The organism is Methylobacterium sp. OAE515, assembly GCF_041806315.1.
Taxonomy (GTDB): domain Bacteria; phylum Pseudomonadota; class Alphaproteobacteria; order Rhizobiales; family Beijerinckiaceae; genus Methylobacterium; species Methylobacterium tardum.
The window spans coordinates 4129864-4357784 of record NZ_JBGMUV010000001.1 but is presented as its reverse complement, the minus strand read 5'-3'; the positions used below and the strand labels follow the sequence as shown (position 1 = coordinate 4357784).

The following is a 227921-nucleotide window of genomic DNA, read 5'->3' as shown; positions in this document are numbered from 1 at the left end:
CCGGACGGGCTTCACCGGCTTGGTCCACCTCAACCTCATCGAGGCGAAAACGATCGAGATCGGGACGAACTGCTCGATCGCTTCCGGCGTGTGGATGACGACGAGCGACTTCCACTCCGTCGTCGGGCTGGATACCGGCGCGCGGCTGAACCCCGCCAAGCCTGTCCGCGTCGGCCATCACGTCTGGATCGCCAACCAGGCCACGCTCCTCAAGGGCTCCGTCATCGGCGACAACGCGATCGTCGGCGCCCATGCGGTCGTGACGGGAATCGTGCCGCCCCATTGCGTGGCCGCAGGAAATCCCGCGCGTATCGTGCGGGAGAACGTGACTTGGCGCTCGGACCTCATCTGAGCACGTCCCCGCGCGCGGAACTCCGTGCTCCCGGTCGGCGAAACCAGCGTTGTTTACCCCGCGCGCGCGTTCCGATAGGGCGGTGGGCCGCCGCTGCGCCTCCCGGGCCGACGCGGCGCCCGGCCTTCAATCCAGCCTGCGCGAACACATGCTCATCCGAGCTTCAGGTCCCGATCGATCCGCCAGCGCGAGCCGCGCGTCGGCACGGACCGATCGTGCGGCATCGGTCGATGGCGGCACGATGATCGACGGAGCGCCGTGGATCCCGATGCCGGGCGCATCGGCCGATGAGCCGAGAGCGGTGCTTTGAGGACGCTCTACGGACTGTACCTCCGCTGGGCCGGCATGGGCTCCGTCCGCGCGAGCAGCAACCCGCTGGTCCGGCTCGCAGCGCGCGGCGGCCTCCCGGCCGCGAACGACCTCGCCACCGCGGAGGCGCAGATCGCGGCGCTGGCACCGTCTTTCGATGCGGGCTTCTACGCGAGCTGGTACGGGATCACGGCCGATCCGGTGCGCGACTACCTCGTCCAAGGCTGGCGCGAGGGCCGCGACCCGCGGCCCGACTTCTCCTCCGCCGCCTACCTCGCCGCCCGGCCCCATCTCGCCAAAGCCGGCATCAACCCGTTCCTGCACGCCCTCTCGACGCACAGGCGCCGGTCCGGACGGACGGGCGGCGCCGACACGGGCGCGGCCCTGCCGAAGCCCGACACCGCCCGGGCCGAGCGCCTCGCCCGCCGCCTCGTCGACGGGCCGTTCTACCTCGCCGGCAACCCCGACCTCGCGGCCGCCGGCGTCGATCCGGTCGACCACTACATGGCCTCGGGCTGGCGCGAGGGCCGCGAGCCGTCGCCGCGCTTCGACACCCTGGCCTACTGCCTGACCCGCGGGATCACCTACGCCACCCAGAACCCGCTGGTGCACTACGTCCTGCACGGCGGAGCCGCCCGGCCGGAGCCGGCCGAGGCGCTGGCGCTGCGGGTCGCGACGCTCGCGCCCTACTTCGACGCCGCCCACTACCGGCGGCGGCTGAGCGCCGCGCAGGCGGAGGCCTGGGCCGGCGCCACGGACGCGGAGCTGCTGCGCGCCTATGTCGAGGGCGGCTGGCGGGCGCTCGTCAGCCCGCGTCCGGACTTCGACCCGGCCGGCTTCGTGCAGGCGCGCGCCGGCAGCCGGGCGGTCGCGGACGACCCGTTCTTCCGCTACGTGGCCGAGACGCGTCTGTCCGGGCGCGCGCCGTTTGCCGAGCCGGAGCGGCTGAACGTGCCGGCGGTGGATGAGGCCTGGTACCGGGCGACCTACCCGGATGTGGGCGGGCGTGAGCCGTACCTGCACTTTGCCGGTCTGGGCTGGCGGGAGCTGCGCGATCCGGGGCCGGGGCGCTCGACGCTGGCGGCGCTGCTGCGGGTGTGCGGGTTGCGTCCGGCCGCGGGCGCCCGTCGAGGACACCGGCTGGCTGGGGGCGATCGGGGCCGAGCCGGTGGCGCGTGGGGCGCTGCTGGAGCTGCAGGCGCGGCTGGTGGCGGGGCATTTCGACCACGGCTTCTACCGAGCGCGCTACGGGCTGCCCGCGGAGGCCGACGCGGTGCGCGACTACTGCGACACCGGCTGGCGCAGGGGCCGAAACCCACGGCCCGACTTCAACGGCTGGGCCTACCGGGCGCATCACCCCCACGTCGAGGCGACGGGTCTCGCCCCCTTTGTCCACTTCCTCGCCACGGCGCTGCTTCGCGGCGTCGACCTCACGGATCCCGCCTTTGATCCGCGCTACGGCAGCCCGCCGCCTGAAGAAGATGCGGAGCTGATGGAGCAGGCGCGGCTGATCGAGCCCTATTTCGACGCCCCCTGGTACCTGAAGCGCTACCCCGACACGCGCGGGTTCGAGAACGGTCCCGCCATGCACTTCCTGTCGCACGGACAGGAAGAGGATCGCGATCCCAGCAAGGCCTTCGTGACCCGGTTCTACCGCCGGGCCTACGGGCACCTGTTTGGCCCGGGGGAGTCGCCGTTCCTGCACTACATCCGGACCGGGCGGGCGGCCGGGCTGCTGGCCGCGCCCGAGGATCTGGGCACCGCCCCGCCCATGACCGCCCCCGCAGCCCAGGACTGGGACGGCCTGCCGCAAGCCCTGCCCATCGCTCAGGCCCGCGTCGTCGTCATCGTCCCCGTCTACAAGGGACGCGGCGAGACCCTGCGCGCCATCCACGCCTGCCTGTCGGCCCCGCAGACAACCCCCTTCACCCTGCTGGCCGTCAACGACCGCTCCCCCGACCCGCAGCTCACCGCCGAGCTGGCCGACCTCGCCCGCAGGGGCCTGTTCCACCTCGTCGAGAACGAGCAGAACCTCGGCTTCGTCCGCTCGGTCAACCGCGCCCTCAGCCTCCGCCAGGGCCGCGCCGTCGTCCTGCTCAACTCCGACGCCCAGGTCTTCGGCGACTGGCTCGACCGCCTCGTCGCCCATGCCGAACCCGAGGCCGAGCCCGATGCGGAACCCGCAGGCGCCGCCCGCCCGCGCGTGGGCAGCGTCACGCCGCTGTCCAACAACGCCACGATCTGCTCCTACCCGCGCTTCAGCGCCAACAACACCATGCCGCTGGAGATCGACCGGCCCGATCTCGACCGCTTGGCCGCCCGGATCAATCGCGGCCGCGCCGTGCCCGTGCCCACCGGCGTCGGCTTCTGCATGTACATGACCGCCGAAGCGCTCGACGCCGTCGGCCCCCTCGACGCCGAGGCCTTCGGCAAGGGCTACGGCGAGGAGAACGACTGGTGCCTGCGCGCCACCAAGGCCGGCTTCGTCAATCTGCTCGCCGAGGACGTCTACGTCTACCATGCCGGCCAGATCTCGTTCGGGCTGGATGAGGGCGGCGAGTACGACCAGGGCCAGGCGGCGCTGCTGTCCAAGCACCCCGACTACCCGGCGCGCGTCGGGCAGTTCGTCCAGGCCGATCCGGGCCGGGGCGGGCGGGCGCGCCTCGACCTGGCCCGGCTGGCCCGGCACTGCGCCGGCCGGGCGCTGCTGTACGTGACCCACAGCTGGGGCGGGGGCATCCAGCGGCACATCGACGACATGATCGCAAAGGCCCGGGCCGAGGGCCTGTCGGTGGTGCTGCTGCAGATCGACCGGACCCGCAACCTCGAGGTCCAGGTCGCCTACCGGGGCGCCGAGTTCCTGTACCTGCCCAACCTCGGCAGCCTGTACCTGCCGCGCGACGCCGAGACGCTGTCGGGCTTCATCGCGGCGCTGGCGCCGGTCCTGATCCACGTGCACTCGCTGGCGGGGCTGCGCTGGGCGGCGGCGGGCGCGCTGATGGAGCTGGTGGCGAGCTCGGGGCGTCCCTATGCCTGGACGCTGCACGACTACTCGCCGGTCTGCCACCGCAACCACCTGGTGCAGCCGGACGGGCGCTATTGCGGCCTGGCGCCGGTCGCCGAATGCCGGGCGTGCCTGGCGGCGGATGCGGAGGGGTTCGAGGAGCCGGATCCGGGTGAGCGGCGGGCGGCGTTCGGGGCGTTCCTGGCCGGGGCGGCGCGGGTGTTTGCGCCGTCCGCCGACACGGCGGCGCGGATCCGGGGGGTGTACCCGGACCTGGCGATCACGGTGCGGCCGCATCTGGAGCCGGAGCGCGCCGTGCGCGACACTACCCTGCAGCGGCCCGGGCGCGTCCGGCGGGTCGCGGTGCTGGGGGCGATCAGCCTGCCCGAAGGCGGGCTCCTGCTGCAGGCACTGGCAACGGATGCGCGCAAGCGGGATCTGCCGCTGCGGTTCTCGATCGTGGGCTTCTCCGACCCGGCGCTCACGGGCGGCCTGGAACGCGCGGGCGTCACCGAGACGGGATGCTACTCCACCGACGACACGACCCTCGACCGGCCGGCACGCGCGGCCCTCCAGATCGCCCAGACCGACCGCCACTGGGACGACGACGAGTTCCTCGACCTCGTGAACCAGATTTCAGCCGACCTGATCCTGCTTCCGTCGATCTGGCCGGAGACGTACGCGTACACGCTGACGCTGGCTCTGCGCACTGGCCTGCCGGTGGTGGCCTTCGACCTCGGCGCCCAGGGCGAGCGGCTCTCCCTCTACCCGAACGGCCACCGCCTGCCCTACGCTCTGGTCACCGATCCGGCCGCCTGCAACGACCGGCTGCTGGCCATCGACATCTCGGAAACCGGGCGGCTCTCCGGCCCGATCCAGGCCGCCGCCTACCGGAGCCTCATGCGCGACTATTACGGTCTCAGGCCCTGATTCCGCTCTCCGGCGGCACATTGGGCCGCCACGCTTCGGTTCGTTCCCGGCTGCAGGCCGTGCCTCACGATATGGCGGCGGATCGTGCACCCTGTCCGGGCCGGACGCGCTCTTGCCGGCGCGTCCAAGTCCTCGGCGCAAGTCATCCGAAGTTTCGTCTCGCCAGCTGATCCCTGGACCATCCGTCTGAGCCAGGGCCCCGGGTGCTCAGCCCCGCCTTGGTGTGATACGCCGCGTGGCCCATGGACGCGGGGTGACGTCGAGTGGATGAACCGCACCATCAAGGACGCTGCGGACGAGGGCTTCCGTCACGCCCGTCACGGGGCGTTGCCGCGGGGCATGCCGCTGCTCGTCGTCGACAATCGTCGGCCAGAACGGGGCCCAAGAGACCGAACCCTTCAGGCTCGCACCCCCACATCACAACAGGCCAGGACCGAACGGCCAGACGCCGCACATCCGCGCAGCGCGAGCGTTCGCATCCAGGGTTCCCGACCGGTTGCGAGGGCTCTGCGCAAAACAGCGCGCCTTGCCACCACGGATGGCGTAAACCCGATGCGCTATCGCCTTCGGCTTGACCAGAAACCTTGCGCGTCCACCATTCCGCGATCTTCAATCATGAATGACTGCCCGCTCAAAGTGACCATCGCGATCCCGGTCTATAACGGAGCGGATTTCCTCCGGGACGCCATCGAGAGCGCGCTCAATCAAACCTACAAAAACATCGAGATCATTGTCCTTGATGATGGCTCGACGGATGGCGGACGCACGCGCGACATAGCCGCCTCTTTCGGCTCAGCAATCCGCTACATTCACCAGGAGAACGCCGGCGTTGCCGGCGCCATGAACCACATCATACAAGTCATGTCCGGTGATATTTTCGCCTGGCTCAGCCATGACGACCTTTATTTTCCGCAAAAGATCGAGACGCAGGTCGAATACTTCACCGCAATCGGCCGACGCGATGCCATCATATTTTCCGGCGTCCATTATATTGACCAAACCGGCAGGAAGATTGACGAGAGCCGAGTCGATCACGACGGACTCATCGCAAGCCCGAAGAAGGCTCTGCTCAACAGTGCCATCAACGGATGCACGCTGTTTATTCCCGTCCACATCTTGCGGGAATTCAGCCCGTTCGACCTGACCCTGAAATACACCCAGGATTACGATCTTTGGAATAAAATTCTGACCAAATATGATTTTTACTATCTTCCGCTGCCGCTGATAAAGTACCGGATTCACCCAAATCAAGGAACCCACCGTCCGGCAGCAGTCGTCGAAGGCGACACTTTGTGGGTCAGCATTGCGGAACGAAGAACCGAAGCGGAGCGGGCGCTGATCGCGGGCAGCACGCAATGCTATTTCGAGCAGCTAGCCGCGTTTCTAGCGAAGACCCCGTACAAGCATGCGGCCGTCCACGTCGCCGACGAAGCGTCTACGGCGAGGCAGCGCGCGCGGGCAACCGTTCTTCTCCTCGTGGACGAGGATGTCGATTCCTGTCTCCTCGCGGCCGCAAGCGTGTTGCGGCAAACGCACCCGAATTTCGAGCTTCTCCTGATCAGCCACACGGAGCGAAGCAACGATCAGCTGTCGCGATGGGCTGCCCGGGACGAGCGTGTGAAGCTTCTGTCGTTCCCGAAGGTGGACGCGAGAGACGCGCTTGTACGCGCCAGTCTCTATGCGCGGGGCGATTACATCACCTTCATCACCGAGGGGGCGCTCTATCTCGACGGAAAGCTCGAGAAGCAGATCGCCCATATGCAGCGAAATGGCCTCCTGCTGTCGTGGTGTGCGTGGGTTTCGTTGGGCCCCGACCAGGATGACCAGCCCAGGACAAGCGCGCGCGGATGCAAGGTGGCCTCTGACGACGGCTCACCGAGCCGGAGCAACCTTTCAACCCTGATGGTCCATCGAAACCTCGTCTGCGCCGGAGACTTGGAGCGCATGTTGCCCGGCTCCCCTGACGCGAGAGAGTGTGGCGCGGCCGCACGCCCCTCACGGCAAGACCTTCCCGACGCTCTGGTTCTCTTCTCCGAGACCTGCCAGACAGAGCCGGAGCTGCACGGACCGGATCGCGCCGGCTCCTTCGATCCGCACCGATTGAGCAACACGCCGCTCATCGATGAAGTGCACGCGCGGCGGTAGCGCCGACTCGGCGGAGGCCACCGGCGGCACGCCCTCCTCGCTTGAGGCACGAGGCCGTGATCGGGGACAATCCCAGGCCGGGAGACTTGCTGCCGGCGGGTCGGCGCGCGATCGAGAAGCGCCTATTCGCCCGCTCGCTTCGACCAGACCACGTCATTAACGTAGTCGATGTTGGACAGAACGATGCGAACGACCTTCGTCGAGACATCATTGGCGGCATAATCGTCGACCACGCCGCTGAAGCGCCGTTCGCCGGTAAAACCGTCCCGCACCGCGTTCACGGCCTCCACGAACCCGACCTTGCCGAGCGGCGCGACGATGAGCGTGCCCGCATCCATCCCCTCGGGGCGCTCATGTGCGTCGCGGAACGTCACGGCCGGCAGGTCGAGGAGGGAGGCCTCTTCCGTGATGGTTCCGCTGTCCGAGAGGACGCAATAGGCACAGGTCTGCAGCTTCACATAGTCGGTAAAGCCGAACGGGCGCAGAAACCGGACGGAGGCCGGGAGATTTGCGTCGCCCATCGCGTCGAGACGCGCACGGGTCCGCGGATGCACGGAGACGATGATGGGCAGACCGAAGGCCTCATCGAGCCGTCGCAGCTCTTTGATGAAAGCACTCAGACGCACAGGTGAGTCGACGTTCTCCTCGCGGTGCGCAGAGACGATGAAGTACCGGTCCTTCTCGAGACCGAGTTCGGACAGGATTTGCGAGGCCGCGATCTTGGGCCCGAATTCCGCGAGCACTTCCGTGAGATGCGAACCGACTTTGAAAACGCGTTCGCTGGGCAGGCCTTCGGCCAGAAGGTAGCGACGCGCGTGTTCGGTCAAGACCATATTGACGTCGCTCAGATGGTCTATGATCTTGCGGTTGACTTCTTCGGGCACGCGCTGGTCGAAGCAGCGATTGCCGGCTTCCATGTGGAAAATCGGAATCTTATGTCGCTTGGCGGCGATCACCGAGAGGCCTGAATTGGTGTCGCCGTAGATCAGAACGGCTTCCGGCTTCTCGCGCGCGAAGACCTCGTCGGAACGTTCGATGACGCGAGAGATCGTCGAGATGGCGGAAGAACCTGCTGCCTCGAGGAAATGGTCCGGCTTTCGAATCGAGAGATCGTCAAAGAAAATCTGGTTCAGCTCATAATCGTAGTTCTGGCCGGTATGCACGAGGACGTGATCCGTCAAGCGGTCAAGCTTGCGGATTACCATCGACATCTTGATCAGCTCGGGCCGGGTGCCGACCACGGTCAGAATTTTACGCATGGCCTTCGCACGCTCGCTCTGCACTGTGGATTCTGGGCCGAGGCAACGCCCCGCTCGATCGGACGAAGGCGCGTCGGCGAGGATGGATTAGCCGCGCTGAGTCCGAAGTTCCTGCTGGATGTAGTCGAGGCGGAGCAGGAGATCGACGACCTGCTCCCGGTTCAGGCGGGTGGTGTTGTGCGACGTGTAATCCTCGGCAACCGAGATCGCGACTTCGCCGGAGGTAAAGAACTTGGAGTAGTTGAGATCACGGTCATCCGCCGGAATCCGGTAGAACCCGACCATATCCTCGGCACGCGCCATCTCCTCACGCGAGACGAGCGACTCGAAGAGTTTCTCGCCGTGCCGCGTGCCGATGATCTTGATCTCGTTCCGGGCCTTGAACACGGTTCGGACAGCCTCGGCGAGATCCCCAACGGTGCAGGCTGGGGCCTTCTGCACGAAGATGTCACCCTGCCGGCCATGCTGATAGGCGAAAAGGACGAGATCGACGGAATCCTCGAGCGACATCAGAAAACGGGTCATCTCGGGATCCGTGATGGTGATGTCCCGCCCTTCCTTGATTTGGTTTACGAAGAGCGGGATGACCGACCCCCGCGAAGCCATGACGTTGCCGTAACGGGTGGCGCACAGGATCGTGTCGGTCGGCGCGAGCATCCGCGACTTCGCGATGGTGAGCTTCTCCATCATGGCCTTGCTCAGGCCCATCGCGTTGATCGGGTACACCGCTTTGTCGGTCGAGAGGACCACGAGTCGCTCGACGCCGTGCTCGACCGCGGCGTTCAGCACGTTCTCGGCCCCGAGAATGTTCGTCCGCACCGCCTCCATCGGATAGAACTCGCAGGAAGGAACCTGCTTCAGCGCGGCGGCATGGAAGATGTAGTCGACACCTTTGACCGCTTGAGCGATCGAACTGTATTCGCGCACGTCGCCGATGAAGAACCGGACCCGCGGATCGCGCAGGAGGAGACGCATATCCTCCTGCTTTTTCTCGTCCCGACTGAAGATACGGATCTGACTGATCTCGGTGCTCAGGAAGCGCTGAACGACGGCATTGCCGAACGAGCCGGTGCCGCCCGTGATCAGAAGTGTCTTGCCAGCAAACATCACCGTACCTGCGAGAAGCGTGTGTCTTCGAGGGCGCGCATGCGCTGGATCAAGTCGGGCCAGGAAGGTGGCACGTACCCGACCGCGCTGCGGAACCGATCGGAATTCAGGGATCGATCGATTGCGACCCGGTCATCCGGATCGATCTCGACGGGATGTCGATAGACGTCCTTGATGAGCGACAGCAGATCGAGCTTACTGATCGGGTCGACGCTGACGTGGTAGACGCCGCGCAAGTCTGCATTCGGCAGCACGTGATCAATGATCACGCGGCTCAGCTCATTCGTTGTGAGACCTGAAAAGATCGCGCGGCGGTAGCCCTGCACCCGCCCTTGCTGCGACAGAAACCAGTCCACGAGCCCGTTGCGGCTGCCGACTTCGCGCCCGATGATCGAGGTCCGAAGCGTGACCGCGTTGTCGTAATCGACCTCGCCGAGAAGCTTCGAGCGCCCGTACAGGTCCTCCGCATCCGGGCTATCCGCTTCGACATAGTCGCCTTTGCGCCCCGAGAAGACGCAGTCGGTGCTCACGTGAATGAGCCGCGCACCGACGAGGTCCGCCAGCCGCGCGAGCCTGTGCGGCAGGAGCGCGTTGATCGGAATGACCGTCAGCGGATCATTGGCAGAAGCGAGCTGCTTCACCACGCCGATGCAATTGAGGATGACCGCGGGCCGCGCTTCCCGCAGGAATCCGGCCAGCGCATCGAAATCCTGCACATCCAGGCCGGTGGCGATATGCGCCGCAGCCTCCGGCGCGAACATGGTGCGCGCGGCGTGAGACCGAGCCGTCCCGCTGATTTCGCCGGGAAAACGCTCTGAGAGGGTTCGGAATGCCGTATGCCCCAGCATTCCGGACACGCCTAGAACTGCAACTTTCACAGATCCTGCCCTCGTGCAGCGGCGGTCACGTCCCGATCCGTGCCGTCAGTGGTCATGCCTTGCTCAGAGAGGCGCGCCGGAGGACGGCGAAAAGGGCTCTTGATCGATCGTGCGGAAGTGTCCGGGGACAAGCGACCCAGCGATCTGCAGCGAAAGGCGGTTACGGAAATCATAAAACCACTGCGTAAGCAAGGGCCGACCCTGGTGCCACGTCAGCTCGGGCGAACGGCCGCCGAGGTAGTCGATGGCACATGCGAGCGCTATGTGACCGATATCAACCGGCTGGTCCATCCAGGCGGATGCCTGCTCGAAGCGGTTCAGAGCTGCGTCGATCGCCTGTTTTTGCCGTCGGACATTTCGGGACACGCGCTCGTTCTCCGGCCCGAGACGGTCGACAAACCGCCGGATCACCGCATCGGCGATGCCGTCGGCGAGTGACTCGCGGCACAGCGCGTCCCAGCGAGCGTTCCCCTGCGGGATAAGCTCTACGGCAGACTGGGCTTGTAGATATTGGGTGATGACGCGGGAGTCGAACAGGGCTGTTCCGTCGGGCAGCAACAGCGAGGGGACCTTGCAGAGTGCATTGACGGCCCGCAGCCCCTCGCAGGTCCAGGGATCGACAATCTTCAGGTCGACCCGGTGCTCGAGCCCGAGCTCGACCACGGCGGCCAGGATCTTGCGGCAGAACGGCGAGCGGGGAGCGATAAAGAGCAGCCAACCGTTCTCGTCAGTCACAGCAATAGCCTTCTTCCCAGACGGTTGCTCGGCGCACCCGCATTCCGGATGCCTGTCGCCCCGCTTGATCAGCACGGCCGTTCGGTCGGGCGCGTCGCCGGCCAGCAGGGATGCGCATCAGGCGCGAGGTCGATCAACGGAGGTCGATCAACGTCTGAGACTGAGACGCGGCAGCCCCCTCGGCCGGCCCGGACAGGCGTATCGACAGACCGTTGGGACGCGGCTATAGGGCCGCCGCATCTGCCGGAGCAAGCACCCGATGACAGACCAGGGCTTGGTGTGTCTTCCAGTGCCTCCGGCTCGATCAGGCCCAGACACGGTGCGCCCCTGCCGCCGGGACCGGAGCCACGCCTCGGCCCCGCTGGTCCATAACCGCGGGGTGCTGGAGGCCGGGGCGACGCCCGACCGGCTCAAGGGCGTGATCCACGACATCTCGGTGCGCTCGCCAGGCGACCAGCTCGACAAGCTCAACCGCTACTCGGACCAGCAAGCCGATGACCTCGAGGCCCGGGGCGGGGTGATCCCGAGCGGGCGAACGACCTGTCCATCGCGACAGTTGGCGCGCTGAGGTACAGACCGCTTGACAGCCCCGATCTCGAGTTCAGCAACCCTGCAATTATAAAAGAAATATTCGAGGAAATGCCCGCACTCTTCAATGAAAAGCACTCCCACCTGCTCTGGCAGGCTTGGCAAGCGGAAGTTTTGTCGACCACGCGCGAACCCTTGGATCTCAGGCGCGACGCCCCGGCGATCGGGAAAACGCGGATTCGAGACCGTCTCCGGAACATCGGCGCTCCCAGCAGATTCGAGACGCTCGATGGCGAGATTGTCGACTGCCTTCTTCTCCTCGCCTCAGGCTTATTTGATACCGCGTACTATGTGCGGAACAATCCGGACGTTCCCGGATCCGGCTCGGGCCCCGTCAGACACTACCGCGCCCATGGCGGCGCAGAGGGGCGTGCGCCCAGCCCAGGCTTCGACGGCAAACTGTACCTGTCAGTCTACCCGGACATTCGCGACGCGGGCTTAAACCCGCTGCTGCATTTCATAAAGTGGGGTGTCCAAGAAGGGCGGATGGACGCCGTGCAGCTTGATCGTCCGCCGACGGGAGCAAATCGCCTGAACAACCCCGGCGACGCGGTCGACGAGACGTCGGCCGTGTGGGCGCAGCTGACGGCGACACTGCAGGGCCGCGCGCTATCGCGGTCGGACCCGTCGCTCGCCGAACTTCGGGACTGCTCGCAGATCGCTTGGCGGAGCTTGCACGAAGCACTCGAAAAATCGTTGCGCGAGCTGGAGCAGATCCAGGTCAGTCTCTACACCAAGACCGCGGATTATGAGCGGAGCATCTCGTCAAACGATAAGATCATGAATGAACTGGCCACCGTTCATGATGCCCTGATCGCGATGGAACGGCGGGCTTCGAACTTCGAGACGACAACCGAAACCCTGCGACAGACCTTAGAGACGCTTACCGAAGATCTCAGCGATGCGAATCGCGAGGTTGCGTATTGGCGTCGAAGAGCGCTGGGGCAGGCGTAAATGGTTGTCGGTCAAACAAGTTTCAGATCGGTGCCGTCACCAGAATCCGCCCGGCTCAAGAGCGGTTTCAGTCCCATTCGCCCGCGCTGGAAGGATGGGTCCCGCCCAGACCGAGAACGCTCCGGATCCGCTACACGTCGGGCAGGCGCCGTCCCTTCACGACGACCCGCGGCCAGCGGTCGAGGCCGATCGGCATCAGGACCGCGATCTGGTGCGGGATCTCGGCATCGCCCAGGAGGCTCTCGAGGGAGATCCGGCAGGCCGCCTCGAGTTCAGCCCGGGTGCGCGCACCCGAGGTCTTGATATCGGCGATCAGAAGCGCCGCGATTTCATGAGCGAAGGCATCGCCATCCGACATGCCGGCCTCCCGAAGCGAATCAGATCAGAATAATCTTCTTCGCAAACTTTCAACATCAGGACAGAACTACGTATCCACGCCTCGTTTGTTGATATTTATCCTCCAGCTGCCTCCGTCCCCGGCAATGGCGGTTCGGGACGGCATCGCGAGAACCCTGCCGGACATGCGCCCGGCTCGGCTCAGGCGTCGAGGCTTCCGCGATGCCGCGCCCTGACCGTCTCGCCCGTCCCGTCGGAGGCGGGTAGGGACCGGCGGTCGAAGGGCAGGCGCAGGCCGGCGACGACCGGATAGACCGCCGGCAGCACGACGAGGGTGAGCAGCGTCGCGGAGACCAGGCCGCCGATCACCACGGTCGCCAGCGGTCGCTGCACCTCCGCCCCGGCGCTCGTGGAGAGGGCCATGGGCAGGAAGCCGAGGGCGGCCACCAGCGCGGTCATGATCACCGGCCGCAGCCGCATCGCGGCGGCGCGCGTCGCGGCCTCCAGAGGCGCCAGGCCGGTCGCCTCCAGGTCGCGGATGTAGCTCGTCAGCACGACGCCGTTGAGCATCGCGATGCCGAAGGTCGCGCTGAAGCCGATCGCCGCCGAGATCGAGAACGGCATGTCGCGCAGGGTGAGCGCCGAGATCCGCCGCGATGGTGACGGAGACGAACATGTTGGCGCGCAGGAGATCGCCCGGATTGTCGAGCTCGATCCGCGCGGGCGCCGTGCTGGTCGCCGGATCGAGGGCGGCGTTCACCGAGCGGACACGTCCCTCGAAGGGGGGACGGCCCGGGATCGGGCTCTCCACCGCGGCGGTATCGCCGGCCTTCACCCGCGCGGTATCCGGCCCGTAGAGATTCGCCAGCACCAGGATGCGGGTCGGGTCGGCGACCGTGACGGCGTCGCGCCCGGTATCGACCATCTCGCCGAGGGTGACGCCGACACTGGTCACGATGCCGGAAATCGGGGTGACCACGGCGCTGGTGCCGGGCGCGGCCCCCTCGGCGGGGGCGAGGCGCCGGTACTGCGCCCGGTACAGCTCGACATTGGCCTCGGCCGATTGGATGGCGGCCCGGGCCTTGGCGAGGTCCACCTGACGCCGCTCGACCTCCGCCTGGGCGACACCGCCGAACTTGAGCTGCTCCTGGCCGCGCTTGAGCTGCAGCGCCGCCACCGCCTCGGAGGCCTGCGCCTCGCCGAGGGCCGCCTGCGCGGCCGTGAGGCCGTTGCGCGCGTCGAGGAGGCCGGCGGCGTCGAGGGTCGCCAGTACCTGGCCGGCCTCGACCCGGTCGCCCGGCTGGACCGCGAGGCTCAGGACGGCCCCGGGGTCCGCGGCTTCAGATGCGTCACCCGCCGCTCGTCGAACGCGACGGTGCCGGGGGCGCGCACCGGCAGCACGATCCGGCGGGTCTCGGCCTGCCCGACGGCGAGGCCGATCCGCGTCTGGCCGGCCGCGTCGAGGGTGACGCTGTCCGGATCAGCCGGGGCCTCGCCGCCCTTCGGGTCGGACGCCCCCGTCAAGGGCGCATCGAGTATCAGACCCAGCCGGTCGCCGATCGGCGCCCGGCCGAACCAGCCCGCGACGGCGAGCGCCGCGGTCAGCAGGGCGAGGCGCGGGAGGACGCGCCCAGAGCGCCGGGTCGGCGGTCGGGCCGATTCACGGTTCTCCGCGTGCGCCGACGCGGCGGGCGCGACGCGATCGTCCGCCCCGGAATCCCGGGCGGCCGATCGCGTCTCGGCGTTCAGCGACATGCGCGACGCCGCAACCGGCCGGGCAGGGCGGCGGCCAAGCCCCGGAACTTGCGCTGCCTCATGCGTCGAGGCCCGGCGGCAGGACATCCTCGGTGACGAACCGGCCGGTCTCGACCTCGCGGATTACGACCTCGTAGCCTTCGCAGCGCAACTCCTTGAGCCGCACGAGGGAGACGTAGGTCCCGGTCTCGACGTCGTACAGGCGGCTCTGTGCGTAGCGGTTGATCACGCGCCGCGGGCGTTGCTTCCTAGGCATGGCTCATCGGCCTCCCGCCGAACGGGACGGCGTGGATCGGGCAGGGGCATCGGGACCGGGGCCGCATCGCTGGAATCCGAAGAGCGCGCCGTCCGGCGTGGCGCGCGGGAACGGGCTAGAGTCATTCCAACAAAGGGGCCAACGTGATGCGGTGCCATTAAATTCGGGTTCACAGTGGCGGCCGCGGGGCGATTTGTGCCGCGAAGTCCGCCACAAGGGAGTCGAGCCGGTTCGCGCGCCGACGCGTGGACCGGAGGCGGGGGCGGGGCGTGGCGAGGCTGCTGCTCATCGAGGATGATTCCGAGACGGCGGCGGACGTGCGCGACGATCTGCGCGGGCGCGGCCACGACGTCGCCTGGGCCGCGACCGGACCCGAGGGCGCGCGGGCGGCACGGGAGGGCGGCTGGGGGGCGATCATCCTCGACCGGATGCTGCCCGGCCGCGACGGCCTCAGCGTGCTCCAGGATCTCCGCCTGGAGGGGAACCGCACCCCGGCGCTGGTCCTGAGCGCGCTGGGCGACGTCGACGAGCGGATCCGCGGCCTCCGGTCGGGCGGCGACGACTACCTCGCCAAACCCTTCGCGCTGGGCGAACTCGCTGCGCGCATCGAGGCGCTGCTGCGGCGGCCGGTCGACAGCCCCGAGACGGTCCTGCGCGTCGGCAGCCTGGAGATCGACCTGATCGCCGGCACCGGCCGGCGCGGGGCGCGCGACCTCGAGCTGCTGCCGCGCGAACTCAAGCTCCTCGCCTACCTCATGCGCCGCCCCGGCCAGATCGTGACCCGGGCAATGCTGTTCGAGGAGGTCTGGAACTACCGCTTCACGCCGAAATCCAACCTGATCGACGTCCATGTCGGGCGCCTGCGCCGGAAGCTCGAAGCGGGCGGCGAGGCGCCGCTGATCCACAGCGTGCGCGGCACCGGGTTCACGCTCGCGCCCGATGGCTGACCTGCTGCACTCCACCGCCCTCCGGTGGGCACTCGGCATCGCCCTGTGGTCCGCCCTGCTCGCCCTGGCGATGTTCGCCTTCGTCTACTGGCAGACGGCCGACTATCTCCGCGAGGAACTCGCCGAGACGCTGCGGCTGGAGGTCCGGGCGGCGGCGGCCGACGACGCGGCCGCCGCGAACCGCGTGGACACGTGGATCGCGATGGATCCCCACGCCACCCATTACGGCGGCCTGTTCGGCCCGGACGGGACGCGCCGGGCGGGCAATCTCGGCGCGGTGCCGGACCATCTGGCCCGCGACGGCGACGCCTACCGGGTGAGCGCGACGGTCGACCTCGCGGGACGCACGCTTCAGGACGAGATCTGGGCGGCCGCGCTGACCCTCGCCGACGGCCGCATCGTGGTGATCGCGCACGACACCGACGAGATCGACCGGGTGAAGGCCACGACCCTGCGGGCCCTCGGGCTCGGGCTGGTGCCGACGCTGGCGCTCTCCGTCCTCGGCGGCCTGCTGCTCACGAGCCGCGCGCGCCGGCGCCTCGCTGCCACCGAGGCCGCCGTGGCCGAGGTCATGCGCGGCGACCTGCGCCGGCGCCTGCCGGTCGGCGGTCACGACGACGAGTTCGACCGGCTGACCCGGACGGTCAACCGGATGCTCGACGAGATCGAGCACCTGATGGGCGAGGTCCGCAGCGTCGGCGACGCGGTGGCGCACGACCTGCGCACGCCGCTCACCCGCCTGCGCGCCCGGCTGGAGCGCACGCGCTCGCAGGCCCGGAGCGTCGCGGAGTTCCACGAGGCGATCGACCAGGGCCTCATCTGGATCGACCAGACGCTCGCCATGGTCACCGCCGTGCTGCGGATCGGCGAGATGGAGGACGGGCGCCGCCGCGGGGCGTTCGCCCGGGTCGACCTCGGCGAGGTCGCGGCGGTCGCGGTCGAGTTTTTCGCGCCGTTCGCCGAGGAGAAGGACATCGACCTCGCGCTCTCGGTCCCGCCCGGTGCGCACGTCATCGACGGCGACCGCGACCTGTGCTTCGAGGCGGTCTCGAACCTGCTCGACAACGCGCTGAAGTTCACGCCCCTCGGCGGCCGCGTACGCGCCGGTCTGGAGCGCGCCGACGACGCGGTCGTCGTGACGATCAGCGATACCGGGCCCGGCCTGCCACCGGGGGAGCGCACCACCGTGTTCCACCGCTTCTACCGCGCCGAAGCGGCGCGCCACAGGCCGGGTCACGGCCTGGGCTTGAGCCTCGTGGCGGCGATCGTGAAGCTCCACGGCGCGGGCGTGACGATCCGGGACGCGCCGGGCGGCGGCTGCCATGTCGCGCTGCGCTTCCCGATGGCCCAAGCAGCCGAGGCCCAGGCCGATACGGGTCGGTCCGGCCACAATCCGGCACGATAGCCTCGGATCCGAGCACCTGTCTCACCTTCGCGCTCGAATACCAGTCCTCCACAGGATGAACTCGGGTCTAACCCCGAGCGAAAGCGGTGGTTAAGGCTCGCCATGCCAATCCGTCGGACCCGACCGGGGCCTGGCGTGGATGTGCCGATGATTCTGTTGCGGCACTTGAACGCGTGCCTCAGGTCGGCCCGGACCTGGATCGCGCTCGGCGTCCTCGCGCCGGTCGGCATGCTGGCGGCGTCCAGCCTGATGCTGCTCGATCTGCGTCAGGATGCCTGGGACAAGGCCGAGCAGACCTCGCGGAACCTCCTGCAGGTGCTGGAGCGCGACATCGCGCGCAATGTCGAGATGTATGATCTCTCGATCCGGGCCGCCGTCGAGAACCTGCGGGCGCCGGGCCTGGGGCAGGCCAGCGCGCAGATGCGCCAGCTCATCCTGTTCGATCGCGCGGCCACCGCCCGCGACATGGGCGTGATGCTCATCCTGGATGAGCGCGGCGAGATCGTCGACGATATCGATGCCGTGCCGGCCCGCAAGGGCAATTACGCGGACCGGGAGTACTTCCAGGTTCACAAGGCGCGCGCCGGGCTGGGCCTTCATGTCGGAACGCCGATCGTCTCGCGCCTGACCGGCGAGCCCATGCTCCCGTTCAGCCGGCGCGTCGACAAGCCGGACGGCAGCTTCGGCGGCGTGGTCCTGGGCAGCCTGAAGCTGTCGTACTTCGCGCACCTGTTCGGCGAGATTGATCTCGGCCGCGGCGGCGCGATCAACCTCTACCTGAACGACGGCACCCGCCTGATGCGCTACCCGTCCGAGCGGGCCGATATCGGGGCGAACATCGCGCAGGCGCCCACATTCCGGAGATTCATGCGGGAGGGACGCGGCAGCTTCGTCGCCACCTCCGTGCGCGACGGGATCGAGCGCTACTACACCTTCACGCGCATCGGCGCCCTCCCGCTGATCCTGAACGTCGCCCTGTCCACGCGGGACGTCGAGGCCGACTGGTACGCGCGGGCGATCGTGATCGGCAGCGTCCTGCTGGTGCTCTGCGGGCTCACGATCGCGCTCTCCCTGCTGTTCGGGCGCGAGCTGCGCCGGCGGGAGGCGATGCGGGCCGAGCTGGCCACGCTGTCGCGCACGGACGCCCTGACGGGCCTGCCGAACCGCCGCTGCTTCGAGGACAGGTTCGCGCTGGCGCGCGCGGCGGCCTGCGACGCGGGCCGACCACTGGCGCTGCTCATCGTCGATGCCGACCATTTCAAGCGCTACAACGACCGGTATGGGCACCCGGTGGGCGACGAGGTGCTGAAGGGGCTTGCACGCCGCCTGTCCGCGAGCGTCCACCGCCCGGAGGATCTCGTCAGCCGCATCGGCGGCGAGGAATTCGCGATCCTGCTGCCGGACACCGACGAGGCCGGCGCCCTGCGCATCGCCGACAGGGTCCATGCAGAAATCCGCGCGCTCACGGTGGCATCCGCGGGGATCGGTGCAGGCGCCGTCACGGTGAGCATCGGGCTCGCCTGCGCGGTGCCGAGCCATGGCCGGGGCCCGTCCGTGCCGGACCTGTACCGGCTGGCCGACGGCGCGCTCTACGAGGCCAAGGCGGGCGGCCGCAATCAGACCCGCTGCGCCGCGCCGCAGGGCGTGCCGGCGACGCCCCCGCGGGGAACCCTGCAGCTGGTGAGCGCCTCCTGAGCGCATGAGGATACGCTTCGGAACCGTCGCATCCGCCGGTCCGGAGACTCGACGCGGCCCCCTCGACCCGATTCATCGCACTCGGACGGTCGCGACCCGCGCGTCCGGACGCGGCCTGGCGTGCGCGCGTTGTACCCGCAGCCTCGTCAGCGTGTCAGGATGCCGAGGGAATCCCGGGCCTGGCTCTCGACGCCAGTACCGTCGGAGCGCGCATCCGCCTGCGTCAGCGCAAGGGACCGGCAGCCCCGAGGGTGTCGGCGCGGGTCCTAGGCCGCGGCCCTGTGGCCCCGTGTCCGCCGGTCGAGCCCCGCCACGGTCGCGTCGAGCAGCCGCTCCAGCGCGTCGCACGTGGACGGCGCTTCGGCGCAGGCCGAATCCCGGGCCGCCAGCTCGATGGCCCGCAGCGGCTCGACCAAGGCACGCGCGCCGATGTTGGCGCTCATGGATTTCAGGCTGTGCGCGGCCCTGGCGATAGCCGGCTGGTCCGAGGCGGTGAGAGCGGCGCGCAGAGCGGACAGCGCCTGGGGGGCCTGCGCCCGGTACAGGTCGAGAATGCGGTCCAGGAAGGCGCCGTCCCCGAGGCCGAGAAGGCCGTCCAGCACCTCGGCGTCGAGCAGATCGTCGGGCGCCGGTACGGCCGCCGACAATCCTTCCGGTTGCGCCGGGGTAATGGCGTCCGGTGCCCCGTCCCGGAGCTCAGGCGCGTGCGCCTGCAGGAGCTCGGCCAGCTGCCGCAGGGTGAAGGGCTTCGCCAGCGTCCCGTCCATGCCGGCCGCCGCCGCCGCCTCGGCCGCCTCGGCCAGGACATGGGCGGTGAGCGCGATGATCGGGGTGCGGCGGCCTCCGGCGGACGCCTCGCGCCGACGGATCGCCCGGGCGGCGGCGAAACCGTCGAGCACCGGCATGCTGCCGTCCATCAGGATCAGGTCGAACGGCCGCGCGTCGGCCTCCTGCACGGCCGCGGCCCCATCCTCCACCGCCACGACGTCCGTGACGCCGCAGCGTGCCAGGGCCTCCAGGGCGACCTCGCGGTTGACCGCGCTGTCGTCGGCCACGAGCACGCGCAAGCCGGGGAAGCGCGGCAAAGCCTCGGTCGGCACGGCGCGCGCGGTGGGGGCGGCGAGGGCGCCACCCTCCGCGAGCGCCGCGAGGACGGGCTGCCACTCCGCCTGGACCACGGGCCAGCGCAGGACCTCGTCGGCGAGCCCGGCCCGGAGCACCCGGTCGGCGGCCTCGTCCCCCGGCGGCCCGAGGGCGAGGACGCGCGCCGCGCCCTCCGGCCGGCGGCCCGCCGCCGCGAGGGCGGCGGCGTCGAGGATCCAGTGGGCCGTCACACCGCCGGCCGCCTCGACGGCCTCGAACCCGGACGCCGCGAGGCTGGACGCGAAGGCGTCCCGAGTGGCGGGACCGGCCGTGCGCAGGACGACCGGAGCCGGCACGCCCGGTTGCCGCCGGATCGGCCGGGCGGCCTCGACAATCTCCACGGGGATGCGCGCCGAGAAGGTCGATCCCACGCCGACGCGGCTCGCGACCGCCACGGTGCCGCCCATCGCCTCGACGATCCGCTGGGCGATCGAGAGCCCGAGCCCGGTGCCGCCGAAGCGCCGGGTGGTAGATTGGTCGGCCTGCGCGAAGGCGGAGAAGATCGTAGCGAGCTTGTCCTGCGGGATGCCGATGCCGGTATCGGTCACGGCGACGAGCAGGCATCCGTCGGCCTCGATCGCCAGACGGACGGAAACGTGCCCGGCCTCGGTGAACTTCAGGGCGTTCGACACGAAGTTGCTCACCACCTGCCCGAGGCGGACCGGATCGCCGAGGATCGCCCGCGGCACGTCCGGCGCCACCGAGGCCGCGAGGTCGAGCCCGGCCGACCGGGCCCGCTCGGCGAACAGGGTGATGGCCGTGTCGACGATCTCGGCGGGATTCACGGCCACGCGCTCGAGGTCGAGCTTGCCGGCCTCGACCTTCGCGAAGTCGAGGATGTCGTTGATGATCGCCATCAGCGACTGGCCGGACCGGGCGATCACCTCGGCGTAGCGGCGCTGGCGCACCGGCAGGTCGGAACTCGCCAGCAGCTCGGCCATCACCAGCACGCCGTTCATCGGCGTCCGGATCTCGTGGCTCATCGTGGCGAGGAAGCTCGACTTGGCGGCGTTGGCGCTCTCGGCGACCTGCTTGGCCTCGCTCAGGTCCGCCGTCCGGGCGCGGACCTCCTCTTCGAGGTGGGCACTGTGGGCGGCGAGCTGGTGGTCGCGCGCGTTCACGGCCGAGAGCAGGTCGTTGAAGGTGCGCGCCAGCGCGCCGACCTCGTCGTCGCTCTCCACCGGGGCGCGCTGCGCGTAATCGTGGCGCAGGCGCGCCGCGTCCATGGTGCGGGCGAGCGCCGCCAGCGGGCGCGTGACGCTGCGCTGCAGGTACAGCGAGACGCCGAGGCCGATGGCGATGGCGAGGAGCGCGGCCAGCGCGGCGTTCTCGCCGGCGGCCCGGACGTGGTCGAGGATGTCGTCGGTCTCGCCGATCAGGACGACGCGGCCGACCGGGCGGCCATTCTCCTTGATCGTTGCAGCCGCCCGCAGGGTCCGGGTGGCGAGCATGCGCAGGAGGGACAGGTCCTCGCCGTCCTGGGCGGCGTCCTGAATCAGGCGCAGGCCGAGTCCCTGCTCGGCGAGCACGGACCCGTCGAGCCGCTCGATCGCGCCGTAGACGATGGACGGCACCTGGCCGATCGCCCGCAGGGACGCGGCCGCCGCATCGGCGTCGTTCTCCGCCGTCGCCCGGGCGCCCCCATGGGCGAAGACCTGGGCGACCGCCTCGAGCGCGGCGTGCTTGTCGGCGGCGTAGCGGGACACCTCGCGCCAGACCGACAGGGCGGCGGCCAGGATGAGCGCCGCCGTGACGGCGCCGGTGACGGCCAGGGCGAGCCGGCCGGCCAGGGAGCGTTTCGGCCTGAGCCACGCGAGGTGCACGGTACGCTCCTGTACGGGGCCCGGACGGGCCTGATCGGGGGGAGGGCGGGAGGCGGTGGGTCGGATCAGGCGGCGGCCCGGATCCAGGTCTGCTCCACCTCGTTCCAGCCGGAGAGGAAGGCCTCGACGCAGCGCGGATCGAAATGGAGGCCGGCCTGATCGGCCACGAAGGCCCGCGCGCGATCGAGGGGCCACGCGGTCTTGTAGGGGCGCTCCGTCACCAGGGCGTCGAACACGTCGGCCACCGCCACGATGCGGCCGGAGAGCGGGATCGCCTCGCCCTTGAGGCCCTTCGGATAGCCCGTGCCGTCCCAGCGCTCGTGGTGGCTCTCGGCGATCTCGGCGGCGAGCCGCACGACGTCGGAGCTGCTGCCCTCCAGGATCCGGCGCCCGCGCTCGGCGTGCTTCTCCATCTCGGCGCGCTCGACGACGGAGAGTGGCCCGCGCTTCAGCAGGATCGAGTCGGGGACCCCGATCTTGCCGACATCGTGCATCGTGGAGGCGAGCTTCAGGGTCTGGATCGCGGCGGGCTCGAAGCCGAGGCTCCGGGCGATCACGCCCACATAGCCCGCCACCCGGGCGATGTGATCGCCGGTATCGGTGTCGCGGTGCTCGGCGGCGCGCATCAGCAGGGCGATGATCTCGTGCTCGCGCGCCTCGATCACCGAGACCGCGGCCGCGACCTCGCGGGCGAGCCAGGCGGTGCGGTCCTGTTCCTGCCGGTGCGCCGTGCTGATCCGCATCAGGTTGGTGATGCGCGCCTGGATCTCGACCGGATCGCAGGGCTTGCCGAGAAAGTCGGTGGCGCCGGCGCGCAGGGCCTCGTGACGCAGGCTGCGCTGATCGAGGCTCGTCACCATGACGATCGGCACATGCGCGAAGCCCGGCACCGCCCGGGCGGCCGCGATGACCTCGAGACCGGTCAGGCCGGGCATGTCGTAATCGGTGACGACGACGCCGATCCGGTCGACATGCGCCCGCAGGAAGTCGAGCGCTGCCCGAGGGCAGGTGAAGGCCACGGGCTCGCAGTCGGCCACGGGCTTCAGCGCCTGCAGCATCAGCAGGTTGTTCATCTCGGAATCGTCGAGGATCAGAGCGAGCATCGCGTCACTCCCCGGCGACTGTCCATCGGTGCGGGCCCGGCATCGTCACTCCACTCACTGCGTGATCAGCAGCTTGCCGCTGATCGGTCCCACGCCCTTGGGCACCGGAACGCTCGTCGCGTCGTAATTGGCGTTGAGGTAGAGGTTCGGCCCCTCGTAGAGATTGACCTGCTGCGCCACCACGACGGTGTAGGCGGACTGATCCGCCACCGGCTTGTCGGCATCGATGACGAGGCGTCCGGCCGGCAGGTAGATGGTGCCCAGCATCGTGCGGGCGTTGTTGCTGATGATCCGGTAGATCCGCATCGGCTTCGTCTGGCCGAGCGGCGGCGGCGTCGGCGGCAGCAGCAGGCCGGTGACATCGTCGATGAGGCCCAGGGCCGGATCGATCGGGTTGGAGACGGTCGTCTGCTCGGCCATCAGCAAGCCCGCCATGTCGCCGGTGGTCGGCGCCGTCAGGCTGACGGTCGTCTTCTTGTCGAAGAGCAGGCCTGCTTTGTCGCCCACGAAGTAGAAGCCGACATCCGTGCCGGTGAGCGTGGCATTGTCCTTCACGATCAGAGGCCCGTCCTTGAACACGTAGATGCCGGGCCGCAACGTCACCACGGCCTTCTTCTTGATCTGGAGGCCGAAGCAGTAGGTCCCGGGATCGAGCGTGACGTCCTTGTCGATCGTCTGCATCTGGGTGAGCGGCAGCAGGTTGAACGGGAAGGGCAGGCTCGCGCAGGCGCCGACCGGCGGGTTGGCTCGGCCCAGCAGCGGATCCGCGATCACCGGGCATCCGGTCTGCGGCGGCGGCGCGAAGTTCGCGCGAACCCCGAGATAACCGCCGGCCGAGCAGATGGTGTCGGCCCGCGCCAGCGAGCTGTCGCCGCCGACCATGCCGGTCGGGTTGGTCGAGTTGGAGTAGAGCGAGCAGCCGTTGGCGGTGACTTGCGCGTTCTTCTGCAGATTGAAGGCGCCCGGTGCCGACGGGTCGAGGGTAAGCATGCACAGCCGCATCTTGCCGACGACGCTGGCCTTGGCGCGGACCGAGATGGTCTGTGAACGGATGCCGAGGAAGGGGCCGAAGGCGAGCTTCACCGTGTCCTGGACCTGCGCTGCCACGCTGGTCTTGTCGCTCGCCACCGCCACGGTCACCGTGAACGGCTGGTCGGGCGACGACGGCGCATTGGTGCGGATGGCCTGCTCGGTCACGCCCTGCACGGCGGCGATGCTGGACGCGGCAAGCTTCATGGTGTTTCCACCGGACAGTACGCCCACGTCGGCAGCGTTCTGCAGCTGCGCACGGCGCGACGCGACGCGCGCGTAGTCGATGCCGCCGCCGACAAGGCCGAGCAGGACAACCGCGCTCAGGCCGAAGGTCACCGCCACGCTGCCGGACCGGTTCGGCAGGGCGCTCACCAAGCCCAGGAGCATGCGCCGCAGGTAGGAAATGATCGTGTCCTCGGGACGGGCTGACGCTCTGCATTATCAGGTGGCCCCTTAAAGAATTCGTCGCGCCGGGCCACAGTGCGTGCAGGCAAGTTCCGATCGGCGGGGATCCCCGCCACGCCCGTGGGGATATGGTCAACGCCGCGCTAAGCAACCTTAAATTGCTGCGAGTGTTGATGCATGTTATTCTGTCTTGTCCTTGTGGGCGGCGGAGTTAATGCTGCTGCTTGTGGGCAAAGCGAAGTTTTACCACGCGCCTCTCTGAAAGCCGGACGATTATTGGCTGTCTGGAACGCTTTCTAAACGGGCAGCCGGCAAACTCGCCCGAGATCGTGCCCTGCGAAGAGACGGCGCCGGCGCACGACCTGCAGAGTTCCCGCGTATGACAGGCATCCTCAGGCGTCTCGCGATCCCGGCTCTTGGCCCCGGACGAGGCATTCCGGTCGCTTCCTCTGACGCGCGGCTTGCGCGGGTGCATCCGCGGTTTCGCGTCGGGCGTTTCGCCCGCCACCGGGGCGGCGCCTCTGCGGTGGAGTTCGCGCTTCTCGCGGCCCCGTTCCTGGCCCTGCTGGGCGTCGTCGCGGAATCCGGTCTCGTCGCCCTGGAGCAGCAGACGCTGGACATGGCGGTGGACCGGGGTGTCCGTCAATTGCGGACGGGGATCTTCCAGGATGCCGCCGACGGCAGCGATCCGAGCCAGCGCTTCCGCAAGATCGTCTGCAGCGGGCCCTCGGTCCTGTTCCCCTGCACGGATCTGCGCCTCGACGTCTCGCGGGCAGCCTCGTTCGCCGCGACCAAGCCCACGGAGCCGTTCGACCGGACCAAGAAGACCTGGACGGTTGGGTTCGGCACGCGTTTCGACTGCCCTCAGGGCGGCGACACCGTGACGGTGCGCGTCGCGGTCCCGGTGATGCGCCTGTTTCAGGTGATGGACTTCACGGGCCGGATCATGTCGGACAAGTCGCAGATGCTGGTCACGACGGAGATCTTCCGGGCCGAGGATTACGAGCCGAAACCGTGCTGAGCGGTGGTCTGCGCACCGGCCTGATCGACTTCACCGCCAGCCGGAACGGGGTCAGCGCCGTCGAGTTCAGCCTGATCGCGCCGATCCTGCTCCTGATGTTCATGGCCTCGATCGAGTTGCCGCGCGCCTACATGATCGGCAAGCGCCTCGACAACGCGACGGCCACGATGGCCGACCTGATCTCCCGCGGCAACTACACGGACCTGTCACCGGTCTTCGCGGCCCTGGAGGCGATCGCCAACCCGTACGATGTATCCCGCGCGAGCATCGTCCTGACGGCGGGGGGCACGTACCAGACCCAGACCGGCGCCGCGGCCACGACGCAGGTCTGTTCGAGCGCCCAATCCAACGGGCAGGCCCGTCTGGCCGGATCGTCCCTCGGCCTTCCGCCGGCCGGCCTGGACCGGGCCGGCGACCGCTTCGTGATGTCGGAGGTGACGATGCCGTATCGCCCGATCTTCCCGGTCTTCTCGTCGCTCGTCGGATGGACGTTCCGGTACAAGAGGACGTGGCCCGTACGGGGCGGCGACATCTACAACGGGCAGAGCGAGATCGTTCTGCCCAGTGGAAAGCCCTGTCCCAAGTAAAGCCCTGTCCCAAGTGACGCGTCGCGGGAATCGCCATGCCCGGTCCGGAACCCAGACCTTCGGCAGAGGCGGACGGTCTCGACCCGCGGGCTGACGTCCTGTGAGCGCGCGGGCCCGCGCCGGGCGCGCCGTCACGCCGGGGCGAGAGCCGACCCCGATCACGCTGGCGCGCCCGCGCGATCCCTCGTAAACGCCTGGATTGCCGCAGCCCGAGCCCGTGAACACCGCATTGGCCGATCTTCCGCCCTCCGGAGGCCATCCGGAACTCAGTTTCCTCGCGGGGGGAGGCGAGCTCGGGGCCCTCATCCGCGGCCATGATTGGGCCGCCACACCGCTCGGCCCGGCGCCCGCGTGGCCCCAAAGCCTCAAGACCGCGGTGCGCATCATGCTCACCTCGCGGCAGCCGATCTGGATCGGCTGGGGGCCCGGCCTGACCTTCCTGTACAACGACGCCTACAAGTCCATCATCGGCGGGAAGCATCCGAACGCCCTGGGGCGGCCGACCGCGGATGTCTGGCGCGAGATCTGGGCCGATATCGGCCCCCTGCTGGCGACCGCCATGGGCGGCGTCGAGGGGACCTATGTCGAGGAGCAGCTCCTGATCATGGAGCGCAACGGCTATCCGGAAGAGACCTACTACACCTTCTCGTACAGCCCGATCCCCGGCGACGACGGCCAGCCGGGCGGGATCATCTGCGCCAACAGCGAGGACACCCACAGGGTCGTGGGCGACCGACAGCTCGCCTTGTTGCGGGAGCTGGCCGCCGAGACCGTGCAGGCCCGGTCCTGGCGGGCCGCCTGCGAGCGCAGCGCGACCGCCCTGGCGCGCGATCCGCACGACATCACCTTCGCGCTGCTCTACGTCATCGAGCCCGGGCAGGACGTGGCCGAACTCGCCGCCAAGGTCGGTCTGGCCCCAGGAGCGGCCGGCCCCGGCGACCGGATCGCCCTCGATGCGGCCGGCCCCTGGCCGATCGGGTCCGTGGCGCGAACCCACACGGTGTCGGTCGTCGCAGATCTGGAGGCGGCCGGCCTCGGCGGCGCGACCGGAATTTGGAATCGCCCGTCCGAGCGGGCAGCCCTCCTGCCCGTCCCCGCCAGCAGCGACACCGGACGCGGCGGCGTCCTGATCGTGGGCCTCAATCCCTACCGGCTGTTCGACGCGGATTACAGCGCGTTCCTCAGCCTCGTGGCGGGCCAGATCTCGGCCGCCATTGCCAGCGCCGACGCCTACGAGGAAGAGCGCCGGCGCGCCGAGGCCTTGGCCGAGCTCGACCGGGCCAAAACCGCGTTCTTCTCCAATGTCAGCCATGAGTTCCGTACGCCGCTCACCCTGATGCTCGGCCCCCTCGAGGAGGTGCTGGCGAGCGGCACGGCCGGCGCGGCCGTGCGCGCCCAGGTCGAGCTCGCGCACCGGAACGGCACGCGCCTGCTCCGGCTGGTCAACAGCCTGCTCGACTTCTCGCGGATCGAGGCGGGCCGCGTGCGCGCCGCCTTCGAGCCAGTGGATCTGGGCGCGATCACCGCCGAGATCGCCTCCGGTTTCCGCTCGGCCGTGGAGCGGGCCGGTCTCGAGCTGGACGTCCGCAGGCAGCCGCTGCCGCTGACGTCCTACGTCGACCGGGAGATGTGGGAGAAGATCGTCCTCAATCTCCTCTCCAACGCGTTCAAGTTCACGCTCAGCGGCGGCATCCGGGTGACGACCGAACCCGCGGCAGACGGGCGATCGGCCCGCGTCTCGGTCGCCGATACGGGCATCGGCATCCCGGCCGGCGAGATCCCCCGCCTGTTCGAGCGCTTCTACCGGGTCGAAGGCGCGCACGGGCGCAGCTTCGAGGGCAGCGGGATCGGGCTCGCGCTGGTGGCGGAACTCGTCCGGCTCCACGGCGGCGAGATCACGGTCGAGAGCATCGTCGGCCAGGGGACGACCTTCACGGTCGTTCTTCCCCTGGGACGCGCCCACCTCCCGGCCGCTCAGGTCCGCGACCGCGCGGATGCGGCCACCGCCGTCGTGCGCGCGCACGAGTACCTGGATGAGGCGCTGCGGTGGCTGCCGGAGGCCGCGCCGATGGAGACCGCCGGTGCGCTGTCGACGGCCGGGCTCGGCGCGATCACCCCCGACGGGGCCCTCCGGGTCGGCGCCGGGAAGGACGTGCTGCTCGCCGACGACAATGCCGACATGCGCAGCTACGTGGCGCGGCTGCTCGAAAGCCAGGGCTACCGGGTGACGGCCGTGGGCGACGGGGCGGAGGCCTTCGCCGCCGCCGCAGCGGCGCCGCCCGACCTGATCCTGACGGATGTGATGATGCCGAAGCTCGACGGCTTCGGATTGCTGCGGGCGGTCCGCCAGGAGCCTCGCACGGCCGGAATTCCGGTGATCATGCTCTCGGCGCGCGCCGGCGAGGAGGCCAAGATCGAGGGTCTCGATGCCGGGGCCGACGATTACCTCGTGAAGCCCTTCGCGGCCCGCGAACTCCTCGCCCGGGTCAACGCGAACATCCAGATGGCCGAGATGCGCCGCGAGGCCAGCCGGGCGATCTGGGCCAGTGAGCAGCGTTTCCGCATCAGCCAGGACCGGCTCTCCATGGCGCTCTCGACCGGGGGCGTCGGCATCTTCGAATGGGAGATCGACACCGACACCGTGGCCGTGCTCGGGCCGATCGCGGAGCTGTTCGGGGTGAACCGCGCGGAGGCCGAAGCCGCCGGGCTGCCGCTCGCCTCCTTCGTGGCGGGCATCCACCCGCAGGATCGGTCCCGCGTGCAGGAGGCGATCGCCGGGGCCATCGCGACCTCGACCCCCTACCAGGCCGAGTACCGCGTCACCGGCAGCGACCGGGAGCGCATCGTGCTGGCCATGGGAAGGCTCTCGTCAGAGCCCGAGCGGGGCCGGCGGCTGGCGGGCGTGATCATCGACGTCACCGAGCAGCGGCACGTCGAGCAGGCCCTGCAGGCGCTGAACGAGCGCCTGGAGCAGCGCATCACCGAGGAGGTGGGCGAGCGGCTGAAGGCTGAGGATGCCCTGCGCCAGGCCCAGAAGATGGAGGCCGTCGGCCAGCTCACCGGCGGCCTGGCCCATGACTTCAACAATCTGCTGGCCGGCATCTCCGGCTCGCTTGAGCTGATGCAGACCCGCATCGGCCAGGGCCGGCTCGACGATATCGGCCGCTACATGGCGGCCGCGCAGGGCGCCGCCAAGCGGGCCGCCGCCCTGACCCACCGGCTGCTCGCCTTCTCGCGCCGCCAGACGCTCGATCCCAAGCCGACGAACGTCCATGACCGCATCACCGGTATGGAGGACCTGATCCGGCGCACGGTCGGACCCGGCATCGCCGTCGCGGTGACGGAGGCGGCCGACCTCTGGGCCGCGCTCGTCGACCCCAACCAGCTGGAGAACGCGCTCCTCAACCTCTGCATCAACGCCCGCGACGCGATGCCGGACGGCGGCCGCATCACCATCGCGACCGCTAACCGCTGGCTCGATCCCGGCCCGGCCCGGGAACGCGACCTGGCACCCGGCCCGTATGTCAGCCTGTGCGTGACCGATACCGGCACCGGCATGGCGCCGGACGTGATGGCCAAGGCCTTCGAGCCGTTCTTCACCACCAAGCCGATCGGCCAGGGCACAGGCCTCGGCCTCTCGATGATCTACGGCTTCGCCCAGCAATCCGGCGGGCAGGTCCGCATCACCTCGGAGATCGGGCAAGGCACGACGGTATGCCTTTACCTGCCGCGCCATGATGGGCGCGCGGACGCTGAGGCAGCGCCCTCAAGCGTCACGCAGGCGCCGCGCGCCGAGCAGGGGGAGACGGTTCTCGTCGTCGACGACGAGCCGACGGTGCGCATGCTCGTGACCGAGGTGCTGGACGAGCTGGGTTACACGGCGATCGAGGCCACCGACAGCGCGTCAGGCCTGCAGGTGCTACAATCGGACGTCCGGATCGACCTTCTGATCACGGATATCGGCCTGCCGGGGGGGATGAACGGCCGCCAGATGGCCGATGCCGCGCGCGCGCGGCGGCCTGGTCTGAAGGTTCTGTTCATCACCGGCTACGCGGAGACCTCGGCCCTCGGCAGCGGCCAGCTGGCGGCGGGCATGGCCGTGCTCACCAAGCCGTTCGTGATCGAGACGCTGGGGGCGCGGATCCGCGAGATTATCGCGGGTCCGTGAGTCGCGGCGCCGGGCTTCGGCCGCCTGGCTGCAGCCGCACGGCCGGCGAAGCGGCCGCCCGTTTGCCGGACGCCCACAGCGCTTGGCCGCGGCTCAATGCGCCAGCAACTTCCGGGCAAACATCGCCGCGGCGAAGACCATCGCTGCAGCGGCGGTAATCAGGCTGGTCATCAGGATCCGTCGCGGCTCGGTGGCGGATTGGGCCCTGATCGCCGGGACGATGGGCACGAAGGCCTCGGCCTTCTGGGCCGCGAGGATGCGCGCGCGCTCGAACGCCAAGCGCACCTGCTCACGATACTTCTCTTCGTAGGTGCGCTTGCTTTCGAGGGCTTCGGACTGCGTCAGCGCGTTCGAGAGCCGCCGCTTCTGATCCGGATCGACGGTCGCCAGCTCCCGCTGGATGCGCGCGATGTTGTTGTCGAGATCCTTGATCTGCTGCTTCAGATCGACGATGGGCCGCGCCTCGGGGTTGAGGTCGCGCTGAAGGACGGCGAGCTGGATGGACAGCTTGGCGCGGGACAGCTGAAGCTCGGAGACGGTCTTGAGCGTGACTTCGTTCGATTTCACCGCGTCCAGCACACCCTCGCGATTGCGCAGCGCGTTCAGGGCTGCGCGCGCCGCCGCCACGCGCTCGTCGGCGAGCTTCAGCTCGCGCGCGCTCTCGTCCACCGCATCCTGGCGCGGCTTGATGCTCAGCTCGTTCACCATCCGCTCGGCTTCCGCCATCACGGCTTGTGTGATCGCGAGCGACTCGTCCGGATCGAAGGCTTCGACGGACAGCGTCATGATGCCGGTGCCGGACTCGATGTCGACGCTGACGCGCCGCTTCCAGTAACGGAGGAGCTTCTCGATCGGCTTGTCGGGGTTGAGACGGGACGGATAGTCGATGCTGTCGCTGCTGAACCACCTGCGGATCGGCAGCTGCGCCTCGATCGCCTCCAGCATCGGCCGGCTCAGGATGTATTCCTGCGCGATCAGCGTATCCTGGGCGATCATCTCCTTCGGAACGCCGGCATTGGTGCCGACCGCGTCGGGCGTGGCCTTGTCGGCTGTCCCGAACATGGGTCGGATCGCGAACTGTGCCTCCGTGACGTAGCGGTCGGAGGCCAGGAGGCCATAATACAGACCGCCGGCCAGCGTCGGCAGCACGAAGCAGAGGACGAACAGGATCGGAAGCCAGGGATCGCTCTTGATGTGGCTCTGGTAGGATCGGACGCCCTTCTTGCGTTCCGCGAGTCCGGGCACCCGCGCGATCTGCCGCAGCGACTGCGAAATCCCATTCTGCCGATCGGCAGCCTTGAGAAGCCGCCCCTCGGCTCTCCGAGCCTGCATGTTCATCGCCTGCTTCTCGACTGTGGAGCTGTCCTGCCCGCGATCCCCGGACGCGTCCGGGACGTCGCCGGGGTCAGTGGCACGGACAGGCGGCGAAAGCATGTCCGTGACACGCCCGCAACTCCGGCCTCGCGCCCGCCCCGGCGCGGGTCGATCCACCCTTGGGAATCTCCAGCCTGTCTCAGGGCGACCGCCCGCCTGTGACATGGTCTGGTGAGGTCGGGCTATCGGCCCGCATCCGGCCCTACGACAGTCAGTCCGTCAGGGCGCGCCGGAATGCCTCCTCCTCGATCGCGGCCGCGAGCCGGCTCACGCCGCCCGCGGATGACGCGATCAGCAGGCCCCCGGCCAGGATGCCCGTGCCCGAAAGGCCGTAGCGCAGGACCGGTCCGGCTGGCGCCCCGTGATTCCCCCGCGGGCCGAACGAGGCCCGGCTCAAGGCCAAGTCGTCGAGTCGGCCGCTGATCGCATGGGGCACGATCTGCAGACGCCTCTCATCGCGCAGGCCGAAGATCCGCCGGGACGGGTCGAGGGCGACCGTGACCCCGGCGTCGAGGTGCAGGAAGCCTTCCGCTGTGAGCGGGCGATGTCCCGCCCGGAAGCGATCGAACACGGCGAGACCCGAGAGATCGTCCAGCAGCACGAAGGCCCGGACATGCCGGTAATCGGGCCCGTGCACCTGCGTCTCGATGCAGTGCACGACAGCATCGCCCAAGCGGAAGGCCGCCCGCGCGAAGCCCGCCCCCGCACCCGGTTCGCGGCCGTCCGGGATGGCGACATTGTGCGCCCGCGCCGTCGCCAGGTGCTGGCCCGCGCTCTCGGTGATCCAGCGCAGGCCGCCGGTGGCGAAGGTGAAGGAGGTGCAGTCCCGGTGATCCTGTGGGTCGACCTGCTCGGAGAAATCGGCCGTGAAGGCGGACCAGCCCGCCCCGTCCCCCGACCGGCGCACGATGAGGGTTCCGGGCCGGCTCGCTCCGGCGGCGCGGGGCCATCCGTCGCCCGCCCGCCCGAAGTCGGGCGCCGCCATCCCGGGCCGGTCATGCGCGGCGGCCACCCGCTCCAGCCAGCGATACCGGTCGGGGTGGCCGGGCGTGTCGCCGAAGGGGGGCAGGGCACCGTCCGGCTCGAACAGGGCGACCATCCCGGCCCAGGCCTTCGGCACGCGCGCGTCGAGGATCCCGGCCAGCGGCGTCAGATCCGGCCGGGCCTTCAGGATCGGGATGAGGACCAGAGCGAGGGTGAGGATCTCGAGGCTCCGGTGATACGAGGCCTCCGCGACGGCGCCGTCGGGGTCGATCATCGCCTCGAAGCCGCGCTGCAGGGCGAGCACCGCGAGGGCCGTCCAGTGCCGCGCCATCGGGAAGGCGGGGAGGGCCAGACCGGCCGCCAGCAGAGCGGCTGCGACCTGAAGCTCCAGAAGCGAGCCTGCCACCGTGTGCTGCGCCAGGATCTCCGCCAGAGCCACGGCGTGACGCACGACCTCACCGCCCAGGATATCGATCGCGCGCGCCCATTCGCGCCGGCCGCGTCACGCGCCGCCGCCTGCAGGAGGCTCAGCAGCGCCTCCAGGCGCCGCGCCGTGCAGGCGGGATGCTGGCTCAGAGAATCCGCCGGTTGACCCCAAGGGTTCGCGCGGGACCAGGACACGGCGATGGCGACCGCGCGCTCCCGAACCGCGCGCTCCGGACTCTCGGCAGCGCCCCAGGTCCAGTCCAGGGACTGGTACGCCAGGCGCCACGCCTGCGACCGGAACGGGTCGGCCGCCCAGTCCGGGACGTCCGGAAGCGGCCAGGCCGGCCGGGATGCGAGGCGGATGGCTCCCTCCGCCCAGACGCAGGCCTCGGCCCCGTCCCGCAGGCGCGCGAAGCTGCGCAGCGGCGACGGCCGCTCAGCCAGGAGGGCGGCATCGAGGTAGGGCCGGATCGATCCCGCCCCGGCACCGCCGTCGTGAAGAGGGCCGAGGCGGCCGAGCAGCCGTGCCAGGACCGCCTCGGCACCCGGATCCGCGTCGTCCGTCAGATTCGCCAGGCGCAGGTCGTCGTCGAGAAGCGCGTCGGGCGCGGCCGCCAGCGCGAGACCCGGATCCGCCTCCCAGGTCCCGAAGCCGATCTCCAGGGTTGCAGCCTGCAGCGGCGGAGAGACCTTCAGGGTGAAGCGGTAGGCCTGTCGGTGGACCGGGATGTCCAGGAAGGCCGGAACCGACAGCGTGGATAGGGTGTCGGGGTAGGGGGGCGGGATCGGGCTGCCGCCGGCATCGCGGAAGCAGATCTGGGCCAGGGCGCCCTCCGTCCGCCCCTGCGCGATCACCTGCCCCCGGAAGACGAGCGGGCGCCCCGGGACGAGGCCATGCCGGAACCAGACAGGATGGGGACCGAGGTCGATCCGTCCGTCCTGGGCCAGCCGGCCCCGCGGTGGAGCGGCCCCGTCCTCTGCGGAGGACGCGCTCGCGCCGGCCGGCCGGATCTCGGGACCAATGATTCGGAAGGGGTGCGCGTTGCGCCAGCTCCGGATGACCACGGCCACCCCGGCGGCGGGAGCCGGCAGGTAGAAGCAGCGGCGCACGGAGACGGCGCGGGCACCCGCGCCGCCCTCCCAGGCCGGCCCGGCGAGCCAGTCGCCATGCGCATCCATCGAGGTCCGGGCCAGCCCGGGCACCCGCGCGAAATCAATCTCCGATCCGTCCTGCGACAGGAACACGACGCCGAGCATCGCGAAGTCCCTGGCATCCGGGACCGACTCGGCACCGTCGCAAACCACATATGCGCTAAACTCATACCATTGACCGGCGGTCAGGCGCTCAAAGCTTAACATGACGCGCGACCAGCGATTCCTGCTGCCCACGACGTAATCGGCGCCGATCGTGCTCACCGAGCCCGCATCGTGTCTCACTGCGGCCGGCATGGAGGCGGAACGATCGTTCATGAGGCCTGAGAGGATGTTGCAGCATCAGGGCGGAAGAGCTGGGAAAAGATCACCTTGGATCCTCCGAATTGCGGCCCACCATCGTCTCCAGGCCTCCGAATTTTGAAAACAATTTCTGTAAAAATGAGATCAATCCCGCCACGAAGTTTGAGTTTTTGACGCGCCTGTCAGAAAAAATCACATCGTTGAGACTCGTACCGAACCGTTGACCCAATCTCCTGCTTACGGCATGTGAGGAAAGCCGAGCAAACAACTTTCATCGCGGCTGCATAAGACAGCTCGCGGAACTTTAATATCGACGGAGTCTTGTGACAATGTATGTCATTGTCGATGAGCGACCGATAGTAACAGATGGATACGTTGCCAACTTCAGCAGAGAAGGCATCACGTCCGTCGGTTTACTGGGCAGCGATTTCGAAGACTGGCTGCAGACGGCGCCTGCGACCGATCTGGATGCGGTTCAGGGATTCCTGCTGGGCGATTGCGAGCAGCGGCCGGACTTGCCGGAGTTGATCCACAAGCGGTCCCGCGCACCCATCATCGCGATGATCGAGACGCGCTGCCTGACCGAGACGCTGAATCTCTTCGGCGCCGGCATCGACGACGTCGTCCGCAAGCCGGTTCACGTCCGAGAAATTCTCGCCCGAACCGAAGCGGTGTGGCGCCGATCGCAGCGCGAGGCCGCGAAGGACACGACGGTGATCGACCGGTCCGCACGGCTGAAGGTGTACTTCGATGGGCGCGACCCCGACATCGACGGGGAGAAGATGACACTGCCCCGTCGCGAACGTCAGATCCTCGAGTTCCTGGTCCGCAACCGCGGACGCCGGATGACGAAGGAACAGGTGTTCAACGCGGTCTACGGCGCGTTTACGAGCGACGTTGATGAGAGCGTGATCGAGGGCCACATCAGCAAGCTGCGGAAGAAGCTCCGACAGAAGCTGAGCTTCGATCCGATCGAGGTCCGGCGCTATCTCGGATACGCCTTCGTCAACTGACCGTTCGGGGCCGGCCGTCGGGCTCGCCTGAGTGCTCGGCACGATCGACCGGCCGGATCAGGCGCCCCCCGGCTGCGGGTGCTCCCAGGGATGCGCCCCCCGTCGGAGCCACGTCCTGCGCCACCGCTGCGACGCGCCAGCGACCGCGTCCGTCGGCGATGCTCGCCAGTGATGTCGGCGGGCGCCACAGCCGCAAGGTACGAGGCGCCCGGAAGACCGCTCGCGCAAGCTTCGGACAAGACAGGGCGCGCAAAGATCCGCCGACAGGAAACTGTTGCCACGGACTCGACGGTGAAACCAACGCGTCGATCAGGAGCATGTTCCAACCGAACGGGACGGCTTCTGCCGCAGACTTTGCCAAGACGGGAAACCGACAGGTCATGAACCCAGTCTTTCTGTTCAATCTCGCATCCCGACAGCTGCAGCACTTGACCGCGCGTCAGGCCGTGATCTCGGGCAACATCGCGAACGCCAACACGCCCGGGTATGCGGGCAATTTTCGGCAGCGCCTCGCCTATCAGTTGACCCAGTTCGATGTCGGGCGGGATGAGGAGCGCTTCGCGGTCCTCAACAAGATCCTGAACGAGCTCGGTCCGGAGAGCCGGCGGGACCTCTACCTGCTGATTGCCCGGACGGCGATCCAAGAGGGTAAGACGGCTTCGGCTCTCCTGGCTGCCGACAAGGCCCTGGCGCTCTGCGCGCCCGGAAGTCCGGGGGCGATGCAGGGCCGGCTCTATCGAGCCGCCGCCGAGATCGTGAATCTCACGACGTTTCAATCCGGGCTCCAGACTCTGAGGAGCCTCGACAGGGCCAAGCTGACGGCCCGCGACGTCATCCTCCTCGATACGGCCCTGTCGACGGCCGAGGAGATCGGACGCGGGCTGACCGGACGGCCCGGTCTGCCGGAGGCCGACCTCGCCACCGCTAAGCCGGCGCAGGCCGTTGCGGAATCTGCTGGCGAGCCCGCGAGCCTGATCCCGAAAGCGCAAGCCACGATCGACCGGATTGATCTGCTCCTCAGTAAGGCAAGCCCGTGACCACGATCACCGCCGCGGTTCAGAAACCCAGCCCCAAACACGAGCGGGAGGTCGCGCCGTCCCATGCGGAGGACGATGTCCAGAAGCCGCCGGCCGCCGAACCGAATAGCCGCTTCGGAGCCGTGATGCGTGCGGTCTCGAAACCGGCTGCCGCGCCTCGGTCCGGGACCGACGCGCCCGAGGCGGACGATCCGGATCGTGCGCCCGGCGACAGGGACGGGTCGGACGCCGCTTCCGAGGCAGGCCTTCTCGTTCCGCCTGCTCCAAGCGATGCCACTGCGCTTCTCGCCACGATCCTGAGCGCAGCCCTCGCGACGGCCTCGCCGGGATCCGGCACGGCAAACGGAACGAGTACTGCGGTCTCGATTCCCGACACATCGCGTTCCGGGGCACAGGGCGTCCCGATGGCGACCGGCACAGGCGCAACAGCCACGCCCGCGGGTTCTTCGGCGGAATCCGGACCCGGTCCGGACTTCGGGGTGGGGGTGGGTGGCAACGTGGCCGCGGGCGTGGCCCCGCCCACCGGATCCGGTCTGGGCGGCCCGCCGAACATTTCGGTGCTGGACCGTGCGGTTCACTTCAAGCCGGTCCGATCCGTCACGGCGCAACGCGTTCCCACGCTGCCGGCCTCCCCAGCGCCGGCCCTCTCAGGCACCGCCGACACCGCAACGCAATCCGACCAGACAGGATTGTCGAAGCTGATCGTCCCTCGGCTTCAGCCTGCCCACCCCGGAGGGGCGGACGGCGTCGCCGACACGTCTCAGCCGGGTCTGGCCGGCTTGCCGGACCAACACGTCGCAGCGGCGGCGATCGGCGCGCCCCGCCTCCAAACTGAGCCGGAGACCCGCACCGCCGACGAGGCGGCTCGGACCGCTGTCGCGGGGCTCGACAAGGGGGACATCGCGGCGCGCGAGGACAGCCGTGCGCTCTTCGGGATCGCCAAGACGATCCTTGAAGCCACCGACCGACGCACGCGGGACGGCAGTCCCATTGCGGGGACGCAGGACCGATCTGGAACCGGCCCAGGCCTGCCCGCGGCTTCGCTGCCGACGATCGCGGCGGCGATCAAAGACGAGATCGACCGTGCGGCCTCTGGGGCTTCGACGGGATCGGAGATGCGGGTCGCCGGCGACCCTGCCGTCAAGGCAACACCGGATGGGCCGCTGCGGACGCTGAGGATCCAGCTCAGGCCCGAGGACCTCGGGACCGTCACGGTGGAGTTGCGGCTCGCGAACGGACAGCTCGAGACGCATCTGCGTGCGTCGCGGCCCGAGACGGCGGCGCTGCTGCACCGGGACTCGGCCATCCTGACCGACCTGCTCAAGCAGGCCCACTATCAAGCGGCAGTCACGGTCAGTCAGAGCCGCCCGGCCGAATCTGGGAACTGGGCCGGAGGCGCGCCGTCACAGGGGCAACCCTCCTTCGCCGACGGCGGTGCCCGGCCGGGCCAAGGAGGGGACAGGCAGCGGCAGGCGGAGCAGCCCCTGCCCGCCGACAGACGGGAAGGAGAGCGGACGGATGAAACGGTACGTCCTCGCGACGGCGGCGTTTATCTGTAGCCCAGTCCCGGTGGCGGCGAATGTCTGCGAGGCCGAGATGGGCCGCGCCTCTGTGCAGTACGGCGTTCCGCTCGGCGTGCTCTACGCTGTCGGCCTGACGGAAACGGGCAAGCGCGGCTCGCTCCAACCCTACGCCATGAACATTGAAGGGGCAGCCTACTTCGCGACCGGGCCGAGGGACGTGATCGCCCACTTCACCGAGGCCCGCCGCAGGGGCGTGCGCCTGATCGACCTCGGCTGCATGCAGATCAACCACCACTATCATGGTGCAAAGTTCGGATCGATCGAGGCCATGATCGATCCACGCGCGAATGTCGATTATGCCACGCAATTCCTACGCGAGTTGAAGAAGCGGGAGGGCAGCTGGACGTTGGCGGTGGCGCGCTACCATGCCGGCCCGCACAACAACGCCGCCCAGAAGCTCTACATCTGCCGGGTGATGGCCAACATGGTTGCCACGGGTTTCGGCCAGTGGACCCCGGCCGCCACGCAGTTCTGCCGGTAACGGTGCGCGTCAGGGGCTGCTTTCGTTATCCGCGGGCGGTGAACCCCCACGCCTCAGCAATGGCGAAAGGAAGCTGAAGGTTGGCCTCGCAGACGATGTCGAACGTCGCGCGATATACATTCATGAGAGACCAGACATCGAGACGGTGATACGCATCGAAAGACACTGAGAACCGCTCCTGTTCGTCACCCCGTCAGAACCGGGTGAAACGACAACACGCGCGGGCGCACAGGGTTCTGCGGCCGGGAGCCGATGCGGCGAACGGACCGCTTGGTCCCCGATGTGGTCCAACGAAACGTGTGGAGGACGCCCCACCGGCGAAGGCATCTCCGGCCGTCTCAGGTCGCTCCCGTCCGCCAACGTCCCGATCCAGATCCCCGGCGGCCAGCGGCAGTCATAAACCGCGGCACGTGCCGTAGCTGACCTTGACCTCGTTGCGATCCTCTGGGTTCAGCTGCGCCTCGACGAAACTCAACTTGCTCAGATCAATCAACAAGAAGTAAACACCGTTCTGGCACTTGATTGCATTGCGTGGCGTGCGCTCATTCAACCGCGGGGATGCGGGTTGGCACTCGTAATAATCGGAGCGGCCAGCGGAGATCACGGTCAGCAGTCCGCCACTGGAGACGAGCGAGAACGTTCGGGGCTTGCGCGGCGCCTTCGCGCCCTCCGCCGCGCCTGCCATATCCAGGCCGACCGACACGTCCTCCGTGCAGGTCAGCGGGCGGCGCAACTGAGAGGCCGACGGCGCGATGCTCAGCAGGAGGAGCGCGCCAGCGAGCGCTACCCGTTTGGCGATCATCGGTGGGGTGCCCATGATTCGTGGGTAGTTTCTACCGACAAGCTAGGCTGCTGTACGCGGGTGTAAATGCCGCAGGCCCAAGTAGAATCCTTGATCAACAGATATGGCGCTGCATTCGATCTCTTCCCGTCGGTGATTTCCGATCGAACGAGGCGCCGGAGCGGAATTCGGCCCTACAGTGCTGCGGCTGGCCGCAGATCATGGATCTGATATGCCTCTACGCGGCGGAAGACGTCGCGATTCAGGCGTCTCGGTCGTCGTGAGACGGCCCAGGGGCCGGACCGCTTCCGAGCCGTCAGTCGTCGGCCGCGTCATCGGACGTTTCCGGATTGTCATTGGCGGCGCCCGCCTCGCGTTTCGCCGCAATCTCCCGGCCGATCTCCAGCAGCAGCAAGCGCGACAGGTGCTGCATCATCGGCGTGCCGTGCAGGGCCATCAGCCGATGTGCTCGGATGGCCGCGCGCGCCATGCGGTCGAAACCATCCTCGTTGGACATGGCGGCGGGGTCGCTCAGTTGAATGCGAGCATACAACCTAAAGGCTAGGCTTGAGTTCGATCGCGGCCTCGGAAAGTGCTCGGCCTCGCGCGTCGATCCGGATCTCCTCGGCGGACGCCGCTCGTGTCCGGCCGCAGGCTTCGATGGGCCCGCGCCGGACGTCCCGGAGACGCCGGACCGGAGAGATGCTGTCGACCCGCGCGCACGATGTCTCGCTACCGCGCGCTCGGCTTTACGGCGTGGGCGCTCCCGGTGCGGCCGCATAGGTCGAGACAGAGGCCGGCAATTGCGCCTTCTCGCGCTGGGCCGATCGTGAATCGCGCTTCTCATAGAAGGCGTTGCCGCCGGCGACAGCCACGTAATGCATGTTGTTGTAGGGGAAGTGCCGGCCCGCGGTGTGGAAGTACATCGCCTTCCCGACCTTCGGGTGCCGCTCGCCTGCCAGGACGGCGTCGGCCGCATCGGCGACCTTCTGGAGGTCCTTGTCCTGCATCGGCTTGGTCAGGACGCCCGGAGCGAACTGTCCCGGCTGGCCCACCACGGCGCAGATGCCGCCCGGGAAGATCGCGTTCTCCAGCCGGTTCATGACAACGGTGCCGACGGCGATCAGCCCATCCCCATCGCTGCGGTTCGACTCGAAATACATGGCCCGACCGAGACAATCGCGCTCGGCATCGCTGACGACCATCGGCGGCTTGTGACCCGGAATCGACCCTGTCGTGAGCACCGGCGCGCCAGTATTGCAGGCGCCCAGGGTGCAGGTCATCGCGATGACACCCAGGACAGGAGCAATCTTCGTCCTCTCGCTACCCTGCATGCATCTGCGCTCCGTGCTCCTTCAGCCGCGTTCCGCCACGCGGCGGCCACCCTGTTCGGGCCGGCGCCTCTCACCGACCTGGCGTTGGCCAAGCTTGACTGCACGTTCACGGCGATGATGTGGCGACGGCCACCTGCACGGCTCAGGTCTCCGGCCTGGTCGGGCAGCCGAGGCGCGGGCACGGCGGTGTCGTGCGCAGGCCACAGCGCGCGTGAACCCGGGCCGGCCCGTTGACCTGCTCCGGGCGCACGACCCATGGTGCCCGCGACGGTTCCCCTCGGGGATCAAAAGGGAATGCGGTGCGGGTTCGACCCAAAGCCGCGGCTGCCCCCGCAACTGTAAGCGGTGAGCCTTCGCGTCACCACGTCACTGGGCGACCTCGCCCGGGAAGACGACGCGAGGGCGGCGACCCGCGAGCCAGGAGACCTGCCGTCTGCCGTGGTCACACGCGAGGTCCGCCGGGCGGGGTGTCCCGGGGGATGCCGGAGACGGTCGCGGGAGCGGCCGGCACGGCCTCGTTCGCGGTGACGTGCCACTGCCGCCGCCCGAGGTCCCATGTCCCGTCCGTCCGTGCGCTCCGCGCTCCCAGCCCTTGCCGCCTTGGCAGCCTTGGCAGCCCTGACGTCCGCCGCCTCAGCCCAGGACCGGTCCGGCCCCGTCTCCGGCGCCGAGACGCAGCTCGACGAAATCTCGGTGACCGCCGAGCCGACGGTCCCCGCACGGATCGGCTTGTCGGCGAGCGCCGGGTATGTCGGCGGCACGACCGGGATCGGCGGTCCGCTGCTCACCGTGGACTCGGCCAGCGCCGGCGTGATCACGAGCGCGCAGCTCAACAGCCGGCCGGTGACGCGCCCCGGCGAGGTGCTGGAGGCGGTGCCGGGTCTGATCGTCACCCAGCATTCCGGGGAGGGGAAGGCCAACCAGTACTTCCTGCGCGGCTTCAACCTCGACCACGGCACCGATATCGCCATCAGCGTCGACGGCATGCCGGTGAACATGCGCACCCACGCCCACGGGCAGGGCTACGCCGACCTCAACTTCCTGATCCCGGAGCTTGTCGGCGCAGTCGCGTTCCACAAGGGGCCGTACTTCGTGCGCGACGGCGACTTCGCCTCGGCGGGCTCGGTGCGGATCGACTATCTCGACACGACCGCCAAGAACCTCGCCCTGACCTCGATCGGCTCGTTCGGCTACAAGCGGGCCCTGTCGATCACGACCGTGCCGCTCGGGGAGGGCAACCTCCTCCTGGCAGGCGAAGCTCAGGTCTACGATGGCCCTTGGGTGGTCGCGGACGCGCTGCGCAAGATCAACGGGGTGGCCCGCTACAGCCAGGGCACGGCGCTGGACGGGTTCTCGATCACCGGCATGGCCTACGCGGCCCGCTGGACCGCCACCAACCAAATCCCGGAGCGCGCCGTGGGGGAAGGGCTGATCGGCCGCTACGGCACGCTCAATCCCACGGATGGCGGCGACAGCGGACGCTTCTCGCTCTCGGGACGGTTCAGCGCGACGGACGAGACCGGCGTGACGTGGGCCTCGGCCTACGTGATCCGCTATCAGATGAACCTGTTCAACGACTTCACCTATTTCCTCAACGATCCCGTCAGCGGCGACCAGTTCCACCAGCGCGACCAGCGCATCCTCGGCGGCGGCGAGGTGCTGCACATCTTCCAGGGGGACCTGTTCGGCCGACCGCTGGAGGTCGAGATCGGCGCGCAGACCCGCACCGACTCGATCCGGGTCGGCCTGTTCAACACCGCCTCCCGCCAGTACCGCGCGACCGTGCTCGACGACCGGGTGCTGGAGTCGAGCGGTGCCCTCTACCTGGACACGCGGGTGCGCTGGACCGAGTGGCTGCGCACGAGCGTGGGCGTGCGCGCCGACGGCTACTTCGCCGATGTCCGTTCGGACACGCCGGCCAACTCGGGCAAGGCGACCGACGGGATCGTCAACCCGAAGCTCGGGCTCGTGCTCGGTCCCTGGTTCGCCACCGAATTCTACGTGAATTACGGCGGCGGCTTCCACTCGAACGACGCGCGCGGCGTCACCGCCACGGTGGATCCCGCGAGCCCCCTGTTCAACATCACCCGCTCGCCGTTCCTGGTGCCCTCCACGGGCTACGAGGTGGGTCTGCGCAACCGCTCGCTCCCTGGGCTTGAGACGAGCCTCGCCCTGTTCCGGCTCGACTTCGCGTCCGAGAACATCTTCCAGGGCGATACCGGCACCACGGAGCCGAGCCGTCCGACCCGGCGCTTCGGGGTCGAGTGGACGAACCGCTACGCGGTGACGCCCTGGCTCTCGCTGGAGGGCGATCTGACGATCACCAATGCCCGGTTCTCCAGTTACGACCCGGTGGGCAACCGGGTCCCGGAGACGCCCACCACCATCGCGTCGGCCGGCGTCACCTTCGGCGAGCCGCTCGGCTGGTTCGGATCGTTGCGGTTCTGCTATTTCGGGGGCCGGCCGCTGATCGAGGACGATGCGATCCGCTCACGGGCGACCGCGCTCTTCAACGGCCGGATCGGCTACGCCTTCGACAACGGCGTCAGCGTCTCGCTGGACGTGCTGAACCTGACCAACAGCAAGTCCGACCAGATCACCTACGCGTATGTCTCGCGGCTGCCCGGCGAGCCCGCCGAGGGGCTGATCGACCGGGTGTTCCACCCGGTGGAGCCCACGGCCGTGCGCCTGACCATCGCGGGCCGCTTCTGAGGCCTGTCTGGCCGCGACGAGCCCAGTCGCAGGGGCTCTGACGAGGCGCGCGGCTTCAGTGCTGGCCCTGGCCGGCGGCCAGGATGGTGACGCCCACGGCGATCACCGCGATGCCCGCCAGCATCGTCGGGCTGATCGCCTCGCCATAGAGCCACGCGCCGCCGAGCGCCGCACCGATCATGCCGACGCCGGACCAGATCGCGTAGACAACGCCGATCGGCAGCATGTCCATGCTGGTCGACATCAGCCACAGGGCGGTGCCGTACCCGACCGCCACGATCAGCGTCGGCCCCGGCCGCGTCAGGCCGTCGGCCGCCTTCAGCGCCAAGGTGGCGGTGACCTCCGCGCCGATGGCGAGCCCGAGGATCAGGTACGGATTCATGGGACGAAGAACTTTCGGGCTGGGCGGGCTTCGCGGACCGGGCGGTCGGGGCGTGTCGGGACCGGGTTCGAAACGGATGCCCAAGCAGACGATGCGTCGCGACCGCGGTCCGAGCCTGCGCCGGATCGGTCGCAGACCATCGAGAGTCGCCGCCGATCATATCGCCACAGAATCCATGAACATTTCAGAACCGGCGCCGCTCCCTATCTCTCCGGGTGACCGGGGACTGACGGAGGCTTCCCGCCGCGCCCGCAGCCCCGGCCGACCCAGGGCCAGTTTGAGGCTTTCGTTAAGGCCTCCTGATCATCGTGCTGATCATCTTGGCCGCGCGCTGCCGCCTGGGCGGCCCCACGACAGCGACGTTTCAGAGCAGCACAGATCGAGCATGACCGCGTCCCCGGCGATCCCGGATTCTCCGGCCCCCACACGCCGGGGCCGACGCTGGGGCGTGACCGTGGCCGTCGGCGCCGCCGCCGTGGCGGGCAGCGCCTGGACGGCTGCCGCGCTGATCAACGTCCCCGATCCCGTCACCCTCGCGGCGCTCGCCGTCATCGAGCCTTCGGCGGTTGGCCCGTGGTTCCCGAGCCGGGTCATCCAGGCCCCCGCGCGGGCGCGCGACCTGCCGTCCCGGCCGCGCCCGATCCTGGACCGCGTCGCCTGGAAGGGCCAGACGGTCCCGCTCATGGACATGCTGGCGGCGACCCATACCAACGCCTTCCTGGTGGTGCAGAACGGGAACCTGGTCCACGAGTGGCAGCGCCCCGGCACCGGGCAGGCGACGCTGTTCCCGTCCTGGTCGGTGGCGAAGTCGATCGTCTCGCTGCTGGTCGGCGACGCGGTGGCGCGGGGCCAACTCGCGGAGACCGACCGCGTCTCTACCCTGCTGCCCGACCTGAAGAACGGCGCGGTCTTCGGCCAGATCACCGTGCGCAACCTCCTCGACATGGCGAGCGGGATCGCCGTGCCGGAGAACTACGATCCCCGCCACCCCCTGACCGGGACGGCCGGAATGTACCTGACCCGGGACATCGCGGGCTTCGTGCGGGACAACGCGCATCTGGCGTTCAAGCCCGGCAGCCAGGGCCGCTACCGCAGCATCGACACCGAATTGCTCGGCCTGATCCTGGCCCGGGTCGAGGGCAAGCCGCTGGCCGACATCCTCTCCGAGCGGATCTGGAAGCCGATGGGTGCACAGGCCGACGCCACCTGGAATCTCGATCGGCCCGGCGGCCTCGAGAAGGCGTTCTGCTGCATCAACGCGACCGCCCGCGACTTCGCCCGCCTCGGCCTGCTGGTGGCCGACCAGGGCCGGGCGGGCGGAAACCGCATCATCCCGGCCCGCTGGATCGACCGGATCCTGACGCCGGCCCGGCGCGCGGTCGATGGCTGGCAGTACTCGGCCCAGTGGTGGCACGCCCCCGGCGGCAGCGACAGCGACATCTCGGCGATCGGCGTCTACGGCCAGTACGTCTACGTCAACCAAGACACCGGCACGGTGATCGTGAAGCTCAGCGACCATGGCGCCGAGCAGGACGAGGTCGACACGCTGTCGGTGATGCAGGCGATCGCGGCCGACCTCGCGGCCACGGCCCGACAGGATCCGTGACGCGGATCCCTGCCGCGGGGAGACCGCCGCCGCCGGGACGGTCAGGCCTCGGTCGGGCCGGGCTGCGGCTCAGGGGCGCGGCCGGTGATCCGGTGCAGCCGGGCCAGGGAGCGCGCCCGCCAGTTGCGCACGAGCCGCCATCCGACGCGCTTCCAGGCGATGGACGGCACCGATGAGACGGGATCGATCAGGGCGCTGAGCGCCCGCGTGTAATCGAGCACCAGCCCCGGGGTCCAAGTCATGGACCGGGCCCCGTTGCGCAGGAACGCCGCCGCCCAGAATTCCGGGGTGGTCAGCGCCTTAGCGAGCGTCCGCCAGGGATGGCCGCCGCGGCTGAAGGCGCCCTCGGCCGCGACATCGAGGGCCCGGGCCGCCGTCGTCGAGCAGTTGCGGCTGATGAAATTGTAGGTGGTGTTCTGGCGGTAAGCCTCCCAGAACGCCCGCAGCCGGGCGGCGTCGATGCCGTTGAGCGTCACCGCGACGGTGGCCGGGCACCAATCGGCGACCTCCGCCGCGTGGGAGGGCAGGAAGCGGCCGGGCACGTCGTTCTCGGGGCCGGCGCGCAGGCTGGAGCGCAGGTTGACGGGCGAGCGGTCGATCTCCACGGCCGGATAGTGGCTGATGTAAAGGTCGTCGCCCTGCCCGAGGGCGGCGTGGCCCGTGGAGAACCGCCCCGCCTTGTCGACGGAGGCCACGTAGCGCCGGATCAGCCGCTGGCCGGCGGGGGTCGTCGCCTGCCCGGTCGGAGTCCAGACATAGACCGTCAGGCTGCCGGGCTCGGCGGCGGGGGCGGGCGGCCCGGCCTCCTCGGCGCCCAGCCGCCGCGTGCGCAGGCCAACCAGCGCGAGGTTGGCGCCGTTCAGGATCAGGAACATCCCGATGCAGTAGCCCACCGTGCCGGCGTACCATGTCGGCCATGGCTGGAGGTGGAACAGGCCGAAGGCGACGCTGAGAGCGCCCAGCGCCACCGAGATCCGCCAGCCCGTGAATTTCAGCAGGCTCGCGATCGTGATCCGGACCACGCCGTCGACCGTGAAGGCGAGGCCGAAGATCATGGCGAGCAGGAAGGTGCTGTGCCGCGTCGCCATCATGATCAGGACGGCCATGATCGACAGCAGCACCCCCTTGAACAGGCGCAGCCGGCGGGCGGCCCCCAGGGCGGAGACGCCGACGGCCAGCGAACTGACGCCCTCAGCGAGCAGGATCAGGCCGAACCACCGATCCGGGACATGGAGGGCGCCGTCGAGGGAGTCGATGACGACAAGGATGCCCAGCAGCGACCACAGCAGGCCGGTCGCCAGGATGAGGTACCAATGCCGCCGCACGGCCGCGCGGCCCACGAGCAGCATCCAGAGGGGCGCCATCCGGCCGCCATCCGCATCCGCGCGGCTCGGCCCGGATGCGGCCACCGACGCCAGGGCGCGCGGGAGGGGGGTCGAACACAGGCCGGACATGAGCGGTCGCCCTCGAAAGCGCGTATGGGACAGCGTCCCCGCAAGGTTCGCCGCTCCCGTCCGACAGGAGAGAACCTCCGGTGCGCGGACGCTCTGCGGAGCGCTCCGGGTGCAAGATCCCTGACTTGCCTGATGACTTTGTTAATCGAGGCCCGGAGCGCCGGCCAGCGAATGCCGACGGCGCGCGGATAACCTTAACGAAAGCCGATAACGCGTCGGATCACCGTGCCCGTGTGGCCGGAACGGATTCGGTGCCGTCCGACGCTTGGGTCTTCCGCATCCGCCAGCGCAGGCGATCCGGCGGTTGCGCCACGGCCGGCGTGACGCGCCTGTATTCGAAATAGGGAATTATCAAAGCAATCCAGCACGCTGGTTGCGCATATTGCTTCGGTATATTCCGATTAACGCTGAGTTACCTCCCCGTCAGAAAACGTAACCACTCCGAATAGCGAACACCATGATCAGACTAGATGGATCGACTGATCATTGGGTGCCACACGAAGTCCAGACGAAACGAGATCGCTTGGAGCGCGGGCCACGCGGCCCCGCGTACCTACAGGACGCGGCAACCGCATGCCGAGGCTCCGATTTCGGCCGCCGATTCGGATTCTCAGGGCTGATTCGCGGTCCTTAAGCGTGTCATGGCCGCTCTGTTCGCAATCATCACCGCCATGAGGCGGATCGATCTCGGAAGGTGCGCAATATTTGCTGCGGCGACGAACTCGATAAACCTCACGTTGCCGAGCAAGAACACATTGTGCTCAAAGCTTATCCTAAGATAAACACTAGACAAATTGCCTGAGTTTTGTATTGTTAGGTGCCAATTTTGGCAGATCCGAAGCACTCAGACAGAGATCGTAGCGATAAAAACCGATCACCGTTCCGGTCCATCGCCGATCTCTTCGATACGCTTCGCTTCTCTGTTGTGGGGGGTTTATGGACACTATCAATTTGCATGAAAAATCTGCCGATCCGAACACGGATCTGATCAAATGCACGACATCCCTGGTCGCCGCCTACGTGTCGCGGAACGCGGTGGGTGTTGGCGACCTTTCGGGACTGATCGATCAGGTTCATACGGCGATTTCGGTTCTGCAGGGCGGCGGGTCGGGCGCCGGCTGGACCGGACCGACCGCCGCGCAGATCGAGGCCTCGATCCAGCATGACGGCCTGATCAGCTTCATCGACGGCCGGTCGTACAAGACCCTGAAGCGCCACCTCACCGCGCACGGGCTCACCCCGGAGCGCTACCGGGCGAAGTACGGGCTGCCGGCCGATTATCCGATGGTCGCCCCCGGCTACGCCGCCAAGCGTTCGCAGATCGCCAAGGCCATCCAGCTCGGCCACAAGGCGGCCTGACGAACACACGATCCGCTTCGCTGTCCGCCGACGGCCCGACCGGGCTGCCGGCGGAGCGCCGCGCTCGGACGCTCCGGAGCGCGCCCTGCAGGATGAGCGTCCGGCTCAGCAGGCTGCGCACACGGAGGTTCGTCCATCGGGATCGGCTGGGGGGCCGAGCCCGACAGGCGCTGCGCAGGGCGAAGCGGGTCGTGTGACCGGCAGCGCACAGGCCCGCGGCCCGCCTCAAGCCCCGGCGGGATGCCGGGCGCATCCGCATCCTGCGCCACGCTCGAAGACCCCAATCGTCCGGCAGCCGCGTTCAGGCCTTGGCGACCGCCAAGGTTCCATCATCCATGGCGACAAACCGGATCCCAGCGCGGCGCAGCGCCTCGACGGCGTGGAGCCGGGAGCGGCTTCCCCTGTGCTCGCTGCCTTCCTCCAGGCGCCGAACCGTGGAGTGCGAGAGGCCGCTCGCCTGAGCCAGGTCCATCATCGACCAGTCGAGCAGCGCCCGCGCGGCGCGCAGGTGATGGCCGGTCACCGATTGCTCGAGACCCTCGCGCAGGACCGCCGGCACGCGCGAACTGGCGCCGGCGGGATATTTGAGGCCGCACCGGCCGAGATACGTCCCGTCCGGGTCCCAGACCGGCATGGTGAGGATCCGGAAATGCCAGAGCTCGCCATTGGCGAGGCGCTCATGCGCCGTGCTCTGGAAGAAGCTGCGCCGCGCGATCTGCTCGCCGGCGAGAACTTGGAACGCCTTCCGCTCCTCGGGAACGATCATGAGATAGGGATCGGCGCAGATCTCCTCGAGCGGAAGGCCGTGGACCTGCGAGACTTCGAAGGGCATTTCCCGGACGAGGTCGAGGCCCACCGAGAAGGTGGTGATGTGCTCGGTGAGGTAGAGCGCGCCCCGCCGCCGCCGCTCCTCATGCCGCAGATGGGCCAGTTGCTCGCGGTCACTCACGTCGAGCGCCGTGCCGTTGACGGCCACGGGCCGCCCTTCGGCCGAGAAGCGCATCTCCATCGTCAGCGAGAGGGTGCGTATCGTGCCGTTGGGTCGAATCACCCGGGCTATCGTCTCCCGCGGGACATGGCCCTGCCGGACATCGGCGATGGAGGGCAGCAGGCGCCGGTCTTCCGGGTGGATCAGGGTGAGCAAGAGTTCGTAGCTCGCCTTCGCAGCATTCGGGACAAGGCCGAGCAGGCGGTAGAAGCCGGGGGACCAGAGCTGCTCGCCGCCTGCGAAAACCCAGCTCCACGCGCCGCTGACACCGCGACTTTCGGTGATCGTGAGGAATTCTCCTGACGAGAATGTCAGAGCGCTTAAGGCAGAATGGAACATAATCGACTACCTGGATCGTACCGTTGATCAAGCTTCTCGGCCTAGATTGGCCCGCAGTTGGAATGATATTGCTCGAATATTTCTGCGAGGCCTAAGCCATCGGTTAAAATCGACATTGTGTATCATTTCATAGCTTCGATTTCTCGGCAACAGGGAGATGTCTCATGATGATTGTCGCTGTCATCCCCGAGAAAGCTCGACATTGCTTTCAGACCAGAGTTGCAACTGGAAAATGTTCATCTATGTGCTTCATTCACTTATACGCGACCACGCCGTTGTCGAACGAGAGACCCACAGGGATATCAATCGCGAACCGCACAATGTTCCCTGCCAGATCAGGGCTAATTCATAATTAAGTCCGGAGCGATTCTGTGTATAATTCGAATCGATCACACAGCGGCATACGATGTATGCAGAATTATCATAAGAGATGCTGCCGGAAATTGGCGGCGATGAATCGATTATCGGCGATAATTAGTCCAATAATTTACAACTCAATATGGTATGGCGCATAACAACTCACGTCGAACAGACGTATTCCGGATTTGAATAATGATCTCATCTTCGGCTAGCGGCAGCCTCCGACGCCGGACAGGTAGCCGCGGCCCACGCGACGGGGCCCAATCAGGTCGCGAGCGTCCGGCGCGCGATTGACAGGCCGGGCCGCACGGTGCGGAAAAGCGTCGGCCTGTCGGGAGGAGCCGTATGAAGGTTGCCTGCATCGGCGAGTGCATGGTCGAGCTGTCGGAGCGTCCGGACGGGAGTCTCGTCCGCGGCTTCGGCGGCGACACCCTGAACACCGCCCTCTACCTCGCGCGCCTGGGCGTCGCGGTCGACTACGTGACGGCTCTGGGTGACGACATCTGGAGCGACGAGATGGCGGCGGCCTGGAGCCGCGAGGGGATCGGCCTCGATCAGGTCCGACGGATGCCGGGCCGGATGCCGGGCCTCTACATCATCCGCACCGATGCCGACGGTGAGCGCAGCTTCCATTACTGGCGCGAGCGCGCGGCGGCCCGGGACCTGTTCACCGGGCCGGGCGCCGCCGAGACACGGGCCGCCCTCGAGACCTATGATCTCGTCCACTTCTCCGGGATCAGCCTGTCGCTCTACGGCGAGACCGGGCGCGCGGCCCTGTTCCAGACCCTGGCGGACCTGCGGGCCCGGGGCGGGCAGGTGGCCTTCGATACCAACTACCGTCCCCGCGGCTGGCCCGACCGGGACGAGGCCTGGGCGGCCTTCCGCACAGCCCTGGCGCTGGCCGACCTGATCTTCGCTTCGGCGGAGGATCTGGACTGGCTGTTCGGCGAGACGGGCGAGGACGAGGTGCTGCGCCACCGCGGACGCGCCGAGATCGTGCTCAAGGCGTCGAGCGGATCCGCACCGGTTGCCCGGGTGCTGCACGGGGCGAGCGACGTCTCCGTGCCGGCGGGGCCGGCGACCCGGGTCGTCGACACGACGGCCGCGGGGGACAGCTTCGCGGCGGGCTACCTCGCCGCGCGCATCGCTGGGCTGGCCCCAGAGGCGGCCGCCGCCGAGGCACATCGCCTCGCCGGGGCGGTGATCGGACACCGCGGCGCCGTGATTCCCCGGGAGGCGATGCCAGCCCTCGCCCTGCCTCCCACTCTTCGGCAGCCCGCTCCGGAGACCTGAGGGCCGCCGGGTCCGGGGCGGCCCATGCCCTTGAGGCGGGCCAGCGCAACCGCTACCTCTGCCGTCCGGGGGGATGGCCCTCCGCAGCAGGATCGCCGCACCTGGCGCGGCCGAGAGGGCACCCGTGGCGCCGAGTCCCCCGCCGATTCAGGTTCCCGAGCCCGACGCCTCCGCGCCCGGCACCACCCCGAAGACGCGGGTCAGCGCGCGGGGGAGGCTGCGGACCTACTTCCTCACCGGCATCATCGTGGCCGGGCCGCTGGCCATCACCGCCTACATCACGTGGTGGTTCATCGCGCTGATCGATTCGTTCGTGAAGCCGCTGGTGCCGGCGAGCTACCTGCCGGACCATTACCTGCCGTTCTCGATTCCCGGCCTCGGACTCGTCATCGCGTTCCTCGCGGTGACGCTGCTCGGCTTCCTCACGGCCAACCTCGTCGGCCGCTCGGTCATCGAGTTCGGTGAGGTGCTGCTGGCCCGGACCCCGGTGATCTCGGGCCTCTACAAGGGCCTGCGCCAGATCTTCGAGACGCTGTTCTCGGCCAACGGCACCTCCTTCCGCACGGTGGGGCTGGTGGAGTTCCCCGTGAAGGGCACGTGGTCGGTGGTGTTCCTGTCGGCCCCGGCGGCGCCCGAGGTCGAGGGCGCATTGCGGGAGCGGGGCGCCGCGGCGGACGAACTCGTGGGCGTGTTCCTGCCCTGCGCGCCCAACCCGACCACGGGCTTCTTCTTCTACCTGCCGCGCGCCGAGGTGGTGGAGCTCCACATCAGCGTCGACGACGCGGCCAAGCTGGTGATGTCGGCTGGGGTAATCCAGCCGGAGGATCCGCAAGGGCGCCTCAACGCCATGGCGGCCTCACTACGGGCGGCCCATCAGGCGGGCGGCCCGGCGCCGCAGCGGGAGCCTCAGGACGCGTGACGGCCCGAACCCGAACGCACCGTCTGTGATCGAAATGCCGCGCCCGTCATCGCGGGCGCCGCGAAGCGACCCAGCTCAGCGGAACATCCCGGATAGGGCGCCGCCGGCATGGACCGGGCGCCCGTCTCGGCGTCGGCTACGAAAAAGGCCGCCCCGCATGGGACGGCCCTGAACTCCAGATTGTCAGGAGCGGCTCAGCGCTGAAGCGAAGCCGTCTGCGGCGCGAGGGTCGGCGGGGTCGCCTGCGCCACCGTCACGGCGCTGCGGGGCGCGGCCGGCGTCCAGCCGGTGGCGCATTGCAGGGCCAGGGCGAGGCCCAGCGCGACGCAGAGACCGTTGGCGAACAGCCAGAAGGGGCGGGCGGCCTGCCGTACGGCAGCCTGCAATTCGTCCGCAGACTTGCCCACCGCCGCGGCGGCGCGATCCGAGATCGGCAACAGCCAGGGCTCGTTCGGCAGGGCTTGAACACCGGCCATCTCGTGGGAGCCCGGCAGGTTTTGGAACAGTCCGTTCGACATGTCCGTCCTCCAGATTCGTCCGTGATGTCCCGGCTTACCGGGCCATTCGTTCATCTCCAGTTAAGGGAAGATTGTGGCTGATGCAAGGTCACGAGGCCTGCCTGCAGCCCGCCACGCCGCCATCCGGCCGCCGCCAAGCTTCCGACTCGCCCCGTCAAGCTTCTGAAATCATTACCTTTTATCGAGCGTCTGTGACATCGCCGCATCGTACGACCGATCCGACGATTGGCTTCGATGGGGGAGCTGGCCGTTCATGAACGCCGGACTTTCCTGAACGACACCGTTCATCCGGCCCCGATCAGCCGGATCGCGGCCTCGCGCTCGAACAGGTAGAGGAGCGCCCGCAGCGCCTGCCCGCGGGGGCTCCTGAGGCCGGGATCACGCTCGACGATCATGCGGGCGTCGTCCCGGGCCGCCTCCAGCAGGGCACCGTCGCTCTCCAGCCGCGCCAGCCGGAAGGCCGCGAGGCCCGATTGGCGGGTGCCGAGCACCTCGCCCTCGCCGCGCAGCTTCAGGTCGGCCTCGGCGATGCGGAAGCCGTCCTCGCTCTCGCGCATCATCTCGAGCCGCGCCCGCGAGACCTGCCCGAGGGGGCCCCGGTAGAGCAGCAGGCAGGACGAGGCCTTGGAGCCGCGGCCGACCCGGCCGCGGAGCTGGTGCAGTTGCGCCAGCCCGAACCGTTCCGCGTGCTCGATCACCATGATGGTCGCCTCGGGCACGTCGACCCCGACCTCGACCACCGTGGTCGAGACCAGGAGCTTGGTCTCGCCGGCGGCGAACCGGGCCATGGCGGCATCCTTCTCGGGGCCCGGCATCTTGCCGTGGATCAGCCCGACGGCGTCGCCGAAATGCTGTTTCAGGTCGTCAAAGCGCTCCGCGGCGGCGGCGAGGTCGATGAATTCGGATTCTTCCACCAGCGGGCAGATCCAGTAGACCCGCTCGCCCCCGGCGATCGCCCGGGCGAGGCCAGCCACCACCTCGTCGATCCGCTCGGTCGGCAGCGTGATCGTGCGGATCGGCTGCCGGCCGGCCGGCTTCTCGTCGAGGATCGAGACGTCCATGTCGCCGAAGAAGGTCAGCGCCAGGGTGCGGGGAATCGGCGTCGCGGTCATCACCAGGAAGTCGACCGCCTCGCCCTTGGCGCCGAGCGCCAGGCGCTGGTGCACGCCGAACCGGTGCTGCTCGTCGACCACGGCCAAGCCGAGGTCGCGAAACGTCACCGCCTCCTGGAACAGGGCGTGGGTGCCGACCAGGATGTCGATCTCGCCAGCGGCGAGGGCGGCGAGCGTGCTCTTGCGCTCCGCGGCCCGGTCGCGGCCGGTCATCAGGCGCAGGCGCAGAGTCCCGGCCAGTGGCTGGAGCCGATCGAAATGCTGGCGGGCCAGGATCTCGGTGGGCGCCATCAGCGCCGCCTGACGCCCGGCCTCGACCGCCGAGGCCATGGCGAGCAAGGCCACCGCGGTCTTGCCCGAGCCGACGTCGCCCTGGAGCAGGCGCAGCATCCGGCGCGGCGCCGCGAGGTCGGCGCGGATCTCCGCCACCGCCCGGGCCTGGGCGCCGGTCAGCGCGAAGGGGAGGGCGCTCTCGATGCGGGCGCTCAGGGCCCCGTCGCCGGCATTGACCCGGCCGGCCTTGCGCCGCTGGCGGGCGCGCAAGAGGGCCAGCGCCAGCTGCGAGGCGAGGAGCTCGTCATAGGCCAGCCGCTTCCGGGACGGCGTCGCGGGCGGCGGCTGGAGCGGATCCTCGGCCTTCGGGGGCGCCTCCTCCGGGCGGTGCTCGAGGCGCAGCGCGTCCGCGAAGGCCGGCAACCGGTTCCGCTCCAGCCAGGCCGGGTCCTGCCATTCGGGCAGGACCGGCAGGCGGTCGAGGGCCGCGACCGCGAGCTTGTTGATCGCCCGGGAGGTCAGCCCCTCGGTGGCGCCGTAGACCGGCTCGACCGCGGGCAGCTCGGCCAAGCCCGCCTCGTCCACGATCCGGGACGGGTGGACCATCTGGCGGGTGCCGTCCCAGAGATCGATCCGGCCGGTGATGTAGCGGTGGGCCCCGAGCGGCAGCATCTTCTCCACGCGGGCTCGGGGCATGCCGAAGAACACCAGCGAGATGTCGCCGGAGGCATCCTCCACCAGCACCCGGTGCGGGCGCTTGCCCGATCCGATCTGGGCCGGGCGGTGCGCCACCACGGTGACGCCGATTGTCACCGGCTCGCCGGTCGGCGCCTCGCTGATCGAACCCATCAGCTTGCGGGCCACGCCGCCCTGGGGGAGGTGGAACAGCAGGTCCACCACCCGGGCCTCGCGCTCGGGGGTGCCGAGCAGCTTCTCGATGAGCGGCGCCATTTTCGGGCCGATCCCCGGCAGGGCGCGGGCCGGCGCGAAGAGCGGATCGAGGATGCTCGGGCGCAGGGCCGGTGCGGCGGGCGCACGGCCAGCTTCCTCCTCCGGTGCCTCGGCGGCTTCGGAATCCTTCAAGGCCGGGTCCTGAGTCGCGCGTGCATCTGTCATGGCGGTTCGGCGGACATGGTGCCGGAGGCGCCTTATCATCCGGTGCATCCTGCCGCGCCAGTGCGGCGCGAGGGAGACCGACACCCATGGCCAGCGACTTCCTGCCGGGCTTCGCGCGGCACCGGATCGAGACCGAACCGGGCGTGACGATCAACGCCCGCTCGGCCGGCTCCGGCCCCCCGGTCCTGCTGCTGCACGGCCATCCGCAGACCCTGTCGACGTGGCTCCACGTGGCGCCACGCCTCGCGGAGCACCGCAGCGTCGTGGCCATGGACCTGCGCGGCTACGGCGATTCGTCGAAACCTCCGGGCGGCGAGCGGCACGCCCATTACGCCAAGCGCGTCATGGCGGCCGACGCGGTCGCGGTTATGCGGGCGCTCGGCCACGACCGATTCGCCGTGGTCGGCCACGACCGGGGCGCGCGCGTCGCCCACCGCCTCGCCCTGGACCATCCCCGAGCCGTGGAGCGGCTTGCCCTGTTCGACATCGCGCCGACCGCGACCATGTACGCGCGCACCGACAAGGCCTTCGCCACCCGCTACTTCTGGTGGTTCTTCTTCATCCAGCCCCACCCCCTGCCAGAGACGCTGATCGGCGCCGATCCGGAATACTTCCTGCGCCACCACGTCGAGGGCCAGTCGAAGACCCCGGGCTCGACCCCGCCGGAGCTGTTCGCCGAGTACCTGCGCTGCTATGCCGACCCCGCCTGCCGCCACGCGATCTGCGAGGATTACAGGGCGGCGGCCGGGATCGACCTGGAGCACGACGCCGCCGATTCGGAGGCGCGCGTCAGGGCGCCGCTGCTGGCGCTCTGGGGCGCGAAGGGCACGGTGGGCCAGACCTACGACGTCCTGGAGACGTGGCGCGAGAAGGCCACCGACGTGTCCGGCCGGGCGCTCGATTGCGGTCATACTCTCCAGGAGGAGCGCCCGGACGAGGTCTTTTCGGAGTTGGCGGCGTTCCTGGGCTGACCGGCTGCGGCGCCGTGGCGCCCGGCCGCCGGACTTGGCACTCTTGGCAAAAGCCGCAGATACGGCAGCGCGCCGGGCTCGCCACAGCGGCTTCGGTCGCTTCGGCGCCGCCGTCCTTGCGAGCGGAGCGAAGCAATTCAGGAAGCGCCACGATCTGAGAGGTCGCGCTACCCTGGGTCACTTCGCTGCGCGCGTGATGACGACGGAGAGCCCCCGCGCCAAATTCTTTCGAAGGGGACGCCTCAATCGTGCAGGAGATCATGCCGGAGGACGCCAACACGATCTTCGACGTCGCTGTGGTCGGCGCCGGGGCCGCGGGCCTCGCCGCCGCGCTGGCGATCGCCCGGGAGGGCATCCCGACGGCCCTGGTCGGCCGCCACGCCCCCGTGGCGGACGGGCGCACCGTGGCGCTGCTCGACGGGTCGGTGCGGTTCCTGGAGGCCCTCGGCGCCTGGGAGGCGGTGGCGCCGCACGCGAGCCCGCTCTGCACCCTGCAGATCGTCGACGATACCGGCAGCCTGTTCCGGCCGCCGCCGGTGCGGTTCCAGGCCGCCGAGATCGGCCTGGACGCCTTCGGCTGGAACGTCGAGAGCGCGCGCCTGGTCGAGAGCCTGCGCGCCCGCGCCCGGACCCAGGACAATCTCACCCTGATCGAGGCGGATGCCTCCGGCGCCACGCCCGGAGAGGCGGCCGCGCGGATCGCCCTAGCGGGGGGCGGCGCGGTCGAGGCGCGGCTGGTGGTGGGCGCGGACGGCGCACGCTCGCCGCTCCGGGTGGCCAGCGGCCTGCCCGTCCGCGACTGGACCTATCCGCAGAGCGCCATCACGACGATCCTGGCGCATGATCGCCCGCACCGGGACGTCTCCACCGAGTTCCACACGCGCTCCGGCCCCTTCACCCTGGTGCCGCTGCCGGGCGGGCATCGCTCCAGCCTGGTCTGGGTGACCGGGGAGGGCGCGGCCCGCCGGCTGGCCGCCCTCGACGACGCGGCCCTGGGCCAAGCGGTGGAGCGGCAAGCCCGGGCGATGCTCGGCGCCATGCGGGTCGACGGCCCCCGCGGCCTCGTGCCGATGCGCGGGCTCGCGGTGGCGCGCCCGGTGGCGCAGCGGCTGGCGCTGATCGGCGAGGCCGCCCACGTCTTCCCGCCGATCGGCGCGCAGGGGCTGAATCTCGGCCTGCGCGATGCCGCCACCCTGCGGGACGTGGTGCTCGGCACCGCCCGGGACGGGCGCGATCCGGGGAGCCGTCCGGCGCTCGACGCCTATGCCCGGGCCCGCCGGATCGACACGGCCGCGCGCACCGCCGCGGTGGACCTGCTCAACCGGAGCCTGCTTACTGACCTGCTGCCGGTGGACGCGCTCCGCGGCGTCGGCCTGCTGGCGATGGCGCAGCTCGGCCCTCTGCGTCGGCTGGTGATGCGGGAGGGCGTCCTGCCGCGGCTCGGGGCACCGCAACTGATGCGCCCGGCGCGCTAGCGGGCGGAAGCGGATTGCGCGATTCGAGCGGATTGCGCGATTCGATGGTGAGGGTGCAGCGGTGCGCTTCGCAACGCGCCCTGCGCCCTGAGGGATGCCGCACCGGCCCGGAAGGGGGCCACAGGTGCGACGGGGTCTTCAGAGATCCGGCTGCGCGGCCACGTAGGCGCCGAGGCGGGTCGCGAGATCGACCGGACCGCCGGCCCGGGCCTCGCCCGAATCGCCGATGAGGATGACCGGAATGCCGCGGTCGCGCAGATGGCCGCGCAGGCGGGCGGCGCGCCGAGCATAGCCGGGATCGCGGCGGGTCGGGGCCTGGAGCAGGACGGCGGCCGGGCGGGCGATCACGGCGAGAACGTCGTCCGCCGCCTCCATGGAGGCGGTGACGCTCGCGTAGCCGAGGCTGGCCAGCTCGCCCGAAAGGGACCGGTCCACGGCGCGAACGCCGTCGTCGACCACGAGCACTTGTTGCAGCGCACCCATAAGCTTGAGCGGTACTCCATCCCGGACGGCTTGGAAAGATAGCCGTCACGACAATCCGATGCAGAACCCACGAACAGGCGGATCGGATCCGTCGGTTCGTGTGCAGATGCGAGATTATCTGTGGCGCCTGAGCGCGGGATGAACCGTCGATCGTCCGCCGTTCAGGCGCGCTCGACGCCGAGCGCGATTCCGCCGGATAGGACCGGACGATAGCCCGCCCCCTGCCACGCCTGCGCGTCGGTGTCGGGGATCTCGCCGCGGGGCAGGGGCGCCACCGCGCAGGCCGGTCCGCGATAGGACAAGCTGCCATCGGCCCCGCGGGCGAGGGCCAGCAGGGTGCGGGGCAGGGGCGCCCGCTCGGGATAGGCCAGGGTCGCGGCCAGGTCGCGCAGGCCCGGGCGCGTCAGCACCGCGTCCTCGCCGAAGACCAAGGAGTCCAGCCTCTGCGGGCCCGTGGTTCCGGACGTGGACCGCGGGGTCAGCGGCGTCGGTGCCCGATGCACGACGTGGAGGGCGCGCACGGTCCAGGGCAGGGGCAGGGCGGCGAGCGCCGGCTCGATCAGGGCCGGGACGACGAGCCGGGTCGGCACCGGCCGCAGCAGGGCGCTTCGGAATCCCGTCTCGTCGAAGGGCAGCACGGTTTCCAGTCCGGCCCCGGCCGCCAGGGCCGCGCCGAGACCGGTGACGAGGCCGCGCAGGTCATGGGCCGGCAGGAGCGTCAGGATCCGCTCATCCGCGCCCACGGGGAGCGCGTCGAGATGCGCCTCGACCGCTGCGGCGAGCGCGGCGGCCGTGCGGTAGACGGGCCGGGTCGGATCGCCGTCCGAGAAGGTCACGAGACCCAGGCTCGCGGCCGGTTCGATGATCCCGCGCTCCAGCGCCATCGCGTCGAGGCTGATCACGCCGTCCGGCACCCCCGGCCCGAACGCCGCGAGGTAGCGCAGGCCGAAATGGCGCATGGCCGCGTTGGCGAGGTCTTCGGCCGGCCGCCGCTCCCCGCGCCGGCCCTCCGTCAGCACCGCGACCAGGCCGGCCGCCTCGATTCCCGCGGAGAGCTGCTCGGCATCCCAGACGGCGGGCATCGCGCAGGGCAGGTGTCCGGACGCCTCCACGGCGAGGTGAGCCAACGCCGATTCGGCGCCCCCGGAGAACCACAAGCCGATCCGGCTGCCGGCCGGGAGCCGCCACGCACCGATCCCGCGGGCGAGCCGGCCGACGATCTCGGCGGCGGCCGCGTAGGTCCAGGTGATCGCGGGGCGGGCGCACCAGGCGACGCGGTCGCCCGAATCACGCAGGACCGTGCGCTGCGGGCCGGCGAGCGCCCCCGCGAACAGGCAGGCGGACAGGCCACCGGACCGCGCGGACGCGTCCGGTGCGGCATCGGCCGCCCTCTCCGCCACCGCGAACGCGCTCAACCCGCCGCCCCCACCGCTTCTGCAGACCCGACGGCATGGTCGGCCGGTTACGGTTAACCGACCGCTAAGATTGCCGGAAGCCGGCTTCGCGCCCGGCCCGTCGCCGGGATGGGCCGGGCCGCCGGACCGGGTCGATCACGCGCTCGTGCAACGCCGCGCTTGCGGCCGGGCAGGCGCGGGCCTATCGGGGGCCGGCCGCGGCCCGATGGGCGATGACGCACCCGCCAGGCCGCGGTGTCATGCCTTCGCCTCATTCGAGGGGAAAGGCAGGCCGCCCGGTCGCCAGGGTGGGAGATGCGCGCATCCGTGCGCCCGTCCCGTCCGATGGCCGGACCGATTCATCCGGAGCTCCGGGAGGCACGCCACACTGGCGCGCGACCGGGCGGTCCGGCGGACCTGCCGCCAGGCCGGCTTCGCATCCAGCAAGCCACACCACGTCTCTTCCAAGGGGTCAGAGCCGATGTCCTTCACCCGCACCGCGACGCTCGCGCGCGCCGCCCTCCTCGGCCTCGCGGGCCTCGGCCTCGCAGCCGCTCCGGCGCTGGCGCAGCCGAAGAAGCCCGCGGCCCCGGCGCCGACCGCGCCCGCGCCGGCCGCTCCGGGCGGCACCCCGGCGGCCAACACGCCGGCCGCGCAGACCGGCCCGCAGATCGTGACCGTGAAGTCCGAGCCGAGCCAGGCCGACTGGACGAAGGTCTGCGGCAAGGACCAGGGCTCGGGCACCGACATCTGCTACACCACCCGCGACTTCGTGTCCGACCAGGGCCAGCCCGTCCTGGCGGTGGCCGTCTACGAGATGAAGAACGCCGCCCAGAAGCAGGAGGTGCGCGTGGTGCGCTACCTGCTGCCGCTCGGCCTGCTGCTGCAGCCGGGGATCCGGTTCAACGTCGACAGCCAGAGCCCGACGGCCGGCCGCTTCGCGGTCTGCTTCCCGAACGGCTGCTTCGCCGAGGCCGGCGGCGTCGATGCCGGCGTGATCGCCGCGATGAAGAAGGGCACGACCCTCAACGTCTCGGTCCAGAACCAGACCCAGCGCGAGGTCACCTTCGCTGTGCCGCTGGCCGGCTTCGGCAAGGCCTTCGACGGCCCGGCCATCGACCCGAAGGTCCTCGAGGAGCAGCAGAAGAAGCTCCAGTCCGAGCTGGAGAAGCGCTCCGAGGACATGCGCAAGAAGCTCGAGCAGCAGGGTGGCGCCGCCGGCGCGGCTCCGGCCGCCGGCGGCGCGGCCCCGGCCGCCAAGTAAGCGATCCCGCAACCGTTCGGTATCGGCCCGCCGCCTGCGCGGCGGGCTCGTCGAGGGCCAGGCCGCAAGGTCTGGCCCTTCGTGTTTTCGAGATCCGGCCTGGGAGCCGTGCCCGATCGCACGGCGCCGGCGTTCACGATTCGGCAAGAGACAGCGCGATCCCGGGCTCGCGCCGGAGCACCAGCCCGCCGGCATCGAGCTCGGCGGCACTGTCGTTGGCGCGGTCCGGGGCGCGGAAGAGGCCGGCGGTCAGCAGCGCCGCGGCGGCGAGTCGGATCATGGCGGCGGACTTAAGCGACGGCACCGGCCGTCGCGGGAGGCTATCGCGGCGGTCTTGCCAGGGTCTTGCCAGGATCTTGACGACCCCGTCCCGCTCAGTTCGTGGCGCGGTCGCGCATCCGGTAGCCGCCGGCGGCGTCGCGTTCGAACATCTCGGCGATGCCGGCATGGCGCAGGGCCTCGCCCGACGTGTCGGGCAGGAGGTTCTGCTCCGACACGTAGGCGACGTACTCGGTCTCGGCGTTCTCGGCGAGGAGATGATAGAACGGCTGGTCCTTGCGCGGCCGGACCTCCTCGGGGATCGACAGCCACCATTCCTCGGTGTTGTCGAAGACCGGATCAACGTCGAACACGACGCCCCGGAACGGGTAGATCCGGTGGCGCACCACGGCCCCGATCGCAAATTTCGCGGTTCTCAGAGTTACGTCCGTCATGGTTCAACCCGTCCAGATCGGACAGATAGGTCCGAAGACGGATTGTGTCACCCGGCCGCCGCGGATGCCTGCGTTTCCGCAATGCGGACCAGACGATCGCGGACGGCGATCGCTTCCGGCAGCGGCCGCCACAGGACGGTCATCTCGGCGATGCGGCCGGCCGCGTCGAGGCGCCAGTAATCCATGCCGTCGAGCCGGCTCGGACCGGCCGCAGCCCCGAAGAACGCGGCGGCATGCCCGGGTCCCTCCAGGATCTCGCGGATCTCGAAGGCGTCGATCACCTCCAGAAGCGCGTCGACCACCGGCCGGATCGCCGCCTTCCCGCGCACGGGCTCGGCGGCCAGCGGCGTGTTGAGCACCACTTCCTCGGCCATCTGCGCCAGCATGGCGTCCCGGTCCTTGGCCTGCAGGGCGGCCGCGAAGGCGTGAACGTGGGTGAGATCCATCGGAGATCTCCTAGAGCTAGAGGGTGTGGATGCCGAGTTCGGCGGCGATCGCCCGGGCGGTGGCCTCGCGCCGGGCGGTGATGTCGGCGGCGGCCGAGCGCGCCCGCGCCACGATGGCCGGCGGAGCCGTGCGGGGTGTGCCGCTGTCGAACGGCGGCTCGGGGGCGTACTGCATGCCGAGCTGGATCGCCTGGGCGGCCTCGTCGCCGCGCAGTTCGGCGGCGAGCCGCAGCGCCCCGTCGATCCCGGCCGTGACGCCGGCCGCGAACACCCAGGTGCGGCCGTCCGCATCGCGGTCGATCACGACCCGTTCGTCCACCGGCATGGCCCCGAACAAGGGGAGCAGGTGGAAGGCGTTCCAGAAGGTCGTGGCCCGTCGCCCGACTAGGAGGCCGGCCGCGCCGAGGACCAGCGCGCCGGTGCAGACCGAGAGGACGTGGCCGGCGCCTGCCGCCTGGTCGCGGATCCAGCCGAGCACGGCGGCATCACGCATCAGCGCCTCCTGGCCCTGGCCGCCCGGGACGTGCAGCACGTCGAGACGCGGCGCCGCCGCCAGGGTGGCGTCCGGTAGGATCCGGAGGCCGCGGACGTCGCGGACGGGTTCGAGGCGCGGTGCGTAGACCCGGTAGGTGCTGTTGGGCACCCGCGACAGGACCTCGAACGGGCCGGTGAGGTCGATCTGGTCGAGCCCCTCGAACAGGAGCGAGCCGATCTGCAGGTGGGTGTCGGGCGGGATCATGCGGAGCCTCCGTGGTGGACAGGGGCACCTTACCGCGCCAGGATCTGGCCGAGATGCCAAAGATCCCTCGTTTCTCGCCAGATGCGCCGCGACCCGTGGAGGTGCTGGCCTTCCCGGCGGTGCAGCTCCTCGACGTGGCCGGGCCGCTCCAAGTCTTCGCCACCGCCAACGAGCAGGGCGGCGTCGGGCTGCCCTACGCGCCGCGGGTGATCGCGGCCGGCGACGTGGCGCTCACCGCCTCGGCGGGCCTGCGGCTGGTGGCCGACCCGCTGCCGGAACGCGACGCGCCGGTCGACACGCTGGTGATCGCGGGCGGACCGGGCGTCCTGGCGGCCTGCGCCGATCCGGCGCTTTCGGCCTGGGTGCGGGCGCGGGCGGGCCAAGCCCGCCGGGTCGCCTCGGTCTGCACCGGGGCGTTCCTGCTCGGAGCGGCGGGGCTCCTCGACGGGCGGCGGGCCGTGACCCACTGGAAGCATTGCGGCGCGCTGGCCGCACGCTACCCGCAGGCCCGGATCGAGCCCGACCCGATCTTCGTGCGCGACGGCCCGGTCTGGTCCTCGGCAGGGGTCACGGCGGGCATCGATCTCACCCTCGCCCTGGTCGAGGAGGATCTCGGCCGCGCCGTCGCCCTGGCGGTGGCGCGCCACCTCGTGATGTTCCTGAAGCGCCCTGGCGGGCAGGCGCAGTTCAGCGCGACGCTCGCTCTGCAGGCAGGAGAGGAGCGGTTCGGGCGGCTCCACGCCTTCATCGCCGACAATCTGTCCGGCGACCTGTCGCTGCCGGCGCTCGCCGCGGCGGCCGGGATGAGCGCGCGCAGCCTGAGCCGGCACTATCTGGAGGCGACCGGCCTCACGCCCGCCAGGGCCGTGGAGCGCCTGCGGGTCGAGGCCGCCCGGCGCGCGCTCGCCGAGACGGCGCAGCCGGTGAAGCGCGTCGCCCGGATCTGCGGCTTCGGCTCCGAGGAGACGATGCGGCGCAGCTTCCTGCGGCACGTCGCGGCGACGCCGCAGGAGTACCGGGCGCGGTTCGGGGCGTGAGAGGGGCTCAGACCGTCGTGCGGCATTCGAGGGCCGCGCATCGGGACTTTTCCCATGCACTTCCTCTTCCTGAGGTGCGGCGAAGCCGCCTCGAAGGAGAGCTCCAGGGACCACAATGGCTTCTGGAGCCCTCCTTCAGGCCCGCTCGCGCGGGCACCTCAGGATGAGGGGGGTGGATGGGAGGAGGCCGGTTCGAACCCGCGACGCGCCACCTCTCCCGCACGGGAGAGGGGACCCGCGCTTCGTCCAGTCAACGCGGCGCCGCACACGACGCCCGAGTCCGGGAGCCCGCTCAGCCCAGCTTGTAGACCGCCGCAAGCTCCGGGTCCTTGGCCGCCACGAGCTTCGCCAGATCCACGATGACCTTGGCCTGCTTCCAGGTGGCGTCGTCCTGCATCTTGCCGTCGAGCATCACCGCGCCGGTTCCGTCCGGCATGGCCTCGACGATCCGGGCCGCGAAGGCCACTTCGGCCGGATCCGGCGCGAAGACCCGCTTGGCAATCGCCACCTGGCTCGGATGCAGCGTCCAGGCGCCGGCGCAGCCCATCAGGAAGGCGTTGCGGAACTGCGCCTCGCAGGCGTCGCCGTCGGAGAAATCGCCGAACGGGCCGTAGAATGCCTTGATGCCGTTGGCCATGCAGGCATCGACCATCCTGGCGATCGTGTAGTGCCAGAGATCCTGCTGGGCCGTGGCGCGGGGGGCATCGCCGGAGGGATCGCTGAGCACCCGGTAATCCGGATGGCCGCCGCCGACCCGGGTGGTCTTCATGCCGCGGGACGCCGCGAGATCCGCCGGCCCGAGGCTCATGCCGTGCATCCGCGGCGAGGCCGACGCGATGGCGTCGACATTGGCCACGCCCTCGGCGGTCTCCAGGATCGCGTGGACCAGGATCGGCTTCGTGACGCCGTGGCGCGCCTCGAGCTGGGCGAGCAGCTGGTCGATGTAGTGGATGTCCCAGGGCCCCTCGACTTTGGGCACCATCACGATGTCGAGCTTGTTGCCGACCTCGGCCACGATCGTGAACAGGTCGTCCAAGATCCAGGGCGAGTTGAGGGCGTTGATCCGGGTCCAGAGGCCGGTGCCGGTGGAGGCGAAGTCGGTGGCCTGAGCCATCGCCACGAAGCCCTTGCGCGCGGCCTCCTTCTGGTCGGCCGGGACCGCGTCCTCCAGATTGCCCAGCACCACGTCGACGGTCCCGGCGAGATCCGGTACCCGGGCGCGGACCTTGTCGTTGTGGGGCGGCACGAAGTGGATCATCCGCTCCAGCCGCACCGGCAGCTCGCGGAACGGGGCCGGCGCGCCGGTGGCGAGGGGCTGGAAGAAGCGGCGGGGCAGTTTCATCGGGTGCCTCTTGTCAGGGCTGGCGTCTGGCCCCGTTAAGGCAGGCTTGGGCGGGCGCGTAAAGCCGCGCCGCGCACACGTGATCTCGGACTTTCGGTGCAGACCGGCTTCAGCCCCGCCGGCCGCCGCGCTCGCTCATCCCGATCCGGCCGAAGAAGTCGCCGGTGCTGCCGGCCACCACCACGAGGCGCCGGACCTCGCCCCGCAGGAACGCCTGCAGGAAGCGGTTGTAGTCGCGGAATGAGACGCAGCCGTTCGAGGCACCCGGCTGGCGCAGCATGTAGGTGTGGGCGAGCAGGCCGTCGCGGCCGTGGATCGCGGCGCTGCCGCCGACCGGGTTGAGGCGGATCGCCCGGACCCCGTGGAACAGGCGCTCGCGCTCGGTCAGGTCGTAGGTGCCGGGCGGCGTCGAGCCGCGCATGCGCACGTGGACGAAGCGCGGGTTGTCCATGGCCTCGCCGAGGCCGGAATGCGCCTCCAGCACCTCGCCGGAGGGCAGCGTCACGGTGCGGGCGCTAATGTCGTAGACGGCCGTTCCGGCGACGGATTCGGGGGCGGGGCTGACCCGGGTGCGCGGCGCCTCCCGCGGCAGGGCGTCCGGGCTGGCATAGGCCAGCGCCTGGCGCGGCTCCTGACGGTTGTCCTGAGACGGCGCGGCGCCGCCGACCCCGAACAGCTTTTCGAAGAAGGACGGCTCCTCGGCCATCGCGGCGCGGAACACGTCGCGGGTGCGGGGCAGGGCACGAGCGGCGACGCGAGTGGGCGGAACGGCGGCCTGGCGCCGCAGCTCGGCCGGACGCGCCACCGGCAGCGGGACCAGGACGGAGGCGGGCACGAGGGCGGCGGGCGTGGTCTCGGCGGCGGCGACCCGGACCGGCGCCTCGGCGACCTTCTCGGCAGCTTTAGCCTGCGCGACCCGGATCTGGGCCGCCCGGGCCTGATCAACCTTGATCTGCTCGGCCCTGGCGACCTGCCGGGCGATCTCCCGGACCGCCGGGGACGGCTCGGCGACGGCGACCTGGAAGGCGGGGGTGGGCGGAGCCTCGCTGCCGAAGGCGGTCGCGGTGCTGGAGCCCAGGGCCGGGCTCGGGTCGAGCATCCAGGCGATGCTCGGCTTCGACGCGGCGCTGCGGGCGACCGGCCGGACCGGAGCGTCCGGCGAGAGCGCGGGCGCCGCCTCGGCGGCAGCGGCAGTCTGCTCGTCGTACGGGGCCGGCCCCTGCGGGTGGCTGAGCACGGCCCAGCCGGCCAGGGTCATGGCCGTCAGGGAGATGAGCGCGGTCAGCCGGGCGCGGCGGCGGGCACGACGCATGGCGCTCGGATAGGGCGCCCGGGTCCGGATGACGGGATCGTAGGCGGTCTCGACGTAAGTGATGCGCGGCGGCGCCCGGCGCAGGGGCCCCGCGCTCAAATACGCGGTCTGGAACGCGGCTTGGGACAACGCAGCCTGGGCCATTCGGGAAACTCGCGTACGCGCTTCCCCGTGGGCAGCCGCCGCCGTTCGCCCGCGAGAGCCTGTCTCGCGTACGTGGCTTGGGTCGCCCGTCTGGGGAGGACATCAACCGTCCGCCCCATTAAGCCGCAGCGTGGTTAATCCCCGCTAAAGAGACAGTTTCCGCGCGCGCTCCCGAGTTGGGACACAGCCTCAGGTCGTTGATCCGGGCGTTTCGCCAGGCGCGTCCATCGGCCCGTGCCGGCGCGCGACCAGCAGGCAGAGCAGGGCCACCGGCACGCCGATCAGCGACGTGCCGACGAAGAACCACGCGAAGCCCGTCCATTCGATCACGAAGCCCGAGAACCCGGCGAGCAGGCTGCCGGGCAGGGCGCAGAGGGAGGTCAGCAGGGCGTACTGGCTCGCCGCATGCGCGGTGGCCGAGAGCCGGGACATGTAGGTGATCAGCACGATCGACGCGAAGGCGTAGGCGAAGCCGTCGATCCCCACGGTCAGCGCGAAGGTCCAGAACGCCGCCCCGCCGTGGCCGCCGTGCCAGGCGAGATAGGCGAGGGCCAGGTGCGAGGCCGAGGCCGTGACGGTGCCGATCAGCAGGCTCACCATCATGCCAATCCGCGGGATGATGGCGCTCGCCAGGAACGTCCCGCCCAGCGCGATCCAGAAGCCGAACAGCTTGGTCACGGTGGCGATGTCGGTGTTGGAATAGCCCAGCGTCTTGAACAGCGGGATCGCCATGGCGTTCGAGACGTAGCCGGGCATCCGGAAGCCCGCGACCAGTGCCAGCACCGGGATGGCCAGCGGCCCGAGCCGGGCGAGGAGGTCGCGGATCGGCGCCCAGACGGTCTCGACAAAGCCGCCGGTGGCAGGCGTCTCGGGGGCGGGGGGCTCGGGGGCGAGGAGCGCCGCGATGGTGCCCGGGGCCATGAGCGCGGCCATGCACAGGTAGGCGGCGCGCCAGCCATACGCATCGGACAGGTAGAGGGCGCCCGCCCCTGCCGCGAGATTGCCGACCCGGTAGCCGATCTCCGACCAGGACGACATCAGCGCCTGCTGCTCGGGCGGCGCGGCGGTGATGCGCCAGCCGTCGATCACCACGTCCTGGGTGGCGCCCGCGACGCCGAGCGCCAGCGAGAACGCCACCGTCCAGGCGAGCCAGTGGGCCGGATCGCCGAAGGCGACGCCGGCGAGCGCCAGCGCCACCAGGATCTGCGTGGCGACGATCCAGCCGCGGCGGCGCCCGAGCCAGCGGCCCAGCAGCGGCGCATCGTGGCGGTCGAGGAACGGCGCCCAGAGGAACTTGAGCTTGTAGGCGATTGTCAGCTCACTCATCAGCCCGATTGTGGCGAGCGGCACCTTCGCCTGGACGAGCCACGCCGACTGGGTCGCGTAGACGAGCAGGAATGGGATGCCCTGCGCGAAGCCGAGGCCCAGCACCGCGGCGACGCGCCGGTCGGTGAACAGGGGCGTAAGGAAGGCGCCTGTGGCGGCCTTCACCGGCTCGGGCGCGCCGGTGACCTGCGCCGGGTTTGCCATCCACGCGTCTCCTGACCGCCGCCCCTCAGGATGAGGGGTCATGCCCGGGCGCGAGGCGCCCCTCACCCTCACGCCGCCTTCTTCCCCCGTTCGGCGATCTTCACGAGGCTGCGCAGCACCTCGGTGGCGGTCTTGAGCCGCGCCGGGACCGTATTCAGCTCGCGCACGAACACGACGCTCATGTCGGGCCGCACCTTCGCGAACGAGGCCTGCTCGGCGACGTAGGCCACGAGCCCCTGCGGGTTGGCGTAGGAGCGGTCGCGGAAATGGACCACCACGCCCTTCGGCCCGGCCTCGACCTTCTCGACGTTCGCCTTGAGGCAGAGGATCTTGATCGTGCCGATCTTGAGGAGCTGCTCCACCTCCGGCGGCAGCGGCCCGAACCGGTCGATCATCTCGGCCCCGAAGCTCTCCATCTCGGCATCGTCCTGGAGGGTGGCGAGCCGCCGGTAGAGCGCCAGCCGCACCCCGAGATCCTCGACGTAATCCTCCGGGATCGTCACCGGCGCGCCCAGCGCGATGGTCGGCGACCACGCCTCCTCGGGCACGTCCTCGATGCCGGCCTTGAGCGCCGTCACCGCGTCCTCCAGCATCTGCTGGTAGAGCTCGTAGCCGACCTCCTTGATGTGGCCCGACTGGGCGTCGCCGAGGAGGTTGCCGGCGCCGCGGATGTCGAGGTCGTGGGAGGCGAGCTGGAAGCCCGCGCCCAGCGTGTCGAGGCTCTGGAGCACCTTGAGGCGCTGCTCGGCCTGGGCGGTGAGCTGGCGGTTCGCCGGCGTCGTGAACAGCGCGTAGGCGCGCGCCTTCGAGCGCCCGACGCGGCCGCGCAGCTGGTAGAGCTGGGCCAGACCGAACATGTCGGCCCGGTGCACGATCAGCGTGTTGGCGGTGGGGATGTCGAGGCCCGATTCCACGATCGTGGTCGAGAGCAGGACGTCGAACTTGCCCTCGTAGAAGGCGGTCATCACGTCCTCGAGCTGGCCCGCCGCCATCTGGCCGTGGGCCACCGCGACCTTGATCTCGGGCATCTCGGCGTCGAGGAATTTCTTGACCTCGGCGAGATCCTCGATCCGCGGCACCACGTAGAAGGCCTGGCCGCCGCGGTAGCGCTCGCGCAGCAGCGCCTCCCGGATGGTCAGCGGGTCGAACGGCGTCACGAAGGTGCGCACCACCAGCCGGTCCACCGGCGGCGTCGCGATGATCGAGAGCTCGCGCACCCCGGTCATGGCGAGCTGGAGCGTGCGCGGGATCGGCGTCGCCGACAGCGTCAGCACGTGCACGTCCGCCTGGAGCGCCTTCAGCCGCTCCTTGTGGGCGACGCCGAAATGCTGCTCCTCGTCCACGATGATCAGGCCGAGATCCTTGAAGGCGATGTTCTTCGCCAATAGAGCGTGGGTGCCGACCACGATGTCGACCGTGCCGGCGATGAGCCCCGCCCGCGTCTGCTTCATCTCCGCCGCGGAGGCGAAGCGCGAGAGCTGCGCCACCTGGACCGGCAGGCCCTTGAAGCGCTCCGCGAAGGTCCGGAAATGCTGGCGGGCCAGCAGCGTCGTGGGGACGATCACCGCCACCTGCTTGCCGGAGATCGCCGCCGCGAAGGCGGCGCGGAGCGCCACCTCGGTCTTGCCGAAGCCGACATCGCCGCAGACCAGCCGGTCCATCGGCCGGCCGGCATTGAGGTCGTCCAGCACCGCGTCGATGGCGTTGGCCTGGTCCTCGGTCTCCTCGAACGGGAAGCGGGCGGCGAATTCCCCGTAGAGCCCCTCGGGCGCCTGCAGCGCGGGGGCCTTCCGGACGAAGCGCTGGGCCGCGACCTTGATCAGCTCGCCCGCCATCTCGAGGATGCGGCGCTTCATCTTGGCCTTGCGGGCCTGCCACGCGCCGCCGCCGAGGCGGTCGAGGGCGACCTCGGAATCCTCCGAGCCGTAGCGGGTCAGGAGCTCGATGTTCTCCACCGGCAGCAGCAGCAGGCCGCCGGTGTATTGCAGCTCCAGGCAATCGTGCGGGGCGCCCGCGGCGTGGATCGTCTTGAGGCCGACGAAGCGGCCGATGCCGTGGTCGGCGTGGACCACGAGGTCCCCGGGCTGGAGCGCCTGCACCTCCAGGATCACGTCCTGGGGCCGCTTGGCCTTGCGCTTCTGGCGGACCAGCCGGTCGCCCAGGATGTCGCCCTCGGAGACGACGGCCAGCTCGCCCGCGGTGAAGCCCGCCTCCAGGCCCCAGACCGCAACCGCCGCGTCGGTGCCGCGCTTCAGCGCGTAGACGTCGGTGAGCCGGGTGATCGCTACGGGCTTCTTGAGGCCGTGGTCGGTGAGCACGCCGCAGAGCCGGTCGCGGGAGCCGTCGGACCACGCGCCCAGGATCACGTGATGACCGGATCCCTGGAGGTCGCGGATATGCGCCACCGCGGCGTCGAACACGCTGGTGTTCTCGTCGGCGCGCTCGGGGGCGAAGCTTCGTCCGGCCTTGGCGCCGCAATCGATGACGGCGCGTTCGGACGATTCGGGCTGCGCGAACGGGGTCAGCCGCGCCACCGTGGCGGTGGCGATCCGCTCCTTCAGCTCGTTCGGCGTCAGATAGAGGGCGCGGGGCGGCAGCGGCTTGTAGGGGGCGACGCCGGCCTGCGGCGTCTTCATCGCGCCCTCGCGGGCCTGGTAATAATCCTGGACGAGGCTGATCCGCTCGGCGGCGGCATCCTCCACCTGCGGGTCGAAGACCAGCGGCACGCCGCCGAGATAGTCGAACAGCGTGTCGAGGTGGTCGTAGAACAGCGGCATCCAGTGCTCGAGGCCGGCGTAGCGCCGCCCCTCGCTCACGGTCTCGTAGAGCCGGTCGTCCCGGGTCGCAGCGCCGAAGCTCTGGATGTAGCCCTGGCGGAAACGCCGGATCGTCTCGGTGGTGAGCTGGACCTCGCTCATCGGCATCAGGTCCAGCGAGCGGAGCTGACCGGTGGTGCGCTGCGTCTCCGGGTCGAAGGCGCGGATCGATTCCAGCGTGTCGCCGAAGAAGTCGAGGCGGATCGGCGCCGGCAGGCCGGGGGGCGACAGGTCGAGGATGCCGCCGCGAACCGCGTACTCGCCGGTGTCGCGCACCGTCCCGGTGCGCAGGAAGCCGTTGGCCTCGACCCAGGCCACCACGTCGTCCATCGCCACGACGTTGCCGATCGCCGCCGAGAACGCCTCCTTGGCGATGTGGGTGCGGGGCGGGACCCGCTGCACGAGGGCGTTGACGGTGGTGCAGAGGATCCGCGGCCGGTCCTCGGCGGAGCGGGTGCGGGCGAGGCGGGCCAGCGCCGTCATTCGGGCGGCGGCGACCGCGGTGGTCGGCGAGACGCGATCGTAGGGCTGGCAGTCCCAGGCCGGAAGGCTCATCACGTCCATCTCGGGCGCGACGAAGCCGAGGGCCGCCTGGAACGAGGCCGAGCGCCCGGAATCCCGCGCCACGTGGACCAGCACCGCCGGCGCATCGACGGTTGGCGCCAGGGCGCGGGCGAGGTCGGCGAGCGCCAGAGCGTCGAAGCCCTCCGGGGCGTTCGCCAGAACCGGGCTGTCGCCGCGCTTCAGGGCGTCGATCGCCCGGGCGAGCGCGGAGGATTTCGGCAGCGCAAAGCGCGCGACCGGCGGCTTGGCAGCGGGGGCGGGGGGCTTCGGCTGAGGCTTGGCCATCGGGTCTTTCGCGGGAAATCCCGCCGGGCGCGTCAGGGGTGGTGATCAGGTGGCGTTAGCCGATCGGGCCGCCGCGATAAAGCACGGCGCCGGCGGCCGGGTGGCGGGACAGAGCCTATATGGAAGCTCCGTCGCGGCAGGGAACGGCCCTGCGCCGATGTGCGGCCGATCGTCGGTCAGGGCGTCGGTCAAGGAACGCGGATCCCCTCTCCCGTGCGCGAGAGAGACAGGGTGAGGGGCGTGCCCGATCCGGAGATGGCGGATCCCTCACCCCAACCCTCTCCCGCACGGGAGAGGGGCGTGTCGCGCCGCGTCGGAGGCCGGAGCATGAGGATCTCCGGGCCCGCGCCCCTCAGGCGTCCGGCCCGACGATCTCCGCCAGTGCCGCCTCGACCCGGCCGCGGAAGAAATCCGCGTTGGGCATGGGCTCGGTCATCGCGGCGGCCCGGGCCGTGGCCTGCCGCAGGATCTCGGCGCGCAGAGCCGGATCGGAGCGCTCCATCATCTCCAGCATGATCCGCACCACCAGCTCGGTGGCGATCGACCGGGCCGGATGATCGTAATTGGGCTTCGGCTCGTCCATCGGGGGCTCTCTCAGGCGGGCTCTCTCAGGAATGGATCGGCGCGTCGTGCCGGTGGAACGCGCGCACGCGCTGCCAGACCGACGTGTCGTAGTTCGAGGGCGTCTCGACCTCGCCGGTGAGCCACTTGAACAGGTCGCGGTCGGGGACCTCGATCAGCGCCTCGAACTGGTCGAGCTCCGCCTCCGACAGCTCGCCGATCGCGGCGTCGGCGAAGCGGCCCATGATCAGGTCCATCTCGCGGATGCCCCGGTGCCAGGCGCGGTAGAGGAGGCGACGGCGGCGCGGATCGAGGTCGGCGCTCGTGCGGGTGGTGCCGGACATGGATCTCGGACCTCGGCTCGAACAAGGGGTAGGCGCTAGATAGGCCCCCGCGGCGACGGATCCAGAACGGGGCCGCGACCGGGCGAGTTACAACTGGAGGGCGAGACGGCAAAAAGAAATTGCCTCCGCCGAGCGCTCCGTTATCTCGGGCTGCAACGCCCCCGGACGGGGCGGCGAGCGGGAGTCCAACGATGCCGAAGGCGATCCGGGTCTACGAGTATGGCGGCCCCGAGGTAATGCGCTTCGAGGACGTGCCCCTGGCCGAGCCCGGCCCCGGGCAGATCCGGGTCAAGCAGGCGGCCATCGGCGTCAACTTCATCGACATCTACTTCCGCACCGGCGCCTACAAGTCCCCGCACATGCCCTACACCCCCGGCAAGGAGGGCGCCGGCACCGTCACGGCGGTGGGCGAGGGCGTCAGCCAGTTCAAGCCCGGCGACCGGGTCGCCTACGGCTCGGTGGCGGATGGCTGCTACGCCGAGGAGCCGGTGATCCCGGCCTCCGCGGCCGTGCCGATCCCCGACGGCGTCGACGAGACGACCGCCGCCGCCATGATGCTCAAGGGCCTGACCGTCGAGTACCTGCTGCACCGGACCTACGCGGTGAAGCCCGGCGACACGATCCTGTGGCAGGCGGCCGCCGGCGGCGTCGGCCTGATCGCCTGCCAGTGGGCCAAGCACCTCGGCGCCACGGTGATCGGCACCGCCGGCAGCCCCGAGAAGGCAGAACTCGCCAAGCAGAACGGCTGCGACCACGTCATCCTCTACCGCGAGGAGGATGTCGCCAAGCGCGTGCGCGAGATCACCGGCGGCAAGGGCGTCCCGGTGGTCTATGACGGCGTCGGCCAGGCGACTCTGATGGGCTCGCTGGACAGCCTCGCACCGCTCGGCCTGCTGGCGAGCTTCGGCTCGGCCTCCGGGGCGATCACCGGGCTCGACCTCGGCCTGCTGGCCCCGCGCGGCTCGCTCTACGTGACCCGCCCGACGCTCGCGACCTTCTCGTCGAACCGCGCCACGCTGGAAGAGGCGGCCGCCCGCCTGTTCAAGGTGGTCCGCGACGGCGCGGTGAAGATCGCCGTCAACGCCACCTACCCGCTGGCCGAGGCGCAGCAGGTCCACCGCGACCTCGCGGGCCGGGAGACCACCGGCTCGATCGTGATGCTGCCCTGAGGCCCGCAACCGTGATGCCCGGCAACGCCGACCTGCTCCTCGTCGTCGACGTGCAGGTCGACTTCCTGCCGGGCGGGGCGCTCCCCGTGCCGGAGGGCGACGCGGTGATCGGCCCGATCAACGCGCTCCAGCACCGCTTCCGGCACGTGGTGCTGATGCAGGACTGGCATCCCCCGGACCACGTCTCCTTCGCCGAGACCCATCCGGGGCGGGCCCCGTTCGAGACGGTGATGCTGCCCTACGGACCGCAGGTGCTGTGGCCGCGCCACTGCGTCCAGGGCAGCCCGGGCGCCGCCTTCGCGCCGGGTCTCGCCACCGACCGGGCGAGTCTGGTGGTGCGCAAGGGGCTCGATCCCCGGGTCGACAGCTACTCGGCCTTCCTGGAGGCCGACCGGTCGACCCGCACCGGGCTCGCCGGGGCGCTTAGGGAGCGCGGCATCACCCGCATCGCCGTGTGCGGCCTCGCCACCGATTTCTGCGTCGCCTGGAGCGCGCTCGATGCCCGCGACGCGGGCTTCGACGTCCTCGTGGTGGAGGATGCCGTGCGCGGGATCGACGTGGACGGATCCCTCGCGCAGGCCTGGGCGCGGATGGAGGCGGCGGGCGTGCGCCGCATCGGGACGGCCGCGATCGGCTGAGGACGTGCGGGGACCGGGAGGCGAACCGCCGCACGGGGCGCGGGTGACCGTCTCCGCCCCGGTGCGTTGGCCCGACATCAGCATCCGACAGGAGCCTGCATGTCGTCCAAGCATCTGAAGACCGAGACCCCGACCGACGCCGACCTCAAGGGCAATCCCGGGATCGGCACCTCGAAGGGCATGAGCGGCGCCGATCCTGCCGATCTGCAGGCGGATTCGACCTTCGAGGGCGACGTGGACAACGAGACCAAGGTCGATGGCGGCATCGACCCCGACCACCGGCCGCGCAAGAACGCGTGACTAAGAACGTGTGACCAAGAACGCGTGATGGGATCCCCGGGCCCGTGCGGCCCGGGTCGATCTCAGCGGCTGCGCGCCGGCGCCTTCGGCCGCTGCGGCGCGGGAGCTGCGGGCCTGGCACTCGGGCCGCCGGCCGGGACGAAGATCTGGGCCGGGCTCGCGGTGTAGCCGCGCAGCTGAGCCGCGTTGGCGGCTCCGAAAGCGGATGTGCCGTCCGCGTGGGCGGCGCCCGCCGCGCAGACCGGGAGAAGCACGGCGGCCAGGGCCAGAAGGGCGTGCTTCGACATCGGCAGGGTCCTTGTGTTCGCACGGGCCCGGACAACCCCGATCCGTGCCGGATCGCTCCGCTCTGGGACAGATCTCGCCTGCCCGACGTGCGGAACCGCACAGGCGCAGTGCCGCGCATGACGGAGCGGCCGCTTGCGCCGGAGGCCGTGTCAGACCGCCAGCCCGAGTTGCTGCGGCCCGTCGGGCTCGTCCTGAGCGAAGCCCGACAGCGATACCCCAATCAGCCGCGCGCTGCGCCGCAGGGGGAACAGGCCGGCGAGTAGGTCGAGGCCGATCCGCTCCAGATTGGTCCGGTCGGCCACGGGAACGGTGAGCGATTTCGCCCGGGTGACCTGGGCGAAATCCGAAAATTTCAGCTTCAGGGTCACGGTCCGGGCGCGCATGCCCTTGGCGTCGGCCCCGGTCCAGACCTTGTCGAACAGCGGCGCCAGCCGGGCGGCCAGAACCTCGAAGGCGGCTGTGTCCTCCGAGAAGGTGGTCTCCGCGCCGATCGACTTGCGCACCCGGTGGGCGCGGACCGGCCGCGCGTCGATCCCGCGGGCGACGGCGTAATAGTAGGCGCCCGCCGATCCGAAGGTCTCGAGCAGGCGCTCTGGCGACCAAGCGCGGAGATCGGCCCCGGTCTCGATCCCGAGCCGCTTCATCTTCGCCTCGGTGACCGGGCCGACCCCGTGGAACCGGCCGATCGGCAGTTCCGCCACGAAATCCGGTCCCATGGCGGGGGTGATGACGAACAGGGCGTTCGGCTTCCGGTGGTCGGACGCCACCTTGGCGAGGAACTTGTTGTACGAGACCCCCGCCGAGGCGATGAGCCCGGTGCGTTCCAGGATCTCGGCCCGGATCGCCTTCGCCACGGCCGTGGCGGTCGGGAGCCCCAGAAGGTTTTCGGTGACGTCGAGATAGGCCTCGTCCAGGGCCACCGGCTCGATGATTGGCGTGTGCCGGGCGAAGACCGCCCGGATCTCCTCAGAGATCGCCCGGTAGACTTCGAAGCGCGGTTTCACGAACAGCAGATCCGGGCAGAGCCGGCGGGCGGTGGCCGACGGCATGGCCGAGCGGACGCCGAACTTCCGGGCCTCGTAGCTCGCCGCCGCTACCACGCCGCGCTCCCGCGAGCCGCCCACGGCCAGCGGCAGGCCGCGCAAGGACGGGTCGTCGCGCTGCTCCACGGAGGCGTAGAACGCGTCCATGTCGATGTGGATGATTTTTCGGAGCGCGACCTCCGGATCCATCGCCGCCTCGGAGATACGCCGTGGGTTCCTGCTCTGTTCCGAGAAAGCGCGGTGGGCCGGCGGGGTCAAGCCGCGCTGGACGTGGCGTCAACAGAGATATCCCACCCGCGCCCTCATCCTGAGGTGCCCGCGTCAGCGGGCCTCGAAGGAGGGCTCCAGGAATCGCCGTGCCTTCTGGAGACCTCCTTCGAGGCCTCCGCTGCGCTCCGGCACCTCAGGATGAGGGCGCGGCTTGAAAAGTCGCTACGGCGCGCCGCCTCAGGCCACGCTGCCGTAGAGGTCGTAGGCCTCGGCCCGGTCGATCTTCACCGTGACGATGTCGCCGACCCGCACCGGGCGCCGGAAGGCGGCGTGGACAGTGCCGTCGATCTCCGGCGCGTCGGCCTTGGACCGGCCCCGCGCAACCCCGCCCTCGACGGAATCGACGATGATGGGCAGCCGCTTGCCGACCTTGGCCCGCTGGAGCCGCAGCGCGATCCCGTTCTGCGTCTCCATGAACCGGCGCTTGCGCTCGGCCTTGACCTCCGGCGGCACGTGGTCGCCCAGCACGTTGGCGGTGGCGCCCGCCACCGGCTCGTACTCGAAGCAGCCGACCCGATCGAGCTTGGCCTCCTGCAGCCAGGCCAGCAATTCCTCGAACTCGGCCTCGGTCTCGCCGGGGAAGCCGACGATGAAGGTCGAGCGGATCGCGAGGTCCGGGCAGATCTGCCGCCAGCTCCGGATCCGGTCGAGCTGGCGTTCCTGGTTGCCGGGGCGGCGCATGCGCTTGAGCACCGAGGGGCTCGCGTGCTGGAGCGGCATGTCGAGGTAGGGGAGCACCTTGCCCTCGGCCATCAGCGGGATGACCTCGTCCACGTGCGGATAGGGGTAGACGTAGTGCAGCCGCACCCAGGCCCCGAGCTCGCCGAGCTCCTTGGTGAGGTCGTAGAACTTCGCCCGGACCTGACGGTCCTGCCACGGGCTCTCACTGTAGCGGATATCGACGCCGTAGGCGCTAGTGTCCTGGCTGACCACCAGCAGCTCCTTCACGCCGGCTTTGACCAGTTTTTCCGCCTCGCGCAGCACGTCGGCGGCGGGGCGGCTGACGAGGTTCCCGCGTAGGGACGGGATGATGCAGAAGCTGCAGCGGTTGCTGCACCCCTCCGAGATCTTCAGGTAGGCGTAGTGGCGCGGGGTGAGCTTGATTCCCTGCGGCGGCACGAGGTCGAGGAACGGGTCGTGGGCCGGCGGCACCGCCTCGTGGACGGCCGCCACCACCGACTCGTAGGCCTGGGGGCCAGTCACCGCCAGGAGGTCGGGATACTTCTCGCGGATCTCCTCCGGCTGCGCGCCCATGCAGCCGGTGACGATGACCCGGCCGTTCTCCGCCATGGCCTCGCCGATCGCCGAGAGCGATTCCGCCTTGGCCGAATCGAGGAAGCCGCAGGTGTTGACGATCACCACGTCGGCGCCGTCGTGCCGGCGGGCCAGCTCGTAACCCTCGGCGCGCAGATGGGTCAGGATCCGCTCGGAATCGACCAGCGCCTTCGGGCAGCCCAGCGAGACGAAGGAGATCTTGGGGGCCGAGGCCTTGGGGGCAGGTATGGCGGTGGCGGTCATGGGCGCATTCGACGGGTCGGACACCGCCCGCGCGCGTGGCCTGTGGGACAGTCACACGGAACGCGAGGACGAGAATTCGGGATGGGTCTCCTATAGCGATTCCCGCCGGCCTGCGCGAGACCGGCCGCCGCAGGGGTGCCCGGCCCCGCGCGCGAGGCTGACTGTCGCCGGCAAACTTGGCTGTTGGGCAAGTCTTTACCGGCCGATCCTGACACCACACATCAAGAAGCGGCGGCGCCGGCCGGCGCCGAGGACCGAGGCCGTGCGCGCCGCGCGGCGGTGCCTGCGTGGAACTGCCGCTTCCCCCGCGGCATCGCCTGTGCGACGGCAGCGTGCGCGCGGCCTCCAAGGACATCAGCCCCGAACCCGGTCATGTGGACCCGAGAGATCCCCCTTATCGATCCCGTCGCGGCGGCGGCCCGGCTGCGGGCCCTGCCGGGGCTCGCCTTCCTCGACAGCGCCATGCGGCACGATCCGCTCGGGCGCCATTCGATCGTCGCCGCCGAGCCGTTCGCGCGCTTCCGGTTCCGCGACGGACGCGCGACCCTGGATGGCCGCCCGGTGCCGGGCGGGCCCTTCGCGGCCCTGCGGGCCTGCCTCGCGCCCTACCGGATCGCGCCCGGTCCTGACGAACCGTTCCCGGGCGGCGCTATCGGCTATCTCGCCTACGATCTCGGCGCGCAGCTGGAGCGGGTCACGGTGCCGGCCCGACGGGCAGGGCTCACCGACGACATCGCCTTCAATCTCTACGACACGGCCCTGGTCATCGACCACGCCGCCGGCACCGCCCGGCTGGTCGCCACCGGCTTCCCCGAGCGCGAGCCCGCCGCCCGGCAGGCCCGCGCCGAGGCGCAGCTCGCCCGCTTCGCCGACCTGCTCGGCGCCGCGGCGGCCCCGGCCCCGCGGTCCGAACCCGCCGAAAAGCTCACGTGGCGTTCCAATTTCGACCGTCAAACCTATGAAAACGCTGTCGAAAAGGTGCGCGCCTATATCCGGGCCGGCGACATCTACCAGGCCAACATCGCCCAGCGTTTCTCGGCGGACCTACCGGCCGGCTTCGACCCATTCGCGCTCTATCGCCGCCTGCGCGAGACCAATCCCGCGACCTTCGGTGCCTATCTAGAGCTGGAGGGACTGACGGTGGCGTCCTCCTCGCCCGAGCGCTTCATCCGGCTGGATGGCCGGCACGTGGAGACGCGCCCGATCAAGGGCACCGCCCGCCGCCTCGACGATCCCGCGGCCGACCGGGCGGCGGCCGAGGCGCTGCTGGCCTCCGTCAAGGAGCGGGCCGAGAACGTCATGATCGTCGACCTGCTGCGCAACGACCTGTCCCGGGTCTGCGCGCCGGGCAGCGTCGCCGTGCCCACCCTGTGCGGCCTGGAGACCTACGCGGGCGTCCACCATCTGGTGTCGGTGGTGACCGGAGACCTCCGCGACGGGCTCGACGCTCTCGACCTCCTGGAAGGGACCTTCCCCGGGGGCTCGATCACCGGCGCCCCGAAGATCCGCGCCATGGACATCATCACGGAGATCGAGGGCGACGCCCGGGAGCTTTATTGCGGCGCCATCGGCCGGATCGGCTTCGACGGGGCGCTCGACACCTCGATCGCGATCCGGACGGTGTTCATGGACGATCACCAGGCCGTCCTGCAGGCCGGCGGCGGCGTGACCCTGCTGTCGGAGCCCGGCCCGGAATACGACGAGACCCTGGCCAAGGCCGAGCGCGTGTTCGAGGCCTTCGCATGATCCTCGTCCTCGACAACTACGACTCGTTCGTCTTCAACGTCGTCCGCTACCTGGAGGAGCTGGGGGAAGAGGTCCGGGTCGTGCGCAACGACGCCCTCGACGTCGCCGGCATCCGGGCGCTGGCGCCTGAGGCCCTGGTGGTCTCGCCCGGCCCCTGCACCCCCGCGGAGGCCGGGATCTCGCTCCCGGCGATCCGCGACCTGTCGGGGGCGGTGCCGATCCTCGGGGTCTGCCTCGGCCATCAGGCGATCGGCGCGGCCTTCGGCGGCACGGTCGCGCGGGCGCAGCGCCCGCTTCACGGACAGATGACGCCGATCGCCCACCAGGGCGAGCGGCTGTTCGCCGGGCTGCCGGCACCGATGCCGGTGGGGCGCTACCACTCGCTGGTGGTGAATCCCGGCCCCGACATGGCGCAGCATCTCTCGGTCGACGCGGTCTCGCAGGAGGGCGAGGTGATGGCGCTCTCGCACCGGACCCACCCGACCTACGGCATCCAGTTCCATCCGGAATCGGTGCTGACCGAGGGCGGCCACGCCCTGTTCGGCAATTTCCTGGGACTGGCCCGCGCGTGGCGGGCGAGCCGCGACCGACAGGCGGGGCCGAGCGATGCTGTGGCGTGACGGCGCGATCGTCGCCGGGACGACCGCTGCGCTCGACCTCACCGATCGCGGCCTGACGCTGGGCGACGGCCTGTTCGACACGGCGCTCGCCCTCGGCGGCCGCGTCGCCTTCGAGGCGGCGCATATCGACCGGCTCGTGGCCTCCGCCGGCAGGCTCGGGATCCCCGCCGAGCCGGAGCGGATCCGCGAGGCTCTCCGGGCACTCGCCGGGCAGGAGGAGCGGCTGGCGATCCGCACCACCCTCACCCGCGGCTCCGGTCCGCGCGGCCTCAAGCCGCCGGACGATCCGCGCCCGACGCTGTTCGCCACCGCGGCGCCGAGCGCCCGGAGCGCGGCCTTCGCGCCCCTGCGCTTGTGGCCGACGCCGGTCGCCCGCAACGAGACCTCGCCCGCCGCCCGGCTGAAGACGCTCGGCTACCTCGACGCGGTGCTGGCCGCCCGGGAGGCCGCCGCGGCGGGCTTCGACGAGGCTTTGTTCTGCAACACGCGGGGGCACGTTGCCTGTGCGGGCACCGGCAACCTGTTCGCGCTGTTCGGGCAGAGTCTGGTGACGCCGCCGCTCACCGACGGCGTGCTGGCCGGCATCGTCCGGGCGGAGATCCTCGGCCTCGCCGCCGGATGCGGGCTGCGGGCCGAGGAACGGTCGCTGAGCCTGCCGGAATGGCGCGCGGCCGAGGCCGTGGTCCTGACCAACTCGCTGCGGCTCCTGGCCCCCGTGACGGCGATCGGCGACACCGCCTTCGCCAGCGCCCGGCACCCGGCGGTGGCCCAACTGAGCGCGGCGCTCACGGCCTCGGTGGCCGAGGCCTGCGGCGTGGCGTCGGACGTCGTCGCGTGACCGATCCGGCGCTCGCGACGGGCCGTCGGCGGCTCCGCTACGGGCTTGCGGCCCTCTACGCTTTCATCGGGATCGTGCATCTCGCGGCGACCGACGCGATGCTGCCGCTGATGCCCGGCTGGGTGCCGGCGCCGCGGCTGGTCATCCTGGCCACCGGCCTGTGCGAGATCGCCGGCGCCATCGGGCTTCTAACCCGGCAGTTCCGGCGCGCGGCCGCGATCGGCCTCGCGCTCTACGCGGTCTGCGTCTACCCGGCGAACCTCAAGCACGCCTTCGCGCACGTCCACATCGACGGCATCCCGGATTCCTGGTGGTACCACGGCCCGCGCCTGGCGTTTCAGCCGGTCTTCCTCTGGGCGGCGCTCTGGGCCGGCGGGCTGATCGACTGGCCGTTCCGCCGGCGCGGGCGGTCGTTCGGGGCCGGCGCCAAGACATCCGGGGATGCCCCGCCACCCGGTGGGGTCGTCCCGCGCGACCGGCCAGCAACGATCCAGGAACCTTGATCACAGGATCCTGGGATCCCGGGATCACGGCAGGCTTTGATCCTGTGATCCGGGCGATAGACTGCCCGCCAGCTGCCGCGCGCGCCGGAATACCGGGCCGCGTGGTCCCGATACGGGCGGATTCCATGACGAGGCGCCGCGATCCGGGCCGAACGCGCCCGCCGCTTCCGGACACCCTGCCGGATCGCGACGCGGTCGAGCGCGCCCTCGAGATCGCTCTGGACCGCCTGCAGCCCAAACCGTCGGGGGCCAAGGCAGCGAGACCTAAGCCACCGGGGATCAAGCCGGCCGGATCCGACCCGGCGGGTGTCGGCCCAGGCCGCAAGACGCGCCCGGACGGGGCGGGCACCTGAGCCGCGAAAGGTTCCTCCACAGGGCGAAGATATCGTCCGGATACGACCGGCGGGACCCGCGTTCCCCGTCCGGAAGCCGCGCTACCCGCCAGCGGCCCCCGATGGAGACAGACCGCCATGGCCAAGCAGAAGACGCTGCACGACGCCTTCTACGAGACCCTGAAGGACGTCTATTACGCCGAGAAGCAGTCGGTGAAGGCCCTCAAGAAGTCCGCCAAGTCCGCGGAGCACGCGGAGCTGCGCCAAGCCTTCGAGACCCATGCCGAGGAGAGCGCCCAGCAGGTGGAGCGCCTGACGCAGGTCTTCGAGATCATCGGGAAGCCCGCCCGCGCCAAGACCTGCGAGGCGATGCAGGGCATCGTCTCCGAGATGGAGGAGGATCTCGAGGATTTCGAGGGCAGCCCGGCCGCCGACGCGGTGCTGGCCGCCTGCGCCCAGGCGGTGGAGCATTACGAGATCAGCCGCTACGGCACCCTGAAGACCTGGGCCGGCCAGCTCGGCTACGGCGAGGCCGCCAGGCTCTTGGACGAGACCCTGCAGGAGGAGAAGAAGACCGACGCCCTGCTCTCGAAGATCGCCGAGTCGATCAACGCCGCCGGCGATGCCGAGGACGGCGAGGCTCCGAAGGCCAAGGGCTCGAAGAAGGCCGCCTGAGCGCACCTGCATCCGGCACCGCCGCGGCGGTGCCGGACCGCGCCGATCCCGGCACCGGCCGCCCGGCGGAACGCGAAGGGCTCAGCCCGCTTTCTCGATCGCGCTGAGCGGGGTCCAGTAGCAGCGATCCTGATTGTTCGTCAGGGCGAGGCAGCCGTAGCTCATCGTCCGGGATTCGAGCCGGACCTCCTCGCCGAGCTTCCAGGACCGGCATTCGCCGCTGGCGAGACTGCCGCGCAGCAGCCGACCGAACCCCTCCTCGTCGCCGGCCATGACCAGCTTGAACAGGCGGTCCGTGACCTCCTGGGTGTGGCAGCCGAAGCGTTCCTGGACGATCGTCTCGGCAGCGGCGGGCCGGGACAGCGACGCCAGGGTGGCGAGGGCGGCGAGCGTCGTGAGGATGGGCAGGGTCGGGCGCATGCGCGGAACATATCCGCCGAACGCCGCCTGTCGAGCCCTGGAGTGCAGGCCCCCGCGCGGGCGATCGCCGCGCCCGCTCACGCGCCGCCGGCCGCCTCGTCGCGCTTGGCCGCCTGCCAGGCCGCCTCCATGGCGGCGAGGTCCGAGCGGCCGAGTTCGCCGCCCGCCGCCCGCAGGTGCTCCGCCATCGCGGCGAAGCGGCGCTCGAACTTGGCGGTGCCGTCGCGCAGGGCCGTCTCCGCGTCGATCCCGGCATGCCGCGCGAGGTTGGCCACCGAGAACAGGAGGTCGCCGATCTCCTCCGAGAGCGCCTGCGGGTCGCGCGCCTCCAGGGCTTCGGCGACCTCGTCGGTCTCCTCGCGGACCTTGTCGATGACCTGCGCGGCGTTGCCCCAGTCGAAGCCGTATGCCGCCGCCCGCCGGGAGATCTTCTCCGCCCGGGCAAGGGCCGGGAGCGCGCGGGCGACGCCGCCGAGCGGGTCGGGCGCGGCCTCCGCGGCGCCGGAGGCCGCGGACCGGTGCGCCCGCTCCTGCGCCTTGATCGCCGCCCATTGCGCCTCGACCTGCGCCGGATCGCGCAGCGGCGAGCCTGCGGGCAGGGGCTGCCCGTCCCGGTCGAAGACATGCGGATGGCGGCGGACCAGCTTGTCGCCGATCGCCCGCGCCACGTCGTCGAACGCGAAGGCGCCGGCCTCCTCGGCCATCTGCGCCTGGAACACCACCTGGAGCAGCAGGTCGCCGAGCTCGTCGCGCAGGTCGTCGCGATCGCCGCGCGCCACCGCGTCGGCGACCTCGTAGGCCTCCTCGATCGTGTAGGGCACGATGGTCGCAGGTGTCTGCGCCACGTCCCAGGGACAGCCGCGGACAGGGTCGCGCAGGGTCGCCATCAGGCGCAGGAGCCTGTGCAGCGGTGCCTCCCCGGGCAGCTCCCGGGACAGCTCCTGGGACATCGCCCCGGCGGTCGCCTCGCTCATGCCGGATCGTCCCTCGTCGCGCAGGTCACTCACGCTCCGGGCGTTAGACCATGGCGGGTGAAAGGGGAATCCGCGCGGGCGGGAGCCCGGTCAGACCCGGGCGTCGCGCTCGCGCACCTGCTCGTCCTGCAGGCCGTTGAGATAGGCGGTGAGCCGTCCGCTGACCGCCGGGTCGGCGCACTGGACCCAGAGCGGGGCCGGAAGGGTCCGGACAGGCAGGCGTAGCAAGAAAGCCTCGGCCGAGAGGGCCGCCTCCCGCTCCGAGGCGGCGGCCAGCAGCCGGGCGCCGGCCTGCGTGCCGATCAGGATCGCGATCGTTGCCATCAGGGATACGCCATGGACCGACAACGGCGCGCGGGTCCCATGCGTTGCGTCCGGGCTCAGCTCGTGGGCCGGACGCAGAGCGGCTCCCGGGCCAGCGCCAGGCTGAACGACCACAGGATCCGCCCGACCGGATCCATCAGCACCGCCCCGGTCAGCAGCATGCCGGCGGCCTTGCGGCAGAGTTCCCGGGCCTTGAGGATCGCGGCGTCGGCATCGGCCGCCTCCAGGCTGTCGGAGGCGAAGGCGAGGCCCGAGCGGCCGTCCGCGTGCTCCAGGATCCGTCGGAGAAAGGCCGGCATCGCTCGCTCCACCCTGTGGAGAATGACCGGCCACCGCAGCGCCGGCGACGTCCGAGGCTCGAGGCTCGAGGCTAGCGGCAGCGCCGACCGATCGGGCTGATTCAGATCAGGAGAAACCGCATTCCCCGGCCTCGCGCCCGCCGCAGGCCGGCTCCACATGTCGCAGGGCGCCTGGCTCGCCTGCGGGCCGATGCGCCCCGCCCCTGCGCGAGGTCCGCGCCAGGCCGTGCCGGGTCTTGTTCCAGCGCTCCGGGGCGCGGAGCAGTTCGGCCAGCGCAAGCCAGGCGGCCAGGCTGATCAGGAGGAAGTAGAGCGGCATCCAGACGGCCGACCGGGCGAGGTCGCTCCAGCCGCGCCGGGCGCAGCCGAGCAGGGCCGGCAGGATCAGCGACGCGAGCCCCGTCCCGAACAGCGTGATCGCGAGCCCAGTAGGGAGGTTGTCGAGGAAGGCGGGCGCCGCCGCGATGTCCAGGACCAGGAAGTCCCAGGCCGCCGCGGCGAGGCAGACCGGATAGGCGAGCGCCGACGCGACCGTGCCCGGCACCAGCGCGGCGGCGCAGAGCGTCTCCAGCACGCCGAGGCTGCGCGCGTTGGCGAGCGGCCGGCGCCCATGGGTGAGGCTGGTCTGGATCAGGCCCTTCAGCCAGCGGGTGCGCTGGGCGAGCCACGGGGCGAGCCGGGCCGGCGCCTCCTCGAAGGTGGGGCTCGGCAAGTCGCCGACGGTATAGCCCGCCAGCGCCAGGCGAATCCCGAGATCGGCATCCTCGGTGACGTTGAACGGATCCCACCCGTTCAGCGCCCGCAGCACGTCGGTGCGCAGGTGCATGGAGGTGCCGCCAAGCGGCACCGGCAGGCCGCACCGTGCCAGCGCCGGGTTCAGCACGTCGAACAGGCCCGCATATTCGAGGGCGAAGGCGCGGGCGAGCCGGGAATCGCCGGCATTGTCGATCACCAGCCGCCCCTGGAGACAGGCGACGCGGTCGGGCAGGCGCGCGAACAGGGTAGCCGCCAGCCGCAATTGCCCGGGATCGGGCACGTCCTCGGCGTCGTAGACGGTCAGCAGGGCGCCGCGGGCGAGCGGCAGCGCCGCGTTGAGGGCCCGCGGCTTGGTGCGGGGGCCGCCGGGCGGCACCGTAATCACCTCGAACCGCGCCGGCAGCGGGATCCGGGCGAGGGCCGGGCCGGTCTCCGGGTCGTCCGCCTCCAGCAGCAGCTTGATGTCGAGCTTGGCCGCCGGATAATCGAGGGCGGCCAGTGCCTTGAGCAGGTGCGGCACCACCGCCGCCTCGCGGCGGAGCGGGACCAGCACCGTGTAGACTGGCAGATCCGCATCGGCGAGCGGCACCGTCGCGTCCGCAGACACCGGGGCCGTGATGGCCAGGGCGGCGAGCCGGAAGCTCGCCATGGACAGGAACAGGCCCTGCGCGGCCAGCATCGCCGTCTGGGCGAGCCACGCCGGGAGCGCCGCGCACAGGCAGAGCGCTGCGGTGAGCCCCAGTCCGAGGACCAGCAGCCACCAGACGGCCGGCTCGCGCGCGGTGGCCCGCTCGGGCGTGCGCCGCCGCAGCTCGTGCGACGCGTAATCCGCCACCTGCTCGGGGATCGCGGCGAACACGGCCTCGCGCAGGCGTGTCGGGCTGGTGATCGCCGGCCTGGACGCCCGGCGCGGGCCGTCGAGGAGGTCCGCGATCATCCGGCCGCGGGGCGCCAGCACGCAGGGCGCCACCGCCCCGGGTGCCAGCGGCGCGAGACCGGCCGCCACGCTGTCGGGGAAGCGCAGGCCCAGGCCGAACGGGATCGGCCCGTCGAGGTAGGGGGCGCCGAGCGCCCGGGCCAGGGCCCGGTAATAGGCGGCCTCCGCCATCAGGCCGGCCTGGAGCAGGGCGGTCGCCGCGTCGGTCCCGGCCTCGGCCGCGGCGGCGGCAGCCCGGATCAGCAGCTGGCCGTCGACGCCCTCGGCTTGCAGGAAGGCGATCTCCGGCGGCAGGGCTGCCTGCCCCGCGGGCGGGCGCTGGAACGACACGCCGTGCGCTCCCCCGGTGGCCCCAGGTCGTGGTAGAGGAGGGAGGTGAGCCAGTCCCCGCCCCCACGCTCCGAGAGGAGCACCACCCCCTCCCGATCGTCAAGAGGCGATAGGACAGGCATCCCATTCCGGTTCGCGGCGGCCGCGCTCGCCGCCGTGCTCCTCTGGCCGCCACCCGCCGGTGCCGCGGCGCCGACGGAGCCCCAGGCCGCGCCCGCCGCCCCTCCCGCCGTCACGGTGCCGGATTTCTGGAACCCGCGCAGCCGGGGCGAGCGGATCGAGGCGCCTCAGACCGGCCGGGCGGTTCGCTTCCTCACGGACGACGAATTCCCGCCGCTGCACTTCGCCGGCCCCGACGGCAACCCGACGGGCTTCGTGGTCGAACTCGCCCGGGCCGTCTGCGAGAAGCTGACGATCACCTGCACGGTGCAAGCGCGCCGCTTCGACACCCTGCTGGACGCCCTCGACGGCAAGCAGGGCGACGTGGTCGCGGCGGCCATCCCCCTCACGGCGACGCTGCGGGAGAAGTTCCTGGCGACGCGGCCGTATTTCCGCTGGCCAGCGCGCTTCGCGGCGCGGACCGACAAGGGCCTGCCCGTCCCCTCGGCGGCGGCGCTCGCCGGGCGCAGCGTCGGCGTGATCGCCGGCAGCGCGCACGCGGCCTACCTCAAGGCGTTCTTCCCGAAGGCCGTCCCGAAGGACTTCACCGACCTCGCGGCGGCCGAGGGCGCGCTCAAGCGTGGCGAGATCGACTACCTGTTCGCCGACGGCCTGAACCTCGCCCTCTATGTCGGCGGCCAGGACGCGGAGGCTTGCTGCGCGCTGACCGGCGGCGACTACCTGGAGAACCGCTACTTCGGGGAGGGCATCGGCCTGATCACCCGCCAGGAGGACGCGGCCCTCTCCCGGGCGCTGGACGACGCGCTCCAGCGGGTCTGGGACGACGGCAAGTACACCGAGCTGTACCTGCGGTTCTTCCCGGTGAGCCCGTTCTGAGGGCTTTCATCGCCAGCGGGAACCGGGAATCCTGACCGCCGGGCTTCGGCTGTCGGATGGCACCCTGACGGATCTGTTCGAGACGGCCGTGGCCAAGGCACGCGGCCTGTCCCCTGACCTTCAGGACGAGATCGCCCGGCTCATGCTGGCCTTCGCGGGCGCTGGGGGGCTCGGTCTACCGGTTCACTCCGGAGGAGGCAGCGGAACTCGACGCGTCCGAGGCCGCCGAGGCGCGGGGCGACTTCGCGACAGAGGCGGAGATCCGCGCCATCTGGGCCAAGGATCGGCTCCAAGAGCCTGTTTGACCCGGGATTTCCCCTCCTCGCCCTCATCCTGAGGTGCCGCGCAGCGGCCTCGAAGGAGAGCTCCAGCCAGCGCGGCGGTCTCCGGAGGGTTCCGTCGAGGCCTCCGCTGCGCTGCGGCACCTCAGGATGAGGGCGAGATTTCGGAGATCCGGAATTCGCGACTCGGCTTGGCACGCTCAGGAAGCCGAGCGGATCAGGCGTGCGTCTGCCAAGCCGAAACCGAGATGCGCTGTCATAGGCCTCACGCGCGGGCCCGCGATGGAACCCCACAATGCACCGTCGGGCGTTCCGCTCCGATGCGAACCGCTCTAGGGTGCGCGCTCCCCATTCGCTTTCAGCCCTGAAGATCATCCCCGACGACATGCCAGCCGCTCCGCCAGCCCTGATCCTCGATCCCGATATCATCGAGGCCGCCGCCAACGCCGCCGCCTGGCCCTTCGAGGAGGCACGCAAGCTCGTGGCGCGGCTGGAGAAATCCGGCAAGAAAGAGGTGCTGTTCGAGACCGGCTACGGCCCCTCGGGCCTGCCGCATATCGGCACGTTCGGCGAGGTCGCCCGCACCTCCATGGTGCGGCACGCCTTCCGGGTGCTCACCCGCGACGCGGTGCCGACCCGGCTGATCGCCTTCTCGGACGACATGGACGGGCTGCGCAAGGTGCCCGACAACGTGCCGAACCGGGAGATGCTGGCCGACCATCTCAACCAGCCGCTCACCCGCGTGCCGGACCCGTTCGGCACCCATGACAGCTTCGGGGCGCACAACAACGCCGAGCTGCGCCGCTTCCTCGACGCCTTCGGGTTCGCTTACGAGTTCCGCTCGGCGACCGAGTGCTACCGCGCGGGCGTGTTCGACGCGACGCTGCTGCGCGTGCTGGAGCGCTACGATTCCGTGATGGAGATCATGCTGCCGTCGCTGCGCGCGGAGCGCTCGGCGAGCTACTCGCCGTTCCTGCCGCTCCACCCGGTCACCGGCCACGTGATGCAGGTGCCGATCGATGAGGTGAGGGCGGAGAGCGGCACGATCGTGTGGCGCGATCCCGCCACGGGCGAGCGCTACGAGACCCCGGTGACCGGCGGCCACGCCAAGCTGCAGTGGAAGCCCGACTGGGCGATGCGCTGGGTGGCGCTCGGCGTCGATTACGAGATGGCCGGCAAGGACCTGATCGACTCGGTCAAGCTCTCGGCCAAGATCGCCCGGGCGCTCGGCGGCGAGCCGCCGGAGGGCTTCAACTACGAGCTGTTCCTCGACGAGAAGGGCCAGAAGATCTCGAAGTCGAAGGGCAACGGCCTGACCATCGACGCGTGGCTCACGTACGGCACGCCGGAATCGCTCGCCCTGTTCATGTACAACAAGCCGCGCGAGGCCAAGCGCCTGTTCTTCGACGTGATTCCCCGGCACGTCGACGAGTATATCGGCTTCCTCGACCGCTATGCCGGCCAGGACGCGAAGCTGCGGCTGGGCAACCCGGTCTGGCACCTCCACGCCGGCAACCCGCCGGAGCCCGAGCGGGTCGAGGGCGCCAGCCTGACCTTCGCGATGCTGCTCAACCTCGCGGCGGTCGCGAACACCGAGGATCCGGCGGTGCTGTGGGGCTTCATCCGCCGCTACGCGCCGCAGACCGGGCCGGAGTCCCATCCGGGCCTCGACCGGCTGGTCAGGCACGCGCTGAAGTACTTTTCGGATTTCGTGCGGCCGGCCAAGACCTACCGGGCGCCCACGCCCGAGGAGCGGGCCGCCCTGGAGGATCTCTCGGAGACCCTCAAGGAGCACACCGGCTCCACCGATCCGGAGGCCCTGCAGGCCGCAGTCTACGAGGTCGGCCGGCGCCACTTCCCCGACATGTCCGGCAAGGCCAAGAGCCCGGACGGGCGGCCCGGCGTGTCGCAGGCGTGGTTCACGAGCCTCTACAACGTGCTGTTCGGCGAGGCGCGCGGACCCCGGTTCGGCTCCTTCGTGGCTCTCTACGGGGTCGACGAGACCCGGGGCCTGATCGCCGCTTCCCTGTCGGGGGCGTTGGTGGCGGAGCACGAAGCCTTCGCGGCCGGCAAGGCTCCGGTCGCGTGAGCGCGCGATGATCGTCGACAGCCTCGCCGCGCTGGAGGCGATCTACCACGCGCCCCTGGCGCCCGCCTCCACGGTGAAGGTGGCGGGCGCGATCACGCCGGACTACGCGGCGCTGATTGCGGCCTCGCCCTTCGCGGTGCTGGCGACCGCCGGCCCGGAGGGCCTCGATTGCAGCCCCCGCGGAGACCAGCCGGGCTTCGTGCGGGTCGCCGATCCGCGCACGCTGATCCTGCCGGACCGGCGCGGCAACAACCGGATCGACTCGCTGCGCAACATCGTGCGCGATCCCCGCGTCGCGCTGCTGTTCCTGATCCCCGGCTCGGGCACGACGCTGCGGGTGAACGGGCGGGCGGTGATCTCGGCGGATCCGGACCTGCTCGCGACGTTCCAGGTCGAGGGTCACGCGCCGCGCACCGCGATCGTGATCACCGTCGCGGAGATCTACTTCCAGTGCGCGCGGGCGATCATCCGGGCCAGGCTGTGGGATCCGGAAGCCCGCGTCGACGCGGCGAGCCTGCCGACCCCCGGCGCGATCCTGGCAGCCCTGACCGCGGGCGAAGTCGGCGGCCAGCGTTACGACGCGGAATGGCCGGAGCGGGCGGCCAAGACGATGTGGTGAGGGCGGGCGCCGGGCGCCGACACTATGTGAGGCCGAGGAACAGCGCGAGGGAGCGGGTCACCGCCAGCAGGGTCGCGTCATCGAGGCGGCCGATCGGCGGTCCGACCTTCTCACGCCTGACCGACATGGCTTTGTCGATCTGGACTTGAGACGGCTTGCTCAAGCCGTTCCGAGGGGTCGGCTGGACGGTCAGCCGGATCAGCGGTGCGTCCACCAGTGTCGACGAGAGCAGCAGGACCGTCACCGTGCCGGTCTGCGCGAAGGCGTCTGACTGGATCACCAGCGCCGGACGCGGCCTGCCGAAATCGCCCGCCATGGCGACGGTGACGAGATCGCCGCGCGTCACGGCTTAATCGGATCATCGAGATCGGTGAGCGCGGCGTCGAGGAAGGCGTTCAGCTCACGGTCGGTCGCATCGGCCTCCGCCACGAGCAGCGACTGGCGCCGGCACTCGTCGGCGAAGCCCGGCCGGCTCGTGTCCGGAACCCAGATCTGCACCGGCCGGAGCCCAGCGGCGCGCAACGCCTCCCGACGCTTCCGAACTCTCTGGGCGACCGGCGTGACCATCGCTGCCTCGGAGTTAGTTACATGTAACAGATAGGAAGCCCGATCCCCGGGCGTCAAGGCGACGTGAGGACCCTGACGCCGTCGTCCTCACGAGCGCGGCGGCCGACGGACCTCAGCCCACCAGCGCCAGATCCTGCAGCTCGGTATCGGGGATCACGTCGACCTCGACCTTGAGGCGCTGCTTGCCCGAACCGCTGACGATGCCGTCGATCGGCGCCACGTCGCCGTAGTCCCGGCCGCGGGCCACCACGATGTGGTCGTCCCGCACCGCCACGGCGTTGGTGGGATCGAGGCCGAGCCAGCCGTCGCCGCACCAGACCGCGACCCAGGCGTGGCTCGCATCCGCCCCGCGCAGGCGCGGGCGGCCCGGCGGCGGCACGGTCCGCAGATAGCCGCTGACATAGGCCGCCGGCAGGCCCATGCCGCGTAAGGCCGCGATCATCACGTGGGCGAAGTCCTGGCAGACCCCCGCCCGCAGCGCGAAGGACTCTCGGCGAGCGGCGTGTAGACATGGGTGGCCTTGGCATCGAAGCGGAAATCCCGGCCGATGCGCAGCATCAGGTCGTGCGCCGCCCCGTAGGCGCTGCGGCCAAGCGAGAAGCTCGGCCGCGCGTAGTCGGTGACCTCGGAGAGCAGCGGGACCCGGCCGCTCGGGAACAGGAAGTGCACCGGCGCGCGGCCGCCGAGGTCCCGCCCGGCCACCACGGCGTCGCGAACCCGCTCCCAGGGCATCCCGGCTTCCGGCGGCGGCGGGGCGGGGCGCTCGACCCGCACGGTGGAGAGCGCCTCGACGCTGAAGGTGGTGTGGGGCGTCTCCAGCGTGACCGCCACCGCGTCGATGCCGAAATAGTCGCGCCGCATCACCGCGCGGGCGGGGCTCGGGTCGATCGTGACGGCGCTCGCCAGCACGCTCTGGCCCTCGCAATCCTGCGGCTTGAGCCGCAGGGTGCAGCGGGCGAAGTGCACCGGCTTGCCGTAGCGGTAGGTGGTGCGGTGGCGCAGTGTGTAGATCACGCCAGCCCCGTCAGCTTCTCGGGGCGCAGCGCGTTCGGCCCGGTGGGGAAGTAGCGGGCCGCGATCCCGTCCGCGAGCCGCTCCAGGTCGGTCGCCAGCGCGGTGAGGCGCACGGCGTCGAAATCGGCGGCCTCGCCGCTGCGCAGATCCGACAGGATCCGGGCGGCGAGGCGGCAATGCGGCTCGGGGAGGCCATCGGCGGCCAGCGCCGGCAGGTCAGCGAGGTGGCGGGTGATCGCCTCCGCCTGGAAGGCGATCGAGCGCGGATTGTAGGGGTCGAGCAGCACCATGTCGCGGACCGGGTCGAGAGCCGCGCCCTGCAGATAGCGCCGTCCGTAGCTGATCTGCGAATCGCAGAGCGACAGCATCACCCCGAGGCAGCCCGGGGTCGCCTCGTCGTTGGCGAAGGCCAGCGCGAAGGTGCAGGTGTTGATCGCCCGCTCGATCCGCCGGCCGAGCTCGACGAAGTGCCAGCCCTCCGCCCGGCTCATGTTCTCGTGGGTCAGGCCGGACAAGGCCGCGAGATGGCTCAGCGCCCGCTCGGCGCGACCCGCGAGCTGCGACTCGGTGAAGGTGCGTTCATCGTTGAGGGACAGGAACTCGTTCAGGTCTGCGAGCACCCGCCAGGCCTCGCCGGACAGGCGCGCGCGCAGGGCTGCGGCGTTGCGGCGGGCCGAGACGATATGGGCGCGGGCCGAGCCCGGCCGGTCGTGCCCGGCCAGCGCCTCCTGGGCGAGGCGGGCGGTGGGCAGGCCGGCCGCGCCGATGCTGCCCCACTCGTGCAGCAGGGCGCGGAGCGCCAGGGCCGCCGGGGTGTCGAGGGCGCCCGAGATATCGGCCCCGACCGCGTCGCCGACGCTGCGCAGATGGGCGAGGACGAGCCGGATCACCGCCTCGGCGCGTTCGAGATAGCGGCCGAACCAGAACAGGCCGTCCGCCGCCCGGGACGGCAGGTGGCCGCCGACCCGCCGCACCCGCGGGGCCGCCTGCGCGCCGATCAGGGGCGCGGCGACGGGCTTCTCCGACAAGACCCAGACATCGGCCGAGCGGATGCCGAGCCGCAGCTCGATCGGATCGACGTCCTCGCGCTCCGAGACCCGGCAGAAGCCGCCCGGCATGACCTGCCAGCCGAGCGGCGTCCGGGTGGCGAAGACCCGGACCACGAACGGGCGGGGCACCAGGGCGAGGCCGTCCGGGCCGCGCTCCCAGCCCGGCATGGTCGAGAGCGGCGCCGCCTCCTGGGCGACGTAGTCGAAGGGCCGGTCGCGCAGGGCCGCCACGACCCGCTCCCGCTCGGCCGCCAGGACCGGGCCCGCCAGGATCGCGTCGCGCCCCGCCCCGCGCTGGGGCGTGGCGGCCGGGCGCAGGGTCAGGCTGTCGAGGTTGGCCCGCGCGTGTGCCAGGCCCTCGAGATCGCCGCACCACCACGTGCGCGGATGGCCGAGCCGCAGGGGTTCGCCCAGCACCCGGCGGGCGATGCCGTCGAGATAGGGCGCGAGCGCGGCCGACTCGACGAGCCCCGAGCCCGGCATGTTGGCCATCACCAGGGAGCCATTGCGCAGGGCGTCGAGGATGCCGGGCACGCCGAGCCGCGAGGCCGGGTTCAGCTCCAGCGGGTCGAGGAAGTCGGCGTCGATCCGCCGCCACAGGGCGTCGGCGCGCTTCAGGCCGGAGACGGTGCGCACGTGCAGGCGCCCGTCCTGCATGACGAGGTCGTCGCCCTCCACCAGCATCAGGCCGAGATAGCGGGCGAGCGCCGCCTGCTCGACATAGGTGCTGCTGTAGGGGCCGGAGGTCAGCAAGCAGATCCGCGGGTCGGACCGCTCGGCGCCCAGCGCCAGCCCGTCGCGGAACGCCTGGAAGAAGGCCGGCAGGCGCTCGACATGGAGGTCTTGGAAGAAATCCGGGAAGGTCCGGGCCAGGACCATGCGGTTCTCCAGCGCCCAGCCGAGGCCCGAGGGCGCCTGCGTCCGGTCGGCCAGCACCTGCCAGCGCCCGTCCGGACCCCGGCCGAGATCGGCGGCGTAGAGCTTCAGGTAATGGCCGCCGGGGGGCGTGACGCCCTGGAGCGGGTGCAGGAACTCGGGCGTGCCGGCCACGATCGCGGCGGGCAGCAGACCCTCCTGGACCAGCCGGCCCTCGCCGTAGGTGTCGGCGAGGATCGCCTCCATCAGTTCCGCGCGCTGGACGATCCCGGCGCTGAGCGCCGCCCACTCCGCCCCCTCGATCACCAGGGGCAGGCAGCCGAGCGGCCAGGGATGCTCGCGCTGATCGCCGGCGATGCGGAACGAGATGCCCGCGTCCCGGATATGCCGCTCCGCCGCGACGAAGCGGGCCATGATCTCCGGCTCGGTGAGGCCGCCGAGATGGTCGAGCAGGCGCGGCCACGCCCCGCGGGGCTGGCCGTCGGGACCCAGGAACTCGTCTGGCCGACCGGGCGCGGGGCGATAGCCCGCGACCCAGCGGGCGACGCGCGCCCGCTGGGTCTCGACCGGCTCGGCCCGGGCAGTGCTGTCCGCGAGCGCCGCCTGCATCATGGCACCCCGGTCATTGCGGGACCGGCGTCCGCAGGTCGAGGGTCAGCGGGAACTCCGCGCTCGATTCCGGACGGGGCATCTCGAGCCGGCCCGGCGTGTGGCCGTGCGGCTGGAACCGGGCGAGCCGGCGCCCCTCCGCCTCGTAGGCATTGACCGGATGGGTCTCGTAGTTGCGGCCGCCCGGATGGGCGACGTGATAGCGGCAGCCGCCGAGGGAGCGCCCGCTCCAGGCATCGAGGATGTCGAAGGTCAGCGGCGAGTGGGCCGGAATGGTCGGGTGCAGCGAGGAGGCCGGCTGCCACGCCTTGAAGCGCAGCCCCGCCACGGCCTCGCCGCCGCGGCCGGTGGAGGTCATGGGCAGGCGTCGGCCGTTGCAGGCGATGACATGCCGCTCGGACACGAAGCCCTCGACCTTGACCTGCAGCCGCTCGACCGAGCTGTCGACGAAGCGCACGGTGCCCCCGCTGGTCCCTTCCTCGCCCATCACGTGCCAGGGCTCCAGCGCCTGGCGCAGCTCCATCCGGACCCCGCCCTGCTCGACCGTGCCGAAGACGGGGAAGCGGAACAGCGCCTGCGCCTCGAAGGCGACCGGATCGAAAGCGTACCCCGCCGCCCGCAGATCCTCCAGCACCGAGAGGAAGTCGGACCAGAGGAAATGCGGCAGCATGAACCGATCGTGGAGGTTCGTGCCCCAGCGGACACAACTTCCGGTCTGCGGCTCGCGCCACAGCCAGGCCACGAGGGCGCGGAGCAGCAATTGCTGGGCGAGGCTCATCCGCGCGTCCGGCGGCATCTCGAAGGCGCGGAATTCCAAGAGGCCGAGGCGCCCGGTCGGTCCGTCCGGTGAGTACAGCTTGTCGATGCAGATCTCGGCCCGGTGGGTGTTGCCGGTGACGTCGACCAGGATGTTGCGGAAGATCCGGTCGACGAGCCAGCGCGGGATGTTGGGCGCGTCCGGGGCCGGCACCTGGGCGAGCGCGATCTCCAGCTCGTAGAGCCCGTCGTGGCGGGCCTCGTCCATGCGCGGCGCCTGGCTCGTGGGCCCGATATAGAGGCCCGAGAACAGGTACGAGAGCGCCGGGTGGCGCTGCCAGTACAGAACGAGGCTCTTCAGCAGGTCGGGCCGGCGCAGGAACGGGGAATCGTCCGGCGTCACACCGCCCATGACCACGTGGTTGCCGCCGCCGGTGCCAGTATGGCGCCCGTCGACCATGAACTTCTCCGCGCCGAGCCGGGTCTGGCGGGCCTCGGCGTAGAGGTCGGTGGTGATGGCGACCGCCTCCCGCCAGGAGGCGGCCGGGTGGACGTTCACCTCGATCACGCCCGGATCGGGGGTGACCTTGATCACGCCGATCCGCGGGTCGTAGGGCGGCTCGTAGCCCTCGAGGTGGATCGGCAGGTTCAGCGCGGCGGCGGCGGCCTCGAGGTGGCCGGCGAGTTCGAGATACTCGTCGGCGCGCTGCACCGGCGGCATGAACACCCGCACCACCCCGTCGCGGGGCTCGATCGACAGGGCCGTGCGCACTGCGACGCCGGTGATGCCGGAACCGTTGACCACAGACGCGCCGGGATGGCCGTCGGGGAGGGGCGGGCGCGGCTCCAGAGGGTCCTGCGGCTGGTAGTAGGGATAGTGCTCCGGCGGCACGTAGGGCAGCGACGACAGGGGCAGGCGGAAGCCCACGGGCGAATCGCCCGGCACCAGGAAGGCGGCGCCGCGCCGGAAATCCCACTTTTCCGAGATCCAGACCCTTTCGGCCTCGCCGTCCTTGCCGGTGGGCAGGCTCGCCAGCGGCAGGACGTAGCCCGCGGCCTCCCCGAGGCCTCGCGCGTAGACCCGCTTGATCCGGGCATCGAACTCCACCGAGCCCGACTTGGCGTCGGCCGGCGTGACGTTGACCGGCAGCGCCGCGGTCTTCTTCTCCCAGAGCTCGCCGTCCTCGAAAGCCGGGAAGACATAGTCGGCGAGGCCGAGGCGGCGGGCCAGCGCGTCGGCGAACGCCTTGGCCTGCGCGATGGTGGCCGTGCCCGCCTCCCCGGGGGCGGCTTCCGGGGCGATCAGATCCGGGTTCCGCCAGATCGGCTGGCCGTCCTTGCGCCAGTAGAGCGCGAAGGCCCAACGGGGCAGGCTCTCGCCGGGGTACCACTTGCCCTGGCCGTAATGGAGCAGGCCGCCGGGCCCGAACCGGTCGCGCAGGCGCCGGATCAGCTGGTCGGCGCGGCCGCGCTTGGTCGGGCCGACCGCGGCGATGTTCCATTCGGGCGATTCGAAATCGTCCACCGAAACGAAGGTCGGCTCGCCACCCATGGTCAGGCGGACATCCTGCGTGGCCAGATCGGCATCGACCCGCTCGCCCAGCGCGTCCATCGACGCCCAGACTTCCTCCGAGAACGGTTTGGTGATCCGCGGCGTCTCGGCGACGCGGGTGATGCTCATTCCGAAGTCGAAGGTCGTCTCGGCGGGCTCCATCGCCCCCGAGATCGGCGCGGCCGAATGGTAGTGCGGCGTCGCGGCCAGCGGGATGTGGCCCTCGCCGGTGAGCAGGCCCGAGGTCGCGTCCATGCCGACCCAGCCGGCGCCCGGCAGGTAGACCTCGGCCCAGGCGTGCAGGTCGGTGAAGTCCGCCGCGGCGCCGGTCGGCCCGTCGACCGCGGTCGTGTCGGGCACGAGCTGGATCAGGTAGCCGGACACGAATCGGGCGGCGAGCCCGATCCGGCGCAGCACCTGCACGAGCAGCCACGCCGAGTCGCGGCAGGAACCGCTCTTGAGCCTCAGGGTCTCGGCGGGCGTCTGGACGCCCGGCTCCATGCGGACGCCGTAGGCCGTCTCGCGGGCGATCTGGCCGTTGAGCGCCACGAGGAACTGGACGGTGCTGGGCTCCTCAGGGAGCTGGGCCAGCAGCGCCTCCATCTCGGGACAATCCGCGTCGACGGGCGCGAGATACGGGGCCAGCTCCTCGGCGAGGGCGGGATCGTACGCGAAGGGCCGGACCTGCGCGTAATCCTCCACGAAGAAGTCGAACGGGTTGATCACCGCCATGTCGGCGGTGAGGTCGACCTCGATCTTCAACTCGTCGGTCTTCTCCGGGAAGACGATGCGGGCGAGCCAGTTGCCGCTCGGATCCTGCTGCCAGTTCAGGAAGTGGTTGGCGGGCGTCACCTTCAGCGCGTAGGCCGGGACCTTGGTGCGCGCGTGCGGGGCCGGGCGCAGGCGGATCACCTGAGGGCCGAGGCTGATCGGCCGGTCGTAGCGGTAATGCGTGACGTGGTGCAGGGCGGCTTTGATCGACACGATGGCTCCGTCGAAAGGATCGAACGCGGTTCTCGATGCCGGTCCCGGGCGCCGGACCCCACCGCGCGGTTATGCGATACAGACGGCGTCACAAGCAATTTCCGTGCGGCGGGCGGCGCGGGCACGGATGCGTGCGGGCGGCGGCACGCCCTGACACCTCGGCATTGTTCCAGGCCATCGCCAGGCCCGGCGACATCGGGGATCCGGAACGCGGGCCCGGCGGTCCGAGCCGCTGGCAGGAACTTTGCCGCCCGGCCCTGCTTGACCGGCAGATGGGCCGGAGGCCGGCCCGGGACCGCACGATGAAGATCTTCCAGTGCCAGGCCTGCGACCAGCCGGTCACCTTCGAGGCGACCGGCTGCGAGAGCTGCGCGCGGCCGCTGGGCTACGTCTGCACGGTCCACGAGGTCTCGGCCCTGGAACCCCAGGGGCTCTCGGCCCATCCGCTGATGGGCGGCGCCCAGGTCTTCCACGCCTACGCGGATCCCGGCCGGCGCTACCGCCTGTGCAACAACGCGGTCTCGGCGGCCTGCAACTGGCTGGTTCCGGAGGACAGCCCCGACATCCACTGCACCGCCTGCCGCCACAACCGCGTGGTGCCGGACCTGTCGCAGAGCTGGAACCTCACCCGCTGGCGCCAGATCGAGGCGGCCAAGCACCGGCTGTTCTACTCGCTGCTGCGCCTGGAGCTGCCGCTCGCCACCCGCGCCCAGTACACGGACGGGCTGGCCTTCGACTTCCTGGTCGACCCCTCCGAGAGCTTCTCCGGCGGGACGCCGGTTCTGACGGGCCATATCAACGGCCTGATCACCATGAACATCGCGGAGGCCGACGACGTCGAGCGGGAGCGCCGCCGGATCCTGTTCGGCGAGCATTACCGCACCCTGCTCGGCCATTTCCGGCACGAGATCGGGCATTACTTCTGGTACCTGCTGGTGCTGAACAGCCCCTCTTGGGAGCCCTTCCGGGCACTGTTCGGCGACGAGCGCCTCAACTACGTCCAGGCCCTGCAGGACCATTACGCGAAGGGCGCGCCGGCCGATTGGGACGAATCCTACGTCTCGGCCTACGCCACCGCCCATCCCTGGGAGGACTTCGCCGAGACCTTCGCGCATTACCTGCACATCGTCGATACGGTGGAGACCGCCTCGACCTTCGAGCTGCACGTCCGTCCGCGCCTGCGCCATGGGCAGGCGGCGCCGACGGTGATCGACTTCGATCCCTACAACACGCTGGATCTCGACCGGCTGATCGCCGCGTGGCTGCCGCTGACCTACGCGATCAACTCGCTGTCCCACAGCATGGGTCAGCCGGCGCTCTACCCGTTCAAGCTGACGCCCACGGTGATCGCCAAGCTCGCCTTCGTCCACGAGCGGATCTACGCCTCGCGCACCGGCACCCTGCCGGATGCCGGCGAGGCCGGGGCCGAGATGCTCCGGGCGGTGATCATGGGCCTGCGCCAGAAGGTGGCGGCGCCGACGGTGTGAGGGTAGGACGGCACGCCGTCCTTGCACGCGCAGCGAGGTAATCCGGTCGGCGGTCGGAGCGGCGCCTCACGTCCCCCCGCGCCGCTCCGCGAAGGCGCGGAACGCCTCGAGCGTCTCGGCGCTGACGTGGTGCTCGATCCCTTCGGCGTCCCGGCGGGCCGTCTCGGGGCTCACCCCCAGCGCGCGCAGGAAGCGCTCGACGATGCGGTGGCGCTCCCGGGCCTGGGCGGCCAGCCGGCGGCCGGCCTCGGTCAGGAACACGCCGCGATAGGGCCGCTGCTGGACGAACCCCTCCTCGCACAGGCGCTTCAGCATCTTGGCGACGGTCGGCTGGGCCACGCCGAGACGGGCGGCGATGTCCACCTGGCGCGCCTCGCCGCCGTCGCCGATCAGGTCGTCGATCAGCTCGACGTAATCCTCCACGAGTTCCGAGCGCCGTGCCTCGCGGGCCTGGCGGAAACTCTCCACGTGCCGCTCCGGATCGACCAGCACGGTCTCGGGCGAGCCCGGGTCGGACGGTTCCTGCATCGGCTTCCCCCTCTCGGCTCGCATGCGCCGCCCCGGCCCTGTCTAGCAAACACCGGTACCGGCAGGGGAGTCCCGTCAGACTCGCACAGACCCGCACGGAGACCTCTTGCATCCGGCGGCGACAGCCCCGAGTATAGCTCACGCTATATTTTTGAGGAGAGGGTGAGCATGGTGGCGCCGAACGCCGCGACGGCCTCCGGTGGTCCGGCGCCCGAAGGAGCCGCCCGCGGGGCGATGAGCCGGCGCACCGAGGGCGCCATCCGGGACGTCCTCGACGGCCGCCCCGGCGGCCGGGCCCGGTTCCTGCTGTTCGCCGGCCCCGCCGTGACGGCGTCGATCGCCTACATGGACCCCGGCAACTTCGCCACCAACATCCAGGCCGGGGCCCGCTACGGCTACGGCCTGCTCTGGGTGGTTCTGCTCGCCAATCTGACGGCGATGCTGTTCCAGGCGCTCTCGGCCAAGCTCGGCATCGTGACGGGCAAGAATCTCGCCGAGCATTGCCGGGACGCGACGACGCGCCCGGTGCGCCTCGCGCTCTGGGGCATCAGCGAGGTCGCCGCCATGGCCACCGACCTCGCGGAGTTCTTGGGCGGCGCCATCGGCCTGTCGCTGCTCACCGGCATGCCGCTGATGGCCGGCATGGCGATCACCGCGGTGGTCACCTACGCGATCCTGCTCCTGGAGCACGAGGGTTTCAGGCCGCTGGAGATCGCCATCGGCGCGATGGTCGGCACGATCGGCCTCTGCTACGCGGTCGAGCTCCTGGTCGCGCCGGTGGCCTGGGGCGCGGCCGCCAAAGGGCTCGTCACACCGAGGATTCCCGACGCGCAGGCGCTGACCATCGCGGTCGGGATCATCGGCGCCACCGTGATGCCGCACGCGCTGTTCCTGCATTCGGGCCTGACCCAGGGCCGGGGCAACCCCCGCACCGAGGCCGACCGGCGCCTGCTGGTGCGCTACTCGAACCGCGAGGTCGTGGTGGCTCTGCTGCTCGCGGGCCTCGTCAACATGGCGATGGTGATCATGGCGGCGGCGGCCTTCCATGTCGGCCACAGCGAGGTCGCCGAGATCGGCGAGGCCTACCGCACCCTGACGCCGCTGCTCGGGCCCGCCGCGGGGGCGGCCTTCCTGGTGTCGCTGCTCGCGTCCGGCATCTCCTCCTCGGTGGTCGGCACGCTGGCCGGGCAGTTGGTGATGCAGGGCTTCACCGGCTGGCGGATCCCGCTCCTCGTCCGCCGGCTCGTGACCATGCTGCCGGCCTTCGTGGTGGTGGCGATCGGGGTCAACCCGACGCAGGCCCTGGTCCTGTCGCAGGTGGTTCTGTCGCTGGCCCTGCCGGTGCCGATGGTGGCCCTGGTGGTGTTCACCCGCCGCCGGAGCGTGATGGGTCCCTTCGCCAACGGACCGCTCACCCAGGCGGCCGCCCTGGCCGGGGCGGCGGTGGTGCTCGGCCTCAACATGGTGCTGCTGGCGGCGGCCTTCGGGGTGCCGGTGCCGGGGCTGGAGTGACCGCTCCCCTCACGTCGCCCGCACCACCACCTCCACGAGGTTGGCGCCGCCCGACCGGATCCCGGCCTCGATCGCCGGGGCGATGTCGGCGGCCCGGGTCACCCGGCGGGCCGGTACGCCCATCGAGGCGGCGAGCGCCGGGAAATCGATCCGCGGATCGGTGAGGTCCATGGCGATGAAGCGGTTGGCGCGCACCGAGGCGTAGTGCGCCTGGCCCTTCATGAAGGTCTTGAGGATGTTGTACTCGGCGTTGTTGATCACCACGAAGGTGACCGGCAGCTTTTCGTGCGCGGCCGTCCAGAGGGCCTGCGGCGAGTACATCGCGGCGCCGTCGCCCACGACGCAGACCACGGGCGCGCGGTCGAGGCCCAGCGAAAACCCCACCGCGGCGGGCATGCCCCAGCCCAGCACGCCGCCGCGCATCGCCGCGTACTGGTGCGCCGAGGGGCTGTCGAGGAAGGTGCGCAGGTGGGTGAGCGTCGCGGGTGCCTCGTCCACGATGGTGGTCTCGGCCCCGACCGCGCGGGCCACCTCCCGGGCGGCGACCAGCGGGGCGATCACCGGATCCTCGAAGGCCGCATCCGCGGCGGCCGCGAGCGTCGCCCGCCGCTCAACCCGGGCGGTCACGGCTCTGGCGCGCAGGTCCGCGAAATCCTCGGCCCGGTCGGCGAGGCGGGGACCGAGCAGCGGCAGCAGGGCGTCCAGCGAGGCGCGGATATCGCCCACCGTCGACAGGGAAGTGGCGTAGGTGCGCCCGAGATCGCGCACGTCGGCCGAGAGTTGAAAGACCTGCACCCCCGGCGGCACCGCCGAGACTTCCGAGTAGAGCACGGTGATCAGCGACTTGCCGCCCAGCGCGAACACCGCGTCGTAGCGTCCGAGGATGTCGGCAATGGCGTCGGCCCGGGTCGGCAGGTTGCCGGCCCAGAGGGGATGCGCGGTGGGGAAGGGGATGTGGGCCGGCCAGGACGAGCCGTAGACCGGCGCCGCCAGCAGGTCGGCCAGCGCCACCATCTGCGCGGACGCGTCCGAAGCGTCGATCTCGTCGCCGGCGATCAGGGCGAGGCGCCCCGGCGCGATCACGGCGAGCTTCTCGGCCAGCCGGTCGAGGGAGCCCGCCACCGCCCGCTGGTCGATAGTCGAGGTCTCGCCGGCCGGGACCGCGCTCATCGCCTCCATCACGTCCATGGGCAGGGACAAGAAGACCGGGCCGGAGGGGGCGGCCCCCGCATCGTGGAAGGCGCGGCGCAGCAGGATCGGGATCTGGTCCGGGCTGGTCACCTCCCGGGCCCACTTCATCACCGGGTCGGCGATGGCGACGAGGTCGCCCATCAGCAGCGGGTCGGTGAGCGCGTGGCGGAGATCCTGCTGCCCGGCGGTGACCACCAGCGGCGTGCCGGAGACCTGGGAATTCACCAGCCCGCCCATGGCGTGGCCGAGGCCGCCCGCCGTGTGCAGGTTGAGGAAGGCGGGGCGCCGCGCGCCCTGCGCGTAGCCATCCGCCATGGCGACCGCGGTCGCCTCCTGCAGGGCGAGGATGTAGGCGATGTCGGGCGCCTCGGTGAGCGCGTCGATGAGCGGCAATTCGGTGGTGCCGGGATTGCCGAAGATGTAGCGTACCCCTTCCGAGCGCAGCACCTCCACCAGGAGGTCGGCGCCCCGGCGGCGGCCGGCGGTCTCCACGGTCTCGATCGGCATCGCCTCAGGTCCCTCCGGCGGAATCAGCCGGGGAGGCTAAACCATGGGCGGACCGGGGCAATGCCGGCGCCCCCGCCGGCTGCGGCCCCGAGACGATCGGGTCGAGCGATCCGGCTCACCGGCCGGGCTGGGCTTCCGTGCAGGCGACAGGGGGCTTGCCCGCCTCCGTCCAGGTCACCGCGCGTCCCCGGCCGCGCAATTCGTGGTCGGCATCCCCATACCGGATCCCATCCGCGTGCGGCAGGACGGGCAAGGTCAGCGCCGGCCCGCCGGGCGGGTCGACGACGGCCGGCGCGCTCGGATCGGCGGTGTCGAACGCGACCACAAGGACCTGCCCGCCGGGGCACGCGAAGGCGACCCGGCGAAGGGCAGGGGCTGCGGCACCCGCCTGTGCCGCCGGGACGGCGAGTCCCGCGACGAGAAAGACGGCCATACCACCCCGTGCGAGCAAGGAACTCACCTGTCCTCCTGCGGTGCTGGTTCTGGCGGCTGTCCGGCACGCGGGAAGCGCCTCTCACGCAACGCCCGATATCGGGGAACGCGTCCTTGGGGCACCCCGGTGCCGCGCGTCTCGTGAGCCCCCCTGAGTTTGGGCCTGCCCGTCCGGGAAGGCAATTCGCCCCGATACCGGAACCACCCCGTTTCGGCAGCCTGCTCAGCTCCTGAGCTGCGCCACGAAGGCCTGAATGAACGCCGGCAGCCCGTCGAAGTCGCGCAGGCACAGGGTCAGGTCGCGCCGCGCCCAGGGATCGGCGAGGGGCACAACCGCGAGGGCGAGTCCCTGCGCGGCCCGGGCGGCCGCGCTCTCGGGCAGGATCGCCAGGCCGACGCGGGCCTCGACCAGCCGGCACACGGCCTCGAAGTCGCGCAGCTGCACCCGCAGGCGCATCGGCCGTCCCGCCCGCACCGCCTGAGCGACGAGGAACCGGCTGATGGCGCTGCGCCGGTCGAGGCCGACGAGATCGTGGTCGAGCACCTCGGCGAAGGGAATCGTCGCGCGGGCCGTCAGGGGATGGTCCCGGGCCGCCACCAGCACGAACCGGTCCTCCCGGAACGGGAAGGTCTGGAGCGAACCGGTATCGACCGTGCCGGACAGGATGCCGAGATCGGCCGCCCCCTCGGCCACCAGCCCGACGATCTCCTCCGAGGTGCGCTCGTCGATCTCGACGCCGATCCCGGGATGGGTGGCCAGGAAGGCCGAGAGCGCCTCCGGGAGGAATTCGGTGAGCGCATTGGTGTTGGCCAGGACCCGGATCTGGCCGAAGGCACCGCCCGAGAAGGCCGACATCTCCTCGCGCAGGCGCTCCACCCCGGCCATGACGTCCCGGGCATGGACTAGGAGCGCGCGCCCGGCCGGGGTCGGGCTGACACCCTGCCGTCCGCGCGTCAGGAGCGCGGCCCCGAGTGACTCCTCCATCAGCCGGATCCGCGTCGAGGCCGCCGCCAGGGCGAGGTTCGCCCGCGCCGCCCCGTGGGTGATGGAGCCGGCCTCGACCACGTGCCGGAACAGGCCGAGATCGGTGAGATCGAACCGCATCATCGCCGTGGCACCTTCCTGGCCTTCGGACCCGTCCCGCAGCCCCCGCGCCGCCGGACGGCCGCGCAGGCAAGCTCACCCATCGCGGATCCCGGAGCACGACGCCAGGGTCAGGCGCCTGCATCGATCCTGTTGATACCGTCCGGACAAACATCTACTATTTCTGCGCATGTTTATCTTCTATCCGATATTAAAGTCACAATAAGTCTGCGTATATTCATTTCAAGACGGCTATTAAAACGGTTAATATCGGAACATCTGAAAATCCATTCGAGCGCACACGATTTATAGTTTTACGACGTGTTAAGACGGAGTCCTGCAACACTTACGTCCGGCCCCTGAAACCTACGATTCGATGACGGAACCGCCGATCCTCTGCGTCACCGCGCCAGATCACGCACATCCGCGGCGGCTCGGCGTCGAACCCGGTCGCCTGGCCAGTCCATCGGACGGCCGGTACGGCCGCGTCGGGTGCCTCGCAGGCAGGATTTCACCGCGGACCTCCGCCCTAATCCCTCTCATGCCGGCGCCTGGCGCGCCGGAGAAACGGCACGAGACCCCATGATAGACGCGCTCCTCGTCGACGACAGCGCGACCATGCGCCTGCGGATGCGCCGGCTGCTGGAGACCAAGCCCGGCGTCACCGTGACCGACCATGCCGATCCGGAGGCCGCGCTGGTCGAGGCGCAGATGCGGGCCTTCGACCTCGTGCTGGTCGATTGCCACATGCCCGCCATGGACGGAATCACCTTCATCCGGCGCATGCGGACCATCCCGCACTACGCACAGGTGCCCGTGGTGATGGTCACCAACGACATCTCGGACGCGGTGCGGCTCGCCGCCCTGGAGGCGGGGGCGACCGACTTCCTCGACAAGTCTATGCAGGGCGTCGAGCTGACGGTGCGGCTGCGCAACATGATCCGGCTCGCCAAGGCGGTGCGGCGGCTGGCCGAGCAGGCGGCCTGGCTCGACGGCGAGGTCGAGGCTGCCCTGCGCCACATGCGCGAGCGCGAGGAAGAGATCATCTTCCGCCTGGCTCTGGCCGTCGAGTATCGCGACAACGACACCGGGGACCACACCTGGCGGGTGGCCCGTTACAGCCAGATCGTCGCCGAGGGGCTCGGCCTCGCCCCGGATTTCTGCCGCAACCTGTATCTCGCGGCTCCGCTGCACGATGTCGGCAAGGTGGGCATCCCGGACGGCGTCCTGCTGAAGCCCGGCCGGCTCGATCCGGACGAATTCGCCCTGGTCAAGACGCATGCGGCCATCGGCAAGCGCATCCTGGGCGGCAGCGCCTCCGAGCTGATCCGCCTCGCCGCCGAGATCGCCGAATCGCACCACGAGAAATGGGACGGCAGCGGCTACCCGCAGGGGCTCGCCGGGACCGCGATCCCGCTCGCCGCCCGGATCGTCGCGGTGGCGGACGTGTTCGATGCGCTCACCACATCGCGGCCCTACAAGGAGGCGATGTCCTTTGAGGCGGCCATGGCCTGCATCCGCGCCGAGAGCGGCCGCCACTTCGACCCGGCCTGTGTCGAGGCCTTCTGCGCGCGCTGGCCGGATATCCGCATCACCGGCGGACAAGATCAGGCCGCGATCCGGCCGAGCGCCCGAGCGATCACCGAGCCCTGGGCGAGGGTCCCCACCCTGCTCCGCGAGATCGCCGCCGAGCCACCGAGCCCGTGCGGATGGCGCGTCCAGGAATGGCTCGTCCAAGAACGGCACGGGCCCGTCGAATCGCACGCGCGCGTCGGCCGGGAGAACGGGCCGGTGAACCATCTCCCGGTTCCGTCGTTGATTCCTGAGCCTCCGGAATCACCCGTGGAGCCCCGGCATGGACGCACGATGGATGACGCTGCCGGAGATCGCGCAGGCGCGCCGCATCTCTCTGGAAGCCGCACAACGCCTGGTGGACGCGACAGACTGCCCGAAAGTCTTCCGCAACGACGGCACCGTCTACCTCATCTGACTGCGTCGCGGACGGATGACGCGCGTCTCCGGGAGGCTTAACCTCCCGAGATGCGCATCTTCCATACGCCGGATTCCGCCCGTCATGACCCGGAGCGCTACTGGCGGCGCGGCACGCCGATCCCGCATCCCGAGCAGGCCTCCCGCTACGCGATCCTGCAGGAGGCGGCGCAGGCGGCCGGGCACGGCCTCGCGGCGCCCGGCGATCACGGCCTCGACCCGATCCGGGCTGTCCACGATGCCGATTACGTGACGTTCCTGGCCGAGGCCTGGACCCGGCGGGCGGAGATCCCGGGACTCGCCGACGAGATCCTCACCGGCGCCTTCGCCCGGCCGCAGATGCACCGGAAGCCCGCGGGCCTGCTCGGGCGCGTCGGCCTCTACATGGCCGATACCTCGACGCCGATCCGGGCCGGTACATGGGCGGCGGTGTACGGCTCGGCGCAATGCGCGGTGTCGGCCGCGGATGCGGCGCTGGAGACGGGCCATGCCTACGCCCTGTGCCGCCCGCCGGGCCACCACGCCTACGCGGATTCCGCGGGCGGCTTCTGCTTCCTCAACAACAGCGCGATCGCGGCCGCCCGGATGCTGGCCGCGACCGGCGGCCCGGTGGCGATCCTGGACATCGACGTCCACCACGGCAACGGCACGCAGGGGATCTTCTACGCGCGCCGCGACGTCCTCACGGTCTCGGTGCACGCGGATCCATCAGACTACTTCCCGTTCTATGCCGGCTACGCCGACGAGACCGGAGCCGACGCCGGTGCCGGCTTCAACCGCAACCTGCCGCTGCCGCCGGGATCGGGCGACCGTCCCTGGCTCGAGGCCGTTGAGGCGGGCCTCGCGGCGGTCGCCGCCCAGGAGCCGCGGGGGCTGGTGGTGGCCCTGGGCCTCGACGCCTCGGAGGACGACCCGATCGGCGCCCTGCGGGTAACCCGGGCGGGTTTCGCGGGGGCCGCGGAGCGGATCGCCCGGGCCGGGCTGCCCACCGCCCTCGTCCAAGAGGGCGGCTACCTGTGCGCGGCACTTCCCGAGAACCTCACGGCCTTCCTGGCGGCCTTCGACGCCGCGCGCTGAGCCCGGTCGAGCGCGACAGCGCGACGGAAATGTGACCCCGGAATCGCCCGAACCCGCGCCGACACGGCGTGGCCGACCTGTATACCAGGCCGGGGCGGGCGCCGGGGAGGCGCCCCGGGAGGAAGGAACGAGCCATGGTCGCGGGTGACGTCCGGCTGCGCGAGACCGCCAGCGCGCCCTGGCACGCGGGTCTCACCCGGCGCCATTGGCGCATCCTCTGGGGCAGCTATCTCGGCTGGATCTTCGACGGCTACGAGGCCGTGGCCCTGATCTACGCCCTGCGCCCCGCGCTGGCCTCGATCCTGACCCCCGAGCAGGCGCAGGCGCCGGCCTTCTACGTGGGGCTCGCCATCGGCATCACGCTGCTCGGCTGGGGGATCGGCGGCCTGATGGGCGGGATCGCCGCCGACTATATCGGCCGCAAGCGCATGATGATGGTGTCCATCCTGGGCTACGCCATCTTCACCGGGCTCACCGCCTTCGCGGAGAGCTTCACGCAGCTCGCGCTCCTGCGCTTCATCACCGGGCTCGCCATCGGCTCGGAATGGTCCACCGGCATCGCCCTCGTGGCCGAGACCTGGCCGAACCGGGCACGGCCGAAGGGCTGCGGCTTCCTGCAATCGGGCTTCGGCGGCGGCGCGGTGCTCGCCGCCATCGTGTGGGCGGTGCTGGCCGCTACCAACCCGATGGGCGACCAGTCCTGGCGGATCATGTTCGCGCTGGGGGCGCTCCCGGCCTTCGTCTGCCTGTACCTGCGGCGGGCGCTCGAGGAATCCGAGCAGTGGATGCAGGCGCTCAAGGCGCAGCGCTGGGCGGCCACCACGGAGGATGCGGCCCACGCCCCGCGGAGCGCGCAGCGCCCGTTCTCCCTCACGGAGATCTTCCGCGAGCCCGAGAGCCGCCGGCGGGTGCTGCTCGCCACGCTGCTGTCCTTCGCCACGACGGTCGGCTGGTGGGCGGTCTCGTCCTGGCTGCCGGCCTACACGGAGGGGCTCGCCAAGGCCGCGGGCGAGCCGGCCAATCTCTGGGGCCCGCGCATGGGCATCATCTACAATATCGGGGCGATCTCGGCCTACGTGATCTCCGGCTTCGTGGCCGACGCCATCGGCCGCCGCGCCTTCCTGCTGGTCACCTATGTCGGCTGCATCGCCACATCGCTCGCCTGCTATCTCTGGACCGGCGGGCTGATGCCGTTCATGGGGCTCGCCTTCCTGAACGGGTTCTTCACCCTGGGCTTCGCCTTCTCGTGGATGGCGATCTACCTCGCGGAGCTGTTCACCCCGGCGGTCCGGGCGACGGCGGCGAGCGTCGTGTTCAACGGCGCGCGGCTGATCGCCTGGATCTTCCCGATCATCGCCGGGCAGATTGTGACCGCCTTCGGAGGCGTAGCCGCAGCGGCACTGACGCTGTCCGGCGTCTACGTGATCGGCCTGGTCGTGCCGTGGTTCATGCCGGAGACACGGGGCCAGCCGCTGCCGGAATAGGTCGATCCCGTTTCTGCCCCGCTGGCAGGCGCTCTCAGGTCCGGCCGGACGCGAAGCGGCCCCCGACTCCGATGGAGCGGGGGCCGCATCCTGCATGGGCCGTCCTGGGGGCCACCCGGCCGAAGGCCGGGGGCGTCGGCGGGTCCTACTCCTCGTCGTCCTCGTCCTGATGCCGGCCCTTGAGCTTGGCGAAGACCGAATCGGCGTCGATCCGCTCCTCGCGGCCGCCATGGGCGTCCTCGTGCTCGTGATCCGGCTCGTCGCGGGCCGTGGAGACCTCGGTCGGCAGCAGCGAGGCGCCGGACTCGGCCGCGATCGCCGCCGGGCGGTCGGCCGCCGCGCGCTGGACCTCGAAGTCGAGGTTGATCTGGGTGGTCAGGCCGAGAGTCACCGGATCCATCGGCTGGAGCGAGCCCGAGTTCCAGTGGGTGCGCTCGCGGATCTGCTGGATCGTCGACTTGGTGGTGCCGACCAGCCGGATGATCTGCGAATCCTTCAACTCCGGGTGGTTGCGGAGCAGCCACAGGATGGCGTTCGGCCGGTCCTGACGGCGCGACAGCGGGGTGTAGCGCGGCCCCTTGGTGGTGCGCTTCACCTCCGGCAGCTTCACCTTCGAGACGGCGGGCTTGAGCTTGTAGTGCGGCGCCTTCTGGGCCTTCTCGATCTCGTCCCGGGTGAGCTGGCCGGTGGAGACCGGGTCGAGCCCCTTGATGCCGGCCGCGACCTCGCCGTCGGCGATGCCCTTCACCTCCAGCGGGTGCAGCTTGCAGAAATCGGCGATCTGCTCGAAGGCGAGCGAGGTGTTCTCGACCAGCCAGACGGCGGTCGCCTTGGGCATCAGCGGACCCTGGGACATGTCTTCTCGTGCTCCGGCCTGGCGGGACGGGGGCCGGGCATCGGGCCGCGGGCTCCGGATGACCGATCCGGAAGTCCCGTCTCACGCTGTCGAATGGGGATGACGCACTATAGGCCCGAGCGGGGAGGGGCGCAATCGCGGGTTGGGCCCGTTCGGAGCCCGGCGTGCCGATTCACCGGCGCCGCTGGGGCCGCGCCCAGCCCGCGCGGGGGCCGGGCGCCTCTCAGCGCGGGCGCACCCCGTCGAGGAACAGCCGCACCGCCGCCTGCCGCCGCCGCTCCTGCGCCTCCGGGTCGGTGGCGATGCCGTAGAGGGTCGCCTGGGACGACCGGCCGAGGACGAGGCTGAGGAACAGGTCGGCCGCGATCTCGGGCTCGGCCACCGCGATCCGGCCGCGCCGGGCGAAGGCGTCGAGCAATTGCGCCACGGCGCGTACGCCGCGCAGCCAGCCCTCCTCGTGGGCGAGGCGGGCCAGTTCGGGGAATTGCAGCGCCTGGGCCACGAGGTTGCGCTTGAGCATCGCCGCGCCCGGCGACTGTCCGTGGGCCAGCAGGGTCCGGCTCAACGCGTGCAGGGCGGCCTCGACATCGTCGGTCCCGGCCTGCGCGGCCTGCGCCTCGGCAGCCGCCGCCAGTGGCGCCAGCCACGCGGCGATCCGCTCGCGCAGGACCGCCTCGAACAGCGCCCGCTTGTCGCGGTAGCGGGCATAGACCGTCGGCTTGCTCATCCCGGCGGCCTCGGCCACCGCGTCGATGGAGGTGGCGTCGAAGCCGCGCTCCATGAACAGGGTGGTCGCCACGGCGATCAGATGCGCCTCACGCCGGGCCGCCTCCGCGCGGGTCGGCCGGCCGCCCCGCCGCGGCGTCACCTCCGGCGGTTCGATGTCCGTCACCGTCACCCACAATCCTCCTTGCTCACGATCGCCGCCCGCATTATTAAAACGATACCGTACCGTTTTGATTGTGACCAGACCCGATGGACGCACGTCGCAGCGACAGCTTCAAGAGCGCCGGCCCGGTCGCGGGGGGCGTCGCGGCCCCCGCCGCGTCGGCGGCTCCCGCGGCGCAGCCGCGCCGCGGCCGGGCGCGGATCGTTTTGCCGTTGGTCGGGCTCCTCGCGCTGGGCGGGGCCGGAAGCTACGGCTGGCATTGGTGGACCATCGGGCGCTTCCTCGAGACCACCGACGACGCCTATCTGCAATCCGACAAGGTCACGGTGGCGCCGCGCATCGCCGGCATCGTCGCCGAGGTGATGGTCGGCGACAACCAGCCGGTGAAGGCCGGCGACGTGATCGCGCGACTCGACGACCGCTCGTACCGGGTCCAGCTCAAGCAGGCCGAGGCCGAGGTCGACAAGGACCGGGCGCAGGTGCTCGGCGTCGCCGCGGCGATCGTCCAGCAGCAGGCGCAGGTCGCCTCGTCGCGAGCCGACCTCGCCAATGCCGAGGCCGCGCTGACCTTCTCCCAGCAGGAATACACCCGCTACCAGAACCTGCTGCAGACCGGCTCGGGCACGGTCCAGCGCCAGCAGCAGGCGGATGCCGACCTGCGCCAGCGCCACGCCGCCCGCGACAAGGCCGCCGCCTCCCTGGACGCCGCGCAGAAGCAGATCGACAGCCTGAAGGCGCTCGAAGCCAGCACCCGGGCGAGCCTGGAGGGTGCCGAGGCCAAGGTCGAGGGGGTGAGGCTCGACCTCAGCTACACCACCATCGTGGCGCCGATCGACGGCGTGGCCGGCGACCGGGCGCTGCGGGTCGGCCAGGTGGTCTCGCCCGGCACGGGTCTCCTGACCCTCGTGCCCATGGGCCGGGACATCTACCTCGTGGCGAATTTCAAGGAGACCCAGACCGGGCACATGGTCGAGGGCGAGCGCGTCACCTTCACGGTGGACGCGTTCGGCGACCACGCGTTCGCGGGCCGGATCGAGAGCTTCTCGCCGGGCACCGGCTCGCAATTCGCCCTGCTGCCGCCCGAGAACGCCACCGGCAACTTCACCAAGGTGGTGCAGCGCGTGCCCGTGCGCGTCGCCCTCGACCCGGCAGACCCGCTGGTCGCGCGCCTGCGCCCGGGCCTGTCGGTGGAGGCCACGGTCCACACCGCCGACCCGGTGGAGCCGGTCGACCCGGCCCGGCACCGGCCGAAGCCCGCCCCGGCGGCCCTCGTCAGCGAGGCGCTGCCCCGATGAGCGCCGTGCCGGCCGTGGCCATGCCCAGACCAGTGCCCGAGGCGAAGGCGAGCGGCCGGGACTGGCTCGCCGTGTTCGGCGCGATCCTCGGCGCCTTCACGGCGATCCTCGACATCCAGATCACCAACGCGTCGCTCGCCGACATCCAGGGGGCGCTCGGCGCCTCCACCGAGGAGGGGAGCTGGATCTCCACCGCCTACCTGATGGCCGAGATCATCGTGATCCCGCTCACTGGCTGGCTGTCCTCGGTGATCGGCCTGCGCCGCTATCTCGCGGTGAACACGATGCTGTTCACCGCCTTCTCGCTCGCCTGCGCGCTGTCGACGACCCTGAGCCAGATGATCCTGTTCCGGGCCGGCCAGGGCTTCACCGGCGGCGTGCTGATCCCCACCGCCATCGTCATCGTGCGCACGCGGCTCTCGAAGGCGCAGCAGCCCATCGGCATCGCGCTGTTCGGGCTGACCGCGACCTTCGCGCCCGCCATCGGCCCGACGGTCGGCGGCTGGCTCACCGACAACCTGTCGTGGCACTACATCTTCTACCTGAACCTGATCTTCGGCCCCGTGGCGGCGGCGATCCAGCTCGGCGCCTTCGACAGCGTGCCGGCGCGCTGGGGCGAGCTGCTCAAGGGCGACTGGATCGGCATCGGCCTGATGGCGACCGGCCTGCCGGCCCTGACCTACGTGCTGGAGGAGGGCCAGCGCAAGGACTGGTTCGGCTCGCAGATCATCGTGAACATGTCGCTGCTGGCGGCGGCCGGCATCACCGGCTTCATCGTCCGCGAGCTCACGACCGAGCGCCCGTTCATCAACCTGCGGGTCCTGGCCAACCGCTCGGTCGGGGGCGCCTGCGTGCTGATGACCGTGCTGGGCGCGGTCTCGTTCGGGTCGATCTACATCATCCCGGTCTATTGCGCACAGATCCAGGGCTACAACGCCCAGCAGATCGGCTACGTGGTGATGTGGTCGGGCCTGCCGCAGCTCGTCCTCTTCCCGATGATGCCGCTGCTGATGCGGACCTTCGACGCCCGGGTGCTGGTGGTCACCGGCACGCTGTTCTTCATCGCGAGCTGCTGGATCAACGTCGGCCTGACCCACGATGTCGGCGCCGACCAGCTGATCCTGCCGCAGCTGATGCGGGCCATCGGCCAGCCGCTCTTCACCATCCCGCTGTCGCAGCTCTCCACCGTCGGCCTCGCCCCGCGCGACACCGCGGACGCCTCCGCCTTGTCGAACATGATGCGCAACCTCGGCGGCTCGATCGGCATCGCCATGCTGTCGACCATGATCGACCGGCGCGAGCACTTCCACTTCTCGATGCTGGCCGAGGCGATCACCGTCAACGCGACCCGCACCCAGGACCGGCTCGCGGCGCTGGCGGCCGGGATGCACGCCCGCATCGCCGACCCGCTCGCCGCCAAGGGCGTGGCGCTCGGCCAGCTCGCCGCCCAGGTCCGCCGCGAGGCCTATGTCATGGCCTACGCGGACGGGTTCTGGCTGGTGGGGGTGAGCCTCGTGGCGAGTCTCGCCGTGGTGGCGATCCTCAAGAAGCCGCAGCGCGCCGCCGGGCCCGTGGAGGCGCACTGACCGGCTCGGGACAAGATCGGCCGTCTTCCAGCCCTCCGTACCGTCGTTCCGGGGCGCCGCAGGCGAGCCCGGACCCGGAGGGGCACGCCGCAGGCGGGCAATCCAGAACCGCCATGAGCGCCAGAACTTGGCGCCTCGGCGGGTCTGGATCCCGGGCTCCGCTGCGCGGCCCCGGGATGACGGGGAGGGGCGGGCAGCCCGGCCGAGCCTGCCGCCCTACTTGCCCGGGAGCCCGTGGACGATCGGGAAGAACGTGTCCTTCCAGTCCTTGGGCTCGGCCTTGATGGTCTTCATGGCGTAGAAGTGCCGGGCCTGGAGCATGATCCCGTAGGGCGTGGTGGAGAAGTTCGTCCCCGGCTCCTTCATGATCTCGACCAGCGTCTCGGGCGGCGTCTTCTCGTTGGTGGCCGCCACGTAGTCCTTGGCGGCCTTGAGCGGGTCCTTGGCGATCTCGGCATTGGCCTCGTCGATGGCGGCCACGATGGCGGCGGCGAGCTTGGGATTGCGGTTGAACCACGCCGTACGGGCGTAGAAGATCGCGTTGCTCACCGGCTCGCCGACGAGCTCGAAGGAGTTCAGCACCTTGTGGATCGCCGGATCCTGCAGCTCGCGCTGCTGGAACGGCGGCAGCGAGAAGTGGCTGTTGACCTCGTTGTGCGGGCTCGCCAGGGCCGCCACAGCGTCGGGATGGCCGAGCTGGACGGTGAGCGGGTCGAGCTTGGTGGCGTTCTCGGGCCCGAACGCCTTCTTGGCGGCGATCTGGAGCAGCACCGCCTGGGATGAGACCTTCACGGAGGGCAGGGCGATCTTGTCCTTGGACGAGAAGTCCTTGAGTTCCTTCACATCCGGGTTGCGGGTGAGCAGCAGCATCGGCGTCGAGCCGACCCCGCACAGGCCCTTCACGTCGCCCTTGGTGCGGTCGTTGAGCAGCAGCATGTTGGTCGAGCCGCTGTCGACGATGTCGATATTGCCCGACAGGAGCGCGTCGTTGCCGGCCGCGCCGCTCGTCAGGTTGACCCATTCCACGGTCACGTCCCCGAGGCCGGCGGCCTTGGCCTGCTTCTCGATCAGCTTGTGCTGCTCGGCCAGCACCGCCGGCAGGTAGACGAAACCCGGCTGCCGGCTGATCCGGACCTTGGCATCGTCGGCCCGGGCGGGGGTGGCCAGCGCCAGCCCGGCCAGCAGGAGGACCGATCCCGCCCGGAGGAGCCGGCGGCGGCCCAGCAGCGACGAGCCCGTCCGCGACGTACGCACCATGACGCTTCTCCCTGTGGCCCGGCGGTTTCCTGGGGAGACCGGGCTTTCGTTGGACCGGGAGTGGACAGGCTTGAGCCCGCGCGCGCAAGGCCCCGACTTCACGGTCCGCTAACGGAGAAGCTGCACTATAGCGCAACTTGACATCGTCATCGCGGAGGCTTGCGTGAAGATCGGGCTGGGAGCGAAGCTGCACACCATCACGGCCGCCGCGCTGGTCGGCATCGTCGCGGTCTCGGGGATCGGCCTCGTCAGCCTGAAATCCCAGGTCGAGCAGGACCGGATGGCCAAGACCCGCAACCTGACGGACGTGGCCTACGGGGTCGCGGCCTATTTCGAGGGCGAGGAGCGGGCCGGGCGCCTGTCCCGGGCGGCGGCGCAAGGGGCCGCGATCCAGGCCCTCAAGGCCCTGCGCTACGACGACAAGGAATACTTCTGGGTGAACGACATGCAGCCCCGCATGATCGCCCACCCGATGAAGCCCGAGCTGGAGGGCAAGGATCTCGCCGCCGTGCAGGATCCCACCGGCAAGCGCCTGTTCGTCGATTTCGTCGAGACGGTGAAGCGGCAGGGTCAGGGCTTCGTCGATTATTATTGGCCGAAGCCCGGCGCCGACGCCCCCGTACCGAAGCTCTCCTATGTGCGCGGCTTCGCGCCCTGGGGCTGGGTGATCGGCACCGGCATCTACGCCGACGACACAGCGGCGATCCTGCGGGACGCGGCCTGGAAGGCGGCGGGCGGCATGCTCGTGGTGGTGGCGCTGATCGGCCTGCTGGCGGCGCTGATCGGCCGGCGCCTGACGCGGCCGATCCTCGCCCTGAACGGGGCCATGCACCGGCTGGCGGCCGGCGAGACCGCGGTTCCGGTGCCGGCGCGGGAGCGCAGGGACGAGATCGGCGCCATGGCGGGCGCCGTGCAGGTGTTCAAGGACGCGCTGATCGCCAAGGCCGAGTCCGACGCCCACGCCGCCTACGCGGCCGAGGGCGGCGCCCGGCGGGCGGCCGCCCTCGACCGGCTGACCCGGTCGTTCGAGGCACGGGCCGGCGCGCTGAGCCGCGGCCTCGCGACGGCGGCCGCCGACCTCGAGGCCACGGCGCGGACGCTGACCGTCACGGCCGCCCACACCACCGAGCGCACCGGCGCGGTCGCCGCGCAGGCGGCCGGCACCTCCGCCGACGTCCAGACCGCCGCTGCGGCCACCGAGGAGATGTCGGCCTCGGTTCAGGAGATCGCCGGGCAGGTGAACCGCACCTCGGAGATCGCCGGGCGGGCCGCCGCCAGCACCCGCCAGGGCGAGGCGACCGTGCGGGCGCTCGCCGCCGGCACCGAGAAGATCGGCGACGTGGTCGGGCTGATCGCGTCGATCGCCGGTCAGACCAACCTTCTGGCGCTCAATGCCACCATCGAGGCGGCCCGCGCGGGTGCGGCCGGACGCGGCTTCGCGGTGGTCGCCTCGGAGGTGAAGGCGCTGGCCGAGCAGACCGCCAAGGCCACCGAGGAGATCTCCGGCCAGATCGGCCGGATTCAGGGGGAGACGCGGGACGCGGTGGCGGCGATCGGCGAGGTCGGCCGGACCATCGAGGAGATGCGCGCCATCGCGGTCGGCGTCGCGGCCGCCATGGAGGAGCAGAACGCCGCCATCCAGGAGATCGTCCGCGGGGTGGCGAGCGCCGCCACGGGGGCGCAGGGCGTGTCGGAGAACGCCGTCGACCTGCGCCGGGGCGCCGACGAGACCGGGATCGCCTCCGAGCAAGTGCTGGCGGCCGCCCGCGGCCTCACCCGGGGCTCGGACGAGCTCGACCAGGCGGTGAAGGCGTTCCTGGCGGAGGTCCAGGCGGCCTGAGCGCCGGGCAGGGCGCTCAGGCCGCCGAAAAGCCCCGCACCGCCGCCCGCACCAGGGCGTCGATCATCGGCCGCACGTCGTCCACGCCGAGCGGCCCCAGGCTGCCGAGATCGGCGAGGTAGGTCATGCCGTGGACGCTGGACCAGAGCGCCCGCGCCATCACGGGAATCGCCGCCTCGGCGAGGCGGCCGCCGTCGCGCAGCACCCCCTCCAGGATCGCGAACAGGGCCGCGATGTCGGCCTGGACCGAGTCCGGCGCCGCCACGGTGCGACGCTCGAAGATCGCCGCCCAGGCCGCGTGGTTCGCGGCCGCGAAGGCGAGATACGCGTCGGCCAGGCACAGGAGCCGGGCCTCCGTCTCCCGCGACGGGCAGGCGGCCAGCGCCCCCGCCAGGGTGTCCCGGAGGCGGCGCATGGTGACCGCGTTGGCCTCCAGCCGCAGCAGCTCCAGGCTGTCGAACTGCGTGTAGACCGAGCCCACCGCCGTGCCGGCCCGCTCCGCGACGCCGCGGGCGGTCAGCGCGGCGACGCCGCCCTCGTTCAGGATCGCCACCGCGGCCTCGATGAGGGCCCGGCGATCGGCCTCCCTGTCGCCTGGCTCCTTCCGCGGCCGCCCGCGCAGCTTTTTATGAACCTCGTTCATTTTATACCTTGCGGCCCGGCTTGCCCCGTGGTTACCTATTTCATGAACGACGCTCAATCAATTCCGGACTAGGTCTGGATCGTCGTTCCCGCGAGGTGAACCGTGATGAGGACCCTCTCCTTCCTGATGCGCGGCGTGATCGCCGACAACGCCCAGGCGATCCACGACGCCAACGCCGTGACGATCCTGCGCCAGCAGATCCGGGACGCCGCCGGCGCCCTGGCGACCGCCCGGCGGGAACTCGCCGTGGCCATGGCCTACCACGCCGCCGAGGCACGCGCGCTGGCGGCGATCGGCGGCCGGATCGACACCTTGTCGGACGGGGCGCGGCGGGCCCTCGGCGACGGCCGCGAGGATCTCGGGACCGAGGCGGCGATCCACATCGCCGCCCTGGAGGACGAGCGGGCCGACCGCCGGGCCGCCGCCGAGCGCTTCGCCGCCGAGGTCGAGCGGCTGAAGCGCCTCGTCGCGCAGGGGGGCGAGCGGCTGCGGGATCTCGACCGCGGGCTTCAGACCGCCCGCACCACCGAAGCCCTGCGCCGGGCGGGGCTGGAGGGCCGCCGGGCCACGACCCTGTCGGCCGGTGCGCTGGGCGAGGCCGAGCGGACCCTGGAACGCCTGCGCGCCCGGCAGGCGGCCGAGGCGGATGTCGCCGCCGCGCTGACCGAACTGGAGGCCGAGGCTACGGGCGGGATCGAGGCCGACCTGGAGGCGGCCGGCTACGGCCGTCCGCGCACGGACCCGCGGGCGGTGCTCGACCGCCTCAGGGCCGGGACCTGACCGGATCGCACGCCTGAACACCACGCAACACCCACGCAGGAGCACATCATGACACCGCAGATGCCCCATACCGGCGCCTGGAAGACCTTCACGCTGGTCAGCTTCGCCGCCGCCGCCGCCATGCTGACGATCGGGATCTTCTTCCTGCCCGCGGATATCTGGATCAAGGGCTACCTCGCCATGGCATCCCTGTTCCTCACGGGCACGACCTTCACGCTCGCCAAGACCCTGCGCGACGAGCACGAGGCGAACCGGCTGATCAACAAGATCGAGGATGCCGCCGCCGAGCGGGTCCTGCGCGAGGCGGTGCCGGGCCGGCTCTGAGACCGCTCCGGATCAGCCCGCGGCGTCCAGGAATCCGGCGAGGACCTTCGAGAATTCCGGGGTGCGCAGGTAGCCGTAGGACTTGTGCCGGTTCTCGGCGCCGTCCGGCCTCCGGTAGGCGTTGATCACCGGCACGTCCCGCACCCGCACGCCGGCGGCGTTCGGCGCGTAGAGGCCGGCGAGGTCGTCGCCCACCGTGGCGATGTCCTGCCGGTCCATCAGGTTGGTCCAGGCGGTGAGCGCGGCCGGCACCCGCAGGCCGCCGTGCTCGTCGGCGAGCTTCAGCTTCAGCTCGGCAAGCCCGAGGGGCGAGCCAAGGGTCGCCAGGGCGCAGCGGGGCAGGGGCGTCCCGTCGGTCTCGGCGGCGCGCAGGACGTCGTAGGCGATCAGGCCGCCCATCGAGTGCGCGGCGATCAGCACGTCGTCCTCCGCGGCCTCGGCCAGGGCGACGCGCAGGCGCTCCCGGGCCGCGTCCCGGAACGCCGCGTCCTCGTAGTAGCCCCAGAGATCGTCGAGGCGGTATTCCAGGATCAGGTCGTCCAGCGGGGTCAGCCCCGTGGCCTCCTGCAGGTGCGAGAGGCCGCGGTAGATCCGGTCTGTGAGGGTCGGCTCGGCGCTGTCGGCATCCCCCGCCGGAGAGGGGAACGGCCCGAGGCCGTGATCGGGGCGATAGGGCTCGCGGTTGCCGTCGCCGGAGAGCGGCTGCGGGTAGCGGAGATCCGCCCAGTAGACGAAGGTGAAGCGCAGATCGGCCTCGGCCACCTGCAGCCCGAGATTGCGGTCGAGCCCCTCGCGGATCGCGGCGCGCCACCACGCGGCCTTCTCGTCGCGCGGCGGCTTGTTGGCGAGGCCGTGGATGCCGATGATGTGCGCCCGACGCAGTGTCCGCTCCCAGACCAATGACGCTGTCGGCCGGGCAAGATAGGGCCATCGTGCGCGCGCGGAACTGCGGCTTAGTTACCGAGTCACAGGCCGCGTTCGCGGTACCCGTCAGTCGAACAGGCTGGAGACGCTGGATTCCGTCGCGGTCCGGCCGATCGCCTCGCCGAGCAGCGGCGCGATGGTCGCCACCCGGATGTTGCGGGCGAGCTTGACCGCCTGCGTCGGCTGGATCGAATCGGTGATCACCAGCTCCTTCATCCGCGAGGCGGCGATGCGGGAGACCGCGCCGCCCGAGAGCACCCCGTGTGTGATGTAGGCCGAGACGTCCTTGGCGCCGGCATTCAGCAGGGCCTCGGCGGCGTTGACCAGGGTGCCGCCCGAATCGACGATGTCGTCGACCAGGATGCAGGAGCGGCCCTCGACCTCGCCGATGATGTTCATCACCTCCGATTCGCCGGGGCGCTCCCGGCGCTTGTCGACGATGGCGAGCGGGCAGTCGATCCGCTTGGCGATGGCCCGGGCGCGCACCACGCCGCCGACGTCGGGCGAGACCACCATCCGGTCGGCGCTCGGCAGCCGCTCCTTGATGTCGCGGACCATCACGGGGGCGGCGAACAGGTTGTCGGTCGGGATGTCGAAGAAGCCCTGGATCTGGCCGGCATGCAGGTCGAGGGTCAGAACACGGTCGGCGCCGGCCTCGGTGATCAGGTTCGCCACCAGCTTGGCCGAGATCGGGGTGCGGCCGGAGGTGCGCCGGTCCTGCCGGGCGTAGCCGAAATACGGGATGACCGCCGTGATGCGCCGCGCCGAGGACCGACGCGCGGCGTCGATCATGATCAGCAGTTCCATCAGGTGGTCGTTGGCCGGGAACGAGGTCGACTGGACGATGAACACGTCCTCGCCGCGCACATTCTCCTGGAGCTCGACGAAGATCTCCATGTCGGCGAAGCGCCGGACCATGCACTTGGCCAGCGGCAGTTCGAGATAGGCCGCGATCGCCTCGGCCAGGGGCCGGCTGGCATTCCCGGCGACGATCTTGATCGAGGATTTCATGGCGAGGACTTCATGGGCGGCCGCTCACGCGCGGCCGGACCCCCGCCGCGCTCCGAATCCCGATCCCTTGACGGGCCGGAACGATCCGATGACGGGCGAGGCTCTTAGCAGCGGGCAGGAAGTGTCACAATGCCTTCACGCGGCCGCCGCGGCAGCACCGCACAGGCGACGTGCCCCGCTCAGGGCGTCGGCGGCTCCAGCAGCCGGTGCAGGTGGACCACGAAGTAGCGCGTCTGCGCGCTGTCGACGGTGGCCTGCGCCTTGGCCCGCCAGGCCGCCTGCGCGGACACATAGTCGGGAAAGATGCCGACGATGTCGAGGTTCTTGATGTCCCGGAACCGGACCCCGTCGAGATCCTGCAGTTCACCGCCGAAGACCAGGTGCAGCTTCTGGTCGCTGTCGATCGCCGTCGCCATGGCCTCTCCTCACATGTTGCCCGCGGCGCTCGCAAATGGCGCGCCTCCGGTCAAGCCGGAACGCGCGCAGCCGAGCAATGCCGCGTTCGCACGCCTCCGCACCGTCGGGGGTGTCGCGGGGGTCTCGGGTGCCTTGGGGATCTTGGGCCTGCCGGAGGCGCGGCGATGGCGCGGCTGCGAAAGCGGCGGGGCTCCGTGCTAGGAAGGTGGGCATGACGCGCAGGCTTCTCCGCATCGCCGCCGTGGCACTCGCTCTCTCGGCGATCCCGGCACTGGCCCAGCAGCCGGCCCGGGCGCCGGGCCGGGCGGCCGCCGACAAGGCCGGCCAGGACAAGGGCGGCCCCGACCGGCGCGGCGGGCCGCCGGTGATCGGCTGCCCGTCGCTCGCCAATTACCGGATGCTGCTGCACGACGGCCCGCAGGCCGCCGCCGCGCGCCTGACCGATCCGAAAGCGGACCATCTCGGCTGCTCCGTCCTGACGCGCGCGGAGATGACCGGCATCGTCGACCGGGTGGTGCTGGGCGGGCAGAGCTACGATTGCGCGGGCGTGCGGGGCACGACGGTCTGCCACTGGATCGAGGCCGGAGCCTCCGCGCGCGCCGGCGCGGCCGGACGCTGACCTGCGATCGCTGTGAGGATCCGGACGGCCTCAGCGCAGGTGGCCGCTGGCGCGCAGATCCCGCTCCACGGCCTCCTGGATGGCCCGGAGCGGGTTGTCGTTCGTGGCGCCCGGCGGATGCAGGGGCACCATCGCGGCCGGCTTCGTGTCCAGCCCCGGCAGGATGGTGGGGCCCGCTTCCGCCTGCCGTGCAGGCCGGCGCAGGGCGAGCAGCCGCAGCGCCTCGCGGGCGCCGGGCGGGAGGAGCGTGGCGAGCTTGTCCAGCATGTCCGAACCTCAACGCGCGCGGCCGGCGACGGCCGGTGGGAACGGGACCACGGAGGCGGAGCTGTTCGTCACGGAGGCACCAGCACAGGATCGACCGAGCACGGGAAACGGACCGGGGCACGCACCGTTCCGTTGAGCCATGATTGCCGGTTTTGCCGCATGTGCCGCCCAGATACCAGCGAACACTGCTTTTCAGCTTGGATTGTATAGAACCTGGCGGAAGCGGATGGGAATCGAACCCACCGTACGCTGTTGGCGTACCACTGGTTTTGAAGACCAGGAGGGCCACCAGACCCCGTTCGCCTCCACGATCGAGGTTACGGGTGGGTGCCGGCAGGGTCAAGATCCGCGGGCTCGCCGCGCCGCCCTCCCGGGCCTGCAGCGCGCAATGGTCGCGCCTGCCGCGCCGCGGGAACGCGCTCTTCAGCGCTCCCGCTCGTCCCGCGCGACCGCTGGGGTGACCGAGGTCCCGGTGCGGGCCGAGATCAGGGCCGCCTCAAGGCAGGCCATCACCCGAACCGCCTCCAGCGCCGCTGCGTCGTCGTGCGATCCGCGGGCAATGGTCTCGACCACCGCCCGATAGAAGCACCGCTGATCCCCGGACACGGCCGGCCTGCGCGTCACCGGCCCGGTGCCGTCATGGATCTCCAGTCCGTCCGGGTCCTCACCCCATCCCAGTGCGCCCGGGGCGAGCCCGGCCAGCAGCTGCCCTTCCTGGGGGTCGGGACCGTGCTTGATCAGGCTGCCGGCCTCGCCATGGACCACGAAGCGGGGCGATCCGCCGGCGACGAGCATGCTCGCGTGGAGCACCACCCGCAGCCCCGGATAGTCCAGCACCGCGTGGGCCCAATCGTCGGAGGACGCTCCGGGACGGAGCCGGCCGAGATGCGCCGTCACCCGATCGGGCAGGCCGAAGAGCTGGATCGCCTGATCCACGAGATGCGGCCCGAGATCGTACCAGATCCCGCTGCCGGAGCCGGCATTCTCACGCCACCGGTCCCGGACACGGGGCCGGAAGCGGTCGAAGTGGGACTCGAAGTGCCGCACCGCGCCGATCACGCCGGCAGCGATGGCCTCGCGGACGGTCAGGAAATCGCTGTCCCAGCGGCGGTTGTGAAACACCGCAAGCACGCGGCCCCGGCTCGCCGCCGCCGCGCGCAGGACGCGCGCCTCGGCGAGGGCGAGGGTGAACGGCTTGTCGACGACGACGTGCTTGCCCGCCGCCAGGGCGGCGCGCGCCAGCGGTGCGTGACTGTCATTGGGTGAGGCAATCACCACGAGGTCGACGGCCTCCGACGCGGCGACCGCGAAAGGGTCGGCGACCACCGTCAGGCCGGGGCGATCGGCCTCGACCTTGGCGGGATCGCTGGATCCGACCAACCGGAGGTCGAGGTCCGGCACGGCGCTGATCAGCGGCGCGTGGAAGGTCCGGCCGGAATAGCCGTAGCCGATCAAGCCGACCCGGATCGGGGCGCCCATCGCATCACCTCTTCAATCCGGAACAGGCGCGGCATCTCACTGACTATCGGATACGAGGCGCCGCGCATTGTCCGTCGTTACGAATAACATTTCCGCTCATCCAAAGATAAGAATGATAATGTCCGGGCGCTCACGCACATCGTTCAACACATCAGATCGGTCATGGCTCTTATCGCCGTTCGCGATTTTTCTTAGCGCCCGTCTTCGAGGCGGCCAAGCCGTGGAGCTATGCTTTGCGGCGGCGTCGAGGATCCTTGCCGATGCCGAAGGTCGACGGGCGCGGCCGGTCGCGTTCGACTGCGATCCGATGAGTTCGGGTCCGCTTTGCGGCGTCCATCTGATCCGGATTCGTATTAATTCCGCCACACTGTTGTGGCCCTGCACCAGTCATGCCGTTCCTGAGACGCTTACGGAAAGAGGAAGGCCCGTCGCCCGAACCCGAAGGGTCCGGGGAGGGGGTGGGCCCGGGCGCGCCCCTGGCGGAGTCCCTGAAGCCGGGCCCGCGCGGTCCGGGCTGGATCGGCGCGGCCATGGTGGTCACCGCCCTGGTCTCGGCGCTGGCGACCTTCCTGATCCTGGCCGGGGTAATCCGGGTGACGCCGACGCCGGCCTACGGCGTGACGCTGCTCGCCATCAACGCCGCCCTGGTGCTCGGCCTCGCCGTCATCATCGCCTGGGAGGCGCGGGTCTTCCTGCACGCCCGCAAGGCCAACGCGGCGGTGGCGCGCCTGCACACCCGCATCGTCGGGCTGTTCTCGCTGATCGCGATCCTGCCGACGATTCTGCTCGCCGTGGTGGCGTCCGTGACCATCGACCGGGGCCTGTCGCTCGGCTTCACCGACCGGGTCCGCGACGTGGTGCTGAAATCCGTGGAGGTGGCCGACGCCTACCAGGAGAACCAGTGCCAGAGCCTCGCCCGCGAGATCCGCATCCTCGCCGACGACCTGACCCGCGCTCGGCCGAACTTCGATGTGAACCGGGACTGGTTCCAGACCTTCCTGACGACCCGGGCGACCAATCTCGGCCTGCCGGTGGCGCAGATCATGCGCGGCCCCACCGAGGTGGTGGCGCGGGCCAAGATCGACGTCCTGAAGACCAACCGGCTGCCCTCGGCGGCGGCCTTCGAGGATGCGGCCAACTCGGCCGACCCGATCTGCCTCCTGCCCACCGAAGGCCGGGTCTTCGCCGCGCTGATGCGGATGCCGGCCTATGACGACGCCGTGCTGATGGTGCAGCGCGAGGTCAGCCAGCTCGCCATCGACTTCCCCGGCGTGTCCCGGGCGGCGGCGGCCGAGTACCTCACCTACGATTCGCTGCGGCGCTCGATCCAGATCACCTTCGCGTCGGTGTTCCTGCTGATCGCGCTGATCGCGCTGCTCTCGGCCGTGTGGTTCGGCATGAACTTCGCCAACCGGTTCGTGGCGCCGATCCGCCGGCTGATCAACGCCGCCGACCAGGTGGCGTCGGGCAATTTCTACGCCCAGGTGCCGACCAAGAAGACCAGCGGCGACCTCGCCCATCTCGGCGAGAGCTTCAACAAGATGACCCAGGAGCTGCGCCGCCAGCATGCCGGCCTGATCGCCGCGAGCGACCTGATCGACACCCGCCGCCGCTTCACCGAGGCCGTGCTCTCGGGCGTCTCGCCCGGGGTGATCGGCCTCGACGCAGCGGGCTTCGTCACCATTGCCAACCCGGCGGCCGAGCGGATGCTCGACTTGGAGAGCGACGCCCTGGTGGGCCAGTCCCTCGCCCAGGCGGTGCCGGAACTCGCGCCCGTGCTCGCCGAGAGCGAGGCGCGCCCGCGCAGCCTGCAGCAGCAGCAGGTCCAGCTCACCCGGTCCCGGGGCGAGCGCACCATCACGGTGCGGGTCACGAGCGAGCAGGCGCAGGGCGCGTCCCGCGGCTCGGTGGTGACGCTGGACGACATCACCGACCTCGTCCAGGCGCAGCGCAGCTCCGCCTGGGGCGACGTGGCGCGCCGCATCGCCCACGAGATCAAGAACCCGCTGACCCCGATCCAGCTCTCCGCCGAGCGGATCCGGCGCAAGTACGGGAAGGTCATCACCGCCGACAAGGAGGTGTTCGATCAGTGCACCGCCACGATCGTGCGCCAAGTGGACGAGATCAAGCGCATGGTCGACGAGTTCTCGGCCTTCGCGCGGATGCCCAAGCCCGCCATCGCGCCGAACGACCTCACCGAGATCGCCAAGCAGAACCTGTTCATGATGCGCGTGGCGCACCCGGACATCGACTTCGCGTTCTCGGCCCAGGGCGGCGCGGGGAGTGCGGAAAAGATCGTGGCGGCCTTCGACATCAGGCTGCTCAGCCAGGTGATCACCAACATCCTCAAGAACGCCGTCGAGGCGGTGGCCGAGGTGCCGGAGGCCGAGCTCGGCAAGGGCAAGATCAGCTTGAGCCTCGCCGTCGAGGACGGGTTCGCGGTGATCGCCGTCACCGACAACGGCAAGGGATTTCCGGCCGAGGGGCGCCAGCGCCTGCTCGAGCCCTACATGACCACCCGCGAGGGTGGGACCGGACTGGGGCTTGCTATCGTCAGCAAGGTGCTTGAGGAGCACGGCGGCGGGATCGAGCTGAACGACAATCCCGCCGGCCGCGGCGGCCAGGTCCGGATGCGGGTCCCGCGCGAGCACGGGCCCGAACCGGCTGCGGCGCCGTCTGAAGCCAGTCCCGTCACGACAGAGGAGAAGGGCGCCGCGCCGACGGCCCCCCGGATCGCGGAGATGCACGCATGAGCGCCGATATCCTGATCGTCGACGACGAGGCCGACATCCGCGACCTCGTCGCCGGGATCCTGGACGACGAAGGCCACCGCTGCCGCACGGCCGGCGGCTCGGACGAGGCGCTCGCCGCCATCGAGGCGCGCCGGCCGCACCTCGTCTTCCTCGACATCTGGCTGCAGGGCTCCCGGCTCGACGGCCTGCAGGTGCTCGACCTGATCAAGGCGGCCAATCCCGACCTTCCGGTGGTGATGATCTCGGGCCACGGCAACATCGAGACCGCGGTCTCGGCGATCAAGGCGGGCGCCTACGACTTCATCGAGAAGCCGTTCAAGGCCGACCGGCTGATCCTGGTGGCCGAGCGGGCGCTGGAGGCCTCCCGGCTCCGGCGCGAGGTCCGCGACCTGACGGCGCGGTCAGGGTCGGCCAACCGCATCGTCGGCGGCTCGCTGGCGATCAACCAGCTGCGCCAGACGCTCGACCGGGTGGCGCCGACCAACGCCCGGGTGATGATCACGGGCGCACTGGGCTCGGGCAAGGAGCTGGCCGCGCGCAGCCTGCACAAGGCCTCGGCCCGGGCGAACGGTCCGTTCGTGCTGCTCAACGCCGCCGCGATCCTGCCCGAGACCATGGAGGCGGAGCTGTTCGGGGTCGAGGGCGAGAGCGGCCGCCGGGTCGGCGCCCTGGAGGAGGCCCATGGCGGCACCCTCTACCTCGACGAGGTCGCCGACATGCCGCGCGAGACCCAGAACCGGATCCTGCGCGTCCTGGTCGACCAGAATTTCCAGCGGGTCGGCGGCACGACGCGGGTGCATGTCGACGTGCGGATCATCTCGTCCTCGTCCCGGGATCTCCAAGAAGAAATCGCCGCCGGCCGGTTCCGCGAGGACCTGTTCCACCGCCTCTCGGTGGTGCCGATCCGGGTACCGGCCCTGTCGGAGCGCCGGGAGGACGTGCCCGAGCTGATCCAGTTCTTCATGGACAACATCTCGTCCCAGACCGGCCTGCCCAAGCGCCGGATCGCCGAGGACGCGATGGCGGTGCTGCAGTCGCACAACTGGCCGGGCAATGTCCGCCAGCTCAAGAACAACGTCGAGCGGCTGATGATCCTCACGCAGGCCGACCCGGAGCAGGAGGTCACCTCGGAGATGCTCCCCTCCGAGATCGGCGCCCTGGTGCCGACCACCCCCGGGGGCGCGGGCGGCGAGAAGCTGATGAGCCTCGCGCTGCGCGAGGCCCGGGAGATCTTCGAGCGCGAGTACCTCGTGGCGCAGATCGCGCGGTTCTCGGGCAACATCTCCCGCACTGCCGAGTTCATCGGCATGGAGCGCTCGGCCCTGCACCGGAAGTTGAAGTCCCTCGGCATCGGCCCCTGAGGGGCGGGGGCGTGAGAGCGGTGCCGATCCGTCACGGATGATTCCGGCGCGGGGGTTGCTTGCGCCCACGCTTTCGCCAAGTCATGGTGCTTGTATACAAAGCCGTGGGCGGGATGACCGGACAATCCGGCCCGCGGCATACCCATCCCGGGCGGCTCGATCCGGGACAACAAGAAGGCCAAGAAGATGGCGGGCGAACGCGCACAGAACCTTCAGGACACCTTTCTCAACCATGTCCGCAAGAACAAGATTCCGCTGACCATCTTCCTCGTCAACGGCGTCAAGCTCCAGGGCGTGGTGACGTGGTTCGACAATTTCTGCGTGCTGCTGCGCCGGGACGGGCACTCGCAGCTGGTCTACAAGCACGCGATCTCCACGATCATGCCGGGCCATCCCGTGCAGCTGTTCGAGCCGGACGAGACCGCCGAGAAGGCGTGATTTTTACGATGGGCGAGGGTGGGGCCGCGTCGGGAATGATCGTCTTCCGGGCGTAGCCACGGGCCGCGCGTCGGCGACCCGCGCGGTCATTCCGGGGTGCCGCAGGCGAGCCCGGAATCCATGAACACGATAGGTGCCGGAATCCGGCACGGCGGCGGGTCTGGATCCCGGGCTCCGCTGCGCGGCCCCGGGATGACGCGGCGGCTGCGGATATCCGCTGCGTTTCCCGCCCGGCATCTTGGCCCGGCCCGTCCGCATCCCCATTCTGTCGAATCCGAGTTCTCGAACGAAGCTGCCGGCGCCCCGGCGGCGCCAAAGGCCGTATGACCGAAACGCTGACGTCCGGCGAAGCCCGCCTCCAGGCGCAGGCCGCCCCCGAGGGCGAGATCGCCGCGGCGACCCACACCCTGGTAATCGGCCCCTACCTCGCGCGCAGCGCGCACGGCGCCGGGTACGGACCGGCCGCGCCGACCCGCTCCGTCGAGGCGCGGCTTGACGAGGCGACCGGACTTGCCGCCGCCATCGAGCTGGACGTTCTCGAGAGCCTCGCGATCAGCCTGCCGCGGATCCGGCCCTCGACCTATCTCGGCAAGGGCCGGGTCGAGGAGATCGCCGGCCTGATCCGCGCCCGCGAGATCGGCCTCGTGGTGATGGACTGCGCCCTCTCGCCCGTGCAGCAGCGCAACCTGGAAAAGGCCTGGGGCGCCAAGGTCATCGACCGCACCGGCCTGATCCTGGAGATCTTCGGGCGGCGCGCCTCGACCCGCGAGGGCACGCTCCAGGTCGAGCACGCCCACCTCGCCTATCAGAAGTCCCGGCTCGTCCGCTCGTGGACCCACCTGGAGCGCCAGCGCGGCGGCTTCGGCTTCCTGGGTGGCCCCGGCGAGACCCAGATCGAGGCCGACCGGCGCATGATCCAAGAGCGCATGACCCGGATCGAGCGCGACCTCGACGCCGTGGTCCGCACCCGCGGCCTGCACCGGCAGAGCCGGGCGCGGGTGCCGTACCCGATCGTGGCGCTGGTGGGCTACACGAACGCCGGCAAGTCGAGCCTGTTCAACGCCCTGACCCGCGCCGAGGTCACCGCCAAGGACATGCTGTTCGCGACCCTCGACCCCACCGCCCGGGCGACCAAGCTGCCCCACGGCGAGACCGTGATCCTGTCCGACACGGTGGGCTTCATCTCCGACCTGCCGACGCCCCTGATCGCCGCCTTCCGAGCGACCCTGGAGGACGCCATCGAGGCCGACGTGCTCTTGCACGTGCGCGACGTCTCCCACGTCGACTCCGAGGCTCAGGCCGAGGATGTCGGCGCGGTGCTGCGCGAGCTCGGCATCGAGACCAGCGCCGACCGGATCATCGAGGTCTGGAACAAGGCCGACCTCTTGGACGACGACGAGCGCACGCGGCTCCTGAACCTCAGCGGCCAGGCCAAGACCCGCAACGACCGCGACAGCGCCGCGCCGGTCCTGGTCTCGGCGCTGACCGGGGAGGGGCTCGCCGCGCTGTCGGCCCGGATCGAGGCGCGGATCGGGCGCAACCGGGCGAGCTTCGCCGTGGCGCTGCCGCCGGAGGACGGGGCGGCGCTGAACTGGCTCTACGAGAATGCCGAGATCCTCGACCGCCGTGCCGAGGCCGACGGCACCCTGCACCTCGCGGTGCGGATCGCTCCCGAGAAGGAGCCGCGCTTCCTCAACCGGTTCGCGGCGGCGCGGCGCCTCGGCCGGGGCGGTTGATGGTCTCGGGCAGCGTCGGCAACCTGCCGCTTCCCGTCCTTCAGGACCCGCCGGCCGAGGGCCGGGTGGATCCGGGATCGGACGACAAGGCGGTGCTGCGCGCCATGCAGGCCGGCGGCGGCCTGCGGCTGCTCGGCCTGCGGGTCGTGATCGTGCTGGTTCTGCTGATGGCGGCCCAGGCCTATGACGGCTCGCTGCACGCCCTGAGCCACTGGCTCATCCTCGGCCTCTACGGGCTCGGCACGGTCTGGTTCGGCTTGGGCGAGCGGAGCGGCGGCCCGCGCGCCGAGGCCTATAGCTGGGCCGGGACGCTGCTCAATGCCGGGCTCGCCGTTTACGTCATCATCGAGCACATGCTGGCCGGGGGCGGGGCCGGCCTCGGCGCCGACGCGGTGAGCCGCCTGCCGGCCTTCCTGCTCCTGCTCCAGACCGGCCTGAGCATGCGGGTGGCGCAGACGCTGCTGTTCTGCGGCCTGGTCACCGCCTGCTGGAGCGTGGCCTTCTTGGTCGGCGTTCTGTATCCGGAGCTGTTCCCCGGCCCGGACACGTTCCCGACCGCGCAGATCACGGGCCTCGCCACCTTCGCGGCGGCGGGCCTGCTGGTGGTCGACGGCACGACCCGCCTGCGCGCCGCCGTGACGCGGGCCCTGCGGATGGAGCACGAGCGGACCCAGCTCGCGCGGTTCGTGCCCGACACGGTCGCCCTCGACCTCGCCGCCGAGGACGGGGACTCGGCGCTCGGCGTCCACCGGCGCCACGCCTGCCTGATGATCCTCGACATCCGCGGCTTCTCGCGGCTCTCCCGCGAGCACCCGCCCGAGGCGATGGTGACGGCGCTGCTGGCCGTCCGGGCGGTCGCGCAGGCGGCGGTGTCGGAGCAGGGCGGCGTCGTCGACAAGTATATCGGTGACGCGGTGCTGGCACAGTTCGTGTTCGGCCAGCCCGGCGCGCAGGCGCAGGCGGCCTTGGCCTGCACCCTGTCGATCCGCCGGCGGATGGCCGCCCTCAACGCGGCGCGGGCGCGGGAGGGCTTGTTCACCCTGCGCCTCGTCGTCGCTCTGCACGCGGGCGACCTTCTGGTCGGGGTCTTCGACGACGGCGTCCGGGCCGAATACACGGTGCTGGGTCCGGCGATGAACGCCCTGGCGCGGATCGAGACCCAGGCCAAGGCGGCCGAGATCGAGGTCGCGGCCTCGGGCGATTTCCTGGATCTGCTCGACGGGGCGCTCCCCGCCGGCCTCCGCGCCGTTCCGGTGCCGCAGGCGCGGCTGCCCGAGCCGCTCGCGCTGTTCGCCCTCGCGGCGTGACGGCGGGGCACGGATGTCGCGGCGCGGATGTCGCGGCGCGATCCAGGGCGATGCCGGAACCCGGCCGATGTTGATCCGTTCGGTCCGCGCGGCGCAGGGTCGCGGGGAGACATTCGTCCCATGAACAAGATCATTCTCGGCGCGACGCTCGCGCTCGGCCTCGTCCTCGGCGCAGCCAGTCCGAGCCTCGCCTCTCCGGGCGACGGCCTCGACCGGAACGCGGCTGCGCAGGGCAACGGCCGCTTCGGCGGCATGCACCGCAACGCCCGGATGGAATCGCGGATGATGCGGCATCGCGCCCACCGGATGCACCGCCACCATCATCGCCACCACCGCTGATCCGTCCAGCCACGCGGGGCTGATCGGACATCCGACACCTTACGGTTCGGCCGGTTTTCGGCGATCCGTCGTGCCGGACGGTGGCGGGCGAGCAGGCTTCTGCTACGCCCGTCACCGGATCGAGCGCCCCTCCGTAACGGGCGCGGCGCCACGAGGGATCGATGCCGGGATCGGGATGGTTGGGGCGCCTCGCCCTCGGGTGCCTCGTGACTCTGGCCGCATCGGTTCCGGCGCGGGCGCAGGACAAGGCGGTCCCGCCCCTCGTCTTCACCGGCATCCCCGACCAGGACGAGAGCCGCTTGGTCGCGCGCTTCGGCAAGGTCGCAGCCTATCTCGAAGCCAGGCTCGGCGTGCCGGTGCGCTACATCCCGGTGAAGAGCTACCCGGCGGCGGTCACGGCCTTCACCAACGGGCAGGTGCAGCTCGCGTGGTTCGGCGGCTTCACCGGCGTCCAGGCGCGCAAGGCCGTCCCGGGCTCGCAGGCGATCGCGCAGGGCGCCGAGGACGCGGCGTTCAAGACCTACCTCATCGCCAATGACGCCAGCGGGCTGAAGCCCGGGAGGGACTTCCCGAAAGACATCGCCGGCAAGACCTTCACGTTCGGGGCCCGGGCCTCGACCTCCGGGCGGCTGATGCCCGAGTATTTCATCCGGCAGGCTTTCCCGGGGCGGAGCCCCGACCAGGTCTTCCCCCGGGTCGGCTTCTCGGGCGACCACACCCGCACGATCCAGCTGGTCCAGTCCGGCGCCTTCGCGGTCGGCGCCGTCGACTACTCGGTCTGGGACCTCGAGACGAAGGCCGGCAAGGTCGACCGACACGCCGTCACGGTGATCTGGGAGAGCCCGGCCTTCCCCGACTACCAGTGGACCGTGCGGGGTGAGGTGGAGCAGACCTACGGGGCCGGCTTCACCGACAAGCTGCGGAATGCCCTGACCGGCATCACCGATCCGGCGATCCTGGAGCCGTTCGGGCGCTCAAAATTCGTGCCCGTGACCAACGCCGCCTACGCGCCCCTGCTCGAGGTCGGCCGGTCGACCGGCCTGCTGGACTAGGGCCGTGTCAGGCGGGACCGGATCCCGGGCGGCGATCGTTCTCGCCGATGCTGCGGCGTCCTATAGCGGCCGCCCGGTGCTCTCCGGGATCGACCTGACCGTGCGGGCGGGCGAGCGCGTCGCGCTGATGGGCCGCTCGGGCGCCGGCAAGTCGACCCTGATCGGCCTGATCCACGAGCAGGCGCCCGAGCGGGTGGCGCTGGTGCCCCAGGCGGCCGACCTGGTGCGGCCGCTCTCGGTGTTCCACAACGTCTATATGGGCCGCCTCGACCGGCGCTCGACCCTGCACAACCTGCGCACTCTGGTCCGCCCGGCCCGGGCCGACGTCGCCGCCGTGGAGGCGGTCCTCGACCGGGTCGGGCTGGCGGACAAGCTCTGGGCGAAGGCCGGTGCCCTGTCGGGCGGCCAGCAGCAGCGCGTCTCGGTGGCCCGCGCCCTGTACAACGGCCGGCCGATCCTGGTGGGCGACGAGCCGGTCTCGGCGCTCGACCGCCAGCAGGGCGCGCGGATCCTCACCGCGCTGGCGGCGAGCCACGAGACCCTGATCCTGGCCCTCCACGACGTGGCCCTGGCGCTCGCCCATACCGACCGGATCGTGGTGCTGGAAGCCGGCCGGATCGTCCTCGACGCGCCGGCGCGGGATCTCGACCCGGCGCGGCTCAGCCCGTTCTACGAGGCCGCCTGATGCGGCCCGCCGCGTTCCTGCCGCGGCCCGGCTACGCGGCGGTGAGCCGCTGGTTCCTGGCGGCGGCGCTGGCCGGACTGCTGGCGGCGGACCTGCAGGTCACGACACTCCATCCGTTCGCCGACCTCGCCCGCCTGCTCGGCGGCCTGATCCGGCCCGACTTCCTCGCGGTCGAGGGCTGGAGCGTCCTCTACACCGTGGCCTTCGCCATGCTCGGCGTCGGGCTCGGGGCCGGGACGGGGCTCCTGCTGGCAATCCCCTTCGCGCGCTCGCGGATCGTTCGGCTAGCCTGCGCGGGGATCCGCGCGGTGCACGAGCTGTTCTGGGCGCTGCTGCTGATGCAGGTGTTCGGGCTCTCGGCGACCACCGGCGTGCTCGCCATCGCGCTGCCCTACGCGGGCATCTGCGCCAAGGTCTATGCCGAGCTGATCGAGGAGGCCGACCTCGCGGCCGTCCGGGTTCTGCCCGCCGGCACCGGCGCGGTCTCGGCCTTCCTGTACGCCCGCCTGCCCGAGGTCGCCGGGCGGATGCGCGACTACACCCTCTACCGCCTGGAATGCGGCCTGCGCTCCAGCCTCGTGCTCGGCTTCATCGGCCTGCCGACCATGGGCTTCGCCTTTGAATCCGCGTTCCGCCAGGGCCGCTACGCCGAGGCCGGGGCGCTGCTGCTGATCTTCTACGCGCTGATCGGCACCCGCCGGCTCTGGGTGCGGGCCCGGACCGTGCCCGTCCTACTGGTCGGCGCCGCCCTGGCCCTGCCGCCGACCATCGGCAGCGCGGCCATCGGCCCGAGCCTCGCGCGCTTCCTCGGCCAAGACGTCGTGCCGGCGCCGCTGCGCGGGGCGTCGCTCGCGGACGGGGAGACCTGGGCGCGGCTCTGGTCCTGGCTGCGCCCGATCGTGACCGAGCAGATCCTGCCCGGCACGGCCCAGACCCTGATCCTGGCGCAGATCGCGCTCGCGGCCACGGCGCTCGGGGCGCTGGTCCTGTTCCCGCTCACCGCACGGCGCTTCGCCGGCCGCCTCGGGCATCCCCTCGGACGGGCGCTCCTCGTGGTGGTGCGCTCCACCCCGGAATACATGCTGGCCTATGTCTGCCTGCAGCTGCTCGGCCCCTCGATGCTGCCGGCGATCCTCGCGCTGGCGCTGCACAATGCCGGGATCGTCGCCTACCTGATGGGCCGGCACGCCGACGCGATCCCCTACCGGGCCGACGCGCCAAGGGGCCTCGACCTCTACGCCTACGAGACCGTGCCGCGCCTCTACGGGCAGTTCCTGGCCTACCTGCTCTACCGCTGGGAGCTGATCCTGCGGGAGAGCGCGATCTTCGGCATCCTGGGGGTCACGACGCTGGGCTTCTACGTCGATGCGGCGATCTCGGAGCTGCGCCTCGACGTGGCGTTGGTGCTGATCGCCGCCACCGCCCTGGTGACGATGGCGGTCGACGCGCTCTCGCGGGCGCTGCGCCGGTCCCTCCGGATCGACGCCCTGCCGACCCGGCTCTCCGGGCCGCAGCCGATCACCGGGGCGGAGGCGGCGGACGGCTGAAAGGCGCCGGCTCGGTGCTCGGTCCCGGCTGATCCCGTCCGTCGCCGGTCCGGCAGCGCCGGCCTCCGCGGCGCCTTCCGGCCCGCGCGGTGCTTCGGGCGGCTCTGGCTGAGGAAGGTGGATCCGGACGCGACCGGCCTTGACCGCCGCCCCGTCTCAGCGGCCGCGGCGCCGGCCCGCCTCGGGGCGCAGGTGCAGGAAGCTGCGCTCGCCGGTGGCGGCTTCGGCCACGTGCTGGATCGTGTCGAGCAGGTCGGCCACCGCCTGGGGTGCGGTGGGACGGAACTGGGCCTTCGGCTCGACCCAGCGCTTCTGGATCCGGCCCACGGCGATCTGCGCCTCACTGAGCGCGTCGAAGTCCCGGCGTCGCGGCATGGCTGATCCCTCCATGGGAAAATCTGCCCGGAACATGGTTGACGAAGGGTTAATACCGGGGCGCGGCCGGTGCGGCGCGATGCGGCGGGCCGCCCCGGCTTGATCGCCGCACCGGCGGCGCCTAAACAGAAAAACCCAAGGCAAATCAATAGATTAGTGTGATTATAAACTGCAGCCCTCGAGCGGCCGCCTGCCCTAGCGCCGGATCCCGGCCGCGGTGACCGTGTCCGCCGGACTCGCCCTCGGGACCCGGGTCGTCGACACCCTGGCGGCCTTGCGCCCGCTGGCGCCGTTCTTCTGCCTGTACGTGTCCTTCGGGGCCACGCTCGGCTTCCTGTCCGGCGGGGCGCCGCTGATCCTGCGGGCGCGGGGCGTGGAGCTGGCCGAGGTCGGGCTGCTGCAGCTCATCAACCTGCCGGTGGGGCTGACCTTCCTCTGGGCGCCGCTCCTCGACCGCCTGCGCGTGCCTGTCCTCGCGCACCGGATCGGCTGGATCGCGGCCGCGCAGGGCGCGGCGATCCTCCTGCTGGCGACCTTGAGCTTCGGCGAGGACTGGCCGCTCCCGGCGCTCCTGGCCCTGGCGATCGCGGCCTGCGCCTGCGTGGCGACCATGGACATCGCCCTCGAAGCCCTGGTGGTCGAGACCGTGCCGGCGGCGCAGCGCGCCCCCATGGCCTCGGCCAAGCTGTGCGGGGCCTCCCTCGGCGGCATCCTGGGCGTCGGCGTGCTGGTCGGCGCCTATGACAGCCTCGGCTGGCGCGGCGCGGTCCTGGCCTGCGCCGCCCTCGACGTCCTCTGCCTCCTGCCGATCCTCGGCTACCCAGAGACCCGGCGTCACGGCGCCGGGGGCAGCCCGGAACGATGGGCGGGGTCGCTCGCGCGGCTGCGCCTGCTGGCGGGCCGGGTGCTCGCGCTCGGGGCCTATTTCGCCGCCTCCTACCTGCTGGCCGGGCCCAACACCCTGGCCCTCCTCGATCTCGGCGTGTCCCTCGCGCAGGTCGGTTTCCTGACCGGCACCGTGCTGCCGGCGATCAACCTGGTCATGGCGCTGGCGGCCGGCGGGCTCGCCGCCCGGTTCGGCACGGTCCGGCTGATCGCCGCGGGGGCACTCGGCGTCCTCGCCTCCGGGGCCCTGATGGCTGCCGCCTGCGCGGCCGGATCGGCCGATCTCGGGGTCGCCGCCACGATCCTGAACTTCGTCGCCGGCGGGTTCCTGGGCGTACCGGTGTTCAACATGATCTACCGCTGGGCCCAGGGGCCGAAGCCCGCCACCGACTACGCGCTTCTGTTCGGCGCCGCCTTCTTCGCCGCCATGCCGCTGCGGGTGGCCGCCCCGGCACTCGCCGGCTGGATCGGCTGGCCGGGCTACTTCGCCGCCACCCTGCCGCTCTACGCCGCCGCGGTGGCGTGGCTCGCCGTCACGGTGGGCCGGACCCTGCGGGCCGACGGGGCGGCGCGATGATCGCCGAGGTCGCCGCTCAGGTCCCCGACTCCCTCGCGGCCTACCGGGGCGGCGTCGCGGCCGGGCCCGGCGGGGCGCAGGCCCTGCCACTCTGCGCGCTGCGCGACCCCGACCTGTTCGACGCGACCCTCTCGGCCTTCGCGGCGGGGCTCGGCCAGGATGGCGGCACCGGCTGCGGCACCGCCTGCGCGCTTCCCGACCGACGCGTCCTGGTCTCGTACTGGAGCCAGTTCTACCTGGCCGCGCTGGCCACCCCCGCCCTGACCGCCCTCATGCGCCTCGGCCGGCCGCTGCCCCTCGCCTTCGACGCCCTGCGCCTCGAACTCGACGCGACTGGCCGCCCCGTCCGCTTCCTCATCCCCGAGGCGGAGATCGGCTGCGACCCGGCGCCCGGCCTCGCCGGACTGGTCGAGGCCCATCTGCGTCCGTTCGTGGAGCTGTGCCAGGCCCGCTGCGGGATCGCACCCCGGGTCCTCTGGGGCAATGCCGCGGTGATCCTCGACTACGTCGCCCGCGAACTCGACACTGCGCTCGGAGACGGGGCGGGGGCGGCCTGTGACGACGTCGCGTCCTGCCTCGGATGGCGCGCCGGCCCGGCCTGCGCTAGGAGCCCCCTGTCGCAGGCGCTCTGCCCGGGCGCCGCGGGCTGCCGGCGGCGACGCGTCTGCTGCCTGCGCCACCGCCTGCCGGGGGTGCCGTCCTGCGGCGCGCTCTGCCCCGCCGCCTGCGCCGCCCAGAGTTGATCCGAGCCGCGATGCTGAAGGCCTTCCTCGCCTATTACCGGCCGTACCGGACCCTGTTCCTGGTGGATTTCGGCTGCGCGGTGCTGTCGGGCCTCTTGGAGCTCGGCTTCCCGGTGGCCGTGAAGGGCTTCATCGACAGCCTCCTGCCCCGACAGGATTGGGGCCTGATCGTGCTCGCCGCCGCGGCTCTGGCGCTGGTCTACGTCGCCAATGCCGGACTGATGGTGGTGGTCACCTATTGGGGCCACGTGCTCGGCATCAACATCGAGACCACGATGCGGGAACGGGCCTTCGACCACCTGCAAAAACTCTCCTTCCGCTTCTACGACGGCCAGAAGACCGGCCACCTCGTCGCCCGGGTGACCAAGGACCTGGAGGAGATCGGCGAGGTCGCCCATCACGGGCCCGAGGACCTGTTCATCGCCATCATGACGCTCTTCGGCGCCTTCGCGCTGATGCTCATGGTCCACGCGCCGCTGGCGCTGATCACCGCGGCGATCCTGCCGGTGATCGCCTTCGTGTCGATCCGCTACGGCGGCCGCATGACCCGCAACTGGCAGGCGCAGTACGGAAGGGTCGGCGCCTTCAACGCCCGGATCGAGGAGAATGTCGGCGGGATGCGGGTCGTCCAGGCCTTCGCCAACGAGCCCCACGAGCGCGCCCTGTTCGCCCGCGACAACGCCCGGTACCGCGACACCAAGCTCGAGGCCTACCGGCTGATGGCGGCCGGCCTGTCGATCAACTATCTCGGCCTGCGCCTCGTCCAGATCGCCGTGCTCCTCGGCGGCGCCGCCTTCGTGGTCCGGGGCGACCTGACGCCCGGCGGCTTCGTGGGCTTCCTGCTGCTGGTCGGGGTGTTCTACCGGCCGCTGGAGAAGATCGGCGCCGTGGTCGAGACCTACCCGAAAGGCGTGGCCGGCTTCCGCCGCTACCAGGAGTTGCTCGCCACCGAACCCGACATCACCGACCGGCCGGACGCCCGCGCCGTCGAATCCCTGCGCGGCGACATCCGCTTCGAGGGCGTGGGGTTCGGCTACGGCCCCGGCCGCCCGGTCTTCACCGGCCTCGACCTCGCGGTGGCGGCCGGCGAGACGGTGGCGTTCGTCGGCCCGTCGGGTGTCGGCAAGACCACCCTCTGCGCCCTGCTGCCGCGCTTCTACGAGGTCGAGGCGGGCCGCATCACCGTGGACGGCATCGACATCCGCGCCATTACCCTGGCGAGCCTGCGCCGCCAGATCGGCATCGTGCAGCAGGACGTGTTCCTGTTCGCCGGCACGATCCGCGAAAACATCGCCTACGGCCGCCTCGACGCCACCGAGGCCGAGATCGACGCGGCGGCCCGGCGCGCCCGGCTCGGCGCGCTCCTGGACAGCCTGCCGGAGGGGCTCGACACGGTGGTGGGCGAGCGCGGCGTGCGCCTGTCGGGCGGGCAGAAGCAGCGCCTCGCCATCGCACGGGTGTTCCTGAAGAACCCGCCGATCCTGATCCTCGACGAGGCGACCTCGGCGCTGGACACGCAGACCGAGCGGGAGATCCAGCGGGCGCTCGCCGAGCTCGCCCGCGGGCGCACGACCCTGGTGATCGCCCACCGCCTCGCCACCATCCGGGACGCCGACCGGATCGTGGTTCTGGGGGAGGGCGGCGTGGTCGAGGCGGGCCGGCACGCGGCGCTTCTCGCCGCGGCAGGCCCCTACAGCCGCCTGCACGCGGCCCAGTTCGGGAGCGGAGAAGGCAACCCGGTCCTCGCCGCGGAGTAGGGCGGCACGCGGCACCGACCGGATAGAGGCCGGACAGGCAGCAGCATCCCCGTCTTTGCGGCAGCCTACGCGTGGTCGAAATCCGACGCTCGGTCCTTACTCGCGGCGTCCGAGAGGGGTGGATTTCCGCCTGTCGGCTTTCGGGCAGCAGCGCAAAAGAGCGGACGTCATCGTCGTTCCCCCGCACGCCCCCATTCGCCCTCTAGAGAGGGCCGCCTCCAGGGGGGCAGAGCCGATCAAGCATGTGCCTCGAATTGCGAGCCATGCAGTGGCGGATGTCTCTCGTCTGACCGAGCCGCAGTTCACTCAGGTTTGCCGCATCTAGAAATTGAGAGCATGATCGACGGTCAAGCCCAAAGTTGATCGACGCTTGGGCATGCTGCGACGTTTGGAACGCCGATGAATCACCGCCTCCATCTCGCAGATCGGAGCCTTGAGGTTGCCCGCGAGTTGCGTGCGGCGGCCGAGGAAACAAGGCGGACGCTGGATGCATCGCGTGAGCTCGTCCGGCGCTCACGGGTGCAGTCGAACTCCATGGCTGGCTCAGCGACGCTCAGCGACGACGTTGCGCCCTCGCAGCATCTCGTGGAGTGCCTCATCGAAGCCTACGAGGCCGCGGAAGATGAGCCCGACGCCCGAACGCGCCACCTCCTCGGTCAGGTGCTCCATCATGTCGGCCGTCGCATCGCGAGAGCGTTCGGACCGAAGGCGGTCGGGCTCGCAACGCATTGATCGACGGCCCGCAGGCGCCAGTGGAGGGGCCAGATGAACGGCGACGATCCGCAGTCCGGCTGTGACACTGACGCACTGGACCGCATTGCGCACGCCCTGGGCGTTCCCGTAGCGGCTTTCCTCACAGACAAACCGGATGAGGCCCCAGACATCGCAACTGCGGTGATGGCGATGGGTGATCCGGCTCAGGTCGTGGCGTTGCTGCGCCTGTTCGCGCGGCTGAAGAGTCCCGAAGCCCGAGCCCGCTGCCTCGCCTACGTCGTGCAGGAGGCCACGCAGGACGGCTGATCCGCGCGGTCATCCTCAACATCGGGTGAGAACGCAGGATGCTGAAACCCGACGAACGGGGTGGCATCGACTCGAGGGCTCAGAACGCGGTGATGGACCAAGACCACTTTCCAATTGTCGGCATCGGCGCGTCCGCAGGCGGCATCGAGGCGATGCGGAGCTTCTTCCGTGGGGTGCCCGAGACGCTCAGGGCTGCCTTCGTGGTCGTCACGCATCTCAGTCGGGAACATAAAAGCCAGCTTCCGAACGTGCTAGCCCGGTTCACGCCGCTTGAGGTCGAGGACGCCGCCGACGGGGTGCCGGTCCGGCCGGGCCGCGTCTACGTCATGCCGGCCGGTTTCGTCATGGGTATCGCGGGCGGCCGGCTGACTTTGACGCCGCTGGGGCCAACGGGCCGCGAGACCAAGCCGATCGACCTTTTCCTGACTGCCCTGGCCCTCGACCAGGGCGAGCGCGCGGTCGGCGTGATCCTGTCCGGTGGCGACGGCGACGGTGCCATCGGCGTCAAGGCGATCAAGGAGCACGGTGGCCTGACCCTGGCTCAAACCGCGGATGGCTACGGCCCCGAGACCGCCGACATGCCGCTCAGTTCGCTCCGGACCGGCTTCGTCGATTTCGGCGAGATGGCCGAACGGATGGGCGACCGGATCGCCGCGCACGCCGCCGCGCACCTCGCCGCCGCGCCGGACGCGCTGGCCACCCAGGCCGACGCGGTCGCGCGGGGGCTCGACGCCGAGCTGCTCACCGAGATCTTCGCCATCCTCCGCCGCCAGGTCGGCCACGACTTCTCGGGCTACAAGCCCAGCACCTTCGTGCGCCGCCTTCAGCGCCGCATCGGCATCGTCGGCGCGGCCGGGCCGGACGGCTACCTCAAGCTGCTGCGTGCCGACCCGGCCGAGGTCGGGGTGCTGTTCCGGGACCTCCTGATCGGCGTGACGAACTTCTTCCGCGACACCGCCGCCTTCGAGGCCCTGGCCACCCAGGTCATCCCGAAGCTGCTCGACGCACGCGCGGCGACCGATGTCGTGCGGATCTGGGTACCGGCCTGCTCGACCGGCGAGGAGGTCTACTCCCTGGCCATCCTCCTGCGCGAGAACATGCTCACCATGGCGGATCCGCCGCGGGTGCAGATCTTCGCCACGGACATCGACGAGCGTGCGCTCGCGGTCGCCCGGACCGGCCGCTACCCGAGGGCTTACCTTGATGCTGTCTCTCCCGAGCGGATCGCGCAGCACTTCAGCGTCGAGGGCGACAGCGCGGTGGTCGGAAAGGCCGTGCGTGACCTGTGCACGTTCGCCCCGCACAGCGTGCTGCGCGACCCGCCGTTCTCGCGCCTCGATCTCATCTCCTGCCGCAACCTGATGATCTACCTCGGCGTCGAGGCCCAGCAGCAGCTGATGCCGGTGCTGCACTACGCCCTGCGGCCGCGCGGCTACCTCTTCATCGGGATGGCCGAGAACGTCACGCGGTTCGAGGACCTGTTCGAGACGATCGACAAGCGGAACCGCATCTTCCAGGCTCGCGACGCGATCCCGCCGGCGCGGTTGCCGCCGATGTCAGGGCCGGACACGCCGACCTTCACGAGTACCGGCCAGCCGTACCGGCGCCACGTGACGACGCACGCTGCCCTGCGGCACGCAGTCGAGACGCAGATGCTGTCCGAGTTCACACCGCCGCACGCGGTCGTGACGCGGACGGGCGAGGCCGTGCACTACTCGTCGCGGATCGGCGATCACCTGGAAGTCGTGCCTGGCCAGCCGACCCGGGAACTGGCCGCGATGGCGCGCAAGGGCTTGCGCCTGGATCTCCGGACAGCCCTGCGCGAGGCGATCGAGGGCAACACCCTGGTCTCGCGTGGCGGCATCGGCGTCGAACTGCCGGACGGCCGTCTCCAGTCGATCTCCCTGGTGGTCAAGCCGCTGAACACGCCCGGCGCGATCGAGCCGCTTTTCCTGGTCGTGTTCAACGAGGCCGCTGCCCCCATCGAGAAGGAGCGCCAGCAGGCGCTGGAGGCGAACGAGCGGGACACGGCGCTGCAGGGCCTTGAGCGTGAATTGAGTGTGACGCGGGAACGGCTCCAGGCTGTGATCGAGGAATACGAGACCTCCCTCGAGGAACTCAAATCGTCGAACGAGGAGCTGTACTCGGTCAACGAGGAGATGCAGGCCGCAAACGAGGAGCTGGAGGCGTCGAAGGAGGAGACACAGTCTCTGAACGAGGAACTTCAGACGGTTAATTCCGAACTCACATGCAAGATTGAGGCCATAGATCAGTTAACCGACGATCAGGCCACGTTGTTTGAGGGCATGAACGTCGCAAGCGTGCTTCTGACTCCGGATCTCCACATCCGCATGTTCACCAACGCGGCGGCGCAAATCTTCGGCCTACAACCGAGTGACGTGGGGCGGTCCCTGCGCAACTTCTCTGCGCCGATTCCCCTGGCGTGGATGTTGGACGAGATCCCGACGGTGTTGGCGGTGAACCGGCCCTCCGAGCGGACGATCGAGGGGGCTGACGGCGCCCGCTACCGGGTCCGGCTGATGGCCGCGACCCGCAAGGGCAGCCGCATGCCCGGGATCGTCGCCAACTTCACGAACCTGATCGAGCAGGAATGACCGACCGGTTTGCACGCCGCGCCTGGGGCCTCGGCAGCCCACACGCACTGGCGCGACGCAGACACAGGAGACTGCGCGAGCGTGGCAAGGTTGCTACGGCTTTGCAGGGCCCAGCCGCCTTTAAGGTACAGCAGAGAGCGAATCCTGTCGCCGACTACGGCCGAAGGTAGAACGTTAGCTATCCGGCAGCAGACCAAGCTCCGATTGCCACTCCGAGCCGAAGTTGCCTGTCGGCCGAGGTTATGCCCGCTTATGGGAGGTGCTCCCCGCGCTCTAAGTGGCTGGGTTGGGTCGCAAGCAGACCTGACGGCGGGTACCAAGCGTCGGATTTCGACCATTAAAGCTGCGGCCGTGTCCCAGCCTCCGTGGACTCGCGCACGACGAGGCGGGTGGGGAACAGCTTCTGCGCGAGGTCGTCCGGCGTGCGCGTGCCCTCGATGACCTCCACGAGCGTCGCGAAGGCGAACCGGACCATCTCCAGGGTCGGCCCCTCGATCGAGGTGAGGCTCGGGATCGTGAAGGCGCTCTGGACGCAATTGTCGAAGCCGACGACCCGGATCGCCCCGGGGACGCGGACGCCGCGATCGTGCAGCGCCTTCAGCACCCCGAACGCCACCCGGTCGTCCGCCGCCACGATCGCGTCCGGTCGATCCGGACGGTCGAGCAGGCTGAGCGTCGCGCGATGGCCGTCCTCGGATGACCAGCCGCACGGGACCACGAGATCGTCGCGCAGGGGCAGCCCCGCTTCCGCCAGGGCGTCCCGGTAGCCCCGGAACCGCTCGGCGACGGTCGGCGACCGCCGCCGGTCTTGCGCGCCCTTGAGGAAGCAGATCGACCGGCTGCCCGTCCGGGCGAGGTAGCGCACCGCCTCGTAGACCGCGTCGCGCTCGGCCCGCGCCGCGAAATGCGCGCCGGGCGCGTCGAGGCCGAACACCACGAACGGGAAGCGCTTGGCCTGCAGCATCGCGATCAGCGGATCGTCCCGACACTCCGCGAAGACCACCATGCCGTCGACCCGGGCCTCGCTGACCAAGCCGGTGATCCGGCTCAAGCCGTCCGGAGCGTCGCGGCACCAGCGCCGGTGGATCAGCGTGTAGCCGTGCTGGTCGGTCACGGTCGCGAAGGCCTGCAGGAGGATGCCCTCGTCGGTCTCCTGCATCAGGCCGGCCGCGTCGTCGGGCCGGGCGCCCACGGCGAACACGCAGGCGATGCTGCGGCTCGGCTTCTTGCGCAGCGAGCGGGCCGCGAGGCTCGGTACGAATTCCAGGTCGCGCATGGCGGCCTCGATGGTCTCGCGCGTGGTCCGAGCGACCTTCTCGGGATGGTTCAGGACCAGGGAGACCGTCTGGAAGCTCACGCCGGCCCGCCGCGCGACATCCTTGATCGTCATCTGGCCCATCGTCACCTCAGCCCCGGTTCGCCCGGCAGGGCCGGCGCGCCCGAGACGCGCGGTGCCGCGCGAAGCCCGAACGCGGCCTCGTCCGATCGGTCAGTCTAGGGCCGGCCGGATCGGAGATAAAGCTGCACACCGAGCGCGGAGACACCGGCTAATAGGATGAATACCGGCAAACCGGACACGAGAACCGGTATCGCCAAGCCGGTATCGCCAGGATCGGCCCGCTGATCCGGGCGCGATGCGGGAGCTTGAGCAGGAACCTTGTCCGCGTCGTGAGGTTCGCCAGGCAGCACCTCAGCGATGATCGGGGCGTCGGGTGCCTCATCCCACTGGAACCTGTCCTATGATGCACCGTCGCGACATCCTCACCACCATGCTGGGCGCCACCGCGGCCCTGGCGCTCACCCGCACCGCCATCGCGCAGGTCACACCGGCCGGCGCGATCCCCACCGGCGCCTATCTCCAGATGGCGACCGCCGGCGGCCTGTTCCTGGAGAACACGGCCCGCGACGCCCACGAGAAGACCACGAACCCGATGGTCAGGAAGTTCTCCCGCGCCGAGGTGATCGAGCAGGTGAACCTGTCCCGGAAGATCAGCGCCTATACGGGCGGCGCGCCGATCCCGGCTCCGGGCCCCGCGGCCGCCGGCCCCGGCGGCCTGATCGGCGGCCTCGTCGCGGCACCGGTGGCGGTGGCCGGCGCCGCCGTGAACACGGCGGCCGGCGTCGCGGGCGGCGTTGCAGGCGGGGTCGCGGGCGGTCTCGGCGTCGCGTCGCCCCAGGGTATGACCACCGACGCGCAGAAGGCGCAGATCCTCTCGCAGCTCACCGGCATGCCGCCGGGACCGCAATACGACGCGACCTTCGTGAACGCCTCGCTCCAGGGTCACCAGGAGGCGCTCGGCATCCACGGCAGCTACGCCCAGTCGGGCGAGGATCCGGGCCTGCGCCGGATCGCCCGGGGCGCGCTGCCGCTGATCAACCTGCACATCGCCCAGCTCAGCCGCATGCAGGCGCGGATGGGCGGCCAGCAGCCCGGCTGACGCGGGGCCGGGACCCGGTTCGGCGCGGGCACCGCGCCGAACCCGAGAAGAAGCCCGCCGCGGCAGAAGCCGGGCGGGCTTGAAGGTGGTCTCGTCTCGGAGATGGCGCGACCCTAGCGGCCGCCCCGGGGCGGCACATCCCCCATCCGGGTGATGGCCGCCACACGATCCTGCGACCGGGTCAGGACCGCGTCAGGCGGCTCAGCACGTCGGCGAGGCTCAGGGAGAACAGGATCGCCGACCAGAACAGCCCGCAGGCCGCCGTGAGGCGGATGAGGGCGTTCGCCCGGTCGAGGCGCATGAACAGCAGCGCGACGAGGCCGGCCTGCGTGGCGGCGATGCCGAAGCTGACCGCCACGGTCCAGGCGCCCAGCGGCGCGTAGGCGGCGGCGCAGCTCAGCGCCAGCAGCGCCATCAGGCCGAGCCAGACCGGCAGGACGTGGCGCCAGACCGTGCCCGCGGAGACGCCGCCGCTCATCCCGCGCGCCCCGCGAGGTAGAGGGCCGGGTAGAGGAACAGCCAGACCATGTCGACGAACCCCCAGTAGAGCAGTGCGACCTCGACCTGCGGATTGCCGGGGAGGCGGTCCCGGTCGCGCCAGCCGATCACGATCAGCCGCGCCACGAGGCCGATGCCGATGGCGAGATGGACCCCGTGGATGCCGGTCGACAGCCAGTAGAAGCCGAAGAACAGCTGCGCGGACGCCTCGGGCAGCTTGAAGCCCGCCCCCGGCACGAGGTGCTCGGCGATGTCCGCGCGGTATTCCAGCCCCTTCACCGCCAGGAAGGCGAGGCCGAGGAGGGCTGTTGCCGCGAGGCACCAGAGCACCATCCGGCTCAAGGAGGCGTGCTCGGAGGCGCGCGAGGCTGCGGCCGCGGTCAGGCCGCTGGTCAGCAGGAGCGCGGTGTTGAGGGTGCCGTAGACGATGTTGGTCTCGCGGGCGGCGGCCGCGAAGGCCTCCGCGTGCTCGGCCCGCATGGCGGCGTAGAACAGGAACAGCGCCCCGAAGAACAGCACCTCGCTGGCGATGAAGATCCAGATCCCGAAGGTCGCGCCGAAGCGCTGCTGGGACAGCGCTTCATCCTCGGACAGCCTGAGCCCGTCCCAGGGTTCTCGGAGCAGCGCCTCGGGGGCGATGGCGGGATCGCTCATGTCAGCGAGCCCTGCGAGGGCATGCGCGGCTGGTCGTGCACCGGCTCCGCGCCCTCGGGATGGTAGTTGTAGGGTTTGCCGAGGACCGCCGGATGGCCGAAGAAATTGTCCCGCGGCGGCGGCGAGGTGGTGCGCCATTCGAGGCCGGAGGCGTTCCACGGATCGTTCACCGCCCGCTCCCCGAAGAACAGCGACCACGTCAGGTAGCCGAGCGGCATCAGGTAGGCCGCCGCCAGCACCGCCGCCCCCGAGGAGGAGAGCACGTTCCAGACCTGAAACTCCGGCGGGTAGACGTGGTAGCGCCGCGGCATGCCGAGGTAGCCCGCGATGAATTGCGGGAAGAAGGTCAGGTTGAAGCCGAAGAACATCAGCACGGCGGCGAACTTGGCCCAGACCTCGGGATACATCCGCCCGGTGAATTTCGGCCACCAGAAGTGCAGGCCGGCGAAGTAGGCCGACACGGTGGCGCCGACCATGATGTAGTGGAAATGCGCGACGACGAAGTAGGTGTCCTGCACGTGCACGTCGATCGGGATCGAGGCCAGGAACAGCCCGGTCAGCCCGCCGACCGTGAACAGGCCGATATAGCCCAGCACGTAGAGCATCGGCGATTCGAACCCGACCTGCCCGCGGTAGAGCGTGGCCGTCCAGTTGAACACCTTGATGGCCGAGGGCACCGCGACCACGAAGGACAGGAACGAGAAGATCAGGGCCGCATAGGGTGACATCCCTGAGGTGAACATGTGGTGGCCCCAGGTGAAGAAGCCGATCACCGCGATCGCCACCAGGGCGTAGACCATGAAGTCGTAGCCGAAGATCCGCCGCCGCGCGAAGCAGGTGATCACCTCCGAGACGATGCCCATGCCGGGCAGGAGCATGATGTAGACGGCCGGGTGCGAGTAGAACCAGAACAGGTGCTGGAACAGGATCGGGTCGCCGCCCCGGGCGGGATCGAAGATCGGCAGGCCCAAGGATCGCTCGGCCACCACGAGGAGGATCGTGAGCGCCAGGACGGGCGTCGCCAGCACGAAGATGATGCTCGTCGTGTACATGGCCCAGACGAACAGCGGCAGGCGGAACCACGTCATCCCGGGCGCCCGCAGCAGGTGCGTGGTGGCGATGAAGTTCACCCCCGTGGCGATGGTCGAGAAGCCCGAGACGAACACCCCGAGCACGCCGATGGTGACGGCCGTGTTGGAGAAGGTGGTCGAGTAGGGGACGTAGAAGGTCCAGCCGGTGTCGATGCCGCCGGCCAGCACCGCGGTCGCGGTGATCAGGCCGCCGAGGACGTTGAGATACCAGCTCGCGAGGTTGAGCTTGGGGAAGGCGAGGTCCCGCGCCCCGATCATCAGGGGCAGCAGGAAGTTGCCGAAGGTGGTGGGGATCGACGGGATCAGGAAGAACCACACCATGATCACGCCGTGGAGCGTGAACAGCTTGTTGTAGGTGTCGGCGCCGACGAGGTCGGCCTGCGGGGTGAACAGCTCCAGCCGCACCAGCGTGGCGGCGGCGCCCCCGATGAAGAAGAACAGCGTCACCGACAGCGCGTAGAGGATCGCGATGCGCTTGTGGTCGGTGGAGGTCAGCCACGACCCGAGCGTGCCGCCGGCCGACAGGTAGCTCTCGGGCAGGCCGAGGGCGAGCTCGTCCGGGTCGGCGAGGCTCGCCGGGCTCTCAGCGACGCGCGTGCTCATGCGGGCACTCCGGTTCGGGATGTCTGCGCGGGGATCACGGCCGCACCGCCGGTCCGGCGGGGGCCGGCGTGTCGGCGACGGGGGCGCCCGGCACCATGGCGGGGCTGCGCTCGGGCGCCGTGCCGGGCACCCGCGAGGACAGCGGCGGCAGGCCGGGCGTGCGGATCTCCCGCGGCCCCGCGCCGAGCGAGCGGATATAGGCGGTCAGCGCCTGGATCTCGCCGTCCGAGAGCAGGCCCTGGTAGCTCGGCATGATCGGCGCGTAGCCCGCCACGACGTCCCGCTTCGGCTGGAGGATGGAATCGCGCACGTAGGCGGCATCGACGGTCGCGAGCCTGCCGCCATCGAGCTGCACCGCCTGCCCCCAGATGCCGGCGAGGCTGGGCGCATGCACGGCGGAGCCGGGTGCGTGACAGCCCGAGCAGCCCCGCTCCGAAAAAAGCCGCGCGCCCTGGTGGGCGAGGTCGTCGCCCTCGGGCTGGGCCGAGAGCCAGGCCGCGTAATCCTGCGGCTCCATGACGATCACGCGGCCGAGCATGCGGGCGTGGTCGGTGCCGCAATACTCGGTGCACATGAGCTGGAACGTGCCGGTCTTGGTGGCCTGAAACCACGCCTCGGTGGTCTGATCAGGCACCGCGTCGCGCTTCAGCCGGAAGGCCGGGATGTAGAAGGAATGGATCACGTCCTGCGAGGTCAGGACCAGGCGCACCGGCACGCCCACCGGCACGTGCAGCTCGTTGATCTCGCGGGCGCCGTTTGAGGCCTGCGTCTTCCACATCCACTGCTTGCCGACGACGTGGACTTCGAGCGCGTCCTTGGGCGGCGAGAAGGCCCCGATCTCGGCCGAGGCCGCCCACCAGAAGATGAACACGAAGATGAACAGGGTGGCGGCGGTCCAGCCGATCTCGAACTCGCGGGAGACCACTTCGGGGAGCGGCCCCCGGTCGGCCTTCGAGCCGCGGCGGAAGCGGATCGCGAAGGTGACCACGAGGCCGACCACGAGGAGCACGATGAGGGCCGAGATCAGGGTCAGGCCGAGGAAGATCCGGTCGACCTTGGCAGCCTGCGTGGAGGCGGCGATGGGCATCAGCCAGGCCGGCATCAGCGATTCCATCAGCGGGTCCCCTCGGAGGCGGCGCGCTGGTGGCTGCCGGGCTGCCCGTCCGGCGCGGGGAGGCCGCTCGATGCGCCGCCGCGGCTCCCGAAGGGCGGCACCTGCTCGGGCTGGACGGGCGCGGCGAAGCCGGCATCACCCTCCGCGGCGAGGCGGGCCATCGCCGCATCGATCGGCATGCGGGCGATGCCCCTGTCGCGGTCGATCCAGGCATAGCCGGCGAGCCGCGCCGTCTGGTCTCGGAGGAAGGCGTCGAGATCGCCCGCCGGTGCCCGCTGCAGGCGCGGCTCCGGGAAGGTGCGGGGCGGCCGCATGAGCGGCAGGCTCACGGTGAGCGTGTAGTAGAGGCGCAGGCCCGCCAGCGTCGCGCCCACGAACAGCACGATGAACAGACCGGTGAGCAGCACCGGGCGCAGGGCGAGGGTCGCCGCCTCGGTGCCCGGGCGGGCGTGCCCCACCGCGTCGTCGTGCACGCCGGTATGCAGCTGGCCGTCGGCCGCCTGTTCAGGCATGCCGCGGCCTCCGCGACGGTCCGATCCGGGCGAGGCGGCGGCCGACCGGCACCGACGCCAGGGCCAGCAGCGCGAGACCCGGGACCGCGAACGCGGCGGCGGCGCCCGCACCGGACCCGTAGGCCGGCAGGACGTACCACGCGAGGTGCAGGGCGACCCCGATCAGCACGAGGAGGCCGACGACCCGCAAGGCGGCGGCGCTCCGCCGGATCCGGGCGAACAGCAGGGCCGCGAAGGGCAGGAGCCCGCCGGTCGCCAGCGACGCAAGGAGGACGGCGATCCAGGGGCCAGTGCCGCGCTTCAGGTACCAGGCCGCCTTCTCGGGCAGGTCGCCGTACCACGCGACGATGTAGGACATCAGGCTCAGGTAGAGGACCCCGAGAAGCGTCGCGAGGATCAGCCCGGCGAGGTCTGAGGCGCGGTCCTCGTCGAGCCGCGGCGGCCTCGCCATCGCGGCCCAGGCCAGGGCCGCCAGGATCTGGTGGAGGGCGATGTTGGCCGCGAAGGCGGAGGACGTGAAGTGCGGCTCCACCGAGAGGATCCAGTCGACCGCCACGAGGCTGATCGTGAGGCCGTAGAAGCTGAGGCCCAGGGCCGCCACGAGGGGGGAGCAGCGGCCGGCGAGGCACAGCAGGGCGAGGACCGACCAGCCGACCAGCGCCAAAGCCGCCCGCAGATCGAACAGGGCCGGGTCGAGGTAGAGCTGAACGATGTCCGGCTTCACCGTGCCGGGATCGGCCGCCCAGAGGTAGAGGGCGGGCAGGCTGACGCCCACGCCGAGGAACGCCAGGGCGGCCAGCGGCACCAGGGCGGCGGCCGGGCGCAGGGCGGGGGCCAGGGCCTCGCCCCAGCGGCCGCCGGTGACCCGGTGGATCAGCATCAGGACGAGGCTGCCCACGGGTACCGCGCTCCAGACGAGCCAGGCCAGAAGCCAGCCCCGGGCCAGGGATTCAATCATGGCAGCCGCTCCGCGAGGCCCGGCACGTCGGCGACCCGCGCGCCCTGCGAGAGCTGCAGGGCGCGGATATAGGCGGCGATCGCCCAGCGGTCCCGGGGCGCGACCCGGGCGGCGTAGGGGTACATCACCCCGTAGCCTTTGGTGATCACGTCGACGAAGTACCGGGCCGGCGCCGCCCGCAGGCGGTCCTCGTGGTAGGAGGGCGGGGGCGGGAAGCCGCGCTGCACGATCATGCCGTCGCCGTGGCCGGAATAGCCGTGGCACGGCGTGCAGATCGCCTCGTAGCGTTCCTTGCCGCGCGCGAGCAGGGCCGCGTCGAGATGGGGCGGCGTGTCGAGGTCGGCCGCGTCGGCGGCGTCGCCCTGCGCGACGGTCCCCGGCGGGGGCGTCTGCGTCTCGGCCCCGCCCGGGAAGAGCGGTGCCTTGCCGTAGACCTCGTAGCGGTTCTGCACCCGCATCGATTGGTCGTCGCAGGCTCCGAGGCACAGGGCCGGAAGGGCTGCGAGGAGGAGCACGCGCCTCATCCGTGCATCTCCGAGACGAGGAGCGCCCCGGCCTCCTCCAGCCGGCGGCGCAGGGGCGCGGGCCCGTCCTTCGGGGCGACGAGCAGCAGGAACCGGTCCTGGCTCGCCCGCTCGAATTGCGGCATGTCGTGGACCGGGTGGTTGAGCCGCGGCAGGCCGCAGGCCCAGAGCATCGTGGCGAAACCCGCCAAAGCCGCCGCCAGCACGCCGAACTCGAACGGCACCAGGGTGAAGACCGGCCAGGAATGGAGCGGCCGCCCGCCGGAATTCAGCGGGTAGGCGACGACCGCGCTGTACCATTGCAGCCCGTACATCGCGGCCGCCGCCCCGAAGCCCGCCAGAGCCATGACCAGCCGCACGGGGTTGCGCGGCGGCGCGAGGGCGCCCGACAGCTCCTCCAGCGGGAAGGGCGTGAAGGCGTCGAGCAGGCGGTGGCCGTCGGCGCGGGCGAGCCGCAGCGCCCGGACCAGGGCCTCAGGGGTCTCGAACTCGGCGAGCAGGGGCGCGCTGGTCGGGGCGCTCATGCGGCTGCCCCCGCGTCGTGGCTGACCTGCCGGACCTCGTGCATCGAGACGATCGGGAAGATCCGCACCAGCACGAGGAAGCCGAGCACGAACAGGCCGAGCGGCCCGAACAGGATCGCGAGGTCGTAGAGGCTCGTGTGATACGTCCGCCACAGGCTCATGGCGTGGCCGTGCGAGAGCGTGTTCCACACGATCAGGATGCGCTCGAACCACATCCCGATGTTGATCACCACCGAGATTGCCGCGAGCGCCCAGAGGTTCCGGCGCGCGAACGGGAACCACAGGGCCTGCGGCACGACGCAGTTGCAGGCGATCAGGGCGTAGTACAGCCAGCGGTAATCGCCCGCGAAGAAGTACCGGACCACGTCCCGGTCGGCATGCTCGCCGCCGTACCAGGCCATGAACCATTCGGTGGCGTAGGACAGGGTCATGACCACGCTGGCGAACAGCATGACCTTGCCCATGACGTCGAAATGGGCCGGCGTGATCACCGCCTGGAGGCTCAGGCCCCAGCGGATGAAGATCGCGATCACCACCACCATGGCGAAGCCGGAATACATCGCGCCGACGACGAAGTAGGGCGGGAAGATGCTCTCCTGCCAGCCCGGCATCAGGCTCGCCGCGAAGTCGAGGCCGACGATGGAGTGGACCGAGCAGACCAGCGGCACGGCGAGCGCCGCCATGGTCTTGTGGTAGGTCTCGTAGACCTGCCAGTGCCGGGCGGAGTTGCGCCAGCCGAGCGCCAGGGCGCCGTAGAGGATCTGTCCCGCCCGGGTCGTGGCCCGGTCGCGCATCGTGGCGAGGTCGGGCAGGAGGCCGGTGAACCAGAACAGGGCCGAGAACAGGATGTAGCTGAGGATCGCCCAGAAATCCCACACCAGGGCCGAGCGCCATTGCGGCCAGAGATCCATGGTGTTGGGATAGGGCGCCAGCCAGTAGGCGTAGAGCGGCCGCCCGAGATGGATGATCGGGAAGATCCCGGCGATCCCGGCGGCGAACAGGGTCATCGCCTCGGCGAAGCGGTTGATCGAGGCGCGCCAGCGCTGGCGCGTGAGCAGCAGCATCGACGAGATCAGCGTGCCGGCATTGCCGATGCCGATCCACCAGACGTAGTTGGCGATCGAGAAGCCCCAGACCACGGTGGTGTTCACCCCCGACAGGCCGATCCCCACGGTGAGCACCGCGCCGATCGCCCCGAGCGTCACCAGCACGAAGGGCAGGGTGGCGAGCAGCGCGATGAACCAGACCTTGCCCGGCCTCCGCTTCTGGATCGGGTCGGCGATCGCCGCGGAGATCGCGCCGTGGCTGAGCTGAGCCGGGGCGATCCAGCGATGGGCCTGCGTGCCGCCGCTCATGTCCGCCCCCCGAGATCCGGGTTCGGGGCATGCAGGTCGGCGAGGTAGGTGGTGCGCGGCCGCGTGTTCAGCTCCTCCATCAGGGCGTAGTGCCTCGGATCCTGGCGCAGGGCGCGGATCGGATCGTCGGGCCTCGCGAGGTCGCCGAAGGTAATCGCCCGGGTCGGGCAGGCGGACTGGCAGGCGGTGGCGACCGGCCCCATCGGCCGGTCGTCGCGCTCGGCTTCCTGCCGTGCGTTGGCGATCCGCTGGATGCAGTAGGTGCACTTCTCCATCACGCCGCGGGCGCGGACCGTGACGTTCGGGTTGTGCTGCGCCTTGATGCTCTCGGCGCCCATGGTCGCGTAGGGCTGCCCGTCGGCATAGCCGAAGAAGTTGAAGCGCCGGACCTTGTAGGGGCAGTTCGCCTCGCAGAAGCGCGTCCCGACGCAGCGATTGTAGACTTGGAGGTTGAGCCCCTCGCCGTCATGGACCGAGGCCGCCACCGGGCAGACCGGCTCGCAGGGCGCGTGCTCGCAATGCATGCACGGCACCGGCTGGAACCCGGCGTTGACCGCTTCGGGCGTGCCGGAATCGTAGAGATCGACCCGCAGCCAGTGCATGATCCGGCCCCGGGCGATCTCCTCCGGGCCGACCACCGGCACGTTGTTCTCGGACTGGCAGGCGACCACGCAGGCGTTGCAGCCGATGCAGGCCTGCGTGTCGATCACCATCGCCCAGGCATGGCCGTCCGCGTCGCCCTGCCACGGATTGAGGAGCGTCGGCTGGTCGGCGCCGATGCCCTTAGACTCTGCGCGAGGAAGCTCTGCCAAGGCCATCTGCCGGAACAGTTTTTTCGTCTCGCCCTCGATCTGCGTATAGTTCTGGGTGCGCAGCACCTCGCCGCGGTGTCCGGTCTTTCCCAGGCTCACGCCGGCCAGGAGGCGCGGGGCCGCCGTCGTGGCGAGGCGATAGCCGTCCGCGCCGACGCCGTTGCCGATGGCCCCGGCCCGGGGGCGGCCGTAGCCGAGGGTGAGCGCCCCGGCCCCGTCGGCAACGCCCGATTCCACCGCGACCAGCGCCTCGATCTGGCGGCCGTTCAGCCCGACAGCGACGAGGTCCCCCGCCTCCAGGCCGCGCCGCGTCGCCTCGGCCTGCGACAGCGCCAGCGCGTTGCCCCAGACCTGCTTGGAGACCGGCTTTGGGCATTCCTGAAGCCAGGCATTGTTGGCGTAGCGGCCGTCATACAGGCAGGGATCGGCGCGCAGCTCCACGGCGAAACCCTCGGCCGGGGGCGCCGGCAGGGTCGGCAGCCGCGCTGCGCCCGGATCGACCGGGGCGGCGGCGCTGTCGGGGATGAGTCCGTCGTGCAGCGCCTTCCGCCACCAGCCTTCGAAATCGGCGCCGCCCTGATCGCGCCACGTCGCCCGCACGATGTCGTAGCCGGCGGTGGCGGGTGCGCCGGCGAGCAGGGACAGGATCTCGTGCGCCGAGCGGCCGCCGTAGAGGGGCCGGACCAGCGGTTGGACGAGGCTCGCGGTGCCGTCGCGGGCGCGCAGGTCCGACCAGCTCTCCAGCTCGTGGGCCAGCGGCAGGTGCCAGTGCGTGACGCCGGCGGTCTCGTCGCCGTGCAGCCCGGCATGGACCGAGAAGCCGGCGCGCCCGAGCCTGTCCGCGAAGCTGAGGTCGGCGGGCGCCGTCTGGACCGGGTTGCAGCCGAGGATGGCCAGGCAGGTGACCGCGCCGGCCTCGAGATCCGCCGCCAGGGACGCGAGATCGGCCGGTGCGCGGTCGCCCGCCACGTCGAGCGGCGCCGTGTAGGTGACGGGCGCCTTGAGCCGGTCGTTGATCCAGTGGCCGAGGGCGTGCAGCTCGGGCGGCAGGGCGTCGCCGACCAGGACCAGGGCCCGGCCCTCGGCCTCGCGCAGATCCGCCGCCGCAGCGGCGGCGAAGCGGGCGGCCTCTTGCGGCAGGTCGGGCGCGGGGAGGGCCGCGCCGAGCGCGTTGGCCAGGGCGGCCAGCAGGGCGCCCGCGTCGCCCGGATGGAGGGCGCAGCGGGCATCGGCCTTGATGCCGGTCTGGGTCAGCGCGGTCTCGGCGACGTAGAGCCGGCCGAACCGGGCCGGGTCGCGGCGGCGGTCCATGAAGGTGCGGCCGAACCGGATCTGGTCCGGGCCCGGCCCGAGCGGGTCGGCGCCGACGCACAGGATCGTCTCGGCCCGGCCGGGATCCGGCAGCGCCCTCAAGCGGCGGCCGAAGGCGAGCTCCGCCCCGCGGAGCGACGCCGCGTCGTCCAGGGGCTCGTGGACGTGCCAGGCGGCGTCCGGCATCGCCTGGAGCAGGGCCGCGATCTGACGCAGGAGCGTCGGCGAGGTGACCCGCCCGGTGAGCAGGCGCAGACCCCGACCCTTCTGCCGGCGCGCCTCCGCCAGGGGCGCGGCCAGCGCCCGCTCGACCATGTCCCAGGAGGCGATGCCGTTCACCCGCTCGGTGACCGTGCGCGCGCGGTCGGGATCGTAGAGGTCGAGGATCGCGGCCTCGGCGAAGACGTCGGTGGCCCCGAGGCTGCCCGGGTGCAGCGGGTTGCCCTCGATCTTGATCGGCCGCCCGTCCACCGCGATGGCGTGGACGCCCCGGGCCCAGCCGCCGAGCGACAGCGCGGTGGCGTAGCGCTCCGGCACGCCGGGCAGCAGCCGCTCCGGCTGCACCACGTAGGGCACCAGCTCCTCGGAGGGTTTCGAGCAGGCGCCGAGGCCCGCCGCGAGGCCCGCGGAGAGCAGGCCCAGGGCCTCGCGGCGGGAGGGCGCGGTCAGCGGTGGCATATGGAGCACTCGCTGAGCCGCTCGGGGGACTTGATGTGATAGGCCTTCACGAGCTCGGCCCCGACGGTCTTCTGGTCGGGCGGCGGCGTCCAGCGCGTGTCGAACACAGCCTCGCGGGGGCGCAGGTTCGGGGCCGGGTCGCGGTGGCAGTCGAGGCACCAGCCCATGGTGAGCGGGGCCACCTGCCGGATCAGCTTCATGGTCTGGACGTCGCCGTGGCAGGTGGTGCAGCCGACGCCCTTGGCCACGTGCACGGCATGGTTGAAGTAGACGTAGTGCGGCAGGGTATGGACCTTGCGCCACAGGAGCGGGCGCCCCTCGGCCAGGCTGGTCCGCACCGGCGCCAGCATCGGCGCGTTGGTCCAGATCTGCGAGTGGCAGCTCATGCAGGTCTCGGTCGGCGGGATCCCCGGGAAGGTGGCCTTCTCCACGGCGGTGTGGCAGTAGCGGCAATCGATCCCGAGGCCGCCGACATGGTGCTCGTGGCTGAACGGGACCGGCTGCTCGCGGGTCACGTCCTGCTGGGTGGCGTAGGGCGACCGCCAGACCGCGTAGGCGAGGCCCATCGACAGGACCGGGACCACGGCCACCGAGGCCAGGACGACCCGGGCGACCGTGTCGGCACCCGGGCGGAAGATCTGCACCATGCCGCGGGTCCACCTCCGCGAGGCGTGAGAACGTCAGGCTTGTGGCGCGGCCGTCGGTGCCGCGGCTCCGGCCCGAGGGATAGCGGTCGCCCCCGGTCCGGGCGTCAATCTATGTTGCTGGTCCCGCCGGAAGCCGCGGGCGCGTAGCGCCGGACCATGGCGGCGCAGAACTCCGCGTATTCCGCGCGGACCAGCGGCGCACTGGTGTGATGGGGCGTGATGCCCCGGTGCTCCGGCGTGAAGCAGAAGGTGACGGTGACGTCGAAATCCTTCAGCGCCTCCATCTGCCGGTCGAACCAGTCGAGCGCCCCCGGGCGGAAGCTGTCGGCCCAGGACAGGCCGGTGCGCAGGTAGCGCACGCCCAGCCGCTTCATCCACGCCACGGCCTCGTCGAGCCGGTGATCCTCGAAATGGAACCACTGGCACAGGCCGATCTCCGGCGTGTGGCGGGCGAAGCTCTCCAGGGCGATCTTCGGCGTGCCGTCCTGGCGCAGCAGGCCCATGTGGAAGTGCCGGTAATAGGAGGAGCCCTCGGCCTCCCTGTGGCGGGTGGTGGCCTCCCATTCCCGCGGCAGGTCGTAGAGGCTGTACCAGTGGATCCGCGGCGCCCGGCCGGAGAGCAGTTCCAGGGTCCGGCGCAGGCCCCAATCCTGCACCTCCTCGGCGCCGAAGGTCGAGACGCCGACCTCCGAGACCCAGACCGGCAGGTTCGTGACCGCGCGGATCTCGTCGACCTTGGCCGGCCAATCGTGGATCGACCACAGGTTCCAGTCGAGGGGGAAGCCGTGCACCGCCACCGCGTCGACGGCGTCGAGCACGCCGCGTCCTTCCATGTTGCGGATGAAAATCGGATCGATCGGCGAGATGCCGCCGAGCACGCGGGTCAGGGCCGGGTTCACCGCCCGGATCGCGTGGCCCGCCTCCTTGACCATCTCGGCGAAGAGCAGCCAGTCGGGGTCGATCTCAGGGTCCCAGTGCGACTTGTTGTTGGGCTCGTTCCAGAGCATCACCGAGTCGATCATCGCGTGCTTCCGCGTTCGTGAGTCGCCGCCCGCGCGGGGTATTCGGCTCCCAGCCCGTAGGGGACCGGCGCGGTGCGGCAGAGATAGACCTCGGCCTCGGGCTGGGCCGCGATGGAGAAGCCGCTCGCCCGCAGCATCGCCTCGATGCCGGCACGGTTCGGGATCCACCAGTTGGTCCAGTCGTGGGCGTAGGCATGCTCGACGAAGTGCATCTTCGGGTAACCGGGCCGCTCGAACTGGTCCATGTCCCAGAAATCGTAATCCTCGGCGACCGGCTCGACCGCCCGGCTGCCGCGCAGCATTGACTGGAACACGAGCAGGTCGCCGGCCACGTGCTCGCGGATCAGGTCGAGGGCGAGCAGCGGGTGGCGCAGGTGGTAGAGCACCCCCATGAACAGCACGATGTCGAACCGCTCACCCAGCGCGCCGACGTCGTAGACCGAGAGGTTGCGGAACTCGATGTCGTGGCCGAGGCTAGCGGCGGCGAAGCGGGCCTGGGCGAGGTAGCGGTCGTCGGCATCGAGGCCGAGCACCCGGGCCGCGCCGCGCCGCTTCATCTCGATGGCGTAGAAGCCGCCGTTGCAGCCGATATCGAGGACGCTCTTGCCGGTGAGGTCGGCGGGCAGCGCGTCGGCGAAGCGCCGCCACTTCACCCCCGGATAATCGCCGAGGAAATGGTCCGGGGCGGTCCAGATCCCGCCGCCGAGATCGATGTTGTGGAACCAGGGTCCGAGGGCGTCGGCCTGCCGGCGCAGATCGGAGGCCGTCATGGTGCGATCCGTTCGTTGAGGGAGACGACGCGCCCGCCCCCGGGCCAGAGGGCGAGCTCGCTGCAGGAGGCCGGATCGACCACGATCCGGTCGTAGGCGTCGAGGCCGAGGCCCAGGACCCGTAGGAGCGCGGCCCGGATCACGTCGGCATGGCTCACCAGGATGGCGGGCGCGCCGTCCTCGGCGAGGCTCTCGAGGACCCGGCCGATCCGGCCTTGCGCCTCCGCCATGCTCTCGCCGCCCGGCGGCCGGGCCGTGGTCCGGGCCGTGTTCCAGAGGGTCCAGGCGGGCTCGGCCGCGAGGTCGTCGACGGCGCGGCCCGTCCAGTCGCCGAACGCGATCTCGTCGAGACCCGGCTCGGTCACGACCGCCAGGCCGAGGGACGCGGCGATCGGGGAAGCGGTCTCGGCGGTGCGTTCGCGCGGGCTCGCCAGCACGAGACCGGCGCCGCTCCCGGCGAGACGGCGGGCGAGGGCCTGCGCCTCGGCGCGTCCGGTCTCGCTCAGCGAGACGCCCGGCATGCGCCCGCACAGGATCCGCCCGAGCCGGTCATGGCTGCCGTGGCGGACGAGGAAGACCTGCCTCATGAGGCGGTCGGGCTCGCCATGGACGCGGCTCTCCCCGGCGCGAGCCCCGCCATCACGCCTCCTCGCCCACCACGAAGCGCAGGGTCCGCTCCCGCGCCTCCGTGTCGGTGAACTGCCGGGGCGGCGACTTCATGAAGTAGCTCGACGGGCCCTCGAGGGCGCCGCCGAGGCCCCGGTCGAGGGCGAGGCGGGCGCAGCGCACCGCGTCGATCACGATGCCGGCGGAGTTCGGCGAATCCCACACTTCGAGCTTCAGCTCGATGTTGAGCGGCACGCCGCCGAAGGCGGTGCCCTCCAGCCGGATATGCGCCCATTTCCGGTCGGTCAGCCACGGCACGTGGTCGCTCGGGCCGACATGGACGTCGCCCGGTGCCAGCGGCGCGTCGAGCTGGCTCGTCACCGCCCGGGTCTTCGAGAGCTTCTTCGATTCCAGCCGCTCGCGCTCGAGCATGTTCAGGAAGTCGGCGTTGCCGCCGAAATTGAGCTGGTAGGTCCGGTCGAGCCGCACGCCCCGCTCGCGCATCAGGTTCGCCAGCACCCGGTGCACGATGGTGGCGCCGACCTGGCTCTTGATGTCGTCGCCGACGATCGGCAGCCCCTTGGCGGCGAAACGCTCCGCCCATTCCGGGTCCGACGCGATGAAGACCGGGATGCAATTCACGAAGGCGCAGCCGGCCTGGAGCGCACATTCGGCGTAGAACTCGGTGGCTCCTTGAGAGCCCACCGGCAGGTAGGAGACGAGCACCTGCGTGCCGGTGCGGGTGAGTTCGGCCGCCACATCGGCCACCGGCTCGGGCGATTCCGCGATCACCCCCTCCAGGTAGCGTCCGATCCCGTCATGGGTCGGCCCGCGCCGCACCGTGACGCCGGTCGCCGGCACCGCGGCGAAGACCTGCGTGTTGTTGGGCTCGGCCAGGATCGCGTCGGCGAGATCGCGCCCGACCTTGGCGGCGCTGACGTCGAAAGCCGAGACGACCGCGATGTCGCGCACCCGGTAGCCGCCGAGATCAGGCGACATCAGGCCGGGTACGGCCTCGCCGGACGCCGCGTCGCGATAATGGTGCAGCCCCTGCACGAAGGACGAGGCGCAGTTGCCGATCCCGACGAGGCCGACACGGATGGGAGAGACGGCCATCAGCGCCTCGGCCGCAGGAAGCGGGGTTCAGCCGGCGACAAAGGCGCGCTCCTCGATCGATGGCAGCGGCCGGCGCGGGGCGATCTCGCGGGAGAACCACGCGATCGTCGCCTCCAAGCCTTCCTCGAGCGACACCTTGGGCGACCAGTCGAGCAGGGTCTCGGCGCGGGTGATGTCGGGCCGGCGGCGCTGGGGATCGTCCACCGGCAGCGGCCGGCGCACGATCCGGGACGGGGTCTCGGTCATCCGCACGACGAGATCGACCAGCTCGCCCACGGTCATCTCCCGGGGGTTGCCGAGGTTGACCGGGCCGTCGAGGGGCGTCTCGGCGCGCATCAGGCGCAGCAGACCGCCGACCAGATCGCTGACGTAGCAGAAGGAGCGGGTCTGCTCGCCGTTGCCGTAGACCGTGATGTCGTCGCCCGCGAGCGCCTGGCAGATCACGTTGGAGACGACGCGGCCGTCATCGGCCCGCATCCGCGGCCCGTAGGTGTTGAAGATGCGGGCGACTCGGATGTCGAGGCCGTGGCGGCGCTCGAAATCGAAGGTCAGGGTCTCGGCGGAGCGCTTGCCCTCGTCGTAGCAGGCGCGCGGCCCCGTGGGGTTCACGTTGCCCCAGTAGGATTCCTGCTGCGGGTGCCGCTCCGGATCGCCGTAGACCTCGCTGGTCGAGGCCTGGAGGAAGCGCGCGCCGGCGTCCCGGGCGAGTTCCAGGAGCCGGCCGGTGCCGAGCACGCTGGTCATCATCGTGTGGACCGGATCCGCCTGATAATGCGGCGGCGAGGCCGCGCAGGCGAGGTTGAACACGCGGTCGAAGCGCGGCAGCGGCGGCAGCGGCTCGGTCACGTCCGCCTCGACGAAGTCGAGGCGCGGCTCGTTGGCGAGATGCGCGAGATTCGCGTGCCGCCCGGTCAGCAGGCTGTCGATGCAGGTGACGCGGGCCCCGTCACCGATAAGCGCGTCGATCAGATGCGAGCCGATGAACCCTGCGCCGCCGGCGACGAGGACTCGGAGACCCCTCCCGTTTGCCACCATCATTCTCCCGCGTACCTAATGACCGATGATCGCGAGGTCGGACGCGGCCGGACGGCCGGCGCCCCGCCGGGTTCGCGCTTCCGCGAGGACATGTTCGAGATCCGCCGCGCGCGCGGCCGCCGTGTGCCGGGCGAGGATCGCCGTGCGGGCCGCCTGACCCAGGCGGCGCCGCTCCGCCTCGGACTGCGTGCGCAGGGTGGACAGGACCGCCTCCGGCCCCTCCGGCAGCAGGATCTCGCGCTCCGGGACGAGCAGCGTCTCGAGCCCGTCCCAGCGATCGGAGATCACCGGCGTGCCGCAGGCCCCCGCCTCGAACAGGCGCACGCTCGGGCTCCAGCCGGCCCGGACCATGTCGGCGCGGGTGACGTTCAGGGTGTAGCGGCTCGCCGCGTAGAAGTCGGGGTGCCGGTCCGGCGGCAGGTGCTCGATCCGCTCGACGTTGGCGGGCCAATCGATGCCGGCCGGGTATTGGGGACCCGCCACCGCGAAGCGCAGCTCCGGGGCGCGGCGGGCCGGCTCGATCAGCAGGCGCTCCAGCGCGGGCTGCCGGTCCGGGCTGTAGGTCCCGAGATAGCTGAGATCGTAGCGTGCCGGCCGGTCGAGAGCCGGGTAGGCCTCCGGATCGACCGAGCAGTAGAGGGCCCGGGCGGCCGGTGCCCCGTAGGTCCGCTCCAGGCGTCGCAGGGTCGGGCCGCCCGTGAACGACAGGTAGAGGTCGTAGTCGCGGATCTGGTCGGCCGCGAGATACGCGCAGGTGCCGGTCTCCAGCGCCGCCAGGGTCACCGGCGTGTCGATGTCGTAGAAGGCGGTGACGCCCCGCGCCCAATCGAGCACGCGCGCGCCGGCCGCGATTCCGTCGGGCACGTAGGAGCCGACGATCACGGCATCCGCCGCGGCGATCGCGCCGCGGTACTCCGCGAGTCCGTCGAGGTCGGCGTAGAGGGCGAGGTCGCAGAAGCCGGGCTCGGGCAGGTCGCGGTGGGCGGCGTACCAGGGCACGTCGCGCTCCAGGAACAGCACGTCGTGGCCGCGGCCGGCGAAGGCCTTGAGCAGCGCCCGGTACGTGGTGGCGTGCCCGTTCCCCCAGGACGAGGACAGGCTCAGGCCCAGGACGACGAGGCGCAGCGGGGCCTGCGGGGCCGCGCTCACGCGACGCTCCGCCGGGCCGCGCCCGCGGCCTCCGCCTTGCGGGCCGCCTCGGCCCGCAGGATCGCGTCGACCTCGACGGCCCGGCGCGCATAGGTGTGCTCGGCCGTGATGCGGCGACGCGCGGCCTCGCCGATGGCGCGGGCGCGCTCCGGAGTCAGGGCGGCGACGTGGTCGGCAACGTCCCGCCCGTCCCGGGCGACCAGCACCTCGCTCCCGTCGTCGAGGAACAGGCCGAGGCCCTCCCAGGCGTCGGTGATCAGGCAGGCGCCGGCCCCCGCCGCCTCGAATACGCGGGTGGCGGGGGAGAAGCCTACCGCCGCCATGCTGTCGCGGGCGATGTTCAGGACGGCCAAGGGCGTCGTGTTGAAGGCGTTGTGCTCGCGCGTGTAGACGTGCCCGAGATGCCGGACGTTCAGCGGCAGGCCGCGGCTCTCCCAGCCGTTGCCGCCGATCAGGAAGGACCGCTCCGGCAGGCGCGCCGCGGCGGCGAGGAAGAACTTCTCGACGCGGGCCTCGCGGTCGGGCAGGCGGTTGCCCAGGAAGGCGAGATCGGCCGCGAAGCGCGGCTCCGGCGGAACCGGGAAATGGGTGTCCGGGTCCAGGGCGTTGTAGATCGGGATGCAGGCCCGGGCGCCGAAGCCCTCGTAGGCCGTGACCACCGGCGGGCCGCCTCCGTAGGTGAGCACGAGGTCGAGGTCGGGCAGGGCGCGGCGGAGCGCATGATCGGTGTCGGCGCGCATCTCGGCGAGCGTTGCCGGGGCGTCCACGTCCCAGAAGATCCGCACCGCCTCGGGACGGGATGCGGCGATCACGCCGTGGAGCAGTTCATCGTCGAACACCCCGACGCCGCTCGCCTTCACCACCACGTCGGCCTGCGCCGCCTCGGCGATGACCGCGCGCGCCGCCTCGATCGTCGCCGGGTAGACCGTCACCGCCGCGTAGGGCGGCGGCTCGATATCCCGGTGCTGCTGCCGGTCGAAGGCGTCCGGCTCGTAGAAGGTGATCGTGTGGCCGTGCTGCGCCAGGGCGCTGAGCATGCCCCGGTAATAGGTCGCGGCGCCGTTCCAGTAGGACGACAGCAGGGAGGAGCCGTAGAAGGCGATCTTCATGCGGTGGCCTCCAGGGTGGCGGGCGCCCGCAGGCCTCCGGCAAGGTCCTCGGCGATGCCGAGCAGTTCCTCGGCCCGGTGCGCGCAGGTGTGGCGCGCCCGGATCGTGGCGAGGCCGGAAGCCGCGAGCGCGGCCCGCAGGCCGGCATCCGCCTGCAGGGCGCGCAGGTGGCTTTCCATCTCGGCGCCGGTGCGGGCCACGAGGTAGTCCCGGCCCGGCCGGAACAGGTCTTCCGCGTCGTCCCAGGGGGCGCAGACCAGGGGGATGCCGCAGGCGAGCGCCTCGAACACGCGGATCGTCGGGATGCCGGGCAGGCGCTCCACGTAGAAGCGCCGCGGCACGTGGATTGTGGCGAGATGCCGGGCGAACAGGCCCGGCGCCGCGGCGTTCGCCGCCCAGCCGTGATAGCGGGCGCCGGTGCGCCTCAGGGTCGCGAGCGCCGCCTCGGGGTAGCGCACGCCGTAGATGTCGAGGGGCAGCCCGACCTGGGCGGCCGGGCGGAACAGGTAGGTCTCGAGTTCCGCGCTGCGCTCGTCGTCGCCCCAATTGCCGATCCAGACGAGCCCGGCGCGCGCGCCTTCCTCGGCGGGCGGATGGAACAGGCGGGTGTCGGCGGCCTCGTGCCAGACGAAGACGCGGCGCCCCCAGCCTTTCGCCCGGTAGACGGCGGCCAGGGTCTCCCCGAAGGCCAGCACGCCGTCGTAGCCGGAGAGATCGAAGCGCTCCATCTCCGCCGGGGCGCTCACCGCCCGGTGGTGCGTGTCGTGGAACAGGAGCGTGTAGCGCGCGCCGCGGCGCCGGGCGGCGCCCAGAGCAGCGACCAGGGCCGGATCGCTCCATTCGTGGACCAGGACGAGGTCACAATCCGCCACGCGTTCGACCACGGCATCGACCGCCGCGTAGCGCGCGGAGGCGAGCTCCGGATAGGCCGCCCGATAGGCGTCGAGGCCGGCTTCGCCGTGGTCGCGCAGGAGGTTCTCGAGGCTCCAGGCGCCCTCCGGCTCGTAGGCGGCGACATCGTGGCCGCGCGCCATCAGCGCGCGCAGGACGCCGCGCAGGAAATGGGCGTTGCCGTGGTTCCAGCACGAAGCCAGCGAGTGGGTGAAGTAGGCGATCCTCATGCGGCGGCTCCGCCGAGCCGCGCCGGCGCCCCGGCGAGGAGGCCGTGCAGCACGCCGAGCACGCCCTCGGTCATGGCGTCGGCTCCGTAGCGGGCGGCGCGCTGTGCAGCGGCCGCGCCGGCGGCTTCGCGCCGGACGGGATCGTCCAGGAAGCCCTGCACGGCTTCAGCCGCGGCGGCATCGTCGTCCGCGCCCACGAAGGCCGCGGCCCCGTCCCACAGCTCGCGGAAGCTCGGGATATCCGACAGGACGAGGGCGCAGCCCGAAGCGGCGGCCTCCAGCACGGCGAGGCCGAACGGCTCGTAGCGGGCGAGCGAGATGAAGACCGGTCGGCCGGCGAGTTCCGCGGCGATCCCCGCGTCGTCGAGCCGCCCGAGACGGTGCAGGTGGCGCGTCTCGGCCCGCGCACCGTTCGGCCCGTCCAGGGAGCCGGCGGCGCGCAGCGGCACCGACAGGCGTGCGGCGACGCGGTCCAGGGCGGCAGCGTTCTTCGCCCGGTCCCAGAGGCGGCCGGCCGTGAAGGCGACGGGCGCGGCAGCCCGAGGCGGCACGCCGCTCGGCGCGCGCCCGTTGCGGACCACCACGGGCGGCCGCGCGAGGTCGCAGACCCGGGCGGTCGCGAGCGCGTGCGCCCGGGTGGGGGCGAGGAGGGCGTCGGCGGCGCGGCAGCCCCGGACGGTGAGGTCGTGTCGCCAGGCGAGGTCGGCCGGCAGCGGCCCGCTCTCGACGGCATCCCACCACGTCGCCACGCAGGAATGGCACACGGCCGCCACCGGCACGGGGAAATCCGCGAGCGCCAGGGCGGGGCTGTGCAGGTGCACGAGATCGGCGCCCAGCGTCCGGGCGAGCCCGGCGAGCGCCCGCGCGGCGTCCAGCACGGCCTCGGGCGTCTCGGCGGTCCAGTCGAGGGACAGGTCGGTGGCGACGATCCGCGCGCCCGTCGCGCGCTCGGCCGCGGCGATCCGCGCCTCCGACGGCGCGGGCCCCAGGACCGCGACGGTCACGGCCAAGCCTCGCCGGACCAGGCCGGACGCGAGGTCGAGGCTGTACTGCCAGACGCCGCCCACCGCATCCGCGCTCATCAGGACGTGCGGCGCCGTCTCCCGGAACTGGTTCAGCAGCACCCGCATGCGGCCTCCAGCTCGGGCAGGGGCAGGGGGCGCTCGTCCTGGATGTCGCTGAACTGCGTGAACTGGCCGAGATAATGGGCGTGCGCCCGCTCCCAGGCCCGGTCGTCGGGCTCGCCCCAGAGCCGCCGGTAATCGGGGGAACTCGGGTAGGGGTAGAGCGGCACGGGATCGTTCGCCCAGACGCCCTGGCCGCGCAGGCGGTCGCGCCACGTCGCCACGAGGTCGGGGTCGTCCCCCGCCACGGCGATGAGGTTCGCCTGCACGAACGGCACCGAGCGGCGGGCGTGGATCAGGCGCTCGGCGAGGTCGTCGGTCGAGGCGCGGCAGCGCTTGTCGAGGGCGGCGCGGCCCGCCTCCGTCAGGCTCTCGATCCCGGCCTCGATGGAGACGCAGCCCGCCGCCCCGAGGAGGTCGAGCATGTCGGGCTTCCACAGGTCGATCCGGGTCTGGATCCCGAAGCGGATGTTTCGGGCGACCAGCGCCTCCAGCAGCGGCTTCTGCGGCAGGAAGATCTCGTCGACGAAGTAGACGTAGGTGACGCCCTGCGCGATCAGCCCATCGATCTCGTCGAGGACGATCCCGAGATCCCGGCGCCGGTAGGCATCGCGAAAGTCGATCTTGGCGCAGAACGAGCAGGTGTAGGGGCAGCCGCGGGAGGCCTCGACCTCGGCGCCCGGACCGTCCGGCGCGGCCTCGAACCGGTGGTGGTGGTGGCGGTGCCGGGCGATCCAGTAGTCCGGCCAGCGCAGGGCCGGCAGGTCGGTGAAGCGGCCGGCATGGGGCGGCCCGGTCACGACGGCGGCTTCGCCGTCGCGGAAGGCGAGGGCGGGCACGGCCCGCAGGGTCTCCGGACGCAGATCGGGCAGGCCGGCGAGCCGCGCGACGACTTCCTCGCACTCGCCGCGCACGACGATGTCGCAGCCGAGCTTGTCGAGGGCCGGCCGCGGGGTGGCCGAACCGTGGGGGCCGACCGCCACACGGACCCCGCCCCGGCCCGCCAGGGTGTCGAGGAAGGCCCGCGGCACCCGCAGCTCCGGCGGGGCGCAGCGCCAGAACAGGTAGGTCGGCGCCGTCGTCACCACGGTCATGGCCGGCGCGAAGGCCGCCACCCGGTCGGCGGCGGTCCCGGCGTCGAGGCCTTCCAGATGCGCATCGACCAGCAGCGTCTCGTGCCCGTAGGCGGCGAGCAGCGCGGCCGCGTAGGCGAGTTCCAGGGGCAGGTGCGGCTCGCGGCACCCGAAATAGATGCTGTTGCGGTAGTCCCAGGGCGGGTTGACGAGGGCGACTTTCATGGAGCGACCCTCATGCGGCGGCTCCCGCGATCGGCGCGGCGGCGCCCGGCTGCGCGCGCGCGGCGGTCAGCCAGCCGGCGAGGTCGGCGACCCCGTCGCGCCAGCCCGTGAAGGGTTCGAGCCCGAGCCGCGCGACGGCCCGGCGCGTGTCGGAGACGTAGTAGCGCTGGTCGCCCGGGCGCCAGGCCTGGAAGCTCCGCTCCACCGGGCGGCCCAGCAGGGCGCCGACATGATCGAGGAGCTGCAGCAGGCTCACGGCGTTGCCGGGGCCGCCGCCGATGTTGAAGGCGTGGCCGGCCGCGTCGCCGATGCGGGCGAGCGCCGCCCGGTAGGCCGCCACCACGTCGCGCACGTGCAGGATGTCGCGCACCTGCCGCCCGTCGCCGTAGAGCGTGACCGCCTCGCCCGCGAGGGCGCGGATCAGGAAGTGGGCGACCCAGCCCTGGTCCTCGTTGCCCATCTGGCGCGGGCCGTAGATGCAGCTCATCCGCATCACCGCCGCCGGGAGGCCGAAGCTCCGCGCGTAGTCGAGGACGTACTGGTCGGCCGCGCCCTTGGAGCAGCCGTAGGGCGTGTGGAAGTCGAGGGGCCGGTTCTCGCCGATGCCGCGGGCGCGCAGGCCGGCATCGGCCGGCAGGTAGGCGTCGCCGATCGCGTCGAGGGCGATGTCGGGCAGGTCGCCGTAGACCTTATTGGTCGAGGCGTAGAGCACCGGCACCGGCCGCGTCAGGGTGCGCACGGCCTCCAGCAGGTTCAAGGTGCCGAGGAGGTTGATCTCCATGTCGGCCCGGGGGGCGACGAGGCTCGTGGTCACGGCGACCTGGGCGGCGAAGTGGAACACCGCCCCGGCCTCGGCCACCGCGCGGGCGAGTTCCTGATCGTCCCGGATGTCGGCGACGACCGCGGTGATCCGGCTGCCGTGGCGCTGCCGCAGCCAATCGAGGTTGGCCGCGACGCCGGGACGCGAGAGGGCGTCGTAGACGATCACGGCGTGGCCGTCGGCCGCGAGGCTGTCGGACAGGTTGGCGCCGATGAACCCGGCGCCGCCGGTGACGAGGATCGGCCGCCCGCTCACGCGACGAGACCGCGTGCTTCGAGCTCGCGCCGCGCCTCCGCGACGCGGTCGATGGCCTGCTGCTCGGCCACCCAGGCGGCGAGTTCGGCGAGCCCCTCCTCGAAGTCGCGGCGCGGGGCGTAGCCGAGTTCGCGCTGGATCTTGCCGATATCGGCGATGCAGTGGCGGATGTCGCCGAGCCGAGCCTGACCGGCCAGTTCCGGCTCGGTGCCCTCCCGGCCCATGGCGCGGGCGAGCAGCCGGGCGACCTCGCGGACCGTCCGGTCCTGGCCGCTGCCGACGTTGTAGACCTGTCCGGCGGCGGCGGGATGCTCCAGGGCCAGCGCGAAGGCCTGGGCGACGTCCTCCACGTGGACGAAGTCGCGCCGCTGCTCGCCGTCCTCGAAGATCATCGGCGGCTGGCCATTGTGCAGGCGGGCCGCGAAGATCGCCAGCACGCCGGTATAGGGGTTCGACAGGGCCTGCCCCGGCCCGTAGGCGTTCCACAGCCGAAGCGCCACGCCCTCCATCCCGTAGGCGGGGGCGAGCGTCAGCGTCAGGCGCTCCTGCGTGTACTTGGTCAGGGCGTACACGGAGGCCAGAGCCGGGCGCTTCGATTCCGGCGTCGGGATCGGCCGCATGGGCTGCCCGTGCGCGTCGAGGGGATCCCAGGGCTCGCCGGGCCGGCGCGGGCGGCGCACCACCTCCTCGGCGGTCCCGCCGTCGGAGGTGCGGTAGAGCCCCTCGCCGTAGATGCTCATGGACGAGGCCACGACCACGCGCTTCACCGGCGCTTCGATGAGCTGCTGGAACAGCACCGCCGTCCCGCAATCGTTGACCGAGACGTAGCGCTCGACCGCGTACATGCTCTGGCCGACGCCGACCTCGGCGGCGAGGTGCACGACCCGGTCGACCCCGCGCAGGGCGCGGCTCACCGCCTCGCCGTCGCGGACGTCGCCGCGCTGGAACTCGACCTCCCGGGGCAGAACCTCGGCGCCGCCCTTGTCGGCGCCATGGACCTGCTCAATCAGGCTGTCGAGTACGCGCACACGGTAGCCGCGACGCAGCAGTTCGGCGGAGAGGTGACGGCCGATGAAGCCGGCACCCCCGGTAATGAGCACACATTCCGGCACGAGGCGTGGAAACTCCCCTGCAAGGACTTAAAGCTATGTAGATCGGGAATCCGATCCCGAAGAAACAACTCAGGTTAAATTCTGCGTTCAAGCGCCGAAAATCCGGTTTTTGATGCTAAGCTCACGGAAAATATGGGCTATTCCTCATTGAAATGGAAAAATCTTCAGGAGACAATCGGTCCCATCTGGTCACCGGCTTGAACCTCCCTAGACCGACAACAAGCCGAGAACTTCGAAGCAGCACTGGCAGATACGTCCTCGTTGATTCAGATGAACCGTCCAGTGAGACGCAACAGGAATATATTCTTGTCTCACATCTATTTCGTGTGCGGCGGAATCGAGGTCTCGCGGAGCAATCCGGACGTAGAGACGCCCTCAACGACGCCATTGCACGGCGCAAGACGGGGCCGCCGCACGCGCAGGATCAGGCCGGGATCCTCTCGCAGGCGGAGCATGGGACTCACAGACCAGTCTTGGCTGCCGGCCGAAGGGCACGGGCACGCTGCCGCCTCCGCGCGCAGCGGGGTCATGACGACCGGGCCGCGCGTTCCGGGTGGGAACCGCCTCAGCCGCCGAAGGCGCGGGGCGGCAGGCCTCTGACGCCGACATCGAGCTCGAACAGGGCCCCGGCCGCCGGCACGTGCTCGGCACCCCGCGACGCCGAGGTGACGAACAGGCGGTTCAGGCCCGCGCCCGCGAAGGCGCAGCTCGTGATGTTGGGGGCGGGGAGGGCGATCGCACGCATCAGGCGCCCCTCCGGATCCAGGCGGCTGATCCGGGCGCCGCCCCAATGGGCGATCCAGAGGCAGCCCTCCGCATCCGTGGTCATCCCGTCGGGCCAGCCCCACGCGTCCGGAAAGCGCAGGAAGGCCCGCTTGCCGGACAGCGTGCCGTCCCCGGCGAGGTCCAGGGCGTAGACCGTCCGGGCGGCGCTGTCGCTGTGATAGAGGATCCGGCCGTCGAGGCTGAAGGTCGGGCCGTTGGCGACGCCGTACGCGCCGTCCATCCGCCGCCAGGTCAGGTCGGGATCGAGCCGGTGCAGGGCGCCCGAGACCGCGGTCTCGGCCTCATGCATGCTCCCCGCCCAGATCCGGCCGGCGACATCGACCTTGGCGTCGTTCAGGCGGTTGTCCGGATATTCGGGCTCGGGATCGCCGATCGGGGTCAGCCGGTCGGCCTCAAGGTCGAAGACCGCGAATCCGCTCTTCAGGCCGACGATGAAATCCCGCCGGCCGGCCCGGGGGATGATCCAGCCCAGCGGCTCCGAAAAAGGGCGGGTGCCCACCGCACCGCTCGCGAGGTCGAGCCAGCGCAGGGCAGGCGCCTCGATGTCGACCCAGAAGAGGCGCTCCCGCTCCGGCACCCAGACGGGTCCCTCGCCGAGCCGGTCGCGCTCGGCCCGGGCGACGATGCGGATCTGCGGGTCCATGGTCCCCCTCTCTGTTCCGATCGCCGATCAGGCGCCCTCGGACCGGCAGCCGGAGGCGCCCGGCCGGCAGCCCCAGAGCGCGTAGAACAGGACGTAGAGCTCGCAGGCCGCCGTGATCAGGAAGGCGTGCTGCAATCCGAACCGGTCCGCGGCCCAGCCCTGCACCACCACCAGCGAGCCGCCGGCGATCGCCATGATCAGCAGACCCGATCCCGCCTCGGTCAGCGACCCGAGCCCGCGGATTCCGAGGGTGAAGATCGTCGGGAACATAATCGCGTGGAACAGCCCGACCGAGATCAGCGCCCACATCGCCACAGGGCCCGCGGCGAAGGCTGCGACCAGCATCACCGCGCAGGCGCCGATGGCCGCACCGGCCAGCACGGCCTCGGCCGTCTGGCGCTGCATCAGGTAGCTGCCGACGAAACGGCCGACCATCATCCCACCCCAGAGCAGGAACAGGTAGCGCGCGGCCTGGGCGTGCGTCAGGCCGCCGATCTCGGGCTGCGCCACGAAGTTGATGAACAGGTTCGAGACCCCGATCTCGGCGATCAGGTAGATGAAGATCGCCGGCACGCCGAGGACGAGGTTACGGTGGCGCCAGAGCGATAGGCCGGCGCGCTCGGCCTTGGCGGTCTTGGCGATCTTGGCGGCCGGCGCGGCGGCACCGTCCGCGCCGCCCATCGCGGGCAGCGGGAACCGGGCGATCACCACGGCGAGCATCACCAGGATCGCCGCCACGATCAGGTAGGGGAGCTGCACCGACTGCGCATCGGCCAGGCGCTCGGCGGGGGTGAGCACGGTCCCGGCCGCGGCGTTGCCGGAGGCGGAGCGGCCCAGGATCAGGTAGCCGCCGAACAGCGGCGCCAGGGTGGTCCCGAGGGAGTTGAACGCCTGCACGAGGTTGAGCCGCGCCGGGGCGCTCTCGCTCGGGCCGACCACCGCCACGTAGGGGTTGGCGGCGACCTGCAGCAGGGTGATGCCGCTGGCGATCACGAACAGGGCGGTGAGCGTGATCGCGTAGGAGACCTGGTGGGACGCCAGGACCATCCCGAGCGTGCCGAGCGCCATGATGCCGAGGCCCGTCACCAGGGCGCGCTTGTAGCCGACGCGGGCGATCAGCTTCGCCGCCGGGATCGAGGCCACGAAGTAGGCGATGAACCAGACCGACTCGATCAGCGTGGTCTGCGTGTAGTCGAGGTCGAACACGCTGCGCAGGTGCGGCAGCAGCGTGTTGTTGATGACCGTGATGAAGCCCCACATGAAGAACAGGCTCGCCAGCAGCGACAGGGCCGCGCCGTAGCCGCCCCGGTCGCGCGCGACCGCCGCAGCCGTCCGGGCGGCTGACAGATCGACGCGCGCGATTGGTCCTGCCATCGGGCCTTTCCTCTCCGATCGGGCCACCCTGCCGGGGCACCGTGTTGTAGATTTCATTTGTCTGAGTATATATCGGGGCCGCGGACGTCAACCGCGGCCGCCCGTCATGAGTCGGTGCAGGACCGGCAGGACGGAGCACGACACAGGGGGGATCCATGCGTGGCTTGGGAACGGTGGCGCTCTGCGCCTGCGCGGGACTTCCGGCTCTGGCCCAGGCGGCCGAGCCGGCCCGGACAGTGTTCGGCACCCTGCCGGACGGCCGCACCGTCGAGGAGGTGACACTGACCAACGGCAAGGGCGTCACCGCGCGCATCCTGTCCTGGGGGGCATTGCTGCGGGTGCTCGAGGTGCCGGACCGGACCGGCAAGGCGGCCGACGTCGTGCTCGGCTACAGCGACCTCGCCAGCTACCTGAACAAGGGCAGCTATTTCGGCGTGAGCGTCGGGCGCTACGCCAACCGGATCCGCGCCGGGCGCTTCACCCTCGACGGCCAGACCTACGCGCTGGCCACCAACGACGGACCCAACGCCCTGCACGGCGGCAGCGCGGGCTTCGACAAGCGGCTCTGGACGATCACCGCGGTCAAGGGCGGCGCGGCCCCGTCGGTGACCCTGCGCTACGTCAGCCCGGACGGCGAGGAGGGCTATCCCGGCACGCTGACGGCGACCGCCACCTACACGCTGGAGGCGAGCGATACCCTCTCGGTGACCTACGAGGCCACGACCGACAAGCCGACGATCGTGAACCTGACCAACCACAGCTTCTTCAACCTCGCGGGCGAGGGGTCGGGCCGCTCGATTCTGAACAATGTCCTGACCATCCCGGCCGAGCGCTTCACGCCGGTCGACGCCACCCTGATCCCGACCGGCGAGCACCTGCCGGTGGCGGGCACGCCGTTCGATTTCCGCACGCCCACGGTGATCGGCGCGCGCATCCGCGATGGGCGGGACGTCCAGATCGTGCGCGGGCGCGGCTACGACCACAACTGGGTCGTGACGGACGCGCCCACGGCCGAGCCGCACCTCGTCGCGCGGGTCGAGGATCCGGATTCGGGCCGCGTTCTCGACGTGTCGAGCAACCAGCCGGGCGTGCAGTTCTACGCCGGCAACTTCCTCAACGCGACCGTGATGGGTAAATCCGGCCTCGTCTACCGGCAGTCGGACGCCCTGGCGCTGGAGCCGGAGCTGTTCCCCGACACACCGAACCAGCCGGCCTTCGGCTCGGCCCGGCTGGATCCCGGCAAGACCTACCGGAACGTCATCACCTACCACTTCTCGACCAGCCCCGCCCTCCGGACCCACAAATGACCGACCGACCGATTGCACGGCCCCTGCGCTCGCGCGCCTGGTTCGATAACCCCGACAATATCGACATGACGGCGCTCTACCTGGAGCGCTACCTGAACTTCGGCCTCAGCCTGGAGGAGCTGCGCTCGGGCAAGCCGATCATCGGCATCGCCCAGACCGGCTCGGATCTGTCCCCGTGCAATCGCCACCACCTCGTCCTCGCGGAGCGGATCCGCGAGGGCATCCGCGAGGCGGGCGGAATCGCCCTCGAATTCCCCGTCCACCCGATCCAGGAGACCGGCAAGCGGCCGACCGCAGGCCTCGACCGCAACCTCGCCTATCTCGGTCTCGTGGAGTTGCTCTACGGCTACCCGCTCGACGGGGTGGTGCTGACGACGGGCTGCGACAAGACCACCCCGGCCTGCCTGATGGCGGCCGCCACCGTGAACATCCCGGCCATCGCCCTCTCGGTGGGGCCGATGCTCAACGGCTGGTTCAAGGGCCAGCGCACGGGCTCCGGCACGATCGTCTGGAAGGCCCGCGAGATGCTGGCGGCGGGCGAGATCGACCAGGGCGGCTTCATCAAGCTCGTGACCTCATCGGCGCCCTCGACCGGCTTCTGCAACACGATGGGGACCGCCACCACGATGAACACCCTGGCCGAGGCGCTCGGCATGATGCTGCCCGGCTCGGCGGCGATCCCGGCGCCTTACCGCGACCGGCAGGAGGTCGCCTACGAGACCGGCAAGCGCATCGTCGCCATGGTGGCGGAGGATCTGAAACCCTCGGACATCCTGACCCGTGACGCGTTCCTCAACGCCATCGTGGTCAACTCGGCGATCGGCGGCTCGACCAACGCGCCGATCCATCTCGCGGCACTCGCCCGGCACATGGGGGTCGAGCTCGATATCGCCGACTGGCAGACCTACGGGCTCGACGTGCCGCTCCTGGTGAACCTGCAGCCGGCCGGCGCCTATCTCGGCGAGGATTACTACCGCGCCGGCAGCCTCCCGGCCGTCGTGGCGCAGCTGATGAGCCGCGGGCTGATCCGCGAGAACGCGCGCACGGTGAACGGGCGCTCCATCGGCGAGAATTGCCGCGGCGCCGTGATCGAGGACGAGGACGTGATCCGGCCGATCGACCGGCCCCTCAAGGAGGCGGCCGGGTTCCTGGTCCTGCGCGGCAACCTGTTCGAGGCCGCGGTGATGAAGACCAGCGTGATCGGCCCGGAATTCCGCGCCCGCTACCTCTCGAACCCCGAGGATCCCGATGCGTTCGAGGGCCCCGTCGTGGTGTTCGACGGGCCGGAGGATTACCACGCCCGGATCGACGATCCGGGCCTCGGGATCACCGAGGAGACCCTCCTGGTGATGCGCGGGGCCGGGCCGGTGGGCTATCCCGGAGCGGCCGAGGTGGTGAACATGCGCCCGCCCGCGCAGCTGATCCGGGCCGGCGTGCACGCGCTGCCGTGCCTCGGCGACGGGCGCCAGTCCGGCACCTCGGCCTCGCCGTCAATCCTCAACGCCTCGCCGGAGGCGGCGGCGGGCGGCGGCCTCGCCCTGCTGCGCACCGGCGACCGCGTGCGGGTCGATCTGCGCCGCGGCACCGCCGACATGCTGGTCGATGCCGACGAGATCGCCCGCCGCCGCCGCGCCCTGGAGGAGGCCGGCGGCTACGCTTATCCGGCCTCGCAGACCCCCTGGCAGGCGATGCAGCGCGCCGCCGTCGGGCAGATGCATACCGGCGCGATCCTGGAGGGCGCCGAGCGCTTTCAGCGGATCGCCCAGACCAGCGGCCTGCCGCGCGACAACCACTGAGACGCGGCGATCCCGGACCCGGCTGAGTTCTGGATCGCCCTGCGGGTTCGATTTCCGCCCCAGCATTCCGGGGCGCCGCAGGCGAGCCCGGAATCCAGAGCCGCCAACCGCGCAGATCCCGGCTCGACCTGCGATTCTGGGTTCCGGGCTCCGCTACGCGGCCCCGGAATGACCGGGTGGTGACGGAACCACCGCCCGCAGGAACCTGGCGGCGCCGGTCGCGGCACGCGCTTGGTCGAACACTTGGAAGGGTTCGGGACCTTCGCGGGTTCGGGGCGGAGCCTGCTGCCCGGATTCACCCGCCGGACGCATCCGGGCTCCGTCCTGATCACCCGCCGCAGGGCAAGCCCGCCGAAACCCGGCCCCTCAGGGCCGCAGCGCCATCTCGGTGTCGGAGAGGGCGAGGCGGATCAGCTCGGTCATCGTCGCGCGGGCGGCGGCCGGGTCGCCCGACACGATCGCCTCGTAGAGGGCCCGGTGATCGGGCATCGGGTCCCGCGGTAGGACCTGGCGCCGATACTTGAAGATCGTCGTCCAGGTGACCGCCGCCGCGATGGAGCTCGACAGGGCCATCAGGGGGCCATTGCGGGCGGCCTCCAGGATCAGGTCGTGAAAGGCTTGGTCGGCGGCCCGCCCGGCTTCGGTGGCGAGGCCGTGGCGGCCCATCTCCTCGAGGGCGTGGCCCATCCGGGCGACGTCGAGGCTCGAGCGCCGCTCAGCGGCCAGCGCGGCCGCGGCCGGCTCGACGATCATCCGCAGCTCGAACAGGTCTCGGATGAAGGCCTCGCTCGGCTCCGCCTCGAAGGCCCAGGCCAGGATATCCGGGTCGAGCAGGTTCCACCGGCTCCGCTGGCTGACCCGCGTCCCGGTGCGCGGGCGGCTCTCGACGAGACCTTTGGCGCTCAGGATGCGAATCGCCTCGCGATACGCGGTGCGCGACACGTTCAGCTGTTCCGAGAACTCGATCTCGCCCGGCAGCACGTCGCCGGGCGCGTAGCGGCCGCCCAGGATCGCGACGCCCAGGTCCCGGGCGACCGATCCGTGGATGCGCCGCGAGCCTGAGGCAAGCGGAAGCTTGATATCCTCCAGACCGCGACCCTGCCTCACCACGTCACCTCCGGTCCGAGCCACCGGTCCGGGGCAGGATCGCCGCGATCGTACTTGGAAGTTGTAGGAGCGCAAGCGGCGACACCCCCTGGGCGGGCAGGTCGCGGCGCTTGCGGCGCAGAGCAAACTGACCTAGTTTAATTGTATGAGTAAACGAGCTGCAGAGCCCGGAGCGATCCGGGGCAGCGCCCTGATCGGCGCCGCGGAGGTGACGACCGAGGAGACCTTCCAGGCGTTCGATCCGGCGACCGGGGCGGCGCTGGAACCGCGATTCGCGGTGGCCGGAATACGGGAGGTCGAGGCGGCCTGCGCCCTCGCCGACGCGGCGTTCCCCAGCTTCTCGGAGACCGATCCCGAGACGCGCGCACAGGTCCTGGAAGCCGCGGCGGCGGGCATCGCCGATCTGGGCCCGTTCCTCATCGAACGGGCGATGGCCGAGACCGGGCTGCCCCGCGCGCGCCTGGAGGGCGAGCGGGCCCGCACGGTCGGCCAGCTCCGCCTGTTCGCGGATCTCGTCCGGTCGGGCGCATGGGTGCGGGCGACGATCGATCCGGCACAGCCGGAGCGACAGCCGCTGCCGCGGCCGGACCTGCGCCGGCGCCATGTCGCGATCGGGCCGGTGGCGGTGTTCGGAGCGAGCAACTTCCCGCTCGCCTTCTCGGTGGCGGGCGGCGACACCGCCTCGGCCCTGGCGGCCGGCTGCCCGGTCGTGGTGAAGGGTCACCCCGCCCATCCCGGAACCGGGGAGCTGGTAGCGCGGGCCCTGCGCGCGGCTCTGGCCGCCGCGGGCCTGCACGCGGGCGTATTCTCCTACCTGCCGGGACCATCGGATGCCCTCGGCGCCGCGCTGGTCGCCGCCCCCCGGATCAAGGCCGTGGGCTTCACCGGGTCGCGCGGGGGCGGGCTCGCGCTGATGCGGGTGGCGGCCGGCCGTCCCGAGCCGATCCCGGTCTATGCCGAGATGAGCGCGGTCAATCCCGTCCTGCTCCTGCCCGGCGCCCTGCGGGACCGAGGGACCGCCCTCGCGGCCGGCTTCGTCCAGTCGCTGACGCTCGGCGCCGGCCAGTTCTGCACCAATCCGGGCCTGCTGATTGGGATCGCGGGTCCCGAACTCGACGCCTTCGCGGAGGCGGCCGGAGCGGCGATCCTAGCGAGCGTGCCGCACACGATGCTGACCGCCGACATCCGCGACCGCTTCCAGCACGCGGTCGCCGCGATGGCGGCCCGCCCGGGCGTGACCGTCGCGGCGCGCGGAGGCTCGGCCGGACCGGGCGGCGCCCCCGCCGCCCTGCTGCGCACGGACGCGCGCACCTTCCTCGCGGAGCCGGCGCTCGCCGACGAGATGTTCGGACCCGCGGCGATCCTGGTGGCGGCCGCCGACATGACGGAGCTCATCCGGGTCATCGAGGCTCTCGGGGGGCAGCTCACAGCGACGCTGCACCTCGACCGCGCGGACGAGCATCTCGCCGCCAGGCTGGTGCCGCTGCTGGCGCGCAAGGCCGGCCGCATCCTTGCCAATGGTTGGCCCACCGGCGTGGAGGTCGCCCCCGCGATGGTGCATGGCGGCCCGTTCCCGGCAACCTCGGACAGCCGCAGCACCTCGGTCGGCACCCTGGCGATCGAGCGGTTCCTGCGCCCGGTCTGCTATCAGGACCTGCCCGACGCGCTCCTGCCGGCGCCCCTCCGCCCGGATAATCCCTGGCGCCTCGCCCGCCGGATCGACGGCATCGTCAACCCGCCGCCTGGACGCTGACTAGGCCATCGCGCCCGCAGAAGGCGCGTCTTCGGAGCCGCCCAGCGCGGCCGCTCCTGGGAGGAACGCAACATGGGACGATCACTCCTACAATTTCGTCGCGCTGACGGGACGCGGGGCGTCGCGCTGCTGGCCGACGGTCGGGTCCGGCAGGTTCTGGGCGTCGACAGCGTCCTCGCGCTGGCGCGAAAGGCCCTCGCGGCCGGAGATGATCTGGCCGCGACGGCGGTCCGGGCCGGGCTGGGCGAGGCCGTCGATCTCGACGCCGTGCACCTGCTCCCGCCGATCGACCACACGGATCCCGCGCACCTGCTGCTCAGCGGCACCGGCCTGACGCATCTCGGCTCCGCGGAGGGCCGGGACAAGATGCACCGCGCCGCGGCGGCCGATCCGGCGCCGACCGACTCGATGCGCATGTTCCGGATGGGCGTCGAGGGCGGCAAGCCGGCGCCGGGAGAGACGGGCGTCCAGCCCGAATGGTTCTACAAGGGCGACGGCTCCTGCCTGGTCGCCTCCGGCGAGCCGCTGGTCTCGCCGGCCTTCGCCCTCGACGGCGGCGAGGAGCCGGAGTTCGCCGGGATCTACCTGATCGCCGCCGACGGCACGCCGGTTCGTCTCGGCTTCGCCCTCGCCAACGAGTTCTCCGACCACGTCACGGAGCGCGGCAACTACCTGTGGCTCGCGCATTCGAAGCTCCGCCCGGCCGCGCTCGGCCCGGAGCTGTGGCTCGGCACCCTGCCGCCGGACGTGCGCGGCGTGAGCCGCATCCTGCGCGGCGGCACCGTGCTCTGGGAGAAGCCGTTCCTCTCGGGGGAGGCGAACATGTCCCACACGATCGCGAATCTGGAGCGGCACCACTTCAAATACGCACCGTTCCGCCGGCCCGGCGACGTGCATGTCCACTTCTTCGGGACCGCCACCCTGTCGTTCAGCGACGGCGTCACCGCCCGGCCCGGCGACGTGTTCGAGATCGAAGCCGCCCCGTTCGCGCTGCCCCTGCGCAATGCCCTGGCGGTCGCCCCGGCGGCCGATCCAGCCGTGACGGTGCTGTGAGATGGCGAACCCGATCCGCATCGGGCTGGTAGGCGTCGGCAAGATCGCCCGCGACCAGCACCTGCCGGTGATCGGCGCCTCGCCGGACTACACCCTGGCGGCGGTGGCGAGCCGCCAGGGCACGCATGACGGGGTGCCGAACTACCGGACCCTGCCCGAGATGCTCGCGGCCGGGCACGGTCTTGAGGCGGTGGCCCTGTGCCAGCCGCCGCAGGCGCGGTTCGAGGCCGCCCTGGCGGCGATCGAGGCGGGGCTCCACGTCTTCCTGGAGAAGCCCCCGGGGGCGAGCCTGGCCGAGATCGGCCTTCTCGCGGCGGCGGCGCGGGCGCGGGGCGTGAGCCTCTTCGCGAGCTGGCACTCCCGGTACGCGTCCGGCGTCGAGCCCGCGCGGCGCTGGCTGGCGGGGCGCCGGATCCGCGCAGTGTCGATCACCTGGATGGAGGATGTTCGCCACTGGCACCCGGGCCAGGACTGGATCTGGGAAGCCGGCGGGATGGGCGTGTTCGATCCGGGGATCAACGCCCTGTCGATCGCGACCCACATCCTGCCGCCCTTCTTCCTGACCGGCGCGACCCTGTCGGTGCCGGAGAACCGGCAGGCGCCGATCGCCGCCGACCTGCGCTTCACGGACGCCGCCGGCACCCCGATCCGGGCGGTGTTCGACTGGCGCCAGACTGGCCCGCAGACCTGGGACATCCGGGTCGAGACCGAAGACGGCTTCCTGGTGCTGTCGCGGGGCGGCGCGGTCCTCACGATCGACGGCCGGGATCAGCCGCTGCCGCCCGAGGCCGAGTACCGCGGCCTCTACGACCGTTTCGCCGCCCTGGTCCGCTCCGGCGCCAGCGACGTCGACCTGAATCCGCTCACCCATGTCGCCGACGCCTTCCTGCGCGGCGAGCGCCGGCTCGTGGAGGCCTTCACGGACTGACCGGCACGGGTCCGAGCGGAACACGAACGCGACAGAGCCGATCAGGGCCGCGCGTCACTGGGGGAGTCAATCATGAGGAAGACCACGCGATGGGCGGCGCTCGCCTTGTGCGCCGCCACGGTCTCGGCGGGCATAGGGCCGGCCGAGGCACAACAGGCGGATCCCGCCCTCGACGGGGCACCGGCTCTGGTGCGGCCGGGCCCGAAGGCGAGCCGCGCGCAGAAGGCCCAGTACCGCGCGAACCGTGCCCGGCGCCGGACCATCCGTGAGGCCCGGAGCTTCGCGGGTGCCAGCAGCGCGGCGGCCTCGAGCATCGCGCAGGGCAGCACCGCGGCCCCGCCCAGCCTGCCGCCCGGCACGCTCGACCTCGGCAACGGGATCACCATGGTCCTGAACTACACGGGCGAGTTCGCCGCCAACCCGAAGGGCGGGATCCGCCAGGGCTCGGATTATGCCGGCCAGGTGTTCTTCGGCCTCGACGCCGATCTCGGCCGACTCGCCGGGATCGACGGCGGCGCGGTCCACGCCATCGTGACCGAGCGCCACGGGCGTAGCCTGTCGAACGACTTCATCGGCAACACCACCAGCGTGCAGGAGATCTACGGCGGCGGCCAGACCGCGCATCTCTCGTCGCTGTCCTACGAGCAGAAGCTGTTCGACAACCGCCTCGACGTCGAGGTCGGCCGCCTCCTGGCCAACCCGAACTTCCTGGCCTCGCCGTTCTACTGCAACTTCCAGAACAACGGCATCTGCGGCGCTCCGAAGGGGGTGTTCAAGATGACGAACCTGACATGGTGGCCGATCGCCACCTGGGGCGCCCACGGCAAGGCCTGGGTCACCGACAGGGTATTCGTGCATGCCGGCGTCTACGAGGTGAATCCGCGCGATCAGCAGGACGACCAGAACGGCATCGACTGGTCGACCCGGGGCGCCACCGGCGTCGTGGTGCCGGTGGAGGTCGGCTACTCGACCAATTTCGGCAACGACTCGCTGCCGCGCAACTACGGCATCGGCGCCATCATCGACCAGTCGGACTACAAGGATCCGGTGCAGGACGTCCGCCGCGGCTCTTACCTGCTCAGCGGTCTCGACCCGCTGACCCGGTTCGGCCGGTCGGCGATCTACGCCCGGTTCGACCAGATGGTCTGGCGACCGGATCCGACCGCCGTCCAAGGCCTGACCCTGTTCGGTGCGTTCCTCGCCGGAACGGGCGGCCGCCAGTATGAGGATTACTTCCTGAACGGCGGCGCCGTCCTCACCGGTACCTTCCCGGGCCGTCCCTACGACACTCTGGGCGTCGGCTTCGCGCTGGAGCATTTCTCCCCGCTCGGCCTCGCCAATTACCGGGCCGCGCGCGCGTCGCTCGGCCTCGACAACCGCGGCATCGCCGCCACGCAGACCATCCTGGAGCTGAGCTACGGTATCCAGCTCACCCCGGCGGTGCGCCTGATGCCGAACCTGCAATACGTCATCAACCCGCAGCCGCAGGAGAAATTCGCCTTCCGGCCGCGGGCGATCCCCGATGCCGTCGTGGTCGGCGCGAAGTTGTCGGTGGACCTGTTCACCCTGGCAGGCCTCGCCAAGGGGCCGGGCAGCAACTGACGCCGGCTCCCGACCGTCGCGGGCCGGCCCGCGACGCAGAGAGCCGATCGAGACCGGCCGCGCGGATCGTCCGCGCGGTCGCACCGTTTCAGGCCCACCTCAGCGCCCGGACGAGCCGGCGCCGTCGGGCGCCCGGCCGGGGAGGGGCCGATACCCGGGATGGTGCGCCATCCGCCGGAACCTCCGGACCGGGTCCGCATTGACTCCCAGATTATAGCTGTTCTAATTCGCAAGAGAGAACGGCACGACGCCGATCCGATCAGGAGACCCGCGACATGGCCAACGCGCATTGCGAGAGCTGCAAGTTCTTCGACGAGCACAAGGGCAATGGCGCCGCCGCCCTGGGCGATGCCGGCCTGTGCCGGTTCAACCCGCCGGTCAGCCAGCCGGAGCCGGAATCCAAGGGCCTTTGGCCGGTGGTTTCGTCGAGCGACTGGTGCGGCCACTTCACGGCCGAGATGACCGCGGCCGAGTAAATCCGCCGCCGCGGCGAATGATCGGGGCCAGCCATCGCGGCTGGCCCTTTTTCGTGCGCGACGCCGCGCTGGGTGCGGTCAGCCTGGCCCGGCGGCCAAGTCGATCGCGTAGAGATGCGCCTTGGACGTGATGAACAGGCGCGCCTCGCCCGGACCGAAGCAGCAATTCGAGCAGACCTGCGGGGTCGGGATCAGCCCGAGCCGGTGGCCGTCCGCCGAGAGGACCTGAATGCCGGCCTCGGAACTCGTCCAGATCCAGCCGCGGTGGTCGACGCACAGCCCGTCCGGAACGCCGGGCTCGACCGCGGCGACGACGCGCCGCTCGCCCAGCGTCTGATCGGCCGCCACCGGGTAGGCGTAGATCGTGTGCCCGTCGCCCCCCGCCGTGCGGGACGTGTCGGTGACGTAGAGCGTGCGCCCGTCGGGCGCGAAGGCGAGGCCGTTGGGCTGTCCGAGTTCGGCGACGCGCGTCAGGGCGGCGCTGGCCGGATCGAAGCGGTAGACGCTGTGATGGCCGAGATCGGACTCGGCGAGGCGGCCCTGCCGCGGCGTGTTGAGCCCGTAGGCCGGGTCGCTGAACCACAGGGCCCCATCCGCGGCGCAGACCACGTCGTTGGGGGAGTTGAAGCGGTTGCCCCGGTAGGACTCCACCAGCACCTCGTAGTGCCCGTCCGGTCGCGTGCGGGAGAGGCGGCGGTTGCCGTGCTCGCAATGGACGAGATGGCCGTCGCGGTCGACCGTGTTGCCGTTGATGAACGGCGTCGCGTCGATCACCACCTCGACCCGCCCGTCCGGATGCCAGCCGAGAACCCGTCGCCCCTCGATATCCGACCAGGCCAGGATCCCGCGGGCCGGCCACCAGACCGGCCCCTCGCAGAACACCGCCTGATCGTAGAGCGCGACGAGCCGGGCCGCAGGCGGCATCACGGCAGCGAAGCGGGGATCCTGCGCTTGCGGCGGATCGACATGCGGAACCGGATCGGACGGCCCGGCAGGACGCAGCAGGTCTGGCATGGCGGGATCAGGTTCCTTTCCGGGAATGGTCCCGCGCCGGGTCGACCCCCGGTCGGCACCGTCCTCCGGTTCCGGGCGGCGCCACGGGCGGCATGAGAGCGGGGCCCGGACGGGGCCTTGAGACCGCTCAGCCCGGACAACCATGCCGGGAAGCCCGGGTTCTCGGCCCTGAAGCAGCCCGTTCGACTCGGCACCCGATGCGCGCGCCGGACCGCACCGCACACATCATCGCGGATCAGCAGAATGTCCCATCGGCGAGCAGTTCGAGAGTAATTTATCCCAGATATGGCTCGCTCAAGAGACTAAAACGTCGTCTGCGGCTGATCTCAGACAGGCGGGCATGATCGACCGCGCGCAATCCGCGAATCCTGCGGGATAAAACAAGGCTCGAAAACCGCGATCGTGAGGAGAATGTTTTTCTCTCAAGGACGAATTCGGAAAGCCGTTTCATTGACGTCGGTCGCGCCGGCCATCAATTCTGGTGGCTAGTTTGGATGTCCGATCGCGCAGCCTCCGCTCCTCCCGACGGGAGCGATTCGCCATCCCGCTCCACCGCAAGGCATCGAGAATGACACGACCGAGACTCGTCGGGCTGAGCGCGAACCTGCAGCGCCCGTCCAAGACACGCACCCTGGTGGATGCGGTGCTGCGCGAGGCGAGCGCCCAAGCCGCCCTCGACGCCCGCATCCTCGACTTCGTCGATGCCGGTCCGGGTCTCGGTGCCGCCTGGAGCCGCGACCAGCTCGCGCCGGCCGCCCGCAGCGTGCTCGCGGCGATCGAGGAGGCGGACGGGCTCGTGGTCGGCTCCCCGGTCTACAAGGGCGCCTATACCGGCCTGTTCAAGCACCTGTTCGACCTCGTCGACCCGGCAGCGCTCGCTGGCAAGCCCGTAGCCATCGTGGCCACCGGCGGTGGCCCGCGCCACGCCCTCGTGGTCGAGCACGCCTTCCGGCCGCTCTTCGGATTCTTCGGCGCGCTCCAGATCCCGACGGCGGTCTACGCCTCCGATTCCGATTTCAGCGAGGGCGTGCTCACCGAGGGAGGCGTGCGCGCCCGCGCCACCGAGGCGGGCGGGCAGCTCGCCGCGCTGCTCCTCCATCGTGCCGCCCCGCTCGCGCTTGCCGCAGCGGAGTAAGGCGGCCGATGCTCGACCGACGCGCCCTGCTGGCCGCCCTCGCGGCCCTTCCCCTTGCACCGGCTCCGGCCCGGCGCGCCGTCGCGGCCGAGTCCGGCTTGGTGCGCATCGGTTACCAGAAGAACGGCATCCTGGTCGTCGCCAAGCAGCAGGGAATCATTGAGCGGCGCCTGGAGCCCCTCGGGCAGTCGGTGCGCTGGGTCGAGTTCTCCTTCGGGCCACCGCTGCTGGAAGCCCTGTCGCTGGATGGCATCGATCTCGGCCAGACCGGCGATGCGCCGCCGATCTTCGCGCAGGCCGCCCGCTCGAACCTCGTCTACGCGGCCGCTCAGGAGGCCGGCGGGTCCGGTGCCGGTATCCTGCTGCCGAAGGATTCCACGATCCGCAGCCTCGCCGCGCTGAAGGGCAAGCGCGTCGCCTTCGCCAAGGCGTCGAGTTCCCACAACCTGACCATCGCGGCGCTGGAGAAGGCCGGCCTGAGCTACGCCGACATCGAGCCGGTGACGCTGGCGCCCGCGGATGCCGCGGCCGCCTTCGCCCGGGGCAGCATCGACGCCTGGACAATCTGGGACCCGTATTTCGCCATCGCCGAGCAGGGGGAGGGGGTGCGCGTGCTGGCACGCGCCACCGACATCACCCCGCAGAACAACTTCTTCCTGGCGAGCCGGCCCTTCGCGGAGACCCGCGCCCCGGTGCTCACCGCGGTGATCGACGCGCTCGGCGAGGTGGCGGCCTGGTGCACGCAGCACCGCGGTGCGGTGGCGGACCTCCTGTCACAGGGCACGGGCGTGCCGCTGGCCGCGACGCGGCGGGCAGTGGACCGGACCGACTACGTGATCGGCCCGATGACCGACCGCGTCGCCGCCGAGCAGCAGCGGGTCGCCGATCGCTTCCACGCCCTCAAACTGATCCCGAAGCCGATCCGCATCGCCGACGCGGTCTGGACACCCCCCGCCCGCAACGGCTGACGCCTCTCGAGATCCATGACCGACCGATCGCTCCGCACCCTGTCCCTGCCGCCCGCCGGACTCGCTCCGAACCGCCGGCTGCTTCTGTCCGCCGGACTCGGCCTCGCGGCGGCCGCGATGCTGCGACCCGCCCGCGCGGCCGGAAGCATCCGGATCGGCTACCAGAAATACGGCTCCCTCGTACTGCTGAAGGGTCGCGGCACCCTGGAGAAGGCGCTCCAGCCGTTGGGCACGACGGTGGCGTGGTCGGAATTTCCGTCCGGGCCGCCGCTGCTGGAGGCGCTGAATGCCGGGGCGATCGATTTCGGCTCGGCGGGCGAAGCGCCGCCGATCTTCGCCCAGGCCGCGAGCCCGGAGCTGCGCTACGTCGCCACCGAGCCGCCGGCGCCACGGGGCGAGGCGATCCTCGTGCCCAAGGACAGCCCGATCCGCAGTGTCGCCGAGCTGCGCGGCAAGACCATCGCGCTCAACAAGGGCTCGAACGTCCATTACCTGCTGGTGCGCGCCCTGGAGCAGGCCGGCGTGCCCTACGACGTCGTGAAGCTCGCCTTCCTAGCGCCGGCCGACGCCAACGCCGCCTTCGTGCGCGGCTCCGTCGACGCCTGGGTGATCTGGGACCCGTTCCAGGCCGCCGCCGAGCGCGCCACCGGGGCCCGGGTCCTGATCGACGGGCAGGGGGTCGACGGGCGAGGGGTCAACGGTCAGGCGCTCGCCCCCAACCGGCAGTTCTACCTGTCCCGGCGCGGCTTCACGGATGCGAGCCCCGAGATCGTCTCTGCCGTGCTCAAGGCGATCGGGGAGGTCGATGCCTGGGCCGAGGGCCATGCCGAGGCGGTGGCGGCGGAACTCGCCCCCTCGGTGGGCATTCCCGCGCCGGTCCTCAGCGTCGCGCTGGGGCGCCTGTCCTACGGCGTCGCACCCCTCGACGCGACGGCGATCGCCGACCAGCAGAAGGTGGCCGACGCCTTCCACGGTCTCGGCCTCCTGCCGAAACCGATCCGGGTCGCCGACGCCGTGTGGACGCCGCCCGGGCCCACGAACGACACCAAGTCCGAGAAGCGGACGGAGAACCGCTGATGCGCCCCTCCAAGCTCGAGCGTCTGCGCGACACGGCCCTGCCCTGGCTCGTGCCGGCGGTGATCCTGCTGGGCTGGCAGGCCGCGGTCTCGGCCGGCCTAGTCTCCAACCGGTTCATGCCGGCGCCCCTCGACGTGGTCCGGGCCGGCTGGGAGGCCGGGCGGACCGGCGAGCTCTGGACCAATCTCGGGGTCAGCACCCTGCGGGCGCTGGCGGGCTTCGTGGTCGGCGGCGGCATCGGCTTCGCGCTCGGCCTCGCCAACGGCCTGTCGCGCCTGTCGGAGCGGCTGACCGACACCTCGGTGCAGATGGTGCGCAACGTGCCCCACCTGTCGCTGATTCCGCTGGTGATCCTGTGGTTCGGCATCGGCGAGGAGGCCAAGCTGTTCCTGGTCGCGCTCGGCGTGTTCTTCCCGATCTACGCCAACACCCTGCACGGCATCCGCTCGGTGGATCCGGGCCTCGTGGAGATGGGCCGGGTCTACGGCATGTCCCGCACGGAGCTGTTCACCCGGGTGGTGCTGCCCGGCGCCCTGCCGTCGATCTTCGTCGGCCTGCGCTACGCGCTCGGCATCATGTGGCTGACGCTGATCGTCGCCGAGACGATCTCGGCCTCCTCGGGGCTCGGCTACATGGCCATGCAGGCCCGCGAGTTCATGCTGGTCGACGTCGTCGTGCTGGCGATCCTGATCTACGCCGCCCTCGGCAAGCTCGCCGACGCCCTGACCCGCCAGCTCGAGCGCGCCTGCCTCGCCTGGAACCCCGCCTACAGGAGCGCCTGATGCTGCTCGACGCCGTCCGCCGCGAGGCCCTTCCCGACCTCGGCACCGATCCCCGGCAGGCCGCCGCCGCGCCGGCGCGCCCCCTCGCGGAGCCCGCCGGCCGCGGGATCGCCGTCACCGTCCGCGACCTGCACAAGAGCTTCGACGGCAACGCCGTCATCGAGGGCCTGAACCTGTTCCTGCCGGCCGGGGGGTTCACCGCGGTGGTCGGACGCTCCGGCTGCGGCAAGAGCACCCTGCTGCGCCTGATCCTCGGCCTCGAGACGCCGACCGGCGGCCGCATCGACCTCGAAAAGCCGGACAGCAGCAGCCCGCGCCGGTCCGAGCCGCCGAAGCGGATCATGTTCCAGGAGCCGCGCCTGCTGCCCTGGGCGCGGGTCGTCGACAACGTCGCGGTCGGCCTGTCCGGCCACGGCTCCCGGGCCGAACGCCGGGAGCGGGCGCTCGCCGCGCTGGCCGAGGTCGGCCTCTCCGACAAGGCCGGGCAGTGGCCCGCCACCCTGTCGGGCGGCCAGCGTCAGCGCGTGGCGCTGGCACGGGCGCTGGTGAGCCGGCCGGGCCTGCTCGCCCTCGACGAGCCGCTGGGCGCCCTCGACGCTCTGACCCGGATCGGCATGCAGGACTTGATCGAGCGGATCTGGCAGGCGCAAGGATTCACGGCGCTCCTCGTCACCCACGACGTCGCCGAGGCGGTGGCGCTGGCCGACCGCATCCTCGTGGTCGACGAAGGCCGGATCGCCCTCGACCTGCGGGTCGACGTGCCGCGCCCGCGCCGGCGCGGCGACCCGGATCTCGCCCGCCTCGAGGGCCGCATCCTCGATCACCTGCTCGGCACGCAGCCGAGCGACTGATAGCAGGCCGCCGTTGCCCCGAAGCGGCAGCCTGCTCTAGCTCTTGGAGATCGCCGGATGCGAGACGTCGGATCCGGCTTTTCCGCATCCGGCCCCGGCCGCAATGGAGATTCCGATGACCGCACCGACTGACGGGCGCGCCGACGTCCTCTGGTTCCTGCCGACCCACGGCGACGGGCGCTATCTCGGCGCCCAGGAGGGAGCCCGGGAGGTCTCGCTCAGCTACCTCCGTCAGATCGCGCAAGGCGCGGACGAGCTCGGCTATTACGGCGTGCTGCTGCCCACCGGGCGGTCCTGCGAGGATTCCTGGATCGTCGCCTCGGCGCTGGCGCCGCTGACCAAGCGCCTGCGCTTCCTCGTGGCGGTGCGGCCTGGCCTGATGGAGCCGTCCGCGGCGGCGCGCATGACCGCGACCCTCGACCGGATCTCGGACGGGCGCCTCCTGATCAACGTCGTCACCGGCGGCGACCCGGTGGAGCTCGCCGGCGACGGCGTGTTCCTGTCCCACGACGCGCGCTACGCGGTCACCGACGAGTTCCTGACGATCTGGCGCGGCCTGCTCGCCGGCGAGACCGTGACCTTCCAGGGCGAGCACCTGCGCACCGAGAACGGCCGGGTGATCTTCCCGCCGGTGCAGAAGCCCTATCCGCCGCTCTATTTCGGCGGCTCCTCGCCGGCCGGGATGGAGGTCGCGGCCGAGCATTGCGACGTCTACCTCACCTGGGGCGAGCCCCCGGCCCAGGTCGCCGACAAGATCGCCGCCGCCCGGCAGGCCGCCGAGGCGAAGGGCAAGACCTTCTCGTACGGCATCCGCCTGCACGTGATCGCCCGGGAGACGGAGGCCGCCGCCTGGGAGGCGGCCGAGCAGCTGATCTCGAAGCTGGACGACGCCACGATCGCCAAGGCGCAGGAGACCCTGAAGCGGCAGGATTCCGTCGGCCAGAGCCGCATGATGGCGCTCCATGGCGGCAGCCGCGACAAGCTCGTGGTGGCGCCGAACCTCTGGGCCGGCGTCGGCCTCGTCCGCGGCGGCGCCGGGACGGCCCTGGTCGGCTCGGCCGATCAGGTCGCCGACCGGATGAAGGAGTACATCGACCTCGGGATCGACCGCTTCATCCTCTCGGGCTACCCGCATCTGGAGGAAGCCTACCGCTTCGCCGAGCTGGTCTTCCCGAAGCTGCCGCTGCGCCCGACCACGGGCCGGCCGGTGGGCAATGCCCGCAACGACGGCCCGTTCGGCGAGATCATCGCCAACGACCTGGTCCCGACCCGCCGCGTCGGCGCGCACTGACCGGCAGATCGGTTTGGCTCACAATATTGGGCATGGCTGATCTGCAATCGTGCCATCCGGGTGTCATGGTGACGCCATCCTTGGCGTCCATCCGCCCCGCCCATTGCCGCGCGACGCGCTCGCGCGGCCTGGACGAGTAAAGGATGTCCATGACTACGACCAAGACGGCCCTGTTGGCCATCGGTCTGTGCCTCGGCCCGGCCGCGGCCTTCGCGGAGCAATCCCCGGCCCGGGAGGCGCTCAAGCAATACTGCACCGGCGACTACATGGATTACTGCAGCGCCTACGCGCCGGGCGGCCCGGAGGTCGAAGCCTGCTTCAAGGCCAATCTCAAGAAGCTCTCCCCCGGCTGCTCGGCGGCGATCACCGCCTACAAGAAGGAGCAGCGGGCGACCCGGCGCGTCAGCGAGGCACGCTGAGCGCGCCGTCGCGGCTTCGCCCCATCTCGGGACGAGGCGGCGGCCTCAGCGCAGGATCCGGGGGCGGCTCCGGGCCGCCGGCCTGCACGATAATTTAAGCGCCTCGCTGTCATCAGGTTACGACAGAGTCCGGCCAAGCTTGAAGCCCGTGAACCCGCGGCGATCCGCACGCGCGCCAGCACGGGATCTGCCGCGTCGGTCCGATCGGGACTTCGAGCAGCGGAAGATGTGCTGATGACGACAGTCGAGATAGCGCCCGCCGCGGCCGGGCCACGGGCGGATGCCCGGACGGCGCTGCTGCGCGCGGCCCGCATCGTCGCGGCCGCGGCCGTCACCGTGATGGTGCTGCTGCTCGACCTCATCAGCTACGCGCAGCTGATCTTCTCGGGGCCCTTGGCGGAGAGCCGGGCCGCCGGCCTGTCGGCGCTGCTCGCGGCCTACGTTCTGGGCAGCCTGGTCTTCATCGCGATCCGCCGGACCGCGCGGGTCTCGCTCTCCTTCATCGGTGCGGCCGCGATCGTGCAGGCGGCCATCGCCGCGGCGGTGGCCGGGCAGCTGGAGGAAGCGGGCGTGACCGATCCGGAGACGGTCGGCCAGCTCGTTCTCGTCGCCTGCGGCGTCTCGACCTTCGCGGCCGGCGTGGTCTTCGCGCTGCTCGGCACTCTGCGGGCCTCGCTGCTGGCCCAGCTCCTGCCCTACCCGGTGCTCGCCGGCTTCCTCGGCGGCGTCGGGCTGCTGTTCCTGCGCAGCGGCGTGCAGATCGGCGGCCATGTCGACGATCCGCTCGGGGCGGTCGTCCGCGCCATCGATCCGGCGACCCTCGATTCGGGCCGGATTGATGCGGGCGCCCTCGCGCGCATCGCCCTGACGCTCGCCATCGGATTCTGCGCCTTCTACCTGCCCCGGATCGTCCGGCACTGGGGGACCTATCCCACGGTCATCCTGGCGAGCCTCGTCGTCGTGCATCTCGGCCTGGCCTGGACGGGCACCAGCATCGGCGCCGCGCAAGGGGCGGGCTGGCTGATCGAGCCGCTGCCGGCGGGCTCCCTGCTGCGCCCGCCGGCCATCGGCAGCCTTCTGGCCTTCGATCCGCACCTGCTCCTGCCGATCTGGCCCAAGATCGCCACCCTGGTGATCGTCGCGGTGATCATCCAGATCCTCTACGTGGTCAGCGTCGAGCTGGAGATCCGGCGCGAGCTCAACATCGACCGGATCTTCGTCGCCTCCGGTGCCACCAACCTCGTCGGCAGCCTGTTCGGCAGCTCCGCCATGGGCTTCGGCCGGACCTCGACGCTGCTGCTGCACAATATCGGCGGCGGCCACTGGCTCGGCTGGTGGCTGACCCTCGCGGTCATGGCGGCGCTGCTGGTGATCGGCGCGAGCCCCCTCGCGCTGCTGCCCCGCCCGCTGGCCGGCGGCGCCCTGATCGCCATCGGCATCGGCCTGCTGTTCAACCTGTCGCTCGCGTGCCGCACCCTTCCGGCCTGGGAGATCGCCATCGCGCTGGTCGTGTGCGCGGCCACCGCGTTCTTCGGCGCGACCACGGGCTTCCTGGTCGGCGTCGTCCTGGCGATCCTGATCTTCGGCGTCGAGTACGGGCAGATCGGCGCGATCCGCCGGTCGCTGTCCGGGGCGGAGAGGCGCAGCAGCGTCATCCGCGGTCCCGACGCAGCCGCCCGGCTCGAGGCGGCCGGCGGCCGCACCCGGATCTACACCCTGCAGGGCTACCTGTTCTTCCTCAACGCGCAGGCGGTCTACCGGCGGGCCGCCGCGGAGGCCGGGCCCCTGCGCGTCCTGATCCTCGATTTCCGCGAGACGGTGGGGCTCGACAGCTCGGCGCTCATCGCGTTCCGCAAGATCGGGCAGCTCGCCGAGCAGCGCGGCTTCGACGTGCTGCTGGTCCATCTCACACCGCGGGCGCTCCGGCAGGTTACGCGCAACGGCCTCGCCGGCGAAGCGCGGATCCGGATCCTCGACACCCTGGACGAGGCCCTGCGGGCCGCGGAGACGACGCTGCTCGCGGAGGCCGGAGGCGCCGGTCCGGGCGAGGTCGCGGTCTTCGCCCGGCACATGGCCGACCGGCTGGGCGGCGCCTCCGGCCCGGGCGACTTCGCCCCCTACATGACGGTGCGCGACCTCTCGGCCGGCGCGGTTCTGATGCGCCAGGGCGAAGCGGCCGAGGCGCTGTACTTCCTCGAGACGGGCGTCGTCTCCATCGAGATGGAGGTGCCCGGCCGCGCCAACCTGCGGTTGCGCACGACCACGGCCGGGACGGTGATCGGCGAGATCGCGCTGGTGCAGGGCGGCCGGCGCACCGCCACGGCCATCGCCGAGACGTCCTGCCGGGTGGTCGGGATCGATCGCGCCGCCCTCGCCCGCATGGAACGGGAACGGCCCGACCTCGCGCTGTTCTTCCAGCGCTTCCTGATCCTGGAACTCGCCGGCAAGGTCTCCGACACGAACCGCCTGCTCGAGGCCGAGATGCAGTGAGTCGCCCGGGGGCACCGGGAGGCAGGCCGCGGCTCAGCCCGCGGCCAGCACCACGGCGAGCCCGATATGGGTGACCTGATGCAGGAACTGGTCGGCGCCGATCAGCCACCAGAACCGGGCGTCCGTGGGCGGCAGGCGCGTCCGCTGGCCGACCAGGGCCTTGCCGCGGTCGATCGCCGTGTGGATCGCGAAATCCACAAGCGCCAGCCACCACAGGGCCGGCTGGACCATCAGGGCGATCAGCAGGGTGCCGAGGCCGTGCAGGGCGGTGTGGGCGCAGAGCGGGGCGAGCCAGCCCGAGCCGCGCTCCTTACCCTGCGCCATCCAGGTGCTCTGCAGGAGGAAATCCGCCCCGAGCTGCTTCACCGCGAAGGCGAGGAACAGCAGCGCGAAGGCCCCAACCGGAACAGGCGTGTCGACGGACGGCATCGCGGCCCTGGCTCTCCTCCTCCGGCCCCGGGGAACAGGTCCGAGACCCGAATCGGGGACGGGCCAGCATACACGCCCGGTCCTGCCCTGACGCGCAGCGGGGCGTGGACGCCGGGTGCCCGGGGGCCCGTGCCGGCCCCAGCATAGAGAATGAAAAATTCAGAACGCCGGCAGGAGGAAAGTATCTTCCCACGGTCGCAAAGCAAAAAATCCCGTGGTTTATATATAGACCTGATGTCGATGAGTTTTTAATCGTTCTAATTCATGAAGATAAATATTGTTTGGTAAATGGTGCGCGTGTTAGCCGTCACACCTGCATGGACCGTGCAAGCGTGACAATGTGAGCGCGACAGTGGCGACCTTGAAGCGCGACGTCGGGCACGACGTCATCCACGACGGCCGCGATGAAACCACGAACGCGGCCGGGTTCGGCGCCCTCGCGGTGTTCGAGCGCCATCGCGTCACCTATCTCGCGAGCGCCCGCCGCATCCTCGGCTGCCCGGCACAGGCAGAGGACGTGGTCCAGGATGTCATGCTCCGGCTCATCGCCGATCCGCCCGCGGCCGCGGAGGGCATCCTGGCCGCCTATGTCGGGCGGATGGTGCGCAACCTCGCCCTCGATCGGGCGCGGCGGCGCGGCTTCGAACGGCGCCTGTTCACCGGCCTCGACGACGCCCCGGACCCGGCCGATGCCGGGGCTGGGACGCCCGAGGGGGCCGCGGCCTCGCGCGAATCCCTGCGGCAGGTCGAGGCCGCGGTGGCCGAGCTGCCGGAGCCGGTGCGCACCGCGTTCCGGCTGCACCGGGTCGAGGGCGTGCCGCAGACCGAGATCGCGGCCCGGCTCGGCGTCTCACGCGCCCTGGTGTGCGGTCTCGTGCGTCGGGGGCACCTGCACTGCCTCGCGGCCCTCGACCGCCGCTGCGAGGCCTGCCCGGCGCGCCTCCGCGAGCCAGGCGAGCATCAGCACCAAGCCCAGCCCGTCCGCCAGGATCTCCGCCGCGACCCGGCTGGCGAGCACCCCCGTGTAGCCCATGAGCGGCGGCAGGATCAGGAGCGGCGGGATCAGCGCCAGCCCCTGCGCGGCCAGCGACACCGCCGCGGCCCGGCGCGGCGCGGCGATCGCCTGGAACAGGGTCGCGGCGGTGAGCTGTAGGCCCACGGGCACGAAGGCGGCGGCGAAGACCGTGAGGGCGCGGGCGCCCTCACGGGCTGTGTCGGAATCCTGTGCGAACACCCCGACGAGCGGCCCCGCCAGCGCGAGCATCAGCCCGCCGACCGCGGCCCCGTAGACGAGGGCAGCGGCCAGCACGAAGAAGAGGGCGCGGTGGAGGCGGTCCCGGCGGCCGGCGCCGGCGGCGTGGCCGAGCACCGCCTGGGCGCCCGCCATCATGCCGAGCAGCGGCAGGGCCGCCACCAGGGTCAGGCGCAGGGCGATGCCCTGGGCGGCGACCGCGGCGTCGCCGTAGGGGGCGGCGGCCTCCACGAACAGCGCCATCGCGAAGGCCGCGAGCAGGCTGGAACCGGTGGCCGGAACGGCGAGCCGCAGGGCCTCCGGCAGCAGACCGGCCGCGCTCCGGCCGCCGGGCCATCGGAACCGGATCCGGTCCGGGCCACGCGCCCGGGCGAAGTGCAGGCCGTAAGCTCCGGCCCCCGCGAGCTGCGCGCCGATGGCCGCCCAGCCCGCGCCGGCGGTGCCGAGGCCGCAGACGCGGATCAGCACCCAGTCGAGCAGGATGTTCAGGCCGAAGCCCGCCATCATGATGGCGCCGCTCAGGCGCGCGTGGCCCTGGGCGCGCACGATGAAGCCGCCGACGATCATCACCAGCATCAGGGCCGTGCCCAGGGTGGACAACGCGGTGTAGGGGGTGGCCGCTTCGGCCAGCGCGGCATCGGCCCCGAGGAGGCCGAGCCAGAACGGCGTGTCGATCAGGATCGCGGCCGTCACCGCCAGCCCGGCCGGCAGGCTCAGCCAGAAGCCCAGGGCGGCGGCCGCGTCGGCCCGGCGGCGGTCGCCCGCACCCAGCGCCCGCGCGACCTGCGAGGCCGCCGCGATCCCGGCGCCGTAGCCGAGCGCCGCGACCAGCAGCGTCACCGGGTACGCGATGGCGATGGTGGCGATGGCCGCCGCGCCGAGATCGGCCACGAACCACGCATGGACCAGCATCTGCAGCGCGTGGGCCGAGATCCCGAGAATGGCGGGGCCCGACAGGCGCAGGACCAGGGCGACGACCCCGTCCTGGTCGAGGTCGACCGGCCGCCTCACGGCGCCGTCGCGGCGGGCCGGATCGCGGCGCGGGCCGCGCGCTCCGCGTCGAGGATCGTGCGCGCGATGGCGCCGGCCCGCACCGGCAGGATCGACAGAAGCGTCTCGGTCAGCCCGTGGGTCGGCTCGCTGAAGCCCTGGAGGTGCAGGCTCACCCGCGGCTCCGCGGAGACGAGCGGCAGGCGGTAGTGCCGGTCCGCGGTCGCGCCATCCATGTACGGGCGCACGGGATCGAGGATCGCCGGCACCGTGGCGCGCTGGTAGCCGGTGGCGCAGATCACCGCCGCGTAGGGCTGCCGCTCCTCAATCCCGGCGACGTCGTCGCGCAGGGTCGCGCACAAGCCCTCGGCGGCCGGCTCCAGCGCCACCACCCGGGTGCTGCGCCGCAGCCGGTAGCGGGTCACGCCGCTGACCTCCTGCTCGTAGAGCGTCGCGTAGAAATCCTGGATCAGGTCCGCGTCGACCACCGCGTAGTTGGTGGACCGGTGCGCGGCGATCAGCTCGGCCCGCACCGGTTCCGGGGCGTCGTGGACGCGGTCGACGGCGGCCGGGTCGAAGATCTCGTTGACGAAGGGGCTGTCGTCCGCAGGCTTCAGGGCCGGTCCGCGGATCGCGAGATCGACCAGGGCGCGCGGGTAGCGCTCGCCGAGATCGGTGGCGATCTCCACGGCGCTCTGACCCGCGCCCACCACCAGGATGCGCGGCTCCGGCCCGTCGAGGCGCGGCGCACCGAGGGCCTGCGCGATCCCCGGCAGGTACCAGGACGAGTGGATCACCCGCCGGTCCTGGGCGTGCGCCGCGAAGGGGGCGGGGATCGCCGGGTCGCCGCCGGCCGCCACGACCAGGTGCCGGCAGCGGCGCAGGCGGCGCGCCCCGGCCCCGTCCCGGGCCTCGACCACGAAGGCGGCGAGCCGCCCGTCCCGGGTCTCGGGCCGCACGGCCTCCACGGTCTCGCCGTAGGCCACCACGTCGGAGAAGCGATCCGCCGCCCAGGCGAGGTAGTCGTTGTACTCCACCCGCGACGGGTTGAAGGTCTTGAGGTTGAGGAAGGTGCTGAGCCGCCCCTTCACGTGCAGGTAGTTGAGGAAGCTGAACGGGCTCGTCGGGTCGCGCAGGGACACGAGGTCCTTCACGAAGCTGATTTGCATGTCGGCTCCGGGCAGCATCATCGCCCGGTGCCAGCCGAACTGCGCCTGCCGCTCGATGAAGCGCATGGCGGGTCGGGGCGGCCCGTCGCGCATGGCGTCCTGCAGGGCGATCGCCAGGGACAGGTTGGCCGGGCCGAAGCCGATGCCGATGATGTCGTCGGTTGCGGGGTGATCCGTCATCGCGCGCGTCTCTGCTCGATCGGAGGAGGGTCTAGACCGGCACGGACGGGGGCCGCGGCGCCGCGTCGGCGGCCGCAGCGCCCGGCACCCAGAGCCGGTCGCGGACGAAATGCGCCCGCGACAGGGCGACCAGGGCCGCGCGCTTGTGCGGGAAATCGACGGTGGCGATCGTCGCGAAACCGGAGGCGTGGAGGTTCCGGATCTGCTGGGCGTGGTCGGCCCGGGGCTCGCCGACGATGCGCTGCGTGCGCGGCTCGTCCAGGAACAGATAGTGCATCAGCGAGGGGAGCCAGGCCGAGAGGTACGGCCGCCCGCGCACGGCTTCGTCGCCGATCGCCACGTGCCAGCCGCGATCGTAGGGGCCGGATTCGTAGAGCGGACCGAGCCGGCTCTCCCGCGCCCAGTACAGCTCGAAATAGCCGAACGGCGTCCCGTCGAGACAGCCGAACAACGGCAGGGTCGCGGGGTCGGCCTGGAGCTGGGCGATATGGGCGGCGTGCGCCGCGAGGCTGCCGGTCTCCTGCCAGACAGCGGCGACCCGGGGATCGTTCATCCAGGTCGAGAACAGGATGACGTCTCCGGGCTCCGTCAGGGTCCGGAAGCTCAAGCGCCGGCCGAGCCAGGGGATGGTGCGCGCGTAGACCGTGCCGGCCGGCGTCTCGGGCCGCAGCGGGTGCCGGCGGCCCTGCGTGACGGTGAACAGCTCGGGGAAGGGGGGCCGGACGGCCGGGAGCCAGCGGGCGGCGCATTGCCAGAGCAGGCCCGGCAGGATCTCGACGCCGCCGCCGATGCGCCGGGCGGCCCCGAGGGCGAGCAGCCGCCCGGCCGTGTCCGGATCGGCCTCGACGCCGATGCGCAGCACCCGCGTGTCCGCGGCGGTCAGCGCCTCGGCGCGCGCGAGGATCGCCGCCGCGGCCTCCGCCGGATCGCCGAGGCCGTTGAGGCCGTTGAGGCGGATCACCGGCGCCTCCCGGGTCCCGTCCAGGGCGAGCGAAACCCGCGCCGCGTCGTCCGTCCCGCCGTCGTGCGTGCTGGGCCTCGAAGCGTCCGTCATCCGTCCTCCGGGTGGCGCCGGCGCGTGTCGCCGGCACCTCCCTGACGGTTGGGGCCGCGCGGTGTTCAGGCGACGGGCGCGGATGCCGTTCCGGCCGCCGCGGGTACGCCGCCGTGAACGCCACCCCGCTTCAACCGTCAGTCCGTCGAGGCCCGGAGCGGCGCAGGAGCGAGCGGATGGACAGGCAGGCCGGCCAGGAGGCGAGTGCGGAGGCGAGCGCGGAGACGCGAGCGGATTGGACCCAGGGCCCGGTGGTGGTGGCGTTCGACCGGGCCGGGCACGGTGCGTTCTGGCCGGCTCGGCGCGCGCTGCCCACCGGCTGGACGCGCGCCTGCGATCCCTGCGGGATCGACGCGGCGCGCGCCTGGATCGCGGATCCGGCGCACGCGCCCGGGCCGTCCCAGGCGACGCAGCCCGCCCCCGACGCCGACCGCGAGACCGTCCCGGCCCGCCTCGCCCGCCTCGCCGCGGCGGCACCGGAGCGGCCGGCCGTGCTGTTCGACGGGGAGATCCTCACCCGCGGCGCCCTGGACGCCCGGGCGGCCGCCCTGGCGGCCGGGCTCGCCGCGCGCGGGATCGGGCGCGGCGACCGGGTCGCGGTGGCGCTGGACCGGTCCCCGGACCTGATCGTGGCGCTGCTTGGGGTGATGCGCGCCGGCGCCGCCTTCCTGCCGCTTGATCCCGCCTACCCGGCGGCCCGGGTGCGGATGATGCTGGCGGATGCCGCCATTGCGCACTGTCTCACGATCCCCGAGATCGCCGAACGCCTCGCTCTGCCCGCCAGGATCGCGCGGCTCGATTCCGCCGCCTTGGCCGCCACCTTCGCCGCCGCCTTGCCCGACGGCCCGGCCACCGCCATGCCGGAGCAGGAGGATCCGGCCTACCTGATCTACACCTCGGGCTCGACGGGCACGCCGAAAGGCGTCCTCGTCGAGCACGGGCCGCTCGCCATGCATTGCCGCACCACCGCGGCGGCCTACGCGATGGGCGAGGCCTCGCGCGAGCTCCACGTCCTGTCCTTCGCCTTCGACGGCGCCCACGAACGCTGGATGACGCCCCTCATCGCCGGCGGCTGCATCGTGCTGCGCGGACCCGAGCTCTGGACCGCGGCCGAGACCCTGGCGCAGATCCGCCGCCACCGGGTGACCCATGCGGGCTTTCCCACGAGCTTCATCGGCCAGCTTGCCGAATGGGCCGAGCGGCTGGGCGCGGCGCCCTCGGTCGAAGTCTACTCCTTCGGCGGCGAGGGCATGGCCCGCGAGACCTTCGCGCGGCTCGGCCGCGCCCTGAAGCCCCGGCTGCTGATCAACGGCTACGGACCGACCGAGTGCGTGATCTCGCCGCTGATCTGGAAGGTGCCGCCGGAGACGACCTTCGACGAGCCCTACGCGCCGATCGGCGGACCGGTCGGGGCCCGGGCGGCCTACGTGCTGGGGCCCGACCTCGAACCCGTGGGGGAGGGGGAGACCGGCGAGCTCTACATCGGCGGCGGCCTCGCCCGGGGCTACTGGCGGCAGCCCGCGCTCACCGCCGAGCGCTTCCTGCCGGACCCGTTCGCGGAAGGCGGCGGCCGGATGTACCGCACCGGCGACCGGGTGTGGCGGCGGCCCGACGGCAGCCTCGCCTTCGCGGGCCGGGCGGACGACCAGGTCAAGATCCGCGGCCACCGGATCGAGATCGGCGAGGTCGAGGCGGCGCTCCGCGGGCTGCCGGGGGTCGCGCAGGCCATTATCCTGCGCCGGGACGGGCCGGCCGGCGCCTATCTGGCGGGCTACGTCGTCCCGGCCCCCGGCCGGCGTCTCGAGGCCGGGCGCCTGCGCGCCGGCCTCGCCCGCACCCTGCCGGAGCCGATGGTGCCGGCGAGCCTGACCCTGCTCGACCGGCTGCCGGTGACCGCCAACGGCAAGCTCGACCGCAACGCCCTGCCGGATCCCGCCGCCGACGACCGGCGTGGGCGGCCGCCGGGCACCGCCACGGAGCGGCGGCTCGCGGGAATCTGGTCCGAGGTGCTGGGCTTCCCGGTCCGGGTCGCGGATCGGCGCTTCTTCGATCTCGGCGGCGATTCCCTCTCGGCCCTGCGGCTGGTGGCGCGCCTGCGCCTGATCGCGCCCCGGGGCGGGATCGGGGTGGCGGATCTCCTGCGCGATCCGACTATCGCCGAGCTGGCGGCCCGGATCGAGGCCGGCGCGGCCTCCGCCGAGGACGGGCCGGCCCCCATGGTCCGGCTGTCCGCCGGACGCCCGGGCAGCGGCCGGCCGCTGCTCGTGCTGTTCCCGGGGCTGCTCGTCAGCACTCGGGAATACGAGCCCCTGGTCGCCCATCTCGGACCGGAGCAGGCGGCGCACGGCTTCCTCTGCGCCTCGCTGGTCGAGGACGTGCGGCCCCTGCCGGCCGTCGCCGACCTCGCCGCCGCCTATGCCGAGCGGGTGCGCGCCCTGATGCGCGACCGGGCGGGCCGTTGCGTGTTCCTGGGCTGGTCCTGGGGCGGGGTTCTCGCCTACGAGACCGCCCGCCTTCTCGGCCCGGACTTCCCCCTGGACTGGGTCGGGATGCTCGACGCCTGCGGGCTGGAGCCCACCTTCGCCCCCGGCGCCGGCCGGCCCCTCGGGCCCGAGGAGCGGGCGGCGCACGCGGCGATGCTGGCGGCCTGGCTCGAACGCGCGCCGATGCGGCCCCATTGGGAGGCCCTGCGCGCCCGCATGGATCCGGAGGCGGAGGCGCAGTTCCTGCGCTTCCTCGCCGCCGAGCCGCAGCCGCTCCCCGCCGACGGACCCGAGGTCGGCAGCCGGGAGCGGATGCTCTGGACGCTGGTCGACCACGCCATCCAGTTCCGCGCCCTGCGGCTGGAGCCGGGCGCGGTGCCGATCCGGAGCTTCGTGGCCGCGGACTCCCTGGCTCGCGGCCTGCCGGTGATCGACTGGGCTCCGCTCACCGGCCGGCTCCTCGCGGTGGAGACCGTCCCGGAGACAGACCATCTCGACATCGTGCTGTCGCCGCACCTGCACGCCCGGATCGCCGCGCTGACGGCCGCGTCCCCGGTCTGGAGCGCGGTCTGACCATGCGGGACCCCGATTGTGCGTTCGAGGCCCTGCGCGACGCCCATGTCGCGGCGCTGACCGGCTCCCTGATCGACGGGGTCGAGCACGGGCCCGGAGGAGCCGGCTACGTCTGGTCGCGCGGCATCCCGGACCCGACCCTGAACTTCGCCTACGGGGTGCGCCGTCCGGACCAGTTCGCCTGGGCGGGGGCGGCGGCCCTCGGGCGCGCCCGCGCGCCGGCCTTCCTGGCCCGCGACGCCGCGGAGGTCGCGGCCCTGGACGCCCTGTTCGAGCCCGCCGCCCGCTATCCGGCGTGCTGGATGGTGGCGCGGCCGCCGGCGGCGCAGGCCTTCTCGGGCGCCTCGGTCGCCGTGCACGCCGCCCCCGCGCCCGGACCGGATTTCGAGGCGGTCTTCGCCAACCTCTCCGACGACCCCGCCGTGCGCACGCATCTGCGCCGCCACTACCTGCCGGCGCTCCGGGCGGCCCGGGGGCGGCCCGGGCTCGCGCCGGTCCACATCGTCCTCAGCGATGCCGGCGGCCCGGCGGCCTGCGCGAGCCTCTACCTGCGCGGCGACACGGCCGGGCTCTACAACGTCAGCACCCGGGCCGACCGGCAGCGCCGGGGACTGGGCACGGCCGTGACCGCCGCGGCCCTGCGCGAGGCGCGGGCGCGCGGGGCCGCCCAGGTCTTCCTGCAATGCCCGGCCGGCGGCGCCGTCGAGGCGCTCTACGCCCGGGCCGGCTTCCGGGCGGTCTGCGCGCCGACCCTGCTGTGCACGAGCCCGCCCTAGCGGGGGCGGCCCGTCCCAGGTCGTGCGCCGTGTCGGGGTGCGCCCCGCGCGTGACAGTCCCCCACGCCCTCAGAAGGCCTCCTCGCCATACCCGTAGGGCGTCACGCTGAAGACGAAGCCGATCGCGGCTTCGGCGTCGCGCAGCGCCAGGGCGCTGACCGGCCCGGTCAGGATACGGGCCGCGCCCTCCGCGCGGGCCGCGTACCGGCCCCGGCGGTCGAGGGCCGCCAGGCTCGCGAGGACGTGGCGCGCGGCCCGGGGGCGCCGGACGCCGTTCTCGTCGAGCCAGAGCGCCTCATCCTCCGGCCAGGCGCGCACGGGCACAGGGTGCCCGGGCCCGTCCGGGCGGGCGCGGAGGCTCATGGGCGGAGGCTCATGGGAGGAGGCTCATGGGCGGAGGCTCATGGGCGGAGAGCCCCAGGCCGCGTGCAGGACCCGCAGGGGCGGCACCGAGGCCGGCGCAACCGCGCGGACCGTCCGCGACGCGGACAGGGCCGGATCGTTCACCGCCAGACGGACGATCTCGGCAGCCAAAGCCGTGTAGTCGGCGAGATGGACGCCGTCCCTGTACAGGCCCGGCCCGGCAAGGCCCCCGGGGCCGTCGCGCAGGGCCGCGAACGGGTCGATGAAGCCGTGGCCCCGCTCCGCGCAGAGCGCCGCGAGGCGGCCGGAGAAGGCGGCGATCGCGGCCGGATCCCGGCCGGTCGCCCACGCTCCGATCGGCGGGACGGCGGCTACGAGGACCCGCGCCGACCAGCCCTCCAGGATCCGCAGGATGCGTCGGGCCTGCGCCTCGAAGCGCTCGACGCTCCGGGCCCGCTCCGGATGCCGCCAGCGCTGGATGTCGTTGGTGCCGATGATCAGCACCGAGGCCGCGCAACGGACCGGAACGCGCAGAGCCGCCAGATGCCCGGCGCAATCGGCCGCGGTGCTGCCGCCGACGGCGAGGTTGATGCAGGGCCGGCCACCGAAATCCGGCGTCCCGAGGAACTCCGCGTGGGAATTGCCGGCGAGCAGCACGCTGTCCGGCCCGGCGGCGCGGAGCGCGATGCCGATGGCGGGGCGCCGCTCGGCGAAGCGGCGGCCGACGATCCGGCCGTGACGCCAGTGCCGGGCGGCTTTCCCGATCCATGAAGCGCGCATGCGTGTCCTGAGCAGACGTGGAGGATCGCGCACCCGGAATGAGTGTACGGGCGCTTGACGAAGATCGCCGCTGCCGCTCGACCGATTACTGGCGGCAGAATGTCTAGTGATCGCGCCCAGAGACGCCGGAAACAGATCGAAATACGAACCAATACATCGGGTCGTGTCACCAACGTTTATGTGGGAAAAAATCACACGTCAATGGCCAAGCTGACGGTCTGGCGCGACGGGCCGGGCGGGGGCGTCTTCCGGCCTGCCCGGCGCCGCGCTACGTCACGTGTCGAGGCCGGGCGGCCGTGTCGCCCGGGACAGGGGGAACCAGGATGATCAAGGACCGGGTCTTCATCGTCACCGGGGCGGGTTCGGGCCTGGGCGAGGCGACCGCGCGCGGGCTCGCGGCGGCGGGGGCCCGGGTGGTCGTGGCCGACATCGCCCGGGAGGCCGGCGCCCGGGTGGCGGCGGATCTCGGGGTGCAGGCCCGCTTCGCCGAGACGGACGTCACCCGCGAGGCGGACGGCGCGGCGGCGGTCCGGACGGCGCTGGACGCATTCGGGCACCTCCATGGGCTGGTGAACTGCGCCGGCATCGCGCCGGGGGAGAAGGTTGTCGGCCGCGACGGGCCGCACCGGCTCGAGACCTTCGCGCGGGCGGTCTCGGTCAACCTCGTCGGCACCTTCAACATGATCCGGCTGGCGGCCGACGCCATCGCCCGGGAGGCGCCGGATGCGGCGGGCGCCCGGGGCGTGATCGTCAACACCGCCTCGATCGCCGCCTTCGACGGCCAGATCGGGCAGGCCGCCTACGCGGCCTCGAAGGGCGGGGTGGTCTCCATGACCCTGCCGATCGCCCGGGAACTCGCCCGGCACGGCATCCGGGTGGTCACCATCGCGCCGGGCATCTTCGAGACGCCGATGATGGCGGGGCTGCCCCAGGACGTGCAGGACACGCTCGGCCAGAGCGTGCCGTTCCCGCCGCGTCTCGGCCGCCCGTCGGAATACGCCGACCTCGTCCGCCACATCTGCGAGAACCCGATGCTGAACGGCGAGACGATCCGGCTCGACGGGGCTTTGCGGATGCCGCCGCGCTGACGGGTCAGCCGATCGACACGCTGGTCAGGACCTCGGCGGCGCGGCGGACCTCGGCGGCGATCATCTCCTCGCTCGACCCGTCGATCGGCAGGTCCGACAGGATCGCCGCCACGTCGCGCTTCACGTCCTCGCGGATCTCCGGATTCTCCTCGGAGAGCCGCCCGATCAGGACGCCGAGCACGATCTCCAGGGCGGACAGCTTGGCGTGCAGGCGCGTGAAATCGTCCAGCGGCTCGGGCTCGTTCGCGGTCATGGCCTGCTCCATCCGTGGGTGAGTCCGCCGGCGCCCAGGGGACACGCCGGATCACCCGCGTCTCATATAGAGGCATCCGCCTCCCGTCTCGCCGGGCGGCCGCCCCCCGCGACGGCGCGCCTCTCCGCGAACGCGGCGCGGGCAGCCGAATTTTTTCCCGATTGCGGGCAACCGGATTTCCGGACCCGACGTTTCACGCTCCCGTGAACGAACCCGCAAAGGGACATCCGCCATGATCACCCGTCTCACCGCTGCAGCCGGCCTGCTCGCCCTCTCCGCCAGCCTCGCCGTGGCCCAGACCCCCGCGGCGAAGCCGGCCGAGCCCGCCACGAAGGCCGACAGCAACCTGAAGGAGTGGCAGGTCGCCAAGGCCGCCAAGGTCAGCCTCGCCCAGGCGCTCGCCACCGCCGAGTCGCAGGGCGACGAGAAGGGCGGCCGCGCCATCGACGCCGATTTCGAGAAGGCCGGCAGCAAGGATCCGGCCCATTACGCGATCAAGGTCGTCTACCCGAGCGGCAAGCTCGTCGAGTACGGCATCAACGCCGATACCGGCGCCCTCTACAAGACCGAGAATCAGCCGATCGAGCGCTACTTCACCCGGCTGAAGGCCTCCGACTTCCAGAACGCCAAGACCTCGCTGAAGGACGCGCTCGCCATCGCCGAGCAGAAGGCCGGCGGCGGCAAGGCCTACGAGGCCGAGGTCGAGAAGGACGGCTCCGCGGTCCAGTACGAGATCAAGGTCGCCGGCGCCGACAAGGAGCAGGAGATCAAGGTCGGGCCGGACGGCAAGGTCCTGAACTGACGTCCCGGGCTGCGGCGGGACTCCGTCGCAGCCCCGTCCTTGCGCGCCGCGCGAAGCCTTCCAGGCGGCGCCCCACGCTGATCCAGGTGCGCTGCCCTGGGTCGCTTCGCGCCGCGCGCGATGACGGCTGGGTCGGTACGGCCGCTGCATCCTGTCGCCCCACCGCCCGGGGAGCCGGAGAGCCCTCACGGCGCTTCCCCCCTTTGCGATGCGGCCCGACCGGCCGCGGACGGGGAGGGCGGCATGGACGCGCGCGGGCGGGAATCCGACAGGCATCTCGGACAGGCCCATACCCGGATCGAGGGGCCCGACAAGGTCACCGGCCGGGCCTTCTACAGCTCCGATCTGACCGGGCCCGAGACCGGCGCGGCCCACGCGGCCCTGGTGACCAGCACCATCGCCCGGGGCCGCATCACCGGGTTCGACCTCGCGGCCGCCGAGCGGGTGCCGGGGGTTCTGGGGATCTTCACCCACCGAGACTTCGCGGGTGCGGTGGCGCCGGTGAAGCACCTGATGGCCGGCGGCTTCGCCAACAGCTCGCACCGGCCGCTGGATTCCGACGCCGTGGCGTATGCCGGCCAGATCGTGGCGCTGGTCGTCGCCGAGACCCTGGAGGCCGCCGAGGCCGCGGCCGGCGCGGTCAAGGTCTCCTACGCGGAGGAGCCCGCCGCCGGCGGCTTCGACGCGCCCGGCGCCGAGACCGTGCGCCTTGCCGACCTCAAGCCGCACCACGAGGACATCGCCCGGGGCGACGCCGAGGCGGGTCTGCGGGATGCGGCCGTCCGAGTCGAGGCGCGCTACGCGACGCCGGTCCAGCACCACAACCCGATCGAGCTGTTCACCACCCGGGCCGCCTGGGACGGCGACCGGCTCACCGTGCACGAGCCGACCCGCTATGTCGGCGCCGTGCAGCACGGGCTCGCGGCGCAGCTCGGGCTCAATCCCGCGAACGTGCGGGTGGTGGCGGGCCTGATCGGCGGCCATTTCGGCTCGAAATTCGCGCTGTCGCAGCACACGGCCCTCGTCGCCCTGGCAGCGCGGCGCCTCGACTGTCCGGTCTCCCTGGTGCCGAGCCGGCGACAATGCTTCACCATCGCCAATTACCGGCCGGAATCGCGCCACACGATCCGCCTCGGCGCCGACCGGGCGGGCCGGTTCACCGCCCTGATCCACGAGGCCGAGACCGTGACCTCGCGCTTCGATCCCTTCGTGATGGAGGGCGCGGAGGTGACCGCCAGCCTCTACGCCTGCCCGAACATTCGCACCGAGGAGCGCGCCGTGCGGGTCGACCGCAACACGCCCGGGCCGATGCGGGCGCCCCCGGAGGTGCCGTTCCTGTTCGCCCTGGAGAGCGCCGTCGACGAGATGGCGGTGGCCCTCGGCATGGACCCGATCGAACTGCGCCGCCTCAACGACACGGCGATCGATCCGGTCAGCGGAAAACCGTTCTCGACCCGACCGCTGATGGCCTGCTTCGACGCGGGCGCGCGGGCGTTCGGCTGGCCGCGCCGTGTGCCGCGTCCGGGGGCGATGCGCGACGGTCCCTGGCGGGTGGGTCTGGGCTGCGCGACCTCGGTGCGGCCCGTGAAGATCGCCGCCGCGACCATGCGGGTCCGGCTCGGCCCGGACGGGTCGGCGGAGGTGGCCTGCGCGCACCACGAGATCGGCAACGGCATCACCACGCTGCTCGCCATGGGGGCCGCGGACGGGCTCGGCGTGCCGGTGGAGCGGGTCACGGTCCGGCTCGGCGACACCGACCTGCCGGCTGCCGGCATCTCGGGCGGGTCGAGCACCACGACCAGCCTGATGAACGCCCTGGCGCTCGGCTGCCGGCAGATCCGCGAGGTCCTGGCGCAGGCCGCGGCCGGGCAGGGGGGCCGCCTCGCCGGCCGGGATCCGGCGCGCTTACGCCTCGCGGGCGGCCGGCTCGTCGCCCCGGACGGGACCGGGATCGCGCTCGCAGAGGCGATCGGCTCAGAGGGCGTCGAGACCGTCGCGGCCTTCGTGCCCGAGGGCGGCGACCGGGAGACGGCGCTCAAGGGGCTCCACGGCGGCCATATCGGGCTCGCCTTCGGCGGGGCCGGGAAGGCCGTGGCCTGGGCGTTCGGAGCGCAGTTCGCGGAGGTCCACGTCCATGCCGAGACCGGTGAGATCCGGGTGGCGCGACTCACCGGCGCCTTCGCGGCGGGACGCATCCTCAACCCGCTGACCGCGAAGAGCCAGCTCACGGGCGGGATGATCTGGGGGCTCGGCTCGGCGCTGCTCGAAGAGACGGTGGTCGACGGCGCCGCCTATCGCAACCCGGACCTCGCCGAGTACCTCGTCCCCACGGCGGCCGACGCGCCGGAGGTGGAGGCGCTGCTGGTGCCCGATCCCGACGATCAGGTGGATGCGCTCGGTCTGAAGGGCCTGGGCGAGCTCGGCATCATCGGGGTGAACGCGGCCATCGCCAACGCAATCCACCACGCCACCGGCCGCCGGATCCGCAGCCTGCCGATCCGGCTGGAGGATGTGGCGTAGAGGAGGGCGGCTCTCCTCCCCCGGCGATCCCGGGCTTGCCCGGGATCGCTCAAGCTTGCGGGGAGGAGTTGGAGGTGGGGGTGGGGGTGGGGCCGGATGAGGCTTGGTGGTTCCTTCTGAACCACCCCCACCCCCTGCCCCCTCCCCACAAGGGGGAGGGGAATAACGCGTGTGCCCCCTACTCCATCGTCGGCGCGAGCTTCTTCACGCTTGCCACGTCCTCGCCGAGCCACGCCGCGTTCTTGGCGGTGCCGTCGAAGGTGGCGCTCGTCTTGAACAGCTCGTACTTGCCCTCGAGCGCATAGGGCTTCGAGCGCGACAGCAGCTCGGCCACCGCCGCCTTGTCCATCGGCTTGAAGGTCTTCACCGCCTCGAAGGCCTGGTCGAGGTCGCGCTGGTTCTGGATGCCGGTGATCACCACCGAGACCGGCAGGTTCAGCGAGAAGTGCAGGTACTCGATCGGCTTGATCGGCGCGTCCGCCTTCAGGATCACCCCGTCGCCAAAAGTCTTCATGGCGAGCGGCGCGATGCCGTTCTGCACCAGATACGGCAGCACGAGGTGGCTGAACGAGCGGAAATGCGCGTCCATCACGTTGACGGGCATCTGCACGGAATCGAAGTGGAAGCCGCGCTCGGCCGCCACCTCCAGCATCTGCAGGTGGATGCGCGGGTCCTTGTGGCCGGTGAAGCCGATATAGCGGAGCTTGCCCTGCTTCTTGGCCTCGAGGAATCCCTCCATGGCGCCGCCCTCGGCGAAGACCCGGTCCGGATCGTCGTAGCGCAGGATCTCATGGTGCTGGACCAGATCGATCCGGTCGGTGCGCAGGCGCAGGAGCGACTGGTCGATCTGCTTGATCGCCTCCTCCTTGGTCCGCCCGTCCATCTTGGACATCAGGAAGACCTTGTCGCGGTAGCCGCCCTGGGCCAGGGCCGCGCCCATGCGCAGCTCGGAACGCCCCTCGTTGTAGTCCCAGCAATTGTCCATGAAGGTGATGCCGCGGTCGATCCCGGCATGGATCAGCCGCGTCGCCTCGTCGTCGGTCACCGCGCTCTTGCCGAGGTGGAACCCGCCCATCCCGATCGCCGAGATCTTCTCCGACGTCTTGCCGAAGGTCCGGTAGAGCATCTCGCCCCGGCGCTCGCCGGGATCGGTGACGAAGGGCAGGTCCGCGGGATCCTGCGGGCGGGTGTTCGGGAGGCCGGGGGCGTTCACGGCCGCACCTGCGCTGCCGGCGCCCGCGAGGCCCGCGCCGAGCACGGCGCCCTGGAGGAAGCTGCGGCGTTCCATCGGCTGTCTCCGTTCGAGAATATCCAGGTGAGGGCAGGTAACGATCCGCACCGGCTCATCGTTCGGTCTCCGCGGCGAGGCGTCCTGCCGCGTGGAGCAGGCGCAGGGCGGCGCAGGCGGCGCCGTAGCCGTTGTCGATGTTGACCACCGTGATGCCGGGGGCGCAGCTCGCCAGCACGGCATCGAGGGCGGCCCGCCCGCCCGCCGCGACGCCGTAGCCCACGGAGGTCGGGACCGCGATCACCGCCCCGGCCACGAGGCCGCCGACGACGCTCGGCAGCGCCGCGTCCATGCCGGCGGCGACGATCACCACCGGGTGCGCGCGGATCTCCTCGATCCGCGCGGTCAGCCGCCACAGGCCGGCGACGCCGACATCGGCGAAGAGCGAGGCCGCCCGGCCGGCATAGGCCAGCACCCGCAGGGCCTCGCGGGCGACGGGCACGTCCGAGGTGCCGGCCGCCACCACGGCGACGCGGGCCGGGCCGCTGACCCGCTGCGGCTCACCGAACACCGCCGTGCGCGAGACCGGACAATAGTCGAGCCGCGCGGCTTGGTTGAGCCGGTCGCGCTTCTCCGGATCGAGGCGGGTGAGGAGCAGCGAGGCGCCGCGCGCCCGGGCGGCCTCCAGGATCGCGTCGATCTGCTCCGGGCTCTTGCCGGCGCAGAAGATCGCCTCCTCCAGCCCGATCCGCTCGGGCCGGGCGAAATCCAGGGTGAATTCTTCCGTCACGCTCACGCCCGGGCCTCCCGCGGCTCGACCAGGAAGGCGCTGCCGACCCGGTAGGGCGCGAACCGGACCGGGCCCGCGAGACGCGCCGGCGCCATGTCCCGGATGCCCGCCCCGAGTTTTTCGCGATCCTCGGCGTCGAGGGCCGCGAGGCTCCCGGGATCGAGCTCCACCACCACGCCCTCGGCGCGAACCCGGCAGCGGACCGCGCGCTTGGCACCGGCCCCCGCATCGAGCGCCCCGCCCACCAGCCGCTCGACGGCGTGGATGAAGCTTAAGGTCTCCGGCTCGATCGCGATGCCGGTCTCGATCCGGCTCGACAGGCAGGGGGCGGCCGGCAGCTCCGCCACGGCCCCGAGGCCGAGGTCGCGGGCGAGCGCCCGGACGGACGCCTTGTCGAACCCGGCCTCCACGTAGGGATGGCGAACGCCGTGCTCCCGGGCGGCGTCGAGGCCGGGGCGGTACTCGCCGAGATCGTCGCGGTTGGCGCCCGACAGGATCTGCCGGTCGGTGACGCGCCGAACCGCGCCGTAGAGATTGGTCTTGCAGAAGAAGCAGCGGTTGACCGGGTTCGCCCGGTAGGCCGGGTCGGCGAACTCGCCGGCCTCGATCACCCGTAAGGACCAGCCCTCGCGGGCGCCCTCGGCGCGGACCCGCGCGGTCGCCTCCGCGGGCACGGCCGGCGAGACCGCGTGGACCACCAGGGTCGCCCCCGGCGCCAGCCGGTGGGCGAGGGTGGCGAGCGTCAGGCTGTCGACCCCGCCGCTCACCGCCACTGCGACGGGGCCGAGGCCGGCGAGGACCGATTCGAGATGCTGGCGCGTCACCGCTCCTCCTGCTCCTGTTCCAGCGCGAGGCGCTCGGCCTCATGGCGCAGGGCGGCCCGGACCGCGTGGGCCGCCTGGCCGCGAGCGTCGTCGGCCTCGGCCTTGGCGGTGCGCCCGCCCGGCCGCTCCACGACCTTCACACGAACGGACAGGCCCTCGTGTTCGACCGTGCGGGCGGCGCGCGCGAGCATGGCGCCCTCCACGTGGTGGTAACGCAGGCCGATCGTGGTGGTCTCCCGGAAGCAGGCCGCGATCGCCGATTCCAGGCTCTCCGGCCGCACCAGGGCCTGGATATGGGCCATCATCCGGCCCTTCTTGCCGAGGACCGGCGCCTGCACGACGTCCACAACACCGGGCTCCGCCCGCAGCCGGTCGAGGCCCATGGCGAGGTCCTCGCCGGACTGATCGTCGACCTCGAAGGCGATTACCGCGAGATCCCGTCGGCCGGGGCCGGACGCGGCGCCGTCCTCCAGCACCAGGGCGCGCAGGCAGTTGCTCAGGCCCGGCAGAACCTTGGTGCCGAAGCCGATGCCGGTGCGCCCCAGGATCCCCCGGGGGCGTCCCCGCCCGGGATCGTCGCCGCAGAGGTGGCGCAGGATCGCCGCACCGGTGGGGGTAACGCGCTCGCCGGGGATGCCGTCGTCGAGGGTGGAAAAGCCCGCGAGCAGCAGCGTCGTGGCGGGAGCCGGGACGGGGAGGGGGCCGTGCTGGGTCCGCACCCGGCCGGAGCCCAGCGGCAGGGCCGAGACGCTCCAGCTCCGCGCCTCCAGCTTGGCGATCAGGTGGGCGGCGGCCACGATGTCGGCGATCGAGTCGAGGGCGCCGACCTCGTGGAACGCCACCGCCTCGACCGCGATGCCGTGGACCCGGGCCTCCGCCGCGGCGAGATGGCCGAAGATGCCCAGGGCGTGCGCCCGCACCGCCGGCGCGAGGTCGGCGGCCTTCAGCGCGGCGCGGATCTCCGACCAGGGCCGGTGGCCATGACGGTTCCCATCAGCGTGCTCATGAGCGTGCCCATGACCATGCCCATGACCGCTCGCGGGATCGTGGTGATGCCCGTGCTCATGCCCGTGATCATGCCCGTGACCCTGCCCATGAGCATGGCCCTCGTGCGTGTGATGGCCGTGCCCGGCGGGTCCGGACTCCGCGTCGGGTCCCGAGACGACAAAGCGCGCGCCGGACAGGGTGCCGTCGTTGTGCGGGCGAAGCGCGCAGGCGATGCGGGCGTCGACCGCCCGGACGCTCGCGCGCACGCCCTCGTGGTGCTCGGGAAAGGCGTCCAGCAGCGCGGCGGCGAACATGTCGCCGGCCACGCCGCCGAGCGCGTCGAGGTGGATGTGCATCGTCTGCCGGTCGACCTACCGCGGAAATCGGGAGTCCCGCTCAGATCGGCTCCGCCCGCCGCAAGGCAAGGTTTGCCCGGTGACGCATGCGGCGCCCCAGGCCGCGGCGTATCGACCGCGGCGTTCAGGTGAGCTGCAGGTAGGCCGGGTCGAACAGCCCGCGCTCCATCAGGGCGCCGAGGTCGCGGATCGCCAGGCGCCGGCTGCGGAGTGTGACGAGGCCGCTGGTGCGCAGCTCCTTGAGGGTGCGGTTGATGTGCACGCTCGTCTGGCCGAGGGCGTCGGCGAGGTCCGGCTGGGTCACCGGCATCGGCAGCGTCGTCCCGTCGGCGAGGCCGACCCGCGCGAGCCGCAGGTGCAGCTCGCAGAACAGGTGCGCCAGACGCTCGATCGCCGAGCGACGGCCGACGCTGGCGATCCACTCGCGATGGATGGCGACCGTGGAGAGCGTCTCGCGCCACAGGCATTCCTCGATCACCGGCCGGCCTCGGACGGCGTCGCTCATCTGCTCCGGGGTGATGCGCGCGACCGTGACCGGGGTGAGCGCCCCGATGGCGTGGTCCATGCGCGCCCGGCGAAACACGAACGGATCGCACATGTCGCCGGGCAGCAGCAGCGCGACGATCGCCCGCCGCCCGTCCGGGAACTGCTTGTAGCGGCAGGCCCAGCCGTCGAGGATGAGGTGGGTGTGGTGGGCGTCGCCGTGCTGCCCTTCGATGTCCTGGCGGGCCGCGACGTGGCGGATATGCTGGCGCGCGAGGCCGTCGAGGACCGCACGGTCCTCGGGCGCGAGCCGGACATGCTGCTCCAGCTTCCGCACGAACGGGTTATCCACGCCCGCCTCCGGTCAGATCGCGGCCGCGCCGAGGTCGTGCGCGCGGGCCCGTCTCACGCCGCGGGCGCGCCGATCCGGGGGTGCCTGGCACCCGGGACCGGGCCTGCCGCCGCGTCGCGCGGCCCGGCCCGAAGGCGCCGGATGGTCCGCTGATCCACTGGTCCGCACGCCAGCGTCGCCGACGGTGTCGATGAAGTATCGAAGCACGGATAATTCTATTCGCAAAAGGCAAGCGGTCTTCCGAACTTCGAAGTCCGGATCTTCTCGAGCGGCTTGTGCCTGGGCCTGAGAAACGCGCGCCAACCTGTGTTAAGGCGCCCCGCCGCACGTTTGTCACGGACGCAGCGGCGTTCCCGATCGCTGCCGCACGGGCCGCGCGCATGAGGGGCGCCGCCTGACCGGGGGACGAGGTGGCCTATTCCGCCGCGGCCCCCACCGTGTCGGCCATGCGCGCCCGGCGCGTACCCAGGGGCTGGGGCTCGCCGACGGTCGTGTCCTCGGCGGTCTGATGCTCCATCTCGGCATTCACCTGGGCACCGATCAGCACGATCATGGTCGAGAGCCAGATCCAGGTCATGAAGCCGATGGCCGCGCCGAGCGAGCCGTAAGTCTTGTTGTAGCTGCCGAAATGGGCGACGTACCAGGAGAACAGCAGCGAGGCGACGATCCACAGCACGGCCGCCAAGGCGCCTCCGGGCGTCACCCAGCGCCAGCGCGGCGCGTCCCGGCTGGGTCCGTAGCGGTAGAGCAGGGCGAGCCCGAGCAGGACCGCCACGAGCAGCGTCGGCCAGCGCAGCAGCGTCAGCCACCACGCATCCGTGCCGAGCCCGACATACGACAGCACCACCGGCAGCACCACGATGGCCGACAGCGCCAGGATCAGGAACAGCAGCGCGCCGGCCGTGAAGGCGAGGGAGACGAGGTTGAGGACGATGAAGTTGCGCTTCTCGCGCTCGTTGTAGACGAGGTTGAGCGCGTCGAAGACGTGCTTCACGCCGCCGTTGGCGCTCCAGACCGACAGGGCGATGCCGAGGATCAAGCTGAAGCCGAGCGTGGTGTTGCCCTGCTCGTTCAGCCGCTTGACCTGATCGCCGACGATGTCCAGCGCCCCCTGGGGCAGGATGCCCTGCAGGCTGGCGAGCTGGTCGTTGATGGTCGAGGCGTCGGCGATGAGCCCGTAGCAGGACACCAGCGCCGCCACCGCCGGGAAGATCGCCAGCAGCGTGAAGAAGGTGACGCCGGCCGCGATCAGCGACAGGCGGTTCTCGCCGATGTCGTGATAGGTGCGCAGCGCGATGTCCTTCCAGCCCTTGGCGGGGATCTCGGTCGGACCCGAGGCGGTGCGCCCGCGATCGGCCTGGCTCCGGGCGACGGCCTCAGCCTCGCCACCCTCGTGCGAGGGCGAGGGCCGCCGCGCACCGTCCTGGCTGCCGCCCCCATGCCCCGCGCGATGATCCGTCCGATGACCCGACCGGCCGGAGGATCCGCCGGCCGGCCGCGCCGCCCGGCGCGGGAACGCGACCAGGCCGATCAGCGCGGTGGCGAGCGCCAGCGTCCAGACCGTCGAGGCGTGCCCCTCGGGACCGGCGGCCTCGGCGCGGACTGGATCGGGGGCTGGCATCGGCGGACCTCAGGGGTTGGACATCGGGCAAGCGTCGAACGGCACCCGCGAAGGCACGTTCGAATGGCCGCAGCCGCGAAGGGGAACGCCGTCATGCGCGCAACGGTTCGCCGTGAAGTTGCAAAGCGGCGTGGAGAACAGGCATGGCGCGGCTCAAGGGCGGGACGGTCGTCATCACGGGCGCCTCGAGCGGCATCGGCCGGGCCGCCGCCGAGGCCTTCGCGGCCCGGGGCGCCCGGGTCGTTCTGGCGGCGCGCCGGGCCGAGGTGCTCGACGCGATCGTCCGGGACCTGCGCGCATCGGGCGCCGAGGCCGTGGCAATCCCCACCGACGTCACCGACCCGGATGCCGTGGCGGCCCTGGCCCGGGCGTCGATCCGCACCTTCGGCGGCATCGATGTCTGGATCAACAACGCGGGGGTCGGCGTGTTCGGCCCCCTGCTCGACGCGCCGCTCGACCTGCACCGGCAGACGATCGCGGTGAACCTGCTGGGCGCGGTCCACGGCGCCTACGCGGTGCTGCCGCACTTCCTCGACCGCGGCCGGGGCACGCTGATCAACACGGTGTCCATGGGCGGCTGGGCGCCGACACCCTTCGCGGCCGCCTACACGGCGAGCAAGTTCGGCCTGCGGGGCTTCTCGGCAAGCCTGCGCCAGGAACTCGCCCGCCACCGGGACATCCATGTCTGCGGCGTGTTCCCCGCCATCGTCGACACGCCGGGCCTGGAGCACGGCGCCAACGTGACGGGCAAGCGGCTCAATCCCGGACACCTGTTCTACGCACCCGAGGCCGTGGCCGAGACCTTCATCCGCCTCGTGCGCCACCCGCGCGACGAGGTGGCGGTCGGCTGGCCGGCCCGCCTCGCACAGGTGGGCTACGCCCTGGCCCCGTACCCGACCGAGCACCTCATGGGCCTCGGCTTCCGACTCGCCCTCGACCGGGCCGATCCGGGCCCGCGCACCCACGGCGCCCTGCGCGCTCCGTTGCCGCAGGGCACGGGCGCGGACGGGGGCTGGCGCGCCCGGAAAGGCGTGCCGTCCGCCGGAGCGCTGAGCGTGGGCCTCGCCGCGGCCGGAGCCTGCGCGGCCCTGCTCGTCGGGGTCGCGGCGGCGCGGCGGTTCAGCCCCCGGGCCTGACACCCCGTTCGGGCGAAGGGCTAACCCATGTTGCGGCATGGGGCGCCTCGGCGCGCCACAACCGGTGGTACGGGCGCGACCGGCCCGCACGCCGACGACCGGACCTGAATGCCCGTTACCGAAGGCTCATCGCTGCTCGATCCCGTCGAGGATGTGTCCCGCGCGGACCCGGCCGGGGATCCCGTCGAGGAGACCCGGCACGGCCTGCCCGAGGCGGTGCGCGCGCATCTCGGCACCCTGCTCGGCCACGCCTACGACCGGATCGGCCCGGCGCCGGGGGCGACCTCGGATCGCTTCGCCGAGTTGCTGGCCCGCCTCGAGGCCGCGCTGGTGCAGGCCGAGGGCGAACGCGACGGGACGTTCCGCGCGGGTCTGCTGGAGGTGGTGCCGGCGCTGCACCGGTTCGCCGTCTCCCTGACCCGCGACCCGGCTGCGGCCGACGACCTCGTGCAGGACACGCTGCTGCGCGGCTGGCGCGGGCGCGGGGGCTTCACCCCCGGCACCAATCTGGAAGCGTGGCTGTTCACGATCCTGCGCAACGTCTTCTACAGCCAGCACCGTAAGCACGGCCGCGAGGTCTCCGATACCGACGGCAACCACGCCGAGCGGCTGACCAGCGTGCCCGAGCAGGGCGGCCATCTCGACCTTCAGGACGTGCGCGCCGCCCTCGATCGGCTCGCGCCGGTGATGCGCGAGGCGCTGGTCCTCGTCGCGATCGAGAACCTGAGCTACGAGGAAGCCGCTGCCGTGATGAACTGCCGGATCGGCACCGTGAAGAGCCGCGTCTGGCGCGCCCGCGAGCAGCTCGCGCGGATGCTCGGCTACAGCGGCTCCGAGATCGGCAACGACGGGGTCATGCTCTCGGTGACCGGCGCCACGGTCTGATCCGGTTCCCCGAATAGCCTTCCGTCGCGTCCCACGAGCGGCGTGACGGCGTCGAACGTGGCACCGCCCTGACGGCTGCGCTTCGGCCGCAAAGACGGCGGCTCTGCGGTTCCGGACCCGAGACGAGACGCTTCCGGCGCGCCGTCGCCGATTCGCCGCATCGACCGGATCAGACCCGGGCCGGTCCGGCTTTCAATGCCGAATACGAGAATTCGACATTTCTCTCGCGGTATTCAGCGACGAATTTGACTTAGGTGAAAGCGCGCCGGCCCGCTCCTGGGCGACATGAAGCGGGTTGGGTCGATCCGTCGGCTCGGCTCGGCTCCCGTCGGTGCGACATCCCCCCGATCCACCGATGGGAGCCCCCCGCCGGGTTTCCGCATTGGGGACGCGCTCACTGAGATGCCCTCAGGTCGAAGCGCCGCCCGCCCGGTCCGCGTCGAGCTGCTGCAGCAGCTCCGCCAGCCGCGGATCCAGAGCCTCGTCGATCACCGGATCGTAGATCGCCCGCAATTGCTGGCCGAGCCGCAGGCGCGTCCGCGCGTCGAGGATCGGGCCGCTCGCGACGGGAACCACCCGCAGGGCGCCCGGCGCGCCGCCGGACGCGGCGCGTGCGGGAGGTCTCGGAGCGGCATGTTGGTGTTCGGGTTGGGGCATGCCTCCTACATCGGCCCGGACCGGCGCGACGGCAACCACCCGGCCCGGCGGAGTTTCAGGCATCGTCCTCGGGCGCGAACACCTCGCCCTTCTCCGCCAGGACCGTGTCGGCCTCGTCGCGGGCCAGCGCGTCGCCGGCGGGGATGGTCGCCGCGCCGCGCCCGAACAGCCGCGCGAGCGCGTCTTCCCAGCCGGGCGGCAGGGCTTGCCCCTGCCCGGCAAGGATCTGCCCGACTCGCCGGCAGACCCGCTCCCAGGCCGTCGCATCCAGCGCGGTGAAGTCGGTTCCGAGACCGAGCTCGGTCCCGGCGCGCGTCGCGGCCTCGGCCCACCCGGGCGGCGGAATCGGCGTGTCGGTCATGGTGTGCAGCCTCGTGCCGGATCAGGGAGGCGGATAGATAGGGCATCCGCGGCCAGCGGCCCCGGGACGGGCGCCGGGTCTCAGCGCAGCCCGTGGGCGGCGAGCTCCTCCGGCACGAGCGCGGCAGCCTCCTGGCGCGCCAGGATGGCCGAGAGGGTGGCCGGGCGATCATTCCAGGCATCGACGCCGACATCGCAGGAGCGGGTGGTGTCGGGCAGCCAGCCGTGGCTGTGTCCGTAGAGGTGGCGCGTCTCCCGCCACAGGCCCGGCCAGGCCCGGTGCGCGTAATGCGACAGGAATAGGCGGTGCGCGTGTCCCTGCGCGTCCGGGACCGACAGGCGAACGCTGTCCACCGGCGGCTCCGCCCAGGGCAGATCCAGCACCCGGTTCGAATCGTGGTTGCCGCGGACGAGGCGCTTCGTCCCGTTCAGCCGCGCGAAGATCGCCGCGCAATGGTCGCGGCTCGCATGGGCGGCGAAGTCGCCGAGATGCCAGACGGAATCCTCCGGTCCGACGACGGCGTTCCAGCCGGCGACCAGGGCCTCGTCATGGGCTTCGACGCTGCCGAAGCGCGCCCGGCGATGGCGGAGGATGTGCGGATCGCCGAAATGCGTGTCCGCGGTGAAGTAGATCGCCATTCCGTCGAGACCCGCGCCCGAGATCGCATCCACGATACCGTCACGGCGGTCCGTGCGGTTCCGGAGCGAGGTGGGCCGGGCTGCGCCCCGAGCAAGGCTGCGCGGCATCCTGCCTCCGGACTGCGCCCGGGCCAGGCGCTATGATCCGCCCGGTGCGGCGCCACGCGGCTGAGGCGATGCTGGATCCCGACATCTATGCCCATCTGCTGGACGCGGCCGGCGCGCATCCGCCGCTGCGTGCGGCCCTCGTGGAGGCCGGGCCGATCGCCATCGCGCCGCCCGCGCACCCGAGCGTCGCGGATCGCCTGTTCGTCGAGGTGGTCAACCAGCAGCTCTCCACCCGGGCCGCCGCGGCGATCTGGGCGCGGATCGAGGCCGCAGCCATTGCGGCTGCCTCGAGCCCGCGCGGCCTGTTCGAGGCCGGTGACGCGGATCTGCTGCGCGGCTGCGGGATCTCGGGCAACAAGGTCCGCGCCCTCCAGGCGATCGTCGCCGCGGAGGCGGCGGGGCTGCTCGGGCCCGACCTCGCCGGGCTTCCGCACCCGGAGCGCGCGGCGATCCTGTGCGGCATCCGCGGCGTCGGCCCCTGGACCGCCGACATGGTCGGCATCTTCCATTTCCATGACCCGGACATCTGGCCCGAAGGCGACGTGGCGGCGGTGGGTTGCCTGCGCCGCCTCACCGGCCGGGACGACACGCGCGACGTGGCAGCGGCCTTCGCGCCGTACCGCTCGATCCTGGCCCGCTACCTGTGGCGCATCAAGGACAATGCCGTGGCGCCCGCCAGCGCGCCGCGCCCGGAGCCTCGGCCCGTCACCGGAAACCGGGTGACGGCCGGCCGGGGATCGGCTATCCGTCGGCGCCGCCCGGGCCCGTAGCTCAATGGTTAGAGCCGGCCGCTCATAACGGTCTGGTTGCAGGTTCGAGTCCTGCCGGGCCCACCATGCGGCCTGTCCGGGGCCCGTCGGGCCGACCGCGTCGCTGCGGAACCGTTCGACCGCTCGCGGGTCTACCAGGCAGATCTCATGGCGCGACACCCTTCAGCCCGCCCGGCTCGCCGGCGCGGGTTTTTCTCGGGCCGGTGCCGATGCGTCGGCACCATCAACCCATGTTGGAAAACGCACAGAGCCGCTGCCCTGACCGTGGGTTACCCCCTGGAAGGTGGTTCACGGAGAGGGTGATGGCCCCGCCACTTCTTCGCCATTCACGACGGCCAGTTCCAGCCCGATACGGAAGGAACGGAGTGCGCGGATTTCGAAGCGGCCCGCCGGGAGGCGATGATCAGCCTGCCGGAAATCGCGCGCTGGATCATCCCGAGCGACGGTGACAATCACGCCTTTACCGTGCCGGTCCGGGACGAGGGCGAGGCTGTTGTCGACACGGCGCCCCTGACCTTCGCGGTCCTGAGGCTGGACAGCGGGCCCGAGGCCGGGCGCGGCCCGATCGGGTGGCGGCCGTGCCGCTCGCCCGCGATCGGCCTTGAACAGGATCCGCCCGCTGGCGTTGCCCCTCTGTCGCCCCCGAGAGGCGGCGCGAGGAAACACGCGAGGGCTCCCCCATGAAGACGCTGATATCCCTGATCGCCGCCGGTCTCCTGGCAACGGGCTCGGTGGCCCTGGCCGCCGAGGGCACCAACGCGTCCGGCAGCGCCGCTCCGCACGGCAACCGCATGCAGGGTTCGCCGAACGCGGCCGGCTTCACCGGGAAGAGCGACACGACCGGCTCGACCGCTGTCGGCGCGCCGGGCTCGGAGATGCCGAAGCAGGACGGCCGCATGCAGGGCTCGCCGAACGCGGCCGGCTTCCAGAAGGATCGCGGCGGCACCGGCAGCTCCGGCGGCCGCTGATCCCGGCGCGCCCCGTCGGACGGACCGGGTTGAACCCGCGCGCCGGCGTGCGATAGGCCGCCGGCAGCCGCGGCGGCTGCGCCACGAGGACGATCCATGAAGCACGGCGCGCGCAACGACATCCCCGCCACGGTGACGGCCATCAAGTGTGGCGATGTCATGGCGCAGGTCGAGGTGGAGCTCGTCGGGACCACCTACAGCATGGCCTCGGTGATGACGGTCGATTCCCTCGAAGAGCTGGGTCTCAAGGAGGGCGACACCGTCCACGTCCTGGCCAAGGCGGTGAACGTGCTGCTCGTGACGCCGTAGCGGCGGCACGGGGTTCGCATGGGCGAGGCCGCGAGGCCTGCCTTCCGCTTCGGCGGATCGGTCATCCAGCCGTCATCGGGCTGGCCTAGGGCGGCGCCTCTCGCCCAAGCCAGCCCCTGCGATGACGGGATGCGTTGACCCGATGGATTGGTTCGACTTGCCTGACGACACCCACCGGCCGGCGGACGCCGATCAGAGCCGGATGCGGCTCTACATCGCCGCCGGCCTGCTCGGCATCGGCGCCCTCGGCATGGTCGGCGGCCTCCTGCACATCCTGCCGGCCTGAGGGCGGGACGCGTCAGGCCGCACGGTCCGCCCGCGGCTCCGGGACCGTCGCGCGCCGCCCGGCCGCCGTCTCGGCCCGGCCGAACCGCGCGTAGAGCGCCGGCAGCACCACCAGGGTCAGCAGGGTCGCGCTGATCAGGCCGCCGATCACCACGGTGGCCAGCGGCCGCTGCACCTCCGCCCCCGTCCCGGTGGCGAGCGCCATCGGCACGAAGCCCAGGGAGGCGACCAGCGCGGTCATCGCCACGGGCCGCAGCCGGGTGAGGGCGCCCTCGCGGATCGCCGCCCGCAGCGGCCGGCCCTCGGCGACGAGCTGCTTGATGAAGGTCAGCATCACCAGGCCGTTCAGCACCGCCACCCCCGAGAGGGCGATGAACCCGACCGCGGCCGGCACCGACAGCGGCATTCCGCGCAGCCACAGGGCCGCGATCCCGCCGGTGAGCGCCAGCGGCACGGCGCTGAACACCAGGAGCGCGTCCCGCGCGCCGCCAAGCGCCGAGGTGAGCAGCAGGAAGATCAGGAAGAAGCAGACCGGCACCACCACGGTGAGCCGCGCCTGAGCCGAGGCGAGGTTCTCGAACTGGCCGCCCCAGGTCACGTACGAGCCCGCCGGCAGGGTCACCTGTGCGGCGACCTTCCCTTGCGCCTCCGCCACCAGCGAGCCGATGTCGCGCCCGCGGACATTGGCGGTGACCACGACCCGGCGCCGGCCGTTCTCGCGGCTGATCTGGTTCGGCCCCTCGCTCACCGAGAACTGCGCCACCTGCCGCAGCAGCACGGAGGCGGCCTTGCCGTTCGGCCCCGGGGGCAGGGGGACCGGCAGGTTCTCCAGGGCCTCCCGGTCCTCGCGGACCTGATCGGTCAGGCGCACGACGATCGGCACGCGCCGGTCGCCCTCGAACACGACCCCGGCATCCCGCCCGCCCATGGCGGCGCCGATCACGTCCTGGATCGCCCCGGTGCTGAGACCCAGCCGCGCCGCCTCGGTCCGGTCGATCTTGATTTCGAAGACCGGCAGGCCGGTGATCTGCTCGACCTTCACGTCGTCGGCGCCCGGGATCCCGCGCAGGATCGCGGCGATCCGGTTGGCGGTCTCCAGCATCGGCTCGAAGGCCTCGCCGAACACCTTCACGGCGAGGTCGCCCCGGGTCCCGGCGAGCAGCTCGTTGAAGCGCAGCTGGATCGGCTGGGAGAACTCGTAGACGTTGCCGGCGAGCGCGCTTAAGGACGCCTCGATCCGCTCCTGCAGTTCGGCCTTCGACAGGCTCGGGTCGGGCCAGTCCGCCTGCGGCTTGAGCATCACGAACGTGTCGGAGGAATTCGGCGGCATCGGGTCGGTGGCGACCTCGGCGGTGCCGGTCTTCGAGAACACGGTGGCGACCTGCGGGAATTGCGCGATGGCCCGCTCGACCTTGAGCTGCATCGCCTGCGACTGGGTCAGCGAGGTGGACGGGATCCGGGTGGCGTTCAGCGCGATGCTCTTCTCGTCGAGGAGCGGGATGAACTCGGTCCCGAGCCTTGCAGCGAGCAGGCCGGCCCCCGCGAGGAGGAGCAGCGCCGCCCCGACGAACGGGGCGGGCGCGCGGATCGCGGCGCCGAGGATCGGCCGGTAGAGGGCCTTCAGGCCGCGGAGGAGGGGGCTCTCGGTCTCGGTGATCCGGCCGGTCAGCGCGATGGCGATCAGGGCCGGCACGAAGGTCAGCGACAGCACGAAGGCCGCCGCCAGCGCGAGGATGACGGTCAGGGCCATCGGCTGGAACATCTTGCCCTCGACGCCCGTGAAGGTCAGGAGCGGGACGTAGACCAGGATGATGATCGCCTGCCCGTAGAGGGACGGCTTGATCATCTCCTCGGCCGAGTCCCGGACCGTCTCCAGGCGCTCCTCCAGCGTGAGGGGCCGCCCGATTGCGTGCTGCCGCTCGGCGAGGTGGCGCAGCGCGTTCTCGGTGATGATCACCGCCCCGTCGACGATGAGCCCGAAATCCAGCGCCCCGAGGCTCATCAGATTCGCCGAGATCTTCCCCTCGACCATGCCGGTCACGGTCATCAGCATGGCGACCGGGATGACCAGCGCGGCGATCAGCGCCGCCCGGATGTTGCCGAGGAGCAGGAACAGAACGACGACCACGAGGGCCGCACCCTCCGCGAGGTTCCTGCCGACCGTGCGGATCGTGGCCTCGACGAGCTGCGTCCGGTCGAGGACCGTCTGGACCACGATGCCGGGGGGCAGGGCGCGCCGGATCTGCGCCATGCGGGCCTCGACGGCGGCCGCCACCGTGCGGCTGTTCTCGCCGATCCGCATCAGGGCGGTGCCGATGACGGTCTCACGACCGTTCTCGCTGGCCGAGCCGGTGCGCAGGTCGCGCCCGATCCGCACCGTGGCGACGTCGCGGATCCGCACCGGGACGCCGCCGCGGCTCGCCACGACCACGTCGGCGATCGCCTCCGGGCCCTCCAGGCGGCCGGCGGCGCGGACCACGTAGCTCTCGCCGTTATCTTCGAGGTAGCGGGCGCCCTGGTTGGCGTTGTTGGCCTGGAGCGCCCGGGCGACGTCCGCGAAGGAGAGGTCGAGGGCGGTCAGCGTCGTCGGGTCGGGCTGGACATGGTACTGCTTCTCGAAGCCGCCGATCCCGTCGACGCCGGCCACGCCCGGGACGGACTTGATCTGCGGCCGGATGATCCAGTCCTGGACCGTGCGCAGGTAGGCGACCTGCTCCAGCTCGGTCCTGAGCGCCTGTCCCTCCGGGGTCCGGTAGCTCCCGTCCGGCTGCCAGCCCGGCCGGCCCGCCGGCACGGTCGCGCGCTCAGGCAGCGGCGCGTACTGGACCGACCACATGGTGATCTCGCCGAGACCCGTGGAGATCGGGCCCATCCGCGGCTCGACCCCGGAGGGCAGGTCCTCCCGCACCTGGGCGATGCGCTCGGCGACCTGCTGGCGGGCGAAGTAGATGTCGAGGGATTCGGCGAAGACCGCGGTGATCTGCGAGAAGCCGTTGCGCGAGAGCGAGCGGGTGTATTCGAGGCCCTTGATGCCGGCGAGCGCGGTCTCCACCGGGTAGGTGACCTGCCGCTCGACGTCGGCCGGCGACAGGGACGGGGCCAGGGTGTTGATCTGCACCTGGTTGTTGGTGATGTCGGGCACCGCGTCGATGGGCAGCTTCGTGAGCGCGACGGCGCCGAAGCCCGAGGCCAGCAGCACGAGGAGCAGCACCAGCCAGCGCTGGCGGACCGAGACGGCGAGGATGCGGCTGATCATGGCGCGATCCTCAATGGTCGTGGTCGGCGTCGGCCTTGCCGAGCTCGGCCTTCAGCAGGAAGGAATTGCCGACCGCGATCTCGGCTCCGGGCTCGAGCCCCGCGGTGACCTCGTAGGCCTCGTCGTCGGAGCGGCCGAGGGTGACCGGCCGCTTCTCGAACCCGTCCGGACTGCGCACGAAGACGACGCTCCGGCCCGCGATCGTCTGGACGGCCGCCTTGGGGATCCGGACCGGGACCTTGTCCTGCGCGATCTCGACCTCGGCGGTGACGAAGGTGCCGGGCCGCCACGCGAGGTCGGGATTCGGGAGGGCGACGATCACCCGGGCCGAGCGCGTGTCGGCATTGAGGAACGGGCTGACGAAGATCACCCGCCCTTCCGCGCGGCGCTCCGTCTCGCCCGTCCGTCCGGGCGTGACCGTGACCCGGGCGCCCTCCCGCACCTGGGCGAGATCGAGGGTCGGCACCGACAGCTCGATCCAGACCGTAGAGAGGTCCGCCACCGTGTAGAGGTCCGCCGGATCCCCCTCCTTGCCGACCGCCGTGCCGACATCGACCCGCCGCTCGACGATGCGGCCGGCGAAGGGCGCCCGCAGGGGATAGCGGCGCAGGCTCGACTGGTTCGGCGTCGCCTCGTCGCGCCTCTGGGCGGCCGCCACCTCGGCGGCGTCGAGGCCGAGCGCCGACAGCTTCTGACGGGCGAGGTCGACCCGGAGCTGGTTCTCCAGATAGGTGGCCCGGGCGGTCTCGAAGGCCGCCTCCGAGGCGGTGCGCGAGGCGAGCAGCTTCTGCTGGCGCTCGAAGTTGATCTTCTGCAGCTCGGCCTGGACCAGGGCGGTGAGGTACTCGCTCTTGGCGTCGGCGACCTCGCGGCTGTCGAGGATGGCGACGATCTCGTTCGCCTGCACGGCATCGCCGAGGCGCTTGCGCATCTCGGCCACGGTGCCGACCACCCGGGCCGGGACGCGGGCGATCCGGTCGGTGTCGGGGGTGATGGTGCCGGGCACGAGGAGATGACGCGCCAGCGTGCCGCCCGCCACCGTTCGGGTGACGATGTCCTGGGCGGCGACTTGGTCGGGCCGCATCCGGATCGCATCTTCCTCCGCGTGGACCTCCCCCGGCTCGTGCCCGTGCGCGTCATGGGCCTGGCCGGCGACCGCCGGCCGGTCCTGCGGATCGGAATGGTCCGGATCGCGGCCCTCGCCGGCGGCCGGGGGGCGCACCAGGCCGGCGGCGGCCAGTGCCTGGCGCAGGCTGTCGGGCAGGGGGGACAGGGCAGCGCCGACGGCGATGCCGGCGGCCAGGAAGGCCGCGGACGGGAGAATGCGCATGGGGGTGCCGTGGGACTTGCTCGGCCGGGACGGCCGGGCGCCACGCGACGTCCCGGAGGGTCCCGTTCAGGTGTCGCGGAGGGATGGGCCCGGGGCCGAGGCCGGCCTTCGGGCGGGACGCGCGCCGGTCGGCGGCGTCAGCTCACGCGCGCGGAGGCCGGGGCAGCCGGTCGGGCACGAAGGAGGGGAGCGCCCGCGCGAGCTCCCCAGGGAGTGGCCGGCCCGGAACCGTCGGGGGGGCGACGTCGGCCGCGTCCAGGCGGGCGGCCTGATGGCAGCCGCAATGGAGGTGCTCGCCGAGGCCGGGATCGACATTCGACGACGCCGTCGGCATGTCGAGAACCGGGCCCTCGCTCCGGCTGTGATGACCGCCCGCGTGGAAGGCCAGATCCGCCGCGAGACCGATGCCCGGCGCGGCGAGGGACAGGGCCAGGACGAGCGCCAGCATGCGGGGGGCGATCGCCCACACACCCTGCGCCCGTGCGGCGCGCCTGCCCCGAACCTGGAAGGTCATCGCGTCCTTATGGGCGATCCGAGGCAGGGCGCACAAGGGTCGACATACCGGGGTCGACATACACGGGTCGACGTGCCCCGGCGTTCAGGCGGCCAGTTTGAGAACCCAGTCGTAGAAATCCGTCCAGGTCTCCGCCCGAGCCGGATCGCCGGACGCCTCGGCCGCGTCGGCCTGGTGGGCGCGGAGGTCACGGGGGGCGCAGCCGAACGCGGCCTTGAAGGCCTGGGCGAAATGCGCGGGGCTCTCGAACCGCCAGCGATACGCGACCTCCGAGATCCGGGCGGAGCGTCCGTCGGCGGCGAGGTCCCGGTACGCGCGGGCGAGCCGGCGCTGCCGGATATAGCCTGACACGCCTCCGAGGGGCACGAACAGGCGGTACAGGGCGCTGCGCGACAGGCCGAACTGCCGGCCGAGGGTCTCGGCGCTCAGGTCGGCGGAGGCCAGTTCGGCCTCGATGAAGCGCCGGATGGCGAGAAGGAGCGGCGTCCCCACCGAGGCCTGGGCGAGGCGGTCCTCCTCCGGCAAGCCGAAGGCCGCCGCGCCGAGCAGCGCGGCCGTCGCCTGCGCGGCCGCGGCAGCCTCCCGCTCTGAGAATCCGGTGGCGTGCGCGCTCAGGGCGCGCAGATGGTCGTTGACCATCCGGCCGAACGGGGTCGCCCCCCGGATCACCGCCCCGTGGAGGCCGTCGAGCGCAGCCTGGTGCGCGCCGAACAGCGCCCGCGGCAGCACCACGGTGATGGCTTGGTAATCCGTGGACTCGGCCGACAGGGGGCGCGACAGGTCGAGCAGGCAGATATCGCCCGGCGCGCAGTCGCGCTCGCGGCCGCCGATCGCGATCCTGGACTGACCGGTGAGGCGCACATGCGCCAGGATGTGGTCGACGCCCATGCGGGCCACGAGGGCGGGCTCGCGCTCGAACCGGAGGCCCGAGGCGCTGGCCCGGCACAGGATCGCCGTGCCGAGGTGCCGGACCCGCGACTGGCCGTGGAACGCGGCGACGTCCTCCTTCCGGATCGCGAAGTCCCAGAACGGCGCCACGGCATCGCGCCACGCGGCAGCCTGATGGATGCCGGGGCGCTCACCCGTGAGCTGCAGGACAGAATTCGACCGCATCGCCGGCGTTACGTGGTCCTGCCCTTGAGTTCTCACCCACGGGCTACTCTTACGACGAGTCCGGATCCACAGAAAAGGGCCTGTAACCCGCCGAGGGGTTGCCCACGCCTCCACGGGACGGTCTGCCATCCGGACATCGCCGGCTCGGCCCCCAACGGAAGACCTGACGAGGATGACCGGCCTCATCCCCGGCCGCAGACCGGAGGTCCGGCCCGAAAACAGAACGTCCCGCGTGCCGGGTGGCCGCGGGACGGGAAGTTGCACGGTTGTGAGGACCGGTGAATTCGGTCCTGAAGGTTAACGTTGCGTTACTTCCCGCTCGGCGCCGCGCCGCTGCCGGTGGCGCCGTTGCCACTGCTGCCGCTGCCGGCGGGGGCGCCCGATGTCGAGGTGTTGCCGTTGGGCGTGCTCTGCGCGGCCGCCAAGGAGGCGCTTCCGGCCACGAGCGCGAGGGCGAGCAGAGCGGATTGGACGGTTCGGCTGGTCATGGCTCTCCTGAATCCCGATCGGGGTCTCGACGTGCTGGCCCGTGCCGGCATGGTCGGGATAACGGCCGCCCGCTTGAGCGTGTTCCATTTCAAGTTGAAATCTGAAAGGGGCTGCCTGGCGGGACGCGCGCACCTTCGGTGTCGTCCGTGGCGCGGCCGGATCTGTTCGCCCCGTTCCTTTCCACCGGGAACATCGCCGCGGCCCCCAAGCTTGTCCGAGCATCGAGCACGGGAGCGTGGCGTGCGGATGTTTCGGATCATGCAGGCGGCGACAGGCGCCATCCTCTGGATCGGCTCGGCGCTGGATCCCCTGAGGGCCCTGGACGCGATGGCGCGGACAGCCGGCTACCGCGACCGGAACGGCATCCCCGCCCACCTGTATGCCGGCGGCCTCCATGTCGAGGAGGTGGAGGCCTGAGCCGCCGCCCGACGGAAGCCGGAGACGCATCATGACCAAGCTGTTCATCGCGCAGATGCGCGACCCGGGCGGGGACAAGCCCCTCGTGACCGTCAGGGCCGAGGCCGAGGGCGAGGCGCGCCTGTTCCTGAACGCCGCCTACCCGGATGCGGAGATCGCCAGCATCAGCGAGCCCAGCGACTGGACGAGTGACGCCGATACCGGAACCCGGGCCGGCGACATCCGCGAGCATCCCGGCGTGATCTGGCAGCCGCCGTCGAGCCTGGCCGGTTGAGGCCGGGCCGGCCCGGTAAGCCGGGAGGCCGCTCGCGGATGGACGTCCCGGAGGCCGATGACGACAAATGTCGCGATCCGATTCACGGGTCATCAGCGCGGATCGCCGAGGCTGCGGCATGACTTCCGGTGATCCGACACCGCGCCTGTTCGCGGCCGGGGCCGCCCTGACCGGCACCGGCATCCTGATGTGCCGCTCGGAGCCGTCCTGGGACGGGATCCTGGTCGGCCTGCTCTGCCTCGGGCTCTGGGCCCTCGGGACGCTCGCGGCGCGGCCGGCACGCCTGTCGAGACGCGCGCGACCGAAGCGGCCGATGATCCTGGAGGCGGTCGTCGTCGAGACACCTCGGGCCGCGCCACTCCTGCTGCCGGCTCCCCGGATGCCGGCCGGTGTCCCGACCGCCGCCTCGCGGCTGCCCGAGGTGCTGACCCACCGGCAGCGGGTCGTCGAGCGGCACATCCGTCACCGCCGGTAAGGCCGGCCGGCACCATCCAGATCGAGCGCGACGCGCTCGTCCGGCGGGGCGAGCATCCGGAACCGCTTGCGGATCGGTGATCGCCCGCCGCGCAGGCCGGTGTGGGGCGGTCGCGAGATTCTGCCGCAGCACCGATCCGGTGCGTCCGGAGTTGGCCGAGAGCCAACCCAGGAGACAGCATGGCGGACAAGGCTGACGTGACGACCTACACGGTGAAGCAGGCGCTGGCCGCCAAGGTCGACGACCACATCGAGATCGCGGTCGAGACGCAGGACGGCACCACGTTGAAGCTCAAGGCGACCGCCGACCAGCTGGATGCCCTGGTGGGCGATCTGGAGACGATCTTGGACGCCGAGGATGCCGAGGGCGAGGCCGCCTGAGCGGCCTGTCCCGAAGCGGAAGCGGGCCGGGCGCGCGAGCGTCCGGCTTCGGCAACAGCGCGGCGCCCGATCGCAGACCGATCGGGCGCCGTTGCCTTTGGGGCGTCCGGCTGAAAGCCGGGGGGCGAACGGTCCGGTTCAAAACCAAACCGGCCCCCGTGCGGTTGTGCCCTTGAGCGCGGGCCATCCGCGCGCGCGTACCGGAGTCCCCATGGCCACCGAGCCGAGTGCCGCCCCGCGCCAGCCCGCGCAGGTGCCGCCGCCCCTCGTTCCGGGCCTGCGCGGCCTCCTGACCCTCGCGGTCGGCGTGGTCCTGATCGCCGCCCTCTACCTCGGACGCGAGGTGTTCATCCCCCTCGTTCTGGCCGTCCTGCTCAGCTTCGTCCTGGCGCCGGTGGTCAACCTGCTGCGCCGGTTGCACTTCGGGCGCGTCCCCTCGGTCATCGTCGCCGTGCTGCTCGCCCTCGGGGTCATCGGCGGCATCGGGACGGTCATCGGCACCCAGGTGGCAGGGCTCGCCGGCAACCTGCCGCAGTATCAGACCACCGTGCAGAGGAAGGTGGCGGGCCTGCAGCAGGGCTGGCTCGGCGAGGCCAACCGGCTGCTGCAGAAGTTCAACCACCAGGTTCACGATGCCACCCAGAAGGCCGACGCCGCCGGCACGACAGCCGAGACGGGACCGGCCGGGGATACGCCCAAGGCGCAGCTCGTGCGCGTCGAGCAGCCCGAGCCCTCGCCACTGGCACTGGCCCAGAAGGTGCTCGGGCCCATCGTCTCGCCGCTGACCGACGTCGGCATC

At 71.3% G+C, this 227921-nt stretch carries 200 protein-coding genes, 2 tRNA genes, 6 pseudogenes and 1 riboswitch (2 of these 209 only partly in view); of the genes and pseudogenes, 96 read left to right on the top strand and 112 right to left on the bottom strand.

The window, feature by feature from the left end:
• The 4 genes from ABIE45_RS21185 to ABIE45_RS21170 form a co-directional block, all read left to right on the top strand.
• Positions 1-352 carry the 3' portion of an acyltransferase gene (locus tag ABIE45_RS21185; protein WP_192708489.1) on the top strand. It extends 251 nt beyond the left edge of the window, so 352 of the gene's 603 nt are visible here — the last part of the coding sequence; its start codon lies beyond the left edge, outside the window; it ends in the stop codon at positions 350-352.
• Positions 353-658: 306 nt separating this feature from the next.
• Complete coding sequence (locus ABIE45_RS21180; protein ID WP_373622516.1) at positions 659-2110, top strand: hypothetical protein; 1452 nt, start codon at positions 659-661, stop codon at positions 2108-2110.
• A 43-nt stretch (positions 2111-2153) separates the two neighbouring features.
• Positions 2154-4595 (top strand): glycosyltransferase, encoded by a 2442-nt coding sequence (locus tag ABIE45_RS21175; protein ID WP_373622895.1) that lies wholly within the window; start codon positions 2154-2156, stop codon positions 4593-4595.
• 267 nt (positions 4596-4862) lie between these two features.
• Positions 4863-6740: a glycosyltransferase gene (locus tag ABIE45_RS21170; protein WP_192709086.1), complete on the top strand. Its 1878-nt coding sequence runs from the start codon at positions 4863-4865 to the stop codon at positions 6738-6740.
• Between the two features lie 122 nt (positions 6741-6862).
• Here ABIE45_RS21170 and wecB read toward each other — a convergent pair whose 3' ends face one another.
• The 4 genes from wecB to ABIE45_RS21150 all read right to left on the bottom strand — a co-directional run bounded on the left by wecB (position 6863) and on the right by ABIE45_RS21150 (position 10719).
• Positions 6863-8023, bottom strand: coding sequence for a non-hydrolyzing UDP-N-acetylglucosamine 2-epimerase (gene wecB, locus ABIE45_RS21165; protein ID WP_373622515.1), 1161 nt, complete (start codon positions 8021-8023; stop codon positions 6863-6865).
• A 63-nt stretch (positions 8024-8086) separates the two neighbouring features.
• On the bottom strand, positions 8087-9106 hold the full coding sequence (locus ABIE45_RS21160) for a polysaccharide biosynthesis protein (RefSeq protein ID WP_192709313.1): 1020 nt from the start codon (positions 9104-9106) through the stop codon (positions 8087-8089).
• Complete coding sequence (locus tag ABIE45_RS21155) at positions 9106-9984, bottom strand: SDR family oxidoreductase (RefSeq protein WP_192709088.1); 879 nt, start codon at positions 9982-9984, stop codon at positions 9106-9108. The genes ABIE45_RS21160 and ABIE45_RS21155 overlap by 1 nt, the downstream gene beginning before the upstream one ends.
• Before the next feature lie 63 nt (positions 9985-10047).
• The gene (locus tag ABIE45_RS21150) at positions 10048-10719 is read right to left on the bottom strand and encodes a glutathione S-transferase N-terminal domain-containing protein (protein WP_192709089.1); all 672 of its coding nucleotides are present in this window, start codon (positions 10717-10719) and stop codon (positions 10048-10050) included.
• A gap of 319 nt (positions 10720-11038) precedes the next feature.
• Between ABIE45_RS21150 and ABIE45_RS21145 the strand changes: the two genes are divergently transcribed.
• Positions 11039-11287: a hypothetical protein gene (locus ABIE45_RS21145; RefSeq protein ID WP_373622514.1), complete on the top strand. Its 249-nt coding sequence runs from the start codon at positions 11039-11041 to the stop codon at positions 11285-11287.
• A gap of 71 nt (positions 11288-11358) precedes the next feature.
• Positions 11359-12261: a hypothetical protein gene (locus ABIE45_RS21140; RefSeq protein WP_192709090.1), complete on the top strand. Its 903-nt coding sequence runs from the start codon at positions 11359-11361 to the stop codon at positions 12259-12261.
• A gap of 130 nt (positions 12262-12391) precedes the next feature.
• On the opposite strand, the gene ABIE45_RS21135 is transcribed toward ABIE45_RS21140, so the two are convergent.
• The 5 genes and pseudogenes from ABIE45_RS21135 to ABIE45_RS21115 all read right to left on the bottom strand — a co-directional run bounded on the left by ABIE45_RS21135 (position 12392) and on the right by ABIE45_RS21115 (position 14608).
• A complete protein-coding gene (locus tag ABIE45_RS21135; protein WP_192709091.1) occupies positions 12392-12619 on the bottom strand; it encodes a hypothetical protein in 228 nt (75 codons plus the stop codon).
• 179 nt (positions 12620-12798) lie between these two features.
• Positions 12799-13252: pseudogene (locus ABIE45_RS21130) on the bottom strand (efflux RND transporter permease subunit); the annotation flags it as partial.
• A 72-nt stretch (positions 13253-13324) separates the two neighbouring features.
• Positions 13325-13915 (bottom strand): annotated as a pseudogene (locus ABIE45_RS21125) (efflux RND transporter periplasmic adaptor subunit); the annotation flags it as partial.
• Complete coding sequence (locus ABIE45_RS21120; protein WP_373622513.1) at positions 13912-14352, bottom strand: hypothetical protein; 441 nt, start codon at positions 14350-14352, stop codon at positions 13912-13914. The gene ABIE45_RS21120 and the pseudogene ABIE45_RS21125, both read right to left, overlap by 4 nt.
• 58 nt (positions 14353-14410) lie before the next feature.
• On the bottom strand, positions 14411-14608 hold the full coding sequence (locus ABIE45_RS21115) for a polyhydroxyalkanoate synthesis regulator DNA-binding domain-containing protein (protein WP_192709092.1): 198 nt from the start codon (positions 14606-14608) through the stop codon (positions 14411-14413).
• Between the two features lie 269 nt (positions 14609-14877).
• On the opposite strand from ABIE45_RS21115, the gene ABIE45_RS21110 reads away from it, so the two are divergent.
• The 3 genes from ABIE45_RS21110 to ABIE45_RS21100 all read left to right on the top strand — a co-directional run bounded on the left by ABIE45_RS21110 (position 14878) and on the right by ABIE45_RS21100 (position 18655).
• Positions 14878-15555, top strand: a complete 678-nt coding sequence (locus tag ABIE45_RS21110; RefSeq protein ID WP_192709093.1) for a response regulator transcription factor — start codon at positions 14878-14880, stop codon at positions 15553-15555.
• Positions 15548-16960: an ATP-binding protein gene (locus ABIE45_RS21105; protein ID WP_192709094.1), complete on the top strand. Its 1413-nt coding sequence runs from the start codon at positions 15548-15550 to the stop codon at positions 16958-16960. The genes ABIE45_RS21110 and ABIE45_RS21105 overlap by 8 nt, the downstream gene beginning before the upstream one ends.
• A 147-nt stretch (positions 16961-17107) precedes the next feature.
• Entirely contained in the window at positions 17108-18655 is a 1548-nt protein-coding gene (locus ABIE45_RS21100; protein WP_192709095.1) for a sensor domain-containing diguanylate cyclase, read from the top strand.
• 266 nt (positions 18656-18921) lie between these two features.
• Here the strand turns inward: ABIE45_RS21100 and ABIE45_RS21095 are convergent, their stop codons facing one another.
• The 3 genes from ABIE45_RS21095 to ABIE45_RS21085 form a co-directional block, all read right to left on the bottom strand.
• Positions 18922-21621 carry an ATP-binding protein gene (locus tag ABIE45_RS21095; RefSeq protein ID WP_192709096.1) on the bottom strand — a complete coding sequence of 900 codons (2700 nt, stop codon included), beginning with the start codon at positions 21619-21621 and terminating at the stop codon, positions 18922-18924.
• A gap of 65 nt (positions 21622-21686) precedes the next feature.
• Positions 21687-22724, bottom strand: a complete 1038-nt coding sequence (locus ABIE45_RS21090) for an HD domain-containing phosphohydrolase (RefSeq protein WP_192709097.1) — start codon at positions 22722-22724, stop codon at positions 21687-21689.
• A 54-nt stretch (positions 22725-22778) separates the two neighbouring features.
• Complete coding sequence (locus tag ABIE45_RS21085; protein ID WP_192709098.1) at positions 22779-24143, bottom strand: pilus assembly protein TadG-related protein; 1365 nt, start codon at positions 24141-24143, stop codon at positions 22779-22781.
• A 544-nt stretch (positions 24144-24687) separates the two neighbouring features.
• On the opposite strand from ABIE45_RS21085, the gene ABIE45_RS21080 reads away from it, so the two are divergent.
• The 3 genes from ABIE45_RS21080 to ABIE45_RS21070 all read left to right on the top strand — a co-directional run bounded on the left by ABIE45_RS21080 (position 24688) and on the right by ABIE45_RS21070 (position 29937).
• On the top strand, positions 24688-25182 hold the full coding sequence (locus ABIE45_RS21080; RefSeq protein ID WP_284202035.1) for a TadE/TadG family type IV pilus assembly protein: 495 nt from the start codon (positions 24688-24690) through the stop codon (positions 25180-25182).
• Positions 25176-25769 carry a TadE/TadG family type IV pilus assembly protein gene (locus ABIE45_RS21075; RefSeq protein WP_192709100.1) on the top strand — a complete coding sequence of 198 codons (594 nt, stop codon included), beginning with the start codon at positions 25176-25178 and terminating at the stop codon, positions 25767-25769. Before ABIE45_RS21080 ends, ABIE45_RS21075 begins: the two co-directional genes overlap by 7 nt.
• 217 nt (positions 25770-25986) lie before the next feature.
• Entirely contained in the window at positions 25987-29937 is a 3951-nt protein-coding gene (locus ABIE45_RS21070; RefSeq protein ID WP_373622512.1) for an ATP-binding protein, read from the top strand.
• 93 nt (positions 29938-30030) lie between these two features.
• Here ABIE45_RS21070 and ABIE45_RS21065 read toward each other — a convergent pair whose 3' ends face one another.
• Both ABIE45_RS21065 and ABIE45_RS21060 read right to left on the bottom strand, forming a co-directional pair.
• Entirely contained in the window at positions 30031-31275 is a 1245-nt protein-coding gene (locus tag ABIE45_RS21065; RefSeq protein ID WP_192709101.1) for a capsule biosynthesis protein, read from the bottom strand.
• A 1290-nt stretch (positions 31276-32565) separates the two neighbouring features.
• The gene (locus ABIE45_RS21060) at positions 32566-33978 is read right to left on the bottom strand and encodes a hypothetical protein (protein ID WP_373622511.1); all 1413 of its coding nucleotides are present in this window, start codon (positions 33976-33978) and stop codon (positions 32566-32568) included.
• A gap of 527 nt (positions 33979-34505) precedes the next feature.
• Here ABIE45_RS21060 and ABIE45_RS21055 point away from each other — a divergent pair.
• The 4 genes and pseudogenes from ABIE45_RS21055 to ABIE45_RS21040 all read left to right on the top strand — a co-directional run bounded on the left by ABIE45_RS21055 (position 34506) and on the right by ABIE45_RS21040 (position 38290).
• Positions 34506-35189, top strand: a complete 684-nt coding sequence (locus tag ABIE45_RS21055; protein ID WP_192709103.1) for a response regulator transcription factor — start codon at positions 34506-34508, stop codon at positions 35187-35189.
• 380 nt (positions 35190-35569) lie between these two features.
• A pseudogene (locus ABIE45_RS21050) lies at positions 35570-35677 on the top strand (flagellar basal body protein); the annotation flags it as partial.
• Positions 35678-36222: 545 nt separating this feature from the next.
• Positions 36223-37785 carry a flagellar hook-length control protein FliK gene (locus ABIE45_RS21045; protein WP_192709104.1) on the top strand — a complete coding sequence of 521 codons (1563 nt, stop codon included), beginning with the start codon at positions 36223-36225 and terminating at the stop codon, positions 37783-37785.
• A complete protein-coding gene (locus ABIE45_RS21040; protein WP_192709105.1) occupies positions 37745-38290 on the top strand; it encodes a transglycosylase SLT domain-containing protein in 546 nt (181 codons plus the stop codon). The genes ABIE45_RS21045 and ABIE45_RS21040 overlap by 41 nt, the downstream gene beginning before the upstream one ends.
• A 394-nt stretch (positions 38291-38684) precedes the next feature.
• Here the strand turns inward: ABIE45_RS21040 and ABIE45_RS21035 are convergent, their stop codons facing one another.
• From ABIE45_RS21035 to ABIE45_RS21025, 3 genes are all read right to left on the bottom strand, one after another.
• The gene (locus tag ABIE45_RS21035) at positions 38685-39092 is read right to left on the bottom strand and encodes a hypothetical protein (protein WP_192709106.1); all 408 of its coding nucleotides are present in this window, start codon (positions 39090-39092) and stop codon (positions 38685-38687) included.
• Between the two features lie 295 nt (positions 39093-39387).
• Positions 39388-39588 (bottom strand): hypothetical protein, encoded by a 201-nt coding sequence (locus ABIE45_RS21030; protein WP_192709107.1) that lies wholly within the window; start codon positions 39586-39588, stop codon positions 39388-39390.
• Between the two features lie 232 nt (positions 39589-39820).
• Positions 39821-40405 (bottom strand): cell wall hydrolase, encoded by a 585-nt coding sequence (locus tag ABIE45_RS21025; RefSeq protein WP_192709108.1) that lies wholly within the window; start codon positions 40403-40405, stop codon positions 39821-39823.
• 251 nt (positions 40406-40656) lie between these two features.
• A riboswitch (cobalamin riboswitch) is annotated at positions 40657-40854 on the top strand.
• A gap of 106 nt (positions 40855-40960) precedes the next feature.
• Between ABIE45_RS21025 and ABIE45_RS21020 the strand changes: the two genes are divergently transcribed.
• The gene (locus tag ABIE45_RS21020; RefSeq protein WP_192709109.1) at positions 40961-43117 is read left to right on the top strand and encodes a TonB-dependent receptor domain-containing protein; all 2157 of its coding nucleotides are present in this window, start codon (positions 40961-40963) and stop codon (positions 43115-43117) included.
• A 55-nt stretch (positions 43118-43172) separates the two neighbouring features.
• On the opposite strand, the gene ABIE45_RS21015 is transcribed toward ABIE45_RS21020, so the two are convergent.
• A complete protein-coding gene (locus ABIE45_RS21015; RefSeq protein ID WP_192709110.1) occupies positions 43173-43499 on the bottom strand; it encodes a multidrug efflux SMR transporter in 327 nt (108 codons plus the stop codon).
• Positions 43500-43884: 385 nt separating this feature from the next.
• Here ABIE45_RS21015 and ABIE45_RS21010 point away from each other — a divergent pair, with 385 nt between their 5' ends.
• On the top strand, positions 43885-45105 hold the full coding sequence (locus tag ABIE45_RS21010) for a serine hydrolase (protein WP_192709111.1): 1221 nt from the start codon (positions 43885-43887) through the stop codon (positions 45103-45105).
• A gap of 41 nt (positions 45106-45146) precedes the next feature.
• Here ABIE45_RS21010 and ABIE45_RS21005 read toward each other — a convergent pair whose 3' ends face one another.
• Complete coding sequence (locus tag ABIE45_RS21005; RefSeq protein ID WP_373622510.1) at positions 45147-46469, bottom strand: HdeD family acid-resistance protein; 1323 nt, start codon at positions 46467-46469, stop codon at positions 45147-45149.
• A gap of 1026 nt (positions 46470-47495) precedes the next feature.
• On the opposite strand from ABIE45_RS21005, the gene ABIE45_RS21000 reads away from it, so the two are divergent.
• The gene (locus ABIE45_RS21000) at positions 47496-47918 is read left to right on the top strand and encodes a MucR family transcriptional regulator (RefSeq protein WP_192709113.1); all 423 of its coding nucleotides are present in this window, start codon (positions 47496-47498) and stop codon (positions 47916-47918) included.
• A 301-nt stretch (positions 47919-48219) separates the two neighbouring features.
• On the opposite strand, the gene ABIE45_RS20995 is transcribed toward ABIE45_RS21000, so the two are convergent.
• Entirely contained in the window at positions 48220-49245 is a 1026-nt protein-coding gene (locus ABIE45_RS20995) for a PAS domain-containing protein (protein WP_192709114.1), read from the bottom strand.
• A gap of 705 nt (positions 49246-49950) precedes the next feature.
• Here ABIE45_RS20995 and ABIE45_RS20990 point away from each other — a divergent pair.
• A complete protein-coding gene (locus ABIE45_RS20990; RefSeq protein WP_192709115.1) occupies positions 49951-50898 on the top strand; it encodes a sugar kinase in 948 nt (315 codons plus the stop codon).
• 124 nt (positions 50899-51022) lie between these two features.
• Positions 51023-51817, top strand: coding sequence for a DUF502 domain-containing protein (locus tag ABIE45_RS20985; RefSeq protein WP_192709116.1), 795 nt, complete (start codon positions 51023-51025; stop codon positions 51815-51817).
• 194 nt (positions 51818-52011) lie between these two features.
• Here the strand turns inward: ABIE45_RS20985 and ABIE45_RS20980 are convergent, their stop codons facing one another.
• Together ABIE45_RS20980 and recG are read right to left on the bottom strand one after the other, a co-directional pair.
• Positions 52012-52335, bottom strand: a complete 324-nt coding sequence (locus tag ABIE45_RS20980; RefSeq protein WP_192709117.1) for a hypothetical protein — start codon at positions 52333-52335, stop codon at positions 52012-52014.
• A 284-nt stretch (positions 52336-52619) separates the two neighbouring features.
• Entirely contained in the window at positions 52620-54836 is a 2217-nt protein-coding gene (recG, locus tag ABIE45_RS20975; protein ID WP_192709118.1) for an ATP-dependent DNA helicase RecG, read from the bottom strand.
• A gap of 86 nt (positions 54837-54922) precedes the next feature.
• On the opposite strand from recG, the gene ABIE45_RS20970 reads away from it, so the two are divergent.
• Together ABIE45_RS20970 and ABIE45_RS20965 are read left to right on the top strand one after the other, a co-directional pair.
• Positions 54923-55807 (top strand): alpha/beta fold hydrolase, encoded by an 885-nt coding sequence (locus ABIE45_RS20970; protein WP_192709119.1) that lies wholly within the window; start codon positions 54923-54925, stop codon positions 55805-55807.
• Positions 55808-56067: 260 nt separating this feature from the next.
• Complete coding sequence (locus ABIE45_RS20965; protein WP_192709120.1) at positions 56068-57282, top strand: UbiH/UbiF family hydroxylase; 1215 nt, start codon at positions 56068-56070, stop codon at positions 57280-57282.
• A gap of 138 nt (positions 57283-57420) precedes the next feature.
• On the opposite strand, the gene ABIE45_RS20960 is transcribed toward ABIE45_RS20965, so the two are convergent.
• Positions 57421-57765 (bottom strand): hypothetical protein, encoded by a 345-nt coding sequence (locus ABIE45_RS20960; protein WP_192709121.1) that lies wholly within the window; start codon positions 57763-57765, stop codon positions 57421-57423.
• A 161-nt stretch (positions 57766-57926) separates the two neighbouring features.
• Positions 57927-59180: an acyl-CoA synthetase gene (locus ABIE45_RS20955; RefSeq protein WP_210331841.1), complete on the bottom strand. Its 1254-nt coding sequence runs from the start codon at positions 59178-59180 to the stop codon at positions 57927-57929.
• A gap of 460 nt (positions 59181-59640) precedes the next feature.
• Between ABIE45_RS20955 and ABIE45_RS20950 the strand changes: the two genes are divergently transcribed.
• Positions 59641-60423, top strand: a complete 783-nt coding sequence (locus tag ABIE45_RS20950) for an invasion associated locus B family protein (RefSeq protein ID WP_192709122.1) — start codon at positions 59641-59643, stop codon at positions 60421-60423.
• 133 nt (positions 60424-60556) lie between these two features.
• Here the strand turns inward: ABIE45_RS20950 and ABIE45_RS20945 are convergent, their stop codons facing one another.
• The 4 genes from ABIE45_RS20945 to ABIE45_RS20930 all read right to left on the bottom strand — a co-directional run bounded on the left by ABIE45_RS20945 (position 60557) and on the right by ABIE45_RS20930 (position 62321).
• Complete coding sequence (locus tag ABIE45_RS20945) at positions 60557-60703, bottom strand: hypothetical protein (RefSeq protein ID WP_192709325.1); 147 nt, start codon at positions 60701-60703, stop codon at positions 60557-60559.
• A gap of 94 nt (positions 60704-60797) precedes the next feature.
• Complete coding sequence (gene hspQ / locus ABIE45_RS20940; protein ID WP_192709123.1) at positions 60798-61136, bottom strand: heat shock protein HspQ; 339 nt, start codon at positions 61134-61136, stop codon at positions 60798-60800.
• A gap of 47 nt (positions 61137-61183) precedes the next feature.
• Complete coding sequence (locus ABIE45_RS20935) at positions 61184-61582, bottom strand: nuclear transport factor 2 family protein (RefSeq protein ID WP_192709124.1); 399 nt, start codon at positions 61580-61582, stop codon at positions 61184-61186.
• Positions 61583-61598: 16 nt separating this feature from the next.
• Positions 61599-62321 carry a DJ-1/PfpI family protein gene (locus ABIE45_RS20930; RefSeq protein ID WP_192709125.1) on the bottom strand — a complete coding sequence of 241 codons (723 nt, stop codon included), beginning with the start codon at positions 62319-62321 and terminating at the stop codon, positions 61599-61601.
• A 53-nt stretch (positions 62322-62374) separates the two neighbouring features.
• Here ABIE45_RS20930 and ABIE45_RS20925 point away from each other — a divergent pair, with 53 nt between their 5' ends.
• On the top strand, positions 62375-63358 hold the full coding sequence (locus ABIE45_RS20925; protein WP_192709126.1) for a helix-turn-helix domain-containing protein: 984 nt from the start codon (positions 62375-62377) through the stop codon (positions 63356-63358).
• 292 nt (positions 63359-63650) lie between these two features.
• Here ABIE45_RS20925 and ABIE45_RS20920 read toward each other — a convergent pair whose 3' ends face one another.
• From ABIE45_RS20920 to ABIE45_RS20895, 6 genes are all read right to left on the bottom strand, one after another.
• The gene (locus tag ABIE45_RS20920) at positions 63651-64700 is read right to left on the bottom strand and encodes a CoA ester lyase (protein WP_192709127.1); all 1050 of its coding nucleotides are present in this window, start codon (positions 64698-64700) and stop codon (positions 63651-63653) included.
• A 109-nt stretch (positions 64701-64809) separates the two neighbouring features.
• Entirely contained in the window at positions 64810-66156 is a 1347-nt protein-coding gene (locus ABIE45_RS20915; RefSeq protein ID WP_192709128.1) for a tlde1 domain-containing protein, read from the bottom strand.
• Between the two features lie 189 nt (positions 66157-66345).
• Complete coding sequence (locus tag ABIE45_RS20910; RefSeq protein WP_192709129.1) at positions 66346-67686, bottom strand: MFS transporter; 1341 nt, start codon at positions 67684-67686, stop codon at positions 66346-66348.
• Between the two features lie 68 nt (positions 67687-67754).
• Positions 67755-71351: a transcription-repair coupling factor gene (mfd, locus tag ABIE45_RS20905; RefSeq protein WP_192709130.1), complete on the bottom strand. Its 3597-nt coding sequence runs from the start codon at positions 71349-71351 to the stop codon at positions 67755-67757.
• 352 nt (positions 71352-71703) lie between these two features.
• A complete protein-coding gene (locus ABIE45_RS20900; RefSeq protein WP_192709131.1) occupies positions 71704-71934 on the bottom strand; it encodes a hypothetical protein in 231 nt (76 codons plus the stop codon).
• 25 nt (positions 71935-71959) lie between these two features.
• Positions 71960-72256, bottom strand: a complete 297-nt coding sequence (locus ABIE45_RS20895) for a succinate dehydrogenase assembly factor 2 (protein WP_192709132.1) — start codon at positions 72254-72256, stop codon at positions 71960-71962.
• 191 nt (positions 72257-72447) lie between these two features.
• Here ABIE45_RS20895 and ABIE45_RS20890 point away from each other — a divergent pair, with 191 nt between their 5' ends.
• The 3 genes from ABIE45_RS20890 (at position 72448) to ABIE45_RS20880 (ending at position 74363) form a co-directional block, all read left to right on the top strand.
• A complete protein-coding gene (locus ABIE45_RS20890; protein ID WP_192709133.1) occupies positions 72448-73425 on the top strand; it encodes a quinone oxidoreductase in 978 nt (325 codons plus the stop codon).
• An 11-nt stretch (positions 73426-73436) separates the two neighbouring features.
• Positions 73437-74063, top strand: a complete 627-nt coding sequence (pncA, locus tag ABIE45_RS20885) for a bifunctional nicotinamidase/pyrazinamidase (RefSeq protein ID WP_192709134.1) — start codon at positions 73437-73439, stop codon at positions 74061-74063.
• 99 nt (positions 74064-74162) lie between these two features.
• Complete coding sequence (locus ABIE45_RS20880; protein WP_192709135.1) at positions 74163-74363, top strand: hypothetical protein; 201 nt, start codon at positions 74163-74165, stop codon at positions 74361-74363.
• Between the two features lie 62 nt (positions 74364-74425).
• Here the strand turns inward: ABIE45_RS20880 and ABIE45_RS20875 are convergent, their stop codons facing one another.
• The 3 genes from ABIE45_RS20875 to rimO form a co-directional block, all read right to left on the bottom strand.
• Positions 74426-74650, bottom strand: a complete 225-nt coding sequence (locus ABIE45_RS20875; RefSeq protein ID WP_192709136.1) for a hypothetical protein — start codon at positions 74648-74650, stop codon at positions 74426-74428.
• A 150-nt stretch (positions 74651-74800) separates the two neighbouring features.
• Positions 74801-75883, bottom strand: coding sequence for a DNA polymerase IV (dinB, locus tag ABIE45_RS20870; protein WP_192709137.1), 1083 nt, complete (start codon positions 75881-75883; stop codon positions 74801-74803).
• A gap of 258 nt (positions 75884-76141) precedes the next feature.
• Complete coding sequence (gene rimO, locus ABIE45_RS20865; protein WP_192709138.1) at positions 76142-77482, bottom strand: 30S ribosomal protein S12 methylthiotransferase RimO; 1341 nt, start codon at positions 77480-77482, stop codon at positions 76142-76144.
• Positions 77483-77854: 372 nt separating this feature from the next.
• On the opposite strand from rimO, the gene pabB reads away from it, so the two are divergent.
• The 5 genes from pabB (at position 77855) to ABIE45_RS20840 (ending at position 82196) form a co-directional block, all read left to right on the top strand.
• Positions 77855-79228, top strand: a complete 1374-nt coding sequence (gene pabB / locus ABIE45_RS20860; protein WP_192709139.1) for an aminodeoxychorismate synthase component I — start codon at positions 77855-77857, stop codon at positions 79226-79228.
• On the top strand, positions 79225-79848 hold the full coding sequence (locus ABIE45_RS20855) for an aminodeoxychorismate/anthranilate synthase component II (RefSeq protein ID WP_192709140.1): 624 nt from the start codon (positions 79225-79227) through the stop codon (positions 79846-79848). Before pabB ends, ABIE45_RS20855 begins: the two co-directional genes overlap by 4 nt.
• On the top strand, positions 79835-80686 hold the full coding sequence (locus ABIE45_RS20850; RefSeq protein ID WP_192709141.1) for an aminotransferase class IV: 852 nt from the start codon (positions 79835-79837) through the stop codon (positions 80684-80686). Before ABIE45_RS20855 ends, ABIE45_RS20850 begins: the two co-directional genes overlap by 14 nt.
• Entirely contained in the window at positions 80683-81189 is a 507-nt protein-coding gene (locus ABIE45_RS20845) for a DoxX family protein (protein WP_192709142.1), read from the top strand. Before ABIE45_RS20850 ends, ABIE45_RS20845 begins: the two co-directional genes overlap by 4 nt.
• A gap of 470 nt (positions 81190-81659) precedes the next feature.
• Entirely contained in the window at positions 81660-82196 is a 537-nt protein-coding gene (locus ABIE45_RS20840; protein WP_192709143.1) for a ferritin-like domain-containing protein, read from the top strand.
• A gap of 81 nt (positions 82197-82277) precedes the next feature.
• Here ABIE45_RS20840 and ABIE45_RS20835 read toward each other — a convergent pair whose 3' ends face one another.
• The 5 genes from ABIE45_RS20835 to ABIE45_RS20815 all read right to left on the bottom strand — a co-directional run bounded on the left by ABIE45_RS20835 (position 82278) and on the right by ABIE45_RS20815 (position 86236).
• Positions 82278-82616 carry a hypothetical protein gene (locus ABIE45_RS20835; RefSeq protein WP_192709144.1) on the bottom strand — a complete coding sequence of 113 codons (339 nt, stop codon included), beginning with the start codon at positions 82614-82616 and terminating at the stop codon, positions 82278-82280.
• A gap of 77 nt (positions 82617-82693) precedes the next feature.
• On the bottom strand, positions 82694-83590 hold the full coding sequence (mazG, locus tag ABIE45_RS20830) for a nucleoside triphosphate pyrophosphohydrolase (protein ID WP_192709145.1): 897 nt from the start codon (positions 83588-83590) through the stop codon (positions 82694-82696).
• A 90-nt stretch (positions 83591-83680) separates the two neighbouring features.
• Complete coding sequence (locus ABIE45_RS20825) at positions 83681-83914, bottom strand: hypothetical protein (protein WP_192709146.1); 234 nt, start codon at positions 83912-83914, stop codon at positions 83681-83683.
• A 56-nt stretch (positions 83915-83970) separates the two neighbouring features.
• Positions 83971-84213: a hypothetical protein gene (locus ABIE45_RS20820; RefSeq protein ID WP_192709147.1), complete on the bottom strand. Its 243-nt coding sequence runs from the start codon at positions 84211-84213 to the stop codon at positions 83971-83973.
• Positions 84214-84319: 106 nt separating this feature from the next.
• On the bottom strand, positions 84320-86236 hold the full coding sequence (locus ABIE45_RS20815; protein WP_192709148.1) for a glycosyltransferase family 2 protein: 1917 nt from the start codon (positions 86234-86236) through the stop codon (positions 84320-84322).
• Positions 86237-86392: 156 nt separating this feature from the next.
• On the opposite strand from ABIE45_RS20815, the gene ABIE45_RS20810 reads away from it, so the two are divergent.
• From ABIE45_RS20810 to ABIE45_RS20800, 3 genes are all read left to right on the top strand, one after another.
• On the top strand, positions 86393-87232 hold the full coding sequence (locus tag ABIE45_RS20810) for a transporter substrate-binding domain-containing protein (protein ID WP_373622509.1): 840 nt from the start codon (positions 86393-86395) through the stop codon (positions 87230-87232).
• A 666-nt stretch (positions 87233-87898) separates the two neighbouring features.
• Positions 87899-89602: a lysine--tRNA ligase gene (locus ABIE45_RS20805; protein ID WP_192709150.1), complete on the top strand. Its 1704-nt coding sequence runs from the start codon at positions 87899-87901 to the stop codon at positions 89600-89602.
• 7 nt (positions 89603-89609) lie between these two features.
• On the top strand, positions 89610-90221 hold the full coding sequence (locus tag ABIE45_RS20800; protein WP_192709151.1) for a pyridoxamine 5'-phosphate oxidase family protein: 612 nt from the start codon (positions 89610-89612) through the stop codon (positions 90219-90221).
• 22 nt (positions 90222-90243) lie between these two features.
• Here ABIE45_RS20800 and ABIE45_RS20795 read toward each other — a convergent pair whose 3' ends face one another.
• From ABIE45_RS20795 to ABIE45_RS20775, 5 genes and pseudogenes are all read right to left on the bottom strand, one after another.
• Complete coding sequence (locus tag ABIE45_RS20795) at positions 90244-90567, bottom strand: type II toxin-antitoxin system PemK/MazF family toxin (protein WP_192709152.1); 324 nt, start codon at positions 90565-90567, stop codon at positions 90244-90246.
• Positions 90564-90788 carry an antitoxin MazE family protein gene (locus ABIE45_RS20790; RefSeq protein ID WP_192709153.1) on the bottom strand — a complete coding sequence of 75 codons (225 nt, stop codon included), beginning with the start codon at positions 90786-90788 and terminating at the stop codon, positions 90564-90566. The genes ABIE45_RS20795 and ABIE45_RS20790 overlap by 4 nt, the downstream gene beginning before the upstream one ends.
• A 112-nt stretch (positions 90789-90900) precedes the next feature.
• Positions 90901-91802 (bottom strand): annotated as a pseudogene (locus ABIE45_RS20785) (transglutaminase N-terminal domain-containing protein).
• Positions 91799-94336, bottom strand: coding sequence for a circularly permuted type 2 ATP-grasp protein (locus ABIE45_RS20780; protein WP_192709316.1), 2538 nt, complete (start codon positions 94334-94336; stop codon positions 91799-91801). The pseudogene ABIE45_RS20785 and the gene ABIE45_RS20780 overlap by 4 nt, the downstream one beginning before the upstream one ends.
• 13 nt (positions 94337-94349) lie before the next feature.
• Positions 94350-97628, bottom strand: coding sequence for a transglutaminase family protein (locus ABIE45_RS20775; protein ID WP_192709155.1), 3279 nt, complete (start codon positions 97626-97628; stop codon positions 94350-94352).
• 302 nt (positions 97629-97930) lie between these two features.
• Here ABIE45_RS20775 and ABIE45_RS20770 point away from each other — a divergent pair, with 302 nt between their 5' ends.
• A complete protein-coding gene (locus ABIE45_RS20770) occupies positions 97931-99115 on the top strand; it encodes a putative zinc-binding peptidase (RefSeq protein WP_192709156.1) in 1185 nt (394 codons plus the stop codon).
• Positions 99116-99181: 66 nt separating this feature from the next.
• On the opposite strand, the gene mntR is transcribed toward ABIE45_RS20770, so the two are convergent.
• Positions 99182-99643 (bottom strand): manganese-binding transcriptional regulator MntR, encoded by a 462-nt coding sequence (gene mntR / locus ABIE45_RS20765; protein ID WP_192709157.1) that lies wholly within the window; start codon positions 99641-99643, stop codon positions 99182-99184.
• 168 nt (positions 99644-99811) lie between these two features.
• Between mntR and ABIE45_RS20760 the strand changes: the two genes are divergently transcribed.
• Positions 99812-101155 carry an Nramp family divalent metal transporter gene (locus ABIE45_RS20760; RefSeq protein ID WP_192709158.1) on the top strand — a complete coding sequence of 448 codons (1344 nt, stop codon included), beginning with the start codon at positions 99812-99814 and terminating at the stop codon, positions 101153-101155.
• Between the two features lie 9 nt (positions 101156-101164).
• Here the strand turns inward: ABIE45_RS20760 and ABIE45_RS20755 are convergent, their stop codons facing one another.
• The 3 genes from ABIE45_RS20755 to ABIE45_RS20745 all read right to left on the bottom strand — a co-directional run bounded on the left by ABIE45_RS20755 (position 101165) and on the right by ABIE45_RS20745 (position 104393).
• Positions 101165-102853, bottom strand: a complete 1689-nt coding sequence (locus ABIE45_RS20755; protein WP_192709159.1) for a thiamine pyrophosphate-binding protein — start codon at positions 102851-102853, stop codon at positions 101165-101167.
• Between the two features lie 115 nt (positions 102854-102968).
• Positions 102969-103313, bottom strand: a complete 345-nt coding sequence (locus tag ABIE45_RS20750; protein ID WP_192709160.1) for an MliC family protein — start codon at positions 103311-103313, stop codon at positions 102969-102971.
• Between the two features lie 195 nt (positions 103314-103508).
• Entirely contained in the window at positions 103509-104393 is an 885-nt protein-coding gene (locus ABIE45_RS20745; protein WP_192709161.1) for a LysR substrate-binding domain-containing protein, read from the bottom strand.
• A 558-nt stretch (positions 104394-104951) separates the two neighbouring features.
• Between ABIE45_RS20745 and ABIE45_RS20740 the strand changes: the two genes are divergently transcribed.
• The 3 genes from ABIE45_RS20740 (at position 104952) to ABIE45_RS20730 (ending at position 108919) form a co-directional block, all read left to right on the top strand.
• Positions 104952-106400: an HD domain-containing phosphohydrolase gene (locus ABIE45_RS20740; RefSeq protein WP_210331843.1), complete on the top strand. Its 1449-nt coding sequence runs from the start codon at positions 104952-104954 to the stop codon at positions 106398-106400.
• A 9-nt stretch (positions 106401-106409) separates the two neighbouring features.
• Positions 106410-107435 (top strand): histone deacetylase family protein, encoded by a 1026-nt coding sequence (locus tag ABIE45_RS20735; RefSeq protein ID WP_192709162.1) that lies wholly within the window; start codon positions 106410-106412, stop codon positions 107433-107435.
• A 134-nt stretch (positions 107436-107569) separates the two neighbouring features.
• A complete protein-coding gene (locus ABIE45_RS20730; RefSeq protein ID WP_192709163.1) occupies positions 107570-108919 on the top strand; it encodes an MFS transporter in 1350 nt (449 codons plus the stop codon).
• A gap of 145 nt (positions 108920-109064) precedes the next feature.
• Here the strand turns inward: ABIE45_RS20730 and ABIE45_RS20725 are convergent, their stop codons facing one another.
• Complete coding sequence (locus tag ABIE45_RS20725) at positions 109065-109775, bottom strand: cell cycle transcriptional regulator TrcR (protein ID WP_192709164.1); 711 nt, start codon at positions 109773-109775, stop codon at positions 109065-109067.
• 223 nt (positions 109776-109998) lie between these two features.
• The gene (locus ABIE45_RS20720; RefSeq protein ID WP_192709165.1) at positions 109999-110673 is read right to left on the bottom strand and encodes a TetR/AcrR family transcriptional regulator; all 675 of its coding nucleotides are present in this window, start codon (positions 110671-110673) and stop codon (positions 109999-110001) included.
• Positions 110674-110750: 77 nt separating this feature from the next.
• Here ABIE45_RS20720 and ABIE45_RS20715 point away from each other — a divergent pair, with 77 nt between their 5' ends.
• Entirely contained in the window at positions 110751-111959 is a 1209-nt protein-coding gene (locus tag ABIE45_RS20715; protein WP_192709166.1) for an HlyD family secretion protein, read from the top strand.
• Positions 111956-113545 carry a DHA2 family efflux MFS transporter permease subunit gene (locus ABIE45_RS20710; protein ID WP_192709167.1) on the top strand — a complete coding sequence of 530 codons (1590 nt, stop codon included), beginning with the start codon at positions 111956-111958 and terminating at the stop codon, positions 113543-113545. The genes ABIE45_RS20715 and ABIE45_RS20710 overlap by 4 nt, the downstream gene beginning before the upstream one ends.
• Positions 113546-113761: 216 nt before the next feature.
• Here ABIE45_RS20710 and ABIE45_RS20705 read toward each other — a convergent pair whose 3' ends face one another.
• A complete protein-coding gene (locus tag ABIE45_RS20705; protein WP_192709168.1) occupies positions 113762-114802 on the bottom strand; it encodes an ABC transporter substrate-binding protein in 1041 nt (346 codons plus the stop codon).
• Positions 114803-114965: 163 nt separating this feature from the next.
• Between ABIE45_RS20705 and ABIE45_RS20700 the strand changes: the two genes are divergently transcribed.
• On the top strand, positions 114966-116642 hold the full coding sequence (locus ABIE45_RS20700; protein WP_192709169.1) for a cache domain-containing protein: 1677 nt from the start codon (positions 114966-114968) through the stop codon (positions 116640-116642).
• Between the two features lie 16 nt (positions 116643-116658).
• Here ABIE45_RS20700 and ABIE45_RS20695 read toward each other — a convergent pair whose 3' ends face one another.
• The gene (locus tag ABIE45_RS20695; protein ID WP_192709170.1) at positions 116659-117285 is read right to left on the bottom strand and encodes a TetR/AcrR family transcriptional regulator; all 627 of its coding nucleotides are present in this window, start codon (positions 117283-117285) and stop codon (positions 116659-116661) included.
• Positions 117286-117390: 105 nt separating this feature from the next.
• On the opposite strand from ABIE45_RS20695, the gene ABIE45_RS20690 reads away from it, so the two are divergent.
• Together ABIE45_RS20690 and ABIE45_RS20685 are read left to right on the top strand one after the other, a co-directional pair.
• On the top strand, positions 117391-118065 hold the full coding sequence (locus tag ABIE45_RS20690) for a PspA/IM30 family protein (RefSeq protein ID WP_192709171.1): 675 nt from the start codon (positions 117391-117393) through the stop codon (positions 118063-118065).
• Positions 118066-118113: 48 nt separating this feature from the next.
• On the top strand, positions 118114-118389 hold the full coding sequence (locus tag ABIE45_RS20685) for a YiaA/YiaB family inner membrane protein (RefSeq protein ID WP_091788466.1): 276 nt from the start codon (positions 118114-118116) through the stop codon (positions 118387-118389).
• 12 nt (positions 118390-118401) lie between these two features.
• Here the strand turns inward: ABIE45_RS20685 and ABIE45_RS20680 are convergent, their stop codons facing one another.
• From ABIE45_RS20680 to ABIE45_RS20670, 3 genes are all read right to left on the bottom strand, one after another.
• Positions 118402-119289 (bottom strand): hypothetical protein, encoded by an 888-nt coding sequence (locus tag ABIE45_RS20680; RefSeq protein WP_192709172.1) that lies wholly within the window; start codon positions 119287-119289, stop codon positions 118402-118404.
• 90 nt (positions 119290-119379) lie between these two features.
• Positions 119380-120324 carry a ribose-phosphate pyrophosphokinase gene (locus ABIE45_RS20675; protein WP_091720370.1) on the bottom strand — a complete coding sequence of 315 codons (945 nt, stop codon included), beginning with the start codon at positions 120322-120324 and terminating at the stop codon, positions 119380-119382.
• Positions 120325-120503: 179 nt separating this feature from the next.
• A complete protein-coding gene (locus tag ABIE45_RS20670) occupies positions 120504-120740 on the bottom strand; it encodes a DUF4170 domain-containing protein (protein WP_192709173.1) in 237 nt (78 codons plus the stop codon).
• A gap of 212 nt (positions 120741-120952) precedes the next feature.
• On the opposite strand from ABIE45_RS20670, the gene ABIE45_RS20665 reads away from it, so the two are divergent.
• Positions 120953-121360 (top strand): hypothetical protein, encoded by a 408-nt coding sequence (locus ABIE45_RS20665; RefSeq protein ID WP_192709174.1) that lies wholly within the window; start codon positions 120953-120955, stop codon positions 121358-121360.
• A 30-nt stretch (positions 121361-121390) separates the two neighbouring features.
• Here the strand turns inward: ABIE45_RS20665 and ABIE45_RS20660 are convergent, their stop codons facing one another.
• The 3 genes from ABIE45_RS20660 to ABIE45_RS20650 form a co-directional block, all read right to left on the bottom strand.
• Positions 121391-121627 (bottom strand): hypothetical protein, encoded by a 237-nt coding sequence (locus ABIE45_RS20660; RefSeq protein WP_192709175.1) that lies wholly within the window; start codon positions 121625-121627, stop codon positions 121391-121393.
• Positions 121628-121841: 214 nt separating this feature from the next.
• Positions 121842-121934: transfer RNA gene (locus ABIE45_RS20655), tRNA-Sec, on the bottom strand.
• A 116-nt stretch (positions 121935-122050) separates the two neighbouring features.
• The gene (locus tag ABIE45_RS20650) at positions 122051-123106 is read right to left on the bottom strand and encodes an oxidoreductase (RefSeq protein ID WP_192709176.1); all 1056 of its coding nucleotides are present in this window, start codon (positions 123104-123106) and stop codon (positions 122051-122053) included.
• Positions 123107-123495: 389 nt separating this feature from the next.
• Between ABIE45_RS20650 and ABIE45_RS20645 the strand changes: the two genes are divergently transcribed.
• The 9 genes from ABIE45_RS20645 to ABIE45_RS20605 all read left to right on the top strand — a co-directional run bounded on the left by ABIE45_RS20645 (position 123496) and on the right by ABIE45_RS20605 (position 134324).
• On the top strand, positions 123496-125859 hold the full coding sequence (locus ABIE45_RS20645) for a PAS domain-containing sensor histidine kinase (protein ID WP_192709177.1): 2364 nt from the start codon (positions 123496-123498) through the stop codon (positions 125857-125859).
• Positions 125856-127220: a sigma-54 dependent transcriptional regulator gene (locus ABIE45_RS20640; protein ID WP_192709178.1), complete on the top strand. Its 1365-nt coding sequence runs from the start codon at positions 125856-125858 to the stop codon at positions 127218-127220. Before ABIE45_RS20645 ends, ABIE45_RS20640 begins: the two co-directional genes overlap by 4 nt.
• A 186-nt stretch (positions 127221-127406) precedes the next feature.
• On the top strand, positions 127407-127658 hold the full coding sequence (gene hfq, locus ABIE45_RS20635; protein WP_007563033.1) for an RNA chaperone Hfq: 252 nt from the start codon (positions 127407-127409) through the stop codon (positions 127656-127658).
• Between the two features lie 323 nt (positions 127659-127981).
• Complete coding sequence (gene hflX / locus ABIE45_RS20630; protein ID WP_192709179.1) at positions 127982-129394, top strand: GTPase HflX; 1413 nt, start codon at positions 127982-127984, stop codon at positions 129392-129394.
• Positions 129394-130701 carry an adenylate/guanylate cyclase domain-containing protein gene (locus ABIE45_RS20625; protein ID WP_192709180.1) on the top strand — a complete coding sequence of 436 codons (1308 nt, stop codon included), beginning with the start codon at positions 129394-129396 and terminating at the stop codon, positions 130699-130701. The genes hflX and ABIE45_RS20625 overlap by 1 nt, the downstream gene beginning before the upstream one ends.
• Before the next feature lie 120 nt (positions 130702-130821).
• Positions 130822-131040: a hypothetical protein gene (locus ABIE45_RS20620; protein ID WP_192709181.1), complete on the top strand. Its 219-nt coding sequence runs from the start codon at positions 130822-130824 to the stop codon at positions 131038-131040.
• 161 nt (positions 131041-131201) lie between these two features.
• Positions 131202-132092, top strand: coding sequence for a putative selenate ABC transporter substrate-binding protein (locus tag ABIE45_RS20615; protein ID WP_192709182.1), 891 nt, complete (start codon positions 131202-131204; stop codon positions 132090-132092).
• Between the two features lie 4 nt (positions 132093-132096).
• Positions 132097-132777 (top strand): ATP-binding cassette domain-containing protein, encoded by a 681-nt coding sequence (locus tag ABIE45_RS20610; protein ID WP_192709183.1) that lies wholly within the window; start codon positions 132097-132099, stop codon positions 132775-132777.
• Positions 132777-134324, top strand: coding sequence for an ABC transporter permease (locus ABIE45_RS20605; RefSeq protein WP_192709184.1), 1548 nt, complete (start codon positions 132777-132779; stop codon positions 134322-134324). The genes ABIE45_RS20610 and ABIE45_RS20605 overlap by 1 nt, the downstream gene beginning before the upstream one ends.
• 156 nt (positions 134325-134480) lie before the next feature.
• Here ABIE45_RS20605 and ABIE45_RS20600 read toward each other — a convergent pair whose 3' ends face one another.
• Positions 134481-134699: a hypothetical protein gene (locus ABIE45_RS20600; RefSeq protein WP_192709185.1), complete on the bottom strand. Its 219-nt coding sequence runs from the start codon at positions 134697-134699 to the stop codon at positions 134481-134483.
• 217 nt (positions 134700-134916) lie between these two features.
• Between ABIE45_RS20600 and ABIE45_RS20595 the strand changes: the two genes are divergently transcribed.
• From ABIE45_RS20595 to ABIE45_RS20585, 3 genes are read left to right on the top strand one after another with little or no spacing between them, the layout of a single operon-like run.
• Positions 134917-136161 carry an MFS transporter gene (locus ABIE45_RS20595; protein WP_192709186.1) on the top strand — a complete coding sequence of 415 codons (1245 nt, stop codon included), beginning with the start codon at positions 134917-134919 and terminating at the stop codon, positions 136159-136161.
• Positions 136158-136904, top strand: coding sequence for a siderophore-iron reductase FhuF (gene fhuF / locus ABIE45_RS20590; protein WP_192709187.1), 747 nt, complete (start codon positions 136158-136160; stop codon positions 136902-136904). Before ABIE45_RS20595 ends, fhuF begins: the two co-directional genes overlap by 4 nt.
• An 11-nt stretch (positions 136905-136915) precedes the next feature.
• Positions 136916-138661 (top strand): ABC transporter ATP-binding protein, encoded by a 1746-nt coding sequence (locus ABIE45_RS20585; RefSeq protein WP_192709188.1) that lies wholly within the window; start codon positions 136916-136918, stop codon positions 138659-138661.
• Positions 138662-139204: 543 nt separating this feature from the next.
• Here ABIE45_RS20585 and ABIE45_RS20580 read toward each other — a convergent pair.
• Positions 139205-139333, bottom strand: a complete 129-nt coding sequence (locus tag ABIE45_RS20580; protein WP_373622508.1) for a hypothetical protein — start codon at positions 139331-139333, stop codon at positions 139205-139207.
• Between the two features lie 93 nt (positions 139334-139426).
• Between ABIE45_RS20580 and ABIE45_RS20575 the strand changes: the two genes are divergently transcribed.
• Complete coding sequence (locus ABIE45_RS20575) at positions 139427-139681, top strand: hypothetical protein (RefSeq protein ID WP_192709189.1); 255 nt, start codon at positions 139427-139429, stop codon at positions 139679-139681.
• A 38-nt stretch (positions 139682-139719) separates the two neighbouring features.
• Positions 139720-142296 carry a CheR family methyltransferase gene (locus ABIE45_RS20570; protein WP_192709190.1) on the top strand — a complete coding sequence of 859 codons (2577 nt, stop codon included), beginning with the start codon at positions 139720-139722 and terminating at the stop codon, positions 142294-142296.
• 337 nt (positions 142297-142633) lie between these two features.
• Here ABIE45_RS20570 and ABIE45_RS20565 read toward each other — a convergent pair whose 3' ends face one another.
• Complete coding sequence (locus ABIE45_RS20565) at positions 142634-143695, bottom strand: LacI family DNA-binding transcriptional regulator (RefSeq protein ID WP_192709191.1); 1062 nt, start codon at positions 143693-143695, stop codon at positions 142634-142636.
• A gap of 343 nt (positions 143696-144038) precedes the next feature.
• Here ABIE45_RS20565 and ABIE45_RS20560 point away from each other — a divergent pair, with 343 nt between their 5' ends.
• Positions 144039-144734, top strand: a complete 696-nt coding sequence (locus ABIE45_RS20560; RefSeq protein WP_192709318.1) for a DUF4142 domain-containing protein — start codon at positions 144039-144041, stop codon at positions 144732-144734.
• Positions 144735-144915: 181 nt separating this feature from the next.
• Here the strand turns inward: ABIE45_RS20560 and ABIE45_RS20555 are convergent, their stop codons facing one another.
• From ABIE45_RS20555 to ABIE45_RS20435, 25 genes are all read right to left on the bottom strand, one after another.
• On the bottom strand, positions 144916-145212 hold the full coding sequence (locus ABIE45_RS20555; RefSeq protein WP_192709192.1) for a cytochrome C oxidase subunit IV family protein: 297 nt from the start codon (positions 145210-145212) through the stop codon (positions 144916-144918).
• Complete coding sequence (locus ABIE45_RS20550; RefSeq protein WP_192709193.1) at positions 145209-145886, bottom strand: cytochrome c oxidase subunit 3; 678 nt, start codon at positions 145884-145886, stop codon at positions 145209-145211. The genes ABIE45_RS20555 and ABIE45_RS20550 overlap by 4 nt, the downstream gene beginning before the upstream one ends.
• The gene (ctaD, locus tag ABIE45_RS20545) at positions 145883-147580 is read right to left on the bottom strand and encodes a cytochrome c oxidase subunit I (protein WP_192709194.1); all 1698 of its coding nucleotides are present in this window, start codon (positions 147578-147580) and stop codon (positions 145883-145885) included. Before ctaD ends, ABIE45_RS20550 begins: the two co-directional genes overlap by 4 nt.
• A 34-nt stretch (positions 147581-147614) precedes the next feature.
• Complete coding sequence (coxB, locus tag ABIE45_RS20540) at positions 147615-148697, bottom strand: cytochrome c oxidase subunit II (protein ID WP_192709319.1); 1083 nt, start codon at positions 148695-148697, stop codon at positions 147615-147617.
• Positions 148694-149206, bottom strand: a complete 513-nt coding sequence (locus tag ABIE45_RS20535; RefSeq protein ID WP_192709195.1) for a hypothetical protein — start codon at positions 149204-149206, stop codon at positions 148694-148696. Before ABIE45_RS20535 ends, coxB begins: the two co-directional genes overlap by 4 nt.
• A complete protein-coding gene (locus tag ABIE45_RS20530) occupies positions 149199-150164 on the bottom strand; it encodes a hypothetical protein (protein WP_192709196.1) in 966 nt (321 codons plus the stop codon). Before ABIE45_RS20530 ends, ABIE45_RS20535 begins: the two co-directional genes overlap by 8 nt.
• Positions 150161-150688 (bottom strand): cytochrome c, encoded by a 528-nt coding sequence (locus ABIE45_RS20525; protein ID WP_192709197.1) that lies wholly within the window; start codon positions 150686-150688, stop codon positions 150161-150163. Before ABIE45_RS20525 ends, ABIE45_RS20530 begins: the two co-directional genes overlap by 4 nt.
• A complete protein-coding gene (locus ABIE45_RS20520) occupies positions 150685-151212 on the bottom strand; it encodes a DUF3341 domain-containing protein (protein WP_192709198.1) in 528 nt (175 codons plus the stop codon). Before ABIE45_RS20520 ends, ABIE45_RS20525 begins: the two co-directional genes overlap by 4 nt.
• Complete coding sequence (gene nrfD, locus ABIE45_RS20515; RefSeq protein WP_192709199.1) at positions 151209-152567, bottom strand: NrfD/PsrC family molybdoenzyme membrane anchor subunit; 1359 nt, start codon at positions 152565-152567, stop codon at positions 151209-151211. Before nrfD ends, ABIE45_RS20520 begins: the two co-directional genes overlap by 4 nt.
• Positions 152564-155368 (bottom strand): 4Fe-4S dicluster domain-containing protein, encoded by a 2805-nt coding sequence (locus tag ABIE45_RS20510; protein WP_192709200.1) that lies wholly within the window; start codon positions 155366-155368, stop codon positions 152564-152566. The genes nrfD and ABIE45_RS20510 overlap by 4 nt, the downstream gene beginning before the upstream one ends.
• A complete protein-coding gene (locus ABIE45_RS20505; protein ID WP_192709201.1) occupies positions 155356-156015 on the bottom strand; it encodes a cytochrome c3 family protein in 660 nt (219 codons plus the stop codon). Before ABIE45_RS20505 ends, ABIE45_RS20510 begins: the two co-directional genes overlap by 13 nt.
• A 104-nt stretch (positions 156016-156119) precedes the next feature.
• A complete protein-coding gene (locus ABIE45_RS20500; protein ID WP_192709202.1) occupies positions 156120-157037 on the bottom strand; it encodes a beta-xylosidase in 918 nt (305 codons plus the stop codon).
• A complete protein-coding gene (locus ABIE45_RS20495; protein ID WP_192709203.1) occupies positions 157034-157807 on the bottom strand; it encodes a TIGR04290 family methyltransferase in 774 nt (257 codons plus the stop codon). The genes ABIE45_RS20500 and ABIE45_RS20495 overlap by 4 nt, the downstream gene beginning before the upstream one ends.
• Complete coding sequence (locus tag ABIE45_RS20490) at positions 157804-158394, bottom strand: histidine phosphatase family protein (protein ID WP_192709204.1); 591 nt, start codon at positions 158392-158394, stop codon at positions 157804-157806. The genes ABIE45_RS20495 and ABIE45_RS20490 overlap by 4 nt, the downstream gene beginning before the upstream one ends.
• Positions 158395-158446: 52 nt before the next feature.
• The gene (locus ABIE45_RS20485; RefSeq protein ID WP_192709205.1) at positions 158447-159529 is read right to left on the bottom strand and encodes an inositol-3-phosphate synthase; all 1083 of its coding nucleotides are present in this window, start codon (positions 159527-159529) and stop codon (positions 158447-158449) included.
• Positions 159530-159556: 27 nt separating this feature from the next.
• Positions 159557-160561: a UDP-glucuronic acid decarboxylase family protein gene (locus ABIE45_RS20480; RefSeq protein WP_373622507.1), complete on the bottom strand. Its 1005-nt coding sequence runs from the start codon at positions 160559-160561 to the stop codon at positions 159557-159559.
• A gap of 18 nt (positions 160562-160579) precedes the next feature.
• Positions 160580-161713, bottom strand: a complete 1134-nt coding sequence (locus tag ABIE45_RS20475) for a glycosyltransferase (protein WP_192709206.1) — start codon at positions 161711-161713, stop codon at positions 160580-160582.
• A complete protein-coding gene (locus tag ABIE45_RS20470; protein ID WP_192709207.1) occupies positions 161710-162822 on the bottom strand; it encodes a glycosyltransferase in 1113 nt (370 codons plus the stop codon). Before ABIE45_RS20470 ends, ABIE45_RS20475 begins: the two co-directional genes overlap by 4 nt.
• Positions 162819-163943 (bottom strand): glycosyltransferase, encoded by a 1125-nt coding sequence (locus tag ABIE45_RS20465; protein WP_192709208.1) that lies wholly within the window; start codon positions 163941-163943, stop codon positions 162819-162821. Before ABIE45_RS20465 ends, ABIE45_RS20470 begins: the two co-directional genes overlap by 4 nt.
• Positions 163940-165073 carry a glycosyltransferase family 4 protein gene (locus ABIE45_RS20460; RefSeq protein ID WP_192709209.1) on the bottom strand — a complete coding sequence of 378 codons (1134 nt, stop codon included), beginning with the start codon at positions 165071-165073 and terminating at the stop codon, positions 163940-163942. Before ABIE45_RS20460 ends, ABIE45_RS20465 begins: the two co-directional genes overlap by 4 nt.
• Positions 165058-166365, bottom strand: a complete 1308-nt coding sequence (locus tag ABIE45_RS20455) for a TIGR04295 family B12-binding domain-containing radical SAM protein (RefSeq protein WP_192709210.1) — start codon at positions 166363-166365, stop codon at positions 165058-165060. The genes ABIE45_RS20460 and ABIE45_RS20455 overlap by 16 nt, the downstream gene beginning before the upstream one ends.
• A 10-nt stretch (positions 166366-166375) precedes the next feature.
• The gene (locus ABIE45_RS20450; RefSeq protein WP_192709211.1) at positions 166376-167440 is read right to left on the bottom strand and encodes an SDR family NAD(P)-dependent oxidoreductase; all 1065 of its coding nucleotides are present in this window, start codon (positions 167438-167440) and stop codon (positions 166376-166378) included.
• Complete coding sequence (locus ABIE45_RS20445; RefSeq protein WP_192709212.1) at positions 167437-168552, bottom strand: SDR family NAD(P)-dependent oxidoreductase; 1116 nt, start codon at positions 168550-168552, stop codon at positions 167437-167439. Before ABIE45_RS20445 ends, ABIE45_RS20450 begins: the two co-directional genes overlap by 4 nt.
• Positions 168553-169117: 565 nt before the next feature.
• Positions 169118-169981 (bottom strand): SMP-30/gluconolactonase/LRE family protein, encoded by an 864-nt coding sequence (locus ABIE45_RS20440; protein ID WP_192709213.1) that lies wholly within the window; start codon positions 169979-169981, stop codon positions 169118-169120.
• Positions 169982-170008: 27 nt separating this feature from the next.
• Positions 170009-171355, bottom strand: coding sequence for a sugar MFS transporter (locus tag ABIE45_RS20435; protein WP_192709214.1), 1347 nt, complete (start codon positions 171353-171355; stop codon positions 170009-170011).
• Between the two features lie 155 nt (positions 171356-171510).
• On the opposite strand from ABIE45_RS20435, the gene ABIE45_RS20430 reads away from it, so the two are divergent.
• Both ABIE45_RS20430 and ABIE45_RS20425 read left to right on the top strand, forming a co-directional pair.
• On the top strand, positions 171511-172662 hold the full coding sequence (locus ABIE45_RS20430; RefSeq protein ID WP_192709215.1) for an aldose epimerase family protein: 1152 nt from the start codon (positions 171511-171513) through the stop codon (positions 172660-172662).
• Positions 172659-174458: an IlvD/Edd family dehydratase gene (locus tag ABIE45_RS20425; RefSeq protein ID WP_192709216.1), complete on the top strand. Its 1800-nt coding sequence runs from the start codon at positions 172659-172661 to the stop codon at positions 174456-174458. The genes ABIE45_RS20430 and ABIE45_RS20425 overlap by 4 nt, the downstream gene beginning before the upstream one ends.
• Before the next feature lie 366 nt (positions 174459-174824).
• On the opposite strand, the gene ABIE45_RS20420 is transcribed toward ABIE45_RS20425, so the two are convergent.
• Positions 174825-175565: a FadR/GntR family transcriptional regulator gene (locus ABIE45_RS20420; protein ID WP_192709217.1), complete on the bottom strand. Its 741-nt coding sequence runs from the start codon at positions 175563-175565 to the stop codon at positions 174825-174827.
• A 145-nt stretch (positions 175566-175710) separates the two neighbouring features.
• Here ABIE45_RS20420 and ABIE45_RS20415 point away from each other — a divergent pair, with 145 nt between their 5' ends.
• The 5 genes from ABIE45_RS20415 to ABIE45_RS20395 all read left to right on the top strand — a co-directional run bounded on the left by ABIE45_RS20415 (position 175711) and on the right by ABIE45_RS20395 (position 181377).
• The gene (locus ABIE45_RS20415; protein WP_192709218.1) at positions 175711-177318 is read left to right on the top strand and encodes an aldehyde dehydrogenase (NADP(+)); all 1608 of its coding nucleotides are present in this window, start codon (positions 175711-175713) and stop codon (positions 177316-177318) included.
• A gap of 72 nt (positions 177319-177390) precedes the next feature.
• Complete coding sequence (gene araD1, locus ABIE45_RS20410) at positions 177391-178371, top strand: AraD1 family protein (RefSeq protein ID WP_192709219.1); 981 nt, start codon at positions 177391-177393, stop codon at positions 178369-178371.
• 1 nt (position 178372) lies between these two features.
• Entirely contained in the window at positions 178373-179299 is a 927-nt protein-coding gene (locus tag ABIE45_RS20405; protein WP_192709220.1) for a Gfo/Idh/MocA family protein, read from the top strand.
• Between the two features lie 72 nt (positions 179300-179371).
• Complete coding sequence (locus ABIE45_RS20400; protein WP_192709221.1) at positions 179372-180901, top strand: carbohydrate porin; 1530 nt, start codon at positions 179372-179374, stop codon at positions 180899-180901.
• A 275-nt stretch (positions 180902-181176) separates the two neighbouring features.
• Complete coding sequence (locus ABIE45_RS20395; RefSeq protein ID WP_192709222.1) at positions 181177-181377, top strand: hypothetical protein; 201 nt, start codon at positions 181177-181179, stop codon at positions 181375-181377.
• A 78-nt stretch (positions 181378-181455) separates the two neighbouring features.
• Here the strand turns inward: ABIE45_RS20395 and ABIE45_RS20390 are convergent, their stop codons facing one another.
• Positions 181456-182391: an SMP-30/gluconolactonase/LRE family protein gene (locus tag ABIE45_RS20390; RefSeq protein ID WP_192709223.1), complete on the bottom strand. Its 936-nt coding sequence runs from the start codon at positions 182389-182391 to the stop codon at positions 181456-181458.
• A 568-nt stretch (positions 182392-182959) separates the two neighbouring features.
• On the opposite strand from ABIE45_RS20390, the gene msuE reads away from it, so the two are divergent.
• The 8 genes from msuE (at position 182960) to ABIE45_RS20350 (ending at position 191404) form a co-directional block, all read left to right on the top strand.
• Positions 182960-183526, top strand: coding sequence for an FMN reductase (msuE, locus tag ABIE45_RS20385; protein ID WP_192709224.1), 567 nt, complete (start codon positions 182960-182962; stop codon positions 183524-183526).
• 8 nt (positions 183527-183534) lie between these two features.
• Positions 183535-184494 (top strand): aliphatic sulfonate ABC transporter substrate-binding protein, encoded by a 960-nt coding sequence (locus tag ABIE45_RS20380; RefSeq protein ID WP_192709225.1) that lies wholly within the window; start codon positions 183535-183537, stop codon positions 184492-184494.
• A gap of 15 nt (positions 184495-184509) precedes the next feature.
• On the top strand, positions 184510-185571 hold the full coding sequence (locus ABIE45_RS20375; protein WP_192709226.1) for a sulfonate ABC transporter substrate-binding protein: 1062 nt from the start codon (positions 184510-184512) through the stop codon (positions 185569-185571).
• Positions 185571-186353: an aliphatic sulfonate ABC transporter permease SsuC gene (gene ssuC / locus ABIE45_RS20370; RefSeq protein WP_192709227.1), complete on the top strand. Its 783-nt coding sequence runs from the start codon at positions 185571-185573 to the stop codon at positions 186351-186353. Before ABIE45_RS20375 ends, ssuC begins: the two co-directional genes overlap by 1 nt.
• A complete protein-coding gene (locus ABIE45_RS20365; RefSeq protein ID WP_192709228.1) occupies positions 186353-187204 on the top strand; it encodes an ATP-binding cassette domain-containing protein in 852 nt (283 codons plus the stop codon). The genes ssuC and ABIE45_RS20365 overlap by 1 nt, the downstream gene beginning before the upstream one ends.
• A 115-nt stretch (positions 187205-187319) precedes the next feature.
• Positions 187320-188495 carry an FMNH2-dependent alkanesulfonate monooxygenase gene (gene ssuD / locus ABIE45_RS20360; RefSeq protein WP_192709229.1) on the top strand — a complete coding sequence of 392 codons (1176 nt, stop codon included), beginning with the start codon at positions 187320-187322 and terminating at the stop codon, positions 188493-188495.
• 149 nt (positions 188496-188644) lie between these two features.
• Positions 188645-188914, top strand: coding sequence for a hypothetical protein (locus tag ABIE45_RS20355; RefSeq protein WP_192709230.1), 270 nt, complete (start codon positions 188645-188647; stop codon positions 188912-188914).
• A 234-nt stretch (positions 188915-189148) separates the two neighbouring features.
• The gene (locus ABIE45_RS20350; protein ID WP_192709231.1) at positions 189149-191404 is read left to right on the top strand and encodes a cyclic nucleotide-binding domain-containing protein; all 2256 of its coding nucleotides are present in this window, start codon (positions 189149-189151) and stop codon (positions 191402-191404) included.
• A gap of 33 nt (positions 191405-191437) precedes the next feature.
• Here the strand turns inward: ABIE45_RS20350 and ABIE45_RS20345 are convergent, their stop codons facing one another.
• On the bottom strand, positions 191438-191833 hold the full coding sequence (locus tag ABIE45_RS20345; protein ID WP_192709232.1) for a DUF3307 domain-containing protein: 396 nt from the start codon (positions 191831-191833) through the stop codon (positions 191438-191440).
• A 340-nt stretch (positions 191834-192173) separates the two neighbouring features.
• On the opposite strand from ABIE45_RS20345, the pseudogene ABIE45_RS20340 reads away from it, so the two are divergent.
• A pseudogene (locus tag ABIE45_RS20340) lies at positions 192174-192659 on the top strand (sigma-70 family RNA polymerase sigma factor); the annotation flags it as partial.
• A gap of 24 nt (positions 192660-192683) precedes the next feature.
• On the opposite strand, the gene ABIE45_RS20335 reads toward ABIE45_RS20340, so the two are convergent.
• From ABIE45_RS20335 to ABIE45_RS20325, 3 genes are read right to left on the bottom strand one after another with little or no spacing between them, the layout of a single operon-like run.
• Positions 192684-194096: an MATE family efflux transporter gene (locus tag ABIE45_RS20335; RefSeq protein ID WP_209578378.1), complete on the bottom strand. Its 1413-nt coding sequence runs from the start codon at positions 194094-194096 to the stop codon at positions 192684-192686.
• Positions 194093-195424 (bottom strand): lysine N(6)-hydroxylase/L-ornithine N(5)-oxygenase family protein, encoded by a 1332-nt coding sequence (locus ABIE45_RS20330; RefSeq protein WP_192709234.1) that lies wholly within the window; start codon positions 195422-195424, stop codon positions 194093-194095. The genes ABIE45_RS20335 and ABIE45_RS20330 overlap by 4 nt, the downstream gene beginning before the upstream one ends.
• Before the next feature lie 31 nt (positions 195425-195455).
• Positions 195456-196478 (bottom strand): GNAT family N-acetyltransferase, encoded by a 1023-nt coding sequence (locus ABIE45_RS20325; protein ID WP_192709235.1) that lies wholly within the window; start codon positions 196476-196478, stop codon positions 195456-195458.
• 176 nt (positions 196479-196654) lie between these two features.
• Between ABIE45_RS20325 and ABIE45_RS20320 the strand changes: the two genes are divergently transcribed.
• Together ABIE45_RS20320 and ABIE45_RS20315 are read left to right on the top strand one after the other, a co-directional pair.
• Entirely contained in the window at positions 196655-199534 is a 2880-nt protein-coding gene (locus ABIE45_RS20320) for an amino acid adenylation domain-containing protein (RefSeq protein ID WP_192709236.1), read from the top strand.
• Between the two features lie 2 nt (positions 199535-199536).
• Entirely contained in the window at positions 199537-200310 is a 774-nt protein-coding gene (locus ABIE45_RS20315) for a GNAT family N-acetyltransferase (RefSeq protein WP_192709237.1), read from the top strand.
• A gap of 69 nt (positions 200311-200379) precedes the next feature.
• Here the strand turns inward: ABIE45_RS20315 and ABIE45_RS20310 are convergent, their stop codons facing one another.
• Together ABIE45_RS20310 and ABIE45_RS20305 are read right to left on the bottom strand one after the other, a co-directional pair.
• Positions 200380-200673, bottom strand: a complete 294-nt coding sequence (locus ABIE45_RS20310) for a hypothetical protein (RefSeq protein WP_192709238.1) — start codon at positions 200671-200673, stop codon at positions 200380-200382.
• A 24-nt stretch (positions 200674-200697) separates the two neighbouring features.
• A complete protein-coding gene (locus tag ABIE45_RS20305) occupies positions 200698-201453 on the bottom strand; it encodes a GDSL-type esterase/lipase family protein (RefSeq protein ID WP_192709239.1) in 756 nt (251 codons plus the stop codon).
• A gap of 323 nt (positions 201454-201776) precedes the next feature.
• On the opposite strand from ABIE45_RS20305, the gene ABIE45_RS20300 reads away from it, so the two are divergent.
• On the top strand, positions 201777-202541 hold the full coding sequence (locus ABIE45_RS20300) for a 3-hydroxyacyl-CoA dehydrogenase (RefSeq protein ID WP_192709240.1): 765 nt from the start codon (positions 201777-201779) through the stop codon (positions 202539-202541).
• 4 nt (positions 202542-202545) lie between these two features.
• Here the strand turns inward: ABIE45_RS20300 and ABIE45_RS20295 are convergent, their stop codons facing one another.
• A complete protein-coding gene (locus ABIE45_RS20295) occupies positions 202546-202794 on the bottom strand; it encodes a hypothetical protein (RefSeq protein WP_192709241.1) in 249 nt (82 codons plus the stop codon).
• A gap of 232 nt (positions 202795-203026) precedes the next feature.
• On the opposite strand from ABIE45_RS20295, the gene ABIE45_RS20290 reads away from it, so the two are divergent.
• Complete coding sequence (locus ABIE45_RS20290; protein ID WP_192709242.1) at positions 203027-203596, top strand: PepSY domain-containing protein; 570 nt, start codon at positions 203027-203029, stop codon at positions 203594-203596.
• Between the two features lie 243 nt (positions 203597-203839).
• The gene (locus ABIE45_RS20285; RefSeq protein ID WP_192709243.1) at positions 203840-206116 is read left to right on the top strand and encodes a xanthine dehydrogenase family protein molybdopterin-binding subunit; all 2277 of its coding nucleotides are present in this window, start codon (positions 203840-203842) and stop codon (positions 206114-206116) included.
• Between the two features lie 178 nt (positions 206117-206294).
• Here the strand turns inward: ABIE45_RS20285 and ABIE45_RS20280 are convergent, their stop codons facing one another.
• The 6 genes from ABIE45_RS20280 to ABIE45_RS20255 form a co-directional block, all read right to left on the bottom strand.
• Positions 206295-207404, bottom strand: a complete 1110-nt coding sequence (locus ABIE45_RS20280) for an aldo/keto reductase (protein WP_192709244.1) — start codon at positions 207402-207404, stop codon at positions 206295-206297.
• Between the two features lie 55 nt (positions 207405-207459).
• The gene (larB, locus tag ABIE45_RS20275) at positions 207460-208140 is read right to left on the bottom strand and encodes a nickel pincer cofactor biosynthesis protein LarB (protein ID WP_192709245.1); all 681 of its coding nucleotides are present in this window, start codon (positions 208138-208140) and stop codon (positions 207460-207462) included.
• Positions 208137-208958, bottom strand: a complete 822-nt coding sequence (locus ABIE45_RS20270) for an adenine nucleotide alpha hydrolase (RefSeq protein ID WP_192709246.1) — start codon at positions 208956-208958, stop codon at positions 208137-208139. Before ABIE45_RS20270 ends, larB begins: the two co-directional genes overlap by 4 nt.
• A complete protein-coding gene (locus ABIE45_RS20265) occupies positions 208955-210301 on the bottom strand; it encodes a LarC family nickel insertion protein (RefSeq protein ID WP_192709247.1) in 1347 nt (448 codons plus the stop codon). Before ABIE45_RS20265 ends, ABIE45_RS20270 begins: the two co-directional genes overlap by 4 nt.
• Positions 210302-210425: 124 nt before the next feature.
• Positions 210426-211136, bottom strand: a complete 711-nt coding sequence (locus ABIE45_RS20260; protein WP_192709248.1) for a Crp/Fnr family transcriptional regulator — start codon at positions 211134-211136, stop codon at positions 210426-210428.
• A 415-nt stretch (positions 211137-211551) separates the two neighbouring features.
• Complete coding sequence (locus tag ABIE45_RS20255; RefSeq protein ID WP_192709249.1) at positions 211552-212757, bottom strand: YihY/virulence factor BrkB family protein; 1206 nt, start codon at positions 212755-212757, stop codon at positions 211552-211554.
• A gap of 143 nt (positions 212758-212900) precedes the next feature.
• Here ABIE45_RS20255 and ABIE45_RS20250 point away from each other — a divergent pair, with 143 nt between their 5' ends.
• A complete protein-coding gene (locus ABIE45_RS20250; RefSeq protein ID WP_192709250.1) occupies positions 212901-213893 on the top strand; it encodes an SDR family oxidoreductase in 993 nt (330 codons plus the stop codon).
• 108 nt (positions 213894-214001) lie between these two features.
• Positions 214002-214778 carry a sigma-70 family RNA polymerase sigma factor gene (locus ABIE45_RS20245; protein WP_192709251.1) on the top strand — a complete coding sequence of 259 codons (777 nt, stop codon included), beginning with the start codon at positions 214002-214004 and terminating at the stop codon, positions 214776-214778.
• 408 nt (positions 214779-215186) lie between these two features.
• Here ABIE45_RS20245 and ABIE45_RS20240 read toward each other — a convergent pair whose 3' ends face one another.
• The 3 genes from ABIE45_RS20240 to ABIE45_RS20230 form a co-directional block, all read right to left on the bottom strand.
• A complete protein-coding gene (locus ABIE45_RS20240) occupies positions 215187-215435 on the bottom strand; it encodes a hypothetical protein (protein WP_192709252.1) in 249 nt (82 codons plus the stop codon).
• Positions 215436-215490: 55 nt separating this feature from the next.
• Positions 215491-215796 carry a hypothetical protein gene (locus tag ABIE45_RS20235; RefSeq protein WP_192709253.1) on the bottom strand — a complete coding sequence of 102 codons (306 nt, stop codon included), beginning with the start codon at positions 215794-215796 and terminating at the stop codon, positions 215491-215493.
• Positions 215797-215876: 80 nt separating this feature from the next.
• Positions 215877-216434 (bottom strand): metallophosphoesterase, encoded by a 558-nt coding sequence (locus tag ABIE45_RS20230; RefSeq protein ID WP_192709321.1) that lies wholly within the window; start codon positions 216432-216434, stop codon positions 215877-215879.
• A 176-nt stretch (positions 216435-216610) separates the two neighbouring features.
• On the opposite strand from ABIE45_RS20230, the gene ABIE45_RS20225 reads away from it, so the two are divergent.
• From ABIE45_RS20225 to ABIE45_RS20200, 6 genes and pseudogenes are all read left to right on the top strand, one after another.
• The gene (locus ABIE45_RS20225) at positions 216611-217312 is read left to right on the top strand and encodes a DNA-3-methyladenine glycosylase (RefSeq protein ID WP_373622894.1); all 702 of its coding nucleotides are present in this window, start codon (positions 216611-216613) and stop codon (positions 217310-217312) included.
• A tRNA-Ile gene (locus tag ABIE45_RS20220) sits at positions 217303-217378 on the top strand. Before ABIE45_RS20225 ends, ABIE45_RS20220 begins: the two co-directional genes overlap by 10 nt.
• Positions 217379-217618: 240 nt before the next feature.
• Positions 217619-217852, top strand: a pseudogene (locus ABIE45_RS20215) (hypothetical protein); the annotation flags it as partial.
• 140 nt (positions 217853-217992) lie between these two features.
• Positions 217993-218280, top strand: coding sequence for a hypothetical protein (locus ABIE45_RS20210; RefSeq protein ID WP_192709254.1), 288 nt, complete (start codon positions 217993-217995; stop codon positions 218278-218280).
• Between the two features lie 96 nt (positions 218281-218376).
• Positions 218377-218589: a TOBE domain-containing protein gene (locus ABIE45_RS20205; RefSeq protein ID WP_192709255.1), complete on the top strand. Its 213-nt coding sequence runs from the start codon at positions 218377-218379 to the stop codon at positions 218587-218589.
• 142 nt (positions 218590-218731) lie between these two features.
• Complete coding sequence (locus ABIE45_RS20200) at positions 218732-218875, top strand: hypothetical protein (protein ID WP_192709256.1); 144 nt, start codon at positions 218732-218734, stop codon at positions 218873-218875.
• A gap of 12 nt (positions 218876-218887) precedes the next feature.
• Here ABIE45_RS20200 and ABIE45_RS20195 read toward each other — a convergent pair whose 3' ends face one another.
• The 5 genes from ABIE45_RS20195 to ABIE45_RS20175 all read right to left on the bottom strand — a co-directional run bounded on the left by ABIE45_RS20195 (position 218888) and on the right by ABIE45_RS20175 (position 225575).
• A complete protein-coding gene (locus ABIE45_RS20195) occupies positions 218888-222130 on the bottom strand; it encodes a CusA/CzcA family heavy metal efflux RND transporter (RefSeq protein WP_192709257.1) in 3243 nt (1080 codons plus the stop codon).
• Between the two features lie 10 nt (positions 222131-222140).
• Positions 222141-223460, bottom strand: a complete 1320-nt coding sequence (locus ABIE45_RS20190) for an efflux RND transporter periplasmic adaptor subunit (RefSeq protein WP_192709258.1) — start codon at positions 223458-223460, stop codon at positions 222141-222143.
• Positions 223461-223602: 142 nt separating this feature from the next.
• Positions 223603-223974 (bottom strand): hypothetical protein, encoded by a 372-nt coding sequence (locus tag ABIE45_RS20185; protein WP_192709259.1) that lies wholly within the window; start codon positions 223972-223974, stop codon positions 223603-223605.
• Between the two features lie 84 nt (positions 223975-224058).
• Complete coding sequence (locus ABIE45_RS20180) at positions 224059-225087, bottom strand: helix-turn-helix domain-containing protein (protein WP_192709260.1); 1029 nt, start codon at positions 225085-225087, stop codon at positions 224059-224061.
• Between the two features lie 308 nt (positions 225088-225395).
• Positions 225396-225575 carry a hypothetical protein gene (locus ABIE45_RS20175; RefSeq protein ID WP_192709261.1) on the bottom strand — a complete coding sequence of 60 codons (180 nt, stop codon included), beginning with the start codon at positions 225573-225575 and terminating at the stop codon, positions 225396-225398.
• A gap of 259 nt (positions 225576-225834) precedes the next feature.
• Here ABIE45_RS20175 and ABIE45_RS20170 point away from each other — a divergent pair, with 259 nt between their 5' ends.
• From ABIE45_RS20170 to ABIE45_RS20150, 5 genes are all read left to right on the top strand, one after another.
• Positions 225835-225993: a hypothetical protein gene (locus ABIE45_RS20170; RefSeq protein WP_192709326.1), complete on the top strand. Its 159-nt coding sequence runs from the start codon at positions 225835-225837 to the stop codon at positions 225991-225993.
• A 31-nt stretch (positions 225994-226024) separates the two neighbouring features.
• Positions 226025-226267 (top strand): hypothetical protein, encoded by a 243-nt coding sequence (locus tag ABIE45_RS20165; protein ID WP_192709262.1) that lies wholly within the window; start codon positions 226025-226027, stop codon positions 226265-226267.
• 118 nt (positions 226268-226385) lie between these two features.
• On the top strand, positions 226386-226742 hold the full coding sequence (locus tag ABIE45_RS20160) for an energy transducer TonB (protein WP_192709263.1): 357 nt from the start codon (positions 226386-226388) through the stop codon (positions 226740-226742).
• 179 nt (positions 226743-226921) lie between these two features.
• The gene (locus ABIE45_RS20155; RefSeq protein WP_192709264.1) at positions 226922-227122 is read left to right on the top strand and encodes a hypothetical protein; all 201 of its coding nucleotides are present in this window, start codon (positions 226922-226924) and stop codon (positions 227120-227122) included.
• A gap of 211 nt (positions 227123-227333) precedes the next feature.
• On the top strand, positions 227334-227921 hold the 5' end (the start) of the coding sequence (locus ABIE45_RS20150; protein ID WP_192709265.1) for an AI-2E family transporter. It continues 1371 nt past the right edge of the window; the window shows 588 of its 1959 coding nt (coding positions 1-588); the start codon lies at positions 227334-227336; its stop codon lies beyond the right edge, outside the window.

Coding starts and splice junctions, on each gene's coding strand:
- ABIE45_RS21035 (WP_192709106.1), bottom strand. CDS start 39,092: ATGATCGCCAAACGGGTAGCGCTCGCTGGCGCGCTCCTCCTGCTGAGC.
- rimO (WP_192709138.1), bottom strand. CDS start 77,482: ATGACCGCCACCGCCATACCTGCCCCCAAGGCCTCGGCCCCCAAGATC.
- ABIE45_RS20600 (WP_192709185.1), bottom strand. CDS start 134,699: ATGCCGCGACGCCGGGACTTCGACGCGCTCAGTGAGGCGCAGATCGCC.
- ABIE45_RS20685 (WP_091788466.1), top strand. CDS start 118,114: ATGACACCGCAGATGCCCCATACCGGCGCCTGGAAGACCTTCACGCTG.
- araD1 (WP_192709219.1), top strand. CDS start 177,391: ATGGGACGATCACTCCTACAATTTCGTCGCGCTGACGGGACGCGGGGC.
- ABIE45_RS20565 (WP_192709191.1), bottom strand. CDS start 143,695: ATGGGCCAGATGACGATCAAGGATGTCGCGCGGCGGGCCGGCGTGAGC.
- ABIE45_RS20395 (WP_192709222.1), top strand. CDS start 181,177: ATGGCCAACGCGCATTGCGAGAGCTGCAAGTTCTTCGACGAGCACAAG.
- ABIE45_RS20705 (WP_192709168.1), bottom strand. CDS start 114,802: ATGGTGCGTACGTCGCGGACGGGCTCGTCGCTGCTGGGCCGCCGCCGG.
- ABIE45_RS20645 (WP_192709177.1), top strand. CDS start 123,496: ATGCCGTTCCTGAGACGCTTACGGAAAGAGGAAGGCCCGTCGCCCGAA.
- ABIE45_RS20670 (WP_192709173.1), bottom strand. CDS start 120,740: ATGGCGACGGCGATCGACAGCGACCAGAAGCTGCACCTGGTCTTCGGC.
- ABIE45_RS20305 (WP_192709239.1), bottom strand. CDS start 201,453: ATGCGCGCTTCATGGATCGGGAAAGCCGCCCGGCACTGGCGTCACGGC.
- ABIE45_RS20660 (WP_192709175.1), bottom strand. CDS start 121,627: ATGCTGGACAAGCTCGCCACGCTCCTCCCGCCCGGCGCCCGCGAGGCG.
- ABIE45_RS20205 (WP_192709255.1), top strand. CDS start 218,377: ATGAAGCACGGCGCGCGCAACGACATCCCCGCCACGGTGACGGCCATC.
- ABIE45_RS20790 (WP_192709153.1), bottom strand. CDS start 90,788: ATGGTCACGCCGGTCGCCCAGAGAGTTCGGAAGCGTCGGGAGGCGTTG.
- ABIE45_RS20230 (WP_192709321.1), bottom strand. CDS start 216,434: ATGGCGATCTACTTCACCGCGGACACGCATTTCGGCGATCCGCACATC.
- ABIE45_RS20350 (WP_192709231.1), top strand. CDS start 189,149: ATGACGACAGTCGAGATAGCGCCCGCCGCGGCCGGGCCACGGGCGGAT.
- ABIE45_RS20890 (WP_192709133.1), top strand. CDS start 72,448: ATGCCGAAGGCGATCCGGGTCTACGAGTATGGCGGCCCCGAGGTAATG.
- ABIE45_RS20980 (WP_192709117.1), bottom strand. CDS start 52,335: ATGTCGAACGGACTGTTCCAAAACCTGCCGGGCTCCCACGAGATGGCC.
- ABIE45_RS20625 (WP_192709180.1), top strand. CDS start 129,394: ATGGTCTCGGGCAGCGTCGGCAACCTGCCGCTTCCCGTCCTTCAGGAC.
- ABIE45_RS20575 (WP_192709189.1), top strand. CDS start 139,427: ATGAACGGCGACGATCCGCAGTCCGGCTGTGACACTGACGCACTGGAC.
- ABIE45_RS20520 (WP_192709198.1), bottom strand. CDS start 151,212: ATGAGCGCCCCGACCAGCGCGCCCCTGCTCGCCGAGTTCGAGACCCCT.
- ABIE45_RS20285 (WP_192709243.1), top strand. CDS start 203,840: ATGGACGCGCGCGGGCGGGAATCCGACAGGCATCTCGGACAGGCCCAT.
- ABIE45_RS20180 (WP_192709260.1), bottom strand. CDS start 225,087: ATGCGGTCGAATTCTGTCCTGCAGCTCACGGGTGAGCGCCCCGGCATC.
- ABIE45_RS20665 (WP_192709174.1), top strand. CDS start 120,953: ATGACGCGCAGGCTTCTCCGCATCGCCGCCGTGGCACTCGCTCTCTCG.
- ABIE45_RS20805 (WP_192709150.1), top strand. CDS start 87,899: ATGCCAGCCGCTCCGCCAGCCCTGATCCTCGATCCCGATATCATCGAG.
- ssuC (WP_192709227.1), top strand. CDS start 185,571: ATGCGCCCCTCCAAGCTCGAGCGTCTGCGCGACACGGCCCTGCCCTGG.
- ABIE45_RS20760 (WP_192709158.1), top strand. CDS start 99,812: ATGGTGGCGCCGAACGCCGCGACGGCCTCCGGTGGTCCGGCGCCCGAA.
- ABIE45_RS20435 (WP_192709214.1), bottom strand. CDS start 171,355: ATGGCAGGACCAATCGCGCGCGTCGATCTGTCAGCCGCCCGGACGGCT.
- ABIE45_RS20695 (WP_192709170.1), bottom strand. CDS start 117,285: ATGAACGAGGTTCATAAAAAGCTGCGCGGGCGGCCGCGGAAGGAGCCA.
- ABIE45_RS20620 (WP_192709181.1), top strand. CDS start 130,822: ATGAACAAGATCATTCTCGGCGCGACGCTCGCGCTCGGCCTCGTCCTC.
- ABIE45_RS20320 (WP_192709236.1), top strand. CDS start 196,655: ATGGACAGGCAGGCCGGCCAGGAGGCGAGTGCGGAGGCGAGCGCGGAG.
- ABIE45_RS20195 (WP_192709257.1), bottom strand. CDS start 222,130: ATGATCAGCCGCATCCTCGCCGTCTCGGTCCGCCAGCGCTGGCTGGTG.
- ABIE45_RS21105 (WP_192709094.1), top strand. CDS start 15,548: ATGGCTGACCTGCTGCACTCCACCGCCCTCCGGTGGGCACTCGGCATC.
- hfq (WP_007563033.1), top strand. CDS start 127,407: ATGGCGGGCGAACGCGCACAGAACCTTCAGGACACCTTTCTCAACCAT.
- ABIE45_RS21065 (WP_192709101.1), bottom strand. CDS start 31,275: ATGAACATGCAGGCTCGGAGAGCCGAGGGGCGGCTTCTCAAGGCTGCC.
- ABIE45_RS20400 (WP_192709221.1), top strand. CDS start 179,372: ATGAGGAAGACCACGCGATGGGCGGCGCTCGCCTTGTGCGCCGCCACG.
- ABIE45_RS20995 (WP_192709114.1), bottom strand. CDS start 49,245: ATGTTCCATTCTGCCTTAAGCGCTCTGACATTCTCGTCAGGAGAATTC.
- ABIE45_RS20820 (WP_192709147.1), bottom strand. CDS start 84,213: ATGCCGGCCTTTCTCCGACGGATCCTGGAGCACGCGGACGGCCGCTCG.
- ABIE45_RS20490 (WP_192709204.1), bottom strand. CDS start 158,394: ATGAGGCAGGTCTTCCTCGTCCGCCACGGCAGCCATGACCGGCTCGGG.
- dinB (WP_192709137.1), bottom strand. CDS start 75,883: ATGGATCCGGAGGTCGCGCTCCGAAAAATCATCCACATCGACATGGAC.
- ABIE45_RS20175 (WP_192709261.1), bottom strand. CDS start 225,575: ATGACCAGCCGAACCGTCCAATCCGCTCTGCTCGCCCTCGCGCTCGTG.
- ABIE45_RS20675 (WP_091720370.1), bottom strand. CDS start 120,324: ATGAAATCCTCGATCAAGATCGTCGCCGGGAATGCCAGCCGGCCCCTG.
- ABIE45_RS20915 (WP_192709128.1), bottom strand. CDS start 66,156: ATGGCCCAGGCTGCGTTGTCCCAAGCCGCGTTCCAGACCGCGTATTTG.
- ABIE45_RS20930 (WP_192709125.1), bottom strand. CDS start 62,321: ATGATCCCGCCCGACACCCACCTGCAGATCGGCTCGCTCCTGTTCGAG.
- ABIE45_RS20650 (WP_192709176.1), bottom strand. CDS start 123,106: ATGGGCGCCCCGATCCGGGTCGGCTTGATCGGCTACGGCTATTCCGGC.
- ssuD (WP_192709229.1), top strand. CDS start 187,320: ATGACCGCACCGACTGACGGGCGCGCCGACGTCCTCTGGTTCCTGCCG.
- ABIE45_RS20835 (WP_192709144.1), bottom strand. CDS start 82,616: ATGCGCCCGACCCTGCCCATCCTCACGACGCTCGCCGCCCTCGCCACC.
- ABIE45_RS20740 (WP_210331843.1), top strand. CDS start 104,952: ATGATAGACGCGCTCCTCGTCGACGACAGCGCGACCATGCGCCTGCGG.
- ABIE45_RS20615 (WP_192709182.1), top strand. CDS start 131,202: ATGCCGGGATCGGGATGGTTGGGGCGCCTCGCCCTCGGGTGCCTCGTG.
- ABIE45_RS20725 (WP_192709164.1), bottom strand. CDS start 109,775: ATGTCCCAGGGTCCGCTGATGCCCAAGGCGACCGCCGTCTGGCTGGTC.
- ABIE45_RS20485 (WP_192709205.1), bottom strand. CDS start 159,529: ATGGCCGTCTCTCCCATCCGTGTCGGCCTCGTCGGGATCGGCAACTGC.
- ABIE45_RS20415 (WP_192709218.1), top strand. CDS start 175,711: ATGAGTAAACGAGCTGCAGAGCCCGGAGCGATCCGGGGCAGCGCCCTG.
- ABIE45_RS20280 (WP_192709244.1), bottom strand. CDS start 207,404: ATGGAACGCCGCAGCTTCCTCCAGGGCGCCGTGCTCGGCGCGGGCCTC.
- ABIE45_RS21010 (WP_192709111.1), top strand. CDS start 43,885: ATGACCGCGTCCCCGGCGATCCCGGATTCTCCGGCCCCCACACGCCGG.
- ABIE45_RS20355 (WP_192709230.1), top strand. CDS start 188,645: ATGACTACGACCAAGACGGCCCTGTTGGCCATCGGTCTGTGCCTCGGC.
- pabB (WP_192709139.1), top strand. CDS start 77,855: ATGTGGACCCGAGAGATCCCCCTTATCGATCCCGTCGCGGCGGCGGCC.
- ABIE45_RS20945 (WP_192709325.1), bottom strand. CDS start 60,703: ATGATCCGACTCGCCGCCGCGGCGCTGCTGACCGCCGGCCTCTTCCGC.
- ABIE45_RS20960 (WP_192709121.1), bottom strand. CDS start 57,765: ATGGGTGCGCTGCAACAAGTGCTCGTGGTCGACGACGGCGTTCGCGCC.
- ABIE45_RS20640 (WP_192709178.1), top strand. CDS start 125,856: ATGAGCGCCGATATCCTGATCGTCGACGACGAGGCCGACATCCGCGAC.
- ABIE45_RS20730 (WP_192709163.1), top strand. CDS start 107,570: ATGGTCGCGGGTGACGTCCGGCTGCGCGAGACCGCCAGCGCGCCCTGG.
- ABIE45_RS21015 (WP_192709110.1), bottom strand. CDS start 43,499: ATGAATCCGTACCTGATCCTCGGGCTCGCCATCGGCGCGGAGGTCACC.
- ABIE45_RS20240 (WP_192709252.1), bottom strand. CDS start 215,435: ATGCCCCAACCCGAACACCAACATGCCGCTCCGAGACCTCCCGCACGC.
- ABIE45_RS20405 (WP_192709220.1), top strand. CDS start 178,373: ATGGCGAACCCGATCCGCATCGGGCTGGTAGGCGTCGGCAAGATCGCC.
- ABIE45_RS21000 (WP_192709113.1), top strand. CDS start 47,496: ATGGACACTATCAATTTGCATGAAAAATCTGCCGATCCGAACACGGAT.
- ABIE45_RS20290 (WP_192709242.1), top strand. CDS start 203,027: ATGATCACCCGTCTCACCGCTGCAGCCGGCCTGCTCGCCCTCTCCGCC.
- ABIE45_RS20365 (WP_192709228.1), top strand. CDS start 186,353: ATGCTGCTCGACGCCGTCCGCCGCGAGGCCCTTCCCGACCTCGGCACC.
- hflX (WP_192709179.1), top strand. CDS start 127,982: ATGACCGAAACGCTGACGTCCGGCGAAGCCCGCCTCCAGGCGCAGGCC.
- ABIE45_RS20510 (WP_192709200.1), bottom strand. CDS start 155,368: ATGCCACCGCTGACCGCGCCCTCCCGCCGCGAGGCCCTGGGCCTGCTC.
- ABIE45_RS20580 (WP_373622508.1), bottom strand. CDS start 139,333: ATGATGGAGCACCTGACCGAGGAGGTGGCGCGTTCGGGCGTCGGGCTC.
- ABIE45_RS20710 (WP_192709167.1), top strand. CDS start 111,956: ATGAGCGCCGTGCCGGCCGTGGCCATGCCCAGACCAGTGCCCGAGGCG.
- ABIE45_RS20900 (WP_192709131.1), bottom strand. CDS start 71,934: ATGGACGAGCCGAAGCCCAATTACGATCATCCGGCCCGGTCGATCGCC.
- nrfD (WP_192709199.1), bottom strand. CDS start 152,567: ATGAGCGGCGGCACGCAGGCCCATCGCTGGATCGCCCCGGCTCAGCTC.
- ABIE45_RS20690 (WP_192709171.1), top strand. CDS start 117,391: ATGAGGACCCTCTCCTTCCTGATGCGCGGCGTGATCGCCGACAACGCC.
- ABIE45_RS20495 (WP_192709203.1), bottom strand. CDS start 157,807: ATGACGGCCTCCGATCTGCGCCGGCAGGCCGACGCCCTCGGACCCTGG.
- msuE (WP_192709224.1), top strand. CDS start 182,960: ATGACACGACCGAGACTCGTCGGGCTGAGCGCGAACCTGCAGCGCCCG.
- ABIE45_RS20500 (WP_192709202.1), bottom strand. CDS start 157,037: ATGATCGACTCGGTGATGCTCTGGAACGAGCCCAACAACAAGTCGCAC.
- ABIE45_RS20245 (WP_192709251.1), top strand. CDS start 214,002: ATGCCCGTTACCGAAGGCTCATCGCTGCTCGATCCCGTCGAGGATGTG.
- ABIE45_RS21100 (WP_192709095.1), top strand. CDS start 17,108: ATGATTCTGTTGCGGCACTTGAACGCGTGCCTCAGGTCGGCCCGGACC.
- ABIE45_RS20235 (WP_192709253.1), bottom strand. CDS start 215,796: ATGACCGACACGCCGATTCCGCCGCCCGGGTGGGCCGAGGCCGCGACG.
- ABIE45_RS20535 (WP_192709195.1), bottom strand. CDS start 149,206: ATGCCTGAACAGGCGGCCGACGGCCAGCTGCATACCGGCGTGCACGAC.
- ABIE45_RS21020 (WP_192709109.1), top strand. CDS start 40,961: ATGTCCCGTCCGTCCGTGCGCTCCGCGCTCCCAGCCCTTGCCGCCTTG.
- ABIE45_RS20200 (WP_192709256.1), top strand. CDS start 218,732: ATGGATTGGTTCGACTTGCCTGACGACACCCACCGGCCGGCGGACGCC.
- ABIE45_RS20895 (WP_192709132.1), bottom strand. CDS start 72,256: ATGTCCGGCACCACCCGCACGAGCGCCGACCTCGATCCGCGCCGCCGT.
- ABIE45_RS21090 (WP_192709097.1), bottom strand. CDS start 22,724: ATGCTCGCTCTGATCCTCGACGATTCCGAGATGAACAACCTGCTGATG.
- ABIE45_RS20800 (WP_192709151.1), top strand. CDS start 89,610: ATGATCGTCGACAGCCTCGCCGCGCTGGAGGCGATCTACCACGCGCCC.
- ABIE45_RS20585 (WP_192709188.1), top strand. CDS start 136,916: ATGCTGAAGGCCTTCCTCGCCTATTACCGGCCGTACCGGACCCTGTTC.
- ctaD (WP_192709194.1), bottom strand. CDS start 147,580: ATGAGCACGCGCGTCGCTGAGAGCCCGGCGAGCCTCGCCGACCCGGAC.
- ABIE45_RS20925 (WP_192709126.1), top strand. CDS start 62,375: ATGCCAAAGATCCCTCGTTTCTCGCCAGATGCGCCGCGACCCGTGGAG.
- ABIE45_RS20380 (WP_192709225.1), top strand. CDS start 183,535: ATGCTCGACCGACGCGCCCTGCTGGCCGCCCTCGCGGCCCTTCCCCTT.
- ABIE45_RS20190 (WP_192709258.1), bottom strand. CDS start 223,460: ATGCGCATTCTCCCGTCCGCGGCCTTCCTGGCCGCCGGCATCGCCGTC.
- ABIE45_RS20185 (WP_192709259.1), bottom strand. CDS start 223,974: ATGACCTTCCAGGTTCGGGGCAGGCGCGCCGCACGGGCGCAGGGTGTG.
- ABIE45_RS20165 (WP_192709262.1), top strand. CDS start 226,025: ATGACCAAGCTGTTCATCGCGCAGATGCGCGACCCGGGCGGGGACAAG.
- ABIE45_RS20455 (WP_192709210.1), bottom strand. CDS start 166,365: ATGAAAGTCGCCCTCGTCAACCCGCCCTGGGACTACCGCAACAGCATC.
- ABIE45_RS21055 (WP_192709103.1), top strand. CDS start 34,506: ATGTATGTCATTGTCGATGAGCGACCGATAGTAACAGATGGATACGTT.
- ABIE45_RS21120 (WP_373622513.1), bottom strand. CDS start 14,352: ATGTCGCTGAACGCCGAGACGCGATCGGCCGCCCGGGATTCCGGGGCG.
- ABIE45_RS20560 (WP_192709318.1), top strand. CDS start 144,039: ATGCACCGTCGCGACATCCTCACCACCATGCTGGGCGCCACCGCGGCC.
- ABIE45_RS20505 (WP_192709201.1), bottom strand. CDS start 156,015: ATGGTGCAGATCTTCCGCCCGGGTGCCGACACGGTCGCCCGGGTCGTC.
- ABIE45_RS20330 (WP_192709234.1), bottom strand. CDS start 195,424: ATGACGGATCACCCCGCAACCGACGACATCATCGGCATCGGCTTCGGC.
- ABIE45_RS21030 (WP_192709107.1), bottom strand. CDS start 39,588: ATGTCCAACGAGGATGGTTTCGACCGCATGGCGCGCGCGGCCATCCGA.
- fhuF (WP_192709187.1), top strand. CDS start 136,158: ATGATCGCCGAGGTCGCCGCTCAGGTCCCCGACTCCCTCGCGGCCTAC.
- ABIE45_RS20160 (WP_192709263.1), top strand. CDS start 226,386: ATGACTTCCGGTGATCCGACACCGCGCCTGTTCGCGGCCGGGGCCGCC.
- ABIE45_RS20155 (WP_192709264.1), top strand. CDS start 226,922: ATGGCGGACAAGGCTGACGTGACGACCTACACGGTGAAGCAGGCGCTG.
- ABIE45_RS20390 (WP_192709223.1), bottom strand. CDS start 182,391: ATGCCAGACCTGCTGCGTCCTGCCGGGCCGTCCGATCCGGTTCCGCAT.
- ABIE45_RS20840 (WP_192709143.1), top strand. CDS start 81,660: ATGGCCAAGCAGAAGACGCTGCACGACGCCTTCTACGAGACCCTGAAG.
- ABIE45_RS20875 (WP_192709136.1), bottom strand. CDS start 74,650: ATGTCGAAGCACGCCCTTCTGGCCCTGGCCGCCGTGCTTCTCCCGGTC.
- ABIE45_RS20345 (WP_192709232.1), bottom strand. CDS start 191,833: ATGCCGTCCGTCGACACGCCTGTTCCGGTTGGGGCCTTCGCGCTGCTG.
- ABIE45_RS20850 (WP_192709141.1), top strand. CDS start 79,835: ATGCTGTGGCGTGACGGCGCGATCGTCGCCGGGACGACCGCTGCGCTC.
- mazG (WP_192709145.1), bottom strand. CDS start 83,590: ATGAGCGAGGCGACCGCCGGGGCGATGTCCCAGGAGCTGTCCCGGGAG.
- ABIE45_RS20910 (WP_192709129.1), bottom strand. CDS start 67,686: ATGGCAAACCCGGCGCAGGTCACCGGCGCGCCCGAGCCGGTGAAGGCC.
- ABIE45_RS20735 (WP_192709162.1), top strand. CDS start 106,410: ATGCGCATCTTCCATACGCCGGATTCCGCCCGTCATGACCCGGAGCGC.
- ABIE45_RS21135 (WP_192709091.1), bottom strand. CDS start 12,619: ATGTCGGATGGCGATGCCTTCGCTCATGAAATCGCGGCGCTTCTGATC.
- ABIE45_RS21040 (WP_192709105.1), top strand. CDS start 37,745: ATGAAACGGTACGTCCTCGCGACGGCGGCGTTTATCTGTAGCCCAGTC.
- ABIE45_RS20990 (WP_192709115.1), top strand. CDS start 49,951: ATGAAGGTTGCCTGCATCGGCGAGTGCATGGTCGAGCTGTCGGAGCGT.
- ABIE45_RS20770 (WP_192709156.1), top strand. CDS start 97,931: ATGAAGATCTTCCAGTGCCAGGCCTGCGACCAGCCGGTCACCTTCGAG.
- ABIE45_RS20780 (WP_192709316.1), bottom strand. CDS start 94,336: ATGCAGGCGGCGCTCGCGGACAGCACTGCCCGGGCCGAGCCGGTCGAG.
- ABIE45_RS21085 (WP_192709098.1), bottom strand. CDS start 24,143: ATGCTCCTGGGCTTGGTGAGCGCCCTGCCGAACCGGTCCGGCAGCGTG.
- recG (WP_192709118.1), bottom strand. CDS start 54,836: ATGACAGATGCACGCGCGACTCAGGACCCGGCCTTGAAGGATTCCGAA.
- ABIE45_RS20425 (WP_192709216.1), top strand. CDS start 172,659: ATGACCGACCGACCGATTGCACGGCCCCTGCGCTCGCGCGCCTGGTTC.
- ABIE45_RS20525 (WP_192709197.1), bottom strand. CDS start 150,688: ATGAGGCGCGTGCTCCTCCTCGCAGCCCTTCCGGCCCTGTGCCTCGGA.
- ABIE45_RS20465 (WP_192709208.1), bottom strand. CDS start 163,943: ATGAGGATCGCCTACTTCACCCACTCGCTGGCTTCGTGCTGGAACCAC.
- ABIE45_RS20310 (WP_192709238.1), bottom strand. CDS start 200,673: ATGAGCCTCCGCGCCCGCCCGGACGGGCCCGGGCACCCTGTGCCCGTG.
- ABIE45_RS20325 (WP_192709235.1), bottom strand. CDS start 196,478: ATGACGGACGCTTCGAGGCCCAGCACGCACGACGGCGGGACGGACGAC.
- ABIE45_RS21060 (WP_373622511.1), bottom strand. CDS start 33,978: ATGCTCGGCGTCGTGTTCCTGTCGCAGGACGGATCGGAGATTGATTTC.
- ABIE45_RS21175 (WP_373622895.1), top strand. CDS start 2,154: ATGGAGCAGGCGCGGCTGATCGAGCCCTATTTCGACGCCCCCTGGTAC.
- ABIE45_RS20965 (WP_192709120.1), top strand. CDS start 56,068: ATGCCGGAGGACGCCAACACGATCTTCGACGTCGCTGTGGTCGGCGCC.
- mntR (WP_192709157.1), bottom strand. CDS start 99,643: ATGCAGGAACCGTCCGACCCGGGCTCGCCCGAGACCGTGCTGGTCGAT.
- ABIE45_RS20470 (WP_192709207.1), bottom strand. CDS start 162,822: ATGAAGATCGCCTTCTACGGCTCCTCCCTGCTGTCGTCCTACTGGAAC.
- hspQ (WP_192709123.1), bottom strand. CDS start 61,136: ATGACGGACGTAACTCTGAGAACCGCGAAATTTGCGATCGGGGCCGTG.
- ABIE45_RS20375 (WP_192709226.1), top strand. CDS start 184,510: ATGACCGACCGATCGCTCCGCACCCTGTCCCTGCCGCCCGCCGGACTC.
- ABIE45_RS20530 (WP_192709196.1), bottom strand. CDS start 150,164: ATGATTGAATCCCTGGCCCGGGGCTGGCTTCTGGCCTGGCTCGTCTGG.
- ABIE45_RS20935 (WP_192709124.1), bottom strand. CDS start 61,582: ATGGATCTCACCCACGTTCACGCCTTCGCGGCCGCCCTGCAGGCCAAG.
- ABIE45_RS20825 (WP_192709146.1), bottom strand. CDS start 83,914: ATGGCAACGATCGCGATCCTGATCGGCACGCAGGCCGGCGCCCGGCTG.
- ABIE45_RS20255 (WP_192709249.1), bottom strand. CDS start 212,757: ATGCCAGCCCCCGATCCAGTCCGCGCCGAGGCCGCCGGTCCCGAGGGG.
- ABIE45_RS20250 (WP_192709250.1), top strand. CDS start 212,901: ATGGCGCGGCTCAAGGGCGGGACGGTCGTCATCACGGGCGCCTCGAGC.
- ABIE45_RS20225 (WP_373622894.1), top strand. CDS start 216,611: ATGCTGGATCCCGACATCTATGCCCATCTGCTGGACGCGGCCGGCGCG.
- ABIE45_RS20950 (WP_192709122.1), top strand. CDS start 59,641: ATGTCCTTCACCCGCACCGCGACGCTCGCGCGCGCCGCCCTCCTCGGC.
- ABIE45_RS20170 (WP_192709326.1), top strand. CDS start 225,835: ATGCAGGCGGCGACAGGCGCCATCCTCTGGATCGGCTCGGCGCTGGAT.
- ABIE45_RS20880 (WP_192709135.1), top strand. CDS start 74,163: ATGTCGTCCAAGCATCTGAAGACCGAGACCCCGACCGACGCCGACCTC.
- ABIE45_RS20550 (WP_192709193.1), bottom strand. CDS start 145,886: ATGAGCGATCCCGCCATCGCCCCCGAGGCGCTGCTCCGAGAACCCTGG.
- ABIE45_RS20210 (WP_192709254.1), top strand. CDS start 217,993: ATGAAGACGCTGATATCCCTGATCGCCGCCGGTCTCCTGGCAACGGGC.
- ABIE45_RS21115 (WP_192709092.1), bottom strand. CDS start 14,608: ATGCCTAGGAAGCAACGCCCGCGGCGCGTGATCAACCGCTACGCACAG.
- ABIE45_RS20265 (WP_192709247.1), bottom strand. CDS start 210,301: ATGCACATCCACCTCGACGCGCTCGGCGGCGTGGCCGGCGACATGTTC.
- ABIE45_RS21160 (WP_192709313.1), bottom strand. CDS start 9,106: ATGTTTGCTGGCAAGACACTTCTGATCACGGGCGGCACCGGCTCGTTC.
- ABIE45_RS20605 (WP_192709184.1), top strand. CDS start 132,777: ATGCGGCCCGCCGCGTTCCTGCCGCGGCCCGGCTACGCGGCGGTGAGC.
- ABIE45_RS20555 (WP_192709192.1), bottom strand. CDS start 145,212: ATGAGCGGCGGCGTCTCCGCGGGCACGGTCTGGCGCCACGTCCTGCCG.
- ABIE45_RS20300 (WP_192709240.1), top strand. CDS start 201,777: ATGATCAAGGACCGGGTCTTCATCGTCACCGGGGCGGGTTCGGGCCTG.
- ABIE45_RS21005 (WP_373622510.1), bottom strand. CDS start 46,469: ATGGCGCCCCTCTGGATGCTGCTCGTGGGCCGCGCGGCCGTGCGGCGG.
- ABIE45_RS20855 (WP_192709140.1), top strand. CDS start 79,225: ATGATCCTCGTCCTCGACAACTACGACTCGTTCGTCTTCAACGTCGTC.
- ABIE45_RS20970 (WP_192709119.1), top strand. CDS start 54,923: ATGGCCAGCGACTTCCTGCCGGGCTTCGCGCGGCACCGGATCGAGACC.
- ABIE45_RS20745 (WP_192709161.1), bottom strand. CDS start 104,393: ATGATGCGGTTCGATCTCACCGATCTCGGCCTGTTCCGGCACGTGGTC.
- ABIE45_RS20430 (WP_192709215.1), top strand. CDS start 171,511: ATGCGTGGCTTGGGAACGGTGGCGCTCTGCGCCTGCGCGGGACTTCCG.
- mfd (WP_192709130.1), bottom strand. CDS start 71,351: ATGGCCAAGCCTCAGCCGAAGCCCCCCGCCCCCGCTGCCAAGCCGCCG.
- ABIE45_RS20440 (WP_192709213.1), bottom strand. CDS start 169,981: ATGGACCCGCAGATCCGCATCGTCGCCCGGGCCGAGCGCGACCGGCTC.
- ABIE45_RS21140 (WP_192709090.1), top strand. CDS start 11,359: ATGCCCGCACTCTTCAATGAAAAGCACTCCCACCTGCTCTGGCAGGCT.
- ABIE45_RS20295 (WP_192709241.1), bottom strand. CDS start 202,794: ATGACCGCGAACGAGCCCGAGCCGCTGGACGATTTCACGCGCCTGCAC.
- ABIE45_RS20920 (WP_192709127.1), bottom strand. CDS start 64,700: ATGAAACTGCCCCGCCGCTTCTTCCAGCCCCTCGCCACCGGCGCGCCG.
- ABIE45_RS21170 (WP_192709086.1), top strand. CDS start 4,863: ATGAACCGCACCATCAAGGACGCTGCGGACGAGGGCTTCCGTCACGCC.
- ABIE45_RS20315 (WP_192709237.1), top strand. CDS start 199,537: ATGCGGGACCCCGATTGTGCGTTCGAGGCCCTGCGCGACGCCCATGTC.
- ABIE45_RS20460 (WP_192709209.1), bottom strand. CDS start 165,073: ATGCGGGTGCTGCTGAACCAGTTCCGGGAGACGGCGCCGCACGTCCTG.
- ABIE45_RS21025 (WP_192709108.1), bottom strand. CDS start 40,405: ATGCAGGGTAGCGAGAGGACGAAGATTGCTCCTGTCCTGGGTGTCATC.
- ABIE45_RS20715 (WP_192709166.1), top strand. CDS start 110,751: ATGGACGCACGTCGCAGCGACAGCTTCAAGAGCGCCGGCCCGGTCGCG.
- ABIE45_RS20570 (WP_192709190.1), top strand. CDS start 139,720: ATGCTGAAACCCGACGAACGGGGTGGCATCGACTCGAGGGCTCAGAAC.
- ABIE45_RS20755 (WP_192709159.1), bottom strand. CDS start 102,853: ATGCCGATCGAGACCGTGGAGACCGCCGGCCGCCGCCGGGGCGCCGAC.